This is a genomic window from Mesorhizobium sp. B2-6-2 (genome assembly GCF_006440615.1).
GTDB lineage: Bacteria > Pseudomonadota > Alphaproteobacteria > Rhizobiales > Rhizobiaceae > Mesorhizobium.
Window position 1 is genome coordinate 676,951 of the sequence record NZ_VFUG01000001.1, and the last position, 226,631, is coordinate 903,581.

The following is a 226,631-nucleotide window of genomic DNA, read 5'->3' on the forward strand; positions in this document are numbered from 1 at the left end:
AGCCATGGCCGGAAGAAACCGTGCGCACGCCGTCGTGAATGACGGCAATGTCGTCCCAATAGGCGAAATGCTTCTTGATCCAGACGGCGCTGACCGGGTCGTTCCTGGTCAGGTTCTCCAGCGTCTCCGCCGACAAGACCACGCCCCATCCGAACGTGTCGTCGGCGCGGTTGCGCTCATAGACCGTCACCTCATGCGCGGCATCGCGCAGCTTGAGCGAGATGGCAAAATAGAGGCCGGCTGGTCCGCCGCCGAGAACCGCAACCTTCATGTCTTGCGATCTCCTCTAGAGCAATTCCAGGAAAAATGCGTAACGGTTTTCCATCCGGAATTGCATGAAACGCTCTAAGGCATCGGGAACGCCGGCAGGCCGGCGACCCAACTGTCAGTATCGCGCTGGCTGGCGATTATTTCAAGCTTAAAGTTTTATAATTGAATGATCGCCGCCGGCCTGGCGCTTGGTCGGATACTCTCCAAAGCACCGTCTCCTGCAGCCGGCCCTTCCTTCACCAGTCCAATCCGGCTCTTCGCGCCCTCGGCGCCGGCCACAACCAGTCCGGATCGATTTCCGGGAGCGGAATGGCGGCGAGCAGGTCGCGCGTGTAGGTCTCCTTCGGGTTCTCGAACAGCGCGTCGGTGGCGCTGGCCTCGACGATCCTGCCTTCGCGCATGACGATGACTTGCTGGCAGAGCCGCCGGATCACCGACAAATCGTGGCTGATAAAGGCGACCGTCAGCCCCATCTCGGCCGCCAGCTTTTCCAGCAGCGTCAGGATCTGCGCCTGCGTCGAGACGTCGAGGCCGGAGACGATCTCGTCGGCCAGCACGAATTTCGGCGAGAGCGCCAGCGCCCGTGCGATGCCGACGCGCTGGCGCTGGCCGCCCGACAATTCATGGCGGTAGCGGCTGGCAAAATTCTGCGGCAGGCCGACGCGCTGCAAGGCTTCCGCGACGCGTTCCTTCAGCCTGTCGCCAAGGCCGTTCTGCCTCAAGGGTGCGGCGATGATGTTGAAGATCGTATGCCGCGGATTGAGCGATGACATCGGATCCTGGAAGATCATCTGCAGGTCGCGGCGCAGCGGCCTGAGCTCGGCTTCCGAAAGACGGCTGATGTCGCGCCCCTCGAAGGTGATCGAGCCGTCGCTCGGCTCGATCAGCCTGACCAGCGCGCGGCCAAGCGTCGACTTGCCGGAGCCGGACTCGCCGACGATGCCGGTGACCGATCCTTTCGGAAGATCGAAGTCGAGCCCTTTCAGGACCTCGGCCAGCGGCGCGCGGCCGATCAGCGGCTTGCGCGTCATGTCGGGCAGCGCCACCTTCAGCCCGCGCACGGAAAACAGCGGCTCAGCCATGGCCGGGCCGCCAGGCATGGTCGGCGGCGGCAATCTCCACGGCCAACCCGGCGAGCACGCTTTCGTCCACCGGCTTCAGCGAAGCAAACGGTTCGGTGTAGCGCGGTGTCGCCGCCATCAGCGCCCGCGTATAGGGGTGCTCCGGTGCCGCAAACAGCGCCTCGGTCTCAGCGTCCTCGACCACCTTGCCGGCATAGAGCACCGACACTTTCTGGCTGATCTTGGCGACGACGCCGAGGTCGTGGGTGACGAACAGGATCGCCGTGCCGTGGTCGCGCTGCAGTTGCGCGATGAGCCGCAGGATCTGCTTCTGCACCGTCACGTCCAGCGCCGTCGTCGGTTCGTCGGCGACGATCAGCCTGGGCTCCGCCGCGAATGCCGCCGCGATCAGCACGCGCTGCCGCATGCCACCGGACAACTCATGCGGATAGCTTTTCAGCACGCGCTCGGGATCGCGGATCTGCACCTCGTCGAGCAACTGCCGTATGCGCGTATCGGCCCTCTCGCCGGTCCAGCCGAGGATGCGCACCAGCCGGTCGGTCATTTGCGCGCCGATGCGGCGCGACGGGTTGAGCGCGGTGAGCGGATCCTGCGGGATCAGCGCCGTGCGCGCGCCTATCAGGGTCCGCCGCGCCTTCGGATCGAGGCGGCCGAGGTCCTCGCCCTCGATCAGCATCTCGCCTTCGACGATGCGCACGCTTTTCGGCAGCACGCCGAGCACCGCCTTGCCGATCATCGTCTTGCCGGCGCCGCTCTCGCCGACCAGCGCGCGCACCTCGCCCGGCTGGACGGCAAGGGACACGGAGCGCAGCACGCGCTGGCCGTTGGGCAGCACGGCGCTCAAGCCGCGGATGTCGAGACATGGTTCCCTATTGGCGCTCATCGCAGCACCGGATCGAAACGCGCTTTCAGCGCTTCGCCGAATTGGCTGAAGGAGAGCACTGTCAGGATCAGCGTGATCAGCGGGAACACCAGCACCCACCAGGCCTGGTGGATCGACAGCCGACCCTCGGCGATGATGCTGCCCCAGGTCGGGTCGTCGGTCGAGATCGACAGATTGACGAAGGAGAGGATCGCCTCGACGATCACGGCGATGCCCATTTCGAGCGACAGCAGCGCCACCACCGACGGCAGCACATTGGGCAGCACTTCGCGCAGCATGATGCCCATGCGGCCATAGCCGGCAATGCGCGCGTTCTCGACATAATCCATGCGTGCCTGGCTCATCGCCTCGGCGCGGATCACGCGGCAGAAGCGCGTCCAGTCGATGATCGCAATCGCAAGGATGACGGAGCTCAAGCCGGTGCCCAGCACCGCGACCAGAAGGATCGCGAACAGCACCGGTGGGAACGCCATCCAGACATCGACGATGCGCGAGATGATGCGGTCGGGCCAGCCGCCGAAATAGCCGGCGATCAGCCCCAGCGCCGAACCGAGAATGCAGGCGGACGTCGCCGCCGCGAAGGCGACGATGAAGGCGATGCGGCCGCCGAAAATCAGTCGCGACAACAGATCACGTCCAAGGCTGTCGGTGCCGAGCCAATAGCCGGGTTCGGCGCCGTCAAGCCAGAAGGGCGGCAGCCGCTCCAGCATCAAATCCTGCGCCAGCGGGTCCTGCGGCGCGATCAATGGCGCGAATATGGCCGCGAGCAGTGCCAGCAGCAGCCAGCCGCCGGCCAGCCACAGCCGCGGGCTCAGGCCGCGTCGGGCGATGCGCGCCTCATCCATGGCGCAGCCTCGGATTGAGCAGCGCATAGGTCATGTCGACGGCGAGGTTGATCAGCACGAAGAGCAGCGCGAACACCAGCACGATGCCCTGGATCAGCGGCAGGTCGCGGTTGATGACTGCGTCGATCGCCATGTTGCCGAGGCCTTCATAGGAAAACAGCCGCTCGACGATGACGGTGCCGCCGATAAGGAAGGTGAACTGAACGCCGACCAGTGTCAGTGTCGGCAGCGCCGCATTCTTGAGCGCCTCGCGCAGGATCACCTGCGTCTCGGAAAACCCCTTCACGCGCGCCAGCACCACATAGTCGAGGTCGAGCACTTCCTTCAGCGACTGTTTCAAGAGCTGCGCGATGATCGCCGCGAGCGGCAGCGCCAGTGCCACGGCCGGCATCAGCATGTGTTTCAGCAGATCCCAGGTGAGATCGAAGCGCAGCCTGAGAATGCTCTCGGCCAAATAGAACTGGGTGGCGAAGGGCAGATCGAGCTGCGGCGAAACCCGGCCGGAGATGTCGAACACCGGCACCAGCACGCCGAACAACAGGATCAGCACCAGGCCCCACAGGAAATCGGGAATGGAAAGCGTCGCGCCGCTGGCGACGTCGATACCGGCCTCTATCGCCGTGCCGCGTGAGCGCGCGCCGAGGATCGCGGCGGTAGTGCCGATCGCGATCGCCATCAGCAGCGCGACCGTCGCAAGCTCCAGCGTCGCCGGCAGCCGGTTGAACACCAGGCCGAGGACGTCCTGGCGCAATGATATCGACGTGCCGAAATCGCCATGCAGCACGCCGCCGAGCCAGATGAAGAACTGCTGCACGATGCTCTTGTCGAGCCCATAGAGCGCGCGCAGCCGCGCAATGTCGTCATTGCTGGCGCCGGGCGGCAGCATCATGGCGATCGGATCGCCGGGCGCGACGCGGATGACGACGAAGACGACGATGGCGACGCCGAACAGCGTCACCAGCATCGTCAACAGACGAACGAGGAACCTTTGCAGCAGCATGCGCCCATATGCCTGGATCAAAATGCGCGCCGTCTTGCGGACGGCGCGCCTGGCAATCCAAGACCGTTGATCAGACGGCCGGGGTCATCAGCGCCGGCAGCAGCGCGCCGGACACGTGCTGCACGACATTGACCTTCTTCGAATGCACGATCGGTTGCGCATATTGGATCAGCGGCAGCACATAGGCCTGCTCGGCGATGTATTTGTCGACGGCCTTCCAGCCGGCGATGCGCTTGGCCTCGTCCTTTTCGCCCCACAGCGGGTTGATCATGTCGACAAGGTCCTTGCTGTCCCAAACCGAATGCGGGCTCGGGCCATACATGGCGAAACCGGTCGAGGTGGTCGGATCGCCGATCGAGTTGCCCCAATTGTAGAAAGCGGCCGGCGCCAGCTTGTCGGCGGCGCGCAGCTCGTAATGCTTGGCGATCTCGTAGACCTCGATATTGGCCTCGATGCCGACCTTGCGCCACATGCCAACGATCGCCTGGATCATCTCGTAGTCCTTGGGCTTGAAGCCCTTGGTCGTCTGGATGGTGAACTTGACCGGCTTCTTGGGCGAATAGCCGGATGCGGCGAGCAACTCCTTGGCCTTTTCCGGATTGTGCTCGACCTTGATCGATGGATCGAAGGCCGTGTATTCCGGCGTCTCCAGCGTCGCGATCGGCTGGCCGTAGCCGCGCAGCAGCCGCTTGACCAGAAGCTCCTTGTCCACAGCCATGACGGCCGCCTGGCGGACATTCTTGTCCAGCATCGCCTCGATGTCGTTGAAGAAGATCATGCCGATGTCGGAAACATTCTTGACCGAGCCGGCAAGTCCGTCCTTGGCAATCAGCCGGTCATATTCCTCATAGGGGATTTCGAGCGTCACCTGCGAGGAGCCGGATTCGATCTCGGCGACGCGGCTCGCCGCGTCGGTGACGAATTTGATCGTCACGTTCTCGAAGGCCGGCTTGGTGCCCCAATAATGCGGATTGGCCTTCAGCCGCAGGAAGGCGTTGCGCTCGAACTTGTCGACCATATAGGGCCCGGTGCCGATCGGCGCCTTCTCGAAGCCTTCCGCGCCGACCTTCTCGTAATAAACCTTCGGCAGGATGTAGCCGGTCAGGAACGACATCCATTTGAAATAGACCGGGTCGAACTGCACGACGTCGCCGGTGATCTTGTTGCCGTCGATCTTGAAGTTGTTGACGTTCTTCCAGACGAACTGGATTGGGTTGCCGGTCTTCTCGTCACCGGCGCGGGTCAGCGACCACACCACGTCCTCGGCCGTGAAGGGCGAGCCGTCATGCCATTTCACGCCGTCGCGCACCGTCATCGTCACCTTGGTGCGATCGTCGTTCCAGCCCCATTCGGTGAGCAGTCCAGGCGTGAAGGAAAGGTCCGGCTTCTGCCCGATGATCTGGTCGAACACCGACTGATAAAGCCCCTGGATGGTCGGATTGACGGCCGAGGGTCCGGTCGTCGGGTCCCAGGACGGCAGGTTGACGTTGTAGGCGATGGTGAGCTCGTCCGCCGCCTTTGCCGCCTTCGGCAGGCCGAGCGTGGCAGCGCCAATCGCTGCGGCGCTATATCCGAGAAGGTCGCGTCTGTTGATGGTCATGGTCGTTCCCCTTGTTGGTTATCATTTGTCCGCGCGGCGTTCTCATTCGGTGGTGGGCAACCCGCGCCTTGTCCATCCCGGAATTCTAGCTCTTTGTTGGAGCATGATCTTTCTCCGAAACCGGTTCCTACGTTTCGGCATCATGCTCTAGTTCCCTCCCAGCTGTTGGGCGAGCATGAAACCCGAGCCCGCGCCCGTGCCGGCGCCGGGCCATGTCGCCGCGCCGGTGAGAAAGAGGTTCGAGACCGGCGTGTTCCAGCGCGCGTAGCCGCGCGCCGGACGGAAGAGGAAATTCTGCGCCAGGTGGTGGCTGCCACAGATCTGGTCGCCGCCGACGAGGTTCGGGTTCTCGCGCTCGAGGTCGAGCGGCGAGAAGATCGCGCGGCCAAGGATCTTTTTGCGCAGTTCCGGCGCATAGCTCTCTAGGATGTCGAGCACGCGCTCGGCATAGGCGTCCTTGACCGCGTCCCAATGCGCGGGCCCGATCTTGCCGGCGGCATCGCCGAGGATCTCCGCCGGCAGCATGCGCACCTGCACCCACAGCACATGCTTGCCTGGCGGTGCGCGCGACGGATCGACAGCCGTCGGCTGGCCGACGACCAGCACCGGCTGCTCAGGCAGCTGGCCGGCGATCGCCTGCTGATAGACGCGCGACATGGCGTCGAGCGACGGCGCCAGATGCACATAGGCGAACTGGCGAAGCTCGGCGCCGGCGCTCCAGTCGGGCAAGTCGTCCAGCGCCATATGGATCATCATCGTGCCCGGCGCGTGGCGGAATGTCCTCATCGCCACATCGAAGCCGGCGTCGCCGGAGCCGTTGGGCAGAAGCTTGCCCGGAAGCGCTCCTGGCGCGACGCCGGCAATGACGGCCTTGCTCGCGACATGGGTTTCGCCGGATGCCAGGCGCACGCCGGTCGCCTTGCCGCCGGCCACCGTGATCTCGGCGACTTCCGCTCCAGTGACGATCCTGCCTCCGGCAGCGGTCACCATGCCGGCCAGCGCTCGGATGACGGTGTCGGCGCCGCCCTTGCCGAGCACCATGCCGAAGCTTTGATTGGCCATCGATTCCAGGTAAGGGAACACGGCGCCGCCGGCGATGTCGGGGGCGAAATCGAGATGCATGCCCCAGGCCGCGAGCGTCGTGCGAACATGCGGCATTTCGAAATTCTCCTCCAGCCATGCGCGCGGCGATGACAACAGCAATCGAGCCGTATCGAGCGCGCCGGCCAAGCCCTTCTTGCGCCACAGGTTCCAGCCCGTGCCGGCAAGCGCCCTTGCGCTCATCGGCGAGCCCAGCAGGCGGAACAGATGCTCGGCCTCGCCCGGAAAGGCGCCGACCAGCCGGCGCCATGTGGCCGCGTCCGCGGCCGAGAAAGCGGCCAGTCGCGCCACCGTCTTTTCGAGATCATTGCTGACGCCGAACCATGTCCCGTCCGGGAAGGCGCTGGCGAAGCAATCGGCCGCGGGCGCGAATTCCAGTCCGTGGATTTTCAATTCATTTGCATATTTCCGGTGGAAGGCGGAGCCGGCGAAGAGGCTCAAATTCATCGCGCCGAAATCGTGCCGGAAGCCGGGAAGCGTGTACTCGGCGGTCCGTATCGCGCCGCCGATCGCTTCGCTGCGCTCGAAAACCGCTATTTTCCAGCCTCTGAGCGCCAGATGCGCGGCGCATGCCAGACTGTTGTGGCCTGCCCCGACAAAGATGGCGTCGAACTCGCTCACGCCCCGCCCCAAAAATGCTTTATGCTTAAAGATAATTGCAGATGCATATGTTTTCGTCTAGTAGGTATATTAAGGGCCGCAACGAGCCTTGAAGGTCACGAACAAGAGGGAACAAAAGACCATGGACACGCAGAAACTCCTCGGCGAGGTCGCCAGCCAGCTGCTTTCGGGCGCCATCAAGGTGGTCGACCTGACGGCGCCGCTCGGGCCGAGCACGCCGCTGATCAAGCTGCCGCCGGAGCTCGCCGTCGACACGCCGAAGGTCGAGATCCACGAGATCTCCAAATACGACAAGAACGGCCCGTGGTGGGCCTGGAACTGGCTGAAGCTCGGCGAGCATTCGGGCACGCATTTCGACGCGCCGCAGCACTGGATCACCGGCAAGGACTATCCGGACGGCGCCACCGACACCATTCCGGCGCAGAACTTCATCGGCCCGGTCAACGTCATCGACTGCTCGAAAGAATCCGCCGCGGACCACGATTTCCTGCTCACCGTCGACCACATCAAGGCCTGGGAAGCCAGGCACGGCGCCATCAACCCCGGCGAGTGGGTTGTGATGCGCACCGACTGGTATAAGCGCAACGGCTCGGAAGCCGAGTTCCTCAATGCCAACGAAACCGGCCCGCACACGCCCGGCCCGACCGCGGAAGCCATCCAGTTCCTGATATCCAAGGACATCAAGGGCTGGGGCTCGGAGACGATCGGCACCGACGCCGGCAAGGCCGGCGGCATGGAGCCGCCATTCCCGGCCCACACGCTGATGCACAAGGCCAACCGCTATGGCCTGGCGAGCCTCTGCAACCTCGACCAGCTGCCGCCGAAAGGCGCGATCCTGATCGCCGCGCCGCTCAAGATCGAGCACGGCACCGGCAGCCCGATCCGGGCATTGGCGCTGGTGCCGGGCCAATAGGCGAGGCGGCGGTCTTCGGGAGAAGATCATGCTTGCGGGCGAAACTCTGATGACGAAGTGGGGGCGACCATCCCGTGGCGTCAGCGCTCTACGGCGCCCCCCTCTGTCCTGCCGGACATCTCCCCCACTTGGGGGGAGATTGGCAGTTTCGGCGCCTAGCTCGATCCTGGGACGTGGACAATTGGCGAAAGCCGCGATGACGGCTGATCTCCCCCCTCGTGGGGGAGATGTCCGGCAGGACAGAGGGGGGCGCGAAGGAACTCGGCTTCGCGCGATTGACGCCCTCGTACCCGCGAGCCTCCAATGACCGCCCCCGATCACATCATCGTCGGTAGCGGCATCAACGCCCTCGTCTGCGCGGCGATGCTTGGCGCCAAGGGCGCGAACGTGCTCGTGCTCGAGCGCAACGACCGCATCGGCGGCTGCGTGCGCACCGAGGAGGTCACGGCGCCAGGCTTCGTCCATGACGTGATGGCCACGACCTTCGTGCTGTTCATCACCTCGCCGGCCTTTGGCGCGCTCGGCAAGGACCTTGCGCGGCATGGGCTGGAGTTCTGCCACACCGCCACCCCGACGGGCGTGCTCACGCCCGACGGCAGCCATGCCGTGCTCACCACCGACCGTGCCGCCAACATCGCGGCGCTGAACAAGATCGCCGGCGACGGCGACCGCCACGGTGCTGACGTCAGTAGCGTCGAGCGCAATGCGGGGCTGCTCTTCGGCCTGCTCGGCGGCGCGCTCTGGTCCTATCCGACGACCAAGCTCATCGCCGGCGAGGCCTGGCGGCGCGGCCCGCGCGATCTTGCCGCTTTCATGGGCGAGGCGCTGGTGCCCGCGAGGGCTTGGTTGGAAACGACTTACACATCCGACATCGTCCGCGCGCTCTGGGCGCCCTGGGTGTTGCATGCCGGGCTCGGCCCGGAAGACGCCTTCTCCGGCCAGATCGCCAAGGTCATCGCCTTCGCGCTGGAGGCCGCCGGCGCGCCGATCGTCAAAGGCGGCGCGAAAAACCTGCTCGCCGCCTTCGAGGCGCTGATCAGGGAACGCGGCGGCGAGATCCGCGTCAACGCCGACGTCGTCTCGATCGTCCAGACCGGCGGACGCGCCAGCGGCGTGCGGCTCGCCTCCGACGAGACGCTGACAGCGGCGAAAAGCGTCATCTGCTCGGTCACGCCGACGCAGCTCTACGGCCGCCTGCTCGGCGACACGGCTCCAAAATGCGATGTCGAAGCGACGCGCGTTTATCGCTACGGCAAGGGCAATTTCCAGATCCACTATGCGCTGGACAAGCCGCCGGCCTGGCGCGGCGAGGGCCTCGACAAGGTGGCGCTGCTGCATCTGACGCCGGGTTTGGATGGCGTGTCGAAAGCCTGCAACGAGGCGGTGCGCGGCCTGCTGCCGGAAGTGCCGACCATCTGCGTCGGCCAGCCGCACGTGCTCGACCCGTCGCGCTGCCCCGATGGCAAGGCAATCCTGTGGCTGCAACTGCCGGAGGCGCCGCGCCACATCAAGGGCGATGCCGCCGGCAAGCTTGAAGCGCCGGCCGACGGCCGCTGGAGCGACGCGCTGCGCGAGGCCTATGCAGACCGCGTCGAGGCGATCCTCGCCAACCACATCGACGGTTTCCGCGAGACGGTCATTGCGCGCCGCGCCTATTCGCCGGCCGATCTCGAAGCCATGAACGTCAACCTTGTCGGCGGCGATCCCTATGGCGGCTCGTCGACCATCGACCAGTCCTTCCTATGGCGGCCGTTCAAGGCCAGCCGCAACCACGAGACCGGCATCAAGGGTCTCTATCACATCGGCGCCTCGACCCATCCGGGCGCGGGCCTCGGCGGCGGCTCCGGCTTTCTGCTGGCGGGGAGGCTGTGATGGAACAGAAGCTCGCCGAAAAGCGCCAGCGCATCTCGACCCTCGGCCAGATCGGCCTGCAGCAATTCGCGCCCTATCTGATGAACCGCATCATGGGCCGCTACAACGCCACTTTGCGCGACGACTTCCGCAAGCAGGGCCTGACCATCCCGCAGGTGCGCACGCTCGCCGTGCTGTCGGTCGCCGACGGCGTCACCGTCAACGACCTGTCGGTCTACACGGTCATCGAGCAGTCGACCTTGAGCCGCACGCTCGACTCGCTGGAAGGCCAAGGCCTGGTGCGGCGCGAGCAGGGCGTCACCGACAGCCGCATCCGCCATGTTTTTCTTACCGGTGACGGGCGAGCGCTGTTCACCCGCGCCTGGCCCGCAATGCATGACGCTTTCGAAGCCATGTTCGACGGTATCGACGATGCCGAATACGCCGCGCTGATCGCGACGCTGCAAAAAATGCTGAAGAACATCCGCAAGCACGAGATCTAGATGTACGCGCCGCCCGTGGCAGCGGGAAGACGGCAACGGAAGGAGGCGGAGATGGCCGAACGGTCTTTTGCCAAGGAAGTTGAAAAGCTGAGGCTTGGCGCCGGCGAGGAATTCGCCGGCGAGGGCATCCTCGCCATCACCAAGGCGCTCTTGCAATGCGGCGTCGGCTATGTCGGCGGCTACCAGGGCGCGCCGATCAGCCATCTGATGGACGTTCTGGCCGACGCGCAGGACATCCTGGGCGAGCTCGGCGTGCATTTCGAGGCGAGCGCTTCCGAAGCGACTGCTACCGCCATGCTTGCCGCCTCCGTGCATTACCCGATCCGGGGCGCGGCCACATTCAAGTCGACGGTCGGCACCAATGTCGCATCCGACGCGCTCGCCAACCTGGCGTCCGGCGGCGTCACCGGCGGCGCGCTGATCATCGTCGGCGAGGACTATGGCGAGGGCTCCTCGATCATGCAGGAGCGCAGCCATGCCTTCGCCATGAAGAGCCAGGTCTGGCTGCTCGACCCGCGCCCGAACCTGCCCTCGATCGTCAAGGCGGTCGAGGACGGCTTCGAGCTGTCCGAGGTGTCGAACACGCCGGTGATGCTGCAGGTGCGAATCCGCTGCTGCCACGTCCACGGCCATTTCATCGCCAAGGACAACAAGCGCCCGCCGATGTCTGTCGCCGATGCGCTTACCGCGCCCCGCCGCGACACCGGCCGCATCGTGCTGCCGCCCGCCTCGTTCCTGCATGAGAAGGAAAAGGTAGCCAAGCGCTGGCCGGCGGCAGTCGATTTCATCAAAAACCGCAAGATCAACGAGATCTTCGGCTCGGACCATGGCTCGGTCGGCATCGTCATGCAGGGCGGCATGTATAATTCGGTCATCCGCGCGCTGCAGCGGCTCGGCCTTGCCGACACTTATGGCGAGACCGACGTGCCGCTTTACGTGCTCAACGCCGTCTACCCGCTGGTCGACGATGAGTTTCTCGCCTTCTGCGAAGGCAAGCAGGCGGTGCTGGTCGTCGAGGAAGGCCAGCCCAATTATATCGAGCAGGCCTTTGCCGCGATGCTGCACAAGGCCGGGCGCGGCACGAAGCTGGTCGGCAAGGAACATCTGCCGATGGCCGGCGAATATACCGGGCAGGTGATGCTCGACGGCATCGGCTCCTTCCTGCGGGCGCACGCGCCGCATCTGCTGCCGGGCGAGGTGCGCGCGCCGAACAAGGCGGGCGAGGGCGTCGACACGGCCGACCTCATCAATGTCGTTCCTGGACGTCCGCCGGGCTTCTGCATCGGTTGCCCGGAGCGGCCGATATTCGCCGCGACGAAGCTGGTCGAGCAGGAGCTCGGCAAGCATCACATCGCCTCCGACATCGGCTGCCATCTGTTCTCGATCATGCCGCCTTTCGAGCTCGGCGCCACCACCATGGGCTATGGGCTCGGGCCGGCCTCGGCTTCCGCCTTCAACTCGCCCGACGCCAAACGCCGCTCGATCTCCTTCGTCGGCGACGGCGGCTTCTGGCACAACGGGCTGACCTCCTCGATCGGCAATGCTGTCTTCAACAAGAATGACGGCGTCATCGTCATCGTCGACAATTTCTACTCCGCCGCCACCGGCGGCCAGGACATCCTGTCCTCGCGCGCCAACAACCGCACCAAGTCGACCAAGCATCCGATCGATGAAGCGGTGAAGGGCATGGGCGTCAAATGGCTGCGCCACATCGACCGCACCTATGATGTCGGCAAGATGCAAGCCGCGCTGCGCGAGGCGCTGACCACCGAGGAGAAGGGGCCGAAGGTCATCGTCGCCTCGTCCGAATGCATGCTCAACCGCCAGCGCCGCGAGAAGCCGCTGGTCGACAAGGCGATTAAGGGCGGCGAGCGCGTGGTGAAACCGAAATTCGGCGTCGACGAGGACATCTGCACCGGCGACCACGCCTGCATGCGGCTGTCCGGCTGCCCGTCTCTGTCGGTCAAGTCGCTCGACGATCCGCTGCGCGACGATCCTGTCGCCTCGATCGACCAGAATTGCGTCGGCTGCGGCAATTGCGGCGAGGTGGCGGATGCGGCCGTGCTCTGCCCGTCCTTCTACCGCGCCGATGTCGTCCACAATCCCGGCCGCTGGGACCGTTTCCTGGAAGCCGCGCGCCGCGCCGCGATCGGCCTGTTGCAGCGCCGCCGGGAGAGCCGCCGCTTGATGTTCGCCGATGCTTGACCCCAGCGCAGCGCTGCGCCCGAAGACGGGCGCTTCAAACGACGAGCGGGTGATAAAACTCGCCGTGCTCGCGGTCGGCGGGCAGGGCGGCGGCGTGCTCGCCGACTGGATCACCGACGTCGCCGAGCGCAACGGCTATATCGCCCAATCGACCTCCGTGGCTGGCGTCGCCCAGCGCACCGGCGCCACGATCTATTATATCGAGATGGCCCGCGACACCGGCCGGCTGCCGGTCTTCGCGCTGTCGCCGTCGCAGGGCGACGTCGATATCCTGATCGCCGCCGAGCTGATGGAAGCCGGCCGCGCCATCATCCGCGGTTTCGTCACGCCCGAGCGCACGACGCTGATCACGTCTTCGCACCGTATCGCCGCCGTCTCGGAAAAGATCGAGCCGGGCGACGGCCGCGCCTCGTCGGAAAAGGTGCACGCGACGGCCCAAGCGGCGGCCAGGCGCTTCATTGCCTTCGACATGGAAAAGATCGCCGCCGACAACGGCACCATGATCTCGGCCAGCCTGCTTGGCGCGCTGGCCGGTTCCGACGCGCTGCCCTTCACCCGCGAAACTTACGAGCAGGCGATCGGCGCCGGCGGCCGTGGCGTCAAGCCGAGCCTCGCCGCCTTCGGTGCGGCTTACGACCGCGCGCGCGGGATCGCGGCAGCGCCGGCCGGCGAAAAGGCGGCGGCGGAACCCGCCGTTGCCCAGCCCAAGTCGACGGCGAAGGTCAGTGGACCGGAAACCCTCGTCAAGGGCTGGCAGACGCTTGCCGCCCGCGTCGCGCTGCTGCCGGAACCGCTGCGCGACATGGCCGAGCGCGGCCTGAAGAAGGTCGTCGATTACCAGGACATCGCCTATGGCGGCGAATATCTCGACCGGCTGGACAAGGCGGTGGCGCTGGACAATGCGGAGCGCGGCTACACGCTGTCGGTCGCCGCGGCAAAGCATCTCGCCAACGCCATGTGCTACGACGACATGATCCGCGTCGCCGATTTGAAGACGCGCTCGACCCGTGACAAGCGGGTGCGCAAGGAGGTTGGCGTCAAGGAAGGCTCGGTCCTGCAGGTGACCGAATATTTCCATCCGCGCATCGAGGAATTCTGCGGCACGCTGCCGGCGGGGCTCGGAAGCTACATCGAGAACCGGCCCAAGCTCGCCGCTTTCCTCGACCGCCGCATCAATCGCGGCCGCCACATCCGCACCGACAGTTTCACCGGCTTCGCCATGCTGTGGTTCATCGGCGGGCTGCGCCGCTGGCGCCGCCGCCTGCTGCGCCATCGGATAGAGGTCGCGCATTTGGAGCGCTGGTACGACCTGGCGCTCGGCTATGTGCGGCAGGATTATGCGCTTGCCACCGAAATCCTGAACTGCCGCCGGCTGATCAAGGGCTACAGCGACACCCATGCCCGCGCCCGGTCGAAATTCGACCGCGTGCTCTCGGCGCTTCCCATGCTCAAGGGCAGGGATGACGCCGCCGACTGGATCCGCCGCCTGCGCGAGGCGGCGCTGAAGGACGAAAAGGGCGACATGCTGGACGGCGCGCTGAAGACCGTGGCGACGCTGGGCGGATAGCCGGCTTAATAACCGTCGAGCAGCCTATTCGCTCGCCTCCCGTCCCGAGACTTGTTCGACGAGGATCCGGAAAAAGACGTGCGGCAGGCTGTCCGACACTGGAGGCGCGACGGGCTTGAGCGCGCCGGGTTCCCACCACTCCGTGTGCTTGCTCAGCACCGCCCATGCATGGTCGCGCTGGACCTTGTGACCGACCCGGTCCGGCAGTTCCTCATAGCGGCCCTCGACGATCACGCTTCTCCAGCCGCGCCCTTGCGTGTGCTCTTGAACCTGCGCGCAGACCAGGGGGTTCTCCCGCATCCAGTCGATCTTCTTGCCCAGCAGGGAGAAGGCATAGAGGTGGCTGTCGGCATAGGCGTAGTTGAAGGGCACGACGTAGGGCTGCCCATCCTTCGCGCAGGCCAGATGTCCGGTGCGGTTGGCCGCCAGAAATTTCGTGCATTCCAGGGTGGAGAGTGTGCGGATCATCATCGGCATGATCTCCCGTTTTCAGCCGGCCTTCGGCCTCGAGAATTTTTGTCGGTCGGTTCTTCCAATGCTAGCTCAGGACGCGTCCTGTCTCGTTGATATGGATCAATTCGTTATGGGCGAAGGCCAGCCATGCTTTGCAGAGCCGCACCGACCGAAACTGCGTGGCGAATTGGTCTAACGAAGATGTGATCCAAACCGCTCCGACGGAATTCGGCTCTGTCCTCCGTTTCACGGCGGTAGGGATAATTACGGAGACGAACCTTATGATGACGAGATATTTTCTGCCTCTCGCGATGGCCGCCGGCACGTTGCTGCTGTCCAGTGTCGGCTCGCAGGCTATGCCGATGGCCAAGCCAGCTGCTTCGCCGCTGCCCATCGAAGCCGTCGGCTGGCGCTGCGGTCCCGGCTGGCACGTGAACCGTTGGGGCAGATGCGTGCCCATCGGCCGCCGGTTCATCCGGCCGGTACGCCATTGGCATCCTGGTTTCTGGTATCACGGCCGTTGGCACCCCGGCTATTGGAGCTGATGATCCGTCGAGAGGATCGACGCCCGCGCTTGAGACGGCGCGGGCGTTTTGTTGAGGTTCCCGCGCGAGGGTTCAGACAGGCCAAAGAGAGAGAAGCCGGCGGGACAGCGCCCCCCTCTGTCCTGCCGGACATCTCCCCCACGAGGGGGGAGATCAGCCGTCACGCCGGCTTTCGCCAATCGCCAGCGCCGTACCATTTTCAACGTCGCAGAAATGAGCGCGGCGCCAAAGCTGCCAATCTCCCCCCAAGTGGGGGAGATGTCCGGCAGGACAGAGGGGGGCGCGAAGGATCGCGACTTATCTCAACTTGCGCCACCGATCGTTGCACGGTCGCCTGTCGCTGACCGGCAAACTCACGACTCAAGCCACCAGATCCCGCATCGGCTTCACCGCCGCCGACTCCGGAAACACCTTGTCGCCGAGCACCGCAGCGGAAAGCCCGAACTGGTCGGCCAGCAGCCCCTTCAGCACCGCGCGCACATCGCTGGTCGGCGCGAGGTCGCGCTGTTCGTAGAGCTGCGCCGCCTTCAGCCCCGGCCAGTCGGCGATGACGCGGCCGCCCTTGATCGCGCCGCCGGCGAGCAGCACCACCGTGCCGGTGCCGTGATCGGTGCCGACAGTGCCGTTGATGCGCGCCGTGCGGCCGAACTCGGTGATCGCGGCGACCGCCGTGTCGCGCCAACGCTCGCCAAGCCCCTTCTCAAGCTCCTCGAACGCCCCGTCGAGGCCGCCGAGCAGATTGGCGAGCCGCCCTGTGGCGCCGCCTTCGTTGACATGCGTATCCCAGCCGTCGAAGGCGAGCGCCGCGATGCGCGGCCCGTCGTCGGCCGCCATCAGCCGCGCCGCGCCTTGCGCCGACTGCCGCATGCCGGCGGCGTTGTCGAGGCCGGCCTTCGGCTTCATCGTCTTGCCGTCGAACTGGTCGCCCACCGCCATCCGGTCGGCGTCGAGCCCTTTTTGAAGCACGGCCGCCAGCGCAGGATCGCGATGGTTGTAGAGGTCGAGCACACGCTCCGCCAAGGCGACGCCGGGCGTCGGCAGCGCCTGCGGCGCCCAGCCGAGCACGGGCGCTGCACCACGGATCACCAGCGGCGTCGACGGCCCGACCGCCAGCCCGCCGAGCCTCGCCACGCGCTCGCCCGCCGGCAGGCTGGCCAACGCTCGGTTGAGCCAGCCGGTGGTCGCGTTGCCGGGGCCCGGCAGGCCGCTTTCAAGCACGTCCTGGCCGTCGAAATGCGAGCGCTCGCGGTAGCCGGTCGCGGCCGCGTGCACGACCGCCGCCCGGCCTGCCTTGAACAGGCGCGCGAACACCGGCATCGCCGGGTTGACGGCGAAGAAACCGTCGAGCGGCAATGCCGGGTTGGCGCCCGAGAGCGAAAGCGCGATATCGCCGTGCAGGCCGGCATAATCCGGATCGCCCACCGGCCCGACGGTCGACAGCCCGTCCAGCGCGCCGCGAAGCACGATGACGATCAGGCGCGGGTCGCGCTTATCGGCCGCGCGGGCAAAGCGCGGCAGATAGGCCCAGGCAAACAGCGCGCCGCCGGTCATCAGCACCGCGCGGCGGGACAGGCTGGGGGTTTCGCAAAGAAGGCTCATGGCTGCATCTCCATTTCTGCTATCGGCGCTGGAATTACCGGCGCTGGAATTCCGGCGCCATCAACAACAGCGCCAGGCCTTGCTGCCGGGACTCCGCGCGCGAAATCGCCTGCCGCGTCTCGGCCGACACGGACGTGCCGATCAGCGATGCCAGCATCTCGTCGGGATCGCCGATATCGTCCGCCTGCTTCGCCGCCTGCCAGGCAATGTCCAGCCGCGTCTTGAGGCCCTCGGCCGAGGCCCATGCGTCCGTCCGGTCGGAAAAGCCGTTCGGCCCCGGCGGTCGCCACAAGGGTTCGCCGAGCACGCTCAGCCAGCGAAGCGACCGTTGCGGTTCGTTGCCGGCGGTGGCGCCGACCGCCCGCCGCAGCGCCACGACATAGTCCAAGGGCGAGCGCAGCTTCGTGAGCGGCGTCGACCAGGTTTCGGGCATGTCGATCAGCGTCAACGCGATCGCGCGCAGGTCGCCGTCGGTCTTGGTGAAGGCCGCTGCCAGGCGGGCGACCGCCGCTTCGGGCGGATCGTCCGCGATGAAATGGCGAGCAAGCTTGCTGGCGATGTGCTGCGCGGTGGCCGGGTGACGGGCAATGTCGTTGAGCGCGGCCTCCGCCTGGCCCATGCCGCCGTCGGGATAGGTCTTGCCGAGTAGCACCGCTTGGCCCGGCTGATGCGCGTTGGCGTTGAAGACGAAGCTTCCCGGCTCGCCCAATCGCCCCTCGCGCCCGGCCATCGTCCAGCCGGTCAGCATGTTCGCGAAACTGGTGACGTCGGCCTGGGCATAGCCGCTGCCGACGCCCAGTGTGTGCAACTCCAGGATCTCGCGGGCGAGATTCTCGTTGAGGCCGCGTCCGCGCCGCTTGCCGGCGCGGGAATCGGGGCCGATGGACTGCCGGTTGTCGAGATAGAACAGCATGGCCGGATGGTGCTCGACGGCCAAAAGCATGTCGGCGAAGCGGCCGAGCACGAAGGGGCGGATCGCCTCGCGCTCGAAGGCGCCGGCGCATGCCCGCACGACCGGTGCCTTGGCGACGGAAACGCAGAAATGGTTCGACCAGAAGCCGACCAGCCTTTCTACAAAACCGGGTATCGCGGCGATCGCCTTGTCGAACCGGGCCTGCGCCTCGTCGCGATAGATATCGGCCTCGACACGTGGCACCGCGGGTTTGGCTTGTGTCGCTGCCGGGCCGGCTGGATCATCCGCCGCCATCGGCTGCATGGCGGCCGCCGCCTTCTTATCCCGCGCCGCCTTGCGCTCCATGGCCGCCGCCATGCTGGCCTGGATCGCCGCGGTGCTGTCCAGCAGCCCGGCATTCCGCGGGTCGTCGGGGGAAATGAGCGCGATGTCCTGCTGCTTGAGCTCGGCCTCGAGGTAGCCGCGCGGATCGGCGGCGATCTTGCCAAACTCGGCGCCGGGTTTCGCGCCGAGGCCGAAGCGGTTGAGCGCCACCAGGGCGGGGTCCGGCGAAACGGAATTTGCAAATGGTGCGGCCAACAAAGCCTCCGTTGAAGCCGGCGCAGATCGCGTCGGTTTCATGGATTATCGGGGATACTCACGATGCCGGCCGCAGCACCGGCATCGTGAAGGGTTGTTACCAGCGGCGCCAGTGGTGCCAGCGATGGTAGGGATGCCAGACCGGGCCGATATAGACGCGCGGTCCGCCCCAATAGTAATAGCCGGGATAGATCACGCGGCGATTGGGCACGCAGCGGCCCCAGTGGTTGGGATGCCAGCCCGGACCGCAGCCCCAGGCGACGTGCTCGACAAGCGCCGGTGAGGGCGCAACCGGTGCGATCGGCATCGCCGAGGCGGCGCTTGCGGCCGCCGTTCCGCCGATGGCGAGCGCGGCCGCGATCGAATATTTCGTCAGACTGTTCATGGGATACTCCCGAAAGTTTCGAGGTTGAAGAGAACCTGCCGCCAAGGCGGTCGCAGGCCTGTCCCTCTTTTCCTTGAACGGAGCGCGGTCGCCCTTTCCGTCGCTGCCTATGGCGATTTTTTTGCGGGTGGCTGCCTGCCGGCACGCCGAAGCAGGGCGTCGGCCAGCAGCCGGCGGTCTTCCGGCGAGCCCGATGCGGCGAACTCGATGATGCGTTGCTCGAGCCTGGTGCGCACAGTGACATCGGCATTGCGCGCGCGCTCCAGGGCGGCGGCAAGCGCGTTGGTGTCGAGGGTCGGCTGTTGCAGGAGGTTCGCCGCCTCGCGCCTTGCGGCCTGGCCGTCGAGGATCACGTCGCGCGATTCGCGGCGAACCTCGCGCAACGCCTGGCGGAAGACCTTGCGGTCGGCGGCAGGCAACCGGCCGCCGGCCGATTCCAGCGAATAGCCCGGATTCGATTTGCCGATCAACCAGCCGGCGCCGCCGGCCACCGCGCCGATCAGAAAGACATTCAGCACCAGCGATGCCGCGACAAGACGGGGGCTCATAGGTCTTCCTCGTAAGGATCGGCATCGGGACTGGCATCGCCGAACGACGTCGCGTTGGCATCCATCACATAATGGTCGGGCTGCATATCCGGGTTGACGACGGTCACCAGCGCCAGGCCGGCCACGGCGCCGGCCAGGCCGACACCGGCAAGCCCGAAGCCCAGCCACCAGAACCGCCGGCGGCGGGCCTGCCTGACCTCGGTCGCTGCCCGGGCGACAATGGCGCGATGGAGCGTCGGGGCGGGTGCTTCGACGCGATGCCGGTCGAGGATGGCGTCGAGCCTGCCGGCGCGCGCCAGGATGGCTCGGCCCTGCTCGGTATCGGCAAACAGCATCGCGGCCGCCTGTTCGGCCGGCGGCCAGCGATGCAATGCGCCGCCATAGGTATCCGCCAGCGCGGCGAAGCGCCCGGCATCCATCCGCCCTTCCGTTCTCTTCTCAGCCATCCCATTCCCCCTTCCGCCATCCCGATGTGGTCCCCCACGTCCTTGCCCGCAACGCCGGCAATGCCTTTGCTGTCTCAGTCATTGCCATCGTCTCCGACGAGCTTGGCCTGCAAAGCGCGACGGCCTCGCGCGAGCAGGCTTTCCAGCGCATCGACACTGACCTGCATGGCGCCGGCGGCCTCGATGTTGGACAGCTCCTGATAATACACCAGCACGATCGCTTCGCGCTGGCGCGGCGCGATGCGCTGCAGCGCCTGGTTGACCCTGCGCTCGTCGTCGCCCGGCATGGCGTCGGGAAGCGGCGTCTCGTCCGCCACCTCCGGCAGCTCGTCCGTCGTCCATTCGCGCCGGCGCCGCAGCCGGTCGTAGCAGAGGTTGAGCGCGACACGGTGAATCCAGGTGTCGAAGCGTGCATGCCCCTGGCGCCAGCCGGAGGCGTGGCGCCAGATGCGCACGAAAGTCTCCTGGGCGACGTCCTCTGCTTCCGCCGGGTCGCCAAGCATCCTGGTGGCCAGGGCCAGGATGCGCGGCAGCTTGCGCGCCACCATCGCCTGCACCGCGGCGGTGTCGCCGGCGCCGATGCGGCGTACCAGTTCCTCGTCCGGATCGGCGCCCATCAATCGGGACGCTCGCGGCTGTCATTGTGCGGCATAGCCTCTTGGTCATTGCTCCTGATTGGGAGCGGTTTTATGGCCCGGCCTCTCGTCGGCGCCGAGCACGCCGTCGCTATTCTCGTCGAGCCTGGCGAAGCGCTTGGCGAGAAAGGCGTCGAGCTCGCCCCTGTCGACGAAGCCGTCCTTGTTGGTGTCCATGCGCGCGAAGGATTTGGCCGGATCGCCCTTGGTCTTGCGCGCGGTCTGGAAAGCGGTCCATTCGGCGAGGCTGACCTTGCCGTCATTGTCGTTGTCGGCCCGGATGAACGCCTTCTCCCGGCGCGCCTCGAACTTTGCCAGTGTCAGGCCGGACTTGCTGAGGTCCGACTTGGCGGCAGCCGACGTGTCCGGCGTCGTCTGGGCCGGCGCGGGGGCAGGTGTGGGCGTCGCTGTCTGGGCGACCGCGAACGCGGTCTGCAAGCCAAGGGCAACGACGAATATGGTGGGGCGGATCATGCTCTCGTCTCCGGTTGGGCGCGGCCATTGGCGGCCACGCTTCAGCCGTTGAACGCGAGACAGAGCAAAATCCGTCGGTCCTTTTTCGACCCGACAACAAGCCGACCGGATCCGGCGCAGCCTGACCGAAGGATTGCTAAGGACAGGAGGCGACGACTATCTCGGCTGGTCGACCGCCACCAACTGGTCCTGCTTGAAGCCGGCATGCTGCGGCGTCCAGACGTCGCCCTCGCGGTTGAACCAGTGGCACAGATACGTGCCGGACGCCGCCCCGTCGCTGACGGTCATTTCCGGGCCTCCGGATTTCAGCCTGACGACGTCTCCGGTCTTGAAACTATTGGGCATTTCGACCTCCCATGCTGACGAAGGGAGTTTCCCACCAACGGCTACTCCCGACAATGGCCGAGATGCGCCGACCACGTGGTGCAGCCTGGGAAGGCGTGAGGATGCTGCCGCTTTTGTGACAGGCCGGGTAGCACCGTAGGCGTGGCCAGATCATGTCGAGGTTTTGGAGTTGAAGCGGGCGGCCCGATCGCTCCTCGGATTCAATCGGTGTCGCGCTGTGGACCCGGCGGCTGTGCCGATTGGCTGTCTTCGGATGGGCGGACGGTCATGGACTTTTCATCGGGCCACAATGCTTGTGCCTTCGTCACCGCTGCCAAAAGATTGTCTGCTTCAACGCTTCCGATTTCAGTCAGAAGCGGTCTGCTGCCCGCTGCTCTGAAATCGACGTGATAGACCGTCCAACTCCTCATTGCATTTCCGACAAATTGCGTCTCGGCACGGGCACGCGGATGGAAGCCCGGCTCGCTTTTGTGGTTAGGATTTTGAGGTCCGCAAGCCGGGCATGCACCGACCGATAGGGCGGGGGGCTTGGGGTTATCAGCCGGTGCGATCGCGAGTCTGTCTGATTTGCCCGCCAGCCCACAATCGACCGAGGTCCATCCTGCCGAACGCATTGGTCCGAAAGGACCAAAGATATAGCCCCTTATTCCGTTGGGGCAGGTTGCCCCCGCCGGTGATCTTTTGTCACCCGCCCCATTGCCCATGGTTCACGGCAGACCGCTCAAGCGCTCGGCCTCCGCTAATTGTTTGGTTCTCGTGGAGAATTTTTGGTGCCGCTTGCGTGACTCGAACACGCGACCCCATCATTACGAATGATGTGCTCTACCAACTGAGCTAAAGCGGCCCGGGAAGCGCTGAGCTTCCAGAATGGGCTGGGTGATAGACTCAACCGCTCGCTAATTCAAGATGGGCAGCGGTGAATTCCGGCCTTGCCGACGGCAATTCCGATCTACGGTTACCGCGTGACGGGCGCCGGCGCGGCCCGCGGCGGCGTGCGGGTAAGCGGTCCTTCGCATTCGGCTGGCCGGCGCGGCTGCAGCCGCGGTGACGAAAAATGTTGATTCTTCAACAAAAAATGCCGAAATGGCTTTGGCCGGCAAGGCAGCCGCTCGCCGTTGATCGATTGGTCGTCTGCGGCCGACGACCAGACAACCGGGAGCGAACGCGCAGAGGGAGCTCGCTTGGACCCCATCGAGAAAGCGATCCGCAATGCCTTCGAGAAAGGCAATGCCGAGGACCGGGCGTTCCGAGAGAAGGTCTATCGATCGGCCTTTGCCGCGCTCGACCGCGTCCTGCAGGCCAATCCGAACGTCACGGTCGAGGCCGCCATCAGCCGCCGCAAGGCAGTCCAGGCCAAGATCACCGAGATCGAATCGGAGTTCCTGCCGGCCGTCCCGGATGTGACGCTGCCGCCGGAAAACGTCGCGCCCGCCGGCAATGGCGCGCCGGATCCGCGCGTCGACGCACCGGCCATATCGGCCGCGCCGTCTGTCGACGCGCCGCTGCCGCCGTCGCAAACCGCGCCCTCGCCCTCGATCACCGTCGACGGCCCGGTCCAGCCCGATGCTTCGGACCGGCCGCGTGCGCGCGTGCTGCCGCGCGTGCCCGACATCATGCCGGATGAGACAGCGCTTCCCGACGCGCCCTCGCTCGATGATTCGCCAGATGCTCCCGTCGGCAACGGCGCGCAGGTCGCGCCCGACCGCGACGAGCGGCGGATCAGGGGCCGGCGCTTGCCGCTCACCGCGATCTTCGTCGTCGCGACATTGCTCGCGGCCGCCGGCATCGGCCTCTACTTCGCCAAGCAGACCGGTGTCTTCAAGACGGCAGCCGAGCTCAATACGGGCCCGCCGGAGCCGGCGCCGACGCTGGACGACGAGGACTCCTCGCAGCCGACCGAGCCAGGCTCGCCGCAGAAACCGGACGAGGCCGCCCAGTCGAAGAACTGGATCAACGTCTTCTCGCCCGCCGACCCGACCCATGTCAGCGCGCCGTCCGACGCCGCCGCCGAGGTGATGAAGGACGACACCGGCCAGTTCCTGCGCATCCGCTCGGGCGCGTCGGGTTCGGCCATTGCCTTCGATGTCGGCCAGGGCGTGCTGGAGAAGCTTGCCGGCAAGCATGCCATGTTCGACATCGTCGCCCGTTCGGAAGAAGGCAAGGAGACGCAGATATCGATCGACTGCAATTTCGGCGATCTCGGCGATTGCGGCCGCAAGCGCTACGCGGTCGGCCACGAGCGCAACGAATATCTGTTCGACGTGCAGTTCCCGAACAAGCATCCGGGCGCCGCCGGCACCATCGCCGTCAATTCCGATTTCGACCAGAAGGGCAAGTCGGTGGATATTTACGAGATCCGCGTCTCGATAGCTGAGTGATCGCGCCGCTCTATCTACGTAGACGCGGCACCGCCCGGCGCTTTGGGCCGACTGGGGTTTCTAGTGCCACTGCACCGGGATTTTGACCGGTCGGCTCCGTTTGCGTTGGCAGGTGGCATGCCTTGGAGATTGGCCCATCGCGATCGTCATTCCAGGGCGGAGCAGGAGCGAAGCTCCGTCGCGAAGACCCTGGAATCCATGCCGTTACCTTCGCCAAGGCGTGCAACGGAGCAAAATTCTGCACCGAGGCGGCGCTTCCAAGTCACGGAATGGATTCTATGGTCTGCGCGCGTCGCTGCGCTCCTTGCTCCGCCATAGAATGACGAGGTTGGGGCGGCTTCAACCAATCCCCGGCGGTTTGTGCTGGTTTCACGGCAATGAACCGAAAATCTTGCACCAAGACAAAACGGCAACCTTTCAAAATCCCTATGTCAGGGAACTAACCATCCAGCAGCGCCTGCAGCGTCTCTATCCGATCCGCTTCCGCCGCCGGCTTGTCCCAACGCAGCCGTGAGATGCGGGGAAAGCGCATCGCGACGCCCGATTTGTGGCGGGTCGAGCGGTTGAGGCCTTCGAACGCCACCTCCAGCACCAGGCCGTTCCTGCGGTCGGCGCGCACCGAGCGCACCGGCCCGAAACGCTCGATCGTGTTGTCGCGCACATATTTGTCGATCTCTCTCAGCTCCTCGTCGGTGAAGCCGAAATAGGCCTTGCCGACCGACACCAGCTCTTCCGATCCCTCAGGACCGGACCAGACGCCGAATGTGTAGTCGGAATAAAAGCTCGAGCGCTTGCCATGGCCGCGCTGCGCATACATCAGCACCGCGTCGATGGTGTGCGGGTCGCGCTTCCACTTGAACCACGGGCCTTTCGGCCGGCCTGCAAGATAGGGCGAATCCCAGCGCTTCAGCATCACCCCTTCGATGATCGGATGCGGCGGCGCCTGGCGCAGCCGCTCCAGCGTCTCCCAGTCGGAGAACGCAACCAGCGGCGAGAGATCGAAGCGGCTGGGGTCGAGGGTTTTGACGAAAGCCTCGAGCCGCTTGCGGCGCTCGGCGAAGGGCAGCGCGCGCAGGTCCTCGCCGTCGATCTGCAGCGCGTCGTAGCAGCGCATGAAGGCCGGATATTGCTGCTGGATTTTTGGCGACACACTCTTGCGGTTCAGCCGCTGCTGCAGGTCGGAAAAGGTTCCGGTCGCCTCGCGCGGATCCCCGACCAAAAGCTCGCCGTCCAGCGCCGCCTCGAAATTCATCGCGGCGGCAAGGTCCGGGAAGGCGCCGGACACGTCGTCGCCGGTGCGCGAATAGAGCCTGCGCACCCCGCCTTCGCACACCGCCTGCACGCGGATACCATCCCATTTCCATTCCGCTGCATAATCGGCCGGATCGAGCTTTTCGAGGTCGCCATCGTCGACGGCATTGGACAGCATCACCGGCCGGAACAGGGCGAGCGCGGCGCTCGTCGGCTTTTCCGCCCGGCCCTCCAGCCAAGCGAACAGCTCGGTGTAAGGCGGCGCCAGCCCGTGCCAGAGCTCCTCGATCTCAGCGACGTCGACTTGGCCAAGGTCGGCCAACGCCTGCTTGGCGAGCCGCGCCGACACGCCGATGCGCAAGCCCCCGGTGACCAGCTTGATGATGGCGAAGCGCGCCGAGATGCTGGCGTCGTCGAGCAGCCGTGACAGAACCTTCGGCCCGTCGGAGCGGCTCGCCGCCTGCAGTCTGCCGACCAATTCGGCAAGCGTCGGCACATGATTGGGGATGTGCCCTTGTGGTTGCGGCCAGACCAGCGACACGGTCTCGGCGAGGTCGCCGACATAGTCGTAGGAATAGCCGAACAGCACCGGATCCATGCGCTCGACCACCAGCGCGCGCAGCATCGCCGGCTTCACCGCCGCGATCGAGAGATCGCCTGTGATGGCGGCGAGCGCCAGCCCGCGATCGGGATCCTCGACGCTGCGGAAATAGTCGGTCAGCAGCGTCAGCTTGCCGTTGCGCGACGGCGTCAGCACGAGACGGTCGAGAAGCTCGGCGAAGCGGTTCATGGGCGGCTGCGCCATGCCAATTGCGAGAGCGCAGCGGAGGCGATTTCGCTATGCGCGTATGCCATCAATCGCCCTCGTCCTCATAGCCCACGAGATGCAGCGGCCGCGCCGCGATGCCCTCCAGCTCGCACCAGCGCACCAGCGCCTCCTCGCGGCCATGCGTGACCCAGATTTCCGCCGCGCCGGTTTCCTTGATCGTGATGATGAGCTCGTCCCAATCGGCATGGTCGGAAATGATCAGCGGCAGCTCGACGCCGCCTTGCTTGGCGCGTTGGCGGATGCGCATCCAGCCCGAGGCGAAGCAGGAGATCGGGTCGGGAAAACGCCGCGCCCAGCGATCGGCGAACGCCGACGGCGGGCCGACGACGATCGCGCCGGTGAAATCGGCCTTGCCGCGGCTTTCAACCGTCGCCGGCTCGATCGTGCCGAGATCGATGCCCTGGCTCTGATAATATTCGCTGAGCTTCGCCAGCGCGCCATGGATATAGACCGGCCTGTCGTAGCCGGCGTCGCGCAACAGCCGCATCACGCGCTGCGCCTTGCCGAGCGCATAGGCGCCGATCAGATGCGAGCGTTCGGGAAATTGCGCCGCCGATTTGAGCACGCGCGCGATCTCGTCCTGGTCCGGCGGATGGCGAAACACCGGCAGGCCGAAGGTCGCCTCGGTGATGAAGACATCGCATCGGATAGGCTCGAACGGCAGGCAGGTGGCGTCCTTCTGCCGCTTGTAGTCGCCGGAGGCGACGATGCGCTTGCCCCCATGCTCGACGCAGATCTGCGCCGAGCCCAGCACATGCCCCGCCGGATGGAAGGTGACGGCGACGCCGTTGATGTCGATTGTCTGGCCGAGAGCAGCCGCCTGCGTGGTTCCGGCGAAATCTGCGCCGTAACGCAGCCCCATGATGTCGAGCGTCTCTTGCGTGGCCAGCACCGAGCGGTGGCCGGAGCGCGCATGGTCGGAATGGCCATGCGTGATCAGCGCCCGCCCGACGGGCCGCACCGGATCGATGAAGAAATCGCCGGGCGGGCAGTAGAGGCCCTCCGGCCGGGGCTTGAGCAGGTCGCTGGCGCGCATGGCTTTGAACATAGTGGCTAAATTTGCCTCGGGAAGCCTGTTGCAAGAGACTGCTGACTCGTCCTACAGCCCCTTGCCGGCTCCGCCTCGCCGGGGGATTCTTCAAAAGGTGAAACCGCTCCAGGCCTCGTCGGGCGATTTGAACGCCGACCGTCGCGCCGATTTCGCCGAGATGCTGCTCGCCTCGGGCGAGCCGGCGCAGGCGGCCGAGCTTCTGCTTGGCGCGCTGGAGCTGGCGCCGCAATGGGCGGCCGGCTGGTTTCGCCTCGGCGAGATGCAGGAAGCTGCCGGCCTGCCCGGCGAGGCCGCCCAGGCTTGGGCCATGGCGCTGAAGCTGGAGCCCGCGGACCGCCTCGGCGCCGCGCTCAAGCTTCAACTGATCGGCAAGGCGCCGGCCGCCGCGGCGCCGCCCAGCGCCTTTGTCGAGACCTTGTTCGATCACTATGCCGATAGTTTCGAGGATTCGCTTGTCCAGAAGCTCGGCTACGGGCTGCCGGATTTTCTCGAGGGCGCCATCCGCAAGGCAAGGCCCGGCCGGTTCCGGCTGGCGCTCGACCTCGGCTGCGGCACCGGCCTGATGGGCGAGAGGCTGCGGCCGTTGGTCGACCGGCTGGAGGGCTACGACATCTCGGCCGGCATGCTGAACAAGGCGAAGGCCAAGGCCAAGGGTATCTACGACCGGCTCGCCAAGGCCGACCTCCAGCATTTCTCTTACACAGGCGCCAAGGCCGACCTCGTGGTCGCGGCCGACGTGTTCATCTATCTGGGCGCGCTCGAACGCATCGTCGGCGCGGTTGCGAACATACTTGCCGATGGCGGCCTGTTCGCCTTTTCGCTCGAGGCGCTTGCCGGCGGCGGCGATTTCGCCCTTTTGCCGTCACGGCGTTATGCCCATTCCGAGGCCTATGCGCGGCGCGTGCTTTGCGCCAACGGGCTTGCGGTCCTGTCGCTGGAAAGCATGGTTATCCGGCACGACCGGCATGACCCGGTCGAGGGACTGGCCATTGTGGCTGGCGCCCTCGCGGCAGCCGCCGAGGTGGGAAATCCGGCAATGGCATGAGGTCGACCTTGCTGCGAAAAAGCCTGAATGGCATGGTCCGGGTTGCGCGGGGCGGATACCGAGTCTTTTGTTTTGCGCAATTCCGGACGGAAAACCACGACGCACTTTTTCTGGAATTGCCCTAGGGAGATATCCATGCGCTGGACCATGGTTGCGTTGGCGTCTTGCCTGACGGTCGCCGGCTGCGTCGGCGGCACGTCGATGGCCGAGCGTCAGGACGAGGATGTCCAATCCTCGTTGCAATATGACGATGTGCCTTGCGATCAGTTGCTGGCGCTGCGCAATCAACTGGCGCGGCAGAACAATCTGCCCGTCACCGCCAAGCCGGGCTTCTCCAATCCGGCGATGGGCTTCGGCCCGTTCATGCCGGATGTGCGCTCCAAGGCGCAGCGCGCCAGCAACAAGGCGAGCGGCGAGATCGACGCCATGAACCGCTCGATCGAACGCCGCGACTGCGGCAAGCCGAAGAAGAAGGAGACGCTCGGGCTGCCCGGCTCGAAGCCTTCCTGAGTGTTCGATATTCTGTTTAACGCTCGGCTGGACTGACGAGCGTTTGATCGCGCTTGAGAGACCACCCGATGAACCTCTCAGACCTCGGCGACCGCATCTGCATCCTAGGCCCGTCCAACAGCGGCAAGTCCACCCTTGCCGACGCGATAGCGCGCAAGCGCGGCCTGGAAGCCGTTCACCTCGATCAGCTCTTTCATCTGCCCAATACGGATTGGCAGCAGCGCCCGAGGGCCGAATTCATTGCCTTGCACGATGCCGCGATAGCCGGCGAGGGCTGGGTGATGGACGGGAACTATTCGGTTTGCATGCCGCAGCGCCTTCGGCGGGCGACAGGCTTGATCCTGCTGGATATCTCCACCCCCGCAAGTCTTTTGCGGTATTTTCGGCGAACGCTGTTCGAGAAGGACAGGCTCGGCGCTCTGGAAGGCGGGCGCGACAGCATCAAATGGGACATGATCCACCACATCGCGGTCACCACGCCGCGAAACCGCAGGAAATACCGGGCGATGTTCAACGCGCTCGATCTGCCGAAGCTGCACCTATCTTCGTTGCGGGCGATCAAGCAGCGTTTCCGCGACTGGGGTCTGACTCCTAATACCCCGCCTTGCGGTCGACCAGATTCTCGAGCCTCTCGCCGCGCTCGAAGGCGGCCATCTGGCGAAGCATGATCGGCACCAGATGCGCCGGGTCCGACGTCGCCGCCGCATGCGGCGTGACGAACACTTTCGGATGGCTCCACAACGGGCTGGTCTTCGGCAGCGGTTCGACCTCGAATACGTCGAGGCTCGCTTCCTTCAGCATGCCGTCATCCAGCGCGCGCAAAATGTCGGCGTCCTTCTGCAGCCGTCCGCGCCCGGCATTGATCAGCACGGCGCCGCCAAGCCCATTGCGCCGGCGCAGTTCCTTGAGCAGTCCGTAATTGACGATGCCCTGGGTCTGCTGCGTGAGCGGCAAGAGCACGACGAGGATGTCAGTGGCATTGAGGAAGGGGATCAGTCCCGCCTCGCCGGCATAGGTCGAAACGCCCGTCATCGGTCGCTCGCTGCGCGACCATCCGTTGACGGCGAAGCCGAGAGACAACAACGCCGAAGCCGCGGCGCGGCCAAGACTGCCAAGCCCCATGATGCCGACGGAGACGTCGCCGGCCACTCGTTGCGGCGGCTCGTGCCAGATCTTCTTTTGCTGCTGGGCCCGGTAAAGCGAGGCCTGGCGATGGTGGTCGAGAACGCGCCAGACAACATATTCGACCATGTGCTGGGTAAGATTGTCGGCGACGACCTTGACGATCGGCACGTCGGGCAGGCCGGGATCGGCAAAGACATGGTCGACACCGGCGCCGATCGAGAAGATGACGCGTAGATTGGGCAGCGATCTGAGAAGGTTGGGCTTCTGCTTCCACACCACCGCATAGGTGATCGACGGATCGTCGGCGCCGCTCGGCTCCAGGACGACCTCGCGCTCGGCCGAGAGCAGCTCACGCCAGCGCTGCGGGTGGATGCCGGTGAGGGCAAGCAGGATTTTGCCTTTTTCCATTCTCGGATTTTTTTCCCTGTTTCGCCGGTGCGGAACCGGCTACTCGCTGACCACGCCGGTCGGCGCGGTCTCGATCTTGAAGGCCGCCGCCATCAGCGCACGCGTATAATCGGTTTGCGGGCTGCTGAAAATCTGCTCGGAAGGTCCCGCCTCGACGATCCGGCCATTGCGCATGACGATGACGTCATTGGCAAGGGCGCGGACGACCTTGAGGTCGTGGCTGATGAAGAGATAGGCGAGATTGTGCTTGGCCTGCAGGCTGCGCAAAAGGTCGACCACCTGCGCCTGCACGCTCATGTCGAGTGCCGAGGTCGGCTCGTCGAGCATGACGAAACGCGGGTTGAGCACCATGGCGCGGGCGATGGCGACGCGCTGGCGCTGGCCACCCGAGAATTCGTGCGGATAGCGATGGCGCGTTTCGGGATCGAGGCCGACCTCCTTCAGCACGGCGACCACCTTGTCGTCGCGCTGGTCGGCCGAGAGTTTCGGCTCGTGGATCTTCAGTCCTTCCTCGATGATCTCGGAGACCGACAGGCGCGGGCTGAGCGATCCGAACGGATCCTGGAAGACGATCTGCAATTCGCGCCGCAGCGGCCGCATGGCGCCGAAGGAGAGCTGGTTGATGTCGCGTCCGTTGAAATTGATCGTGCCGGTCGAGGAGATCATCCGGGCGAGCGCCAGGCCCAGCGTCGTCTTGCCCGAACCGGATTCGCCGACGACGCCAAGGGTCTGGCCGGCCCGCACTGTGATGTCGATGCCGTCCACGGCCTTCACATGGTCGACCGTGGTCCGGAAGAAGCCTTTCTTGATCGGGAACCAGACCTTGATGTCCTTGCCGGTCATGACGGATTTGGCGCCCGGGTCGGTCGTGGGCGGCTTGCCCTTCGGCTCGGCCGCGAGCAGATGCTTTGTATAGTCATGCCGCGGATTGGCGAAGATTTCCCTGGTCGGGCCGCTCTCCACGATCTTGCCCTTGGTCATGACGCAAACGCGGTCGGCGATCCTGCGAACGATGCCGAGATCATGCGTGATGAACAGGAGCGACATGCCCTTGCGGGCTTTGAGCTCCGCCAGCAGTTCCAGAATCTGCGCCTGCACTGTGACGTCGAGCGCGGTCGTCGGCTCGTCGGCGATCAAAAGCTCCGGCTCGTTGGCCAAAGCCATGGCGATCATGACGCGCTGGCGCTGGCCGCCGGAGAGCTGGTGCGGATAGGCGTCGAGGCGTTTCTGCGGATCGCGGATGCCGACCTCGGTGAGCAGCTCCAGCGTGCGGGCCCGCGCGGCTTGATCACGCAGGCCCTGATGCAGTTGCAGCACCTCGACGATCTGCTGCTCGATCGTGTGCAGCGGGTTGAGCGAGGTCATCGGCTCCTGGAAGATCATCGTGATCTTGTTGCCGCGCACGCCGCGCAACGCCTTCTCGTCCATGGCGAGCAGGTTGGCCCCGCTGAACAGGATCCTGCCCGACGGATGGCTGGCCGCGGGATAGGGTAGGAGCTTCAGCACCGACAGCGCCGAGACCGATTTGCCCGAGCCGGATTCGCCCACCAGGGCCAGCGTCTCGCCCTTGGCGATGTCGAATGAGATATGGTCGACGGCGATCGACTGCTTGCCGCCTTGCGCGAAGGCGACGCTCAGATCCTGGACCGAAAGCAGGGCTTGGCTCATTTGAACGTCTTGCGCGGATCGAAGGCATCGCGCGTCGCCTCGCCGATGAAGACCAGCAGGGACAGCATCAGCGAGATCACGATGAAGCCGGAGATGCCGAGCCAGGGCGCGTTGAGGTTGCGCTGCGCCTGTTTCAGCAATTCGCCGAGCGAGGCGGAGCCGGGCGGCAGGCCGAAGCCGAGATAGTCGAGCGAGGTCAGCGTCGAGATCGAGCCCGAGAGCAGGAAGGGCAGGAAGGTCAGCGTCGCCACCATCGCGTTCGGCAGCAGGTGGCGGAACATGATGGTGAGGTTGGGCACGCCCAGCGCGCGCGCCGCGTTGACATATTCGAAGTTGCGGGCGCGCAGGAATTCGGCCCGCACCACGCCGACCAGCGCCACCCACGAAAACAGAAGCATCAGGCCGAGCAGGATGAAGAAGCCGGGCGGCAGGATGGCCGAGATGATGAGCAGCAGATAGAGCACCGGGATCGCCGACCAGATCTCGATGAAACGCTGGAAGAGAAGGTCGGTCCAGCCGCCGAAATAGCCTTGCACCGCGCCGGCCGCGACGCCGATCAGCGACGAGCCGAGCGTCAGGATCAGGCCGAACAGAACCGAGATGCGGAAGCCGTAGAGCACGCGCGCCAGCACGTCGCGGGCCTGGTCGTCCGTGCCCAGCCAGTTCCAGTTGCCGACGGTGCAGTTGGCGTCGGCCTCGCCTTGCGGATACTGGCTGCAGCGCGTCTTCTTGTCGTAAAGCCAGGACGGCTTTGCCGGCGCCGGTTCCGGAATGGCGTTGTTGACCGTCTGGTAGGAGTAGCGGACCGGCGGCCAGATCATCCAGCCATTGGAATTGATCTCGTCCTGGATCACCGGATCGCGATAGTCGGTGACGGCGTAGAAACCGCCGAACTTCTCCTCCGGATAGGCGACCAGGACCGGAAACAGGATCTCGCCCTTGTAGGAGGCGACGATCGGCTTGTCGTTGGCGATCAGCTCGGAAAACAGCGACAGCACGAACAGCAACAGGAAGATCCAGAGCGACCAGTAACCGCGCCGGTTGGCCTTGAAGTTCTGCAACCGCCGCTGGTTGAGCGGCGACAGAAATGGCCTGCGGGGCCGCGCCGGCGCGCTTTCGATCGCGGCCTCGGCCATCAGATGTCTCTCCGCTCGAAGTCGATGCGCGGATCGACCCAGGTGTAGATCAGGTCGGACAAAAGGCCGACGAACAGGCCAAGCAGCGAGAAGATGTAAAGCGTGGCGAACACCACCGGATAATCGCGGTCGATCACCGACTTGAAGCCGAGCAGGCCGAGGCCGTCGAGCGAAAAGATGTTCTCGATCAGCAGCGAGCCGGTGAAGAAGGCCGAGATGAAGGCGCCGGGAAAGCCGGCGATGACGATCAGCATGGCGTTGCGGAAGACGTGGCCGTAGAGCACCTTGTGCTCCGACAGCCCCTTGGCGCGCGCCGTCACCACATACTGCTTGCGGATTTCTTCAAGGAACGAGTTCTTGGTGAGCAGGGTGGTCGTCGCGAAAGCGGACAGCACGAGCGCCGTCAGCGGCAGCGTCATGTGCCAGAAATAATCGGCGATCTTGCCCGGCCAGGACAGCTGATCCCAATTGTCCGAAACGATGCCGCGCAGCGGAAACCAGTCCCAGAACGACCCGCCCGCGAACAGCACCATGAGCATGATGCCAAACAGGAAGCCTGGAATGGCATAGCCGACGATGACGACGCCGCTGGTCCACACGTCGAACGTCGAGCCGTCCTTCACCGCCTTGCGGATGCCGAGCGGGATCGAGATCAGGTAGGATAAAAGCGTGATCCACAGGCCGATGGAGATGGAGACGGGCATCTTCTCCAGGATCAGGTTCAGCACCGAAATATCGCGGAAATAGCTGTCGCCGAAATCGAAGCGGATATAGTTCCACAGCATCATGCCGAAGCGCTCGAGCGGCGGCTTGTCAAAGCCGAATTGCTTTTCCAGCTTCTTGATGAATTCGGGATCGAGCCCCTGCGCGCCGCGATATTTCGAGCCGACATCGCCGGCCACGTCGAAATTGCCGCCGCCGGCGTCGCCGCCACCGCTACCGAGGCGGTCGTTGCCGCCCTGGTTGGTCAGCCGGGCAATCACCTGCTCGACCGGCCCGCCCGGCGCGAACTGGATGACCGCGAAGGAGATCGCCATGATGCCGAACAGCGTCGGGATCATCAGAAGAATGCGGCGCAGGATATAGGCACCCATCAGGCGACCGCGCGAACAGTGATGTCAGGCTTTGCCAATCTTTGTCGCCTTGCCCTTGTCGAACCACCACAGCGCCTCGATCGGAAAGCCGAAATCGGGTTTCTGTTCGGGGAAGCCGAACATGTCCCAATAGGCGCTTCGGTGATTCGCCAGATACCAACTTGGAATCCAATCGCGCCGCGCGCGCAAGGCCCGGTCCAACGCACGCATGGCGGTGGTCAGGCTTTCACGATCCTTGGCGGCGCCGACGGCATCGATCAGCGCATCGACTGCCGGGCTTGCAACGCCCGACAGGTTGCGCGAGCCCGATACGGCGGCGCTGCGCGAGTGGAAGAAAATTTCCAGATCGTCGCGGGTCGGCGTGGCGCTGAAATTGAAGGCGGCCGAGAGCAAGTCGAAATCGAATGTCGATTGCCTGAGCTGGTACTGCGCCGAATCCACCAGGCGGATCGAGGCATCGATGCCGATGGCCTTCATGTTGGCGACCCAGGGCGAATAGACCTGCACGAAGGTTTCGTCGTCGACCAGGAATTCGGCGGCCAGTCGCCCGCCCTTGTCATTGACCACGAAGTCGCCGGAGCGTTTCCAGCCGGCCTGAGCGAGCAGCTTCAGCGCCGCGCTCAGTTGCTTGCGGTCCCGTCCGGAGCCGTCCGACGGCGGTTGCGTCACCGCTTCGCCGAAGGTCTCCGCCGGCAGCTGGTCGCGCAGCGGCTCCAGCAGCGCCAGTTCCTGCGGCGTCGGCATGCCCGAGGCGCGGAAGTCGGATTTTTCGAAGCAGGATTGCGAGCGCTCATAGGAGCCATAAAAGAAGTTGCGCCGTGTCCATTCGAAATCGAAGCAGAGCGCGATCGCTTGCCGCACGCGTGGATCCTTGAACTGCTCACGCCGCTGGTTGACCGCGGTGGCCTGCATGGCAGGCGTGGTTTCAGCCGGAAACTCATGCTTGATCACCTTGCCGGCGGTAAAGGCCGGAAAATCGTAGGCCGTCGCCCAGACGCGCGACGTGAACTCTTCGCGGTAGAGGATCTCGCCCTTCTTGAAGGCCTCGAACCCGGCCGTGCGATCCTGGTAGAATTCGATGCGGATGCGCCCGAAATTGTTCAGGCCGCGGTTGACGGGCAGGTCGTTGCCCCAATAGTCGGCCACCCGCTCATATTCGATCCAAGCGCCCGCCGACCAGCGCCCGACCTTGTAGGCGCTTGAGCCGAGCGGCGGATTGAGCTGCGAGGAATCGAACGGGTTGGCCGTAAAGAAGGCCTTCGAAAGGATAGGGAATCCGACGACGTTGAGGATGGTGCGGGCCGATTGCTTGCCGGAGAATTTGAGCTCGACGGTGTGAGCGTCCCTCGCCACGGCATCTTCCAGATGCGTCAGTGACAACGCGTAGTCCGGATGCCCTTTGTCTTTCAGGAGCTTAAAGGTGAAGGCGACGTCTTCGGCGGTGAGCGGCGTGCCGTCATGGAAGCGCGCCTGCGGGCGCAGCGAGAAGGTGAAGGTGTTGCGGTCGTCGGAAATCGTGACACCGTCGGCGATCAGTCCATAGACCGCGTCCGGCTCGTCGAGCGCCCGCACCATCAAGGAATCGAAGCACATTTCCATGCGCTGCGGGGAATCGCCCTTGGGGACGAAGGAATTCAGCGTGTTGAAGGTCTGCGGGCTCTGGTTCGCACCCCAGTTGGGTGGCGAGAAGTTGAAGGTGCCGCCCTTGGGCGCATCGACATTGACATAGTCGAAATGCGTGAAGTCGGGCTTGTATTTGAGATCGCCGAAGGCCGACAGGCCGTGCAGCTTGTCGCCGGTCGGGGTTTCGGCAAAGGCTCGGCCGGGCAGCAACGCGGCGACCATGGCCGCGGCGCCGAGCGCCAGGAAGTCGCGGCGAGGAAGCAAAGTCTGCCGCTCCATCAATTGAGGCCCTTGTACTTGGCAGCCAGCGCCTTTTCCCTCGCAGGATCGATCCACCAGGAATCGATATCGGCGCCCCGGTAGCTGGGCTGCTTATCCGGCATGCCGAATTTGTTCCAGTAGGCGAGCCAAACCACCGCGCGGTAGTATTGCGGCACGGTATAGTAGTTCCACAGCAGCACCCGATCGAGCGCGTGGGTAGTGGCGACGAGATCATCGCGGTCGGTTGCGAAGATGATGCGGTCAACCAGCGCGTCGACGACCGGGTTCTTGATGCCGGCATAGTTGCGCGATCCCGGCGTATCCGCCGCCTTCGAGCTCCAGAAGTCGCGCTGCTCGTTCCCAGGCGATCCGGATTGCTGGAGTATGCTGGTGACGACGTCGTAATCGAAATTGTTGACGCGGTTGATGTACTGCGTCTGGTCGATGATCCGCAGCGTCGCATCGACGCCGATCTTGCGCAGATTGGCTATCCAGGGGCTAGCGATGACCTGGTCGGTGTCGTTCCAGCCGAGGATCTCGAATTTGAAGGGCGCGCCGGTCTTGGCGTTCACCATTTTGCCGCCCTTGATCACCCAGCCAGCTTGGGCGAACAGGTCGACCGCCTGCTTCAGATATTTCCGTTCCGCCTGCGGCGAATCGTAGACCGGCAGCTTGAACTCTTGCGTGAACAACTCGGGCGGGAGCTTGTCGCGGTATTTTTCGAGGATTTCCAGCTCCTTGCCCTGCGGCAGTCCACTCGACGCCAACTCCGTGCCCTGGAAATAGCTATGGGTGCGCGTGTTCGAATTGTAGAACAGCGTGCGGTTCATCGTTTCGAAGTCGAAGGGATAGGTCAGCGCGGCACGCACCAGCCGGTCCTGGAACAGCGGCCGTCGTTGGTTGAGCACGAAAGCCTGCATCGGCTCGGGTGACGTCGTCTTGAATTCCTTCTTGACCACGTCGCCGGCGCTGACCGCCGGGAAGTTGTAGGCCGTCGCCCAGCGCCGCGAGCTGTTTTCCGGCTTGATGTCGTCGAGCCCGCCCTTGGTGAAGGCCTGCCAGGAGGCGTTGTCGTCGAGGATATAGGTGAAGCGTTGGGTATCGAAATTCTCGCGGCCCATCTTCACAGGCAACTTGGCGCCCCAATAATCGGGCACGCGCTGCCAGACGATCTCGGTTCCCGGCTTGAAGCTGGCGATCTTGTAGGCGGCAGAGCCCAGCGGCGGCTCCAGCGTCGGTCTGGTGATGTCGCGCTTCTTGCCGCTGGCATCGGTGCCTTCCCACCAGTGCTTCGGCAGCACGACGAGGTCGCCGATGATCTTGGGCAATTCGCGGTTGCCCTTCTGGTTGAAATGGAACTCAACCTCACGGTTCGAGACCGCGACCGCCTCGGTCACGTTCTCAAAATAGCGGTTGTACATAGGGCTGTTTGTCTTGAGCACCTGGAACGACCAGACCACGTCGTCGACGGTGATAGGCTGGCCGTCATGCCATTTCGCGTGAGGGTTGAGCCGGTAAGTGACCGACGAATAGTCCGACGGGTATTTATAGGCCTCCGCGATCAGCGCGTGGTAAGTGTCGCCCTCGTCGGTAGCCTGCTCCATCAGCGTGTCGTAAAGCAGGCCGCCGCCGAACTGCGCGAAGCCGGAGGCCGGCGATCCTTGCACGATGTAGGGATTGAAGCTGTCGAAGGTGCCGGTAACCACGGAGTTGTAGGTTCCGCCCTTTGGTGCATCCGGATTGACGTAGTCATAGCGCTGGAAATTGTCGCCGTATTTTGAAGGTCCGACCAGCGAGGAGGTTGTGTGCCATTCATCGGCGAAGCCGGCCTGGAGGCTGGCGGCGAAAGCGAAAGCGAGCGCCGATGCGAAAAGCGTGCGGAAGCGGCCAACCTTCATGCGTTCTCCTCGTCGCGAGCCCCGGAGCGCTCATCGTTTCACGAAAAACGACGGCCGCTCTATGCTTTGTCTCAAAGCAATTCCGGACGGAACCGGGTCCCGCTTTCCTGGAATTGCTCTGTCCACCCGCAATCTAGATCATTTGACGCGGGTGGAAACCGCAAGTGCCGCCTTTGTCGCGGTCCATGCAGCTTTCCTAACAGAAAAGCCGGGACGAACCCGGCTTTTCCAAGGAAGTCTCTATGACAAATTGTTCATTGAGCGGGCGCTGCGGGCTTGGCCGGAGCGGTTCCCTCGGCCGGCTTGGCCGGCGCGGCGCCTTCGGCGGGCTTCGCGGGTGCGGCACCTTCCGCCGGCTTGGCTTCCGCCGAAGCACCCGGCTGCGGCAGCGGCTTCGGATTGTCCGACAGCGTGCGCAGATAGGCGATCACATTGGCGCGGTCTTCATCCTTCGGCAGGCCGGCGAAGCCCATCGCCGTGCCCTTCACGAACTTCTTCGGTGACGTGATGAAGTGGTTGAGATTGTCGTACGTCCAGTGCTCCTGGCCGCCCTTGGAGAAATCCTTCATGCCGGCCGAATAGGCGAAGCCTTCATGCTCGGCGACGGGGCGGTCGACGATGTCCCAGAGATCCGGACCGACCTTGTTCGGACCGCCTTTCTCGCCGGAATGGCAGGCCTGGCATTTCTTGAAGATCGCGGCGCCCGCCTCGGCATTGGCGGTGGCGAGCAGGTCGGCGATCGGCTTGGCTTCCGCCGCGGGAGCAGCCGGACCGCCTTCGGTCGGTTCCTGAGCTTCGATGGCGAAGCCGGGCTTTTCGGGCGTCGGCGAGGCGAACAGCCCGTCCGAGACGAGGCCTATGGAAAAGACGATGAAGCAGGTTCCAAGAAATCCGCCGAGCAGCTTGTTGACTTCGTTGGAATCCATACGCCCCTTGCTCCCTTTTCCGGCGGACCGTCCCGTCCACTCCGTCCGTCGGTATCGCGAACTGCCCTGAAAGGCCAGTCAAACCGCGCGGAAACTAGGTCTTTTGCTCTGGCGTTGCAACACCTATAAGGGCGCTTCCAGTGAGACCTTTTGCCACTTTTCCATCCGCTTTTTTCGGCTGCCCTGAAATCCGATGTCGACCTTGATCCTGATCCCCGCCCGCATGGCCTCGACGCGCCTGCCGGGCAAGCCGCTAGCCGATATTGCGGGCGTGCCGATGATCGTCCACGTCGCCCGGCGCGGGGCCGAGGCCGGGCTTGGCCGCGTGGTGGTGGCGACCGACACGGAAGCCGTCGCGCAGGCCGTGCGGGCGCATGGTTTCGAGGCGGTCATGACCCGCGCGGATCACGAATCGGGCTCCGACCGCATCTTCGAGGCGCTAGCGGCCCTCGACCCCGAAAAGCAGGTGGAAACGATCGTCAACGTCCAAGGCGACCTGCCGACCATCGACCCCGAGATCATCGGCGCGTCGCTGCGGCCGTTTGAGGATAAATCGGTCGATATCGCCACGCTCGGCGTCGAGATCGTGCGCGACGAGGAAAAGACCAACCAGAACGTGGTCAAGATCGTCGGCTCGCCGCTGTCGGCGACACGGTTGCGAGCCCTCTACTTCACCCGCGCCACCGCGCCCTGGGGCGAGGGGCCGCTCTACCATCATATCGGCCTCTATGCCTATCGCCGCGCCGCGCTGGAACGCTTCGTCGCGCTTAAGCCGTCGCCGCTGGAGCGTCGCGAGCGGCTGGAGCAGCTGCGCGCGCTGGAAGCCGGCATGCGCATCGACGCCGAGATCGTCCATTCCGTGCCGCTCGGCGTCGATACGCCGCATGATCTCGAGCGGGCAAGACAGATCCTTTCAAATTGAGATATCGGCATGGCTGACAAGACCAACAGAATTTCCTTCCAGGGCGAGCCCGGCGCCAATTCCGACACGGCCTGCCGCAACATGTTCCCGTCAATGGAGCCGTTGCCGTGCCCGACCTTCGAGGATGCCTTCAACGCGGTCGAGACCGGCAAGGCCGAGCTCGCCATGATCCCGATCGAGAACACCATCGCCGGGCGCGTCGCCGACATCCACCACCTCTTGCCTGAATCGAAGCTGCACATCGTCGGCGAATACTTCCTGCCGATCCACTTCCAGCTCATGGTGCTGCCGGGCGTGAAGCGCGAAGAGATCAAGACCGTCCACAGCCATATCCACGCGCTCGGCCAGTGCCGCAAATATATCCGCAAGAACGGCTGGAAGCCGGTGATCGCCGGCGACACGGCGGGTTCGGCCAAGATGGTGTCGGAGGTGAAGGACCGCACCATGGCCTCGCTGGCGCCGGCTCTAGCGGCCGAGCTCTATGGGCTCGACATCATTGAGAAGAATGTCGAGGACACCGATTCCAACGTCACCCGCTTCGTCGTGCTGACCAAGAACAAGCAATGGGTGGAGCGCCCCGCGCCGGACGCCAAGATGATGACGACCTTCATCTTCCGTGTCCGCAACGTGCCGGCCGCGCTCTATAAGGCGATGGGCGGCTTCGCCACCAACGGCATCAACATGACCAAGTTGGAGAGCTATCAGCTCGGCGCCTTCACAGCGACGCTGTTCTACGCCGACATCGAGGGCCACCCCGACGACCCGCTGGTCAAGCTGGCGCTCGACGAGCTGCGCTTCTTCTCGCGCGAGATGCGCATCCTCGGCGTCTATCCGGCCAGCGCCTCGCGCGAGCAGTGGAAGGTAGCGGATTAGGGCCAGCTTCGAGGCTGGCCGAGACGCCGCTGCTTCGTCATCCACGGGCGGAGCAAGGAGCGAAGCGACGCGCGCAGACCCGAGGATCCATGCCGTTACGCCGAAGCGCCGCCCACGGTCCAGAATTCTGCTCCGCTGCATCCTTCGGCCGAGGTCACGACATGGATTCCAGGATCTCGCTCCGCTATGCCCTAGAATGGCGATGTCACGGGCGTTCCGGCTATTCTCGGACGCCGCCGCTCAACCCATTATCAGCCAAATCCCAACGGCACGTAGTCGATCTCCATGAACTTCTCGACCTCGGGCACCCAGCGGTCGCGCACGAACGCGACATGGTCGGGATGCTCGTTGTAGCGCGTGTAGGCCGCCTGGTCGGCGAATTCCATCGAGAAGCCGAACTGGTAGTCGTTCTTCGGGCTCACCTGCCGCAACTGCTCGAAATGCGAGACGCCCTTGATCCCGGTCAGGATCTTCTTCGCATCGTGCAGGAAGCGCTTTGTCTCCAGCGATTGCGGCGGATACTTCAGCGTGAACACGACGGTATGGCGGATCATGTCTCGTCTCCTATTCGCTGTCGACCCAGGCGCGGATGAGGTGATGGGCGATTGCCCCTTTCGGCGGTGTAATCAGGCCGTCGGCATGCTGCCTGTCCAGCATGGTGCGCACCTCGTCGCGGAAGAACCAGCGGCAATCCTCAAGCTCGTTGAGGTCGGCCTGGATATCCTCGTTGAGCGGCTCGCCGAAGCAGCCGATCATCAGCGAATAAGGGAACGGCCAAGGTTGGCTGGCATGGTAGACGACGCGGCCGAGCCGGATGCCGGCCTCTTCGAGGGTCTCGCGCCGTACCGCCGCCTCGATTGTCTCGCCCGGCTCGATGAAGCCGGCAAGTGCCGAATACATGCCGGGCGCGAAATGCTTGCCTCGCCCCAGGATGCATTTTTCGCGCGTCGCCGTCAGCATGATTGCCACCGGGTCGGTGCGCGGGAAATGGTCGGTGCCGCAGGCAGGGCAATGGCGCCGGTAGCCGCCGGCGCGCATCTCCGAGCGGTTGCCGCATTTCGAGCAGAAGGCATGGCTTACGTGCCAGGCCAGCAGCGCCGCGCCTTGCGCCAGCGCGCCGGCCGCCGCCTCGTCGACCAGCCCTTGCATATAGACGGAACGATAGTCGATTGCCTTGATCGTCTCGGGCAGCTTTTCCGGCTCGATGCCGGCGGGCACGGCCAGCACCGGCCCGCTTTCAGAGAAGCCGAGCAGCACGCCGCGATCGAGTGCGGCTTCGAAAGCTCCACTCTCATCCGTCCTGAACCAGGGGTCGAACGTGCCATCCTCGAGCTTGAGATAGAGCCGGCCGGCATGCATCAGCATCAGCCGAGCGGCTTGGTCGGCCAGCGCTTTTTCGACCGCATCATCGGCGCGGTTCTCGGACTGCCGATCAATCCGGTTGCCGGCGAAACCGACGAATTGGCTGGGCTCGCGCAAGGGCGCGTCGAACAGGCGAAAGCTCATGGAGACTCGGGTGGGCTCGATGTACGGAATGGACACTGGTCAGCTTATAGCGCCGCCTTGATCGTTTCGGCAAACCGCCTGATATCGGAGCGCTGGTAGGGCTCGCGTATGCCATAGCCCCAGACCGGTCCCGGCCAGCCGGGATCGCCCTCCGAGCGGGCGACGACGTGGACATGCAACTGACGCACGATATTGCCTAAGGCGCCGGTGTTGATCTTGGTGCATCCGGTCACCCGCTTCAGCGCCTGCGCCACCATATTGGTCTCGAAGGTCAGCATTGCCTGGTCGAGCGGCGTCAGGTCGTGAATTTCCTCCACGCCCGGCCGCTGCGGCACCAGAACCAGCCATGGCCAGCGGCGGTCGTTCATCAGCCTGAGCTCGCAAAGGCCAAGCCACATAAGCTGCTCGCTGTCCGCCTCCAGCCGGGCGTCCAGCGTGAATCCGGCCTCGAGGCCCGGCAGCATGAGCGTTTCCTTCGCTTTTGTTGTAAGCATTTTCCAAACCAGGAACGCTAGAGCGGCGGCAGGGTGGCTGCAAGGGATTCATTGACCCCCATTATCGATTTGAAGGACTTTCGGCCTTCGATGCGGTTGCGGGTTCCGGCTCGGCCCTTGCATTTCGCTGCCGAATTGCCGATATGGAGCGCGGGAGGTTGGTGGTGGACGATCCACTCGCCAACCGGGTCAGGTCCGGAAGGAAGCAGCCCTAACGAGCCCGGAACGGGTCATTGTTCCAGCCTCCCACCTCTTCGCCTTTCTCCCGCGACATTGACGGCGCCAAGCCGTGCGGGTGAGACTATGCGCAGGAATCGGCCGCCTTCCGTCGCGGTCCTGGGAGCTTTTGACGGCGAATGAGCGAAGCCGGAAATTTGGGGCCACAAAGCCTGGAGACTGGCAAGGCCGCCGCTTATCGCGTCCTGGCGCGCAAATATCGCCCTTCGAATTTCTCCGAGCTGATCGGCCAGGAGCCGATGGTTCGCACGCTGACCAACGCCTTTGCCACCGGCCGCATCGCCCAGGCCTGGATGCTGACCGGCGTGCGCGGTGTCGGCAAGACGACGACCGCGCGCATCTTGGCGCGGGCCCTGAACTACAAAACCGCGACCGTCGACCAGCCCTCCGTCGACCTTTCGATCCTCGGCGAGCATTGCCAGGCGATCATGGAAGGCCGCCATGTCGACGTCATCGAGATGGACGCCGCCTCCCATACCGGCATCGACGACATCAGGGACATCATCGACCGGGTGCGCTACGCACCGGTCTCGGCGCGCTACAAGGTCTACATCATCGACGAAGTGCACATGCTCTCCACCCAGGCCTTCAACGGCCTGCTGAAGACGCTGGAAGAGCCGCCGCCGCACGTCAAATTCATCTTCGCCACCACCGAGATACGCAAGGTTCCGATAACGGTCCTGTCGCGTTGCCAGCGCTTCGATCTCCGTCGCATCGATGCCGGCGCGCTTGTCGGGCATCTGTCCTCGATCGCGGCCAAGGAAGGCATTGCCGTCGACGACGAGGCCCTGGCGATGATCGCGCGGGCCGCCGAAGGCTCGGCGCGCGATTCGCTGTCCATCCTCGACCAGGCGATCGCCCATGGCAGCGGCACGGTCAGCGCCGAGGCGGTGCGAGCCATGCTCGGCCTTGCCGACCGCGCCCGCATCATCGACCTGTTCGAGCATGTCATGAAGGGCGATGTCGCAGCGGCCTTGGCCGAATTCCGCGCGCAATACGACACCGGCGCCGATCCGGCCGCCGTGCTTACCGATCTTGCCGAGTTCAACCACCTCGTCACCCGCCTGCGCTTCGTGCCGGCGGCAGCCGACGATGCTTCGCTTTCCGAGGATGAGCGCCGGCGCGGCGCCGAATTCGCCGGCACGCTTTCGGTGCGCGTGTTGTCGCGGACCTGGCAGATGCTGCTCAAGGGTATTCCTGAGGTGCAGTCTTCCAACCGCCCGGTCAGCGCCGGCGAAATGGTGTTGATCCGCCTGGCGCATGCCGCCGACCTGCCGACGCTGGACGAGGCGTTGAAATCGCTGGAAGGTGCGGCCCCGCAGTCGAATGTGGCGCCGCGCGCCAACGGAGCACCCGCGGGGTCCGGCAATGGCGGCGGCACAAGCGCCGTGGCGCAGGCGCGGATGCCGGCTTCACCCGGCGGCGCGCAGACGATGCGCCTGGTCGAGGCGCAGCCCGTGCCGGAGACCTTCGTTCCTGCGCCGGAGCCGGTCGCCGAGGCGCCTGTCGTTCCGGTGAAGTCGCTGGCCGACATCGTTGCGTTGGCCGACGCCAATCGCGACATGGCCTTCAAGGTGCTGCTGAAACGCTGCGTGCGGCCGGTTCGCATCGAGCCCGGCCGGCTCGACGTCACCTTGACTAACGACGCGCCGAAGATGCTGCTCAACGACCTCACCGCCAAGCTGCGCGCCTGGACCGGGCGCAACTGGCTGGTGTCGCTGTCGAAGGAAGAAGGCGGCCAGACATTGGCCGAGATGGAGACGACGAAGCGCGAGAACGCCTTCTCCGACGCCAAGAGCGATCCCACCGTCGCGGCCATTCTCGCCCGTTTCCCTGGCGCCAAGATCATCGATGTGCGCATCCCGGACGTGCCGGAAGTGGATGAAGCCGAGGCCGACCTGCCGGTCGAGCCGGCGGCCGATGACGACGAGACCTGAAACATTTTTAGAGGACCAACCGATGAAAGATCTTCTCGGCCTGATGGGCAAGGCGAAGGAAATGCAGGCCAAGTTCCAGGCCATGCAGGACGAGATCGCCACGCTTGAAGCCACCGGCCAGGCCGGCGGCGGTCTGGTCAGCATCACGCTTACCGGCAAGTTCGAAATGAAGACGCTGAAGATCGATCCGTCTCTGATCAAGGCGGACGAAGCAGAAATCCTGGAGGATCTCATCCTGGCCGCCCACAATGACGCCAAAAATAAGGTCGAGCAGGTGATGCAGGAGAAGACCAAGGCGTTGACGGCAGGCTTGCCGATCCCGCCCGGAATGAAATTGCCGTTCTAAGGCGGGGTCCGCCAGTTAATTGATTATGAATGGAAATTGAGTCCTGGCTGCAATATTAACTGTTTTGCCGGCAATGCTCACGGGCACATTTCGCGGCATTCATAAAGTTTTACCCAAGTCCAGAAGTTGCTAACCCTCTAGCCATCTTTTTGCCCGAAAGAGTCTCATTCTTGCCACATCTCGGGCGGGCTGGCATCTGGACATGAGGCTTTTTTGGTGATCGCGACGCGATGGAAGACGCCGCTGCTGCTTATCGGCATCGTCACTTCCCCCTTGCTCCTGGCCGGTTGCAGCCAGACCACTTCCTCCCATGGCATGTCGGTGTCGGGTCTGACCGATGCCCTTACGCCGAGCTTCCTCACGCGTTCCTCCGGCCACTCGCTGAAGGACAAGGAATGCTTGCAAAGGGCAATGTTCTTCGAGTCCAACAGGTCGAGCCGCGACGGCATGATCGCGGTGGGCACGGTAGTCATGAACCGTCTTCGCTCGGGCCAGCACGGCAACACCATCTGTCAGGTTGTCGCCGAGCCGGGCCAGTTTGCTCCGGGCGTCATGACTCGGCCGATGAACTCGAAGGCTCTGCCGGATGTCGAGGAGGCGGCCGATGCGGTGCTGAGGGGCGAACGCAAGGCCAAGCTCAAGAACACGATGTATTTCCACACCGCCGGCCTGCGCTTCCCCTACAAGAACATGCATTACACCATGGTTGCCGGCGGCAACGCCTTCTATGAGAAGCGCGGCCGCAACTGGCAGCCGCTGCCGGACGAGCCGATGGTCGCCATGAACGGGGGCGACCAGCAGAAGTCTGGCCGGCAGCAGCCCGCGACCGCCGCTCCGGTGCTCGTGGCTTCCGCCGAGCCGATCGTCAGGACGATCGTCCGTCCGGACCCGGCGAAGCAGGCCGCCTTGGCTGCCGCCGCGCGGACCGAAGACGCTTCCGCCGAACAGACCTATGTGACGGCTTCCGTTGCACCTTCTGCCAAGTCCGGCCGTCTGGCGCAGAAGCCGACGGTCGTGGCGATGCAGGAGCCGATGGCCGAGCCGGACGCCTCGCGTTTCGGCGGCACGCTCAAGGGCCGCTACGTCTCTTCGGTGCCCAGCGCGCCGCAGGAAGCGTCGATGGGCTTCCAGTCGACGCCTGAGAATACCGACGCCATCGGCGCGATGATCGCCAGCCAGGATCGGCCGCTCGAAGCCAACTGAGCCCGATTTCATCCAATACAGGGCCCGCCATGGCAGCATGGCGGGCCCTGTGCCCTTGCTGGCTGTTCCAAACCGCTCCGAAAAATCCTGGATCAGTCCACCGTTTCAATAAGCGGCGAACTGATCCATCTTTTCGCTTGCTCGCAATTCCGGACGGAAAACCGCTTCGCACTTTTCCTGGAATTGCTCTAGATCAGAGCGATGTCGAAGAGAATCGCCGGTCCGGAAATCGAACGCCTGATCCAACTCTTGGCCAAGGTGCCGGGGCTCGGGCCGCGCTCGGCCAGGCGCGCAGCGCTTCATCTCATCAAGAAGAAGGAACAGCTGCTCGAGCCTTTGGCTGCCGCCATGAGCGAAGCGGTCGACAAGGTGCGCATCTGCTCGACCTGCGGCAATGTCGATACCGCCGATCCTTGCATGATCTGCACCGACCCACGCCGCGACGCCGGCACGCTGATCGTCGTCGAAGACGTCTCGGACCTTTGGGCGCTGGAGCGCGCGGCGGCGATGAACGTGCGCTACCATGTGCTCGGCGGCACGCTGTCGCCGCTCGACGGTATCGGTCCGGACCAGCTCAACATCCGCTCGCTGGTCGACCGCGTTGCCGGCGGCGAGGTGAAGGAAGTCATCCTCGCCGTCAATGCCACGGTCGAGGGGCAGACGACGGCGCATTATTTGACCGATCAGTTATCGGGCTTCGATGTGAAGGTGACGCGGCTCGCGCATGGCGTGCCGGTCGGCGGCGAGCTCGACTACCTGGACGAAGGTACGCTGGCCGCGGCGCTGCGATCGAGGACGGCGTTTTGAAGTTGGCGGGGCTTTGGAAATGACAGCATTCCTTCGCGCCCCCCTCTGTCCTGCCGGACATCTCCCCCACGAGGGGGGAGATCAGGCTTCACGCCGGCTTTCGCCAATCTCCAACGTCGCAGGATTGAGCAAGGCGCCGAAGCTGCCAATCTCCCCGCTTGTGGGGGAGATGTCCGGCAGGACAGAGGGGGGCGCGACAGAACGCCAGCCTTCCAGATTGGTCGTCCTTTCCTTTCTGGCGGCGTTGATCGCTCTCTTCATTACCGCCCCCACCCATGCCGCCCCCATCGACGACCAGTTCCAGGCCTGGCTGCAGACCGACCTCTGGCCCGAAGCCAACTCCAAAGGCATCTCGAAGAAGACCTTCGATGCCGCCTTCCTCGGCGTGAAGCCGAACCTGAAGCTGCCCGATCTCGTCCTGCCCGGCGAGCAGCGGACGACGCCTGAGAAGCAGCATCAAGCCGAATTCGGCCCGCCGGCCAACTACTTCGCCGAGAAGGTCGTTCGGGCCGTCACCTCGGGCGGAAAGACGCGCGAGAGCGCCAATGCCCGGACGCTCGGGCTGATCGAGAAGCGCTATGGCGTTCCGGGCGAGATCGTGCTGGCGATCTGGGGCCGCGAAACCGGCTTCGGTGCCGCCAAGATGCCTTACGATGCCTTCGAGGTGCTGGGCACCAAGGCGTTCATGTCGACCAAGAAAGACTTCTTCCGCACCGAGGTGCTGGCGGCGCTCGAAATCGTCGAGCGCGGGCTGGCGCCGGTCAATGCGATGAAGTCGTCCTGGGCCGGCGCGCTCGGCCAGCCGCAATTCATGCCGACCTCGTTCTTGAAGCACGCCGTCGATTTCGACGGCGACGGCCGGCCCGACATCTGGAATTCGACGTCCGACGTGCTCGCCTCGATCGCCAACTACCTCGTCCATTATGGCTGGGTGAGGGGGCGCGGCTGGGGGGCCGAGGTGACGGTGCCGGCAAATGTGTCGTGCTCGCTCGAAGGACCCGACCGGGGCAAGAGGATCTCCGATTGGGTGGCGATGGGCATCAGGCGCGTCGACGGCAAGGCGTTTGCGGCGAGCGAATTGAAGGCCGAAGGCCTGCTGCTGATGCCGGCCGGGCGCAGCGGCCCGGCCTTCGTCGTCACGCCGAACTTCTATGTGCTGAAGCAATACAACAACAGCGATCTCTACGGCCTGTTCATCGGCCATGCCGCCGATCGCATCGCGAAGGGCGACGCCACCTTTGTCGGCGGCTGGGGCGCGGTCGGCGATCTCCACCGCTCCGATATCGCCGCCCTGCAGCGGGCGCTTGAAGCCAAGGGTTACGATGTCGGCAGCGCCGACGGCCTGCCCGGCTTCAAGACCCGCCGCTCCATCGGCATCTGGCAGGCAAAGAACGGCAAGCCCGCCACCTGCTTTCCCGATGCGGGCTTGGTCGCGCAGCTGAAATAGTAGCGGGACGAGCTCTCCAGCATGTTTCTTTGACCGGTCGGTTGACGGCTCGCGTGCATTGAAGATTGGCTTGAACACCTCTCGCGATCGTCATCCTAGGGTCTCCGCGACGGAGCTGCGCTCCTGCTTCGCCCTAGGATGACGATGTCGGGAACGCTTCAATTAGTCGGCGCATGGGTCGACTCATGCGGCTCGTCTGGTCCCCCGATATATCGCCCCGCAAAATGTCCGTTGCCGGTTCGAGAACCGCTGAATAGGGTGTTGACCAACTGGACAAAAAACACGACGGTAAGCGGTCAAAGCCGCAGCCGGCCTTGCAAAGAACAATACAGCCCTGAGCCGGGAACTCAGGTCAACAAAACAGGGAACGATCACCATGATGCTGGAAAAGTTTGCTCTCCGCTCGCGCGCCTTGCTTGCGGGCGCCGCGCTGTCCGCGCTGCTCGTCGCGCCCGCTTTCGCGGTCACGCCCGCCGATACGCTGGTCGAGGGCTTTGCCATCGACGACATCATCTCGATGGATCCGGGCGAAGCGTTTGAGTTGTCGACGGCCGAGGTCACCGGCAACACCTATGATCTCCTGGTCCGCCTCGATCTCAGCGACACCTCCAAGGTCAAGTCCGATCTCGCCGAGAGCTGGACCGTTTCCGATGATGGCCTGACTTATACGTTCAAGCTGAAGCCCGGCATGAAATTCGCCTCCGGCAATCCGATCACCGCCGCCGACGTCGCCTATTCCTTCGAACGCGCCGTCAAGCTCGACAAGAGCCCGGCCTTCATCATCAACCAGTTCGGCATTACCGGCGACAACGTCACCGAAAAGGCCAAGGCCGTCGACGACACCACCTTCCAGTTCGTCGTCGACAAGGCCTATGCGCCAAGCTTCGTGCTCAATTGCCTGTCGGCCACCGTCGCGTCGGTCGTGGATGCCAAGCTGGTCAAGGAACATGTCGCAGCCGCGACACCGAGCGCCGACTACAAATGGGACAACGACTTCGGCAATGCCTGGCTGAAGACCGGCTATGCCGGCTCCGGTCAGTTCAAGCTGCGCGAATGGCGGGCCAACGAGGCCGTCGTCCTGGAGCGCAACGACAACTATAACGGCGAGAAGGCCAAGCTCGCCCGCGTCATCTACCGCAACATGAAGGAAAGCTCGGCGCAGCGTCTGGCGCTGGAGGCCGGCGATATCGACGTCGCCCGCAACCTCGAGCCGAACGACCTCGACGCCATCGCCAAGAACGCCGATCTCACCACCACCAGCGCGCCGAAGGGCACGGTCTATTACATCAGCCTCAACCAGAAGAACCCGAACCTCGCCAAGCCCGAGGTGCGCCAGGCCTTCAAATATCTGGTCGACTACGACGCGCTCAGCACCACCATCCTCAAGGGCATCGGCGAAATCCACCAGTCCTTCCTGCCGAAGGGCGATCTCGGCGCCATCGACGATAACCCGTTCAAGCTCGACGTCGCCAAAGCCAAGGAATTGCTTGCCAAGGCCGGCCTGCCGGACGGTTTCAGCGTCACCATGGACGTCCGCACTGGACAGCCGACCACCGGCATGGCGGAATCGATCCAGCAGACGCTTGGCCAGGCCGGCATCAAGCTGGAGATCATTCCGGGAGACGGTAAGCAGACGCTGACCAAATACCGCGCCCGCAACCACGACATCTACATTGGCAACTGGGGCCAGGACTATTTCGACCCGAACTCCAACGCCCAGACCTTCGCCTCGAATCCCGACAATTCGGATGCCGGCAAGTCCCACACGCTCGCCTGGCGCAATTCGTGGGACATTCCGGACCTGACCAAGGAAACGGAAGCAGCGCTTCTGGAGAAGGACGCCGCCAAGCGCGCCGACATGTACAAGGATCTGCAGAAGAAGATCCTCGACACCAGCCCCTTCGTCATCATCCACCAGCAGCTGGAAGTGGCCGGCCTGCGCAAGAACCTCAAGGGCTTCGCGCTCGGCCCGAGCTTCGACACCAACTTCGTCGGTGCGGTCTCCAAGCAATAGTGTCTTCGGGCGCGCCGCGTGAGCGTAGCTGAAAACCAGGCGGCGGCGGGGCGCGGCAGCGCCCGCGCCATCGCCGTCCTGTCGTCGCTCGGCCGCTTCCTGGTCATAGCGGTGACGACCTATCTCGGCCTGCTCGCGGTGACTTTCTTCATCGGCCGCGTCATCCCGATCGATCCGGTTCTGGCTGTGCTCGGCGACCGCGCTCCTATCGCCGTCGTCGAGCGCACGCGCCGCGAGATGGGCCTCGACCTGCCCTGGATCGAGCAGTTCTACCTCTATGTCAAAAGTGCGCTGAGCGGCGACTTCGGCACGTCGGTGCTGACCACCAATCCGGTGATGACCGATATCCGCCGCGTTTTCCCGGCGACCATCGAGCTGGCGACGCTGGGCACGATCATCGGCGCCGTCATCGGCGTGCCGCTCGGCGTGCTGGCCGCCGTCAAGCGCGGCAGCCTCATCGACCAGATCGCGCGCATCGTCGGCCTCATCGGCTATTCCGTGCCGATCTTCTGGCTGGGGCTGCTCGGGCTGGTGCTGTTCTACGCCAAGCTGCAGTGGATCGCCTTTCCGGCGCGGCTCGATGTCGTCTACGAATACACGTTCACGCCGATCACCGGCTTCTACCTGCTCGATGCCGCGATCCAGGGGCAGTGGGACGTCTTCTACGACGCCTGGCGCCATATCGTCCTGCCGGCAGCGCTGCTCGGCTACCTGTCGCTCGCCTATATCAGCCGCATGACGCGTTCCTTCATGCTGAACGAGCTGGCGCAGGAGTATATCGTCGCGGCCCGTGCGAAAGGCCTGTCGGAGACGCGCATCATCTGGGGCCACGCGCTGCGCAACGCCGCCGTGCCGATGGTGACGGTGATCGCGCTTTCCTACGCCAACCTGCTCGAGGGCTCGGTGCTGACCGAGACCGTCTTCTCCTGGCCGGGCATCGGCCTCTACATCACCAACTCGCTGCAGAACGCCGACATGAACGCCGTGCTCGGCGGCACCATCGCCATCGGCTCGGTCTTCATCGCCATCAACCTTTTCTCCGATCTGCTCTACCGGCTTCTCGATCCAAGGACGAAGACCGGATGAGCGTGGCAACCATCCAATCCCGTCGCGAATGGTTGCTGAGCGACCGGCCGGCCTCGCGCCTGCAGGCGAGGCTCGGCCGCTCCTATGTCGCCTGGCGTCGCTTTTCCGCCAACCGTTTGGCGTTGATCGGCCTGCTGATCATCATCGCGCTGCTGGTGGTCGCCGCCCTTGCCGATGTGCTGGCGCCCTATTCGCCGACCATCGGCGATCTGAAAAACGCCCGACTGCTGGCGCCAAGCGCCGCGCACTGGTTCGGCACCGACGACCTCGGCCGCGACATCTATTCACGCATCGTGTATGGCTCGCGCTGGACGCTTTATGTGGTGATCCTCGTCGCCATCATCGCCGCTCCTATCGGCCTTCTGGTCGGCACGATCGCCGGTTACGCCGGCGGCTGGACCGACACGATCCTGATGCGCATCACCGACATCTTCCTCGCCTTTCCGAAGCTGGTTCTGGCGCTGGCTTTCGTTGCCGCGCTCGGCCCCGGCATCGAGAACGCCGTGCTGGCGATCGCCATCACCTCATGGCCGCCTTACGCACGCATCGCGCGCGCCGAGACGCTGACGGTGCGCAATTCCGACTACATCAAGGCGGTGCAGCTGATGGGCGCCTCGCCCTTCCGCATCGTGCTGCGCCACATCATGCCGCTCTGCATCTCATCGCTGATCATCCGCGTCACGCTCGACATGGCCGGCATCATCCTGACCGCCGCCGGCCTGGGTTTCCTCGGTCTCGGCGCGCAACCGCCATTGCCCGAATGGGGCGCGATGATTGCGTCCGGACGCCGCTTCATCCTCGACCAGTGGTGGGTGGCCGCAGCCCCTGGCGCCGCCATCCTCATCGTCAGCCTCGGCTTCAACCTGCTCGGCGACGGCCTGCGCGATGCGCTCGATCCCCGGAGTGGCGACCAATGAGCGGCGACCAATGAGCGACACGCTTCTTGAGGTCGATGATCTGCGCGTCACCTTCCCGACCCGCACCGGCCTTGTGCAGGCCGTGCGCGGCGTCTCCTTCTCGCTCGGCCGCGAGCGGTTGGGCATCGTCGGCGAAAGCGGCTCCGGCAAGTCGCAGACCGGCCGCGCCATCATGGGGCTGACCCCGCCGCAGGCTGAGGTTTCGGCGAAAAAGCTCGCGTTCGACGGCATGGACCTGCTTTCCATATCGCCGCGTGGGCGCCGGGCGCTGCGGGGAAACCGCATCGCCATGATCCTGCAGGATCCGAAGTATTCGCTCGATCCGGTCATGACCATCGGCCGCCAGATCGTCGAGACGCTGCGCACGCATGAGAAGGTCGGCAAGACCGAAGCGCGCGAACGGGCGCTGGCGATGCTGCAGGCGGTGCAGATCCGCGACCCGGCCCGCGTCTTCGACCTTTACCCGCATGAGGTCTCGGGCGGCATGGGGCAGCGCGCCATGATCGCCATGATGCTGGTCACCGGACCCGAGCTGATGATCGCCGACGAACCGACCTCGGCGCTCGACGTCACCGTGCAGCTCGACGTGCTCAATATCCTCGACAAGCTCGTCGCCGAGCGCGGCATGGGGCTGATCTTCATCTCGCACGATCTGCGCCTGGTCTCCTCCTTCTGCGATCGCGTCGTCGTCATGTATGCCGGCAAAGTGGTCGAGCAGATCAAGGCTTCGGAGCTGCGCGACGCTCAGCACCCTTACACGCGCGGCCTGCTCAACTGCATGCCCAGGATCGGCTTCGAGCGCCACCCGCTGCCGGTTCTCGACCGCAAGCCGGAGTGGGCGGCATGACGGCTTGCATCGCTGTCGAAGGGCTGGAAGTGGTCTTCGACCGGTTTCGCGCGCTGAAGGGCGTCAGCCTCGAAGTCAGGGAAGGCGAATCCTACGGGCTGGTCGGCGAAAGCGGTTCCGGCAAGTCGACGCTGCTGAGAGCAATCACCGGTCTCGCGCCGGTCTCCTCGGGCACCATTACCGTCAACGGCAAGACGCTCGGCAAAACCCGCGACAAGGCGTTTTATCGCGAGGTGCAGATGGTCTTTCAGGATCCTTACGGCTCGCTGCATCCGCGCCAGACCGTCGACCGCCTGCTGCAGGAGCCCCTCGCGATCCATGGCATTGCCGACGGCGAGAAGCGTATCGAGCGCGCGCTGGACGAGGTAGGGCTTGGCAAGGGCTTCCGCTTCCGTTACGCGCACCAGCTCTCCGGCGGCCAGCGCCAGCGCGTGGCGATCGCTCGTGCGTTGATCCTCGAACCTTCGATCCTGCTGCTTGACGAGCCGACTTCGGCACTCGACGCCTCGGTGCAGGCGGAAGTGCTGAACCTGCTCGAAGAGGTGCGGCGCCGCCGCAAGCTCACCTTCCTGATGGTCAGCCACGATCTCGCCATTATCACCCATATGTGCGAGCGGCTGATGGTGATGCAGAACGGCGAGGCCGTGGAGACGCTGACCGCGAGCCAGCTGATCGGCCATCGCGTCAGCGAGGATTATACGCGCAATCTGTTGAGGGCCAGCGAAGGGTTCGTGAGGGTTTAGCTCGCAATTGCCAAGCCGCGTTCCTGCCCAGGTGTACCGGGAGGACTTTATCTGGGACAGGCCCAATTGACTGGACCACGTGCCGACTTGAGCAAAACGTGAAATAAGGTCAGAAGGGATTTCAACGGCATCAAACGAGAACGGGCCCAGTCTCGATGAGGGATGGCCCGATTGAGGGATGAGATGAAGAATTCAGCCATTTCCGAACGCAAGAACCAGTCGATCTCGCGCGGCGTCGGCATGACGACGCAGATCTATGCCGATCGCGCCGAGAATTCGGAAATCTGGGATGTCGAAGGCCGCCGCTACATCGACTTCTCGTCCGGCATCGCCGTCGTCAACACCGGCCATCGCCACCCGAAGGTGATCGAGGCGGTCAAGGCGCAGCTCGACCGCTTCACCCACACCTGCCACCAGGTCGTGCCCTATGAGAGCTACGTGCATCTCGCCGAGCGGCTGAACGGCTTGCTGCCCGGCAAGTTCGACAAGAAGACCGTGTTCGTCACCACCGGCGCTGAGGCGGTCGAGAACGCCATCAAAATCGCCCGCAACGCCACCGGCCGTCAGGCGGTCATCGCCTTTTCAGGCGGTTTTCATGGCCGCACCTTCATGGGCATGGCGCTGACCGGCAAGGTCGTGCCCTACAAGGTCGGCTTCGGCGCCATGCCCGCCGATGTCTTCCACGCGCCGTTCCCGGTCGCGCTGCATGGTGTCTCGGTCGCCGATTCGCTTGCCGCGCTCGACAAGCTGTTCAAGGCCGACGTCGATCCGGCCCGCGTTGCCGCCATCATCGTCGAGCCGGTGCAGGGCGAGGGCGGCTTCTACGAGGCGCCGCGCGATTTCATGGCAGCACTGCGCAAGATCTGCGATCAGCACGGCATCCTGCTGGTCGCCGACGAAGTGCAGACCGGCTTTGCCCGTACCGGCAAGATGTTCGCCATGGATCATCATGACGTGGCGCCCGACCTCACCACCATGGCCAAGAGCCTCGCCGGCGGCTTCCCGCTGTCGGCCGTCACCGGCCGCGCCGAGATCATGGACGCGCCAGGCCCCGGCGGGCTCGGCGGCACCTATGGCGGCAGCCCGATCGGCGTTGCCGCCGCGCACGCCGTGCTCGACGTCATCGAGGAAGAAAAGCTCTGCGACCGCGCCAATGCGCTGGGCGCGCGGCTGAAGCAGCGGCTGGTATCGATCCGCGAGGATGTGCCGGAGATCGTCGACATCCGCGGTCCGGGCTTCATGAACGCGGTCGAGTTCAACGACGTGAAGAAGGGGCTTCCGTCAGCGGAGTTCGCCAACGCGGTTAGGCTGAAGGCGCTGGACAAGGGCCTCATCCTGCTCACCTGCGGCGTCTACGGCAACGTTATCCGCTTCCTGTCGCCGATCACCATCCAGGACGGCGTCATGACCGAGGCGCTGGATATCCTGGAGACCTCGATCCGCGAGGCGCGGGTGGCCTGAAGGGCGGTCCACATTCAGGAATTCGGATTCTGTAACCAGGCGGGAATATCCGTCTTGGCGTGCAGAACCCGCCACACATCGATGTGGTCGGTCTGGTCGAAATAGAAAATCAGGTACGGGTAGCGCTTGAATTGCACGCTTCGCAGACCGGGCAATCCGATTTCATAGCCAAACCTCAGAGAGCCCGACGCCGGATGGCGGGCTATCAGTTGGTAGGCGCTTTGGAGGTCGTCGACGTAGCCCAACGCCGCGTGCGGACCAGCTTCGCGTGCATAATAATCAACGGCGTCCTCGATATCCCGCAGGGCAAGGGTTCGAGGAACAATTGCCTTTGTGGACACTAATTATTGCCTTGCGCTCGTTTCCGCAGCGCTGCGAAATAATCATCGTCAACGGGCTCACCCGGCGCGGACGACGCGCCCTCTAGGAGCAAACGGCGCAAAAGTTGACGATCCTGATCGTGGCGGATCAATTCACGCACATATTCGCTGCTCGTGCCAAAGCCTCGATCAGTCACTTGCTGATCAACAAAATTCTTCAAGCTGTCGGGCAGTGAAATATTCATCGTGCTCATTCAGCCATTCTATGGCCTATGGCAAAAATTGGCAATCTCTACGCGCTCGCCCTTGCCGGTTCGTCCTGACTGAAGGCCGCAAGCGCCGCCTTCAGCGCATCCGGCCCGCCTGCCACCGTTTGCGGCGTCGGCGAGAAGCCGGCGCCGAGCATCTTGCGGCCAAGCATGTGGTCGGCCGGCCGATTGACGGATTCGATGCCGAGCAGCCGGTTGCCCGCATAATGGTAGATCGAGAACTTGTTGTCGCCGAGATCGCCCAGCACGACATGGTGATCGCCGCCTTGGGTCAGGCCCACCATCTGCAGCTTCATGTCGCCGATATCCGACCAGAACCACGGCACGGCCGAGAAGGGCTCGGCATGACCGAGGACGGTGCGTGCGGCAAGCCTGGCCTGGTCGGTGGCGTTCTGCACCGATTCCAGCCGCACGTCGCCGCCGGTGAACCAGTGCCGGTAGGAGGCCGCGTCGCCGATAGCGAGGATTTCGGGAACAGAGCTCTGCATATGCTGGTCGACGCGGATGCCGTTGCCGATGGCCAGGCCGGCGGCTTCAGCCAGTTCGACATTGGGCACTACGCCGATGCCGATGATCACCATCTGCGCCGGCAGGCGTTCGCCGCCCGACGTGATCGCGGCCGAGACGCGGCCGCCTTCGCCCTCGAGGCGGGCAATGGTGGTGCCGGTCAGGATGCGCACGCCGATCGCTTCCAGGCGCTGGCGCACATGCGCGGCGATGATCGGCGCCACGGCGCGGCCGAGCAGCCGGTCGACCGCCTCGACGACGGTGACTTTGCGGCCGGCCGCTCTCAGCGTCGCCGCGATCTCCAGGCCGATGAAGCCGCCGCCGAGAATGACCACGTCCTCGGTTTGCGCGCTGAGCTCGCGGATCGCCCGCGCATCGGCCAGCGAACGCAGCGAGACCACGCCGGCAAGGCCGGCGCCGTCAAGCTTGAGCAGGCGCGGCCGCGAGCCGGTCGCGAGCACCAGCCGGTCGAAGGCAAGCGTTCCACCGCCTGCGACATTCAACCGGCCCGAGCCGGCATCGATGCTGTCGATGCGCACGCCCGGCCGGTAGTCGATGTTGTTGCCGGTGTAGAAGGCTTCGCCCCGCAGCGGCTGCGGCTTGGCCTCGGTGTCCTTGATGAAGGTCTTGGAGAGCGGCGGCTTGTGATAGGGCAGTTCCTTCTCGTCGCCGACGAGCACGACCGGCCCTTCATAGCCCTCTTCGCGCAGGCTGGCGGCGGCCTGCACGCCGGCATGGCCCGCACCGACAATCACAACCCCGTTCGTCATCGCAATCCTTTTGGTCAGCAAATTTAGGCCCTTGCGCCAGGTGGCGATTGTCTGCCGCCGCCGCAAGAGCCGCGCATCGGGTCGCACCCAGAACGGCTGTCTGTCAATCGGGCCTAGCGAGACAGTGCCGGGCTTAAAGTTGACATTTGTAGTTTAGAATAATTCTAAACTGTTGTTTCAATTGAATATTTTCTATCTCGCCAGTTGACTCCCAGCCTCTCCATCGCTTTATGGAGAGCTGCGCGCAAAGCGCATCCCTTTGATGTCTGGGCCTTGAACCCTTCCATTGGAGGCACGTGGGTGTCTTTTTATCGCGAACCGCGCATCGACGCGGCCACCATTTTTCCCGGCATGCTTATGCCTCGGCGCGGGTGGGCGCCTTTTGTTGAATTTCCAAAGAACTGGAGAAGGATGATGACGGCACGTAATGGCGGCAGGCTGGCTGCGATCTGCGCCACGGCCGCGCTGACGGCGGCGGTGTTCGTGTTGCCGGCCAAAGCCGAGACCGACGCCAAAGCGGTGATCAAGACCTACGCCGATATCGCTTTAGCCAAATACGAGGATTCGCTGACCACCGCGCAGGCGCTGGACAAGGCGGTGGATGCTTTACTCGCAAGCCCCTCGGCCGACACGTTGAGCGCTGCGCGCGAGGCCTGGAAGGCGGCGCGCATTCCTTACCAGCAGACCGAAGTCTTCCGCTTCGGCAATAAGATCGTCGACGACTGGGAAGGCAAGGTGAATTCCTGGCCGCTGGATGAGGGCCTGATCGACTATGTCGCCATGAGCTACGGCACCGAGTCCGACGAAAACGCGCTCTATACGGCCAACGTCATCGCCAACAAGGAAGTCGAGATCAACGGCAAGAAGGTCGATGCCTCGAAGCTGACGCCCGAGTTCCTGTCCGGCACGCTGCAGGAGGCCGGCGGCGTCGAAGCCAATGTCGCGACCGGCTATCACGCCATCGAATTCCTGCTCTGGGGCCAGGACCTGCATGGCACCGGGCCGGGCGCCGGCGAGCGGCCCTTCACCGACTACGACCTCAAGAATTGCAGCAATGGCAATTGCGATCGCCGCGCCGAATATCTGAGATCGGCGACCGATCTTCTGGTGTCCGACCTGCAGGACATGGTCGGCAACTGGAAGGAAGACGGCGCCGCGCGCAAGAACCTGACCGAGGGCGATGCAAATGCCGCCATCTCCACCATCTTCACCGGCATGGGCTCGCTCTCCTATGGCGAGCTTGCCGGCGAGCGCATGAAGCTCGGCCTGTTGCTGCACGACCCGGAAGAGGAGCACGACTGCTTCTCCGACAACACCTACATCTCGCATCTCTATGACGCGGTCGGCATCCGCGACGCCTACCATGCCAGCTACAAGCGGCTCGACGGCTCCGTGGTCTCGGGTCCGTCGGTGTCCGACATGGTGAGGGCCGCCGATCCGGCGATCGACAAGGAGCTGTCGGGCAAGCTCGACACCACCGTCGCCAAGATGGAGGCCATCCAGGCGCGTGCCCTTGCCGGCGAGGCATATGACCAGCAGATCGCCGAGGGCAACACCGAAGGTAACGCCACCGTGCAGGCGGCGATCGACGCCTTGATCGACCAGACCAAGTCGATCGAGCGCGCCGTGGGCTCGCTCAAGCTGAACGAGATTGCTTTCGAGGGCTCCGACAGCCTCGACTCTCCCGACAAGGTGTTCAAGTAGGACTGGACGCACCACCAGCCAAGCGGCGCCGGAACGGCGCCGTCAGCCAGGGCAAGTAGATGCTGATCTGCCATTGCAACATCATCACCGAAAAGGAGATCGAGCAGACGATCGTCGGGCTGCTGGATGAGGATCCGTGGCAGCTGATCGTGCCCGCGAAGGTCTATCATGCGATGCACAAGCGGGGCCGCTGTTGCGGCTGTTTCCCAAATGTGGTGGAAACGATCATTCGGGTCACCGAGAATTACCACGCCCGCTCGGAGACGGAGGGCGCGGACATCGTTTCACACCTGGATCGCGTGCGAGGCTTGCGCGGCCAATACGGGAGCAGAACCCATGAAAGGCGAACCGCAGGTCATCGAGCGGCTTAACGACGCTTTGTTTCTCGAGCTTGGAGCCGTCAACCAGTACTGGGTGCATTATCGTCTGCTCGAGGATTGGGGCTACACCAAGCTGGCCAAGAAGGAGCGTGCAGAATCGATCGAGGAAATGCATCACGCCGACCGGCTAATCGCGCGCATCATCTTCCTCGAAGGCCATCCCAACCTGCAGTCCGTCGCGCCGTTGCGCATCGGCCAGAACGTCAAGGAAGTGCTCGAATCCGATCTGGCCGGCGAATATGACGCGCGCACCGCCTACAAGCGCTCGCGCGAGATCTGCCAGGACGAAGGCGATTTTGTTTCGATGAAGCTGTTCGAGGATCTCTTGACCGACGAGGAAGGACATATCGATTTCCTGGAAACGCAGCTCGACCTGCTTGCCTCGATCGGTGAGGAGAAATACGGCCTGCTCAATGCCGATTCGGTCAACGAGGCGGGGTAAGGACATGCGGGAATGCGGCGCCCCGTAGACTTTTCGCGCCGCGCGTGGCGGGCCGCAGTCGACGCCCTGCCGCTTCGGAAGACCCCGCGATATCGGATCGGTCGCGGGGTGTCGCTTTTGCTGGCGATCATGCTTTCCGCATCCGCCTTGGCCGATCAGCCCGCCGCTCTGCCGACGAGCCGCACCGACCTGACGCCGAAGGACCAGGCACGGGTTCTGGCGGTCACCAGGCCGACGACCGATTTCACCAAGCCCGAGCCGTTCGAGCTGATGCAGGGTGGCGCCGGCACGTCGCGCAAGGACGTCAACCGCGATGCCTTTTCGCAATCCTCCGCCAATATCACCTTCGAGGAAGAAGGAACCTTCAAGCTCGGCAACGCGCTGTTCCGCAAGAACTGGGTGTCGTCGCCGTCCTCGACCCAGGCTTCGGACGGGCTCGGCCCGCTCTTCAACGAACGCGCCTGCCAGAACTGCCATCTGAAGGATGGCCGCGGCCGTCCGCCGGAAGGCGATGCCGAATCGACATCGATGTTTCTGAGGCTGGCGCGCGACGCCGACAGCGCCGAGGAAAAGACGGCGCTCACCGATCATAAGCTGCTGAATTTTCCCGATCCCGTCTATGGCGCGCAACTGCAGGACCTTGCGGTTCCCAGGCTCAAGGGCGAAGGCCGGATGCGCGTCGATTATCAGGAGCAAAAAGTGACGCTCGGCGACGGCGCCGTCGTTTCGCTGCGCAAGCCGAGCTATACGATCGAAAATCTCGGCTACGGTCCGCTCGATCCGCGCACCACGCTGTCGCCGCGCCTGACGCCGCCGATGATCGGGCTGGGCCTGATCGAGCAGATCGCGCCGGCCGATATCCTTTCGCATGCCGATCCGGACGACCGCGACGGCGACGGCATTTCGGGCCGGCCGAACATGGTGCGCGACGAGCTGAACGGCCAGGTGATCCTGGGCCGCTTTGGCTGGAAGGCGCAGACCGCGTCGATCCGCCAGCAAGCGGCCGATGCCTTTGCCGGCGATATCGGCATCTCGACGCCCGAAGTGCGGAAACCCTGGGGCGATTGCACCGAGGCGCAGAAGGATTGCCTTGCCATGCCAAACGGGGTGCAGCAACGCCTCGGCACGGCCGAGGCGCCGCCGCCGGTGATGGACCTCGTCACCTTCTATTCGCAAAATCTGGCCGTGCCGGCGCGGCGCGATATCGGCAAGCCTGATGTGCTTGCCGGCAAGAAACAGTTCTACGAGATGGGCTGCATTGCCTGCCACACGCCGAAATTCGTCACCATGCGCGGCACGCCCGAAAAGGCGCAGGCCTTCCAACTGATCTGGCCCTATTCCGACTTCCTGCTGCACGACATGGGCGAGGGCCTCGCCGATGGGCAACGCGTCGGCCAAGCGAGCGGCAGCGAGTGGCGTACCCCGCCGCTCTGGGGTATCGGGCTCACCGCGACGGTCAACGGCAATGCCTTTTACCTGCATGACGGCCGCGCTCGCACGCTTGCCGAGGCGATCCTGTGGCATGGCGGCGAGGGCCAGAAGGCGCGCAACCGCTTCGCCGGCGCCGCCGCGGCTGATCGTGACGCGCTGATCAAATTCCTGGAGTCCCTATGATATTGAAACGCGTCGCTCTGATGTCGAAATGCATGGCCCTTGCTCTTCCGTTCCTTCTGGCCGCCGTTCTTCCGGCATCGGCCGCGGTCAAGGCGTCCGATGTCATCGGCCGCGCGATCGACGGCTTCGTCCGCCCCGCCTATGCCAGCCTCGATGAACATGCTGAGGGCCTCACCACGGCGATGCACCAGCTTTGCGAAGCGCCGTCCAGCGAGAAGCTCGAAGCGGCGCGCGCGGCATTTTCAGGCACCGTCGAGGCCTGGTCGGTGGCCGAGATCATCGCCTTCGGACCGATCAAGGAGAACAACCGGCTGGAGCGCATGCTTTATTGGCCGGACCGCAAGAGCATCGGCCTGAGGCAAGTGCAGGCCACGCTCGCATCCAAGGACCCGTCCGCCGCCGATCCGGCGCAACTGGCGCAAAAGAGCGTCGCCATGCAGGGCCTAGGCGCCCTCGAATATGTGCTTTACGGCGATGGCGCCGAAACCCTTGCCGCGAAAGACGATCCCTACCGCTGCGCCTATGGTGCGGCGATTGCCGGCAATGTCGAAGCGATGGCAGGCGAGGTGCGTGATGGCTGGCAAAAGCCCGATGGCTTTGCCTCGCTCTGGGCCAATCCGGGGCCGAAGAACCCGCTCTATCGCGATGGCAACGAAGCGGTGACGGAACTGGTCGGCGTCTTCATCAACGAGCTAGACATAATCCGCGACGTGCGGCTCAAGGGTTTTCTCGGCGCGAAGCCGGATGCCGACAAGCCGAAGCAGGCGATCTACTGGCGCTCGCAGAACACGACGGCCTCACTGGCCGCAAACCTGTCCGGCATCGACCGGCTGTTCCAGGCTTCCAGGCTCGGCGACGCGCTGCGCGCCGATGCGCAATGGATGGCAGAGTCCATCCACATCCAGCTCAGCAACGGCGTGACAACGGCGAAATCCGTCGCCGGCCCGATCGACAAGGCGCTCGCCGATCCGGCGCTGCGCGAAAAGCTCGAGCATTTCAAGCTGATCACCTCCAGCCTGTCGACCTTGATCGGCACCAGGATGACCGCCGAGTTCGGCTTGACCGCCGGCTTTTCGTCGCTGGACGGGGATTGATGCGTGAGAGCCGCCGTCATCGACCGCCGCGATTTCCTGCGGGCCGCGGGCGCCGGCTTCGCAGCCGCGATGGCGCCGCGCGCCTGGGCCGACACGCTTGCCGCGGACGCGGTGTTTGCCACGGCTTTCGTCAAGCGCGACGGCAGCTTCGGCGCCGCCGTGCTCTCCGAGGCGGGGAAAATCCTGCACACGATCGGTCTGCCCGACCGCGGCCACGACGTCACCTTCGATCCGGTGTCGAAGCGCTCGGTGGTCTTCGCCCGCCAGCCCGGCACCTTTGCCGTGGTCTTCGACCATGCCGGCCGCGACAAGCCGTTGACCATCGCCAGCATCGCGGGCCGGCATTTCTTCGGCCATGGCGTGTTCTCGCCCGACGGCGCTCTGCTCTATGCTACGGAGAACGATTTCGACAACGCGGCAGGTGTCGTGGGCGTCTACGATGCGCGGGCGAAATTCAATCGCGTCGGCGAGTTCCCGACCTACGGCATGGGTCCTCACGAGCTGCTCCTGCTTGGCGATGGCCGCACTTTAGCCATCGCCAATGGCGGCATCGAGACCCATCCCGATTATGGCCGCGCCGAACTCAACATCGCGACGATGAAACCGTCCTACACGCTGGTCGACCGGATCACCGGCGACCTCATCGAAAAGCACGAGCTGCCGCCGGCGCTGCATCAGCTTTCGATCCGCCACATGGATCGCGACCAGGCGGGCACCGTCTGGTTCGGCTGCCAATATCGCGGGCCGGCGACCGACCGCCCGGCATTGGTCGGCCGCGCCGCGCGCGGCAAGGAGCTCGAGCTCCTGGAAATGCCGCAGGACGTGCTCTCGCGCTTCCGCAATTATATCGGCTCGGTCGCCGCCAATGCCGCGACGGGCACGGTCGCCGTCACCTCGCCGGAGGGCAATTCGCTGGCCGTCATCGATGCCGCCAGCCGACGCGTGGTCACGACAAGAGCGCTGGTCGAGGTCTGCGGCCTCGCGCCCGACGGCGCCGGCTTCATGGCGACGACCGGCGCCGGCGAGATCGTCGTCGGCGCCGGCGCCACCCGTTCCGAACCGGACTATGTCTGGGACAACCACATGCTGCGCATTGTCGCGACGGCGTGATCGCCGGGCGTGGAACCGAAGCCGCTTAACATTTCTCCGCCCTGGCCCTTGCGGCGGCGGCCTATGCCGGGCAGAGGGAATTGTGTTTCGATCCAGTTCGTTAACCGGCCTATGAAGCTGCCCCTGTGAAGCTGCTTGCCATCGACTGCGCCGCCAATCTCTGCGCCGCCTGCGTCTATGACGCGGGCGCGGGGAAGGAGCTTGGCCGCGAAGTGCGCGACCTAGGCAAGGGGCATGCCGAGCATCTGATGGCCGTCATCGAGGCTGCCTTGAAAGCAGGCGGCATCGGCTACCCTGACCTCAACGCCGTCGCCGTCTCGATCGGACCCGGCTCGTTCACCGGCCTGCGCGTCGGCGTCTCGACCGCGCGCGGCCTGGCGCTGGCGTTGAAAATCCCGGCGATCGGCGTGACGACGCTGGAAGCCCTGGCGGCGGAGGGTGCGAAAACTTTTCCCGGGCGCGCGGTGCTTGCCGCGCTCGATGCCGGCCGCGAGGAAATCCACGCCGCGCTCTTTGACAAAGCGTTAGCAGAGGCTTACCGACCTTCGGTGACCACGCTCTCCGTGGCAGCGACCATGGCCAACGGCGCCGATGCCGTCCTTGTCGGCACCGCCGCGCCGCAGATTGCCGCGGCGGCGGGACGGGCCTTCGACACCGGCCCGGTTGCCGCCACCGCCGACATCGCTACCTATGCCAGGCTGGCCTCGGCCAGAGGGCCGGGCGAAAAGCCCAAGCCGCTCTATCTGCGCGGCGCCGACGCCAAGCCGCAGGCGGGCTTCATTCTTCCGAGACAGGATAATGGTCCAAAGGGAGACCATGATTCCAAGAAGCAGGAGGCGGTTTTGCGGAAAGGTCGTGGTCCAAAAGGAAACGACGCCTGATGCGCATACCGTTCTTTCAACCGCGCCGCAGGGACTATGCGCTGGAGCCGCTGACGGTTGCCGACAGCGCCGCCATCTCGGAGCTGCATCGCGAGGATTTCGTGCGGCCCTGGACCGACGGCGAATTCGCAGCACTGCTCGAGCAGGATACGGTGTTCGGCTACGCCGCGCGCGAAACCGGCCAGGGCGCCAAGCCGCCGGTCGGTTTCGTGCTGGCGCGACTCGCGGCCGGCGAGGGCGAGATCCTGACCGTGGCCGTCGCCCGCACGCATCGCCGACAGGGGCTTGGCTGGCAATTGATGGATGCGGTGCTGCGCGAGCTTCATGCGCAGCGCGCCGAAGCGCTCTTCCTCGAGGTCGACGAGACCAATGCGCCGGCGATCGCGCTTTATCGCAGGCTTGGCTTCATCCAGGTCGGTCATCGGCCCAACTACTATCGCTCGACCGAGCACGGTCCGACCGGCGCGCTTGTCATGCGCCGCGATCTTCGCTAGCCACAGTCGCGCATGACCCCGAAAATCGGCTCTGATTTTCGGAAAGGATCATGCGCCAAGCGGGAGTGTTACAGCGTCCTTTGCGCGCCCTAAGGCGCGCGGCGCTGTAATGTTGGGGCCGGAGCGAATGATCAAGAAATTGCGGATTTTCCTGGCGCTCTTCTATATCGTCGTTTGTTCGCTGGTGCTGGTGCCGCTGCAGATCCTGTCGATGAAGACGGGGCTGTGGCCCGAAACGTTCATCCTGAAGATCTGGCACGGCATGATCCTCAAGGCGCTGGGCATGCGGGTGCATGTGAGAGGTGCGCTTGCCAGGGAACGCCCAGTGCTGGTGGCGGCCAACCACATTTCCTGGACCGACATCATGGTGCTCGGCTCCTTTGTCGATGTGAAGTTCATCGCCAGGGCCGACGTGGAAGGCTGGCCGATGATCGGCATGCTGTCCAAGCTGCAGCGCACCGTCTACATCGAGCGCGAGCGCAAGCGCACCTCCGGCGACCAGGCGAGCGAGATCGCCAGGCGCATGGCCAAGGGCGATGCCATGGTGCTGTTCGCCGAAGGTTCGACCGGTGACGGCAACCTTGTGCTGCCGTTCAAGAGCACGCTCTTCGGCGCCGCCTCGATGGCGATTTCGGAAGGTGCGGCGGACCAGGTCTTCATCCAGCCCGTGGCGATCGCCTATACGCGCCTGCATGGCATGCCGATGGGCCGCCGCCATCGGCCGATGTCCGCCTGGATCGGCGACCAGGATTTGATGCCGCACCTGAAAACCCTGCTTGCCGAAGGCGCGATCGACGCCGAGGTGCATTTCGGCGAGCCTGTGCCGTTCTCCAAGGGCTCGAACCGCAAGGAAACGGCACGGCTGATGGAAGCCAGGGTGCGCGAGATGATGCAGGCCGTCCTCGCCGACCCGGCCAAGAGCCGGTAGCCGATGCATTTCGCCCAAAGTGCGTAGCGGTTTTGGGATAACGACATACATAAATAAAAGAGATCTGAAGCGCGTCCTGTCGGGACGACCTGCTTCAAGGCAGATTCGTCTGTTTTTTGTCACGGAAAGGCGCTAGAAGCCGCCCGATGGAATTGAACACGATTGAAAGCCACGGCATCGGCGCTGCCGCCGAGCACTCGGCCGGCACGGACCCGACGGCGAAAAAGGTCTTCGTCAAGACTTATGGCTGCCAGATGAATGTCTACGATTCCCAGCGCATGACCGATGCGCTGGTGGCCGACGGCTATGTCGCCACCGACGCCGTCGAAGATGCGGATCTCGTGCTGCTCAACACTTGCCATGTCCGCGAAAAGGCGGCGGAAAAGGTCTATTCCGAGCTTGGCCGCATTCGCGACATGAAGGCTGAACGCGCCGAGGCCGGCCGCGAATTGCTGATCGGCGTCGCCGGCTGCGTGGCGCAAGCCGAGGGCGCCGAGATTATCCGCCGCTCGCCAGCGGTCGATCTGGTCATCGGCCCGCAGACCTATCACCGGCTGCCCGACGTGCTGGCGAGAGTCCGTGGCGGCGAAAAGATCGTCGAGACCGAATACGCCGTCGAGGACAAGTTCGAGCATCTGCCGCAGCCGAAGCGCGCCGAGCTTGCCAGGCGCGGCGTCACCGCTTTCCTGACGGTGCAGGAAGGCTGCGACAAGTTCTGCACCTTCTGCGTGGTGCCTTACACGCGCGGCTCCGAGGTTTCGCGCCCGGTGGCGCAGATCGTGGCCGAGGCCGAGCGCCTGGCCGAGGCAGGCGTGCGCGAGGTGACGCTGCTCGGCCAGAACGTCAATGCCTGGCACGGTGTCGGCGAAAATGGCGAGGAATGGGGCCTTGGCCGCCTGCTGTTTCGTCTGGCGAAAATCCCCGGCCTGGCGCGGCTGCGCTACACCACCAGCCATCCGCGCGACATGGACGACGAATTGATCGCCGCGCATCGGGACCTGCCGGCGCTGATGCCCTATCTGCATCTGCCGGTACAGTCGGGCTCTGACCGGATTTTGAAGGCGATGAACCGGCGCCATACGGCGCGCGACTATCTGGCGCTCATCGAGCGCATTCGCGCCGCCCGCGCCGATATCGCCATGTCCGGCGACTTCATCGTCGGCTTCCCCGGCGAGACGGATGAGGATTTCGAAGCGACACTGAAATTGGTGCGCGAGGTGAACTATGCCTCGGCCTTCTCGTTCAAATATTCGCCTCGCCCCGGCACACCGGGCGCCGAAATGGATGGCCATGTCTCGGAAGCGGTGAAGGACGAGCGTCTGCAGGCTCTGCAGGCTCTGCTTCTCAGGCAGCAGCAGGATTTCGGCTTGAGCCTGGTCGGCAGGACCATCGGCACGCTGATCGAGAAGCCTGGCCGGCAGGCCGGGCAGAAAGTTGGCCGTTCGCCTTGGCTGCAGCCCGTTATTGTTGACGACAAGGCCGGCGGAATCGGTGACATTATCGACGTACGAATCACAAGGACCGGCTACAATAGCCTGTTCGCCGAACTGGCCTGACGGGCCTCGGCAGATGAGGAGAGACGGTTGAGCGCTGCTGAACTGAAGAATCCGCCCCCGAACCAGGCGTCCGGGGCTTCCGACATGGCGCACATCGTACTGACCTTCGACAACAACAAGCTTGCCAGCGCCCTTTATGGTCAGTTCGACGAGAATTTGGCCCGGCTCGAGCAGAAGCTCGGCGTGGATATCCGTTCGCGCGGCAACCAGCTTGCGATCAAAGGCTCGGCTTCGGCCGCCGAACAGGCGCGCCGGGCGCTGGATACGCTCTACGGCATCCTGCAGAAGGGCGTCGACATCGGCCAGTCGGATGTCGACGGCGCCGTGCGCATGGCAATTGCCGCCGACGACCAGCTGACGCTGCCCACGTTGGAGCGCAAGGGCAAGGTTTCGGCCGCCCAGATCGCGACGCGCAAGAAGACGATCTACGCCCGTTCGCTGACGCAGGACGCCTATATGCGGGCGCTGGAGCGCTCGGAAATGGTCTTCGGCATCGGCCCGGCCGGCACCGGCAAGACCTATCTGGCGGTGGCGCATGCGGCCATGCTGCTCGAACGCGGCATGGTTGAGCGCATCGTGCTGTCGCGCCCGGCCGTCGAGGCCGGCGAGCGGCTGGGCTTCCTGCCCGGCGACATGAAGGAGAAGGTCGACCCCTATCTCAGACCCCTCTATGACGCGCTCTACGACATGATGCCGGCCGACAAGGTCGAGCGGGCGATCGCCGCCGAGGTTATCGAGATCGCGCCCTTGGCCTTCATGCGCGGCCGCACGCTTGCGCATGCGGCGGTGATCCTCGACGAGGCGCAGAACACCACGCCGATGCAGATGAAGATGTTCCTGACCCGTCTCGGCGAGAACTCGCGCATGATCGTCACCGGCGATCCGACCCAGATCGACCTGCCGCCCAACACCAAGTCGGGCCTGGTCGAGGCGCTGCGCATCCTCGACGGCGTGCCGGGCATCGTCACGGTCCGCTTCAACGAAGGCGACGTGGTGCGCCACCCGCTGGTCGCCGAGATCGTCAAGGCCTATGACCGCGATGGCAAGCTGGCGCGAGGCCTCGGCGCCGAAAGCTGATCAAAGGCCGCATGGCTGCAGACAACAAATCCTCTGCCGGAACCCCGGTCGACATCGATATTTTCGTCGAGGCCGGCGCTTGGCCCGCGGAAGCCGAGCTGACGCGCCTGGTCGAGCGCGCCGTTGCGGCTGCTTTTGCCGAGACCGGCGCGGCCGGCGCTTCCGAGCTCAGCGTCGTTTTTTCCGACGATGCCCATATCCAGGCGCTCAATGCCGAATGGCGCGGCAAGGACAAGCCCACCAACGTCTTGTCTTTTCCGGCTTTTTCGTTCCCGAAAGGCGGCAAGCTGCCGCCGATGCTGGGCGATATTGTGCTGGCTTCCGAGACGGTGTCTCGCGAGGCGGCACTGGAAGACAAGCCGGTTGCGAACCATATCACCCATCTTGTTATCCATGGCCTGCTGCATCTTTTGGGCCATGATCATGAGACCGACGCCGAGGCCGAGGAGATGGAAGCGATCGAGCGCGCGGCGCTTGCGAGACTTGCCATTCCCGATCCCTACGCGTAACAAAAAAGCTCAATTGACCCGATGGCGATGAACGACACACCAGAAACTGCCGCCCGTCCGGACGCCGGCAGTGCTGCCAAGTCTTCCGAAAAGACGGAAGAGGGCTCGAGTCCGAGTATTCCGACCGGCAGCGCGGCCGCCGAGCCGACGCATGCCGGTCCTTCCCTGTTCGATCGCGTGCTTGGCCTGTTCCGGCACCGCAACGGCACCAGCCTGCGCGAGGAGATCGCCGGCGCGCTTGCCGAAACGGCGACCGATGCCGGCGCCTTCTCGCCTGGCGAGCGCGCCATGCTCAACAACATCTTGCGCCTGCGCGAAGTCCGGGTCGAGGACGTCATGGTGCCGCGCGCCGACATCGAGGCGGTCGAGATCAACACGACGCTTGGCGATCTGCTCGGCCTGTTCGAGCAGTCCGGCCATTCGCGCATGCCGGTCTATTCCGAGACATTGGACGATCCGCGCGGCATGGTTCACATCCGCGACGTGCTCGCCCACATCACCAAGCTCGCCCGCGTCAAGAAGGGCCGCAGCAGAGCGAAGACGCCGGTGTCGACCGCGCTCGACCTTGCCCAGGTCGACCTTGCGCGCACCATCGGCGATCTCAGCCTGATCCGCCCGGTTCTGTTCGTGCCGCCTTCGATGCTTGCCTCCGACCTGATGGGGCACATGCAGACGAACCGCACGCAGATGGCGCTGGTCATCGACGAGTATGGCGGCACCGACGGCCTCGCCTCGCTGGAGGACATCGTCGAGATGGTGGTCGGCGACATCGAGGACGAGCATGACGACGACGAGCCGATGATCACGCAGACCGGCGACGGCGTCTTCGTCGTCGACGGCAAGGCCGAGATCGACGAGGTCGCCAAGATGATCGGCGAGGATTTCGCCGCCGGCGAGCATGGCGAATATGTCGACACCATCGGCGGCATGATCTTCAACACGCTCGGCCGCGTCCCCGCTCGCGGCGAAGTGGTGCAGGCCATCCCAGGTTTCGAGTTCCACGTGCTCGACGCCGACCCGCGCCGCGTCAAGCGCGTTCGCATCGTGCAGAGCCAGAAAGGCGAGCGTCGCCGCCGCGCCGCGCGCACCGAGCAGGCCTAACACTGTCAAGACATGCCCGTCGACGATCCATTCAAGCATGCCGTTCTCGGCTCAGGCGTTTTCTATAAGGATCCGCGCGCCGCATTGACCTGGCTCCAGGCGGCCTTCGGCTTCGAGCCGAGCATGGTGGTGAGCGACGCCGACGGCCGGCTTGTCCATGCCGAAATGCGTTTCGGCGACGGCTACATCATCGTCGATTGCGAATGGGCCGAGCATGTCGCCAGCCCGGCCTCGGTCGGCGGCAAGAACACCCAGGCCATCTATATCCGGCTGCGGCAAGATATCGACGCTCATTGCGAAAAGGCTCGTGCGGCCGGCGCGGAAATTCTTCAGGAACCGACGGATCATTTCTACGGCGAGCGCCAATACCGCGCCCGCGATCCCGAGGGTCATGTCTGGACGTTCAGCCAGACCGTGCGCGTTGTCCCGAAGGACGAGGCCGAGCGGCTGAGCGGCCTGCGGATCGAGGGCTGGCACAACTGAGCATTTTTCAGCGAGGCTGAATCGCCTTGCGTTGCAGAAATGCGGCTAAGGCAAAGAGCTATGGCGGGATACTGGTTCCCGCTATAGCGCGACGGTGTATCGGGCTGCGCTTATCTGGGTTTGGATCGGGCGGCGCAGCCTGTTAAACCTCTAGCTCCCTGATTCGCGCGACTTGGGAAGCTTGATGCAGCGCTTTGCCGGCCGGATAATTCTGCTGTGGGGGTGGCGGCGGGCGCTGGTGGCGTTTGCCGCCGGAGCGCTGGCGGTGCTTGCCCAGGCGCCTTACGATTTCTTCGCCGCCTGCTTCGTTTCGTTCCCGGTCCTTGTCTGGCTGCTCGACGGCGCCACCGGCGAGGCATCGGATGGCTGGTTGAGGCGCCTGAGGCCGGCCTTCGCCGCCGGCTGGTGGTTCGGCTTCGGCTATTTCCTGGCCGGTCTCTGGTGGATCGGTCAGGCATTGCTGGTCGAGGCCGATACGTTCGCCTGGGCCTTGCCCTTCGCCGTTGTCGGCATCCCCTTCGCGCTGGCCTTCTTCTATGGTTTCGCCACGGTCGTGGCGCGGCTGTTCTGGAGCAGCGACATTGGTCGTATCGCAGCGTTAGCCTTCGGCTTCGGGCTTGCCGAATGGCTGCGCGATTTCCTCTTCACCGGCTTCCCGTGGAATGCCGTCGGCTATGCCGCAATGCCGGTGCCGCTCCTGATGCAGAGCGTATCGGTGACCGGCATGATCGGCATGAATGCGCTCGCGGTCTTTGTCTTTTCGCTTCCGGCGCTCATCGCTGCGCGCCGCCATCTCAAGCTCGGCCTCGCCTTGTTTGTCATCCTCGTCGCCGCCCATGTCGGCTTCGGCTATGTCAGGCTTGCGGCACCGGTCGAATCGAGCCGCGCGATCGATGTCCGCATCGTCCAGCCCGCTGTCGATCTCAGCGAGAAGTGGGATGCCTCGGTGCGCGACCGCATCTTCGCGACTTTGCTGGGGATATCGGGGAAAGCGCCGGAACAGGGCCACGCCAAGCCGCAGCTTATCCTGTGGCCGGAGACATCGGTGCCGTTCCTTTTCACCGAGCGTCCGGACGCGTTGACGGCGCTGGGCGACATGCTGGCCGACGGCCAGATGCTGATAGCCGGTGTCGTGCGCGAAGAGGGCGGATCGGCCAATGCCGGCAGCCGCTATTACAATTCCGTCGTGGCGATCAACGACAAGGGCGAGATCGTCGATGCCGTCGACAAGGTGCATCTGGTGCCCTTCGGCGAATATCTGCCCTTCGCCGACTTGTTCGAACGCTTGGGCATAGGCCAGCTCGTTGCCGGGCCGATGAATTTCGCCGCCGGCAACGAGCGCCATCCGATCGGCGTGCTGGGCGGCCTGCGTGCCGCTCCGTTCATCTGCTACGAGGTGATTTTTCCCGATCTCGTCGCTGCTGACGCTGTGTCCGCCGACTTGATTGTCAACGTCACCAACGATGCATGGTTCGGCGACACGCCAGGCCCGTATCAGCACTTCAGGCAGGCCCAGATTCGGGCAGCGGAGAATGGAATGCCTCTGTTGCGCGCGGCTAACAATGGCATATCCGCCGTCGTCGATTCGCGCGGGCGCATTGTCGATGCGCTTGCCGTCGATGCGCGCGGCGCCATCGACGCGCATGTGCCGGTTTCCGGGCGCTCCCTCCTGTCCGCCGAACAGCGACGCATTAACGGATTGCTGATCATGTTGCTGTTTGCGCTGATTGCCTTCACATTGAATGTAAGGCAGCGGCTACGGGTGAATTGACAGTCGGCACATTAGAAACTCATACTGTAACGCCTAAAATTTTCTCGAAGTCGGTTGGAGGGTTCTGTTGGGGCAGGTGGCTCCGGCTTCATATGGGCGGAACAAATAGAAAAAGCCGGAAAAATTCGGCGAGGAAAAAATGACAGAAGAGAACAAGAAGAAGCCGAATCCGATCGACATCCATGTCGGGAGCCGCATCCGGCTGCGTCGCAATATGCTTGGAATGAGCCAGGAAAAGCTGGGTGAAAATCTCGGCATCACCTTTCAGCAGATCCAGAAGTACGAGAAGGGCACGAACAGGGTTGGCGCCAGCCGCCTGCAGGCGATCGCCTCCATCCTGAGCGTTCCTGTCGCCTTCTTCTTCGAGGATGCTCCGGGCGAGGAGCCCGCCGGCGGCACCAGGGGATTTGCCGAAGACTCCTCGATGGCGTTCGCCATTGAATTCTGCGGCAGTCCCGAAGGGCTCCAGCTCAACCGGGCTTTCGTCAAGATCGGTGACGTCAAGGTGCGCCGCAGGATCATCGATCTGGTGAAGGCGCTTTCCGCCGAGGACGCAGATTGATTTACCTGATGCCGCCGGCGATGTCGCATCGCCGGTGGCATAGCCGACCTTGCCTACATTCATGCCAGATCCGTCGCGCCGCTTGACGAGCGGCGCCCGGCACCGCTAACACGTGGCGCGCCAAAATCGGCAGCTTGCCGATCTTTTCAAGAGGGGACACCCGTGACGCGGCAGAATTATCTCTTCACCTCGGAATCCGTCTCCGAGGGCCATCCCGACAAAGTCTGTGACCGTATCTCCGACGAGATCGTCGATCTGGTCTATCGCGAAGCCAAGAAGACGGGCATGGATCCGTGGAAGGTGCGCGTTGCCTGCGAGACGCTGGCCACCACCAACCGCGTCGTCATCGCCGGCGAGGTCCGCGTCCCCGACACGCTTTTGAAGAAGGACAAGGCGGGCAACGTCCTCAAGGATGCGTCCGGCCACCCTGTGGTCAACCCGGCCAAGTTCAAGTCGGTTGCCCGCAAGGCGATCCGCGAGATCGGTTACGAGCAGTCCGGCTTCCACTGGAAGACCGCCAAGATCGACGTGCTGCTGCATGGCCAGTCGCCTGACATCGGCCAGGGCGTCGACAATGCCGCCGACCGCCAGGGCGAGGAAGGGGCCGGCGACCAGGGCATCATGTTCGGCTACGCCTGCCGCGAGACGCCCGACCTGATGCCGGCACCGATCTATTACAGCCACAAGATTCTCGAACTGCTGGCAGCGGCGCGTCATGAAGGCAACGGCGAGGCCGGCAAGCTCGGCCCGGACGCCAAGAGCCAGGTCACCGTGCGCTATGCCGACGGCAAGGCGGCGGAAGTCACGCAGATCGTGCTTTCCACCCAGCATCTCGATGCGAACTGGGACTCCAAGAAGGTCCGCAAGGTGGTCGAGCCCTATATCCGCGAGGCGCTTGGCGACTTGAAGATCGCCGAGGACTGCAACTGGTACATCAACCCGACCGGCAAGTTCGTCATCGGCGGGCCTGACGGCGATGCCGGCCTCACCGGCCGCAAGATCATCGTCGACACCTATGGTGGCGCAGCCCCCCACGGCGGCGGCGCCTTCTCGGGCAAGGACACCACCAAGGTCGACCGTTCGGCCGCCTATGCGGCGCGCTATCTTGCCAAGAACGTGGTGGCGGCCAAGCTTGCCGACCGCTGCACCATCCAGCTCTCCTACGCCATCGGCGTCGCCCAGCCGCTGTCGGTCTATGTCGACCTGCACGGCACCGGCAAGGTAGACGAATCGAAGCTCGAGGATGCGCTGCGCAAGGTGATGGACCTGTCGCCGTCGGGCATCCGCCGTCATCTCGACCTCAACAAGCCGATCTATGCAAAGACCTCGTCCTACGGCCATTTCGGCCGCAAGGCCGGTCGCGACGGCTCCTTCTCCTGGGAAAAGACCGATCTTGCCAAGGCGCTCAAGGACGCCGTCGCCGCCTGACGCCAGCGGATGCAAAGGATAGGCCGAGCCGGGCGACCGAAGGATTCTTCGGTCGCCGGCACGGCAAGACTATACGCCCGCAGCAGGCGATCGCCCTCGAAGGCGGTCTGCGCGAATACCGGATCGACCTGACGGAGCAAGCGCCGGCCGATCTCAGGACCTTGTTCAAGGCACAGGTTTCGGCGCTCCAGCTGGAAATCGGTTTCGGTGGCGGCGAGCATCTCCTGCATCGCGCGACGGAAGCGCCGGCAACCGGTTTCATCGGCATCGAGCCCTTCGTCAATGGCATGGCCAAGATGATGACGGCGCTGGGCAAGGCGCCGCTTGCCAATCTCAGGGTCTATGACGACGACGCCACGCGGCTGCTCGACTGGCTGCCGTCTGGCTCGCTCGACGACATCGACCTGCTCTATCCCGATCCGTGGCCGAAGAAGAAGCACTGGAAGCGGCGTTTTGTCGGCGCCGCCAATCTCGACCGCTTTGCCCGGGTGATGAGATCCGGCGGCAGGTTCCGCTTCGCATCCGACATCGACAGCTATGTGAACTGGACGCTGCTTGCCTGCCGCGAACACGGCGCTTTCGCGTGGCAGGCTGAAGACGCTGCCGCCTGGCACCGGCCCTATGCGGGCTGGCCCGGCACCCGCTACGAGGCCAAGGCCATCCGCGAAGGACGGCGGCCCGCTTACCTGACCTTCATACGAAAATAGAAATGGTCGGGCGGGCTTCTGTATTGCATATGGCGCAACGGATCGCTGTATTGCAGGGCAGGAGACAGTCATGGTCGCCTCGGTTGAACGTAAGGAATACCCGATCTCGATCCGCCTATCGGAAGCGGACGTGGCGATGATTGATTGTGCCGCCACTCTGCGCGGCCGATCCCGCGCGGATTTCGTGCGCGATGCTGCCGTGCGCGCGGCCGAGGATATGCTGATGGACAACCGTCTTGTCCGCATGATCCCGGAAGGGTTCGCGGAGTTCATGGAGGTTCTGTCGGTCCCGGTCGCGTCGGTTCCGGACATGGAGGAATTGGCAAAGCGGCCGGCGCCTTGGGAAGCTGGTTATTCGACGAAGCGCTGCGTCGCCGCTCCGCCTCACGGCATGCGGCGTTGACGAACCACTTTGGTTCCACCGCATTCACAATGAACCAGAATGGAGACAGGATGATGAGCGCCTTCACCGTGAGGCTTCCGGATGAGACTGTAGCCAAGCTCGACCAACTGGCCGAAAAGGTGGATCGCTCCCGTTCCTACGTCGCGGCTCAAGCGATCGAAGACTATGTCGCCAGGGAAGAATGGCAGCTTGCCGAGATCGAGGCAGGCCTTGACGAAGCCGATCGAGGAGAATTCGCAAGCGAGAAGGATTTGGCAGGCGTCATAGCGAAATACGTCAAGCCCGAACGATGAAGCGGATCCGCTGGACCCAGCGCGCCGTGCGCCGTCTCGACCAGATTGGCGCCTTCATCGAAAAGGACAATCCAACAGCCGCGGCGCGGGTCGTTGCACGTATCGTTTCCTCCGCAGACAATCTCGCCGAGCAACCCGTCATGGGGCGTGTCGGACGGGTGAAAGGGACCCGAGAACTGGTCCTCGCGGATGTCCCATACACAATTCCCTACCGTGTTGTCGGCGAGGAGATCGAGATACTCACTGTGATGCATGCGGCCCAACGATGGCCGCGCCAGTTGTAGACACCACCGCTAGCCTGTACCTGAAGGCTTGAAACGCCGGCGGCAATCGTCTATATCAGCCTCAAATTCTTGGTCGGTATGACGAAGAGTGGGTCCACCCGGTCCCGCTCTTTTTTGTTACCTGCCGGCGGAAGCAAAAAGCGACAGGGATCTGATGACTGCAGCAACGGCAAGCGAGGCCGACGACCGTATCATCCGCGAAAGCGGTATCGATGCGCGCATTGCGCTGATCGTGCAGCCGGTGCTCAAGGCCATCGGCTTCCGGCTCGTGCGGGTGCAGTTGACTGGCCAGAACGGGCTGACGCTGCAGATCATGGCCGAACGCGAGGACGGCACCATGACCGTCGAGGATTGCGAAGAGGTCAGCCGCGCCGTGTCGCCGGCGCTCGATGTCGATGATCCGATCGAAAAAGCATATCATTTGGAAGTTTCCTCGCCGGGCATCGACCGGCCGCTGGTGCGCAAGTCGGATTTCACCGCTTGGACCGGCCATCTGGTCAAGCTGGAGACTTCGGTTCTTGTCGGCGATCGCAAACGCTTCAAGGGCAAGATCGCCGAGGCGGATGCCGACGGCATCCTGGTCGAGCGCGACAAGGCGGCCTATGGCGAAGAGCCGACGGTGCGCGTGCCTTACGACGCGATCGCCGAGGCCCGGCTGATGCTGACCGACGATCTCATCCGCGATGCCCTGTCGAAGGACAACCGGGCGCGCAAGGAAGCCAGGAAGCGCCGTGGCGAAGCGGAAGACGCCGCCGACGGCGAGGAAAATGAAACCGAACAGGAAAGTTGATTGAGTAGCCGGGCCGTATGCCCGGCGCGAAATCGGGAGAAAGACAATGGTTGTAAGCGCCAACAGGCTTGAACTGCTGCAGATCGCCGACGCGGTCGCGCGTGAAAAGTCGATCGACAAGCAGATCGTTATCGCCGCCATGGCCGATGCGATCCAGAAGGCAGCGCGTTCTCGTTACGGCCAAGAAACCAACATCCGCGCCGACATCAATCCGAACACCGGTGAGATGAAGCTGCAGCGGCTGATGGAAGTGGTCGAGAAGGTCGAGGACTACGCGACGCAGATCGCGCTTTCAACGGCGCGCGAGCGCAACCCCGACGCCCAGATCGGCGACTTCATCGCTGAGCAGCTGCCGCCCATGGATTTCGGCCGCATCGCCGCCCAGTCGGCCAAGCAGGTCATCGTGCAGAAGGTGCGCGAGGCCGAGCGCGATCGCCAGTATGACGAGTACAAGGATCGCATCGGCGAGATCGTCAACGGCACCGTCAAGCGCGTCGAGTACGGCAATGTCATCGTCGATCTCGGCCGGGGCGAGGCGATCATCCGCCGCGACGAGCTGATCCCGCGCGAGAACTATAAATATGGCGACCGCGTGCGGGCCTATGTCTATGACGTGCGCCGCGAGCAGCGCGGCCCGCAGATCTTCCTGTCGCGCACGCATCCGCAGTTCATGGCCAAGCTGTTCACCATGGAAGTGCCGGAAATCTACGACGGCATCATCGAGATCAAGTCGGTCGCCCGCGATCCGGGCTCGCGCGCCAAGATCGCCGTCATCTCGCGCGATTCCTCGATTGATCCGGTCGGCGCCTGCGTCGGCATGCGCGGCAGCCGCGTCCAGGCGGTGGTCGGCGAATTGCAGGGCGAGAAGATCGACATCATTCCGTGGTCGCCTTCGGCCGCGTCCTTCATCGTCAACGCGCTGCAGCCGGCCGAGGTCGCCAAGGTGGTGCTCGACGAGGACGCCGAGCGCATCGAGGTGGTGGTGCCGGACGACCAATTGTCGCTGGCTATCGGCCGCCGCGGCCAGAACGTGCGCCTTGCCTCGCAGCTCACCGGCTGGGATATCGACATCCTGACCGAGCAGGAAGAAAGCGAGCGTCGCCAGAAGGAATTCGTCGAGCGTTCGGCGCTCTTCATGGAAGCGCTCGACGTCGACGAGATGGTCGGCCAGGTGCTTGCCTCCGAAGGTTTCACCAGCGTCGAGGAAGTCGCCTATGTCGACTCTGGCGAAATCTCCTCGATCGATGGCTTCGACGAGGACACCGCTTCGGAAATCCAGACCCGCGCCCGCGAATATCTGGAGAAGATCGAGGCCGAGCACGACGAAAAGCGCAGGGCGCTGGGCGTCAAGGACGAGCTGCGCGACATCCCCGGCATCACCACCGCCATGATGGTGACGCTCGGCGAGGACGGCGTGAAGACGGTCGAGGACTTCGCCGGCTATGCCGCCGACGATCTGATCGGCTGGAAAGAGCGCAAGGACGGCGAGACCAAGGTCTATCCGGGCGTGCTCGCCAGCCACGGCGTCTCGCGCGCCGAGGCGGAGCAGATGGTGCTCGCCGCCCGCAAGCAGGCCGGCTGGATCACCGAGGAAGAACTCGCTGCCGAAGAGGCAGCGGCCGACGAAACCGTCGGTGCGTGAGGTGACCACCAATCGCAAAGCCCGTGGACGAGATGAACGATCGCACTTGCATCGTTACGCGCAGGCAGGCCGAAGCGGATGAACTGATCCGCTTCGTCGTCGGCCCGGATTCGGCCGTCGTTCCGGACATCAAGAGAAATCTGCCCGGCCGCGGTTGCTGGGTTACTGCCGATCGCCTACATATCGAGAAGGCAGCGGCCAAGAACCTGTTTGCCCGTGCCTTCAAGGCGCAGGTGACCGTTCCGGCCGATCTCGGCGGCATGGTCGACGGGCTGCTCTCCAGATCCGCTCTGGGCATGCTTGGCCTTGCTCGCAAGGCTGGCGCCGTCGTCCTTGGCGCCGCCAAGGTCGAAGGTGCGGTGCGGGACGGGCAAGCGTTTCTGGTGCTGCATGCGACCGAGGCTTCGGACGACGGTGTCCGCAAGATCAGTCAGGCGCGGCGGGCAACCGTCCATCTCGGCGGACCGGCCATCCTTGCCTACAAACTTTTCCCCGAAGCCGAGTTGAGCTTGGCATTGGGGGGTACAAATGTGATACATGCTGCCGTTCTCGCGCAGGACGCGGGACAGGCGGTTGAGAAGCGCGTAGTGGCGCTCGACCGATATCGGGGCGGTACCCCGAACGATCTGGCAATGCTTGCGGCCGTTGCTGACGAAGATGATGCCGCAGAGGATATGGAATGAGCGATACGAAATCGGGCGACGACAAGACGTTGAGCGTGACGCCGAAGAAGACCTTGACGCTGAAGCGCCCCGGCCTCGAGCAGGGCACCGTGCGCCAGAATTTCTCGCATGGCCGCACCAAGTCGGTCGTGGTCGAGACCAAGAAGCGCAAGTTCTCGCTGCCCGGCGACAAGCCGGAACCGGTGGCTGCGTCCGTCTTCACGCCGAAGCCCGCCGCTGCCCCTGTTGCCGCCGCCCCTGTCGTGCAGGAAGCGCCGAAGGCGCCGCCTCCGCCGCCTGAGCGTTCCGGCATGGTCCTGAACGAGCTCTCGCGCGGCGAGATGGAAGCGCGCCGCAAGGCGCTGGAAGGCTCCAAGGCCCGCGAGGCCGAGGATCGCCAGCGCGCTCAGGAAGACGCCAAGCGCCGCGCCGAGGAAGAGGAACGCCGCAAGCGCGAGCGCGACGAATCCGCGCGCCGTCAGGCCGAGGAGGAGGCACGCCTGCAGACTGAGGCCGAGGCCCGCCGGCGCGCCGAGGAAGAGGCTCGCCGCCGCGCGCCGCTGGCGGCGGAGGTCGCCACGGCTGATGACGAGGAGGAGGCCAAGCCGAGGCGTACCGGTGCCGGTGCCGCGAGTGCGCCGCCGCGCCGTCTTGCGACGCCGGAAGTGGCAAGGCCGGCCAAGCCGACAAAGGGCGAGGAAGATCGCCGCCGCGGCAAGCTGACGCTGAACTCGGCGCTGTCGGATGACGACGCGCGCGCCCGTTCGCTGTCGTCGATGCGTCGCCGCCAGGAAAAATTCAAACGCGCGCTTCACAATGAGCCGCGCGAGAAAGTCATGCGCGAAGTGATCCTGCCCGAAACCATCACCATCCAGGAACTGGCGCAACGCATGTCCGAGCGCGCCGTGGACGTGGTCAAGTTCTTCATGAAGCAGGGCCAGATCCTGAAGCCGGGCGACGTCATCGACGCCGACACGGCCGAGCTGGTCGCCTCCGAATTCGGTCACACCGTGCGCCGCGTCGCCGAGTCCGACATCGAGGAAGGCCTGTTCAACATCGCTGACCGCCCGGAAGACCTTGTGTCGCGTCCGCCGGTCGTGACCATCATGGGCCATGTCGACCACGGCAAGACCTCGCTGCTCGACGCCATCCGCAACGCCAATGTCGTCTCCGGCGAGGCCGGCGGCATTACCCAGCATATCGGTGCCTACCAGATCGAGAAGAACGGTCAGAAGATCACCTTCATCGACACGCCCGGCCACGCGGCCTTCACGGCCATGCGCGCCCGTGGCGCGCAGGTTACCGACATCGCGGTGCTGGTGGTGGCGGCCGACGACAGCGTGATGCCGCAGACGATCGAATCGATCAATCACGCCAAGGCGGCCGGCGTGCCGATCATCGTGGCCATCAACAAGATCGACAAGCGCGATGCCGATCCGCAGAAGGTGAGGACCGAACTGCTTCGCCACGAAGTGTTCGTGGAATCGATGGGCGGTGAGGTGTTGGACGTCGAGGTTTCGGCGACCAAGGGCATCAATCTCGACAAGCTCTTGGAAGCGATCCTGCTGCAGTCCGAAGTCCTCGACCTCAAGGCCAATCCCGACCGCACCGCCGAAGGCGCGGTCATCGAGGCGCAGCTGGACAAGGGACGCGGTCCCGTCGCCACCGTGCTGGTGCAGACCGGCACGCTGATGCCGGGCGACATCATCGTCGCCGGCAACGAGTGGGGCCGTGTGCGCGCGCTCGTCAACGATCGTGGCGAGCATGTGCCGGAAGCGCCGCCGGCAATGCCGGTCGAGGTGCTTGGCCTTCAGGGCACGCCGCAGGCGGGCGACCGCTTCGCCGTCGTCAACAACGAGGCGCGCGCCCGTGAGATCACCGAATACCGCCAGCGCCTGGCGCGCGACAAGGCGGTGGCCAAGCATGCCGGCCAGCGCGGCTCGCTCGAGCAGATGATGTCGCAGCTGCAGACGAGCGGATTGAAGGAATTCCCGCTGGTCATCAAGGGCGACGTGCAGGGTTCGATCGAGGCGATCAATGCCGCGCTTGAAAAGCTCGGCAATGACGAGGTGCGCGCGCGCATCGTCCATGCCGGCGCCGGCGGCATCACCGAAAGCGATGTCTCGCTCGCCGAGACGTCCGGCGCGGCGATCATCGGCTTCAACGTCCGCGCCAATGCGCAGGCGCGTGCTGCCGCGGCCGCGGCCGGCATCGAGATCCGCTACTACTCGATCATCTACAACCTCGTCGATGATGTGAAGGCAGCGCTTTCCGGCATGCTTTCGCCAGAGCGGCGCGAGACCTTCATCGGCAATGCCGAGATCCTCGAGATCTTCGACATCTCCAAGGTCGGCAAGATCGCCGGCTGCCGTGTTACCGAAGGCAAGGTCGAGCGTGGCGCGGGTGTTCGCCTGATCCGCGACAACGTCGTGATCCACGAAGGCACGCTGAAGACGCTGAAGCGCTTCAAGGACGAGGTTGCGGAAGTGCCGGGCGGCCAGGAATGCGGCATGGCCTTCCAGAACTACGAGGACATGCGTGTCGGCGACGTCATCGAGTGCTTCCGCGTCGAGATGGTAACCAGAACGCTCTAATTCGGGTATACTTGCCGAATAATAACGGGCGGCGGCCGAAAGGCTGCCGCCCAGATCCTTCATGCATGTTGAGACATGTGGCGCGGTCCCATCCCGTGCTTCACGATTTCAGGACCAGAGAAAATGCCCCGTTCGACACCGTCAGGCCCCTCCCAGCGCATGCTGCGCGTCGGCGAGCAGGTGCGTCACGCCCTGTCCGAAACCTTGCAGCGCGGCGAGGTCATCGATCCGGTGATCGAGAACAGCGTCGTCTCGGTGTCCGAGGTGCGCATGTCGCCCGACCTCAAGATCGCCACCGCCTTCGTCTCGCCGCTTGGCGCGGGCGACGACGGCGCTGTGATCGAGGCGCTCAACAGGCACGCGAAATTCATCCGCGGCCGCGTCTCCGGCGCGCTCAGGCAGATGAAGTACATGCCGGAGTTTCGTTTTAGGCTCGACACTTCCTTCGACAATTTCGCGAAGATCAATGAACTGCTGAAATCGCCCGAAGTCGCGCGCGATCTCGGTGACGGCAAGAACAACGACAAGGACGAGGAATAGGTGGCGCGTCGCGGTAAGAAGAAGGGGCGGCCGGTCTCCGGTTGGGTGGTGCTGGACAAGCCGGTCGGCATGGGCTCGACCGAGGCGGTTTCCAAGATCAAATGGCTGTTTCAGGCTGAGAAGGCCGGCCATGCCGGCACGCTCGATCCGCTGGCTTCCGGCATGCTGCCGATCGCGCTCGGCGAGGCGACCAAGACCGTTCCCTATGTGCAGGACGGCGCCAAAGTCTACCGCTTCACCGTCGCCTGGGGCGAAGAGCGCTCGACCGACGACCTCGAAGGCCCGGTGACCAACAATTCCGACCGTCGGCCGGACGAGCCGGCGGTGAGGGCACTGCTGCCGAAATACACCGGCGTCATCATGCAGACGCCGCCGCAATTCTCGGCCATCAAGATCGCCGGCGAACGCGCCTATGACCTTGCCCGTGAAGGCGAGACGGTCGAGATACCCGCGCGGGAAATTGAAATCGGCCGTTTGGATATTGTCGAGCATGGTGCCGACAGAACCGTCTTCGAGGTCGAATGCGGCAAGGGCACCTATGTGCGCTCGCTGGCCCGCGACATGGGCCGCGATCTCGGCTGCTTCGGCCACATCGCCGAATTGCGCCGCGTCGAGGTCGAGCCGTTCACGCCGGATGATTTCGTCACTGTCGCCGAGCTGGAAGCGGCCCGCTTTGGCGAAAAGGATGACGACAAATCGGGCGAAATGGACGCTCCGATCGATTTCAGCGCCATCGATGCGCTGCTTGTCGAAACGGCGGCGGCGCTCGACTGCCTGCCGCAGGTCGCGGTCAGCGACGACGCGGCGACGAAGATCCGCCTCGGCAATCCCGTCATCATTCGCGGCCGCGACGCGCCGGTCGAGGCCGAGGAGGCCTGCGCCACCGCGCGCGGCAAGCTCGTCGCTATCGGCGCCATCGAGCAGGGCATGTTCAAGCCCAAGCGGGTCTTTGTCGGGTGAATCCGGTCTAGCGCATGTCGCCCAAAGTGCGCAGCGGTTTTGGGACAACGACAGGCATCAATACAAGACTTAAAGCGCGTCGACTCAATCCGTCTCAGCGCGACGCGCTTTAAGTGTTTGTTATTACGCAGTTCCGGACGGGAAACCGCTGCGCACTTTTGCTGGAATTGCTCTAATCTAGGCCGAATGCTGAGTCCCGAGGATATCTCATGGCCAAGGCTGATGCAGGCAAGAAGCGGGCACCGCTGAAAACCCGCCGGCCGCCGGTTGGGGCGTCGCCAGGCACGCTTATCGCCGATCCGGCGGCGCGGCGCAGCGAGCTCCGGCTGACGCTGATCTCGCCCGAGAAATACAAAACCATCGACAATGCCTCGATCGACGATCTCAACGCGCATTGCGAGAAATGGCCTGTCGTCTGGCTGGATTGCACCGGACTTGCCAATATCCCGCTGATTGAGGAGATCGGCCGCATCTTCAGCCTGCACCCGCTGGCGCTGGAGGACGTCGTCAACACCGGACAGCGGCCCAAGGTGGATTTCTTCGAGGATCATGCCTTCGTCGTCATGCGCATGATCGACGATGTCACCTCGCATCGCTACGAGCAGATCGCGCTGTTCTTCGGCGGCAATTTCGTCGTCACGTTCCAGGAGCGCGAAGGCGATCCGTTCGATCCGGTGCGCAAGCGCATTGCGGGTGCGATGCCCAACCGCCTGCGCTCGCGCGGCGCCGACTATCTTGGCTATGCGTTGATCGATGCCATCGTCGACAGCTATTTCCCACCGATCGAGGCGGCGAGCGAATTGGTCGACGGCATCGAGGACGAGATGCTGAATAAGCCGCACAAGCACCAGATGCGGCAGCTGCATGAATTGCGGCGCGACGCCAACGTGCTCAAAGGCGTGCTGTGGCCGATGCGCGACACGCTGGCGACGCTGATCCGCAACGACGTGGCCTTCGTGAAGGCGGAGACCAAGATCTTCTTCAACGACACGCTCGACCATTCGCTGCGTCTGATCGAGCTGGTCGAGAACCAGCGCGACATGCTCACCGGCCTGATCGAGATGCATGTCTCGCTGACCCAGGCACGCACCAACGACGTCATTTCTTATCTGACGATCGTCTCGGTGATCTTCATGCCGCTGACCTTCCTGGTCGGCGTCTGGGGGATGAATTTCGATCCGCAAAGCTCGCCCTGGAACATGCCGGAGCTGAAAGCCTATTACGGTTATCCGGTGGCAATTCTGTTCATGGCGCTTGTCGCCGCCGGACTGATCTTCTTCTTCAAATGGAAGAAGTGGCTATAGCCGCTGAACCCTTTGTTTTCGTGGCAAGACCTGCGACAAGCCGGCTTGACATTTGGGCTGGTGTTTATTCCGGAATTGGACTATATGCGCCGCAGCTTCGCGCCCTGACGCGTCGCTTGCACTGGCCCCTGCTGGACGACATCCCGGCTGTGGGCGTCCCGTTTCCTCCAACAGATAAGGAAAAGCACGATGTCGATTACTGCCGACCGCAAGAAGGAATTGATGACCGAATTCGCAACCGCCAAGGGCGACACCGGATCTCCGGAAGTCCAGGTTGCCATTCTTTCCGAGCGCATCAAGAACCTGACCGAGCACTTCAAGGACCACAAGAAGGATAACCATTCCCGCCGTGGCCTGCTTGCTCTGGTCTCCCAGCGCCGCAGCCTGCTTGACTACCTCAAGCGCAAGGATGACGGGCGCTATCAGACGCTGATCGACAAGCTCGGTCTGCGTCGCTGACGAATTGACCGGCGGGTCTTCCTCGGAGGGCCCGCCGGTCGCGCATTGGCGCATCGGTCGATCCGGTGCGATAATGCCGGAGCGCGACGCGCTCTTGAAATTCGCATTCGCGCAGGGCGCGTTCCGGAAACAGCGGTTTCCGGCGTCATGCGCAAAGCCGGCCGATCGGTCGGCCAAACACGGTTCCGGACGCGCAGAGGGCCATTCGGAACCGCCCCATGGACGGTCATGGGGCAGGATTGCAGGATGCTCGCTCGGCTTATGAGCCGGACCTACGAGCCTCCCGTTGTCTTGCCCGTGGCTGCCCGAAGGAAGCCAGGAAAGGGAGAACCCGTGACCGTTAGGACGGCGCGGCCCTTTCCGCATATGAAGGACAAGACATGTTCAATCAACACAAAGTAGAAATCGAATGGGGCGGCCGTCCGCTCATCCTGGAAACCGGCAAGATCGCGCGCCAGGCTGACGGCGCGGTGCTCGCCACCTATGGCGAGACCGTCGTTCTCGCCACAGTCGTTTCGATGAAGGAACCGAAGCCCGGCCTCGATTTCTTCCCGCTTACCGTCAACTACCAGGAAAAGACCTACGCCGCCGGCAAGATCCCGGGCGGCTACTTCAAACGTGAGGGCCGCCCGAGCGAAAAGGAAACGCTGGTTTCCCGCCTGATCGACCGCCCGATCCGCCCGCTTTTCGCCGACGGCTACAAGAACGACACCCAGATCGTCGTCACCGTCGTCCAGCATGATCTCGAGAACGATCCCGATATCCTGTCGATCGTGGCCACCTCCGCTGCGCTCACGCTTTCCGGCGTGCCCTTCATGGGCCCGATCGGCGGCGCCCGCGTCGGTTACATCAACGGCGAATATGTGCTCAACCCGCATATCGACGAAATGCAGGAATCCAAGCTCGACCTCGTCGTCGCCGGCACCGGCGATGCCGTGCTCATGGTCGAATCCGAGGCCAAGGAACTCTCCGAGGAACTGATGCTCGGTGCCGTCGTGTTCGGCCACAAGAGCTTCCAGCCTGTGATCGACGCGATCATCAAGCTGGCCGAGGTCGCCGCCAAGGAGCCGCGCGACTTCACCGCGCCGGATTACTCCGCGCTTGAAGCCGAGATGCTGAAGATCGTCGGCGACGAGCTTCGCGAGGCCTACAAGATCACCGACAAGCAGAAGCGCTATGCCGCCGTCGACGCCGTCAAGTCGAAGGTCAAGGCCGCGTTTGCGCCGGCCGAAGGCGAAGAGGCCAAATACACGTCCGAGCAGATCGGCTCGGTGTTCAAGGAGCTCCAGGCCAAGGTCGTGCGCTGGAACATCCTCGACACCGGCTCGCGCATTGACGGCCGCGACCTGAAGACGGTCCGCAAGATCGTCTCCGAAGTCGGCGTCCTGGCGCGCACCCATGGTTCGGCGCTGTTCACACGCGGCGAAACCCAGGCGCTGGTCGTTGCCACGCTCGGCACCGGCGAGGACGAGCAGTATGTCGATTCGCTGACCGGCATGTATAAGGAGAAGTTCCTCCTTCACTACAACTTCCCGCCCTATTCCGTCGGCGAGACCGGCCGCATGGGTTCGCCGGGCCGCCGCGAGATCGGGCACGGCAAGCTCGCCTGGCGCGCCATCCGCCCGATGCTGCCGAGCGCGGACCAGTTCCCCTACACGCTGCGCGTCGTTTCGGAGATCACCGAGTCCAACGGCTCGTCGTCGATGGCGACCGTCTGCGGCACCTCGCTGGCGCTGATGGATGCCGGCGTGCCGCTGGCAAAGCCGGTCGCCGGCATCGCCATGGGCCTGATCAAGGAAGGCGAGCGCTTCGCGGTGCTCTCCGACATCCTCGGTGACGAGGACCACCTCGGCGACATGGACTTCAAGGTCGCCGGCACCGCCAACGGCGTCACCTCGCTGCAGATGGACATCAAGATCGATGGCATCACCGAGGAGATCATGGGCATCGCGCTTGCCCAGGCCAAGGACGGCCGCCTGCATATCCTCGGCGAGATGGCGCATGCGCTGTCCGGCGCCCGCGCCGAGCTCGGCGAATTCGCGCCGCGCATCGAGGTCATGCATATCCCGACCGACAAGATCCGCGACGTCATCGGTTCCGGCGGCAAGGTGATCCGCGAGATCGTCGAGAAGACCGGCGCCAAGATCAACATCGAGGACGACGGCACGGTCAAGATCGCTTCGGCGAACGCCAAGGAGATCGAGGCGGCGAAGAAGTGGATCCACACCATCGTCGCCGAGCCGGAAGTCGGCGAGATCTACGAAGGCACCGTCGTCAAGACGGCCGACTTCGGCGCGTTCGTCAACTTCTTCGGCCCGCGCGACGGTCTCGTCCACATCTCGCAGCTCGCCAATGAGCGCGTCGCCAAGACCTCCGACGTCGTCAAGGAAGGCGACAAGGTTTGGGTCAAATTGATGGGCTTCGACGAGCGCGGCAAGGTCCGCCTGTCGATGAAGGTCGTCGACCAGGCGACCGGCAAGGAAATCGTCCAGGACAAGAAAAAGTCGGACGGCGAGGAAGACGCCGCCTGATCGGTTTGACCGAAGAATCTAAAACGGGCGCGCCGCGAGGTCGCGCCCGTTTTGTTTCAGGGCAGTTCCAGGAAAGCGGCAACCGTTTCCGTCCGGAATTGCGTCGGACAAAGGGTCCTACGGAGCAGGTGAATGGCCGCGGAGCCGCTGAAGACGCTGTTCTACCCGTTCGAGGCCGAGGCGCTGCCTCTGCCGCGAAAGCATGCCCGTGTCCTGTTTCTCGGCGCCGAGCCCGGCTTACGCTTGCCCGCCGGCTTCGAGGCGGCGCTGCATCTCGTGCAAGGCTTTCGGCCACATTTTCGAACGCTGCAGGCGTCCGGCTACGCGGTCACGCCACGCGTGGAAGGTTCCGGCTTCGACATGGCGCTGGTGCTTGCTGGCCGTCATCGCGGCCAGAACGAGCAGCGCGTCGCTGATGCCATCGAGCGCGTGGCGCCGGGTGGATTGGTCATCATTGCCGGTAGCAAGGACGACGGCATCGACAGCTTGCGAAAGCGTATGGCCAGCAGCGACGACAAGCTGGCGTCGATGATCGCTGGACATGAACCGGGCGGAGTGATCATCGAGCGCCGCGATGGATCCCGCGACGTGCTCCCCAACGAAAGATTGTTTCATCCCCAGACGGCGAAAGTGCCGCTATCGGGGCACCTGTCGAAACATCATGGCGTCGTGTTCTGGTTGGAGCGGACACCGCAGGCCGAAGCTTTCGCCAAATCCATTCATGACTGGCAAAATGGCTGGCCGCTGGTCGACCGTCGTTTCCGCACCGCGCCTGGCATGTTCTCCTTCGATCGGATCGATGCCGGTTCGAAACTGTTGGCCGCGAACCTGCCTGACGATCTCAAAGGCAATGTCGCTGATTTCTGCGCCGGCTGGGGTTATCTGGCGGTGGAAGTCCTGCAGCGCCCGCAAGGCCTCACCGCACTCGATCTCTACGAAGCTGACTTTGAGGCCCTGGAAGCAGCCAGGTTGAACGTCCACGGCGGCGCCATCGAGCCACGTTTCTTCTGGACCGATCTGCTCACCGAGGCGGTCGAACGGCGCTACGACGCGATCGTCATGAACCCACCCTTTCACCGCGGCCGCGCGTCCGAGCCGGAGATCGGTGCCGGCATGATCCGCGCCGCATCGAAGGCGTTGAAACCGGGCGGCCGCCTGTTCATGGTCGCCAACCGCCAGCTTCCTTACCAACAGGCGCTCTCGGCGGCCTTCGCCAGCCATGCCGAGATCGCCCGCGACGGCATGTTCAAGGTGTTTTCGGCGCGCCGCTGAAACAATCAAGGAAAAGCGTACAGCGGGTGGATTCGGCGCCTTCGCCGTAGCCTTGCGTCCACAATTGCGGCGGGAAAAATGCTTGTTCTATTGCACGCTGACGATGCGGGCCGGCTCATGCGTGCCGAAGGCGGACCGCGCTTCGCCAAGCTCGACCTTGAGCGGCGCCGGCCGGCCGAACAGATAGCCCTGCACAACCTCGCAGCCGGCCGCTCGGAGCAGGGTGGCCTGGTTCTCGGTCTCCACGCCTTCGGCGATAATGCCCACGCCCAGCGCCCGTGACAGGCCGACAATGGTCGAAACGATCGCGCCGGAGCTGGAATCGGTGTCGATGCGGCTGACGAAGGAACGGTCGATCTTCAGCTTGCCGAAGGAGAAATCGATCAGGTAGCTCAAATTGGAATAGCCCGTGCCGAAATCGTCGACGGCCACGGAGATACCCATCCCGGCAAGCTGTTCCAGGATGGCTGCGGCGCGGTCGCGGTCCTGCATCATCGCCGTCTCGGTGACCTCGAGCTCCAGCCGCGAGGGCTTGATGCCGGTCGATTCCATCACCTCCCGCACGATGCCGATGAAATCCCTGGTCATGAACTGGACAGGCGAGATGTTGACGGCGACGAAGCATTCCTCCGGCAGGTACCGGGCGTCGCTGCAGGCCTTGCGCAGCACCCACTCGCCAATCGGATTGATCATGCCGGTTTCCTCGGCTATCGGAATGAATTCCATCGGCGGGATCATGCCGCGCTCCGGGTGCTTCCAGCGGATCAGCGCCTCATAACCGACGATGCGGCCGCTCGGCAGGTCGAGCTGCGGCTGGTAGTGAAGGCTGAAGTCGCCGCGGTCGAAGGCGGTTTTCAGCTCCGACTCGATCCATTGCCGATAGTCCGCCACGCGGCCCATGTCGGCGTGGAAGACAGACCAGTTGCCGATGCCGCTGGCGCGCGCGTTCTGCAGCGCAAGGTTCGAGCGGCGCAGGACCAGGACCGGGTCGACGCCGTCCTTTGGCATCGCCACGATGCCGACCGACAGGCTGACCGACTGCAGATGCGTCTGCAGCTGATAGGGTTCCATCATCTCGTTGATGAGCTTCTCGATCAGCCGCTCGATCGAGCCCCTGATCTGGCGGTCCGGCAAAAGCACCGCGAATTCGCCGGCGCCGATACGGCCGATCACCGCGTCCTTCGGCATATTCTCCGTCAGCCTGCTGGTGAAAGCGCGGATCAGTTCGTCGCCCTGGCTGTAGCCGATGGCGTCATTGATCTGCTTGAAGCGGTCGATATCGATGTCGATCAGGAATACCGGCTCGCCGGTTCGGATCGTCCCGGAGGCGGCCTCGGCTATCTTGCCGACCATGGCCTGGCGCGACAAAAGGCCGGTCAGCTTGTCGAAATGGGTTTCCTTGAAGACATAGGCTGCGGATTCATCGACGCCGGCAAAGAACGAGAGTGCTGCTCCGCCTGCGGCAAGGGCGCAGAGCGCGGCAATGACGCCGGCCATCGTTTCGGCCGGCATGCCGGCCATGCCGTCGCCGAAGCCGAACCTCAGCCCCCACAGTCCAAGGATGAAACTGCCCATCCCCGAGCTGGCGATGGTGATCAGACGGAACAGCGGAGTCCGTTTGGGATTGCTGACTGCAGGCATGCATTGTCCCCAGATTGCGGGGCCTTATAGCGGATATCTCCTTAAAATGAGTTTCCGCCGATGAATCCAATTTTACTGGAACGCTACTGTCGACGTCGCAGACTATTCCCGCGTGCCGTCGTTCTGCTTCAGTTCCTCCAGTGCCGGCATCGAAACGATGTGATAGCCGGAATCGACATAGTGGATTTCACCGGTGACGCCCGACGACAGATCGGAGAGCAGGTAAAGCGCCGAGCCGCCGACTTCGTCGATGGTCACGGTGCGCCGCAAAGGCGAGTTGCGCTGCTGGTAGGAGAACATGTGGCGGGCATCGGACACGCCGGAGCCGGCCAGCGTCCGCACCGGCCCGGCCGAGATGCCGTTCACCCTGATGCCGCGCGGGCCGTAGTCGTTGGCCAGGTAGCGCACGCTGGCTTCCAGCCCGGCCTTGGCGACGCCCATGACGTTGTAGTTCGGCATCACCCTGACCGAGCCGGCATAGGTGAGCGTGATCATCGAGCCGCCATTGCCCATCAGCGCGGCGGCGTTGCGGGCGATCTCGGTGAAGGAATAGCAGGAGATCACCATGGTGCGCACGAAGTTGTCGCGGCTGGTGTCGGCATAAAGGCCCTTCAGCTCGTTCTTGTCGGAAAAGCCGATGGCGTGCACCACGAAATCCAGCCCGCCCCAGGCCTCGCCGAGGGTCTCGAAGGTCGCGCTGACCGAGGCGCTGTCCTCGACATCGCAAGGCACGATCAGCGAGGCTCCCACTTTCTCGGCAAGCGGCTTGACCCGCCGCCCGAAGGCGTCGCCCTGATAGGTGAAAGCGAGCTCGGCCCCATGTTCCGACAGCTTCTTGGCGATGCCCCAGGCAATCGAATGGTCGTTGGCAACACCCATGACAAGCCCGCGCTTGCCCTTCATCAACCCTTCCATGCCTGGCAATCCTTATGAAAAACGCTGGTCTTATGCGGAATAGCGCTGGAAAATCAGCGTTGCGTTGGTGCCGCCGAAACCGAAGGAGTTGGACAGGACGGTGTCGATCCTGGCGTCGTCGATACGCTTGCGCACGATCGGCATGCCCTCGAATTCCGGATCGAGCTCCTCGATATGGGCGCTCTCGCCGATGAAGCCGCCCTGCATCATCAGGATCGAATAGATCGATTCCTGCACGCCGGCCGCGCCCAGCGAATGGCCGGTGAGCGACTTGGTCGAGGTGATGTAAGGCATCTTGTCGCCGAACACCTCGCGGATGGCGCCCATTTCCTTGGAATCGCCGACCGGCGTCGAGGTGCCGTGGGTGTTGATGTAGTCGACCGGCGAAGACACCGTGGCAAGCGCCTGGCGCATGCAGCGGATAGCGCCTTCCCCCGAAGGTGCGACCATGTCGTAGCCGTCGGAAGTCGCGCCGTAGCCGACGACCTCGGCGTAGATCTTGGCGCCGCGTGCCTTGGCGTGCTCCAGTTCCTCCAGCACCAGCACGCCGGCGCCGCCGGCGATGACGAACCCGTCGCGGTTGACGTCATAGGCGCGCGACGCGGCCGGCGCATTGTCGTTGAACTTCGACGACATGGCGCCCATGGCGTCGAACAGGTCAGACATGGTCCAGTCGAGGTCCTCGTGGCCGCCGGCGAACATCACGTCCTGCTTGCCCCACTGGATGAGCTCATAGGCATTGCCTATGCAATGCGCGGAGGTCGAGCAGGCCGACGAGATCGAATAATTGACGCCATGGATCTTGAACCATGTGGCCAAGGTGGCCGACGCCGTCGAGGACATGGCTTTCGGCACGGCGAACGGGCCGATACGCTTGGGGCTGTTGTTCTTGATCGTGGTTTCGGCCGCTTCGACGATGGTGCGGGTCGAAGGCCCGCCGGAACCCATCACGATGCCGGTCCGCTCATTGGTGATGTCGCCTTCGCTTAAGCCGGCATCGGCGATCGCCTGGTCCATGGCGACGTGATTCCAGGCGGCGCCTTGGCTCAGGAAGCGCATGGCGCGGCGGTCGATCATCGGGGTGGGATCGAGCGTCGGCGCGCCCCAGACCTGGCAGCGGAAGCCGTGTTCGGCGAAGGAATTGGAAAAGCTGATGCCTGATTTGGCATCGTAAAGCGAGCTCTGCACCTCATTGGCATTGTTGCCGATCGACGACACAATGCCGAGCCCTGTCACTACGACCCGTCTCATTCGCAACTCCTTCCCGCGTATTGGGGCGAAGACTTAACCGGCTTCGCCTTGATCATACGCAAACAAACTGACGTGGCATCCGTTGGCTACGCGGGCGCCGTGGCGGAAAACGGTCAGGCGGCCGGCTGCTTGGACAGGCCGACCTTCAGATCCGTAGCCGCATATATGGGTTCGCCATCCGCCTTGAGCCAGCCATCGGCGATGCCGAGCACCAGGCGGCCGCGCATCACGCGCTTGAAGTCGATGCCATATTCGACCTTCTTCACCGACGGCGTCACCATGCCCTTGAACTTCACCTCGCCGGTCGAAAGCGCCATGCCTTTACCCGGTTCGCCCAGCCAGCCGAGATAGAAGCCGGTCAACTGCCACATGGCGTCGAGGCCGAGGCAGCCCGGCATGATCGGGTTGCCGATGAAGTGGCAGGCGAAGAACCACAGGTCCGGCTTGATATCGAACTCGGCGCGGATGAAGCCCTTGTCGAAAGCACCGCCGGTCTCGCTGATCTCGGTGATGCGGTCGAACATCAGCATCGGTGGGTAGGGCAGCTGGGCGTTGCCTGGCCCGAACAGGTCGCCGCGGGCGCAGGCAAGCAGTTCCTCGTAATCGTAGCTGGACTTTTGACCCGCCATCAAATTTCTGTCCCCGTGTTCCTTCGCGGGCGGCAGGGCGCCCTTCTCGTTGGTTTCCTAACACACTCTGTTTGCGGCCGGAAACCGGCGTTTGCGCTTAACCCGTGCGCCTGCCCGGGTCAATGCGCGCTATTGATCGCATTCGGACTACAGAATATATGTCGGCTGGTGTCCGGTTTTGGCTTTCGACGTCTTTTTGCCATTCTGGACCTGTCGGTGGGCTGGGCAGCAAAGCTTCGACGCGAAGAGATGGATTCGGGCTACAGGAAGGAAAATGTCGCTGTGGACAAGCGGGTTCGCGAAGCCGGCCTGAGGCCGACGCGCCAGCGCATTGCGCTGGCCGACCTGCTTTTCGCCAAGGGCGACCGACACCTTTCGGCCGAGGAACTGCACGAAGAGGCGATCGCCGCCGGCGTGCCGGTTTCGCTGGCGACGGTCTATAACGCGCTCCACCAGTTCACCCAGGCAGGACTGCTGCGCATCCTGGCGGTCGAAGGCTCGAAAACCTATTTCGACACCAACACCTCCGATCACCATCACTTCTACGTCGAGGGCGAGAACCGGATTTTCGATATCGAGAGCGGACCGGTGACCGTCTCCAACCTGCCGGCGCCTCCGGAAGGCATGGAGATCGCCAATGTCGACATCGTCGTGAGGCTTCGCCCGAAGCGCGGCAACTGATCCGTGGTGATGCGGCCCGTCGATTTGATTGTCCGGTTTGAATGGGTCACCGTCGCCGCGTTGGCTCTCGTTAGCTATGCAATCTCCGGCTTTTCCTGGTGGCTGTTTGCGCTGCTCATCCTCGCGCCGGACCTGTCGATGCTGGGCTACCTCGCCGGGCCAAGCGTCGGCGCCGTCACCTACAACGCCTTGCATATCCTGATTGCCCCGCTTGTGCTTCTGCTTGCGGGCGCGTTGCTCGCCGGCCCGATCACCACCGCCGTGGCGCTGATCTGGATCGCGCACATCGCCATCGACCGTGCCCTCGGCTACGGCCTCAAGCTGCCCACCGGTTTTCAGGATACGCATCTCGGCCGCATCGGCCGCGACCGCAAAGCCAGCGAGCTCAGTTCTTGACCTTCTCGCCGGGATAAGCGCCCCACACCTGCGACTGGGCCATCCAGCCGGTGTGGCCGTCGAAGGTCATCTCGCACCATTGGCCGTCGCATTTCTTGATCGAGCCGATCACGCCCGGCTCGATGATGGCGATGACACCGGCATCCTTGTCGGGCTCGTCGAGCAGGTTGATTCGCCCGCCCTTGCCGCGCTGCCAGGGCGCGACGATCGCGGTGCGGCGGCCGGAGAGCAGCGACTGGTTGATCCAGCCTTCCGAGCCGTCGGCATCGCGCACGCGGCGCCATGTGTCGAATTCCTGTATGACTTCCATCGGCAGGCCGGCCTTCAGATACATCCAGTTGACGGAATAATTGGCGCCGGGGCCGACGCGCGAGTTGACCCGGGCCGGCTTGAGGCTGACGAAACGCGGCAGCGGCAGCCCGCTCGGGCCAAGCGTTATGGTTTGCGCCGGCGCGGCCGCGCTTTGCGCGAATGCCTGCGGTGCGCAAAGCAGGGCGCCAAGAATGGCTGCGCTGAAGGCCAGGCGAAGCGACGCGAAACCAGACACTTTCGTTCCTTTCGGCGCCGGTCCGTGCGGATGAGCGCGCCTTTTTCTTTGTCTTCGGCGGCACCGCTTGTTACAGGAGTGGGCTGATACCGCGACCAGCTGCAAGTTTCGCCGGTCTTGGTTAAAGAGGTCTCAACGAGATCGGTTTCGAGAGCATGATCCCGAAAAGTGGGAACCGGTTTTCGGAAGAGATCTTGCTCAAACAAAGAGTAGGATCAGGATGACGATTCGACGAAACGTCATCCTGATCGAAGAAGCTTCGGGGATAAAATGGCAGGCAAAAAACGGCCCCTCGTCGTCATCACTCGCAAGCTGCCCGATCCGGTCGAAACGCGCATGCGCGAGCTGTTCGATGCAAGACTGAATGTCGAGGACCGGCCGATGACGCAGCCGGAGCTGGTCGCGGCGGTCAAGGAAGCCGATGTGCTCGTCCCTACCATCACCGACCATATCGATGCCGCGCTGATCGCCCAGGCCGGCGAGAACCTCAAGCTGATCGCGAATTTCGGCAACGGCGTCGACAAGATCGACGTCGCGGCGGCCGCCAAGAAGGGCATCACCGTCACCAACACGCCGAATGTGCTCACCGAAGACACCGCCGACATGACCATGGCGCTGATGCTCGCCGTGCCGCGCAGGCTGGCCGAAGGCGCCAATGTGCTGACCGGCGAGAAGAAATGGGCCGGCTGGTCGCCGACCTGGATGCTCGGCCGGCGCATCTGGGGCAAACGTCTCGGCATCGTCGGCATGGGCCGCATCGGCACGGCGGTCGCCAGGCGGGCCAAGGCCTTCGGCCTCTCGATCCACTACCACAACCGGCACCGCGTGCTGCCGGCGGTCGAGGAGGAACTGGAGGCGACCTACTGGGAAAGCCTCGACCAGATGCTGGCCCGCATGGACATCATCTCGGTCAACTGCCCGTCGACGCCGGCGACGTTCCACCTTTTGTCCGGCCGTCGGCTCGCGCTGATGCAGCCTTCGGCCTACCTCGTCAACACCGCGCGCGGCGATATCATCGACGAGGAATCGCTGATCAAGCTCATCCATGACGGCAAGATCGCCGGCGCCGGCCTCGACGTCTACGAGCATGAGCCGGCGCTGAACAGCAAGCTGTTGAAGCTCGCCGCCAAGGGCAAGGTGGTGCTTTTGCCGCATATGGGCTCGGCCACGCTCGAGGGCCGCATCGACATGGGCGAGAAGGTGATCATCAACATTCGCGCCTTCTTCGACGGCCACCGTCCGCCGGATCGTGTCCTGCCGCTCAGGACCTAAAAAAGCTTTAGACGGCGGCGGTCACTGCGCCGTCCGAAGCGACCGTGACGGCGGCTCCGCGGTAGTCGTCGAACGCGCCGCGTTCGAGCCTCACCGCCATCGGCGTTTCCCAGCCCATTTCCCGGGCTACGATCAGTCCGAGCAGCAGGATGGCGTCCGGCTCGTGCAGCACCAGGGCGGCCGGCGCGCGGCCGTTGTGGACGAGCTCCATCAGCACCGCCGAAGCGGATGACGAGCCGATCGTGCCCGGCAGGAACAGAACCCGGCCGGCGATGACTTCGCGATGCTGCGGGTGGCGAACGTCGGCGATACGCCCGGTCCTTGGGTCGACGCCGCCCCAGAAGCTGATCGGCGCCGTCAGCACCAGCGCGTCGCCTTCGCCCGCCTTGCCCGGCACCAGGATTTCGGCCCTCGCGCTCATGCCGCGATATCCGTGAAGACCGGCTTGCCGAGGACCGCGCTTTCGACGCAGTCGGCAAGCGAGGCGTAGAGCACCGCATAGCCGGTGTTGCCCGGCGCATAATGCGCGAACTTGCCCGAATTGGTCATCAAGACGCCGCCGGCAAGGTCCGGCATGATCGGCGTCACCACCACGCAGGTGTCGGCGACGATGACGACGCCGCTGGCCTCGAGCCGCTTCCGCCGGCCGTCCCGCTCCAGCAGGGCAAGCGCATGGCGGCCGGTGCAGGCGTAGATCGGCACCGCGAGCCGCCGTCCGGCGATCAGCCGCTCCAGGCTGTCGAACTCGGCGTGCGACAGATGCGGGCTGCCGATCGCCACCGCATCGATGCTCTCGGTCGCGGCCGTTGTCGACAGGCCCGCGCGCGCCGTCGCCACCATGGCGGGCGTCACGCGGATCACCGCTTCCGGCTCTGGCCCGGCCAGAATGGCTTCGACGTCGGGAGCCTCGGGCGTCACGCCGGCAATGTGGAACAGGCCGACCGCGCCGGACGATGCGGCCGCCGCGCCGAAGGCTTTCAGCGCGTCTTCGCCGGGATGAGCCGTCACGCCTCTGACGACGGCGATCGCATTGCCCACCTCGCGGCCATAGAGGCTGCCCAGCACCGGCCAGGCGATCTCCGAGGCGAGGAAGGACGGCGACAGGCCCGAGACATCGAAGATGAGCCGCGCGCGGCGGTTCTCCGTCCGATGCAGGCCGTAGTCAGGCGCTCTGGCAGTAATGGCGCAGGCAATGTCCAGGAAATCGCCATAGCGGTTGGTACGCGCGCCCAGCACCGAATTGCAGAAGATGACCGCGTTGGACTCTCCCCAGGCAACGTCGCTGCCGAGCGCGGGCCTGTGTCCGGCTTGGTAGGGGGCGCAGGTCCAGCTCTGCTCGCAGCCCAGCTTGCGATAGGCCTCCATCATCCGCCGCGCCATGCCACGCTGCGGCTCCCCGAGGCGGATGCGCGAGCAGCCCATCAGGTCGAGCGCCCCGACATTGAGCGTCGAGCGCACCGCGACCTTCGCACCGCCTTCGACCAGCCGCTCGGCAAACAGCGTGCCGGAATCGCCGTGATACAGCGCGCCATCGATATGCGTGGAGGCGATCGGGATCAGTCGCGGCGCGCCAAGCAGCCGGGCGCTTTCGGCGACGATGCGCATCGCCATGCCCGCGCCGTCCCGGCCGGCGGCGATCGCCTGTTCTTCCGGGCTGAGGACCAGGCTCACGACAGCACCTTGCGCATGGTGATGGAGGTCGGCCTGTCATAGCCCGCATGCGCCGTGCGCTCGGTCTCGCGGAAGCCGAGCCGGGCGAAGGCTGCATGGTTTGCGGTCAGTTCGATACGGGTCTGAGCCTCGATCGCGTCCATGCCGCGCTCGCGGGCAAGATCCTCCACCGCCCGCATCAGCCGGGCTCCGATGCCTTGGCCCTGCAGCCGTGGCTCGACCGCGAGCTTGCCGACATAGAAATCCCGCGACCGTTCCAGAGCGAAGACGCAGCCGACGATGCGGCCGTTCTCGACGGCCAGAAATCCCGTCTCCCGCTTCGCCTTCCCGGCAAGCGCCTCGGCGGTTAAAGGATGCGCCGATGACGGCGGATCGATCACCCCATCCATATAGGCGAAGGTGCGCCGGATCAGCGCGAGCAATTCGCCCCATTGGTCGAAATCTGCGGCAAGGCCGGTTATGGAGATGCCGACGCTCTGGTCCATGCGCTCAGACGGCCTTGTAGCGGATGGTGTCGAAGCGGGCCGTGAGCCCGTCATAGAGCAGCAGCCGGCCGATCAGCGGCTCGCCTATGCCGGTGATCAGCTTGATCGCCTCCATCGCCTCCAGCGTGCCGATGACGCCCGTCAGCGCGCCGATGATGCCGGCGACGGCGCAGGACGGCACCAGCCCTTCGGGCGGGGCTTCCGGAAACAGGTCGCGATAGCTCGGATTGCGCTTGCCGTCGGCGCCAGCCTCGAACGGCTTCAGCACCGTCACCGAGCCGTCGAAGCGCCCGACGGCCGCCGTGACGAGGGGTTTCTTCTCGTCCGCGCAGGCATCGGCGACCGCGTAGCGCGTTTCGAAATTGTCGGAGCCGTCGACGACGATATCGTAGCGGGCGACGAGGGCAGGGGCATTCTCCTCCGTCAACCTCAGGCGATGCGATTCCACCGTAACGTTGGGGTTAATGCGCATGATCGCTTCCCGTGCGCTGTCGGTCTTGGCCATGCCGACCCTGTCGCTGCCATGGATCACCTGCCGTTGCAGGTTGGATAACGAGACGGTGTCGTCATCGACGGTGCCGAGCGTGCCGACGCCGGCGGCGGCAAGATATTCGAGCACCGGCGCGCCGAGCCCGCCGGCGCCGATCACCAGCACCCGCGCCCGTTTCAGCTTCTGCTGGCCCGGCCCGCCGATCTCCGGCAGCACGATGTGGCGGGCATAGCGTTCGAGCTCTTCGTCGGTCAGCGCGGCATCGGTCATGGCTGGACCATATCGCCGTGGCGAGGCCTTGTCAGTAAGCGCAAGGCGCGGCCTTGTCGCGTATACGCAAGTGCAGAACTCGCTTCAAAAGGTCAGCCGGTCGGCTCAACGTTGCCATGATCGACGGTCAGGAACTGCGCCCGGCCGGCAAGGCTGGAGAACAAGGCGGCATCCGTGCCGGTCATGAAGGCCTGGCAGTTCAATTCCTCCAGGATGGAGAACAGCGCCGCGCGCCGGCCCGCGTCGAGATGCGCGGCGATCTCGTCCAGCAGAAGGATCGGCGTCAGGCCCGACATCTCGCCGGTCAGTCTGGCATGCGACAGCACGATGCCGACCAGCAGCGCCTTCTGCTCGCCGGTCGAACAAAGCTCGGCCGGCATCGACTTCGGCCGGTGCCGCACCACGAGATCGGAACGATGCGGACCGTCCAGCGTGCGGCCGGCGGCGCGGTCGCGCTCGCGGCCATTGGCGAGCGCACGGCGGAAGCGCTCCTCGACATCGACGGCCGGCGCGACGGCGACCTCGCTCTCCAGGTCGCCGGCAAGGCTGATGTCAGCCTGCGGAAACGGTCCGCTGCCCGGCAATCTGTCGATCATGGCGGCAAGCAGCCTTACCAGCTCGGCCCGCGCCGCGGCGATCGCCACCCCGGTCTCGGCCATCTGCGTCTCGATCGCGCCGAACCAGGCGCCGTCGCGGGAGCCTTCGGTAAGCAATCGGTTACGGCTGCGCATGGCTTTCTCATAGTCGAGCGCGCGCTGGCCATGGCCAGGGTCAATCGCCAGCACCAGCCGGTCGAGGAAACGGCGGCGGTCGGCCGCCGGCCCTGGAAACAGCCCGTCCATCGCCGGCGTCAGCCACACGATCCGCAGCCATTCCAGCATATCCTCGGCCGATCGCGCCGGCGCGCCGTTGATCCGCACCTTCCTGCCGCCTTCGCCGGCGGCGTCGCCGCCGGAAATTCCGGTGCCGATCTCGACTTGGCCTTCCGGCCCCTCAATGCGCGCATGCAAGGCGAAGCCGCCATCGCCGCCTTCGCGCGCCACATCGCCATAGGGCGCGCGGCGCAGGCCGCGGCCCGGCGTCAGGAACGAGATCGCTTCCAGGAGATTGGTCTTGCCGGCGCCATTGTCGCCTGACAGCACCACCGCGCCGGGCGCGAGCTCGAGCGAAAGCGTCGCGTAATTGCGGAAATTCGTAAGTATAAGCTTACTTACATAGCTTTGCTGCCGAAGCTGTTTCGCATCCGAGTTCACGGCGACACATCAGGTCCGTCAGAGCAATTCCAGGAAAAGTGCACAGCGGTTTTCCGTCCGGAATTGCGAAAGACAAAAGCGCAATTCCAGGAAAGGTGCACAGCGGTTTTCCGTCCGGAATTGCGAAAAACAAAAGCGCAATTCCGGGAAAAGTGCACAGCGGTTTTCCGTCCGGAATTGCGTCAAGAGACTGAGCCTAGACTCGCATCGGCATCAGCACGTAGAGCGCGGTCTCGTCGGCCATGTCGTGGATCAGCGTCGGCGAGCCGGCATCGGCCAGCATGAATTTCGCCTCCGTGCCGGTGAGCTGGGCCGCGACGTCGAGCAGATATTTGGCGTTGAAGCCGATCTCGATCGGGTCCGACGAGTAGTCGGCCGCCAGTTCCTCGGTGGCGCTGCCCGAATCCGGATTGTTGACCGCGAGCGTCACCTGGCCGTCATTGATCGAAAGCTTCACCGCCCGGCCGCGTTCGGAGGAAATGGTCGAAACGCGGTCTACCGCCGCGGCGAAGCTCTGCCGGTCGATGATCAGCTTCTTGTCGTTGCCGGTCGGAATGACGCGCTGATAGTCGGGGAAGGTGCCGTCGATCAGCTTCGAGGTCAAAACGACGCTGCCGATGGTGAAGCGGATCTTGGTGTCCGACAGCTCCGTGGTCACCGCCACGTCGGGATCGTCGACCAGCTTCTGCAGCTCGCTCACGGTCTTGCGCGGAATGATGATGCCGGGCATGCCTTCGGAACCTGCCGGCGCGTCGATCTCGGCCCGCGCCAGGCGGTGCCCGTCGGTCGCCACCGAGCGTAGCTTCAATTTGCCGCCCACCTCATGCGTGTGCAGGAAGATGCCGTTGAGATAATAGCGCGTCTCTTCGGTGGAGATGGCGAATTGCGTCTTGTCGATCAGCCCTTTGAGCGCCGCCGATTCCAGCCGGAAGATATGCGAGAACGAACCGGCCGAAAGCTCCGGGAAGTCGGATTGCGGCAGGCACTGCAGGCGGAAGCTCGAACGGCCGGAGGTGACGGTCATCGCATTGCCGTCCTCGTCCGTCTTCAGCATCACCTCCGCGCCGTCGGAAAGCTTGCGCACGATGTCGTAGAGCAGATGCGCCGGCACCGTCGTCGCGCCGCCGCGCTCGACCTTGGCGGGTGTCGCCTCCGTCACTTCGAGGTCGAGGTCGGTCGCCTTCATCTCGAGGCTGGCGCCCTCGGCGCTGAGCAGCACATTGGACAGGATCGGTATGGTGTTGCGCCGCTCGACCACGCGATGGACGTGGTTGAGGGACTTCAAGAGATTTGACCGTTCCAGGATAACACGCATGACGAAACAGGCTCGCTTCAATGAATGAACAGGTCACCGGCAAGCGGCATCCCGTGAAAGCTCTGAAAGGCTTTCAGAATCTGTGTAAGCTGACAGTAAAAAGCCTGCAAACGCAAGCCCGCGGCACCGGTTCCGGCCGGCGGCGCGGGCTTTCTGGGGATAAAGCCGGCGAAGCGTGCCGCCGGCTATTTCTGCGCCCCTTCAGGCCTGGTCGTTGATCAGCCTTCTGAGCAGTTCGAGTTCCTGCGCCAGCGTATTGTCCCCGCCTGAAAGGTCCTCGATCTTGCGCACGGCATGCAGCACGGTCGTGTGGTCGCGGCCGCCGAACCGCCGCCCGATCTCCGGCAATGAGCGCGGTGTCATCACTTTCGACAGATACATCGCCACTTGCCGCGGCTTGACGATCGTGCGCGTGCGCCGATTGGACAGAAGCTCGGTCTTCGACACGTTGTAGTGGCGCGCCACGATGCGCTGGATGTCCTCGATGCGCACCCGCTTCGGCTCGCCGGAGCGGTAGATGTGGCCGAGGATCTCGTCGATGCGGTCGATAGTGATCTGCGGCTCGAAGGACTGGCGGAACAGAAGCTGGTTGAAGGCGCCTTCGAGCTCGCGCCCGCTGCCGGTCACCGTGCGCGCGACATGCTCCAGGATCTCGTCCGAGATGTCGAGCGAGGTGTCATCGGTCTTGGTGCTGGCGCGGCGCAGCTTCAGCATGCCGAGCCGCATGGCGAAATCCGGCGCCGACATTTCCAGCGCCACGCCGCCATTGAGGCGCGAACGCACGCGCGGCTCCAGCGATTCCAGTTCCGAGGGCGGCCGGTCGGCCGCGACCACCACCTGCTTGGCGCTGTCGAGCAGCATGTTGATGAGGTGGCAGAATTCGTGCTGGATCGACTTGCCCTGCAAGAACTGCATGTCGTCGATGATCAAGAGATCGATATCGCGCAGCTGCTCCTTCAGCGTCAGCGCGTTGTTGTCGCGGATCGCGGTGGCGAAGCGCCACATGAAATATTCCGCCGTCAGGTAGACGACGCGTGACTTCGGGTTTTGCCGCAGCGATTCCGCGGCGATCGCTTGTAGGAGGTGCGTCTTGCCGAGCCCGACGGTCGCGTGCAGGAAAAGCGGGTTGAAACGTACCGCGCTCGACTGCGATTCCGCCACCGCCCTGGCCGCGGCGAAGGCCACTCTGTTCGACGGCCCTTCGATGAAGGAGGAGAACGTGTAACGCGGGTCAAGCGGCGACCCCAGCACATTGTGGCGGAACTCCGGTTCCGCTGACACGCCCTGGCGAGGCGCCGGCGCCCGTTGCTCCACACGCCCGGCGCTCGCGGTGCCGTTGGCAAGCGCCGTATGCGTCTGCTTGGTCATCTTGCGCGCCGGGGCGATCTCGGGCTCGACAGGATTGCGCCCCTGGCGCGTCGCGGTGCGCACGACGATCTCGATCTTGAGGACGTCCGCATCCTCATGCCGCCACAGCTCCGCGATAAGCTCGAGATAATGGCCGTTGATCCAGGACCGCAGGAAAGCTGTAGGCACGGAGATGCGAACAACGCCGCGGGAGGCCTCGGCGACCTTCATGCGACCGAACCAGCTCGAATAGACCTCGGCTCCAAGACGCGCCTTCAACTGGGCCTTGACCCGTTCGAACTTCTGTTCCGCGTCGCTGGATACCGCCACGTCGCCCCCTCCGACAAAAGTTGCTGGAAATGGGAGCTCGCCCGCTATCTCCCTGTCAATGCCGCTCTGCATGATCAAAGTCCCTTTGTCTTCTCGTACCCTTTTCCGCCGGGGATGCGCCTCCTGCATCCTTGGTCCGGCGACCCTCATTCAGCCGCGATGCCATTGCCGCCGCCGGCAACGATCGTCGCAACTCGCGCAAGGGACCAGCTGCCGGCTCCGCATGCCGGCCTCCGACAAAAACAAGTCAATACCTCACCTTCCGGCGAAAACGCCGGCGAGACATCGACTGCCATGTACAATTACGCCAGTCCCCTACCCGCACCGAAGAGACAAACCAAGCCGTACGCGGAATTGCTCCACGTCATGAATTCCGCCATTTTGTGCTGGCCGATTCAGGCTGGGTCAGGGGCAAGAGCCCGTCCCTTCGATGGATGGACATTACCGAAATCGCTGTGGATAGGGCAAGGCCACATCTAACGGTTTTTTAACGAATCTGGTTACCGGACGGGGCTTGAAATCGGGAGCTGCGCCGGCAGGTTTTGACAAAGCCATTGTGATTCAAACCCTTTTCCGGCGAATATGAAAAAGGCCGCCCGAAACGAAATATTCTGAAATAATTGTCTTGACAGCTACTTCTCCCCCGCCGCTCGACCTTGAGCTGAACAAGCTGTGGACGACCGGCTGTAAGTCTTTGAAAAAACTGCGGATTTTTTGCCAGGCAAATTTAGGCAGTTGCCGCGGAGAGGGCGTTCCGTTGTCAGCGGCGTTGAATATGCCGGCAAAACATTACTGGCGTTGGAATCACGTCGCAAGCGTTGCTCACGAGCAATTTTTTTAAGTACTTGCCGGCAAACGAAAAAAACCCGGCCTATGCGACCGGGTTCAACATCGATGGAGTAAGGATTAAGTCGGTCAGGCCGACAGCGTCTTGACCCGCTGGGCTAGCCGCGAAACCTTGCGGGAAGCCGTGTTCTTGTGAACGACGCCCTTGGTGGCGGCGCGCATCAGTTCCGGCTCCGCCGCCTTGAAGGCTGCCACCGCCGCGGCCTTGTCGCCGGCGGCCAGCGCCTCTTCGACCTGGCGCACATAGGTGCGGACACGCGAGCGACGGTTCTTGTTGATCGCCGCGCGGCGGGCGATCTTGCGCGTTGCCTTTTTGGCCGAAGACGTGTTGGCCATGATGCCTCTCTTCCGATCTGGTGGGCTCCAACGGGGTGCCGCAGGGCGCAAAAAACAAACGGGCAGCCACAGGCCGCCTCGGTTGGTGCGGCTTATAGTTCAGCTTTTCCGGCGCGTCAACGCCACTTGGCGGTCTTTTTGGGGACTGAAAGCGCGTCACGTCGTGACCCGCCTTCAGTCATTCGACGACATGCCCTGGAGCCGGATGATTTCAGGTCGAGTCGACCTGAAATCTGAATCCGCCTCTAAATCAAAGAGAGAGCATGATGTCGTCCGAAAACCGCTCCACGCTTTTCGGCATCATGCATTAGCGGTTGGTGAAATTCGGCTTCCGCTTCTCCACGAACGCGGCCATGCCTTCCTTCTGGTCGTCGAGCGCGAACAGCGAATGGAACAGTCGGCGCTCGAAGCGCAGCCCTTCGGCGAGCGTCGTCTCGTAGGCGCGGTTGACGGCCTCCTTGGTCATCATGACCGACGGCAGCGAGAACTCGGCGATCTTGGCCGCCGCCTTCAGCGCCTCCTCGGCGAGCTCGGCGACCGGCACAACCCGCGAGACAAGTCCGCTGCGCTCGGCTTCGGCAGCGTCCATCATCCGCCCGGTCAGGCACATGTCCATCGCCTTCGACTTGCCGACGAAGCGGGTCAGCCGCTGCGAGCCGCCCATGCCCGGCATGACGCCGAGCGTGATTTCGGGCTGGCCGAACTTGGCGTTGTCGCCGGCGATGATGAAATCGCACATCATGGCCAATTCGCAGCCGCCGCCGAGCGCATAGCCCGCGACCGCCGCGATGATGGGCTTGCGCGTGCGCGTGAATTCCTCCCAGCCGACGAAGAAGTCCTGCGTGTAGGCGTCGGCGAAGGACATCGCCTGCATTTCCTTGATGTCGGCGCCGGCGGCAAACGCCTTCTCCGAGCCTGTAAGCACCATCGCGCCGATCTCGGGATCGGCATTGAACGCGCGCGCCGCCGCCACGACCTCCACAAGGACCTGCGAATTCAGCGCATTGAGCGCCTTAGGCCGGTTCAGCGTGATCAGCCCGACCTTGCCGCGTGTTTCCACGATAATGGTTTGATAGGCCATGGTTCGCTTCCTTCCGCGGCAGTGGGACGATCGATACGTTCCTAGCTTACCGCTGACAGGTCCGGCAATAGAAGGTCGAGCGGCCGCTTTGCACGATGCGCTCGATGTGGCCGCGGCAGCCCGGCTTCGGGCATGGCTCCCCCTCGCGATCGTAGACCGCGAAGGAATGCTGGAAATAGCCGAGCGATCCGTCGGCCTGGACATAGTCGCGCAGCGAGGAGCCGCCGGCGGCGATCGCATCGGCGATGACCGAGCGGATCGCTTCGGCAAGGCGCCCGCTTTGCTCTTTCGCCTTCTTGGCCGACCCGGCGATGGTGCCGGCTTCGCGCAGCGGCGAGAGGCCGGCGCGCCACAAGGCCTCAGCCACGTATATGTTGCCGAGCCCGGCGATCAGCCGCTGGTCGAGCAGCGCTGCCTTGAGCGGCGATCTGCGACCCTTCAGCAGCGAGGCGAGCAGGGGACCGTCGAGCGCGTTGCCAGTTGGCTCGATGCCGAGCCCCGCCAGCATAGGATGCGTGTCCGGCGCTCCTTCGGCAAACAGCATGAAGCCGAAGCGGCGCGGGTCGTTGAAGATGACGCGGGAGCGCTCGTCCCTCGGAGAGACGACGTCGAACACGACATGGTCGTGCGCCGCGCTTTTTGGGCGCTCGTGGTGGAAGGCGCCGGGGACGTCGCTGCTATCCGCGGCTTCGATCCGGAACGACCCCGACATGCCGAGATGGCAGATGAGAACCGGCCCGTTTTCGATATGCATCGTCAGGTATTTGGCGCGCCGGCCAAGCGCCGTCACGGTCTTGCCGGCAAGCCGTTCCGAAAAGCGTTCGGGGAAAGGAAAGCGAAGGTCGGCCCTGCGCGCCTTGACCTTGACGAGCCGCGCCCCTTCCAGGACCGGCTGCAGACCGCGCCGGACGGTCTCGACTTCGGGCAGCTCAGGCATGGCCGCCTATCATCGCAAGGAACGATGTGCCGTGGCGACCGGCAGCCAGGCCGAGGTGGTCCGCGACGGTCTCGCCGATATCGGCGAAGGTCGGCCTGAGCCCGATGTCGCCGCCCGTCAGTCCCGGCCCGATACCGATCACCGGAATGCGTTCGCGCGTATGGTCGGTGCCGCGCCACGTCGGATCGTTGCCATGATCGGCCGTGAGGATGAGCAGGTCGCCAGGCCTTATCCGCGACAGCGCCTCCGGCAGCCGGAGGTCGAACGCTTCGAGCGCCCCGGCATAGCCGGCGACATCGCGCCGGTGACCGAACTCGGTATCGAAATCGACAAAATTGGCAAAGACCAGGTCGCCGTCGCCGGCATCGTCCATCGCGCCGAGCGCCTTGTCGAACATTGCCATGTTGCCGCCGGCCTTGCGCACTTCCGAAATGCCGCGATGAGCGAAGATGTCGCCGATCTTGCCGACGGCGATGACCTTGTTGCCGCGCCCGGTCAGCCGGTCGAGCAGGGTCGGCTCCGGTGGCGGCACCGCATAGTCGCGGCGATTGTGGGTGCGCTGGAACGTGGCCGGCGTCTCGCCCACGAATGGCCGAGCGATCACCCGCCCGATCTTGAGCGGCTCGACCAGCCGACGCACCGTGAGGCAAAGCTCATAAAGCCGCTCCAGGCCGAAATGCGTCTCATGCGCGGCGATCTGCAGCACGGAATCGATCGACGTGTAGCAGATCGGCTTGCCGGTGCGGATATGCTCTTCGCCGAGCCGCTCGATGATCTGGGTTCCGGGTGCATGGCAGTTGCCGAGGATCCCCGGCAGCTTGCCCTCGCGGATGATGGCGTCGGTCAGGTCGGCCGGAAATGCGGGCACCGTATCGCGGAAATAGCCCCAATCGAAACGCACCGGCAGGCCGGCGATCTCCCAGTGGCCGGAGGGCGTGTCCTTGCCGCTCGACACTTCCTGGGCGGCTCCATGAAAGGCCGAGGCGACCGGCGGCGCGTCGATACCGGTTTTCAGTCCCGTCGCGGTTTGCGCCGCCCGGCCAAGTCCGAGAGACATCATGTTGGGCACCGCGAGCGGCCCTTTGCGCCAACCTTGCCGATCGGCACGACCATCGGCGCAGGCCTGAAAAATATGTCCGAACGTGTCGGCGCCGGCATCGCCATAGCGTTCGGCGTCGGCCGCGCCGCCGATGCCGAAAGAATCGAGAACGAACAGGAACGCGCGCGCCATGGGTATCTTTGTTGTCAGCCTTGATCGCCAGACATAAGGTTCCCCGGCGGCGTTGGCAAATCGGAAACCAAACCGCAACGGCTTGGCGCCATAGTTTAGGCGAGGCGCGGATGCGGGGCGGGAGCGTGGCAGGTATGGCAAGGCGCGGCAAAACCGCGGCAAGGCAGGCCGTGAACATGTGCGTGGCCGCTCTCGCGGCCTTCGGCGCCGCCTCCTCGCCGGCACGCGCCGACTGGCGTGACGACATCGGCACGTTCCGCATCGGCGTCGTCGCCGAACCGGGCGGCGGCAACACCGTCCCGGGCCTCGCGCGCCTGACCGACGCCTATGCCAATGCGCTCGGCATGAAGGTCGAGTTCGTCGTTGCGCGCGACTACGCGGCGCTGATCGAGGCGCAGGCGAGCGGGCGCGTGCAATATGCGATCTATTCCGCTCTCGCCTATGCCACGGCCTCGGAACGCTGCGGCTGTGTCGAGCCTCTGGTGGCGCCGGTCGATGCGGACGGCGCCGTCGGCGTCCGTTCTATCCTGGTGACGCGCGATGGCCGGCTTGCGGACCTTGCCGCCATGGCTTCGCACCGGATCGCGATAGCGCCGGCCGAAAATGTCGGCGGCGCGCTGCTGCCGCTGGCGGCGCTGCCGGTCGAAGGCGTCAACGTCACGCGGGATTCGCCCTTTCTGGCGCGCGCCGCTTCAGCCGCCGCGGCCGAGACGATGCTGAGCGGCGGCGAAGCGGACGCCATGTTCGGCTGGGAACCGGCCGATACCGGCGGCCGGTCCAGCCGTTCCGAGGGCACCGTCGCGCGGCTTGAGGCTGCCGGCATCCCAGAGGCGTCGCTTCGGGTGTTGTGGACCTCGGGCCTCTTGCGCTACGGCCCGCACGCCGTCCGCAACGATCTCGATCCCGAGGCAAAGCGCCGGCTGACGGTCTTCCTGACCAATCTCAGGTCCCAGACGCCCGACATATACGACCTGCTGGAGGCAGCGCATTCCGGTGGCTTTGTGCCGGCGGCATCCAAGGATTACGCTATGGCCAAGGCCATCGTGCGGCACGCATCCGATGGCCGGGACTGACAGTCAGCAATCGCTGCAGGGGATCGTTGGGCTCCGGCGAGGCCGGAGATAATAGGTCTCGCTCATCTTTATGTGGCTGAAGGTCGACAACAATCCAAGCGCCTTCTGCTGGTTGTTGTTCTCGCTCCAGGCGATGACAGGCACATAGCCGAGGTCGCTTTCCACGCGGACCAGGAAAGTGTTGCGGATTATCAGCGTCGAGGGGACGATCGTGGTGTCGCCGGGATTGGCATCGACGCTGTAGGTGTTGCCCACCAGCTTGCGCGACCACGCCACCCTCACTGTCGGCGCCGCCTCGTCGGATATCTGTATGCCGGTGATGATGATCGTCGGATCCGAGCGATTGTAGGGCCGAAGCGTCGATGTGCCGATCTTCATCATTGCATCGAGGTTAGCCTTAACGACGGCCTGCTGCTGCGTGACGAGGTCCGCGACCATGCTGCCGATGCGGCTGACCTTCTTCCCGGTCTCGATGGCCTGCGAGGCCTCCATCGTGATGAAGTACATGATCAGGAGCACCGGCACGATGAACGCGAACTCGATCGCCGCGACGCCGCGGCGATCGCGGCAAAACCGCGCCACCTTTGCCGAAATCCCCCGGAGTGCCCCCGCACTATGCATATCGTCCTCCACGCCGCGGCTTGGCCGTCGAGCAGTCTCAATTGTCGTCGAACGGTTCGTTCTGCCAGGTCACCGATGCGAAATGCAGCGTTTTCTTGTCCTTCAGATTTGCCATCGACTGGGCCAGGAAATCGGTCATCACCGGCCATTTGTAGAACACCCGCAGCATGTTGATGGTCTCTGCCAATCCGGGAGAGACGGTGGGGGTCGTCGAATTCGTGCCCTGCACAAGCACGATATCTCCATCCACGATCTTGAAGCCCGCCGTGGCGGCGTCGGCGAAACTCGGATATTCGCGCAGGTCTACCACCAATCCCGGGCAGCCTTGGGCCACCATGATCTCAAGCCTGCTGCAGATCAGCTGCTTGATCGAGGCTTCTGTGACGTTCGACTGCTGCAACTGCCCGGTCCGCAGCTGGCGGGCGACATCGTCGGTGACGTTGGCCATCACCTCCTGGCCTGCGAACGAAATGCAGCTCTCGAGGATGGCGAAGACGAGAAGCGCGAACGGGATGGCCAGCATCGCGAATTCCATCGCCGTGCTGCCGCGCCTGTCGCTGAAGAAGCCGGGGCGGACTCTGACCCGCGCCTTGTTATTCACGCCGTTGCCGGATGTGGCATCCTTGCTCATATTGCGTTCCTGCCGATCCCCTCTGCGGTACCGGCGGCAAGGTTAGCGATAACCCATTGAGTTCCGGTTTTGATGATCGTTAAATTCGTCGGGCAAGCTTTAAGCTGTCTTTAATGCCCGTAGGTTCGCCCTCGCAGAGCTCAGTGCCCGGCGCTCATTTCGGCTTCGGAAGTTTTCTCGGCCTCGCTCTTGAATGCGCTCTCGCAATAGGGTGTGCAGGACATGGTCTGGACTTCGGCGCGTCGGTAGATGCGCACCGAGGAGGCGGCTTGTCGCACGACGGTCACCTGTTCGTCGATGATCGGGCTGCCTTCCGAATCGAGCACGACCAGATTGGTGACACCGAAGCCCTTGCCGGTGAGAACGATGGTCGAGGCGTCCTGCACGGAGGCGTCGGCGATTGCCGGATTGCCGATGACGACCGTATCGGCGCCGCGTGACAATTTGACGATCTTGGCCTGGTTCATGGTGACTTCTATGCCGGCGCCGGCCCTGGCCGGCATGACCAAGGCGGCAGTTGCCAGCAGCGCGGCGACTGGAAACAGCGATCTCGACAACGTCATTGAAGCGCTCCCGGCAGGCAGATTCTTCAACGGAACATGAACGAGATTGGTGAACCAACGGTTAAGCCGGGCCCGCCATGATTAAAGACCGGTTCGCCTGGTGCGTCATTCGTCGATGGTGCTTACTGTTTTAGGAATATTGCACAAGCGCCGGTTTCCGGGGGTCCGGGCCGGCTGGCGATGTTTAGGCCACGGTTAACCACACAGTGCGTTCGTCACCGGAAAGGAATCGGTAAGGCTGTTTATTAAGCCGATCGAAACGGCTTCTCCCTAGATTTGCAGCATCCGATCAACCCGGAAGAGAAGTTGACGGAAGTGCTGTAACACGTGGAGTAGGAGCTCTCGAATGTCTAATCTCATCGCACGTTTCGTGAAGGACGAATCCGGCGCGACCGCCATCGAATACGGTCTGATCGCCGCTCTCATCGCGCTCGCCATCATGGTTGGCGCTAGCCAGCTCGGCGGCGCGCTGAACTCCAAGTTCGCCAACATCGCCGCCACCCTCAACGGTGCCACGGCTCCGTAATAAGGCTGCGGATCGCGCCTTTTCGACAGAAAGAAAAAGGGCCGCCAGCTGGCGGCCCTTTTTTCATGCAGTCGGCCGATTTTGATCGTCCGGCCTCATCGATCGTTAATCCAGCGCGCCTAGGATGCCGCTGAAAACATGCCACAGGCACGCCGCATCCATGCTTGAAGCCGTAATCTTCGTCGTCTTTCCTTTCTGCATGCTGTTTGCTGCGATCTCGGACACGCTGTCGATGACGATCGCCAACCGCGTTCCCGTGCTGTTGGTGGCGACATTCGCGCTTGTTGCGCCGCTCGCCGGCATGGACTGGGCAACCTATGGCTGGCATTTCGCCGCCGGCGCCCTCGTGCTTGCCACGACCTTCGGCCTTTTTGCGCTCGGCGGCATGGGCGGCGGCGACGCCAAGCTTCTGGCCGCGACCGCTCTGTGGATGGGCCTCAACATCAACCTGATCGGCTATCTGGTGACGTCGGCTTTCATCGGCGGCCTGCTTACCCTCGCAATCCTTGCCTACCGGAAGTCGCCGCTCGTCACGTACACCGGCCACAGCCGATTTCTGCGCCATTTCGCAGACGAGAGCGTTGGCATCCCATATGGCATCGCGCTTGGCGCGGGTGGACTGATCACGTTTCCGGATTCGCCGCTGATGGTCTGGGCGCTGGAGAGGCTCACGACATAGGCCCGGCGATCTCGATGTCGGCGATCCCAGGCGGCCGCCTTTTATCATATCGGAAGGGCGGCCCCGGCCCGCTTTTTCTGCTAACGGCGGGCCGTTCGATCCAATTTGAGTAAACCTTAAATTAATCACGATCGTAAGCATTACATTAACCTTGTTTTGACGATTGCAGCTGCAAAGTCCGGCCTGGCGAGGTGGTTTGCCATGAGGCGAAGGGTTTCGGACGAATGCCAGCATCCCGATTGATTATTCTGGGCGTGGCTGCGGTCGCGGCGGGTGGCGCGGGCTACGTGGCGAAGAACATGGTCGTAGCGCCGCCGCCTCAGGTCATTGTCGATGCGCCCAAGCAGCCGGCGATCGCATTGCAGGATGTGCTGGTGCTTTCCGGTGACGTGTCGATGGGCAGCCAGCTCGGCACCAACATCGGCTGGGAACAATGGCCGGCCGATGGCGTCAACGCCAATTTCATCACGCGCGCCGCCGAGCCTGACGCGATCGAAAAGCTCAAGGGCTCGGTCGCCCGCGTAGCCATGTATACCGGCGAGCCGTTGCGGCGCTCCAAGCTGGTCGGCGAGGGGCAGAGCTTCATGTCGTCGATCCTACCTTCCGGCATGCGCGCCGTCGCGACCGCGATATCGGCCGACACGTCCGCCGGCGGCTTCATCCTGCCCAACGACTTCGTCGATGTCATCATGACCCGCCGCGCCGACACCGGCAACGGCGGCAGCGGCTTCAACACCGAGACGATCCTCAAGAACATCCGCGTGCTGGCCATCGACCAGACCATCCAGGAAGACGAGGAAGGCAAGAAGACCAGGGTCGGCCAGACCGCGACGCTGGAGCTGACGCCGCAGCAGGCGGAGATCATCACGGTAGCGCAGCAGATGGCCGACCGCCTGACGCTGGCGCTGCGCCCGATCACCGATATCCATGAAAAGACGACGGACGAAGCCGACTATCTGGTCAACGGCAACGGCCGACGCGGAACCGTGCGGCTGATCAAGTCCGGCGAGGTTTCCGAGGTAGGAGCAAGGAAATGAGGCTGAACGGTAAACTGCTGCCCTTCCTGGCCGCTGCGGCGATCGGTTTTTTCGTGCTCGGCACCGGCGCCCCGGGGCTGGTCGAAGCCAAGGCCGCGGGAGCCGGCGTGTCAGCTTCCGTCGCCACGCAGCGCGTCAAGCTCGGCCTCAACAAATCCGTGGTCATCGACTTGCCGAGCGACGCCTACGATATTCTCGTCGCCAATCCGGCGGTTGCCGATGCCGTGACGCGCACCGCGCGGCGCATCTACCTGTTCGGCAAGGCGGTCGGCGAGACCAACATCTTCGTCTTCGGCCCCAATGGCGAGCAGATCGTCAGCCTGGATCTGGCCGTCGAGCGCGACGTCGCAGGGCTGGAAGACTATCTCAGGCGCTTCATCCCATCCTCGCAGATCAAGGTCGAGCTTCTTAACGACAACGTCGTCCTGACGGGCATGGTCGACACGCCCCTCGATGCCAAGCGGGCGGTCGACCTGGCCACCATCTTCGTGTCCGGCGGTGAAGCGACGACGGGCCAATATTCGCAGACCGCCGCCGGCGGCTCGGTCAATGGCGGCGTCGACATCAACAATCCCGACCAGGAGCGCCGGACCTCCAAGATCGTCAACCTCTTGCAGATCATAGGCGACGACCAGGTGACGCTCAAGGTGACCGTCGCCGAAGTCAGCCGCTCGGTGATGAAGCAGCTCGGCGTCAACATGGTTGGCCGCGGTGGCAGCAATGGCATCAGCTATGGTGCGATCAGCGATACTTTCCCGGGTCTGGGCAAGCCACTGTCCGCCTCAGGCTTGAGCTTCGCCACTTCATCCCTGCAAGGCACCATCAACGCCATGGAGCAGTCTGGTGCCATGAAGACACTGGCGGAGCCAACGTTAACGGCGGTCTCCGGTGAGAAGGCGACGTTCAAGGTCGGCGGCGAATACAACATAGTGACCTCCGTCACCAGCAACAAATCGGCAGACAATCAGAATGCCGACAGAACCTGGACGTCATCGAAGGTCGACTATGGCATCGGACTGGAATTCCAGCCGGTGGTCCTGTCGGCTGGCCGCATCAGCCTGAAAGTGAGAACCGCGGTGTCAGAGCCGACGACGGAAGGCTCCGTTGCATTGGGCGATACCAACATCATATCGCTGCGCAAGCGCTTGGCGGATACGACCGTGGAGCTGCCTTCCGGGGGATCGATGATGATCGCCGGACTTGTTCGTGACGATGTGCGCCAGGCCCTCAACGGCATGCCTGGCCTGACCAAGATACCGGTCCTCGGCGCTCTATTTCGTAGCCGTGACTTCGTGCGCAACGAAAGCGAGCTCGTCATCATCATCACGCCTTACCTAGTCAAGCCTGTTGCACGCAACGATCTGGCGAAGCCGGATGACAATTTCAATCCTGCGAGCGACGGCGCCGGCATGTTCCTCGGCCGCGTCAACCGCGTCTACGGCACCATGCAGACCGACAGGCCAGCCGGCCGCTACCACGGCGTCGTGGGCTTCATCTACAAATGAGTGGGAATGCGGATATGTCCAAGTCAGCATCGAAGGTCATGACGGTCCGGACAGCATCCGGTATCGCAAGGATCCGTCGGCAGGTGGTCCCGGCATTGGCGGTCATGCTTGCCGCGTTGCTCGCAGGTTGCGCCAACCGCGACAGCGTAACCGTCGGGTCGATACCGGACGACTACCGCACGACTCATCCGATCGTCATTGCCGAGAAGAACCAGAAGATCGACCTGCCGGTCGGCGCCGGTGATCGCGGCATGACCGGTGCGCAGCGCGATACGCTGCTCGGTTTTCTCGACGGCTACGACAAGAGCGCCGCGCCGGCGCTGACGATCGCGATGCCGGCCGGGTCCGCCAATGAGCTTGCCGCCCGGGCCGCGGGTCGCGATTTTGCTAGGCTCGCCATCGCGGCAGGCGTCAAGCGCAACCGTATCGTCATGACATCCTATCAGTCGGCGGTGCCGGAGGCGTCAGCGCCGGTGCGCGTCGCCTTCGTCGCGGTGAGGGCCCAGACCGACAAATGCGGGCGTTGGCCCGAGGACATGCTGGAGACGTCGCAGAACAAGCACTACGCCGACTTCGGCTGCTCCTATCAGAACAACCTCGCAGCACAGCTGGCCAATCCCAATGATCTGATCGGGCCGCGCAAACAGTCCGACATAGACGCCGAAAATCGCGGCGCGGTGATCGACAAGTACCGCGAGAGGGGCATCTCGGACGAGTTCCTCGGCAATTCGGAAGTAACCTACTAAGCTGCGCCGGACGACGAAGAAAGCAGTCACGGAAAGAGCATGACGATGAGCAATCTTGCCTACGACACGCCCGCGGAAACCGGCGACCTTTCGCAGCAGGACATCGCCGCCATGCAGGCGCTGCGCCCCGTGCCGCGCATTTCGATCCAGGCCTTCTGCGAGACCGAGGGGGTCGCCAACCCCGTCGAGCGCGCCGGCGAGGATCGTCGGATGGCCAAGGCCCACCTCAAGGTCCATATGGGCGGCATCCCGACCGCGATCGAGTTCTACCAGTCCGCGCCGACACCGAATCTGATCCTGCTGGAATCGCGCAGTGAACCGCAGCAGCTGCTCGAACAGCTCGGCCAGCTCTCGGAATATTGTGATCCGTCCTCCAAGGTGGTGGTTATCGGCCACTACAACGATGTCGGGCTCTACCGCGAGCTGATCCGTTCGGGCATTTCCGAATATGTCATCGCGCCGGTCTCGATGACAGACATCGTCAGCGTCGTGTCGTCGATCTTCGTCGATCCGGATTCGGAGCCGATCGGCCGCTCGATCGCGTTCATCGGCGCCAAGGGCGGCGTCGGCTCCTCGACCATCGCTCACAATGTCGCCTGGGCGATGTCTTCCCTGTTCAAGTCCGAGGTCGTCATCGCCGATCTCGATCTCGCCTTCGGCACCGCCAACATCAATTTCGATCAGGATCCGGCGCAAGGCATCGCCGAGGCGGTGTTTTCACCGGAGCGGGTGGACGAGGTCTATCTTGACCGCCTGCTTGCGCAATGCGCCGAGCATCTGTCGTTGCTCGCAGCTCCCTCCACGCTCGAGCGCGTCTACGATTTCGACTCCGAGGCCTTCGCGCAGATCATAGAGACAGCGCAGCGCAGCGCGCCTCTGCTTGTCCTCGATGTCCCTCACGTCTGGAGCGGGTGGACCAAGAGCACGCTGATCAAAGCGGACGAGATCGTCATCACGGCCACGCCCGAGCTCGCAAATCTTCGCAACACCAAGAACATGGTGGACATGCTGAAGCGGCTGCGTCCGAACGATCCGCCGCCGAAGCTGATCATCAACCAGGCGGGCGTGCCGAAACGGCCCGAGATCGCGGCGTCCGATTTCGCCGAACCGCTCGGCATCACCCCGATGGCGGTGATCAACTTCGAACCGCTGCTGTTCGGCAATGCCGCCAACAACGGCCGCATGCTCTCCGAGATGGACGCCAAGAGCCCCGTCGTGACCACCATCAATGAAATAGCGCATGTGCTGACCGGACGCAGCGAAATCAAGACAAGGAAGAAAGCAGGCCTGGGCTCGATCCTCGGCAAGCTCTCGCGCAACAAGAAGTGACGCTGATTGAGCGGCATCGGGTAGTCGATCATGTTTGGTAAAAGAGGCAAAGACGACGGCAGCCGGGCAACGCCCGAATTCCGTCCGCCGGCATCCGCTCCCGCCGCCGCTCCAACCGGGACGATGACGGCCGAACGACCGGCCGCGCCGCCGTCCGGCACGCCGGCCACGCCGCCGGCGCGCCGGCCCGTCGAGGCGCCGCCCATGGCGCCGGAGCCGCCAAAAAGGGTTCAACGCGAGCGCTCCGAGACCTATTACGACACCAAGAGCCAGGTTTTTTCGGCGCTCATCGACACGATCGACCTTTCGCAACTCGCCAAGCTCGATCCCGAGAGCGCGCGCGAGGAAATCCGCGACATCGTCAACGACATCATCGCGATCAAGAATTTCGCGATGTCGATCTCCGAGCAGGAAGAACTGCTCGAGGACATCTGCAACGACGTTCTGGGTTATGGACCGCTGGAGCCGTTGCTTGCCCGCGACGACATAGCCGACATCATGGTCAACGGCTCCAAGAACGTCTACATCGAAGTCAATGGCAAGGTCGAACAGACCGGCGTCCGTTTCCGCGACAACCAGCAGCTGCTCAACATCTGCCAGCGCATCGTCAGCCAGGTCGGCCGCCGCGTCGACGAATCGAGCCCGATCTGCGACGCACGCCTGCCCGACGGCTCGCGCGTCAACGTCATCGCGCCGCCGCTGTCGATCGACGGCACCGCGCTCACCATCCGCAAATTCAAGAAGGACAAGCTGACGCTGGACCAGCTGGTCAAGTTCGGCGCCATCTCGCCGCAAGGCGCGGAAATCCTCAAGATCATAGGCCGCGTCCGCTGCAACGTCGTCATCTCGGGCGGCACGGGCTCCGGCAAGACGACGCTGCTCAACTGTCTGACCAACTATATCGACCGCGAGGAGCGCGTCATCACCTGCGAGGATTCGGCGGAATTGCAGCTGCAGCAGCCGCATGTGGTCCGTCTCGAAACCCGGCCGCCCAATCTGGAGGGCGAAGGCGAGGTGACCATGCGCGACCTGGTCAAGAACTGCCTGCGCATGCGGCCGGAGCGGATCATCGTCGGCGAAGTGCGCGGACCGGAGGTGTTCGACCTGCTGCAGGCGATGAATACCGGTCACGACGGCTCGATGGGGACGATCCACTCGAACAGCCCGCGCGAATGCCTCAATCGTATCGAATCGATGATCGCCATGGGCGGCTATTCCCTGCCGCAGCGGACGGTGCGCGAGATCGTCGTCGGCTCGATCGACGTGATCATCCAGGCGGCTCGCCTGCGCGATGGCTCACGCCGCATCACCCACATCACCGAGGTGGTCGGCATGGAAGGCGACGTCATCATCACCCAGGATCTTGTGCTCTACAACATCAAGGGTGAAGACGCCGGCGGCCGGCTGGTCGGCGAGCATGTGTCGACAGGCATCGGCCGTCCGCATTTCTGGGACCGCGCCCGCTATTATGGCGAGGAGCAGCGCCTCGCCAATGCGCTCGAGGCGATGGAGAAACGCGCTGACTGATGCATCTGGAGGTTGGAAGCAATTCCAGGAAAAGTGTGATGCGGTCGGGTTCGACGACGTCGCCGTAACTTTCCGTCCGCAATTGCGTCAAGACAAAGAGACAGGGCGGTTCGCCGTTTGCTTGGAACGGCGAAATGCCCTAGGGACCCCGGTCGATGTTCGGAATTGACACCACCGTACTGGCTTTCATCGTGCTTGCCGGCTTCAGCGCCGGCGCGGTGGCCTATGCTTTCCTGTTCACGCGCATCGACAACGAGAAGCAGGCCGGCAAGCGGCTTCAGACCATCAAGACAGCCGAAACGGACCGGTCGGTGGTGAAAGCGACGCGCGACCGCGCCGCGGAAGCGGTCAAGCGGCGAAAAAACGTTCAGGACACGCTGAAGCAGCTCGACGAGAAGCAGAAGACCAATGATCGCAACGTCAAGAAACCGCCGCTGAAGGTTCAGATCCGCCAAGCCGGCATGCAGGTTCCGATCGAGCGTTTCTATATCTATTCCGCTGTTTGCGGGATCATCCTGACGGCCGTTCTCTTTTTCCTCGGCGCGCCTCTATGGGCGCTGCCCGGTGCCCTGCTGGTGGGCGGCCTCGGCCTGCCGCGCTGGTTCGTGTCGTTTCGCCGCACACGTCGCACCAAGGCCTTCCTGGAAGAATTTCCGAACGCGCTCGACATCATCGTGCGCGCGGTCAAGTCCGGCCTGCCGCTCAATGATGCGATCCGCCTGATCGCCAACGAATCGCCCGAACCGGTCCGGTCCGAATTCCGCCGCATCGTCGATTCCCAGCAGATGGGCATGTCGGTGCCCGACGCCGCCATGCGCATGCCCGAGACGATGCCGTGCAGCGAAGCCGGCTTCTTCGGCATCGTCATCCAGATTCAGTCGCAGGCCGGCGGCAACCTGTCCGAGGCGCTGGGCAACCTTTCGCGCGTCCTGCGCGACCGCAAGAAGATGAAGGCCAAGGTCCAGGCGCTGTCGATGGAAGCCAAGGCATCGGCCGTCATCATCGGCGCCTTGCCGTTCGTCGTCGCCTTCCTCGTCTATCTGTCGAGCCCGAACTACATCATGCCGCTGTTCACCACCAACGTCGGCAACCTGATCCTCGGCTGCTCGGGTGTGTGGATGTCGATCGGCATCCTGGTGATGCGCAAGATGATGAACTTCGAAGTGTAGGGGCGCGGATCCGGTGACAGAGCAGGTCGTCAAAACACTCACCGACCCTTCTTTCCTGATCGCGATGCTGGTCGGCATCGCCGTGTTCGCGACCGTCTTCACGCTCCTGCCGGCGTTCGGCGGCACGTCGCTCAAGTCGCGCATGAAAAGCGTGGCGCTCGAACGCGACAAAATGCGCGCCGAGCAGCGTGCGCGGCTGGCCAACGAGGCCGACCGCCGCCGCAAGGGCCTGCGCGAGGAACAGTCCATCGGCATGCGCAACATCGTCGACCGCCTGGATCTCAGGCGCGCGCTTGCCGATGAAAGCACGATCCAGAAGCTCAAGGTCGCGGGCTTCCGCGGCCAAAACCCGCTGACGCGCTTCCTCTTTTTCCGCCTGGTCCTGCCATTCGTCGGTTTTGCCTTGGCGGCCATCTATCTGTTCGTGCTCGGCGGCCTGCCGCAGCAGCCGGCCTTCATCAAGCTGTTCGTCTGTGTCGTTGTCGCCTATGGCGGCTTCTATGCGCCGATCCTCTACGTCAACAACCGCGCGACCAAGCGCAAGCAGTCGATCCAGCTGGCGTGGCCGGACGCGCTCGACCTGATGCTGATCTGCGTGGAATCCGGCATGTCGGTGGAAGCGGCCCTGCGCAGGGTTGCCGACGAGATCGGCACGCAGTCGGTGGCGCTTGCCGAGGAATTCGTGCTCACCAATGCGGAGCTGTCCTATCTGCAGGACCGCAAGAACGCCTATGAGAACCTGGCAAGCCGCACCGGCCTGGAATCGGTGAAGTCGGTGTCCCAGGCCCTGGTCCAGGCCGAACGCTACGGCACGCCGGTGGCGCACGCGCTACGCGTGCTCGCCTCGGAAAGCCGCGACATGCGCATGAACGCCGCCGAGAAGAAGGCCGCGGCACTTCCGCCGAAGCTTACCGTGCCGATGATCTTGTTCTTCCTGCCGGTTCTGTTCGCCATCATTCTGGGACCGGCCGGCATCCAGGTCAGCCAGCGCGGCATCTTCGGCGACCAGCACAGCTCCTCGAGCCAGTAAAGCAATTCCAGGAAAAGTGTCGAGCGGTTTTCCGTCCGGAATTGCGTAAAAACAAAGAGTTAAGGCCGTTCGCTTCAAATCAAAAAGCCGCGCGGGGATCCGCGCGGCTTTTTTTGATTTCAACGGTGGTCTATTTGGCAATGCAGTCTGCGGTCAGTTCGTGGCGACCTTCGCCTTGTCCTTGTCCTGATCCTTCAATTGGCTCCAGGCGTTCTGCTGGGCAAGCATCTGGCGCAGATAGGCGACGTTGGCCTGCGCCTGTTCGGGCGACAGCTCCTGCGAGGCGATCTTCTCGGCTTCGTCGAAGCGGCCCTGCAGGCCGACGACCAGCGCGAGGTTCTGTCGCACCCTGCTGTCGGCGCCGGGCTGCTGCGCGGCGGAGCGCATATAGGTTTCCGCCGTGCGCAGGTCGCCTTCGAGCACATAAGACATGCCGAGATTGGACAGCACCGAAGGCTCGTTCGGCTTCAGTTCCAGCGCCTTGCGATAGTCCTGCCGCGCTTCGTCTTTCTGTCCCATCTGGTCGAGAATGGCCGCTTCCGCCGACACCAGCTTCCAGTCCGGATATTCGGGCGTCTGCGCGCGCCGCACGGCATCGAGGGCCGGTTCGAACTGGCCGTTGGCGGCGAGCGCCTTGCCATAGGCCGCAAGCACCTCGCGATCCTTGGGATAGGCGATCGCCAGCTTGCGCATCACCGCCAAAGACTGGTCGGCATCGCCGTCCATCTGCAGCGCCGCCGCGAAATTCATCGCGACGCGCTTGTCGCCCGGATTGCGGGCATAGGACTGGCCGAGCCTGGACGTGGCGGTACGCAATTCGCCGGACGACATCGTTTCCAGCGGCCTGCTGTCGGAGCGGGAGATGGAGCCCGTGGTGAACTTGCTGGTGCTGCCGCAACCCGCCACGCTGGCCGCCAGCGCCGCCATGAAAGCCGTGGTGATCAGACGCTTGGCTGTAAGGTTCAACGCTTCGGTCGGCATCGGCGCCCGGTCTCCATTCCTGTGCGACCATTGGCTGGCCGTCTTCCCTCCGGCAGAAATATTCTGTTAACCCTAACGGACCGTTAAGAAGCGCCGACTCGAACTGTTCGGCCGGAGATCATCGCATGCCTGTCGAACTCGTCGAACAGAGGCCGGAAGCCGCCTTGCCTGTCTATCTGGTGGCGAAGGACGCCCTTGAAGCCGCGGCACTGCCGCCCTCCGCCGTCGCCTGGGCAAGAGCCAACGGTTTTTCCGGCGAGGCAGGGCGCACGCTGGTCCTGCCGGGCGAGGGTGGCGGGCTTGCCGGCGCGCTGTTCGGGACAGGCGATGGCGAAAGCGTTCTTGCCCTCGGCGCGCTCGCAAGGGCGTTGCCAGAAGGCGACTGGCATTTCGCATCGCGCCCGGCGCAACCCGATCTCGCGGCGCTCGCGCTTGTCCTCGGCGGCTATGTCTTTACTCGTTACGGCAAGAAGCCCGGCAAGACTTTGCGCTTCGCGCTTCCGGAGGGCACCGACGCGGCGCATGTCCGCAGTATCGCCGACAGCGTGTTCCTGACACGCGACCTCGTCAACACGCCGACCAGCGACCTCGGTCCGGTCGAACTGGAAGAAGCCGCCCGAAAACTGGCGACCGCCCACGGCGCCGATATCTCCGTGATCCATGGCGACGATCTCCTGATGCGGAATTTCCCGATGATCCACGCCGTCGGCCGGGCCTCCACCGGCGCGCCGCGGCTGATCGACATGAGCTGGGGACGTAGCGACGCGCCGAAGGTGACGCTGGTCGGCAAGGGCGTCTGCTTCGACACTGGCGGCCTCGACATCAAGCCGTCGTCGGGCATGCTTTTGATGAAGAAGGACATGGGCGGCGCCGCCAACGTGCTGGGCCTCGCCGCCATGATCATGGCGGCGAGACTGAATGTCCGGCTGCGCGTGCTGATCCCCGCCGTCGAGAATTCGATCGCCGGCAATGCCTTCCGGCCCGGCGACGTGCTCAGGAGCCGCAAGGGCATCACGGTCGAAATCGGCAACACGGACGCCGAAGGCAGGCTGATCCTGGCCGATGCTCTGGCGCTGGCCGACGAGGAGCAGCCCGCTTTGCTGGTCGACATGGCGACGCTGACTGGAGCCGCCCGCGTCGCGCTGGGGCCCGATCTGCCGCCTTTCTACACCAACGACGAGACGCTTGCCGCCGACTTGGGCGCGGCGTCGGTCGCGGTCGAGGATCCACTGTGGCGCATGCCTTTGTGGCGGCCCTACGATGCAAAGCTTTCCTCGAAGATCGCCGAAATCAACAATGTGACGACGGACGGCTTTGCCGGATCGATCACCGCCGCGCTTTTCCTCAAGCGCTTCGTCGAGAAGACCGACAGCTGGGCGCATTTCGACATCTTCGCCTGGAACCCGGCCGACCGACCCTACGGCCTGACCGGCGGCGAAGCCCAAGGCATTCGTGCGCTGGAGCGGATAATCACGCAGCGATTTGCCTGAGCCGGAAGACAAAGCGGCAGATCGTCACTGAAACGGAACCGAAACAATTTGCCGGCATGCTTGGGCGATGTCGATCTCGATGCGCCCGAGCCAGGCCTTGCGACTGTGGCAGCAGGTGATGCTGGCCCAGGTGCGCGACGGCGAGCCCGATCTCACCATGCGCCAGACGGCTATCCTGTTCACCATCTATCTCGATCCGCCGCCCCATACGGTGCGCGGGCTGGCCGCCAAGCTCAACGTCACCAAACCGGTCATCACCCGGGCGCTGGACACGATGGGCGCGCTGAAGCTGGTCTCGCGCCACCGCGACGAGCTCGACAAGCGCAACGTGCTGATCCGGCGCACGGTGGAAGGCGCGCTCTTTGTCGAGCGCTTCGGCGATGGTATCGTCGCCAGGGCGCACGAACTGCCCATCTGACCTCATTGCCCCATCTGGGTTCACTGCTGATTTGACTGGATTATCGATTTGACCGTCAGGGATGCCCGCCTTCATGCTTTCCGCTCCGACCTTGCCGATGCGAGGCTGAAGGGCGAGGTCGCCGCCGACCGCTTCGTCACCGGCCGCCCGGCGCGGATCACGGCGTCGGTCGCCGACCTGCGCAGCGCGCCGCGCCCCGACGCGGGCGTCAACACGCAGGCGCTGTTCGGCGACGACGTGCTCGTCTTCGAGGACGCGGAAGGCTGGGCCTGGGTGCAGGCCGAGCGCGACGGCTATGTCGGCTATGTGGCCGACAATCTGCTTGGGGCGCGCGAACATGCGCCCACGCATATTGTTTCCGTGCCGCGCACCTTCCTTTATCCGGGCCCCGATCTGCGTTTTCCAATCGGCGGACTGCTGTCGATGGGCTCGACGGTGACGGTAACCGGCTCGGCCGAAACGCGCGGCACGAATTACGCGCTGCTGCCCTCCGGCCAGGCGATCATCGCCCGCCATTTGCGATCGATTGCCGAGCTGGCGGAGGACTACGTCACGGTCGCCGAGAGCTTCCTCGGCACGCCTTATCTCTGGGGCGGCGTCTCGGGCTTCGGCATCGACTGTTCCGGCCTCGTCCAACTGGCAATGCGCATGACGGGCAAGGATGTCCTGCGCGACGCCGACATGCAGGCGGCGTCGATCGGCACGCCGTTCGAGCCGGGTCCGGACTATTCAGGTCTCCGGCGCGGCGATCTCGTCTTCTGGAAAGGCCACGTCGCGATCATGACCGGCGAAAAAGACATGATCCACGCCAACGGCCACACCATGCTGGTCTCGCGCGAAGGCCTTAAAGAGGCGGTCGACCGCATCGGCTATCTCTATGGCGGCCCGACGGGGTTCAGGAGGCCGTAGCGCCTTTACCTCTCCCCTTCTCCCCTTGTGGGAGAAGGTGGATCGGCGCGCAGCGCCGAGACGGATGAGGGGTGCTGGACGGATCGCTACGTTGAAGAGCTAAGCTTCTTTAGCACCTCTATCTAGTGGCACTTCACAGGGATTTTGACCGGTCGGCTCTGTTTGGGTTGGCAGGTGGCATGCTTTGGAGATTGGCCGAAAACGCCATCGCGATCGTCATTCCAGGGCGGAGCAGGAGCGAAGCTCCGTCGCGAAGACCCTGGAATCCATGCCGTTACCTTCGCCAAGGCGTGCAACGGAGCAAAATTCGGCACCGAGGCGGCGCTTCCAAGTCACGGAATGGATTCTATGGTCTGCGCGCGTCGCTGCGCTCCTTGCTCCGCCATAGAATGACGAGGTTGGGGCGGCTTCAACCAATCCCCGGCGTTTGCGCTGATTTCACGGCAATGAACGTAAATCTTGCCCTAAGACAAACGCCAACCTTTCAAAATCCCTGTGTCGGAGAACTAGTCAGGTCTCGTTTCTTCCAGCACCCCTCATCCGTCTCGGCGCTAGCGCGCCGATCCACCTTCTCCCACAAGGGGAGAAGGAAAAGGGCGCTGATCCCCTTTTGTTCCGATTTTCCTTGGCGATTGCTTGCCGCCGCGCTACGTCTTGCGCGTGACCGAGCAGCCGCGCCTTGCCGAGCAAAATGCCGCCATCCTGCTGCCTGAGCCATTCGTCAGATGGTTCGGCGAGAAGGGCTGGTCGCCGCGCGTCCATCAGCTCGAGCTGCTGGCGAAGGCTCAAAGCGGCCAGTCGGTGCTGCTGATCGCGCCGACCGGCGCCGGCAAGACGTTGGCCGGCTTCCTGCCGTCGCTGACCGAGCTGGCCAACCGTCCGAAGCGAAAGCCGGGCGAAGCCCGCCGCGGCATCCACACACTCTACATCTCGCCGCTCAAGGCGTTGGCCGTCGACATCGAGCGCAATCTCGGCAAGCCGGTCGAGGAGATCGGCTTACCTGTCACCATCGAGACGCGCACCGGCGACACGCCTTCGCACAAGCGCCAGCGGCAGAAACTGGCGCCGCCCGACATATTGCTGACCACGCCAGAACAGCTCGCTTTGCTGATCGCTTCGAACGACGCCAAGCGCTTCTTCGAGGATCTGCGTTATGTCGTGCTCGACGAGCTCCATTCGCTTGTCACCTCGAAGCGCGGCCATCTGCTGGCGCTCGGCCTTGCGCGCTTGCGCGCCTTTGTGCCCGGGTTGCAAACCATAGGCCTGTCGGCCACGGTGGCCGAGCCTGACGAGTTGCGGCGCTGGCTGGTAAGCCAGGCTTCTCCCGGCGCCATGTCGGAGCTCATAGTCGTTACCGGTGGTGCGAAGCCCGACATCTCCATCCTCGATTCAGAAGAACGGGTGCCATGGGCGGGACATTCGGCCCGCTACGCGACGCCGGAAATCTACCGGGAGATCAAACGCCACAAGACGACCCTGCTGTTCGTCAACACCCGCAGCCAGGCCGAGCTGCTGTTCCAGGAGCTATGGCGCGTCAATGAAGACACTTTGCCGATCGCGCTCCATCACGGATCGCTGGATGTCGCCCAGCGCCGCCGCGTCGAGAAGGCGATGGGCGAAAATGCGTTGCGCGCCATCGTCGCCACCTCGACGCTGGACCTCGGCATCGACTGGGGCGATGTAGATCTGGTTGTGCATGTCGGCGCACCGAAAGGAGCGAGCCGCCTGGCGCAGCGCATCGGTCGCGCCAACCATCGCATGGATGAGCCATCGAAAGCGATCCTGATCCCAGCGAACCGCTTCGAGGTGCTGGAATGCCGGGCGGCGCTCGATGCCAATTATCTCGGCGCCCAGGACACGCCACCGCTGGTCAATGGCGGGCTCGACGTACTGGCCCAGCATGCGCTGGGCTGCGCCTGCGGGGCGCCGTTCCATGCCGATACGCTGTTCGATGAAGTAAGGACGGCTGCGCCTTATGCCAGCCTGGACAGGCCGACATTCGACCGGGTCATCGACTTCGTCGCCACGGGCGGCTACGCGCTGAGAAATTATGAGCGCTATGCCCGCATCCGGCAGACCAAAGAAGGCTTGTGGCGGATTTCAAATCCGGCCGTCGCCCAGCAATACAGGCTCAATGTCGGCACCATCATCGAAGTGCCGGCGCTCAATGTGCGTTACGTCCAGGCCGGCAGCAGAGGGGCGGCCTCGCGCGGCGGCAGGGTGCTGGGAAAGATCGAGGAAGCGTTTCTGGAGACTTTGACCCACGGCGACACCTTCATGTTCGGTGGCAAGATCCTGCGCTTCGAAGGCATTCGCGAGAACGAGTGCTTCGTCTCGAATGCGCCCGGCAGTGACGCGAAAGTGCCCTATTATGGCGGCGGCAAATTCCCGCTTTCGACCTATCTCGCCGAGCAGGTGCGGGCCATGCTCGATGACCCGCAACGCTGGAAGAAACTGCCCGAGCAGGTGTCGGATTGGCTGCGGTTTCAGGCGGACAAGTCCGTTTTGCCGAAACGCGATGATCTGCTGATCGAGACTTTTCCACGCGGCAACCGCTATTACCTCGTGGCCTATCCGTTTGAGGGCAGGCTTGCGCATCAGACACTCGGCATGCTGCTCACCCGCCGGCTGGATCGGGCGGGAGCCAAGCCGGTCGGCTTCGTCGCCACCGATTATGCGCTAGCCATCTGGTCGCTGGCCGACATGGGCTGGATGTTCAGGAACAGAAAACCGTCGCTGGCCACGCTGTTCGATCAAGACATGCTGGGCGATGACCTCGAAGCCTGGTTTGCCGACAGCTGGCTGCTTAAGCGCACCTTCCGCAACTGCGCGCTGATTTCCGGGTTGATCGAAAAACGCCATCCCGGCAAAGAGAAAAGCGGCCGCCAGGTGACCGTCTCGACCGACCTGATCTATGACGTGCTGCGCAGCCATGAACCCGACCATATTCTGCTGCAGGCTACCCGCACGGATGCCGCGACCGGGTTGCTCGATGTCAGCAGACTTGCCGAGATGCTCTCGCGCATCCGCGGTCGAATCATGCATAAGAATCTCGAACAGATATCGCCGCTCGCCGTGCCGATTATGCTCGAAATCGGCAAAATGCCGGTGAATGGCGAGGCGGACGAAACGCTGCTGATGGATGCCGCCACCCTCGTCAAAGAGGCCATGGGGCCCGAAATGACAGACTGAAAGAAGGCCTGGGAGGGGATGAATTTTTTGCTGTCGCGCGCAACGCTGATCGCCGAGGCCGACCCTGTCGGCATCGCCGGCGAGCGCGCGGTCTGCGATCGGCGCGGCGTGCTCTATTTCCCCGATCTGCGGCTGCTCGCGGTCTCCGATCTGCATCTCGAAAAAGGCTCATCCTTCGCCAGGCGCGGCGCGCTGATCCCGCCCTATGATACCGGCGCCACCTTGCTGCGGCTTCAGGCGGTGATCACCGACTACCAGCCGCGGATCGTCGTCAGCCTGGGCGATTCCTTCCACGACGGCGGCGGTGCTGAGCGCATGCATCAGAGTTTCCGCGAGCACCTGGAGGCGATGATGGCCGGCCGCGATTGGTTCTGGGTCGCCGGCAACCACGACCCGGATGCGCCAGCCGACCTGCCGGGAGAGACCGTGCGGGAACTAGCCATCGGCTCGCTGCTCTTCCGCCACGAGCCGTCGAAGCTGCGGGTCGAAGGCGAGATCGCCGGCCATCTCCACCCTTGCGCGCGCATTGTCCAGCGCGGCCGCTCGGTCAGGCGGCGCTGCTTTGCCGGCGACGGCGGCCGCATGATCATGCCGGCCTTCGGCGCCTACACCGGCTCGCTCAACGTTCTCGACCGCGCCTATGCCGGCCTGTTCCGGCTGGAAACGCTGATGGCTTACATGCTCGGTGCCGAGCGCATCTTCGCCATTTCCGGCTCGATGCTGAGGCCGGGCTGAAACTTATTCCCTGCCGTAATAAAGCGTGACCGTATGCTTCGCCTCGGCGAAGAACAGCCAGCGCTCGACCAGCATGCCGGCAAGCTGCGCGACGGCTGCAAGCACGGATGCGACCGCGCCCAACGGCCATGGCAGGAAGAACACGGCAGCCAGCAGGATGGAGGGCACGGCAAAGGCCAGCACCTGCGTGATCCGCCGCAGCTTGGCGCTATGCTTGCGCGCGATGCGGAATCCCATTTCCTTCAGCAGATAGTTTTCTTCCGTGTGCGGCCACTCGATCGAACGCACCATGCCGCCGGAGAGTCCGGTCGCTGTGTTGGCGGTGGTCGGGATCTCCAGCCGGTCATTGTAGCGCCAGGTCGCAAGCTTCCAGCCCCAGCCGGCGAGCGTCGCAAGCAGAGGCCAGATCGGCATCGCCGTTGAACCCAGCTTGAATCCCTGGAGCAAGGCGTTGGCGAGAACGCTTCCCGTCATCGCCGCGAAGATGAGATAGGCCGGCAAAGTATAGCGGCTGTGCCACTGCGCGACCGGCTTCAGCGAAGCATAGATCATGCCGGTCGTGCAGATTGTCATGACCGCGCCTGCCGCCGCCAGCAGGCCGGCGACCGCCACCCAGCCGCCGCTCTTGCCGAGCAACACCCAGCCGATGCCGAACAGCCCGGCGGGGATGAAGGTGACGACCGACGCCACGCCTTCGCGCGACAGCCACGAACTGCGCCATTGCGAGAAAGCGCGCCAAGCTCGCTCAGGGCGGCCAAGATGGCCGGTCGAGGACAACAGGCCGCCCGCGACCAGGCCGAGCGCCAGCCCCATGCCGACAAGGCCAAGCCAGAAATCGGCCGGGATCACGCCAAATCCGCCAAGCAGGCCGAGCAGTGCCAGCAGGCCGTAGCCGGCGCCTGTGGCAGTGGTGAAGAAGACGACCGAGAAGGCGGGATGCATGATCAGTTCGAAAGCATGCGGTCGATCCAGCCGAGGAAACCTCCCTCGGCCCGGATCGGCTCCAGCGCCGGCGCGTCCATCTTCGCCGCGCGTTGGCTGCGGGCGCGCGGCGGCAGATATCTGTTGGTCGGCTGGTAGCCGAGCTCCGGCATCAGCGCGACGCCGCCACGCTCCTCGACAAGCTGCGAGATCGCGGAGGCCGGATCGCCCAGATCGTCGAAATGCCGGGCGCCGGTCGGGCAGGCGGCGACGCAGGCCGGCACGCGGTCTTCCGCTGCCAGATTGTCGTTGTAGATGCGGTCGACGCACAGCGTGCATTTCTTCATCACGCCGACATCGGTATCGAGCTCGCGCGCGCCATAAGGACAGGCCCAGCTGCACAATTTGCAGCCGATGCACTTGTCCTCGTCGACCAGCACGATGCCGTCCGAGGCGCGTTTGTAGGAGGCACCGGTCGGGCAGACGGTGACGCAGGCCGGCTGCTCGCAATGCAGGCAGGAGCGCGGGAAGTTCACCGTGCGACCGCCTTGTTCCGTCGTGTGCTCGTAACTATGCACCCGGTTGAACCAGACGCCGTCGACATGTCCGCCATAGGGATCGACGTCGGTCAGCGGCGCCATGTGGCCGCCAGTGTTCCACTCCTTGCAGGCGGTGACGCAGGCCTGGCAGCCGACGCAGGTGTCGAGGTCGATGACGAGGCCGAGTTTTTTCTCGGTTCGAGCGGGAAGACAGGTCATTCGGCGGCTTCCCTCTTCATGCGAAACGCGGCGCCGAAGCGAAGCACGTCAGGCGAAGGCTCGAAATGCGGCGGCTGGGCGAAACGCTCGAATTGCGGCTCTGTGAAACCGGCTTCCTCAGGCGCGCATTTGGCGATGCGCACGCGAACGTCGAACCACGCCGCCTGGCCGGTGACCGGATCCGAATTCGAATAGCGCTTGCCGTTGGCGTTCGTCGCAGTCTGGTCGCCGATGATATGGTTGAGCAGGAAGCCGCGATTGCTTTCCGCCGCATCGTCCTTCAGGCCCCAGCTGCCGCGCCGCTTGCCGATCGCGTTCCAGGTCCACACCGTGTCCGGGTTCACGCCGTCGACCAGTTTAATCTGGCCTTTCACCCTTCCGTTGACGCTTTCGATCCACACCCAGTCGTCGTCGGAAAGGCCAAGCTCGGTGGCGGTCTGCCTATGCACGAACAGCCGGTTTTGGCTGGTGATCTGCCGCAGCCACGCATTCTGCGATCCCCAGGAATGGTACATGTGCATCGGCCGCTGCGTCAGCGCATGCAGCGGATATTTTTGCAGGTCGACAGTGTCCTCCTCGAAGGGCGCGTACCAGAAGGGCAGCGGGTCCATATAGGCCTCGATGCGGCCGCGCTCGACCTCCGGCGGCTGCACCTTGCCATGGCCGCGCCCGGCAAGCCTGAACCGCTGCATCGGCTCCGAGTAGAGCTGGAAGACGATAGGCTCGGCCTTGGGAATGAAACCCAACTTGACCGCGAAATCGAGATAGGCGCGGTTGCCCATTTTGTAATAGCGCTGGTCGTCGGAAAAATCGTGGTGCCAGAAGCCGCCATTGTCGATGTAGCGCTGCAACTGGTTGGGGTTGACGTCGCCTCTGCCTATCGAGCCGCCATTCTCTCCGCGCCAGCCGGCTAAAGGGCCGATGCCGGGCGTGCGCTCGTGGTTGACGATGTAGTCGGAATAGTCGCGGTATTTGGCTGAGCCGTCCTCGTCCACGAAGCCCGGCAGGCCAAGCCGCGCGCCGAGCTCGATCAGCACGGACTGGAACGGCCGCACGTCGCGGTCCGGCTGCACGACGGGATGGCGGATGGCGTCGCCCGGACCGTCGGCATGGCTGATCGGCCGGTCGAGCAGGCTGATGCAGTCGTGCCGCTCGAGATAGGTGGTGTCGGGCAGCACCAGGTCGGCGAAAGCCACCGTTTCGGAATGATAGGCGTCGGAATAGATGATGAACGGGATCTTGTAGGCGCCCGCCTCGTCCTTGTCGGTCAGCATACGAATGGTCTCGACCGTATTCATCGACGAGTTCCACGCCATGTTCGACATGTACATCATCAGCGTGTCGATCGGATAAGGATCGCCGGCCCAGGCATTGCGGATCACCGAGTGCATAAGCCCGTGCGCGGCCAGGGGCGCTTCCCAGGAATAGGCTTTGTCGATGCGGGTCGGCCGGCCGGCCTCGTCGACGAGAAGATCGTCCGGGCTGCAGACGAAGCCGAGCGGCATGCCGTCCAGCGGCGTCATCGGCCGAACGTTCTTTCCGCATGGCTTCGGCTCCGGCGGCGCCGGGCGCGGGTAGGGCGGCTTGAAACGGAAACCGCCTGGAACATCGACGGTGCCCAGCAGAACCTGCAGCAGATGGATGGCGCGGCAGGTGTGAAAGCCGTTGGAATGGGCCGAAATACCGCGCATGGCATGCATCGAGACAGGACGGCCCCTGATCGTCTCGTGCCGGCGGCCCGCCCAATCGGTCCAGGCGACCGGCAATTCGATCGTCTGTTCGAAGGCGACATGCGCCAACTCCGCCGCGATGCACCGGATCGTGTCGGCGTCGACACCGCAGCGCTCAGCTACCGCGTCCGGCGAATAGGTCTCATCAAGATAGCGTTCGGCGATGAGCTGGAAGACAGGCACGCAGCGCTGTCCGCCGATCTCATAGCTGCCGGTCAACGCCGGTTTTGCTTCGGGGTCGGTTGCGTTGACCGGTTGCTTGGCCACTCTGTCCCAAGCCAGCGGATTGCCGTCGCCGTCTCGCACGAACAGCCCGTCGTCGGCGGTCCCCGGTTCCTGAACGACCAGCACCGGCGCGTTGGTGTAGCGCAGCAGGTAGTCGAGATCGACGCGGCCGGCCTTGAGCAATTCATGGACAAGCGCCAGCACGAACAGGCCGTCGGTGCCCGGCCTGATGCCGATCCAGTCGTCGGCGATCGCGTTGTACCCGGTGCGGCAGGGGTTGATCGAAACCACCTTGGCGCCGCGAGCCTTGAGCTTGCCGAGACCGATCTTGATCGGGTTGGAATCGTGGTCCTCGGCGACGCCGAACAGCATGAAGTATTTCGTGTTGTCCCAGTCTGGCTCGCCGAACTCCCAGAACGAGCCACCGATCGTATAGAGCCCGCCGGCCGCCATGTTGACCGAGCAGAAGCCGCCATGCGCGGCGAAATTGGGCGTGCCGAACTTCGACGCCCACCAGCCGGTCAGCGATTGCGACTGGTCGCGCCCGGTGAAGAAGGCAAGCTTCCTCGGATCGGTGCGGCGGATCGCCGACAGCCTTTCGGTGGCGATGGTCAGCGCTTCCTCCCACTCGATCTCGCGGAACTCGCCGGAGCCGCGCGGACCTGTGCGCAGCAACGGCTTCTTCAGCCGCGCCGGGCTGTAATGCTGCATGATGCCGGCGCTGCCCTTGCCGCAGATCACGCCCCGGTTGACCGGGTGGTCCTTGTTGCCGTTGATGTAGCGGACCTTGCCGTCCTTGATGTGGACGTCGATGCCGCAGCGGCAGGCGCACATGTAGCAGGTGGTCTTGGCGATGCGGTCGGAGATGCTTGGCGAGGTCTCGACGCCGTCGCCCTCCTCCGGCGCTCGGCTGTCGGCCAGCGGCCGCTGCGAAGGGGCGGAATTGGCGCCGCGCGGCGCGCCGGGAATCATGATCCGCGAACGCTCTTGCCGCTCGCCATCTTGGCCCTCGTCTTGGGACCTGGGCCGCGCATATAGTGGAGCTCGGGATGATAGCGCTCGCCGGCGAGCTGCCGCTTCAGACGGCGGTTCCAATGCGCGAACAAGGATTTGAAGCGCTCGATCATTTCAACCTTTGGCGGAAATGCAGCTAATTTTTTCCAACTTCCGATAAAAACTTAGAACAAAGCCATTGATGCGTCTAACAAGCAGCTCTTGTAATTCCGATCGATTTTCCTTCTTAGTTAGCCCATGACCCTCGATCAGTTGCGCATCTTCGTCGCCGTCGCCGAGCATGGCCACATGACCAAGGCCGCCGAGCGTCTCGGCATCTCGCAGTCGGCGGCGTCGGCCGCCATCCGCGCGCTAGAAAGCCAACACGGCGTTCGCCTGTTCAACCGGGTCGGCCGCAACATCGAGCTGGCTCAGACCGGCCACCGCTTCCTGCCGGAGGCGAAGGCGGTTCTGGATCGCGCCGCGGCGGCCCGCGGCGTGCTGGAGGATGTCTCGCAGACCGTCGCCGGCAGCCTGTCGATCGCGGCCAGCCAGACCATCGCCAGCTACTGGCTGCCGCGTCGCCTGGCGTCCTTCCACGAGGCCTATCCTGCCGTGAAGCTCAGCGTGACGATCGGCAACACCCGGCAGGTCGAGACCAATGTGCTGGACGGCCGCGCCGATTTCGGCCTGGTCGAGGGCCGCACCGAGTCCGACGTCCTGCGCCGCGCCACGGTCGACGAGGATCGCCCGATGCTGGTGGTCGCGCGCTCGCATCCCGAAATTCCGACGACGCGGGCGGGAAACCTCGACATCAGGGCATTGCGCTGGATCATCCGGGAAGGCGGGTCGGGCACCCGCGAGGCGCTGGAGGATTTCGCGCTTAGCCAAGGGGTCCCGCCGGCGGAGCTGCAGATATTCCTTGTCCTGCCCAGCAACGAGGCGGTGCGCCAAGCCGTCGAGGCCGGCGCGGGGGCGACGATCATCTCGGAACTGGTGGTCGCGCGCTCCCTGGCAGAGGGCAGTCTCAGGGCCGTGCCGGTCGAATTGCCGAAGCGCGACTTCGCCATGATCACCCACCGCGACCGCCAGGCCAGCCTCGCGCAGATGGCGCTGAAGGCGCATCTTGGTGGAAAGGCCGGCTGACGTCAGGCCGCACCCGGACCATGTTGTTGAGGCGCTGATCATCGCGAACGCTCGCGATTAGCCGAGGCCTCCGAACGTCGTCATCCACGGGCGGAGCGGAAGCGAAGCGGACGCGTAGACCCGAGGATCCTGTGACCTTCGACGTTGAGTGCAGCGGAGCAGAATTCTGCACCGGAGCAACGCTTCAAAGTCACGGATCCTCGAATCTGCGCGCGTCGCTTCGCTCCTTGCTCCGCCCGTGGATGACGACGTCACGGGCGTTTCGGCCAACCTCCCGGCATGCCGTCGCCACCCGATGGACAACCCCCACAGCTACCGTGCGGCAAAACGCTCACGCATATTTCCGCTGCGCGTCGAGCGCCAGCCCAAGGCCCACCGAGCCGAACATGTCGCCTTCGATGACGGCGGCCTGCGGCACCAGCGACAGGATCCGCCGCTTCGCCAGCGGGATGGCGGTCGAACCGCCGGTAAGGAACACGGCGGTGATGGCCGAGGCGGCAACGCCGGCGTCGGCGATCGTCTGTCGGACCGTTGCCGCCACGCGTTCGATGTCGCCGCCGATCGTCCCCTCGAGGCCGGCGCGCGTGATCTCGGCCGCGAAGCGCGCCCCGGGCAGCGACACCTTCACCTCCGCCGAAGACTGGTCGGTCAGCGCGATCTTGGCCCTTTCGACAAGGCCAGCCATCGCATGGCCATAGCGATGCTCGACAACGTGGATGAAGCGGCCGACGAGGTCGGCCCGCTCGGCCTCGTAGCGGATCTGTCGCAGGTCGTTCATGGCCTTGGCCGTGTAGACGAGGTTGATGCGCTGCCAGGTCGCAAGGTCGATAAAGTAGGCCGCGGGCAGGTTGCGCTTGTGGTCCTTGGTACGCGTCAGATGGCCGAGCTCGGGCATGACATGGGCGATGCTGAGCAGCCGGTCGAAATCGGTGCCGCCGATATGTATGCCCCGGTTGGCGAGGATGTCGGCCTTGCGGTCGCTCGAGCGCGCCCGCTCCGGCGAGACCCGCACGATCGAGAAGTCGGATGTGCCGCCGCCCATGTCGACGATCAGCGCCAGCTCCTCGCGGGAAACCTTCTGCTCGTAATCGAGCGCCGCCGCGATCGGCTCGAACTGGAAGGCGATGTGCTTGAAGCCCTGCGCGCGCGCTGCCTTCTCCAGTTCGCCCTGCGCCTTCGCATCGGCGGCCGCGTCGTCGTCGACGAACTGCACGGGCCTGCCCAGCACGACGTTGTCGACCGGACCGCCTGCGTCTTCTTCCAGCCGTTTCTTGAGATGATCGATGAACAGGCCGACGATGTCGATGAAGCCGATCTGGCGCGCCTTGACGCGCGTCTTTTCGTTGGCGAGCGAGCTGCCGAGAACGCTCTTCAGCGACCGCATCAGACGCCCTTCGATGCTGTCGGTATAGTCGCTGATCGCTCGGCGGCCGAAATAGGTGTAGCCGTCCTCGAAATTGAAGAACACGGCGCTCGGCAGGGTGGGTTGCTCGCCTTCCAGCGCCACCAGTCGCGCCCGGCCGTCGCGGATCACGCCAACGGTGGAATTGGACGTGCCGAAATCGATGCCGCCGAATGCCGATCGCATCGCAGCCTCCTGTCGTTGCCTTGGGGCAGGGATTGTCAACGACGCGAGACGCGCCGTCGTCTGGAAAGCCAAACCGCTCTGCCGAAAATCGAGATGTGTGCTTGTCCCTAGGGCTGGGAGGCGGCGATGTATCGCAAAACCAGGAAAAGGGAAACCCTCTTTTCACCGGAAGATCGGTCTTCCGATTCTTCCCGAAGCATCAATCCTTGCGGAAGATGAGCCGGCCCAGCCAGCCGGTCAGCATGGCGAGCGATATGGCGAACACGCCATAGAGGAAGGAATAGTCATGCGCGACGCGGAAGACCGATTGCTCGAAACCGGATTTGCGGATTTCGAGCTGGGCCGAACTTTCCTTGACGAACATGCCGCTCTTGAACAGGAACGCGCGTGCCTTGTGCGTGCCGACCGGCACGTTGGGCGCAAGCCGCACGGTGGCGCGAAACAAGTTCTGCGACAGGAACTGCACGCCCCCGACATTCTCGCTGTAGAGGCCGGTCGCCGCCTTGCGGTCGCGAAGTGCCGCGGTGAATTCCTCGATGGTTGCCGGGCTGTCGGTCTCGTCGGCGGGTTTCATGTAGAGGTTCTGCGCGCCTAGCGAGAGCTGCTTGTATTTGGCGGGCTCAGCGATGTCCTGCAGCGGCCGCGTCGTCGCGACGGAATAAGAGACCGGCACGTTCTCGAATGTCTCCGAGTCCAGATTGATCCAGACGCCGAGCACGCGGTCCTTGCGCCGGACCACGACCGGCCTCGGCGGCCCTTCGAGCACGACGATCACGTCGTAGCGTCCTTGGCGTGCGACCAGAGGGTCGGGATTTTCCAGCGATCCGAAGATTGTGAGGTCGGCGCCGGAGAAGCCCGCCGTGATGGAAATGGCGTCGGTCGACAGGCCGATCTGGATGCTTTCGGCGGGCGGCGTCTGCGCCGTCGCCGGGGAAAGGGCAAAGAGCATCGACAACGAGACGGCTGCAAATGCTCGTCGTGCCGCCATCAGTAGAGGCCCGCGGCGGTAAGCGAATAGAGATTGGGCGGCGTCACGAAGAGATCGACGGCAAGGCGTATGGCGACGGCCAGCACCAGCATCGCCAAAAGCGCGCGCAATTGCTCGCCGCGCAGCCGCTGGCCGGCCTTGGCGCCATATTGCGCGCCGGCGACGCCGCCGGCCATCAACAGGAAGGCCAGGATCACGTCGACCGTCTGGTTGGTCGTGGCATGCACCAGCGTCGTATAGGCCGAGGTGAAGATGATCTGGAACAGCGAGGTGCCGATAACGACATTGGTCGGCACCTTGAGCAGGTAGATCAGCGCCGGCACCATGATGAAGCCGCCGCCGACGCCCATGATCGACGACAGGAAGCCGATCCCTGCGCCGAGCCCGAGCACCGGGATAACGCTGACGAACAGCTTCGAGGCGCGGAAGCGCATCTTGAACGGCAGCCGGTGGATCCAGTTGTGCTGGCCGGATTTCTTGAGCACGGGTGCGGCGCCGCTGCGGCTGGCGCGCAGCGCGTTGACGCTTTCGACCAGCATCAGCCCGCCGACCGTGCCGAGCAGCACGACGTAGAGCAGCGAGATGAACAGGTCCAACTGGCCGAGCCGGCGCAACAGCGCAAAGACGAAGATACCGGCCGTCGAGCCGACGATGCCGCCGGCCAAAAGCACGCCGCCCAGCTTGAAGTCGAGCGTGCCGCGCTTGAAATGCGAAAGCGCGCCGGAGAAAGAGGAGGCGATGACCTGGTTCGCGCCGGTGGCGACGGCGATTGCCGGCGGGATGTTGTAGAAGATCAGAAGCGGCGTGATCAGGAAGCCGCCGCCGACTCCGAACATGCCCGACAGGAAACCCACCGCGGCGCCCATCGCGAGCAGCACGAAGACGTTGACGGAAATTTCCGCGATCGGGAGATAGATGCCCACCCGTCTGTCTCGATCAGTTTGTCTGTCGGCGTATAGTGCCGTCCCCGGACAGTAAAGCACCGAAAAGCCAATTTTTTCTTGCGCCTGCGCGGCGGCGGGATCAACCCCCGCCGCCGCGCCGAAACAAAAACCATCTCAATCAGTTAACAGGCAAATGTGTGGCAGGGCGTCGCATATGCGACGCGTCCGCCCTTATTTGTGCGCCAAGAGCGCCTTGACGAGCGGCGCGTCAATCTCGCCCGTCGGCTTCATCTTGTTGTCGGTCTGGAAGGCCATGATGGCGTTTTTGGTCTTGCCGCCCATCACGCCGTCGGCGCCGCCGGCATCGTAGCCGTTCTTGTTGAGGATCAGCTGGATGTTCTTCACCGCCTTCTTCATGTCGATGCCGGCGGTCGTCTGCGGCGTGCTGTCCTGCCAGGACTCCGGAACGTCGGCCGAGTTGGCGGCCGCGCTGAGCGGCTTGGCCTTCCACAATTCCGTGGCGGCGCGCGCCCGCTCAAGCTGTTCGGGCCTGAGCGCATTGGCGATCTCGTCGCGCTTGGCGGCGGCGTCCTTGTCGCCGGTCTTGGCGACGAGTGCGAACCACTTGTAGGATTCTTCCAGGTTCTGCTTCATGCCGACGCCCTTGGCGGCCAGGATGCCGAGGTTGAACTGGCTGTCCTTGACGCCGAGGTCGGCGGCTTCCTGGAACCAGTGCGTCGCCGATTCATTGTCGGTCACGCCGTCCGCCGCCATGGCAAACAGCACCGCCAGATTGTGCATGGCGCTGGCATTGCCCTGTTCGGCGGCGAGCTGGTAGTAGGTCTTGGCCTTCTTGATGTCGCGCGCGACGCCGATGCCTTTTTCGTAGAAATTGCCGATGCGGTATTCGGCCGGCGCGAAGCCGAGCTCGGCCGACTGCTCATACCATTTGGCGGCCGCCTTCATGTCTTCCTTCACGCCGCGCGATTCCGCATAGCGCGAGCCGATCTCGAACAGCGCCTTGGCGTCGCCGCCGGCGGCAGCGTCGTGCAGCGCCACCGGACCGATTTCGGAAGGAATATCGAATTTGGCCGCGGCGGCCTGGTTCCCGGCCGTCGGCACGGCGCCCGTCGTATCGGCGGAGGTTGCCGTCGGAGTGCTGGCGGCGGCGCCCTCGGCTGCCGGACTGGCCGTCATGGGGTTCTTGGCCATCGGCTGCATGTCGCCATCCGTGTCCGTCGCGGTGATTGCGGATGCTGCGGCGGGTTCGGGCGGCGTTGTCGAAGCCATGGGAGCCGGCACCGGCTCGGCAGGCGCAGCAAGCGCCACTGGCGCGGGCGCCGGTCCGGCCGGCATGGCTGCGGCATTTTCGGGACTGGTAGACGTAGAAGCGGCCGATGCCGCGTCCTTGACGGGCTCGGCCTGCCTGACGGGCCGGGCCGGGCGGCTTTCGTCCTGTGCGGTTTCCGCGCCGGCTTTTTGCGTGTCGGCTTGCGGGCTGGCGATGGCACTGAGCGAAGCCGTGTCGACCGCCTGCGTGGAGACGATCGGCGCAGGCTGGTTGTTGGCCGTTTCGACGGGATCTGACAGAAAGGCCTTGCCCAGCTGCAGGCCGGCCAGCGCCATCATGATCGCGGCCGCTGCCATCAGGATGGGCTTGCGCCGCGCCTTGAGCAGATCGCCTATCCTCAGCGCCTTCACCGGGCCGGTCATGGTCGATTGCCGCTTCAGCGTGTCGGCTTCCGCGGCGGCGGCCTGGGCCGCACGGCGGGCCGCCGCGATGAAATCCGACTTCGCGGCATCGCCCTCGTTGCGCTTGACCGGCTGGCCGCCGCGCTCGTCGCGCACGCGTTTCATGATGGCGTTGAGGTCCGGCGCGCCGGAACCGGGCTCCAACGGCCGGTTGGCGGCCTTGGGGTCGAGCGGCTCGTCGATGTCGACGCTTGGCACGTCGGCAACCCGCGCCGAACCCGCCAGCGGCGTTGTATCCGCGTCCTTCTTGCCTTTGAAGGCGCGCGCCAGGCCACCGAACATTGATCTCTTGCGGCCCGCCGTCTCGCTCTTGTCGCCAATCGCATCCGGTCCGAGCGCCGCCATGGCCGCTGCGGCCGCGGCCTCGGCCGGCGTGCGCGGCGCGTCTGGCTCATCGCGCATGATCGCCGCCGCACGGCCTTCGAGACCGGCCATGTCCCCCGTTAGCGGCAGCGGCTGGTCGATGTCCATCGAAGGCGCGTCCTGCACCGCGATCTTGCCGCCGCGGCCGCCGCGCTTGCCGGCCGGCTGCGGATCGACCAGCTCGCTGACCGCTTCGCTGGTCTCGTCCGATTCGAGCGAGCCGAGCCTGTCGACGATCTTGAGCAGCGTATCGTGGATCGCCTCGAATGTGCGCGAGTTGCGCTCGTCGGAGCGGCGGGTGAGCGCTTCGAGCGTCTTCAGGTCCTGGGCGAGGCCGGCAACGGCGGTCGCGTTGCTCTGGGCCGTGCTGGACGTCGAGTCCGCAAGCGATCTGACGGCGCTCTCGGCCGCCTCGCGCGCCACGGTCAGGATGGAATCGCGCGTGCCCGCCAGCGACTTCTCGATCTCGTTGAGACGCGGGCTGATGTCCTCGAATTCGGGCAGCGGCGTGCCGGGCTTGGAAAGATGCGCCGACAGGCCGGCGACCTGCGCCTCCAGGCTGCGGATCAGCGCCGGATCGATGCCCGCGACCTGCTGCGCGGACGATTCCAGCCGGCTGGAAATATCCTCGAGCCGGCTTTCCAGCCCGCGGATCGCCGCGTCGTTGGCGGGATCCGGCGTGCGTGTCTCGATGCGCTTGGCCAAAGCGGTGAAGCGGGCGTCGATCACCTCCATGATGCCGGCGCTCTCGTCCTGGCGCATGCGCTGATCGAGCCTGTCCGCGACCTCGTCCAGCCGACGCTCGAGATCGCGAAACAGGATATTGCCCTGTTCCATCGCATCGCCCTGGCGGCGCTCGATTAGCATCGACAGCGCCTCGAAGCGCTGTTCCAGGCCTTGGAAGATATGGTCGGCGTCGGGCATGGCCTGCGCGCGATCCATCTTGTCGGTGATCAAGGCGATCTGCTTGCCGAGCCGCTCCATGGCCTGCTCGGGCACGTCCGCCCTGCCGGCCAACTGGTCCACACGGCTGCTGAGAAGATTGAGGTGATCGATGACTTCCGCGCCGGGCCGCGACTGCGCGACCTCTTCGATCTGCACTGCCAGGGAGGCGATGCGCTTCTCGATTCGGCCGAAGGTCTCGGGGTCGAAGGCATTGGCCTGCGCGGCCACCGTCGAGGCGACGATGGCGCGGGAAATCTCGTCCAGCCGCTCGTCGATCATGGCCAGCGTCTCGCCGCCGCGCATGGTCTGTTGGCCGGCGAAACGGTCGACCGCGCCGGCAAGCGTGCGCACCTTTTCCTCCAGCGAGCGCAGCGAAAGCGATTCCGGCAGGTTGTTGACGGCGCTGCTGATCTGTTCGAGCCGGTCGGTCAGTACCGAAAGGCTCGGGCCTTCCGCGCGCTTGCGCTGATCGGCGTCGACGCGGTCTTCGAAGGCGCTCCAGCGGCGGTCGAAATCGTCCCAGCGGCGGTCCACCTTCTGCACGCTTTCCTCGCGTGCCAGCGTGTCCAGCGCGCCCTTCACCTGTTCCAGTTCCAGCCGCAGCAGGTTGACGCTGCGGTCGTCGCTCTTTTCGGCCAGTGTCTGGATGGCGCCCGAAAGTCGCTCGAATTCGAGGCCGAGCTCGGCGCTGCTCTTATCCGGCAGGCCGTTGGCGCCGCGCTGCATAGCGCGGTCGATGTCCTGGCGAAACGCTTCGAATTCGCGCTGCAGGCCGGCGGTCATCTGGTGGCGCAATTCCTCGCGCAGCCCGCGCAATTCGACGGCGATCTTGCCGACCATGGCGACGCTGTCTTCCTGGCCGCGCACCCGGTCTATGTCACGCGCGATCGCCTGATAGCCCTGGTCGAAGGCGGGCGCGGCGGGCGCCGGATTTTGCGGCGCGCGCGGTTGCGGCCGCTGATACTGTGAGCCAGGATTCTGCGCCGCCGGGTTCTGCTGCGGCCGGTCCAGGGGTCTTTGCGCGGCATAGGTGTCTTCGTACCAGCGCGGCTGGCCGTAAGGCTGCGTGCTTGGATAACGCGGCTCGACCGGCGGCCGCCGCAGGTCGGGGCGATCGGGCATGTCGGCGCGCGTGCGGTCCAGCCGCTGCTCCAGCGTTTCGAGCGAGCGGTTCAGTTCTTCGAGCGAGGCGTGCGGCCGGCGTTGCCTGCCGGCATTGAGTGTATCGAGATAGGACCGCTTGCTGTTCATCGATGCGCCCGTGTTCAGAATGGCCGGCCGGAGGCCGGTCTCCCATTAGCCTGCCGGAAACGAAGCGAGCCGAGCGGTTTTGCTGCGGAGGAAGACGGGCTTCCCGGGTTTTCACCCACGCTTCGAAAACCGTGAAAAATTCTCTACAGGATAAACACGGGTGACCGACATGCGCACATTTCGCCCAACGTGGTAAACAAGGCGTTAACCAAGCTTAAGAAGCCGCGCATAATCGTGAGCCGCCTGACGGGTGCGGCATAAAGCTCCGTTTTGACAACGCCCTTGCGTCACCCTGCGGCTGTCGATATAGGATTGACGTAAACGTAAAAGGTGCGAAGCCGTGCCTCTTGCGATTGACTTGTTGCAACCACGATTGGAAGCACGCCCCCGCTTCCATTCAGGCGACGCTTGGTCCGCGACCGCGATGCCACCAGGGGAAAGCCAGTGACCATGAAACTTGTTTCGCCCGGCGAAGCCGCGGCCAATACCAATGACATCCCGGTCGAAGCCGGCGAGGAATTCGTCCGCATCGGCGAGATGGCCAAGAAATACGGTGTGACGCTGCGCACGCTGCGTTTCTATGAAGACAAGGGCCTGCTCAATCCGCATCGCGACGGCTCGACCCGTCTTTATACGCGCCGCGACAAGGCTCGCCTGAAGCTGATCCTGCTCGGCCGCAAGGTCGGGTTCTCGCTGCGCGACGTCAAGCAGATGATGGATCTCTACGATCCGACCGGCACCAACACCAGGCAGTTGCGGCTGGCCCTCGACAAGTCGGAGAAGCAACTCGCCCGCCTGCAGAAGCAGCGCGCGCTGATCGACGATGCGATCAACGAGCTCAGCGCCTCGATGACACAGGTGCGCCACATGCTGACTGAGCGCACCGCGCCGCAGGCCAGCGCCGCCGGCTGATCGCGCGAGCATTCAATCTCCCAAAAAAGCCGCGTGGCTGTTGCCACGCGGCTTTTTTCTTGGGCTTGCTCAGGACAGCTGCTGCACCGTTGACGCTTTGATGCGCAAGCCGGTCGTGCCGGCGCGTTCAAGAATTGCAAGCAGGCTCCAGAATGCGTCCGGCGAGGCTGTCCCAAAATCCACGGTCAGTTCCCTCGGCCGAACCCAGAGCGAATGGATGATGTTTCCAAGCTCCGCATCGTCCCGGTGACGATCATCGTCCGGATCGAACCAATGCTGGAACCATGTATCCAGCTCATCGTGCGGGGGAGACGCGAGCGTGTGACGGATCACGACATCGTTCCACTGGAGCTGCTCCACCAGCAGCTCCGCACTTCCAATCCGGCCTGAAAACGGCTCGAACCTCACAATGTCGGGCTGAAGCTCGACGGGTTCGATCTGTCCGTCGTTCTTGATGAAGTCGATGCAGCAGAGCTGCCGAAACAGCTCGTCCTGATCGGCGAGCTGGAACTTGACCTCCGCCGTTCCGCGGGAGCAACTTTGCTGCTGTTCCTTCACGAATGACCGGAACTGGTCCAGATAATGAGTCTGGATGGTGATGATGAATGCGGCTGGGTTCATTATGGGAAACTGCCCTGCCATGGAAATGCGGGCAAGGAGAGTTTGACGAAAATTTCTCCCTGCGCTCACCAAAATTTTTTGCGGCCGCGACCAAGTTGACGTTTACGCAAACGTCAATATTTGTTATCGGGACATCGATATTGGCCCGGCCTCCCATCCAGGATGCGGATGGGACTTGCCGGCCGGCCAGGACCAAGGGTGGAGGAAGGCATGACGATCTACAGGGCGCCGATCCAGGACACGCTGTTCGTGCTCAACGATGTGCTGGGCTATCAGCGCTATTCCAATCTTCCCGGCTTCTCGGATGCGACGCCCGACGTGCTCGAGGCGATCCTCGCCGAAGGCGCCAAGCTGGCCGAAAACGTCATGCATCCGCTGAACCGCGTCGGCGACATGGAAGGCTGCGTGCGCCAAGACGACGGCTCGGTAACGACACCGAAGGGCTTCAAGGAGGCCTACGACCAGTATCGAGAAGGCGGCTGGATGGGGCTTGCGGCACCCGTCGAGTTCGGCGGCCAAGGGCTGCCCTACACGGTGCACCAGGCTGTTTCCGAATATATGGTTTCCGCCAACATGGCGCTGATGATGTATCCCGGCCTGACGCAAGGCGCGATCGCGGCCATCGTCACCCACGGCACCGACGAGCAGAAGGCGACATGGCTGCCCAGGCTGATCGAGGGCTCCTGGACCGGCACCATGAACCTGACCGAGCCGCATTGCGGCACCGACCTCGGCCTGCTGCGCACCAAGGCCGTTCCCAACGGCGACGGCAGCTACAGAATCTCCGGCCAGAAGATCTTTATCTCAGCCGGCGAGCACGACATGGCGAACAACATCGTCCACCTGGTGCTTGCCCGCGCCGAGGGCGCGCCGGAAGGCGTCAAGGGCATCTCGCTGTTCATTGTGCCGAAGTTCAAGCTCGATGCCTCGGGCAATCCCGGTGAGAGGAACACCGTCTCCTGCGGCTCGATCGAGGAGAAGATGGGCATCCACGGCAACTCGACCTGCGTCATGAATTATGACGAGGCGGAGGGCACGCTGCTCGGCGAATTGAACGGCGGCTTGAAGGCCATGTTCACGATGATGAACGAGGCCCGCCTCGGCGTCGGCCTGCAGGGGCTTTCGGTCTCCGAGATCGCCTATCAGAACGCCGTCTCCTACGCCAAGGACCGCCTGCAGGGCCGCTCGCTGTCGGGCGTCAAGGCGCCGGACAAGAAGGCTGACCCGATCATCGTCCATCCCGACATCCGCCGCTCGCTGATGACCATGAAGGCCTTCAACGAGGCTGGCCGCGCGCTGGCGCTGTGGACGGCGATCAAGTCCGACGTCGCGCATCGCTCCGGCGACGACAAGGACCGCCAGGCGGCCGACGATTACACCGGCCTGATGACGCCGGTGGTCAAGGGCGTGCTCACCGACAAGGGTTTCGATCATGCGGTGATGGCGCAGCAGGTGTTCGGCGGCCACGGCTACATCGAAGAGCACGGCATGAGCCAATTCGTGCGCGACGCCCGCATCGCCATGATCTATGAAGGCGCCAACGGCGTCCAGGCGCTCGACCTCGTCGGTCGCAAGCTGGCGCAGAATGGCGGTCGCGCCGTGCAGGCCTTCTTCAAGGAAGTCGGCGAGTTTTGCGAGGAAAACCGCGCCGACGAGAAGATGGCGCCCTTCACCAAGGCGCTGAAGAAGGGCCTCAACGACCTGCAGGCGGCCACCATGTGGCTGGTGCAGAACGCCATGGCCAAGCCCGACAATGCCGGTGCGGCCTCGAGCGACTACATGCATCTCTTCGGCCTGGTGGCGCTGGGCTACATGTGGGCGCAGATGGCGAAATCCGCTGAGGCGAAGCTCGCGGACGGCGCCAACGGCGCTGGCGCGTTCTACGACGCCAAGCTCACGACCGCGCGCTTCTTCATGGAGCGCGTCATGCCGGAAACGGCGGCGCGTCTCGCCCGCATATCGAGTGGCGCGGACACGCTGATGGCGCTGCCGGCGGAAGCGTTCTAGGTTTGGCGGGCCGGCACCGCCGGCCCACAAGTGTCGGAACGCGGAGGAAATCGTGGCGACAAATCCAGCCGAAATTCTTGGTCTTCCAAAGCCCGCCTGGGCGGCGGACGAGGTCGGCATGCTCTACGATATGGCCTCGCGCTTCATGGCCGAGGAGATCGCGCCGCGTTACGACGAGTTCGAGAAGAACGAAATGTTCGACCGCGAGAGCTGGCTGAAGGCGGGAGCGGCCGGCTTGCTCTGCGCTTCCATGCCGGAGCAATACGGCGGCTCGGGCGGCACCTTCGCGCATGAGAGCGCCATCATCGAGGCGATCGGCCATGTCGGCGTCGACGGCTTCGGCATCGGCCTGCACAATTCGATCGTAGCACCCTACATCCTGCATTACGGCTCCGAGGAGCAGAAACAGAAATGGTTGCCCAAGCTCGCGACCGGCGAGCTGATCGGCGCCATCGCCATGACGGAGCCCGGCGCCGGCTCCGATCTGCAGGGCGTCAAGACCCGCGCCGAGAAAGACGGCAACCATTACAAGATCAGCGGCTCGAAAACCTTCATCACCAATGGCCAGCTCGCCAATCTGATCATCGTCGTCACCAAGACAGATCCGGACAAGGGCGCCAAGGGCACCTCGTTGATCGTCGTCGAGACCGAGGAGGTCGAGGGCTTCGAGCGCGGCCGCAACCTCGACAAGATCGGGCTGAAGTCGAACGACACGTCCGAGCTGTTCTTCAACGACGTGCGCGTGCCGACCTCAAACCTGCTGGGCCACGAGGAAGGCAAGGGCTTCGTCCAGCTGATGCAGCAATTGCCGCAGGAGCGGCTGCAGATCGGCACCGGGGCGATCGCCATGATCGAGCGGGCGCTGGCGCTGACCATCGACTACGTCAAGGAACGCAAGGCCTTCGGCAAGGCGATCATCGATTTCCAGAACACCCAGTTCAAGCTGGCCGAATTGAAGACCGAGGCCACGATCGGCCGCGTCTTCTACAATGACTGCGTCGCCCGCCATATCGATGGCGGTCTCGACCCGGTGACCGCCTCGATGGCCAAATACTGGCTCAGCGATCTGCAGGGCAAAGTCGTCGACGAATGCCTTCAACTGCACGGCGGCTATGGCTACATGAATGAATATCCGATCGCCCGCATGTACCGCGACGCCCGCGTCCAGCGCATCTACGGCGGCACCAACGAAATCATGAAATTGCTGATCGGGCGTTCTCTCTGAGCGCGGCGGCCGGCAAAGCCAAGGAGCACGAAAATGACTGAGGCTTACGTCTATGACGCCGTGCGCACGCCGCGCGGCAAGGGCAAGAAGGATGGCTCGCTGCACGAGGTGCCGGCGGTCAGGCTTGCCGCAAGGACGCTCGAGGCGCTGCGCGACCGCAACGGGCTCGACACCGGCAATGTCGACGACATCATCTTCGGCTGTGTCGACCCCGTCGGCGAGGCGGGCTCCGTCATTCCGCGCGCCGCCGCCTTCGAGGCCGGCTACGCGACCTCGGCGCCCGGCATGCAGATATCGCGCTTCTGCGCCTCTGGTCTCGACGCCATAAATTTCGGCGCCGCCAAGATCGCGCAAGGGGCGGATGAGATCGTCATTGCCGGCGGCGTCGAATCCATGTCGCGCGTCGGCATGGGCATGTCGGGCGGCGCCTGGTTCATGGATCCGTCCGTTGGCCTACCCGGCTGGTTCGTGCCGCAGGGCATCTCGGCCGACCTGATCGCCACCAAATACGGTTTTTCCCGCGACGACGTCGACGCTTATGCGGTTGAGAGCCAGAAGCGCGCCGCCAAGGCCTGGGGCGAGGGCCGTTTCAAGAATTCGGTGATCCCGATCAAAGACCAGAACGGCCTCACTATTCTTGACCATGACGAGCACATGCGGCCCTCGACCGACATGCAGTCGCTGGCCTCGCTCAACCCGTCCTTCGTCATGCCGGGCGAGATGGGAGGCTTCGACGCGGTTGCCGTGCAGAAACATCCAGAAGTCGAGGAAGTGAACCACGTCCACCACGCCGGCAATTCCTCCGGCATTGTCGACGGCGCCGCCGCCGTGCTGCTCGGCTCCAAGAAAGCCGGCAAGACGATGGGGCTCAAGCCACGCGCGCGCATCCGCGCCTTCGCCAATATCGGCTCGGAACCGGTGCTGATGCTGACCGGTCCGGTCGACGTCACCGAGAAGCTCCTGAAGCGCGCCAAGATGAAGCAGTCGGACATCGACCTGTTCGAGCTCAACGAGGCCTTCGCCTCGGTCGTGCTGCGCTACATGCAGGCCTTCGACATCCCGCACGACCAGATCAACGTCAATGGCGGGGCGATCGCCATGGGCCATCCGCTCGGCGCCACCGGCGCCATGATCCTGGGCACGGTGCTGGACGAGCTGGAGCGCCGCGACCTGAACACCGCGCTGGTCACGCTCTGCATCGGCGCCGGCATGGGCACCGCAACCATCATCGAACGCGTCTGAGGGAGAGAGACTATGAGCTACACCAACTTCACCCTCGACGTGGACGCCGACGGCATCGCGCTGATCACCTGGGACATGCCGGACCGCTCGATGAACGTCTTCACCGAGGAGGTGATGCGCGAGCTGAACGCCATCGTCGATCATGTGGCCGGCGATGCCGCCATCAAGGGCGCGGTCATCACCTCCGGCAAGGACAGCTTCTCCGGCGGCGCCGACATCGCCATGCTGCAGAAGATGCTGGCGACCTTTGCCGTCGACAAGGAGAATGACCTCGAGAAGGCGACCAAGGCGCTGTTCGACAATGCCGGCTACATGACCGGCCTGTTCCGCAAGATCGAGACCTGCGGCAAGCCATTTGTGTCGGCGATCAACGGCACCTGCATGGGCGGCGCTTTCGAGATGTCGCTCGCCTGCCACGGCCGCGTCGCCGCCGATTCCGACAAGGTGAAGATGGCCCTGCCCGAGGTGAAGATCGGCATCTTCCCGGGTGCCGGCGGCACCCAGCGCGTGCCGCGGCTGACCGACCAGCAGCAGGCGCTGCAGATGCTGACCACCGGGCAGAACCTGACGCCGCAAAAGGCGAAGACGATGGGCCTGATCCACGAGATCGCCGAGCCTTCGAAACTGGTCGAGACCGCCAAAGCGATGATCCGGAACGGCCTGAAGCCTGTCGCGCCCTGGGACGAGAAGGGTTTCAAGCTGCCGGGCGGTCCGATCTATTCGGCGGCCGGCGCCAATCTCTGGCCACCGGCGATCGCCATCCTGCGTCGCGAAACCTACGGCAATTATCCTGCCGCGGCAGCAATCCTGAAATGCGTCTATGAAGGCCTGCTGGTGCCGTTCGACACGGCGCTCAGGATCGAGCAGCGCTATTTCACCGAGATCATGCAGTCGAAGGAAGCGGCGGCGATGATCCGCTCGCTGTTCCTGTCGCTGCAGGAACTGAACAAGGGCGCGCGCCGCCCGGCCGGCGTGCCGGAGACCAAGTTCAAGAAGATCGGCATCCTCGGCGCCGGCTTCATGGGCGCCGGCATCGCCTATGTCACCGCGCGTGCCGGCATTCCGGTTGTGCTGCTCGACCGCGATCTGCCGTCGGCCGAGAAGGGCAAGGCGCATTCCGACAGCCTGATGGCCGATCAGGTCAAGAAGGGCCGCGCCAAACCCGAGGACAAGGACAAGCTTCTGTCGTTGATCACTCCGACGGCGGACTATGCCGACCTTGCCGGCTGCGATCTCGTCGTCGAGGCGGTCTTCGAGGATTCGAGCGTCAAGAAGGAAGCCACGGAGAAGGCCGAGGCCGTGCTGAAGTCGTCGGCGATCTTCGCCTCCAACACCTCGACAATCCCGATCACCGCGCTGGCGAAGAATTCGGCGCGGCCGAAGAACTTCATCGGCATCCACTTCTTCTCGCCGGTCGACAAGATGATGCTGGTTGAGATCATCCTCGGCAAGAAGACGGGCGACAAGGCCTTGGCCGTCGCCTTCGACTTCGTGCGCGCCATCAAGAAGACGCCGATCGTCGTCAACGACACGCGCGGCTTCTACGTCAACCGCTGCGTGCTGCGCTACATGTCGGAAGCCTATAAGATGCTGATCGAAGGTGTGCCTGCGCCGATGATCGAGAACGCCGCCAAGGCTGCCGGCATGCCGGTCGGCCCGCTCGCTTTGACCGACGAGACGGCCGTCGACCTTGCCCAGAAGATCATGAAGCAGACCATCAGGGATCTGGGCGACAAGGCCGTCGACCCCAAGCAGATGGCGCTGATCAACACCATGGTCGACACCCATGCCCGCTTCGGCCGCAAGAACGGCAAGGGTTTCTATGACTATCCGGCCAAGCCGGCGAAGAAGAAGCTGTGGCCGGGCCTGAAGGATCTTTATCCGCAACTGAAGCCCGAAAAGGTCGACTATGAGGAGCTGAAGCAGCGCCTGCTGGTCACCATCGCGCTGGAAGCGGCGCGGGTGATGGAAGAGGGCATCGTCACTGATCCGCGCGAGGCGGACGTCGGCTCGATCCTCGCTTTCGGCTTCGCGCCCTTCACCGGCGGCGCGCTATCCTACATCGACGGCATCGGCGCCAAGCGTTTCGTCAAGATCGCCAAGGGCTTGCAGAAGAAGTATGGCGCCGAGTTCAAGGCACCAAAACTCCTGCTCGACATGGCCGAGAAGGGCGAGACCTTCTACCAGCGCTTCGACCCCCGTCAGAAGGGTGAGGTCAGAGAGGCAGCCTGATCAACCCAAGGTGTATGTCTGGGGGCGAATGGCCCGCACCATGGCCACGGCCTCGAGCCGTGGCCCTTATCGGGTCGGCGAGGAAAGCCGGCTCGATTAGTGTGCCGAACCGGGCACATCTGCGACAGCGTATCACTTTCCATCCCGGTCCGCCGCGACCGGTGGACAATGGTGTGGTCGCGCGCTAGACAGGCTTGAGGCATTTTTTCCTGTTTGAAGGAGAGCGCGCGTGCTCTCACACGACCGCGTATGGGCCGCCATTGACGCTCTCGCCGAGCGCTATTCGCTATCGGCTTCCGGTCTTGCCCGGCGCGCGGGCCTCGATTCGACGGCCTTCAACAAGTCGAAGCGCCTGTCTTCCGACGGCCGGCCGCGTTGGCCCTCGACCGAATCGCTGGCCAAGATCATCGAGGCCACCGGCGCGTCGCTCGAGGAATTCACCGGACTGGTCGAAGGGCGCGGCGGCGTCGCCATAGCCCAACAGCGCAGCGCCGTCCCGTTGCTTGGTTTTGCCCAGGCCGGCGCGGGAGGCTTCTTCGACGATGCCGGGTATCCGGCGGGACAGGGCTGGGATCTGGTCGAGCTGCCGGCGCGGGCGACCGAGACGTCCTATGCGCTGCAGGTGCAGGGTGATTCCATGCTGCCGCTCTACCGCAATGGCGATGTGCTGATCGTCGAACCGGGCGCGCCGACGCGCAAGGGCGACCGTGTCGTCGTCAAGACCACCGCCGGCGAGGTGATGGCCAAGGTGCTCGACCGGCAAACGGTGAAATCGATCGTGCTGGTTTCGCTCAACCCCGCTCACCCGGACCGCGACATCCCGACGCGCGACATCGAATGGGTGGCGCGCATCGTCTGGGCGAGCCAGTAGGCCAGGCTTATGCGGCTTCTTCAGACAGCCCTGGCGGTTCTGGCAATTCCCGTGATGGCGGCGCTCGTCGTAACCGGCGGGCGCGCAATCAAAGGCAGTGAGAGCACGATCACGATCGATCAGATCGATCCCATTGCCGATGCGCTTCCAACCGGCGACGACACCCCTTCCGCTTCTGATGCCGCGCAAGAGCCCGCCACTGCGGCCATTCCCGCGCCGGCCGCTCCGCAGCCACCGAAGTCCGCCGCTCATTCGAGGGCCATCGATCCCGACATCGTGGCGCCGCCCGCTCTCTCGGATAGCGAACTCGAACGGGTGGAACCGCGCGCGCCACTCAGCGATCTGGCGCTGGCCGGGCCGCCCAAGCCGCCCAAAACGAAGATGCCAGGCGATTGGAACGGCACAAAATTGTTCCAGCCGGTCGCCACCGCCGCCGGGCTCATCGAGTCGAAGGGCTACGCGGTCGCCGTGTCCGGCGTGGATGTCGTCAAAGCCGACGAAACCTGCAGCGACGCGGGCAAGAGCTGGGCCTGCGGCACGCGCGCCAGGACCGCTTTCCGCGCCTTCCTGCGTGGCCGTGCGGTCGCCTGCACGGTGCCGCCGGATGGCGGTCGCGACATCATTACCGCCGAATGCCATATCGGCAATCAGGACATCGGCCAGTGGCTGGCCGAGAACGGCTGGGCGCGCGCGGCGCAAGGCGGTCCCTATGTCGAGGCCGGGAACAAGGCCCGCGCCGCAAAGAAGGGTATTTTCGGCCCGGCGCCAAAGCTTGACGGCCTGCCGGCGCTGCCGGCCGCGTCAGAGCCGGCGCCGGTGGCGCCGGATTCGATCCTACCGGCCGATGGCGGCGCGGTTACGCCGCCAGTTGACCAGCCAGCGCCCGCTCAATGAGCGCGCGCGTCTCGGCGATGCCGTAAAGCGCCGCGAAGGAACCGAAGCGCGGTCCGCGCTCCTGGCCGATCAGCACCTGGTAGATCATCTGGAAGAAAGCGACCGACACGCCGGGCCCGCCTTCCGGGCTCTGCTTGGAATGATCCTGGTACCGCTCGATTTTGCGCGCGACATTGAGCGCGGCATTCTGGATCGCCTCGCCGTCGGCGCCTTGCGGCAGCGCACCGAGCGCGTCGGAGAGCTTGGCCAGCGCCTCGCGCTCCACCTCGTCGGCGGCGCGGTAGACCTTGGTCGGCTTCACGAAGTCGTCGAAATAGCGGATCGCGTAGCCGGTCAGCCGGTCGAGCTCCGGATGCGTCTTCGGCGTCACGCCCGGCGCATGCCGCGAGATGAAGCCCCACAGCACCGCCTTGTCATGCGCGTTGGAGGCGCTGACCAGGTTGAGCAGCAGCGCGAAGGGCACCGGCAGGTCGATGGCCGGCGGGTTGCCGTCATGCATGTGCCAGACCGGATTGCCGAGCCGCTCCTTCCAGTCCTGGCGCGGATAAGCGCCAAGGAAAGCGTAATACTCGTCGACAGCCTTCGGGATGACGTCGAAATAGAGCTTCTTCGCCTGCCGCGGCCGCTGATACATGTAGAGGCCGAGGCTCTCCGTCGGCGCGTAGGTCAGCCATTCGTCGATGGTCAGGCCGTTGCCCTTCGACTTCGAGATCTTCTGGCCTTCCTCGTCGAGGAACAGCTCGTAGACGAAATGCTCCGGCGCGCGCCCGCCGAGGATGTTGCAGATGCGGTCATAGATCACCGCATTGGTCTGGTGGTCCTTGCCGAACATCTCGAAATCGACGCCGAGCGCTGCCCAGCGCATGCCGAAATCCGGCTTCCATTGCAGCTTCACACGGCCGCCTGTGACAGGCAGCGTCGTCTCGGTGCCTCCGTCGTCGAAGGTGATGGTGCCGGCCTTGGCGTCGACATTTTTCATCGGCACGTAGAGCACGCGGCCGCTCTTCGGCGAGACCGGCAGGAACGGGCTGTAGGTCGCCTGGCGCTCCGGCCCGAGCGTCGGCAGCATCACGCCCATGATCTCGTCATAGCGTTCGGCGGCGCGCAGCAGCACCTCGTCGAAACGGCCGGCCTTGTAGTACTGCGTTGCGCTGGCGAATTCGTAGTCGAAGCCGAACGTGTCGAGGAAGCGGCACAGCATCGCATTATTGTGGTCGGCGAAGCTCGCATAGTCGCCGCCGAACGGATTGGGCACCGAGGTAAGCGGCATATGCAGATAGGGCTCAAGCGCGGCGCGGTCCGGCACGCTCTCCGGGATCTTGCGCATGCCGTCCATGTCGTCGGAGAAGCACAGAAGCTTGGTCTTGACCTTGTCTTGCGTCAGCACCCGGAAGGCATGCCGGACCATGGTCGTGCGCGCCACCTCGCCGAAGGTGCCGATATGCGGCAGGCCGGACGGGCCATAGCCGGTCTCGAACAGGACGGTCTCGGGAAAGTCCTTGCCCTTGTAGCGGGCGATGACTTTCTTGGCTTCCTCGAACGGCCAGGCCTTGCTCTCGGCCGCCGCGGCAAGCATCTCGGGAGTGAGATCGATGATGTTTGATCCCGTCATGTCAAAGTTCCAGTCATGGCCGTCTTCGCGGCGGATAAGGATTTGTCGACCGGTCTCTAGGCGTGACAGGCTGGAGCGTCAACGATTTGCGGCGCTTTTCCTTGCGACGCCACGATAGCGCTCCTACGTTCGGGGCCTATCATCCAGTGCATGTCATCCAAAAGTGTGTCACGGTTTTGGAAAGATGACATGCGCGCCTTCAGGAGTTTTGAATGCCCTCACTGACGCCGCACGAAGCCCTGATCCACCTGATGGTCATCACATCGGCCTCTGATCGCGACATGACCGATGTCGAGCTGGAGCGGATCGGCGACGTCGTCCGCTCCTGGCCGGTGTTCGTCGACTTCAACCAGGACAGGCTGGTTGCAGTGGCACAGGCGTGCCAGAAGGCGCTGCATGAGAAGGACGGGCTGGAAGGCGTGCTGGCGCGCGTCGCCGAGGCGCTGCCGGAGCGGCTGCGCGACACCGCTTATGCAGCTGCTTTCGAGGTTGCCGCCGTCGATCTCGAAATGCGCATGGAGGAAGTGCGCGTCCTGCAGCTCATCCGCCTCAAGCTCGACCTTGACACGCTGACCGTCGCCGCGATCGCCCGCGCGGCCAAGGCGCGCTTGCGCACGCTGACGTGAAGCAATTCCAGGAAAAGTGTGGCCGGTTAGGCTCGGCGATTTCGCCGCAGCCTTCTGTTGATAGCCGGCTAGTGGCACTGCACAGGGACTTTGACCGATCGGCTCTGTTTGCGTTGGCAGGCGGCATACGTTGGAGATTGGCCGCAACGCCCATCGCGATCGTCATTCCAGGGCGGAGCAGGAGCGAAGCTCCGTCGCGAAGACCCTGGAATCCATGCCGTTACCTTCACCAAGGAATGCAACGGAGCAAAATTCTGCACCGAGGCGGCGCTTCCAAGTCACGGAATGGATTCTATGGTCTGCGCGCGTCGCTGCGCTCCTTGCTCCGCCATAGAATGACGAGGTTGGGGCGGCTTCAACCAATCCCCGGCGGTTTGTGCTGGTTTCACCGAAATGAACGGAAAATCTTGCACCAGACAAACGGCAACTTTTCAAAATCCCTGTGTCGGGGAACTAGAAAAAACTCACCGGGAAATAGCGCAGGTAGAACTCGGCGAAGGTGCCCTTGATCGAGATTTCCTGCAGCGCGCAGTCGAAGGCGGCGGCAAGCGCTGTGTCGTTCTTGCGGGTGGCGATCGCCATGCCCGAGCCCAGATATTCCGGCGCCAGATACGGACCGCCGGCGAAGCGGCAGCAGCCGGCTGCGTCCGAGCCGCCCAGCCAGAAAGCAAAGCGCATGCCGTCGCCGAAGGCGGCGTCGACCTTGCCGGCCTTGAGGTCGGCATAGAGGTCTTCCGGTGCGTCGAAGGTCACCACCTGCACGGTGTTGAAATAGCCGCGCAGCATTTTCTCATGCGCCGAGCCGGCGACGACGCCGACCCGCTTGCTGCGCAGCTTGTCGAGGATCGGCTCGGCGAAGGCCTTCGCCTTGGGCATGATGAAGCGCGCCGGGAATTGCATGTAGGAGCGCGAGAAGGCGTATTTCTCGCGGCTGTCCGGCGTCGCGGCGATGCCGGCGATGATCGCCTCGCCTTCGCCTTTCTGCAGAGCATCGTCCAGTTCGTTCCACGGCAAAGCCTGGACCTGGCATTTTTCGGCGACGCCCAGTTCCGCGCAGATCGCCCGCGCCAGATCGATGTGGAAACCCGACAGGCGGCCGGCGCCGTCGAGGAAGTTGAAGGGCGGAAAATCGGTGGTGGTGAGGAATCTGAGCCGCGGCAGCGCGGAGAGATCGGGCTTCGGCAGCCGCTCCTTGGCGTCCCACAATACCGGCACCTGCGGCTCCGCCGCCTGAGTCGCACCGGAAAAGGGCAGCACCCCGCTCAGCACCGACATCAGGGCCAGAAATATCCACCGCAAGATCACGATATGGCTCCGCACCTGTCCCCGTTCCTTGGCTTTTCGTATGAAAAGGGGGGCAGGCACAACGGTTTTTGATTTCAAGCAGCCAAATTAAGCGTATGCTTTAGCACGTTTGCAAGTGACCTTGCGTGCCGGAAGGGGGGAGCTGCCGGTTTTGCTGAGGAGATTGCGACGCGGGGGTTGATGGCGAAGGGGGGTTCGGGCATCTACCGTCGGTAATGAAAAAGCAGAAGCAACATGGGGTAGATGTTGCGATGGGCCTGTTCGACAGAACTCTGGAATACATAGACCAGTTGCAGCATGCTGGCACCGCGGCCGCGGTCTGCGAGAGGCTGCTCGGCATCACCTCGAGCTTCGGCCTGACCGCCTTGATGGCGGGAACCGTGCCGCAGCCGGGCACGCCGCGCGGCCGGCAGAAACAGCACGTGATGCTTTGCGATTGGCCCGGCGATTGGCTTGAGCGCTATGTGGCGCGCAACTATGTCGACCACGACCCGGTCGTCAGCCATATGAAGCAGCTTCAGGCGCCGTTCCAATGGCGGGACGCTTCCAAGAACGCCCTGATCGACAAGAACAGCGACGAAGTCATGGGCGACGCGCGCGAGTTCAAGCTGCGCGACGGCCTGGCGTTTCCGCTGGTCACGCTCGACGGCCAGATCGTCATGGTCTCGCTGGGCGGCGAATCCGTTGAATTGTCGGATGCGGAATTCGGAATGGTATCGCTCGCGTCGACCTATGCGATCGGCCGTGCCATGCAACTGCACACCAAGGCCGACAGCGTCATCGATCACATAGAATTGACGGCGCGTGAGCGGGAGTGCCTGCAATGGGCCGCCGTCGGCAAGTCCGAATGGGAGATCTCGCAAATCCTCGGCATCTCGGAACACACTTCCGAGAAACACCTTCTTAACGCCAAGAGCAAACTCGGCGCAGCCAACCGGGTACAGGCGGTCGCGGAGGCGATTAGGCGCGGTTATATTAGCTAGGTCGGCCGTGCCGACCTGGAAATTCTTGCCTGCGCCTTCGCGCAATATTTTAAGGGACATCACGGCCGTATCTTCCTCTTAAGCCCAGGAGACGGCTAATGCTTTTTGCCCTTACCACTCAGGAACTGATGGAACGCCCCGACCTTTGGGAGGCGGTCCATCGCTTGCGCTACAAGATCTTTGTCGAGGAGATGGGTTGGACCGATCTCGACCGTCCTGACCAGCTCGAGATCGACCAGTTCGATCATGACGAGGCCGAACACCACCTCGTCATCCGCAACGGCGAACTGGCTGGTTACCAGCGCATGCTGCCGACCACACGGCCGCATCTTCTGACCGACGTTCTGTCGGATCTCTGCGAAGGACCGTCCCCCTCGGGGCCGAATGTCTGGGAACTGACCCGCTACGCGGTGGCTCCGGGTTTTCGCGATGGCAAACGCGGCGTCTCGACCGTCGGCACCGAGCTGATCGCCGGCTTCGTCGAATGGGGCCTGAAGCGCAACGTCAACCAGGTCATCATCGAGTTCGAGCCGATGTGGGTGCTGCGCGCCCTGCAACTGCACTTCCTGGCGACGCCGCTCGGTTACCAGCGCACCTATGGCAACCAGCAGGTCGTGGCGACGCTGCTCACCTTCACCGAGCATACGCTCGATGTCGTGCGGGCCCGCCGCAACCACCACCTGCCGGTGCTGAACCGGGGTTATCCCGGTCTGCTCGGCCTCAAGCAGGCTTCGTGATGGAGTCGGTCATGAGTTTCCATCCCGAACCGGAACTGCGCGGCCATACGCTGGTCGTCACCGTGTCCTCGCATGACGGCCGGCCAGTGCTCGACAGACACGCCTATGCGAGCCTTGCCAGGACTTTGCGCGATGCGGCGGTCAACGACGAGGTCCGCGTCGTCATGCTGCGCGGCCTTGCCGGCTGCTTCTGCCTTGGCGGCGACTTCTCGGAGTTCCTCGACGCCACCAAGCACCGAGAGTTGATCGCCGCCGTCACCGACATGTTCCGCATGTTGGCGACCTTCCCCAAGCCGGTCCTTGCCTGCGTCGACGGCGATGCTGTCGGCGTCGGCTGCACCATCCTGTTCCATTGCGACATGGTGATCGCTTCCAGGGGCAGCACCTTCAGGGTGCCGTTCGTCGATTTTGGCCTGGTGCCGGACGCGGCGACCAGCATTTTGGCGCCCCAGAAGCTCGGCTATGCCGGTGCGTTCCGCTTCTTCTGCCTGGGCGATACGCTGGGCGTCGAAGACGCCAAGGCACTGGGCCTGGTCGGCGAGATCGTGACGCATGGCAGCGCCGAGGAAGCAACGCTGGCAAGGGCCAAACAGCTGGCCAAGAAGCCTGTTGCGGCATTGCTGCAGACGCGCAGCCTGCTCAAGGGAGATACGGACGTGTTGTGCGACCGCATCGACCACGAGATCACGCTGTTCCAGCAGGCGCTTCAGGATGACACCACGCTGAAGCGGCTGCAGCGGATTGCTCGCCTGGCCGCCTGAGCGCCCGGCATGAAACCTCAGCGCCGCGCAAGCCGAAAGGCGCGCGGCGCTGTAACTCGTCCGGAACCGCGTTACCACGCGGGTAGGGCAGGCCAGCGGTTCCAGACGAAGAACAACAACTAGTCTTTCAGGAATTCCGGCCCCTCGCCGATGATCTTCTTGTCGGGCTTGCCGACGGCGTCGAGGTCCCTTCCGTCATAGGGCAGGGAAAGTAGGATACGCTGGATCACCGCGAGCCGGGCGCGTCGCTTGTCATTGGCCCGCACGACGATCCAGGGCGAGAACTCCTTATGCGTGCGCTCGATCATCTGGTCGCGCGCCCTGGTGTAGTCGTCCCATTTGCTGACGCCGGCAATGTCGATCGGCGAGAACTTCCAGTTCTTCAGCGGCGACCAGCGGCGGTCATGGAACCGTTCGAGCTGCGTTTCGCGGCCGATATTCAGCCAGAATTTGAAGAAATGGATGCCTTCGTTGCAGATCATCCGCTCGAAATGCGGCGTCTCGTCCAGGAATTTCTCGTGCTGCTCCGGCGTGCAGAACCCCATGACCGGCTCGACGCCGGCGCGGTTGTACCAGGAGCGGTCGAAGGTGACGAACTCGCCCGAAGTCGGGAAATGGTCGGCATAGCGCTGGTAATACCATTGCCCCGCCTCGGTCGGCGTCGGCTTGGGCAGCGCGACGTTGCGGGCCGTGCGCGGGTTCATATATTGCCGCAGCACGAAGATCGTGCCCCCCTTGCCGGCCGCGTCTCTGCCCTCGAAAAGCGCCATCACCCGCTTGCCGGTGGCCTGCAGCCAAGCCTGCGCCTTGACCAGTTCGATCTGCAGCTCCTCGAGCTCCTTTTCGTAGTCCTCGCTTTTCATCTTCTTGTCGTAGGGATAACCGCCGGCGGTAAGCTTGTTGTCCTCGATCCAGTCAGGCAGCACCGGATTGTCGATGTCGAACGCTCGCTCCTTGCCGCCGATCTTGATCTTGATCGGCGCCGTGGCGGGCACCGCTTCAGCCGTTTCCTTGGCATTTTTCATCCGGACGAACCTTTCCACTTTGCGGACTCATGCTATGGAGCCTGTGCAGCGCAGCGCGCACTCGGGCGCAAAGACGCTGCAGCATTTTGATCTTGCGCATGAACCTTCGCGAAAATCGATCCTGATTTCCAGGGTCCCATGCGTCAGGCCGGCCCAGCGAGCCGGCTGACCGGTCGAACGGGATGCGGGGTGGCGCGGGCCTATGGCAGAGACGGGCGCGGGACAAGACAACAAGGGGCGAGCCTTGGCGGGGCGGCTGGCGCGCAACCGCTGGCTGCTTGGCGCAGGCGTTTTCGCGGTCCTTGCCGTTTATTTTTTCGCCGGCGCATCCGTCTATGTGCTCGTGCTGGCCCTGGCCGCGCTGGCGGCCGCGGCGATGCTGCCCGCAGATGCCGAACGCCAGCCGGCCGATGCGGGGGCAGCGATCGAGGCCAGCGGGCTGCAGAGGCTCTCCGGCGAATATCTGGCCGCCGCGGTCGCCGACCCGCTGATCATCTTCGACCATTCCGCCACCATCGTTCACGCCAACGCTGCCGCCTTCGCCGCCTTCGGCGGACTGGCGCCCGGTATGTCGCTGTCGCTCAAGTTCCGCGCCCCGGAGATGCAGGCGCTGCTCGACGGCATCCTTGCCGGGGAAGTCGCTTCCGATGCGGTCGACTACACCGAAAAGCTGCCGGTGGAACGCACATATCGGGTCAGCGCGTCCACGGTCGGCCATGCCACCGGCCTTTACGTGCTGGTGTTCAAGGATCAAAGCGAGACGCGTCGTATCGATCGCATGCGAGCCGACTTCATCGCCAATGCCAGCCATGAGTTGCGCACGCCGCTCGCCTCGATCGCCGGCTTCATCGAGACGCTGCGCGGGCCGGCCCGCAACGATCCGGCGGCGCGCGACCAGTTCCTGCAGATCATGCAGAACCAGACCGGCCGCATGGCCCGCCTGATTGACGATCTGCTCTCGCTGTCGCGGTTGGAGATGAAGCCCTATCTGGGTCCCGGCACCGAGGTCGATCTTCGCCAGACGATCGACAGCGTCATCGATTCGCTCGGACCGCTGGCCGGTGAGAACGGCGTCGTCATCGAGCGGGAGTTCGCCAACGCGCCGCTCGTCGTTCCCGGCGATCGCGACGAACTATTCCAGGTTTTCGAGAATCTCCTGGAGAATGCCTGCAAATACGGCCAGTCAGGCGGGCGCGTCACCGTATCGATCGCCGGCGGCGAGGATGGCCAGCAGCCAGGCTTCGACGTCACGATAAGGGATTATGGTCCGGGTATTGCCGAAGAACACATCCCGCGCATCACCGAGCGCTTCTACCGCGTCGATGTCGAAAACAGCCGCGCCCAGAAAGGCACCGGGCTTGGCCTTTCGATCGTCAAGCATATATTGACCCGTCACAACGCAAGATTGTCGATCAAGTCGGAAGTCGGCAAGGGCGCGGCGTTCACGGTTCATTTGCCGGCTCGCTGATCGTATATCGGTTACCAACCGGGATTTTCTTCTTTCTGTCATGCGGTTCACGTATCAGCGACGGATTGAGGGAACGCACCAGCCGGCACAAACCGGGAAGGCATATCCATGCAGTCCGTTCATATCGCCAGTGCCTATGATGAAGAGCTGAAGTTCCTGTCGAAGCGCATCGCCGCGATGGGCGGCCATGCCGAGCGCATGGTCGAACAGGCGGTCGCGGCCCTGGTGAATGTTGACCATGGCCTCGCGCAGAAGGTCATCCAGGACGATCTCGTCCTCGACGAAGGACAGCGCGAGGTCGACGACAAGGCCATCATCATAATCGCCAGGCGCCAGCCGATGGCGACGGATCTTCGCGAGATCGTCGGCGCGATCCGTATCTCGGCCGATATCGAGCGTGTCGGCGACTTGGGCAAGAACGTCGCCAAGCGCGTGGCCTCGGTGGACGGCCGCCAGCCGAATAGCCTTTTCCGCGGTATCGAGGCGCTTGCCAATCTGGCGCTGACGCAGCTCAAGGAAGTGCTCGACGTCTACGCCTCGCGCTCGGTCGAGCGGATTGGCCTCGTGCGCGACCGGGACGACCAGATCGACGCCATGTACACCTCGCTGTTCCGCGAGCTCTTGACCTACATGATGGAAGATCCGCGCAACATCACACCCTGCACGCATCTTCTGTTCTGCGCCAAGAACATCGAGCGCATCGGCGACCACGCGACCAATATCGCCGAGACGATCTATTACATCGTCACAGGCGACCAGATGCCGACCGATCGGCCGAAGGGCGACAGGACCGACAAGGTCGTGCTTTCCGGCACGGTGCCGGCTAAGTGAACCGCCGCCTCTCGAATGGCTTCCTGATTTAGGATAAGCTCCTCCAGGGACAGCGATTTGTCAGTCGCAGTCTCGGGAGGTTTGCGATGGAACAAGTTCGAAACCTGACCCCGGCCCCAACGTCGGGCATCATTGCATCCAGCGTCTATTCGGGCGGCAAGCGCATCGCCGACATCGCCATCGAACAGGCCGGCGAATGGGCGGCAAAACCCGGTCATGTCGTCTGGATCGGCCTGCTCGAGCCCGATCGCAACCTGCTGCTCCGGGTGCAGGCGCAATTCCACTTGCATGATTTGGCGATCGAGGATGCCGAGCATCCGCATGCGCGCCCGAAGATCGAGCAATATGGCGACGCGCTTTTCATCGTTGCCCGCACCGCGCAATTGATCGACGGCCGTGTCACTTTCGGCGAGACGCATCTGTTCGTCGGCGCCGGCTACATCGTCAGCGTCCGGCACGGCCCGTCGACCTCTTACGCCGCCGTGCGCCAGCACTGGGAGAGCTGCCCGCATTCGCTCGCCAAAGGCGAGGATTTCGTCCTCTACGCCATCCTCGACTTCATCGTCGACAACTACATGCCGGTGCTGGAGCAGATCGAGGACGAGGTCGAGGCGATCGAGGACAAGGTGCTTCTGAAGCCGATGACCGGTTCCGATATCGAGCGGCTTTACATGCTGCGCCGCGATCTGCTGCGGCTGCGCAATGCGGCGCTGCCGCTGGTCGAGGTCTGCCGTCGGCTGACCAGCGCCGACCTGCCGCAGATACATGCCGCCATGCATCCGCTGTTTCGCGACGTGACCGACCACATCCGCACCGTGCAGGAAAAGATCGACTCCCTGCGCGAGGTTCTGGCCTTCGCTTTCGAAGCCAGTCTGCTGGTCGGGCAGAGCCAGGAAACCGCAATATCCAAGAAGCTCGCCTCATGGGCCGCCATCCTGGCGGTGCCCACGGCCTTCGCCGGCATCTACGGCATGAACTTCTCCGACATGCCGGAACTGAAGATGGAATACGGATATCCGGCCGTCTTGGTGGCGATCGCGCTCATCTGCGCGTTCCTGTACTGGCGGTTCAAGAAGAATGGATGGCTGTGAAGGGGAGGGAGTAGGGGAGTAGGGAGCGAGTAGCGAATAGGGAGTAGCGAGTAGGGGAAATAAGTTGCCCTTTTCGCGAAACTCAATCCAGTTCTATTCGCTATTCGCTATTCGCTATTCGCTATTCGCTATTCGCTATTCGCTATTCGCTCAGCGCGCCCTGCGCCGCTCACCGGCCGGCTGGAACGCCACCCGGGAATGATACTTGCAATAGGGTCCCGTTTCGGCGGCGTCGTTGCCGCAGAAGTTGAAGTCTTCCGACAGCGGATCGCCGTTCGGCCATTTGCAGGTGCGTTCGGTCAGCTCGACGAGCTGCAGATGCCGCGAGATCGGCACGACCACGTTCTCGACCGGTCGGATATAGTGGCGGGCGACGGGCTCGGCGTCGAACTGCACCTGCAGCGCGGTGGCGCCGATGGTGGTGGTCACGTGACGCGTGGCACTTGCGGCGCGGGTCACCGATTTCTGCATCGAGGCGCCTTGCGTCGCCTTCTTCTGGCGCGCCGGAGCGGCCGTTGCGCGGCCGCGGCCCGACAGCTTCAGGCGATGCACCTTGCCGATGACGGCGTTGCGGCTCACCCCGCCGAGCTGTGCGGCGATCTGGCTGGCGCTCAGACCCTCCGACCACAATTTCCTGAGAAGTTCGACTCGCTCGTCAGTCCAGTTCATGAGACCGCGCTCCTGCTGAGGCGTGCGGCAGTCAGAATCCTTTCCCGCCCCCGGCTCTCGCCGGGCAAACAACACCACATATACCGGGTGATTAGGTCCGCCGCACGAAATCTAGTTATTTCTCGACTACAAATACCTTATGCGCTGACTCGGTGACAAGAGTCCCCAGGGCAACATGATTCGGTTTTTTCGGTTTTCCCCAACTTGCCGGCCTACTTATGAGCCGGCGTGGCGTCAGGGGCTTGCCACGCGCTTCTGCGTGACGTTTTCGTTGACTTCATGGCCGAAAACCATGATAAGCCGCAAAGGCCGCCGCATTGGCGGCTTTTTTGATTTCCGGTTCCGGAGACGCATATAATGAGCGGTTCGGCGCTTTACGAGACCTTTGCTCGCGCACCCCTGGCTTTCGACCGCGGGGAGGGGACCTGGCTGGTCACCGACAAGGGCGAGCGATATCTCGACTTCGCGGGCGGCATTGCGGTGAATTCGCTGGGCCACGGCCATCCGCATCTGGTCGCGGCGCTCACCGAGCAGGCTGCCAAGCTGTGGCACGTCTCCAACCTCTATGAGATCCCGGAACAGCGCCGGCTGGGCGAGCGGCTGACTGAGGCGACCTTTGCAGACAAGGTGTTCTTCACCAATTCCGGTGCCGAGGCGCTGGAATGCGCCATCAAGACGGCCAGGCGCTATCAATTCGTCAAGGGCCGTCCCGAGCGTTTCCGCATCATCACCTTCGAGGGTGCCTTTCACGGCCGCACGCTGGCGACGATCGCCGCCGGCGGCCAGTACAAATATCTCGAAGGCTTCGGCCCGAAGGTCGAGGGATTCGACCAGGTGGCTTTCGACGACATCGACGCCGCTGAAAAGGCGATCACGCCGGAGACCGCGGCGATCCTGATCGAGCCGGTTCAAGGCGAGGGCGGCATACGCCCGGTGCCGACGCAATCGCTGAAGCGGTTGCGGCAACTCTGCGACAAGCACGGCCTGCTTTTGATCTTCGACGAGGTCCAGTGCGGCATCGGTCGCACCGGCAAGCTGTTCGCGCATGAATGGTCAGGCGTCACGCCCGATCTGATGGCGATCGCCAAGGGCATCGGCGGCGGCTTCCCGATGGGCGCCTGCCTTGCCACCGACGAGGCGGCGACCGGCATGACGGCCGGCGTGCACGGCACCACCTTCGGCGGCAATCCGCTCGCGATGGCCGTCGGCAACGCCGTGCTCGACGTGGTGCTGGCCGACGGCTTCCTTGAGGACGTGCAGCGCAAGGCGCTGCTTCTGAAGCAGAGCCTTGCGGCGGTGGCCGATGAATTCCCCGACGTCATCGAGGGCATCAGGGGAACCGGCCTTATGCTCGGCCTGAAATGCGCCATGCCCAACGCCAAGGTGAACATGGCGCTGCGCGACCAGCACCTGCTTGCCGTGCCGGCGGGCGACAACGTCATCCGCCTCCTGCCGCCGCTCACCGTTACCGACGAGGAGATCGGCGATGCGCTGGAGCGCATTCGCGGCGGCGCCAAGGGCCTGACCGACGCGATTGCCGCCGAAGCCGCCAAATAATTTCTGGAACCTGCCGATGAGTGTTCGCCACTTCACCGATCTGTCCGCCGTTTCCGCGGGCGACCTGCGCATCATGCTGGACGACGCGGTGGCGCGAAAGACCAGGCTCAAGGCGGGTGAGCGTTCAAAACCGCTCGATGGCAAGGTGCTGGCCATGATCTTCGACAAGCCATCGACGCGCACGCGCGTGTCCTTCGATGTCGGCATGCGCCAGCTCGGCGGCGAGACCATCATGTTGACCGGCACCGAGATGCAGCTCGGCCGTTCGGAGACGATCGCCGACACGGCGAAAGTGCTGTCGCGCTATGTCGACGCCATCATGATCCGCACCACCTCGCACGACCGGCTGCTGGAGCTCACCGAGAACGCCACCGTTCCGGTCATCAACGGGCTGACCGACGACACGCATCCCTGCCAGCTCATGGCCGACATCATGACCTTTGAGGAGCATCGCGGTCCGGTGTCCGGCAAGACTTTCGCCTGGACCGGCGACGGCAACAATGTGCTGCATTCGCTCCTGGAGGCCTCGGCGCGCTTTAGCTTCAACCTCAATGTCGCGGTGCCGGAAGGCAGCGAGCCTTTCGAGAAATATGTCGACTGGTCGAAGGCCAATGGCGGCAAGGTTCGGTTTTCCAGGTCCGCCGAGGAAGCCGTCGACAAGGCCGACTGCGTCGTCACCGACAGCTGGGTCTCCATGGGCCAGGAGCATCGCGCCCGCGGCCACAACGTCTTCCTGCCCTATCAGGTCAATGCGGCGCTGATGGCAAAGGCCAAGCCCGATGCATTGTTCATGCACTGCCTGCCGGCGCATCGCGGCGAGGAGGTCACCGATGAGGTGATCGACGGGCCGCATTCGGTGGTCTTCGACGAGGCCGAGAACCGGCTGCACGCCCAGAAGGCTGTGCTGGCCTGGTGTCTGGGCGCGTGAGAAGGGCTGGACCTGACCGCTTCCGGCCCGATCGGGCTCAACTTGATCTGGGGACATGTGATGCCTATTTGCGGGCCATCACGTAAATTGAACGCGCTTCGACGCATGCGGCTCACCGGGCGGCATGGCTGCGCCCCGGAGTACTGTCATGTTGGAAACCCAGACCTTGGCTGAGCATAAACCCCAACTCGGTGAATTCGGCTTCGCCGGCGACGATCATGTCGTGCCTTATGAGGTCGCGCCGCTCGATGTGCGTGGCCGCACCGTGCAGCTCGGGCCGATGCTCGATGCCATTTTGAGCCGCCACGATTACCCCGAGCCGGTCGCCCGCCTGCTGGCGGAAGCCTGCGTGCTCACCGTGCTGCTCGGCACTTCGCTGAAGTTCGAAGGCAAGTTCATTCTGCAGACCCGCACCGACGGTCCGGTCGACATGCTGGTGGCCGATTTCACCACGCCGCATGCGCTGCGCGCCTATGCGCGCTTCGATGCCGACCGGCTGCAGGCGCTGACCGCCGCCGGCGAGACCTCGCAGCAGACGCTGCTCGGCGACGGCGTCTTGGCCTTGACGATCGACCAGGGCGCGCATACGCAGCGCTACCAAGGCATCGTCCAGCTCGACGGCACCTCGCTCGAGGACGCCGCGCGCACCTATTTCCGGCAGTCGGAGCAGATCCCGACCGATATCAAGATGTCGGTCGCCAAGCTGGTCACGCCCGGCCCGGCCGGCGCGCGCGAGCAGTGGCGCGCCGGCGGCATCCTGGCGCAATTCCTGCCGCAATCGCCGGAGCGCATGCGCGTTCCCGATATTTCCGGCGGCGACGGCGATCCGCGTGACGTCGCGGACCAGCCGGCCGACAATTCCTGGCAGGAGTTGCTGGCGCTGCTCGGCACCATCGAGCCGACCGAGCTGATCGACCCGACGGTGGGCGCCGAGCGATTGCTCTACCGGCTGTTCCACGAACACGGCGTGCGCGTTTTCCGCGGCGTCCCTGTCGCCGACCAGTGCTCCTGCTCGCGCGACAAGATCCGCGGCATTCTCGAAGGCTTTTCGGCTGAGGAGATCAAGGAATCGACCGAAGAGGGCGGCATCCATGTCGCCTGCGAGTTCTGCTCGACCCAGTACGACTTCGACCCGGCCGAATTCGCGAAGGAGTGACGCCCTGTTCCTTCTCCCCGTTCCACAGGGAGAAGATGCCCGAAGGGCGGATGAGGGGCGGCGCCAACGTTGGCGATCATAGCGACACGCTGGCGACGCGGTCTTCCGCCTCAAGGAAAATCTCAGAAGCCCGGCGCTGCCCCTCATTGCCCTGCCGGGCATTTCTCCCCGTAAAACGGGGAGAAAGAGGCTGTCGCCGACGCCTAATTCACCGTGCGCCTTGTCCCCGGCATATCGAGCGAGAAAGCCGGAATGGCGATATCGAACGTCTCGCCGCGGCCGTTGCGCATCGTGTAGTGGCCGACCATGATGCCTGATGGCGTCGAGAGCGGGCAGCCCGAGGTGTACTGATAGCTGTCGCCGGGATTGAGTTCCGGCTGGTCGCCGACGACGCCGGCGCCGCGCACCTCCTCGACCCTGCCCTGACCGTCGGTGATGTGCCAGTAGCGCGACACAAGCTGCACGAACTCGTCGGAGCGGTTGTCGATCGTCACCTGATAGCCCCAGACATAGCGGTTCTCGGACGGATCTGAGCGGTCCTCCAGATAAAAGGGCCTGACCAGCACTTCGATGTTGCGCGTCACTGCGCGATACATGGGCCACTCCGGTTGCCGCCGCGGAAAATATGTCACGCTCCGCTCTTGATGAACGCAGCGCCGACGATCCTGTCAGCCTTGTAAGCGCAGGTGCCGAAAAACAATGTCATTTAAGTGACACATGACAATGTTGGTGTGCACAAACCATGCCGGGCGACTCGGACGCTCTGTAACAGTTGAAACGGCCGCGTGCGGCCTAAAGCAATTCCAGGAAAGCGCGAGCGGTTAGGCTCGGTGCCTTCGCCGTAGCCTTCCGTCCGGAATTGCGTGAAAACAAGGAGATGGAGTGGGTCGCCGTTTCCGTGAAACGGTGAAACTCTCTATCGGGAGTGACCAGATCTCGATGGAACTGACTATCGCAGCCGGCCTGGCTTCGTCAGCGCTTCTTTCCTTCAATCTCGCCAGCATCCTGCTCGCCTCGACGCGGCTGAAGCGGCGGCATGTCATCGCGCCGCCCCCCAGCGCGCGGCCGCCGGTCTCCATCATCGTGCCGTCGCGTGGCGTCGAGCCGTTCACGCCGGAGACCTTGCAGCGCGCCTTCTCTCTCGATTGGCCGCGCTACGAGCTGATCTTCTGCGTCGCGCATGCCGAAGATCCGGTGGTCAAGCTGATCGATGCGGCGATCGCGCGCCACCCCAATATTCCTGCGCGGCTGCTGATCGGCGACGATCGGGTCAGCGCCAACCCCAAGCTCAACAACTGCGTCAAGGGCTGGCAGACGGCGCGACACGATTGGGTGATCCTCGCCGATTCCAACGTGCTGATGCCGAGAGACTATGTCCAGCACCTGATGGCGGCATGGCGGCCGGATACCGGCCTCGTCTGCTCGACGCCGATCGGCTCGCGGCCGGACGGGTTTTGGGCCGAAGTCGAATGCGCCTTCCTCAACACGCTGCAGGCGCGCTGGCAGTATGCCGGCGAGGCGCTTGGCCTTGGCTTCGCCCAGGGCAAGAGCATGCTGTGGAACAAGCCGATGCTCGACGCCAATGGCGGCATCCAGGCCTTGGCCGCTGAGATCGCCGAGGACGCCGCGGCCACCAAGCTGGTCAACGGCCTGGGGCTCAACGTCAACCTCGTCGCCTCGCCATTCGAGCAGCCGCTTGGACTGCGCAGCTTCGCCGAGATCTGGTCGCGCCAAGCGCGCTGGGCGCGGCTGCGCCGGGTGACTTTTCCGCTGTTCTTCGCGCCGGAGATCCTGACTGGCGCTGCGGTGCCGCTGCTGCTGGCGCTGATCGCCGCGGCAAGCGCCGGCGTCAGCCTGCCCACGACGGCCTTGGGCGTGCTGGCGATCGCCTACCTGCCGGAATGCCTGCTGGCCTTTGCGAAGGGCTGGTACCTGTCGCCGCGCAGCGTCACCTCGATGATCGTGCGCGATGCCCTGCTGCCGGCCATCTGGGCGCGCGCCTGGTTCGGCGGCGCCGTCGAATGGCGCGGCAACGCCATGACCATCCGCACCAAGGCGATGACCGAGCTGGAGGAGCTCGCCTAGAGCAATTCCAGGAAAAGTGTGAAACGGTTTTCCGTCCGGAATTGCGGCTCTGGAAGGCTCCGGCCGCGGCGTTCTCAGCCTTCTATTTTTGCTGCCTTCAGCGCCTGTTCGACGTCTTCCAGCAGATCGTCGGTGTCCTCCAGGCCAACGGAGAGCCTCAGCGTGCCTGGCCCGATGCCGAGTTCGGCGCGCGCCTCGTCGCTCAGGTTCTTGTGTGTCGTCGTCGCCGGATGGGTGATCAGGCTCTTGGCGTCACCGAGATTGTTCGAGATCAGCACGATGTCGAGCGCGTTCTGGAAGGCAAAGGCCGCCTGCTTGCCGCCCTTGACGTCCAGGCAGATCAGCGTCGAGCCTCCCGACATCTGCTTCTTGACGATATCCGCTTGCGGATGATCGGCGCGGCCCGGATAGATGACACGGGCGATCTCCGGTCGGCCGGCAAGGAAGCCGGCGATCTTGCCGGCGCTCTCGGTCTGCTGGCGCACGCGCAGCGGCAGCGTCTCAAGACCTTTGAGCAGCGTCCAGGCGTTGAAGGGCGACAGGCTGGGACCGGTGTGGCGGAAATAGTCGTGCAGGTTCTCGTCGATCCACTTCTTGTCCGACAGGATGACGCCGCCGAGGCAGCGGCCCTGGCCGTCTATATGCTTGGTCGCCGAATAGACGACGATATGGGCGCCGAGCTGCAGGGGCTTCTGCTGCAGCGGCGTGGCGAAGACATTGTCGACGATCAGCCTGGCGCCGATCGAATTGGCGAGCTTGGCGACCGCGGCGATATCGACCACCTCCAGCGTCGGGTTGGTCGGGCTTTCCAGGAAGAACAGCTTGGTGTTCGGCCTTGTCGCCTTTTCCCAATTGGCGATGTCGGTGCCGTCGACTAGTGTCGCCTCGATGCCGTAGCGCGGCGCCAGCGTCTCGACCACCCAGCGGCAGGAGCCGAACAGGGCGCGCGCCGCCACGATATGATCTCCGGCCTTGGCGCTGCAGAGCAGCGCGGCGGTTACTGCGGCCATGCCGGAAGCGGTGGCGCGGGCATCCTCGGCGCCTTCCAGCGCGCACATGCGCTTTTCGAACATGTCGACGGTCGGATTGGCGTAACGCGAATAGATGAAGCCCGGCTCCTCACCCTTGAAGCGGGCTTCCGCCGCTTGCGCCGTCTCGTAGACATAGCCTTGGGTGAGATACATCGCCTCCGATGTCTCGCCGAAGCCGGAACGCAATGTTCCGCCATGCACGAGTGCCGTCTGAGGTTTCCAGTTGCGCTTCTTGGTGCTCATAGCCCTGCTTTCAGACACAAAAAAACCGGCCGCGAAGTCGCAACCGGTCCATATAGCCTTGCGGCTCGACGGCCCTTTAGCGACTTGTTTAACGTGGCTGCAAGCCGACCGGCCAAATCACCACGGGATAACGACCCTTTAGACCCGCGCCGCGCTTGCGTCAATTGCCGGCTTCATTAAGAGGGTTGTACCAGCCGGGCGGCAAGAGCCTGCTTAGATCCTCGCCCGGCCTTGTGAACGGAGCCAGCCTTTGCGGCGAACAGGCATTCTTCCGGATCAGGACATCGCAGCGCTGTTCGAGGCGAAGGCGCTGAAGTCGCCGCGCGCGCTGGACGCCGACCAGATCCAGCCGGCCAGCCTCGATCTCAGGCTCGGCGACAAAGCGTTTCGCGTGCGTGCCTCGTTCCTGCCGGGTCCGGATCATCGGGTCGTCGACAAGCTCGAGCGGCTGAAGCTGCACGAGATCAGCCTTGCCGAGGGCGCGGTGCTGGAAACCGGCTGCGTCTATATCGTGCCGCTGCTCGAGAGCCTGGCGCTGCCGGCGAACGTATCCGCCTCGGCCAATCCGAAGAGCTCGACCGGCCGCCTCGACATCTTCACGCGCCTCATGACCGATCGTGGCCACGAGTTCGACAAGATCGCCGCGGGCTATCGCGGGCCGCTCTATCTCGAGGTCAGCCCGCGCACCTTCCCGATCGTCGTTCGGGCCGGCTCGCGGCTGTCGCAGATCCGCTTCCGCACCGGCAACGCGGTGCTCTCGGAGAGCGAGCTGCGTGACCTTCACCGCGCCGAGATGCTGGTCGCCACCGAGCCGCCCAATATTTCAGGCGGCGGCATCGCGCTCTCCATCGATCTCGACGGCGACAAGGACGGCCTTGTCGGCTACCGCGGCAAGCACCACACCGGCCTGGTCGACGTCGACAAGCGTGCCGCGCAGGATGTCGTCGATTTCTGGGAGCCGATCTACAAGAGCGGTGCCGGCGAACTGGTGCTCGATCCGGACGAATTCTACATCCTGGTCAGCCGAGAAGCTGTGCATGTGCCGCCGCTCTATGCCGCCGAGATGACGCCCTTCGACCCACTGGTCGGCGAGTTCCGCGTCCATTATGCCGGCTTCTTCGATCCGGGCTTCGGCCACTCCGCCGCCGGCGGCAGCGGCAGCCGCGCCGTGCTCGAGGTGCGCAGCCACGAGGTGCCTTTTATCCTCGACCACGGCCAGATCGTCGGCCGTCTCGTCTACGAGCATATGCTGAAGCGCCCGCAGGCGCTTTACGGCACCGAACTCGGCTCGAACTATCAGGCGCAGGGCCTGAAGCTCTCCAAGCATTTTCGGGCAGCGCGTTGAGGCCGAAGCTGCCAATCTCCCCCTCGTGGGGGAGATGCCCGGCAGGGCAGAGGGGGGCGCGAAGGATCGCGGCCTTCGCGTTTGAGGCGAATGAAGGTTTCCGAAGTCTGAGCTTGAATAGTTGAGACGCCGGCGGGACAGCGCCCTCCTCTGGCCTGCCGGCCATCTCCCCCACGAGGGGGGAGATCACGCTGTCATCGACGCTCTCACAGCGCCTTCACCGCCACCTTGACCGGCTTCTCGATCTCCAGCGGATTGCGCAGCGGCAGGCCGAAATCCTGCGCCTCGATTTCGAAAGTATCGCCGGCCTCGGTCCTGATGCCATCGGCGAAGGACAACGTCGCGGTGCCGAACATATGCACATGCACGTCGCCCGGCTGGCGGAAGGCCGAATATTTGAAATGGTGGTGCTCGAGATTGGCGATGGTGTGCGACATGTTAGCTTCGCCCGACAGGAACGGCTTTTCCCAGAGCAGCTTGCCGTCGCGCCAGATGCGCGATGCGCCGCGGATGTCGGCCGGCAGGTCGCCGATCAGGATTTCGGGGCCGAACGAGGCGTTGCGCAGCTTGGAATGGGCGAGGAACAGATAGTTCACCCGCTCGGTCACGTGATCGGAGAACTCGTTCGACAGCGTGAAGCCGACGCGGAACGGCGCGCCGTCATCGCCGATGACATAGATGCCGGCGATCTCCGGCTCCTCGCCGCCATCCTGCGCGAAGGCCGGCGACATCAGCGGCGCGCCGGGGGCCACCGCCATCGTGCCGTTGCCCTTGTAGAACCATTCCGGCTGCACGCCGACCTGTCCCTTGGCGGGCTTGCCGCCTTCGAGCCCCATGCGAAACATCTTCATGGAATCGGTGAGCTGTTCTTCGCCGTCATTGAGCTTCTTGTGCATGGAATCGCGCGTTGCCGCGGAACCGAGATGCGTCAGCCCCGTGCCGGTGAGATGCAGATGCGCGGGATCGGGATGGTTGATCGGCGAGACCAGCCTGCCCCTCTTGTAGGCGGCGTCGAGATCGACCGTCTCGCCATAGCCCTTGCGCTCGATCAGCGCTTCGAGCCCTGTGCCGGTCCGCGCGGCCTCCATCGCCAGCGAATAGACGCTGCGCGCGCCGTTGATGACCCTGGTCTTGCCGCCGCCATTGCGGGCGACGACGCGGATCGTCTCGGCGTCGTCGAGGATCTGGGAGATCAGCATGTTTGAACCCTCTCTCATCTTGCCTGGCTGCTCGCGGGCAAACCTTGACCGGCGCGGCGCGGAGAAATCCGCGCCACGGTTGAAATTCTTCGTCCGGATTGCGCTCGCGAGCCCCGGTCCTTGCCTGGACTTCCTGGCGCCGACGGGTTGCCGGCAGCTCCGCGATCTGAAACCCGTATGCCTCCTTAAGTCCGCTTCAGGTCTTCAGGCCTTGTTCTTGTTGTAGACGTCGAAGATGACGGCGCCGAGCAGCACCAGGCCCTTCACCACCTGCTGCCAGTCGACATTGACGCCCATGATCGACATGCCGTTGTTCATCACGCCCATGATGAAGCCGCCGACGACGGCGCCGATCACCTGTCCGACGCCGCCCATTGCCGAGGCGCCGCCGATGAAGACGGCCGCGATGACGTCAAGCTCGCTGCCGAGACCTGCCGCCGGCACGGCCTGGCCGAGGCGCGCCGCGATGATCAGGCCGCCCAGCGCCGACAGCACGCCCATGTTGATGAAAACCATCAGCGTCAGCCTTTCGGTGTTGATGCCCGAAAGCTGTGCGGCCTTGGCGTTGCCGCCCATGGCGTAGATGCGGCGGCCGATGGTCATGCGCTTGGTGACGAAGACGAACAGCGAGATCAGCACGCCCATCACCAGCAGCACGACCGGCAGGCCCCTGTAACTCGCGAACTGGAAGACCAGGAACAGGGCCAGCGCGCTGCCAACCAGCGTCTTGACGACGAACAGCGGGAAGGGCTCCGCCTCATAGCCATGCCGCTCGCGCTTGCGCCGCGTCCTGAAGCCGAAATAGGCGTAGGCGAGCACCGCGACGAGGCCGAGCACGACCGTCGTCATATGCAGCGTCAGTCCGCTGCCGACGATCGTCTTGCCGGCGGCATTGACCGTCGGCGGGACCAGCGTCAGCGGGCCGATCACATCCGGGATGAAGCCGGAGCTCAGCGCCTTGAAGCTGTCGGGCAACGGGCCGACCGAGGAGCCGCCCCCGAGCAGCGCCTGGCAGATGCCGCGGAAGATCAGCATGCCCGCCAATGTCACGATGAAGCTCGGTATCTTGTGATAGGCGATCCAGTAGCCTTGCGCCGCGCCGATCAGGGCGCCGACGAATAGGCAGACGATCGAGACCACCAGCGGATTCGAGAATATCCCGAGCGGCCAGATCACCATCATCATCGCCGCCAGCGCGCCGATGAAGCCGGCGACCGAGCCGACGCTGAGGTCGATATAGCCGGAGACGATCACCAGGAGCATGCCGAGCGCCATCACGATGATGAACGAGTTCTGCTGCACCAGGTTGCTGAGGTTGACCGGTTTGAACAGCGTTCCCGACGTCGTGTACTGGAAGAACAGCATGATGACGATCAGCGCGATGATCAGGCCGTATTCGCGCAGGTTCGTCGTCAGCGCCGAGACGGCGACGCGCGGACCCTGCTGCTTGACGTCCTCGGCGAGGCCGCTTTGCGGCGCGGGAGCGCTTTCTGTGCTCATGATGCTTTTCCTTCTCCGCGAACGATGGCGCGCATGATTTTTTCCTGGCTTGCGTCGCTTGCAGCCATTTCGCCGACTATACGCCCTTCGTTCATCACATAGATACGGTCGGAGATACCGAGCAGTTCGGGCATTTCCGACGAGATGACGATGATCGCTTTGCCCTCGGCGGCAAGGCGCGCGATGATCGTATAGATTTCGTACTTCGCGCCGACGTCAATGCCGCGGGTCGGCTCGTCGAGGATCAAAACCTCCGGATCGGCGAACAGCCATTTCGACAGCACGACTTTCTGCTGGTTGCCGCCCGAGAGGTTGCCGGTCAGCTGGTAGACGCTGGAGGCGCGGATGTTGGTCTTCTTGCGGTAGTCGTTGGCGACGCTCATCTCGCGCATGTCGTCAATGACGCCGCGGCTGGAAACGCCGGACAGGTTGGCCAAGGTCACGTTGTGCTTGATGTGGTCGATGAGGTTGAGGCCGTAGGTCTTGCGGTCCTCGGTGACATACGCGATGCCGCTCGCCACCGCCTTGCTCACCGATGAGAGGTCGATGGGCTTGCCGCGCAGCGACACCTCTCCGGTGATGTGCCGGCCGTAGGAGCGTCCGAAAAGGCTCATCGCGAATTCGGTCCGGCCGGCGCCCATCAGCCCGGCGATGCCGACAACTTCGCCCCTGCGCACATTGAGGTTGATGTTCTTGATCACCTGACGGTCGGCATGGATCGGGTGGTAGACCGACCAGTCCTTCACCTCGAAGATGACCTCGCCGATCTTCGGCTCGCGCGGCGGGTAACGGTCGTCGAGCGAGCGGCCCACCATCGAGGTGATGATGCGGTCTTCCGAGATGTCCTTCCTCGGCAAGGTCTCGATGGTGCGTCCGTCGCGGATCACCGTCACCTTGTCGGCGACGCGGTTCACCTCGTTGAGCTTGTGCGAGATCAGGATCGAGGTCATGCCCTGGCGCTTGAACTCGAGCAGAAGGTCGAGCAGCGCCTGGCTGTCCTTCTCGCTGAGCGAGGCCGTCGGCTCGTCGAGGATCAGGAGCTTCACTTCCTTGCTCAGCGCCTTGGCGATCTCGACCAGCTGCTGCTTGCCGACGCCGATATTGGTGATCAGCGTCTTGGGGTCTTCCTTGAGCCCGACCTTCTTGAGCAGGGCGCCGGTACGCATCTCGTTGGCGTCCCAGTCGATGACGCCGTAGGTGGCGTGCTCGTTGCCAAGGAAGATGTTTTCCGCGATCGACAGCATCGGCACCAGGGCAAGCTCCTGGTGGATGATGACGATACCGATATGCTCGCTGTCGTGAATGCCTTTGAAATTGCATTCCTGGCCGCGGAAGATGATCTGGCCCTCATAGGTGCCGGATGGATAGACGCCCGACAGCACCTTCATCAGTGTCGACTTGCCGGCGCCGTTCTCGCCGACGACGGCGTGGATCTCACCCTCCTCGACGCTGAGATTGACGTTCGACAACGCCTTCACGCCGGGGAACGTCTTGGTGATGTCGCGCATCTCCAAAATCGTCGAGGCCATCAGGATCTGCTCCCTGGCGCAGGCCTTCCACTCGCGGAAAGCGTCTTGCGCGAAATCAACATGTCGCAGTTTCGCTCATGCCGTGGCGGCATATGGCGCTGCGGTAGCCGGCAAAAACAATACCGGGGTCGCTTGCGAACGAAAAGGGGCCCTGCGTCGCGCAGGACCCCTTCCTTTGAGACCGGATTACTTCAGGTCTTCAGCCTTGATGTAGCCGGAGTCGACGACCAGTTCCTTGTAGTTCGACTTGTCGACCTCATGCGGCGTCAACAGGATCGAGGGAACGACCTTGACGTCGTTGTTGTAGGTCTTGGTGTCGAGGCCGTCCGGCTTGCCGCCGGAGAGCACCTTGTCGACCAGCTGCACGGTGGCCTTGGCCAGCTCGCGGGTGTCCTTGAACACGGTCGAGTACTGCTCGCCCGAGATGATCAGCTTGACCGAGGCGGTCTCGGCGTCCTGGCCGGTCACGATCGGCCAGGGCTGGGCCTCCGTGCCGTAGCCGACGGCGCGCAGCGAGGCGGTGATGCCGCGCGACAGGCCGTCATAGGGAGACAGAACGCCGTCGACGCGGCTGCCGTCCGAGTAGTTGGCCGAGAGCAGGTTGTCCATGCGCGCCTGGGCGGTGGCGGCGAGCCAGCGCAAGGTGCCGACCTTGTCCATGCCCATCTGGCCGGACTTGATTTTGATCGAGCCGTCGTCGATCAGCGGCTGCAAGACCGACATGGCGCCGTTGTAGAAGAAGAAGGCGTTGTTGTCGTCCGGCGAGCCGCCGAACAGCTCCACGTTCCACGGCTTGGTGTTCGGGAAGCGCTCCTTGAGGCCCTTGACCAGCGAGTTCGCCTGGATCACGCCGACGCCGAAATTGTCGAAGGTGGTGTAGTAGTCGACATTCGGAGTCTTCTTGATCAGGCGGTCATAGGCGATGGTGACGACGCCGGCATCATTGGCCTTCTGCAGCGCGTCGGCCATGGTGGTGCCGTCGATCGAAGCGATGATCAGCGCCTTCGGGCCTTTGGTGATTTCGTTTTCCAGCTGGCTGAGCTGGTTCGGGATGTCGTCCTGTGCATATTGCAGGTCGACGGTATAGCCGAGCGCTTCGAGCTGGGACTTGACGGCGTCACCGTCGTTGATCCAGCGCTGCGAGGTCTTGGTCGGCATCAGCACGCCGACGAGACCCTTGTCGGCGGCGTGCGCCGAATAGGTCGTGGCGGCAATGCCAAGGGCCGCGATGGCGGCCAGCGTCTTGATGATCTTCACGATTACTCTCCCTGGTTGATGGACGCGACACCTCGGGGCTTCGCGGGCCGCGCAGTCGAACAGGTGCGCTGGCGCGCCACTGTCGGCTTTATCGATCTCCGGTATCCTCCCAATCGGCCCCGCGGCGCAGTTTCAATCGATACGATTTCGCTCGTCGCCGACCCCTGCGCATCGGAACGCGCGGAGGGTGGGTCGCTTTGACATAACTGTCAAATGCGATCTTTGCTGGTTGCTATATCAAGACTGGTATGGCTTAAGCGATCGATAGAAACCCGCACAGGAGACCGAAAACCATGGCGGCGTTGCGCGATCCCGATGCGATTTCAGGCGGTTACGAGAAATTGCCGGGAGATGGCGAGACGTTGCTGCGCAGCGGCCTCAGTCTCCGCCACATGCGCATGATCGCCGCCTTGGACGATCACGGGCGGGTGAGCGCCGCCGCCCAGGTCATGAACATCTCTCAGCCGGCCGCTTCGCGCATGATCGCCGAGATGGAAGCGGTGCTCGACGTGAAGTTGTGCGAGCGGCTGCCGCGCGGCGTGACGCTGACACCTTACGGCCAGGCGCTCGCCCGGCGCGCCCGCTCCATCCTGTTGGAGATGCGGGAGGTCGATCGTGAGATTTCCGAGCTCAAGTCCGGCAAGGGCGGCTCCGTATTCCTCGGCGCCGTGACGGCGCCCGCGATCGAGCTGGCCGTGCCGGCGATCCGTGAGATCCGCCGCATCTATCCGCGCATCGAGATCACCATGCAGGTCGAGACCTCGAACGTGCTCGCCCGCGAGCTGATTGCCTCGCGCCACGACTTCATCATCGCCCGCATCCCGGACGATCTCAATCCGCGGCTCTTCGAATCGCGCGTCATCGGCGTCGAGAAGGCCTGCCTCATCGTGCGCCGCGGCCACCCGCTGGCGAGCGGCAAGATGGTGCGGCTGGAAGACACCGCGGCCTATGACTGGGTGTTCCAGTCTGGCGGCTCGCCGCTGCGCCAGGCGATGGAAAGCAACTTTTTGAACCGCGACATTCCGCTGCCCGACCGCATCCTCAACACCTCTTCGCTGCTGCTCACCTTGGTGATGGTGGCGCAGTCCGACGCCATCGCGCCGGTCTCGATCCAAGTCGCCAAGTTCATCCAGGGCGGCGATGGGCTGGCCGGCGCCATCGATGTCGTGCAGACCGAGTTCGACATCGAGGTCCGGCCTTACAGCCTGATCACGGTCAGGAACCGCGCGCTCTCGCCCGCCGCCAAGATGCTGCACGACTTCATTTTGCGCGAGGTGGGCTAATGGAACGAGAATGCTACTTGCACGTTCAAACCGATCGGCCGCTCCCTGAAGCTCGTTGCGGGTGAGGAAGGGCTGCCGTGCCCAACAGCTCGGGAGGTTTTTATGGAACGTCGGTTGTTTCTCACCGGAATGCTTGGCGTTGCGGGGGCGGCAGCGCTTGCAAGCCTGGCCGGACCCAGCAAGGCCGTTGCCGGTATTCCCGCCAGCAACGGAATTCTGGATGAATTGGACAAGCCGGATCCGGCCATCTACGAGGAGGATGACCAGGCCGATCTGCTGCAGCCAGCCCAGTACTACCGCCGTCGGTATTACCGTGATCGGTACTACCGCCGCCGTCGGCGCCACGTTTGGAGAAGGGTCTGCCGCCGTTACTGGCGCCATGGCCGGCGCCATGTCCGCTGCTGGCGTCGCCGCGTCTGGATCGGCTTCCGGCTTTAGCGTCGCCAATCCAACGCTCCTCCGGATGGGTCTTGCGCCGCAGCGCAAGACCCCATGCTGGGAGTTAGCCCAAGGCCTCAGATGCTGCCGGCTCCGCTTCGCGACAGGTCTCGGCTTTGCCCGATCAGCAGGGGGTACAAACAGGGGCGTTAGTAAATCTTGCTCGGTCGTCTGATAGCCTTGTTGATCATTCGGCTGAGCGTCATGGGGTATTTCCGCTGCATGAAGTGCTCATAGGCCTCCACCCATTTGCCATGCCGCTCGGGAGCAATCTGCGACGGTGGCCTCTCGTCAACGAAAAGTGACGCGATCTTCTGGAGGCGGGAATGAAACGCGTGCAGATCTACCCCTGAAAGCTTTGGCTTGCGAGCCACTACGGCGCTGTCACGCCAAAAGTTTTCAGGGTTTGCGGCTGCAATCTTGTCGGTCTCAAAGTAGCTTTCCACTAGTTCCATGCCGGTCATGGAGCAAAGAGCGCCCCACGAATCCGGATAGAACCGCCAGCAGTCATACGGGTATCGGTGCACGTGGCCTGCCCCCGGCGCGATGATGAGCGCCAGACCGCCTGGCTTCGTCACGCGCGCGATTTCTGCGAATGTGACCCAAAAGAACGGGTTGTGCTCAAAGGTAGATGCCGACAGGCAAAGATCGAAAGAGCAATCTGCGATTTCGGACCAGACGAAGGTGTTCGCTGGAACGATGTCCACGTTGTTGCCCGGCTCGATATCGAGGCCAGTGTAAGCAAATCTGGGATGGGCGAATAGCGGCCGATAAGTATTTTGGGCATCGTAGGATTTTGAGCCGATTTCCAGCACGCGCACGCCAGTTTCAGCGAACTCGTCTCCATAGGTTTGCAAAAATATCTCGGCTTTTACGAATGACGTCTCGTGCATTGAAATCTGACCCGCGTTGATTGGTCGATAACGTGACCTGATCGACCAGTACAGTTCCCCTGACCACCTGGAGCAGCCGAATTATGCGGGCAGTGCCATCAAGGTATCCAGGATGCTGCGTCGCTTGAGCTCAAGCAACTGCTGACGGCGCGCTGGCGCCATGTCAATGTCGGTCGTGAAGCGGCTTTCATGAAGCCAGCTGTCAATTCGCTCGAAAAGCGCCTCGTCCATCGCTACGCTGGCAGCGACCGAGATCCGTTCATAGTCGGCGGCACACAGATCTTCATTGCTGAGTGCCCGGTACAGACAGTGCCAATTCAGCCCCCCGGTATCGAACCCGTCGAGCCAATCCCTGCCGAAGTTGAGCCGATCTGTCGGCAATCGACCTAAGTTGAAAAAAGCAAAGCCTGGCCACAGGTACCAGCGCTCATCTGGAGTTTTTCGAACCAATCCCGCGACGGCGGCTCGATCCAGCATGCGGAAAGGGTTTGTCATTGCCGTGGGGAAAATATCGTGATCCAGAAAACCGACCATGGAAGGCCGGTTCGCGAGAACGATGTTCCTCCAGGCCCAATTCAGGGCATAGCCGTGCGATTTGCCCCCGTCCTGCTCTCGACTTGTCCAAGGGTTGGCCAGCGCTGCCACAAAAGCAACACCGGCCGCTGCACAGATGTCGCGAATGGCGTCCCTTGCGGCCAGGTTGGTTGAGTTGTCGGCAACAACCTGGAGGGCGTCGGGCACATTTCTCGCGATCAACTTCGTCTGCCACTCGATCACCTGGGGGTCGTTGAAACTGATCGTAATCAGGACTTTTCGGCCATGGATGCGAGGAAGCGGCACTGGGCCCGCGTGCCTGGCCAGCGCCATGCGCTCTCGAACTTGGTAGCGGGCATGATTCTTGCGGTCGACCAACGGTCGACATCTGAACCATTCGCGGACATTATATTTCGACAGGGCGCGCGGCATGCTTCGCTTTTATACTTCCGCGCAACAACCGCAAGCTGCTCCCAAGCGGCTCAGAATTATCGCCGCGAGATGGAGCGGGTAGCGGGAATCGAACCCGCGCGTTCAGCTTGGGAAGCTGACAAGCTACCATTACATCATACCCGCGTCGGCCACCTCGTTAACATGAGGCCCGGGCTGCAAGCAATCGGCAAAGCAGTCCTGATGCCTCTGCACGATGGGCGATCAACACCTTGATGCCGGCAGTTCGACACGCACCCGCGCACCCCGCCCTGAACCGTCCAGGATCCTGACCGTGCCGCCGTGCAGCTCGGCGATCTGGCGGGCGAGGTTGAGCCCGAGGCCCGCCCCGCGCGATTGCGGCTGCAGGCGGTAGAAGGGCTGGAACACATTCTCCCGCTCTGCCGCGGGAATACCCGGACCCTCGTCGCGCACCTCGATGCCGCCGCTTTCGTCGATCGCGACAGTGATGATGCCTGAGCCGCCGCCATGGTCGATGGCGTTGCGCACCAGGTTCGCCAGGGCGCGCTCGATCTGCGAGCCGTTCACCTCGACATGGATCTCGCCGGCCGGCGGCTCGAAGGCAAGGTCGTAGCCGGCCTCTATCGCCAGCGGCGCGAGGTCGGCGGCGACCCGGCGGCCGAGCTCGGTCAGGTTGACAATCCGACGCTCGTCGCCAGGGCGCTCCAGCATCTGATGGTCGAGCAATTGCTGGGCAAGATGCGACAGCCTCTCGATATCCTGCAGCAGGCGTTCGCTCTGTGGCTCCTTGGTCAGGAGCTCGGCTCGCGTGCGCAGGATGGCGATCGGCGTGCGCAATTCATGCGCGGCATCGGTCAGGAAGCGGTTGTGCTGGTCGTAGCCATGGGCCAGGCGCGCCAGCGTCTGGTTGAAGGCGTGGACCAGCGGCGCGATCTCCTGCGGCACGCGCTGCACAGACAACTGCATGCCGCGCGTGTTGATGTCGATGCGAGCGGCCTGGTCTGCCGTGTCGACCAGGCCGGCGAAGGATCTGCGTACCACGGCGGGCGTCGTCACCAGCGTGGTCAGCCCCATGACCAGAATGATGGGTAGGACCAGGATCAGGACGATCAGCGACAGCGCCGGCAAAGCGCGCTGCCAGTTGCGGCTGCCGTCGGGATTGCGCGCCACGTCCACGTTCGCCGAGATGTTCACTTCCAGGCCGTCGGTCTGTTCCCGCGACGAGCGCGTCGCGGTGATGATCTGCACCGGCCCCGCCTTGGTCGTAATGTTCTCGACATAAGCTTCGGGCCGCAGATCATCGCGATTGAGGTTGAGGGTGGCACGCTCGACCGAGTCCAGCAGAAGGCCGGGTGTGCCGGCATAAATATCCGGCACGGCGCCGGAGCGGATGCTCTGCCCGGTCTTGTCGCGGATGACATACCAAACATGCGGAAAGCTCTCGCGGAATTGCTCGAGTTCTGCCGTCTCGCGCACCACCAGCCGGCCGTTGGCGTCGCGGTCGACGGCACCCTTCAGCGCCGCGACGGAGGCCTCATTGTCGACCAGCGGCGTCGGGTTGGCGATCCAGAGCGCTGCGGCGCAGAGCGCGATGAAGATGGCCAGCATAGCTGCCTGCAGCAGGATCAGCCGCCGCACCAGCACCCATTGCAGCGAACGTGGCCGCCGCTGCCTCACGGCAAGGCCCTGAGCAGATAGCCGATATTGCGGATGGCGCGGATCTCCACGCCGGCGGCGACGTCTTCCAGCTTGCGGCGCAGCCTGGAGATATGCGCGTCGAGGGCATTTGAACCGATCTCGTCATCCAGCGCGTAGACCGCCTCCTCCAAAGCCCGGCGCATGATCGCCCGGCCCGGTCGCCTGATCAGCGTTTCCAGCACCAGGCGTTCGCGCCGGGGCAATTCGAGCGCCTCGTCATCCACCAGCGCCTCGCGATCGCGGAAGTCGTAGGCGAGGCGGCCGACCTCGATACGCTCGGCGCGCAAGGTGAATTGCCGCCGGTGCAGCGCGCGCAGTCGCGCCACCAGTTCCTCGGTCGCGAAGGGCTTCACCATATAGTCGTCGGCGCCGGCATTCAGCCCGGCGACGCGGTCGTCGATGCCGGCCATGGCGGTCAGCGCGATCACCGGCGTGTCGACATTCATGGCGCGCAGGCGCGGGATGAGGTCGAGGCCCTCGCCATCGGGCAGGCGGCGGCCGAGCACGATCGCATCGTGCGTCCCGATCTTCGCCATGATCTCGGCATCGGCCAGCGTCGCGGTCCGGTCGACGACGAAATCCTGCCGCTCCAGCGCGGTCTTCAGCACCGACGCCATTTCCGGCTCGTCCTCGATCAGCAGGATACGCATTCTTCATCTCCGCCGGTGGAACAGCATGCAGCCGTCCTGGTCGGCCCGGTAGAGCTTCGACCGCTACGCGGCAAGAGCCAGTCCGCCGCTTGTGATGGTCTCATTCGCATTCCAACTTCGGCTTTCGGAAATTGGTGATGAACCAGCGACCGCCGGACGAACGGGCGTAGAATGTGTAGAAACACTCCTGGCGCTCGATATAGCCGGGCGTCTCGGTCACCTCATATTCGCTGCCGTGCTTGGTGCGGCGCACCTCGCCGCTCGATGAGCCGGAGACCGCATTGGTGGAGATCTTGCGCCACTGATAGGCGCGCTCGCCCTGGCCGAGCTCGACGACCGCGGTCGGCGGGCCGTAGTCGAGGACGACGGATTCGAGAGGCTGTCCGACGTAGTTCTTCATGACGTCGGAAGCGCAGGCGGACAGGCAGACAAGCGCCGCCGCAAACAAGCTTTTCAGGGCCAGCCTGTGGCCCCTGGTTGACATGAACATGGTCCGGTTCCCTGGGATAGGCCCTTGCGAGCTAGGCCTTGAAAATTGCATCGACATTACGCGGACAGTCATCAAGGTGGAGAAAGGCAATTTCCCGCGGTGGAGATCGGCGGGGTCGGGCCGCCACGGAAAACTGCTCTCCGGCATTCCAGGCGCTAGAGCGTTTCACCGTTTCATGGAAACGGCGAACCGCCCTAGCTCTTTGTTTTTGCGCAATTCCGAACGGAAAACCGCACACACTTTTCCTGGAATTGCTCTAGAAGCGGTAGTTGATGCCGGCCTTCAGTTCCTGGCTGCCTATACTTGTCTTCGCTTTACCGATCGCCGATCTCGTTTCCACATCGGGCGTGCGGATATAGTCATATTCAACCTTGGCGGAGAGGCCGCCGGCAAAGGCTTGCTCGACGCCTGCACCCACCAGATAGCCGAGCTTGCGGCTGTCGGTGTCGCGCACGCCGCCTGCCTTGTCGAATGTGGTCATGGCGACACCGGCGGTGCCGAAAACCAGCGTCTGGTCGAAGGCGAGACCGGCCTTGGCCTTCGCGGCGGCGCGCCATTTCTCCTTGATCTTGCCGCCTTGGACATTGTGTTCGGCGCCGCCGAGATAGGAACCTTCGAGCTCGGCGCCGAACACGGCCGGGCCCGACTGGATATTATAGCCGGCCTGCACGCCGCCGCTCCAGCCATTCCGGCCGGCGAACGGATTGGGCATCTTGGTGAAGGCCGTTCCGCCATGGACACCGACATAGGCGCCGCTCCATTGGAAGGCGGGCGGATCGTTATAGGCGGGCGAGAGGTCGGCGGCCATTGCCGTCCCGCTGAGACAGGCGGCAAAAGCCGCGGTAAGGGCGATTTTGGTTCGATAAGACACGTTCCACTCCAAACGCATATGCGCAGGGCAACACCATGCGCGGATTGACCTGTGAAGCAGGCTCCTGGGATCGCCGCTCCGGTTCGCTTGTCTCTCGCGGGCAAAATAAAGCCGTGCCGCAAGGCAGGCGCCTTGCGGTCCGAACTTCCGTTGCGACACATTGCTCGAAAGACCAGCGCTATCTGTCAGGCGAAAATTGCATGCACATTGCGCGGGCCAGCAAAATGAAGATTTTTCTTTTTATTTTCAGCAATTTGCAGCGTTTCTGTTTACGCAAAATTAGGTTTTCGAGGCGGTGCAGGTCGGCAGCCGGGCCGCTTGATGGCGGACAAGCGAATGCGTATTTCTGGGCCACGCCGCCGAATCGGGCGGCTCGAACCGGAGAATGGCCTTGTCCGCACTGACGCGCTTTCTTGGCGACACGCCGCTCAGGGTGTTCCTGAAGCTGCTCGTGGTCTCCTTCCTCGTCGGCCTCGTCATGCATGCCTTCGGCTGGTCGCCGATGGACGTCTTCTACGGCATCCGCCAGTTCTTCGTCGATTTGTGGAATCTCGGCTTCCACGCCATCGACCGCTTCCTGGGCTATATCTTGCTCGGCGCCGCTATCGTCGTGCCGGTGTTCGTGCTGCTGAGGATCGCCAGCTACAGGAAGTAGCCCAGCGCGGCCTCACGCATATCGCGACGCCACTTCGAACAGGATGGCGTGGCGCGCGGCCAGCGCCGGCACGTCGGTCGAGTAGCCGCCGCCGATGACGCCGCACAGCGGCACGCCCTGTCTGCGGAAATGGCCGATGACCATGTCCTCGCGGGCGCCGAGCCCGTCGTCGGTGAGCGCCAGCCGGCCCAGCCTGTCCTCGGCATGGACATCCACGCCCGCATTGTAGAAGACGATGTCCCAATGCCTCTGCCCGGATAGGACCGGCAGGATGGCGGCGAGCCGTTCGAGATAGGCGCCGTCGCCGGTGCCGTCCGGCAAGGCGACGTCGAGGTCGGAGGCGATTTTGCGCACCGGGTAGTTGCGCTCGCCATGCATGGAAAAGGTGAAGGCGCGAGGCTCGTCCTTGAGAATGTCGGCCGTGCCGTCGCCCTGATGCACGTCGAGGTCGACGACCAACACGTTTTCGACGACGCCTTCGGCCAGCAGCGCCAGCGAGGCGACGGCGACATCGTTGAAGGTGCAGAAGCCGGCGCCTTGCGCGCGCCTGGCATGATGGCTGCCGCCCGCCGCATTGCAGGCAATGCCGTGTTTAAGCGCCAGCCTGGCGGCCAGCACCGTACCCGCGGTGGCGAGCTGCGCCCGCAATGACACGCGCGGGCCGATCGGAAAGCCGATCTCGCGCTCTATTTTCGCCGGCACCTGGCAGGCGATCGCCTGGTCGACATAGTCGGCGGCGTGCGCCAGCTTCAGCAGTGCAGCCGGTGGCGGTTCCGGCAGCGAAAGCGCGCCGGGCACGGCTAGACCGCGTAAGCGCAAGGCCTCCATCAGCAGCGGATATTTGCTCATCGGAAAGCGATGGTTGACGGCGAAGCCTGCGTCATAGTCGGGGTGATGGACGATCTGCAGCGGCATGAATTGGGGGCTGCGCCAGGTTTGCAATTCGGTTGGCAGTCCGGCGGATATGGTTGCGTGACGCCGGCAAACTGGGGCACATCGGGTCCTCGATCAAGCCGCAATCGGACAGGCAGTAATCCCTTGGACGCGACTCAAGCCAACGCCAGGTCTTTCGCCGTCACCAACCGCTCAGTGCTGGCGATCGCGGTGCCGATGACGCTTGCCTACCTGACGACGCCGCTGCTCGGCATCGTCGATACCGCGGTGGTCGGCCAGTTCGGCGATGCTGCCCTGCTCGGTGGCCTCGCGGCGGGCTCGCTGGTGTTCGACGTCGTCTTCACCACCTTCAACTTCCTGCGTTCGGGCACCACCGGCCTCGTCGCCCAGGCCTTCGGGCGCGGCGATGCGCTGGAAGAGCAGGCGGTGCTGTGGCGCGCCGTGCTGATCGCGGTCGTCGCGGGCGTCATACTTGCCGCCCTTGCGCCGCTCTTTGCCGTCGCCGGCCAATGGTTCATGGGCGCCGAGCCGCGTGTCAGCGAAGCGATGTCGGTCTATATCCGCATCAGGCTGCTCGCCGCGCCCTTCTCGCTGATCAACTACGCCATACTGGGCTACGTGCTGGGGCGCGGCGAAGGCGGTCTCGGGCTGATGCTGCAGGCGGTGCTCAACGGCATCAACATCGCACTCTGCTTCCTGCTCGGCCTCGAGCTCGGCTGGGGCGTTGCCGGCGTCGCCTGGGCGACGGTCACCGGCGAGTTCCTGGCCATGCTGCTCGGCCTTGCGATCGTGCTCGCCCGCTTTCGCAAGCTGGAACGGCCGTCGCGCCGCCGCATCCTCGATTTGCCGGCCTACCGGCGCATGCTGTCGCTCAACCGCGACATCATGATCCGCTCCTTCTCGCTGCTTGCCGCCTTCGCGCTGTTCACCAGGCAAGGCGCGCAGTTCGGCACGGTGACGCTCGCCGCCAACGCCGTGCTGATGAACTTCTTCCTCATCGCCGGCTATTTCCTCGACGGTTTCGCCACCGCCGCCGAGCAGCTCGCCGGCCGCGCCATCGGCGCGCATGCGCCTGCCCCATTCCGGCAGGCGGTACGGCTGACGCTGATCTGGGGCTTTGGCCTCGCCGGTATCGCCACGCTCATCCTGCTGACCGCCGGCGCCATTCTGGTGGCGCTGGTGACGACCTCGATGGATGTTCGCGCGGTCGCCGACACCTATCTTCCCTGGGCGGCCTTCACGGCGCTGAGCGGTGTGCTGGCCTTCCAGATGGACGGCGTCTTCATCGGCGCCACCTGGTCGCGCGACATGCGCAACATGATGCTGTTGTCGTTCCTCGCCTTCAGCGCTGCGCTCATCACTCTGGCGCCGGCATTCGGCAACAGCGGCCTGTGGGCATCGCTGCATGTCTTCCTGCTGGTGAGGGGGCTGAGCTTGCTGACGGTCCTGCGGCTCAGAATGCGAACGGCGTTCAGCTGATCGGTTTTGACGTCCAGCGCTCGCAAGCCGAGTCGCGCAGATCCCTGATCGAGCCAAGCCGCTCGCGTTCCACGAACCGCGCCATGCCGGCAATGATGCGCCCCGGCAGTGCCGGCCCGGCATAGATCATGCCGGTGTAGAGCTGGACGAGATCGGCGCCGGCGCGGATTTTCTCCAGCGCCGTTTCGGTGGAGTCGACGCCGCCCACGCCGATGATGGCCATGTTGGGCCCGAGCAACTTGCGCATCCGGGCCAGAACCGCGGTCGAACGCTCGAACAATGGTTTCCCTGAAAGACCGCCGGTTTCATTCGCCACGCTGCCGCTGCGCAATCCTGTCCTTGCAAGCGTCGTGTTTGAGACGATGACGCCGTCGATCTTCTTCTCTGCGACTTCGGCGGCGATGTCTTCGAGTTCCGCATCGACGAGGTCCGGCGCGATCTTGAGGAAGACTGGCGGCTGCATCGACGCTTCCGTCCTTGCCGCCATCACACGTTTCAACAGCTCGCTGAGCTGCTCGCGCGCCTGCATGTTGCGCAGGCCCGGCGTGTTGGGCGAGGAGATGTTGACCGTCAGATAACTCGCATGGGGCGCAAAGCGGGCGACGCCACGCTCATAATCGGCGATGCGATCGGCGCTGTCCTTGTTGGCGCCGATGTTGACGCCGACGATGCCCGGCCGGCCCTTGCGCGCGGCAAGACGCTTTTCGGCGGCCGCGTGGCCTTCATTGTTGAAGCCCAGCCGGTTGATCACCGCCTCGTCCGCGGTCAGCCGGAAGATGCGCGGCTTCGGATTGCCGGCTTGCGGCAGCGGCGTGATGGTGCCGACCTCGGCAAAGCCGAAGCCAAGCCCAAGCAGCGCGTCCGGCACTTCGGCGTTCTTGTCGTAGCCGGCGGCCATGCCGAGCGGGTTGGGGAGGTCGAGGCCGCAAAGGCTAACCTTCAGCCGTGCGTCATGCGTCGGGCGCCGCGGCGCCGTCGCGCCGACCGGCAGCCCGCAGCGCAGCGCCGCGATCGACAGGCCATGCGCGGTTTCCGGATCGAAGGAGAAAAGCAGCTTCTGGCCGATCCGGTCGAGCACGCTCATTCGCCCTCCAGCGCCGGGAATTCGTGGCCGCCCGCGCCGAGCGGCAACGGCTTTACCCAGAGAACCGCATCGAGGTCGAGCTCGGCGTAGAGATGCGGGAACAGGGCGCCACCGCGCGAGACCTCGTATTTCAGCGCATCACCCAGCCTTGCCGCGTCGATCGCGATCAGCAGCAGGTCCGTCTGCCCGGCGAAATGCTTGGCCCCCGTCTCGCGAACCTGGCCGGCGGTGGAGAAATGGATGAAGCCGTCGGCGATGTCGATCGGCGCACCGGTGAAGCGCCCGTTCCTCTCGGCTTCGCGCCACAGCGCCTCGGGCGCGATCTTGTAGATAATCTGAGACATTGTCGCGCTATAGTCCGAACCGAAGGTGCGGGGAAGGCTCGAAGCTCGACTCTTCCCCATTTCCGGCGCAAACCTGTGATAGCCCGCCTTCACCGGCTCATGGAGGAACAGCATGCGTCTGCAGCACATCGTGATCCCCGCGGCGCTTTGCTCGCTGGTTGCCGCATCCGCCTATTCCGAGGAAACCGACCACTACCGTTTGGAGAAATCGGCCAACGGCTATGTCCGCATGGACACAAGGACCGGCGCCATGTCTGTCTGCGAGGAGCGCTCGGGCCAGCTCGTCTGCAAGATGGCCGCCGACGAGCGGGCCGCCTACCAGGACGAGATCGATCGGCTGGACAATTCGGTCAAGGCGCTCGACGCGCGTGTCGCCAAGCTCGAGAATTCGTTGTCCGCCCGGCTGGAATCGCAACTGCCCAGCGAAGAGGATTTCAACAAGACGATGGGCTACATGGAGCGCTTCTTCCGGACCTTCAAGGACATCGTCAAGGACCTGGACAAGGAAGACGGCGACGGCAAGCTGAACCAGCAGAAGACCTGATGGCAAAGCCGCCCTGGGGAAAACCCCGCGCGCGGCCTTTGTCGCTTGAAAACGCGCGGCGTCGCCGCATAATCATTCCGGTCCCCGCAAGAAGCACATAATGATGATGGGATCGGGGGAGGAATATTTGCCGTCGGGCCACACTTTCGTCATTGCCGACGACCATCCGCTTTTTCGCGGCGCGCTGAAGGAGGCGCTTGCCGGCATCGGCGACGTTGCTGCCATCCACGAGGCCGGCGATTTCGAAAGCGCCAAAGCGCTGGTGCTTGCCAATGAAGATATCGATATGGTGCTGCTCGACCTGTCGATGCCGGGCGCCAGCGGCCTCTCCGGCCTGATCTCGCTGCGCGGCATCCATCCGGCGGTGCCGCTGGTGGTGGTATCGGCGCATGACGATCCCGTCACCATCCGCCGCGCGCTCGATCTCGGCGCTTCCGGCTTCATTTCCAAATCAGCCAGCATGGACGAGATCCGCGGCGCCGTGCAGGCGGTGCTTGCCGGCGACATTGCCGCGCCGGCCGGCATTGAGCTGGGCGTCGAGCGCGACCCTGAAATCTCCGACCTGATCAAGCGCCTGCAGGCGCTGACGCCGCAGCAGACGCGGGTGCTCGGCATGCTGGCGGAGGGCCTGCTCAACAAGCAGATCGCCTATGAGCTCGGCGTCTCCGAGGCCACCATCAAGGCGCATGTCTCGGCTATCCTGCAGAAGCTCGGCGTCGACAGCCGCACCCAGGCGGTCATCCAGCTGTCGAAGATCGGCGGCGACCCGCTGCAGCCGGTCGGCTGACCAGCATCCGGTTCAGTCCGGGCGCTGAACCGCCTCCTGCCGCGCCGGTCGTGCCTTGAAGATGGCAAAGCCGATTGCCGCCATGACCCAGACGCCGATACCGCCATAGAGCATCACACAGCCAAAGCCGTGCGCCAGCGCGTCATGCGCGACCTTGTCCGGCAATCCCGGCACTGGATTGCCGGCCGCGATCGCCTCGGCGAATAAATAGAGCCTTGCGTTATCGAGATCGGGCAGCGCTGCCATGAGATGCGCGAGCGCGCCGCTCGCCAGGATAAAACCCATCACGGCGATGTTCACGGCAAGCGAGATCATGCGCGCGCTCATGTCTATGCCGGATGCCATCCCGACGCGATCACGCGAAACCGAGCCGGTGGTGGTGTTGGTCACCGGCGTGTTGGTGATGCCGAGGCCAATGCCCGCGATCAGGCAGCCGGGCAGCATGGTCAGCCAGTTGGCGTGAGCCGCGGCGCTGCCCCACCTCATCAGGAGGAAGCCAATGCCGATGATCGCGAGCCCTGCCGGAATGATGACGCCGGGCCGGTAGCGCAGCGACAGCCGCTCTGCCAAAGGCGGCATCACCAGCGTCGGCAGCGTGTAGGCGAGCAAGGCAAGGCCGGTGGCGAAGCTGTCGAGGCCCAATCCGGCATGGAACCAGATCGGCAGATAGATCATGAACGGCCAGTAGCTGATGTTCATTGCCGCCGAGCCGACGATCGCGCCGGAAAACGGGCGGATACGAAAGACCGAAAAGTCGAACATCGGCCGCTTGCTGATCCTTTCGGCGATAAAGAACGCCACGAAGCTTGCGATCGACAGGCCAAGGATCGCCAGGGCGGCCAGGCTGGCGAAGCCAAGCTCCGGTCCTTGCGTGATATAGAAGACGAGGCAGAAGACGGCAGGCGACAAGGTCAGGATGCCGGCGAGATCCAACCTGCCTGCTTGCGGGTCCTTCGATTCATGGACGCCGGTGAGCGCAAGCGCGAATGCGACGATCGCGACCGCCACGTGGATGAGGAACACCCACTGCCAGCTCGACACGGCGACGATGCCGCCACCGACGATCGGGCCGAAGCCGAGGCCGATGCCGAAGATGACGCCCCACCAGCCCCAGGCCACGGCGCGCTCTCGGCCTTCCTGGAATTCATGCGACAGCACAGCGAGCTGGCAGATCAGCATCGCGCCGCCGCTCAACCCCTGCAGGAAGCGCGCGACGATCAAAGTCGAGACATTGCCGGCCAGACCGCAGATCAGCGAGGTGAGACCGAAGGCGGCGATCGAGACCAGGAAGACGCGCTTGCGTCCATAGCGATCGGCCAAGGTGCCGACCGCCATCAGCACCGTGGTGACGGCGATGGTATAGGCGTTCATCACCCATTGCAGTTGCTTGAAGTCCGCGTCGAGCACCTGTTCCAGCGTCGGCAGAACGGTTGGGACGCTCGATATTTCCAGCCCGAACATCAGGCAGGCAAGACATGCGGCAAACAGAACGACGATGCCCCGGCGGGTGAGGACAGGTGCCATGGTCAGACCTCTTGAGTTTCTTGGGCAGGGCGCAACCGAATGGCCGTTCGCCGCTGCGCGCTCAACCCAAGTTAGCGCAGGCTTGATCATTTTAAAATTACATGGTTGGGTATTTCAGTGACAACAAAATGGGATAGCTGACATGACGCTGGACGTAGATGCGGTGAAAGCCTTCGTCGCCGTCGCCGACCTGCGCAGCTTCACGCGCGCCGCCGAGGCCCTCGGCAGCACGCAAGGCGCGATCAGCGTCAAGCTGAAGCGGCTGGAGGATCGGATCGGCGAAAAATTGATTGAGCGAACGCCGAGGCTGGTGCGGCTGTCGGCGCGCGGCACTGTGTTCCTGGAGCCCGCGCGCGAGCTGCTTGCCGCGCATGACCGCGCCGTCGCCAGCCTCACCGCCGTCCGCCGTCATTTCCGGCTAGGGATCGCCACCCATGTCGGCGGCGCCGAAGTGCCGACCCTGCTGGCGCGGCTCAATGCCCATGATCCGGCTTTGACCATCGAGGTGCGGCTCGACGATACGCGCGACCTGCTGGCCGCCTTCGATCGCGGCGAGCTCGACGCTGCGATCGTGCGTCGCGAGGATGACCGCCGCGACGGCGAGGTGCTGGCGCCGGAGCAATTCGGCTGGTACGCGACGCCGGATTTCGTCTACCGCCCCGGCGAGCCGCTGCGGCTTGCCGCTTCCTCGCCGTCCTGCAGCATCCGCGACATCGTCACCGGTGCGCTCGACGCGGTCGGTATCCCGTGGACGCAGGTTTTCCTGGGCTGCGGTTCCTTTGCGGTTGCGGAAGCCGTTTCGGCCGGCCTTGCCACGGCGGTCTTCTCCTGTCGGCTCGCCCCGCCGGGAACGATCGAGGTCAGCCGCAAATTCGGCTTGCCGCCGCTGCCGGCGACCGAAATCCTGCTGCTTTCCACGCTCTCCGATCCGCAATCGCGCGAGGCGCTGCGCACCCTTGCCATGGCATTTCGCGAGCACCGTCCAGCGGCCAATGGCGCGAGGCCTCGGTTCCGCAATTCGCAAATGGCCGACAGCTCCATCTGAAGCTGCCGGCCGATGTGGTTTGGCCGCAGTGCTGAAGGCTCAGCGATAGTTCTCGACGGCCGAGCCGGGCATCGCATCGTCGTCGGCGGTGTCCGCGGAGTTTCGCGCCCGCCCGATCGCGGCGCCGAGGCCCAGCGAGGCGATCGCCACCAGTGGAATGCCGGCGATCCAGGGCAGGCGCGGCGCGAGCGCATAGAGCGCCGTGCCGACCGACGGTCCGAGCGAGTCCTTGAGGTCGACCGCCACAGACGAGGCGGCCATATAGGAAGCGCGTCGCGACGATGGTGCGAGCGCGTTGACGGCGGTCGGCACGAGCGGCCCGACCAGCATCTGTCCCACCGAGCAGAAGCTGACTGCGACGACCAGCGAAAGTATCGCCGGCGAGGTCGCCAGCAGGGCAAAGGCGGCGATGGTCGAGATGCCGGCGCCGGCTGCCAGCCAAAGAGCCGATCGCGTCTCGGCAAAGCGGCTGACCAGCATCTGCAATCCGACCGTTAGGGCGGCCGCATAGGCAAACAGGGCGCCGACACCGGATGGGCTCAGCGTGCCGGCATCCTGCGCATAGAGCGGAATGACCGCTTCGATCCAGTTCCCGGAAACCTCGAACAGCACGACCCAGGCGAGCAGCTTTGCCAGGCGGCCATCGCGGAAGGCTGGCAGCAGCGCCGACAGGCCTTCCTCTTCCTCCGCTTCCTCATGGTCGGTTGCGGCATGGCCGCGCGTCTCGGCGAATGCGGCAAGCATGACGATGCCGCCAAGGATGAGCATGCCGCCGCCAGCCAGGAACACGCTGCCGAGCGAAACGAGCGCCAGCAGCGCGCCGCAGGCCGGGCCGAGGATCTGTCCAGCGCTTGAGCTGACTCGGGCCATGCCAAACCAGCGCGGATGCGCCGAAGGCCCCGTCACATCGGCGATTGCCGTGAGGATGGTCGGGTGAAGCACCGACTCGCATATGCCTGTCAAAAGCAGCACGGCCGCGGTGGCGGCGACGCCATGGGCGAAGAACAGCGCGATGAAGCCGCAGCCGACGCCGAGCGAAGACAGGATCAGCACCGGCCGCCGGCCGATCCGGTCGGCGATGCCGCCGATCAGCGGCGCGGCGATCAATTCGCCGCCGGCATAGCAAGCAAACAAAAGGCCGATCGCGCCGATCGGAATGTTCGCCTCGCCGCTCGCCCAGAGCGGAAAGAAGGCCACCAGCGCGCCGTCGGCGAAACCGGCGCAGAAGAACAGGAAGAGGCCGAGCAGGGCCGGGCGCGGCAGGCCGCGCCAGGAAGATGAGAGGAGGGTCATGGATGTCACCTACGCGTCAAAGGCCCGAAGGCCGGGATTGCGCGTTGGCTGACGTAAACGCCTACGGCTGCCTCAGAAGCAGCATGAGTAGTTTCGAGCAGGTCTTAGCTGAGCCGCATCGACAGCTCCACGTCGTCGCCGAACGGCGTCGACATATAGCCGCCGGCCGGCGCGCGCACCCGCTCCAGATATTCGGGCGAGAAGTCGGCATTGTCGGCGATGACCAGCGCGCCCGGCCTGAGCCTGCTCTCAACGAGGCTCAATATCTCCGGATAGAGCGCCTTGGCGCCGTCGAGCAGCAGGAGGTCTATCTGGTCGGGCAGGTCGGTGGCGAGCGTTTCCAGCGCGTCGCCCTCGCGGATCTCCACCAGGTCGATGAGGCCGCCTTCCGTCAGATTGGCCTTGGCCCGGTTTACCTTCGACGACTCGAATTCCGTCGTGATCAGCCGGCCGCCGCCATTGTCGCGCAGCGCCGCGGCGAGATAGAGCGTCGAGATGCCGAACGAGGTGCCGAATTCGACAATGATGCGTGCGCCGGTGCTCCGCGCCAGCATGTAGAGCAGCGTGCCGGTCTCCGGCGAGACCGCAAGCCACAGGTCCTTCAGGCTGCCGTAGAACTGGCGATATTCGGTCTTGCTGTGCAGCAGGCGCGTCCGTTCCTCGCGCGAGTACCGTGCGATCGCCGGGCTGGTCGCCGCGTCGGCTTCCTTGAACAGGCGGGCGAGCAGCGGTGCCAAAGGGGTTGCGGTCAAGATGGTCATGGCTGTCTCCGGCGGGGTTCTTGTGTCGCTTCAAAAATACGAATAATCCTTCAGGTTTCCAATTCGCATTTCGGCGCGTGACCATGATCCAACGCCCAAGCCCTTCAATTTCCACCCGAAAACAGCCAAAACAGGCGCGCGCCACGGAACTTGTCGCGGCGATTTTAGAGGCGGCTGCTCAGGTTTTGGCTGCTGAAGGCGCGCAGCGCTTCACCACCACGCGCGTCGCCGAAAGGGCGGGCGTCAGCGTCGGTTCGCTCTACCAGTATTTCCCGAATAAGGCGGCGCTGCTGTTCAGGCTGCAGAGCGACGAGTGGCGCCAGACGACCGAGCTTTTGTGCGGCATTCTCGAAAACGCCGGGCTATCGCCGCTCGAGCGGATAAGAACGCTGGTCCATGCCTTCATCCGCTCCGAATGCGAGGAGGCGGCGGTGCGCGGCGCGCTGAACGACGCTGCGCCGCTCTATCGGGACGCGCCGGAGGCTGAGGAGGCGAGGGCGGCGGCGAGCCGGACCGTCGAGACCTTCATGCGCGAGACGCTTCCTGACGCGCCGGATACCGGCCGCGCTCTGGCCGGCGACCTGATCATCAAGACGCTGAGCGCCGTGGGGGCGGATTTTTCGGAAAGGGAGCGAACGGCCGATGAGATCGAAGCCTATTCCGATGCGCTCGCCGACATGTTCTGCGCCTATCTCCGAAGCCTCGGGCATCGCGGCTGATAGCAGCGCTTTGTCTCTATTCGGCGGCCGGCGCCAGCGGCCTGACGCGCGCCATCATCGAGCGCAGTACGGCCGGCTTCAGCGGCTTGTTGACGACCGGAATGTCGAGCCGGCCGGCAGCCGCGCGCACCTCGCTGGAACGGTCGGCGGTGACCAGCACGCAGGGCAGGTCCTGCCCGTAGGCGGCGCGCAGCGTGGCGACCGCATCGAGCCCGGTGCCACCGTCGAGGTGATAGTCTGCCAGCACGAGGTCCGGGTTCGGCGCGCCGGGCTTCAGGAGATCGCCTGATCCCGAAGCCGTCTCGACGCGGCATCCCCAGCCTTCGAGCAGCAGCCGCATGCCGTCGAGGATGCGCGCGTCATTGTCGATGCACAGCACATTGAGCCCGGCAAGCGTCGAGGCGGAGCGGGTCGGCGCCTTGCCGGCCTCGCGCGGCGGCGCGGCGACGGTCGCGACCGGCAAGATCACGGAAAAGCGCGTGCCCTTGCCGGGGTTGGAGTAGATGCGGATCTCGAGCCGCAGCACCCTGGCGATGCGGTCGACGATGGAGAGCCCCAGGCCAAGGCCTTCGGCCTCGCGCGCGCCCTCGTCGAGGCGCGTGAACTCGTGGAAGACGGTGCTGAGCTTGTCGCCGGCAATGCCGATGCCGGTGTCGATCACCTGGATCTCCGCCAGCTCGCCGCGTCGCCGCACCCCAACCAGAATGCGGCCCTGGCGCGTGTATTTGATGGCGTTGGAAACGAGATTCTGGATCAACCGGCGCAACAGGTTCCGGTCGGTCATGACGCCGAGTGAGGATGGAATAATCGTGAGTTCGAGCTTCTTTTCAGCGGCAAGCGGGCGAAAATCGTTGCCGATCTGACCGAGCAGTCCGCCCAGGTTGAAAGCGGTACTGTCCGGCTTCATCGCGCCGGCATCGAGCCGCGAGATGTCGAGCACCGCGCCGAGGATGGTCTCGACCGATTCCAGCGAGGATTCGATGTTGACGGCGGCCTTCCCGGCCGGTCCCTTACCTGCCTTCTCGATCAGCGACGAGCAATAGAGGCGGGCGGCGTTGAGCGGCTGCAGGATGTCGTGGCCGGCGGCGGCGAGGAAGCGCGTCTTGCCGAGGTTGGCTTCCTCGGCCAGCATCTGCGCCTGCGCCAGTTCCTCGTTGACGCGGGTGAGCTCGACGGTGCGGGTCTTGACCCGTTGCTCCAGCGATTCATTGGCCCGCTTCAGCGCCAGGTCCTGCTCGACGCGGCCGGAAATGTCGGCATAGGTGGCGACGATGCCGCCGTCGGGCATCGGGTTGGAGCGCAGCTCCAGGATGCGGCCGCTGGTCTTCAGCTCCATCTGCCACGGGCCGGCGAAATTGGTCAGCCGGTTGAGCATCGTCACGCGCTGGTCGGCGGGAATATCGCCACGCTCGGCAAGGTGGCGAAGGATCCGGTCGAGCGAGACGCCGACCTGGCCCATCTCGTCCGGCAGGTCGAACAGCAACCGGTATTGCCGGTTCCAGCAGATCAGCCGGAAATCGCGATCGAAGACGGTGATGCCTTGCTCCATCTGGTCGAGCGCGATCTGCAGCAGGTCGCGATTGTGCTGCAGCGCCTCGGTGGCGTCGTCCAGCAGCTTGAAGGCATCCTTGGAATCGCGATCGTTGCGGCGAAAGAGCAGCGACAGGATCAGCCGCGCCGAGGACGAGCCGACGGCGCTCGCCAGCAATTGCTCAGAGAAGCGGATGACATCCATGCTGGCCTGTTCGGTGCCGTGCAGGGAGACTTTCGCATCCCTCTCGAAGGATTGGAACGAGCGCTCCGTGCGCTCGACGCCGAGATAGCGTGAGATCGTATCCTTCAGGTCGTTGACGGTGACGGCGGTGCGGAAGCGGCGCAGGCTAGGCATCGGGCCGGCCTCGCGCGGCACGAAGATCGCCGCCTGGATGCGCTCCAGCGGCACGGACGCGCGGGAGAGGGAGCCGAGGACGAAAAACAGCGTGTTGACCGAGAGGCTCCACAGCACGCCATGGTTCAGCGGCTCGCCGACGGTGCCGAACAGCGCCTGCGGCTTCAGCGCCTCGAAACCGAACAGGCCGTGGACGACGATATCGGATTCGGGGCCGAGCGAAGGCAGGAGCAGCGTATAACCCCAGACGGCGATGCCGGCGACCATGCCGAGGGCTGCGCCCCGGCCGTTGGCGCGGCGCCAGATCAGCCCGCCGACCAGCGCCGGCGCGAATTGGGCAATCGCGGCAAACGACATTAGGCCGATCGATGACAGCCGCGCGCTATTGGTGCTCTCGCGATAATAGAGGAAGGCGATGAACAGCATGATGAAGATCGAGGCGCGGCGCACATTGAGGATCAGCGTCGACCAGTCCTCGTTCTCCGAAGAACTCGTCTTGAGCACGCGGCGCACGAACAGCGGGATGACGAGATCGTTGGAGATCATGATCGACAGCGCGACGCTCTCGACGATCACCATCGCGGTCGCCGCCGACAGGCCGCCGACGAAGGCGGCCATGGCCAGCAGATCATGCCCGCTGAGCAGCGGCAGCGACAAGACATAGAGGTCGCTGCTGGTCTTGTCGCCGACCAGCGACAGGCCGGCAAAGGCGATCGGCAGCACGAAGAGGTTGATCGCCACGAGGTAGAGCGGGAACACCCAGGTCGCGGTGCGCAGCTCCGCCTCGCTGCGGTTCTCGACGATGGTGACGTAGAACTGTCGCGGCAGCATCAGCACGGCAAACCCGCTCAAGCCGGTCAGCACCAGCCAGGTGGCCAGCGAGGTGCTGTAGCTCATCGCCTGGCGCACCTGGCTGTTTCCGGCAAGCCTGGCGAACATGTCGCCGGGCCCGCCGAAGATCAGGAACATCACCATCAGGCCGATGGCGAGAAAGGCGGCGAGCTTGACCACGGTCTCGACCGCGACAGCCAGAACCAACCCGTCCTGATGTTCCGTGGCGTCGGCATGGCGGGTGCCGAACAGCACCGCGAACAGCGCCAGCAACATCGCCACCACCAGCGAGATATCGCTGACGAACGGATCGAAAGAGGGCGGCGAGCCCGTATAGTGCTCGACCATCAGGCTGACGGAACCCGAGATCGCCTTGAGCTGCAGCGCGATATAGGGCACCGCGCCGATGGTCGCGATCAACGTCGCAATCGCCGCGACGATGAAGCTCTTGCCGTAGCGGGCGCCGAGGAAGTCCGCTATCGAGGTGATCTTCTCGCTTTTGGCCAGCCGGATCATGCGGTTGAGCAGCGGGAAGCCGAACACAAAGACCAGCACCGGACCGGTATAGATGCCGAGGAATTCGAGGCCGCGCTCGGAGGACAGGCCGACCGAGCCGAAGAAAGTCCAGGAAGTGCAGTAGATGGCGAGGCTGAGCGCGTAGATGAAGGGTCGCGCCCGACCGAGCCCGGCTGCCACCGAGCGCCGGTCGCCGACGCTGGCGATGGCGAAAAGCAGCGTCACATAGGCGATCGCGATGATGACGACGAACCAGCCTTGCACGGTCCGCACTTCCTCCCTGGCCGGTTTCCTCATCCGGTCGTTAAGACGCAACCACAGCTTGGAGCCCAAGTCCATCGCGGCTTTTGGCGCATATGCGGCTGGCGAGGCAGGTAAGCACAAACCGGTGTCTTCACCCTTTTTCCGGTTTTTCAACCGGGGGTTTTTGTTATTGTGGCTTCGGATCGGTGCCGGAGAGCCGGGGCGGCAGCACGGCCGGTCATGGCAAGGAGGGCCGAATGCTGAAAGAATTCCAGGAATTCATTTCCAAGGGCAATGTGATGGACTTGGCCGTCGGCGTCATCATCGGCGCCGCCTTCGGCAAGATCGTCGACTCGCTCGTCAACGACATCATCATGCCGATCATCGGCGCGATTTTCGGCGGGCTGGACTTCAACAACTACTTCTTCGGGTTGTCATCGAACGTCCATTCGGCCACGCTGGCCGATGCCAAGAAAGAAGGCGCCGTCTTCGCCTATGGCAGCTTCATCACGGTCGTGTTGAACTTCCTGATTCTTGCCTTCATCATCTTCCTGATGGTCAAGGCGGTGAACAATCTGCGCAGACGGCTGGAGCGCGAGAAGCCGGCTGCTGCCGCGGCACCGCCGCCCGCCGACGTACAGTTGCTGACCGAAATCCGCGACCTGCTGGCGAAAAGGTAACTCCTCAAACAGCGCCCTGGACCAAAACCCCGGCCGCTTGCGGCCGGGGTTTTCTGTTTGCGGCTGTCGTAAAAGAGGCTAGCAGTCGCGAAAAACCGGACGGATTCTTGCATGACCCTGATCGAGACCTTGCGCGCCGAAGCCCGTGCGGCGCCCGAAAGCGGCATCGTCGCTGTCGTCAATCATGGCCGCCTGCGCGAAGGCCTGATCCCGCTCTGGGCCGGCGAGGGCGATCTGCCCACGCCGGCCTTCATCAGCGATGCCGCCGTCAAAGGACTGGCCGATGGCGAGACGTTCTACACCTGGCAGAAGGGCATTCCCGAGCTCAGGCAGGCGCTCGCCCGCTACTACGCCAGGCACTTCGGCAAGACCTTCGCCGAGGAGGAGTTCATCGTCACGGGATCCGGCATGCACGCCATCCAACTGGCCATCGACGCGATCGCCGGCAGCGGCGACGAGGTGATCTACCTCTCGCCGGCTTGGCCGAATTTCGCCGCGGCAGCCGGCGTGGCGGGCGCCGTTCCGGTGCCGGTCACCCTCGACCAGTCCGGCAATGGCTGGTCCTGCGATGTCGAAAAGATCGCCTCCGCGATCACGCCGCGCACGAAGCTGTTGTTCATCAACACGCCGTCCAACCCGACCGGCTGGACCGCCGACAGGCAGACGCTGCAGGCAATCCTCGATCTCGCCCGCCAAAAAGGCCTGTGGATCATTGCCGACGAGATCTATTCGCTGTTTTATTACGGCCATGGCCGCGCGCCATCCTTCCTCGACGTCGCCACGGCCGACGACCGTATCCTGTTCGTCAACAGTTTCTCCAAGAACTGGGCGATGACCGGTTGGCGTGTCGGCTGGATCAAGACCCATCCAGCCTTGCAGCAGGTGTTCGAAAACCTGATCCAGTACTCGACCTCGGGCGTCGCCCAGTTCATGCAGCGTGGCGCGGTCGCTGCCCTCGACGAGGGCGACAGCTTCATTGCCGAACAAGTGGAGCGTGCACGCGCCGCGCGCGACCTCGTCTGTGGCATACTCGGCGCGACCGGCAAGGCGCGCTTCACCGCGCCGCAGGGCGCGTTCTATCTGTTCTTCAGGGTCGACGGCATCACCGATTCCCGAACCGCCGCCTTCGACATCGTCGACAATGCCAATGTCGGGCTGGCGCCTGGCACCGCCTTCGGCCCCGGCGGCGAAGCTTTCCTCAGACTATGCTTCCACCGCCGCCTCGATCAGGTTGAGGAAGCGGCGCATCGCCTGGCGAGATGGATGAAGACGGTGTGAGAAAGGCGGCTTCAGCCGCCTGACTTCGGCACCAGCAGCGGAATGATCCGGTCGCTCTTGGCGACGGCGGGACGGCCGGAGCTGGCATAGGGAATGCCCAGCGCATCCCAGGTCTCGACCAGCGCATCCTGCAATTGGGCGATCAGCGCATCCGAATGGAAGGGTGTGGGCGTGATGCGCAGCCGCTCGGTGCCGCGCGGCACCGTCGGATAGTTGATCGGCTGGATGTAGATGCCGTGCACGCCAAGCAGCCGGTCGCTCGCCATCTTGCAAAGTTCGGGGTCGCCGACCAGCACCGGCACGATATGCGTGGCCGTTTCCATCACCGGCAGCCCGGCCGCGGCAAGCACCTGTTTGGTTCTGGCCGCCTGGCGCTGCTGCGCGTCGCGTTCTGCCTGCGAGCGCTTGAGATGCCGGATCGAGGTGGTGGCGGCGGCGGCGATGGCCGGCGGCAGCGCGGTGGTGAAGATGAAGCCCGGCGCATAGGAGCGCACCGCGTCGATGACGGCGCTGGTGCCGGCAATGTAGCCGCCAAGCGTGCCGAAGGCCTTGGCCAGCGTGCCCTCGATGATGTCGATGCGGTCGGCCAGGCCCTCGCGCTCGGTGATGCCGCCGCCACGCGGCCCGTACATGCCCACCGCATGGACCTCGTCGATATAGGTCATGGCGTTGTAGCGTTCGGCGAGCTCGACGATCTCTCTGATCGGCGCGATGTCGCCGTCCATCGAATAGACGCTTTCGAAGACGATCAGCTTGGCGCGCTCGCGCCCTGCGGCCTGAAGCAGGCTTTCCAGGTGCGCGACGTCATTGTGGCGGAAGATCTTCTTTTCCGCGCCCGAGCGGCGCACGCCCTCGATCATCGAGGCATGGTTGAGCTCGTCCGAGATGATCAGGCAGTTGGGCAGAAGCCGCGCGATTGTGGAGATCGAGGCCTCGTTGGAGACGAAACCGGAGGTGAAGACCAGCGCTGCCTCCTTGTCATGCAGGTCGGCGAGCTCCTGCTCGAGCTCGACCAGCGGGTTGGAGGTGCCGGAAATGTTGCGGGTGCCGCCGGCGCCCGAGCCCATCTTGCCGGCCGCGTTCTGGAAGGCGGCAATCACGTCCTCGTTCTGGCCCATGCCGAGATAGTCGTTGGAGCACCATACCGTGATTTCCTGGGCGCGGCCGTTGCAACGCCAGATGGCGCGCGGAAACTTGCCCACAATGCGTTCCAGGTCGGCGAAAACGCGGTAGCGACGCTCGGCGTGGAGCTGGTCGATCGCATCCTCGAAGAACCGCTGATAGTTCATGTCGACTTCCCAATTTTGGGCCGGATCATAATCACTGCCCCATGCCGCGTCCACCGCGCCCAACCGGTCAAAATGCCACGCCCGTGCCCTGTTCCTAACGATGCCGGATCGTGGCCTATTCCTCGCTGTTTGAAGCAGCTTGGTTTCAGTACGATGCCTCGGGCGCGACGAACTGTTACGGACTTAACATAGGGAGGCTAGTGGGCTTGCGGCGGGTTTTCCAGCGCGGTGGCTGTTGAGACAGTTTCCGATAAATCTTGATCAGCGAGGTAGATGATGACGGTTTTGGTGACAGGCGGTGCCGGTTATATCGGCAGCCACATGGTCTGGGAGTTGTTGGACGCCGGCGAGAGTGTCGTGGTGCTCGACCGGCTCTCCACCGGCTTCGAATGGGCGGTCGCCCCGGAAGCAAAGCTCACCGTCGGCGATGTCGCCGATCGTGATCTGGTCGGCCGGATCATTCGCGACAACAAGGTCGACGCCATCATCCACTTCGCCGGCTCGATCGTGGTGCCGGAATCGGTCGCCGACCCACTTGGCTATTACGAAAACAACACCTGCAAGACCCGCACGCTGATCGAAACGGCGGTGCGCGAGGGCGTGCCGCATTTCATCTTTTCCTCCACCGCCGCCGTCTATGGCGGCGCCGGGCTGGAGCCGGTGCGCGAGGATGCCCGCCTTGCGCCCGAATCACCGTATGGCCTTTCCAAGCTGATGAGCGAATGGATGCTGCGCGACGCGGCGCTGGCGCACGACATCCGCTATACGGCGCTGCGTTATTTCAACGTCGCCGGCGCCGATCCAAAGGGCCGCACGGGACAATCGACGCCCGGTGCCACGCATCTGATCAAGGTCGCCTGCGAGACCGCGCTCGGCAAGCGGCCCTTTATGCAGGTCTTCGGCACCGATTATGCGACGCCGGACGGCACCTGCATGCGCGACTACATCCATGTCAGCGATCTCGCCGCCGCGCACCGGCTGGCGCTGCAGCGGCTGCGCGATGGCGGCGGGAGTCTCGTCGCCAATTGCGGCTACAGCCACGGCTATTCGGTGCTGGAGGTGATCGACAGCGTGCGCCGCGCCTTCGGCCATGACTTCGACGTGCGCATGGGGGACCGCCGGCCGGGCGACGCCGCAGCCGTGGTCGCCAATTCCGAGCTTGCCCGCAAGGAACTCGGCTGGACGCCGCAGCGCGACGATCTCGACCTGATCGTCAACGACGCTCTGGCCTGGGAACGGATCCTGACGACCAAGAACTCCATCGGAAGCTGACTGTTGGGCCAAGGGCTCGTCCGGCGCGTCCGTACACGGTATTGAGACCCATTCAGCGGCGCGTAGAGGCGCGCGCCGCCGCAATGAGGGAACGGCATGAAGGTCTTGGTTCTCGGCGCCGGCGTGGTTGGCACGGCGGCCGCCTATTACCTGGCTAAGGACGGTCACGAGGTGACCGTGATCGAGCGCCACGAAGCGGCGGCGCGCGGCACCAGCCAGTCGAATGCCGGCCTGGTGTCGCCTGGCGACGCCACCGCCTGGGCTTCGCCGGCCGCGCTGAAGACCTTTCTGCGCGCGCTCTGGAATCACGATCTCGGCATCAAGGTGAGATTGCGCCTCGATCCCTATTTCTATGCCTGGAGCCTGCGCTTCCTGCGTGAATGCACGGTGACGCGGCTGCGCGCCAACACCGACATCAAGCTGAGGCTCGCGCTCCATTCCCGCGACTGCATCAATCGACTGTCGGAGGAAACCGGCATCCATTACGACGAGCGCAAGAAGGGCATTCTCTACTTCTTCCGCTCGCAAAGGAGCCTCGACACCGGCACCGACAATTACCACTATCTCGGCGAGCACGGCCTGCCGATCGAGATCGTCGGCCGCGAGCGTCTGGTTGAGCTGGAACCTGGCCTTGCCGGCGTGAAGGACAAGATTGCCGGCGGCATCTATTCGCCGATCGACCAGACCGGCGATTCCAAGCAGTTCACCGACCGGCTCGCCGCCTATGCAGCCGAGAAGCTCGGCGTAAAGTTCCTGTTCGGCACCACGGTCGAGGGCCTCGACATCGAGGGAGACCGGGTGCGCGCGGTGATGACCTCGGCAGGACCGGTCACCGGCGATGCCGTCGTCATCTCCATGGGGCCGGAAAGCGGTCTGCTCGGCCGCCGCTACGGCATCGACCTGCCGGTCTATCCGGTGAAGGGTTACACCGCGACGATCCCCTTGGAGGACGAGAGCAAGGGGCCGACCATGGGCGGCGCCGACGAGGACCGGCTGATCGGCTATTCCAGGCTCGGCAATCGCCTGCGCATGTCCTCGACCGCCGAATTCACCGGCTTCGACCGCAGCTTCAAGCCGGGTGATTTCAGGACCATCCTGGAAACCGGCAAGGATCTTTTTCCCGGCGCCTTCGACGAGAAGAAGGCCGTGCTCTGGGCCGGCCTGCGGCCGATGATGCCGAATTCGGTGCCGGTCATCGGCCGGGCGAAATACCGCAATCTCTATCTCGACACCGGCCACGGCCATGTCGGCTGGACCATGGCCTGCGGCTCGGGACAATTCCTGGCCGACGTCGTCGCCGGCAGAAAGCCGCAGATCGATCCCAAAGGATTGCTGTACGGCACAGCGCGCTGAATGGCTTTGATGCCGATCTGTCAGATAGTGATCGGTTACGTCTGAACAGCCAACCGCCACGCCCTTGCATAGTCGCCCCAGACCGGATCGGCTGGCGGTCTGCTGTGCTCGCCTCTGCTCACAACGGCCGCGCCGTCGAACGCCAGCAGCGCGGCGCCGATGCTGGTGCCCGTCGAGGTCTCCGACGCAACCACCGGCCTCTCCGTCGCTGCCGCCAGCATGCGGATGAAAAGCGGGTTGCGCGCGAACGGTCCCTCGACCGTCGTCGGCCCGTCGCCGCCGATCAGCTCGAGGCAGGTCGCGGTCATCAACGCCAGATAGAATGAGAGGGCGGCGAAGCGCTGGCCGGAGGTTAGGTCGCCAGCATTCACCCACTGTGCATCGCGATGCGGGAATGGTCCGGAGCCCTGTTGGGCGGATGGCAGCAACAAGACTTGCCGCGCCAGCACGGCGGCAACGTCGGCTTCGCTCCACTCCTGCCTTTGGCCCTCGGTCAGCAGCGAGAACTCGCGTCCGCCCATGAAGCGCGCCGAAGGCACCGGATCGCCGAGCGCGTTGACATTGACCAGCGTGTCGCGCGCCGGGTCGAGCTCCACCCTTCTGCCGCCCACCGCCATCGACACCACCCATGTGCCGGTCGAAACCACGCAGAAGGGCGGCGTGTCGGACAAAAGATGCGGCAGCAGAGAAGCGTTGGAATCGTGCAGTCCGCAGAACACGGGCGTCTGCGGGTCGAGCCCTGTCCGTCGCGCCAGCTCCGGCAGGATCGGGCCAAGCCGATCCTTTGCCGGTCGCACCGGCGCCATCAGCCGGCGCCAGCCCATCCTGTCGACCAGCGAAGAGTAATCGGACGTCCAGGGATTCCAGAGATCGGTGTGGCAGCCGAGCGAGCTCACCTCATTGGCGGCGACGCCGGTCAGCCGCAGCGCCCAATATTGCGGGTACATCAGCATCGAGGCGGCCTTGGTGAATTCCGCCGGGAAACATTTCTGCTGCCAGAAGAACTGCGCGCCGAGATTGAGGCCGATCGGCAGCCGCGGCGTGCCTGTTTCGCCGAAGGGCGGACGCACGGCGTCGTAATCGGCCCCAAGCTGGTCGGGGCCGTCGAATTCGTAATCGAGCACCGGCAGCACCAGTTCGCCTGAGCGGCCGACCAGCGCGCCGGTCGCGCCATGCGTGGTGATCGAGATCGCGTCCACCCGCCGTTCGCGGTTGAGATCGGCGAGGCTGTCCAGAATGAACGTCCACAGCGCCTCGACATCGTGATGCGGGTAGGGCGCCAGCCGCACTGGCGCGTTGGCGAAGCGGCGCAACGCGATCTCGCTCAGCGTCGCGAGATCGACCAGCGCCACCTTGGCGTTGGTCTTGCCGATATCGATGACGGCGACAATCATGCCATATGGAACATTGTTTCCAGCGGCGCCGCCACCGGCTCGTTGTCGGGTTTGGTCTCCATGACGTCGGCCATATGCGCCCACCAGCGCTGCATCACCAGGCGCTTCGGAAGATCGGCCATGCCGTGGTCGTCGCGCCGCCACAGCACGCCGAACAGGATGTTGGTTTCCTCGTCGAGGTGGATCGAATAGTCGAAGACGCCGGCCTCTCTCAGCAGCGCGACCAGCTCGGGCCAGATCTCGTCATGGCGGCGCTTGTATTCGGCCTTCATGCCGGGGTTGAGCTTCATCTTGAAGGCGTATTTCTCCATCAGGCGAAGCGCCCCTCGCGCAGCCGCCGCCAGACGATCGGCAGCGCAATGACGATGATCAGCAGCAGGCCAATGAAGATCGACATGACGATGCCGGGCACGTTGAGCAGTCCGAGGCCGAACGTCACCAGCCCCATGATGAACGCGGCGAGCACGACGCCAAGAATGCTGCCGGCGCCGCCGAGGATCGACACACCCCCAAGCACCACCATGGTGATCGCCTCGAGCTCGTAGCCCTGCGCGATCGACGGCCGCGTCGAGCCAAGCCGCGAGGTGATCAGCACCGCGGCTATGCCCGACATCAGCCCGGTCAGGCAAAACAGGATGAATTTGATGCGGTCGACGCGCACGCCGGAAAACTGGCAGGCGACGGGGTTGTTGCCGATGGCGAAGACGCGGCGGCCGAAGCTCGTGCGGTGCAGCACGAACCAGTAGATCAGCGCCGCGACTAGGAACAGCGCCAGCTCGAACGAGAAGACCCACCAGACATAACCTTGGCCGAAGAAGGCGAAGCTTTCCGGATAGCCCTTGTAGGCCTGGTCGCCGAGGATGATGAAGGCGATGCCGCGAAACAGGCTCATCGTGCCGATGGTGACGACGATGGAAGGCAGGCCAAGCCGGGTGACCAGCAGCCCGTTGAAGGCGCCGCAGCCGAGTCCCACGACGACGCCGATCGCCACCAGCACCGGCGTTCCCGCGCCGGCCTGCACTGCCATGCCCATCATCGTCGAGGCTAAAGCCACGATCGCCGCGACCGACAGGTCGATCTCGCCCGAGATGATCAGCAGCGCCATGGCTAAAGCGATCAGGCCCTTTTCGGTGAAGTTGAAGGTCAGGTCCGACAGCGACCATGGATCGAGGAAGTAGGGCGAAGCAAAACTGTTCACCGCGAAGATAAGGATCGCGATGATGACGAGCAGCGCCTCCCAGGAGAAGATCGCCGACGACAGCGGCTTGTCGAGCCGATCTGGGATACGGCGCGGGGCAGGGGTGTCGGTCATGCCGCTTCCGCCTTTCTCAGGATAATGCGGCCTTGCCGGCGTTCGCCGCGCGCGTTGAGCACGACGGCCAGGATGATGGCGCTGCCCGAAATCGCCATCTGCCAGAAGGGCGAGATGTTGATGACCGGCAGCGCGTTGGAGATGATGCCGAGGAACAGCGCGCCCAGCACCGCGCCGCCGACCGAGCCGATGCCGCCGGCGATCGAGATCCCGCCGATGACGCAGGCGGCGATGATGTTGAGCTCATAGCCGTTGGCGACCTCGACCGAGGCGATGACGTAGCGCGAGATCCACAGATATCCGGCGAGCCCGCCGATCATGCCGGAAATGCAAAAGACGATGAATTTGGTGCGCCCGACATTGATGCCGGCATAGACCGAGGCGGTCGGATTGACGCCGATGGCGTGGATCGAGCGGCCGATCTGCGTGCGCGTCATGACCAGAAAGAACAGCGCGATCACGATGATCGCTATCCAGGACAGAACCGGCAGGCCGAGGAAGGCGGCGCGCTGGAAATTGATGAAGTCCGGGCTCATCTGGTCGGCATTGACCCAGGCGCCGCTCGAGACGACGAAGGTGGCGCCTCGATAGATCGTCAGCGTGCCCAGCGTCACCACGATCGACGGGATGTTCAGCCGCCACACCAGGAAACCGTTGATCGCGCCAAGCGCCAGTCCGATGACAAGCGCGATGACGATCAGCACCGGGATCGGGATCGCCGGATGCGCGGCGTTGAGCATAGCTACCACCATGCCGGTGAAGCAGAGATTGGACGCCATCGACAGGTCGATCGAGCGCGTCAGGATCACGACCATCTGACCCAGCGCCAGGATCATCAGGATCGAGGTGTCGTTGAACACCTGACGCAGATTGGCGGGGTCGGCGAAGCCGGGGAAGCGCGTCGAGATCAGGCCGATCAGCACGACGATGCCGGCAAGCAGCCAGATCTCGCGATGTTTCAGGAAGCTCTTCATGCCGCGATCCCCGCCGCCGTTCGAACCAGCGTCTCGGCGTCCAGCCCTTTATTGTCGTAGGTCGCCGCGATGCGTCCTTCGCGCATGACCACGACGCGGTCGGACATGCCGAGGATTTCCGGCAGTTCCGAGGAGACCATGATCACCGACAGGCCTTGCGCGACCAGCTCGGCCATGAAGCCGTGCACGGCGGCCTTGGAACCGATGTCGATGCCCTTGGTCGGCTCGTCGAGAATGATCACCTTGGGCGCTGTGGCCAGCCATTTGGCGATGACCACTTTCTGCTGGTTGCCGCCGGAAAGCGTGCCGACATCCTGGCTGAGCGAGGAGGCGCGCAGGTCGAGCCGTTCGGTGTAGGAGCGGGCGAGCGAGAACTCTTCCGCCAGCCTCAGCACGCCGGATTTCGAGGTGCGCTTCAGCGACGGCAGCGACACATTCTGGAAGATCGGCAGGCCGATCACCACGCCCTGCTTGCCGCGCTCTTCCGGCACATAGACGATACCGGCCTCGATCGAATCCGCCGCCGATTTCGGCGCGATCGTCTTGCCGTCCAGCGAAATCGCGCCCCGGCTGGTGCGGGTGATGCCGGCGATCGCCTGCATCACCTCGCTGCGCCCCGCGCCGACTAGCCCGTAGAAGCCGAGGATTTCGCCCTTGTGCAATTCGAAGCCGATGTCGTCGAATTCGGTCGGGTGCGACAGGCCGGAGATGGACAGCACCGGGGCGCCGATCTTCGGCTCTCGCTGCGGGAAGATGTGGTCGACGTTGCGGCCGACCATCATGCGCACGATCTCGTTCTGGCCGGTGTCCTTGAGCAGGCCTTCGCCCACCATCTCGCCGTCGCGAAAGACCGTGTAGCGGTCGGCGATGCGGTAGATCTCGTCGAACTTGTGGCTGATGAAGAGCACCGCCTTACCTTCGCTCTTCAAGAATTCGATCAGCAGGAAGAGCTCCTCGATCTCCTTCATCGAAAGTGCCGCGGTAGGCTCGTCCATGATGACGATGCGCGCGTCGATCGACATGGCGCGGGCAACGGCCACCAGATGCTTGTTGGCGATGCCGAGGTCCTTCAGCCGCGTGTCGGCATCGATATGGCCGGCGCGCATCGTCTCCAGCACCTCGCGCGCATTCTTGCGCATAGTGCGCCAATCGATGGTGCCGAAGCGGGTACGCGGCGCATGGCCGAGAAAAATGTTTTCGGCGACCGAAAGATCGTCGAATAGCACTGTCTCCTGGTGGATGGCGGTGATGCCGTAGCCGAAGGCGGCATGCGCGCTGGGCAGCGTCGTGGCCAGGCCGTCGATGCCGATCTCGCCTGAATCGGGCTGGTAGATGCCGGTCATGATCTTGACCAGCGTCGACTTGCCGGCGCCGTTCTCGCCGATCAGCGCCGTCACCTGTCCCGGATAGAGCGACAGGCTGACATTGTGCAGCGCGCGCACGCCCGGGAAACTCTTCGAGATGCCTGAGAGTGTCAGGCGGGGAGCGGCGCTTTGGGACGGACCTGAAGGCCCGGGCCGCTCCGTCTCCGCTTTGCGCTGGGCTGTCGTGTCCATATCCGTATCAGGCCCCGAAAGAAGGTCCGTTTGAAATTGCGGCGGGGCAATTGCCCCGCCGCATGAGCGTTAAGTCGACCAGGATCAATAGATCTTCGAGAACTTCTCGATGTTGCTCTTGTCGAACTGGAAAGGCGGAGCCATCGCGGCCGAGTTGGTGTCGTCGAGCGTCACCTTGCCGACGCGGCCGATCGATAGCGTTGCGCCGGGCTTGGCTTCTTCCTTCTTCACCGCCAGGTCATGGGCGAGGTAGATCGCCGAATAGCCGAGGTCGATCGGGTTCCAGAGAGCGACAGCCTGCGAAGCGCCGTTGTCGATGAACTTCTTGAACTCCGACGGCAGCGCGAGGCCTGTGACGTTGACCTTGCCGATCAGGTTCTCGTCGGTGACGACCTGTGCGGCGGCGACGACACCCACCGTGGTCGGCGCGATGATCGCCTTGAGGTTCGGGTAGGACTTCAAGAGGCCCTTGGCTTCGTCCGTGCTCTTGGCCGAGTCGTCATCGCCATAGACGGTGGCGACCAGCTTAATCTTCGGGAACTTCTCCGGCAGCACCTTCTTGGCCGCTTCGATCCAGGCGTTCTGGTTGGTCGCCGTCGAGGAGGCCGACAGGATCGCGACGTCGCCGCCTTCCGGCAGGTAGTCGGCGGCGAGCTTGATGATGGTCTCGCCGATCAGGCCGGTGTCGGAAGGGTTGAGGTGGAGCTGGCGGCCTTCCTTCGCGACGCCGGAGTCCCACGAGATCACGGTGATGCCGCGATCCATCGCCTTCTTTAGCACCGGCACCAGCGCGTCGGCGTCATTGGCTGAAACGGCGATCGCATTGACCTTCTGCGCGATCAGCGAATTGATCACCTCGATCTGGGCTTCGGCGGTAGCCTTGGTCGGGCCGGTATAGATGACATCGACATCGCCCAGTTCCTTGGCCGCTTCCTCGGCGCCCTTGTTGGCGGCGTCGAAGAAGCCGTTGCCGAGCGATTTCACCACCAGCGCGATCTTGACGTTCTCGGCATAGGCGGCATTCACGAACATGGCGGCGGAAAAGGCCGCCGTAACCAGCAGTTTCTTCAAAAAGCTCATCGAATATCCTCCCTTGAGCGTTGCATTCCATCGCCGCTGCGAGCGTGAGCTTCCCTCAGGCCTGCAGTGAAGATTCCTCCTTGTCGCTTGACTGTCTGCGGGCGACGATCAGCGCCACGCCCGCTGTTTCCAGCATCTTGGCCTCGCGGTCCTCGATGCCGTCGTCGGTGATCACGGTTGCGATGCGCGACAGCCCGCACAGGATCAGGCTCGAGCGCATGCGGAATTTCGAGGAATCGACCAGCACCACCAGTTCGTCGGCCTGGTCGATCAGCTTCTGCTCCGCCTGGATCAGCAGCGGGTCGCCTTCCATCAGCCCGAGCGGCCCCAAACCTTGCGCGCCCATGAACATGCGCCGCGCATAGAAGTTGCGCGTCACGTCATTGTCGAAGGGCGACAGGATGATGTTCTGCTCGCGGTAGATAGTGCCGCCCGACAGCATCACCGTGTTCTTCGAGTGCTTGAGCAGATGCTCGGCGATCGGGAAGGAGTTGGTGAAGATCGGCATGCGGCGTCCGGTCAGGAAATGCACCATCTGGAAGGTGGTGGTGCCGCCATTGATGATGATCGGCTCGCCGTCCGTGCAAAGGTTCACCGCTTCGCGGGCGATCGCCCGCTTCTGCGCGGCGTTCAGTGTTTCGTTGACCGAGAAGGGCCGGCCGGCAAGGCCGATGAACTGCGGCGGCGAGATCGCCTCGGCGCCGCCGCGCACGCGGCGCAGGCGCTTCTGGACATGCAGCGCCGCGATGTCGCGCCGGATCGTTGCCTCGGAGGAGTCCGTCAGATCGACCATCTCCTGCACCGTCACCACAGGCTTTTCCTGGACGGCGGACAGAATGATCCTGTGGCGCTCTTTCTCGTGCATGGTTCCTCCCTGCACAAGCATCAGGCCTTAGAAAACGCGCAGTGTCAATCATTTCCGATCATATATTTTCATTGTGCGGTGCAGTATGATCGATATTGATCGTTTGTGATTGACAAGCGCGACGCTTGCGTAGACATTCCCGGTCGAGAAATGAGGGGCGCGGCATCGCGCTCCAAGGGAGGATACCTATGCTCGACAAGCGCTCCGGCTCGCGCCTCGCCAATCGTTGGGACGATGCAAAGGCCGGAGGGATGAGCGGTCCTGAGCTCTTGGTCTATCGCTCGAACACGCTGGGATCCGACAAGCGTGTCACCAACTATGGCGGCGGCAACACCTCGTCCAAGGTCTGGCAGAAGGACCCGCTCACCGGTGAGGAGGTCGAGGTGCTGTGGGTCAAGGGCTCGGGCGGCGACAGCGCCTCGATCAAGCTTGACGGTTTCGCCACCCTCTACATGCAAAAGCTGCGCGCGCTGAAAGGCCTTTATCGCGGGCCCGCGCATGAGGATGAGATGGTGGCCTATCTGCCCCACTGCACCTTCAACCTCAATCCGCGCGCGGCCTCGATCGACACGCCGCTGCATGCCTTCGTGCCTAAGGCTTGCGTCGACCACATGCATCCCGACGCCATCATCGCGGTCGCCGCCGCCAAGGATTCCAAGGCGATCACCAAAGAGATCTTCGGCGACGCCATCGGCTGGCTGCCGTGGAAACGGCCGGGCTTCGAGCTCGGCCTGTGGCTGGAAAAATTCTGCCTCGAAAACCCTGATGCCAAGGGCGTCGTGCTGGAAAGCCATGGCCTGTTCACCTGGGGCGACACGCCCAAGGAGTGCTACGAGACGACGATCTCGGTGATCAATCAGGCGATCGACTGGTTCGAGCGCAAATCGCAGGGCAAGGCGATCTTCGGCGGCGAGGCGGTCCAATCGCTCGATGCTTCCGCGCGCCGCGCCATCGCGGCCAAGCTGATGCCGTGGATCCGCGGCCTCATCTCCGAAAAGAGCCACAAGCTCGGCCATTTCGACGACCAGCCCGCCGTGCTCGAATTCGTCAATTCGAAGGATTTGCGGCCGCTGGCGGCGCTCGGCACCTCATGCCCCGATCACTTCCTGCGCACCAAGATCCGGCCGCTGGTTATCGAGTTCGATCCGGCAAAGCCGGATGTCGATGCCGTCATCGCGCGGCTGGCCGACGACATCGCCGAATACCGCGTTGGCTATCAGGCCTACTATGATGCCTGTAAACATGCGGACTCGCCCGCCATCCGCGATCCCAATGCCGTGGTCTATCTGATGCCGGGCGTCGGCATGTTCACCTTTGCCGGCGACAAGGCGACGGCCCGCATTTCCGGCGAGTTCTATGTCAACGCCATCAATGTCATGCGCGGCGCCTCGACCGTTTCGTCATATGTCGGCCTGCCCGCCCAGGAAGCCTTCGACATCGAATACTGGCAGCTCGAGGAGGCCAAGCTGCAGCGACTGCCGAAGCCGAAAGCACTCGCCGGTCAGGTCGCGCTGGTCACCGGCGGCGCCGGCGGCATCGGCCGCGCCACCGCCATCCGGCTGCTGCGCGAAGGCGCCTGCGTGATGCTGGCCGACATCGACGAGGCCGCGTTGGCCAGCGCCAATGACGAGCTTTCGAAAGCCTACGGCAAGGACTTCGTCCGTCCGGTGCGGATCGACGTGACCTCGGAGGATCAGGTGCTTTCCGGCTTCGCCGAGACTGCGGTCGAGTTCGGCGGCATCGACATTTTGGTCTCCAACGCAGGCCTCGCCTCCTCGGCGCCGATCGAGGACACGACACTTTCGTTGTGGAACCGGAACATGGACATCCTGTCCACCGGCTATTTCCTCGTTTCGCGCGAGGCCTTCCGGTTGTTCCGCGCCCAGAAAATCGGCGGCAATGTCGTCTTCGTCGCGTCCAAGAACGGGCTTGCCGCTTCGCCGAACGCGTCAGCCTATTGCACGGCCAAGGCTGCGGAGATCCATCTGGCCCGCTGCCTCGCGCTGGAAGGCGCGGAGGCGCAGATCAGGGTCAATGTCGTCAATCCGGACGCGGTGCTGCGCGGCTCAAAAATCTGGACCGGCGAGTGGAAGGAACAGCGCGCCGCCGCCTACAAGATGTCGACCGACGACCTCGAGGAGCATTACCGCTCGCGCTCGATGCTGAAGCGCTCGGTCTTCCCGGAGGACATCGCCGAAGCGATCTATTTCTTCGCCTCGGACATGTCTGCCAAGTCCACGGGGAACATCGTCAACGTCGACGCCGGCAACGCGCAGAGCTTTACGCGCTAAGCTTCCTTCTCCCCGTTCCACGGGGAGAAGGTGCCGGCAGGCGGATGAGGGGCAGCGCCAGCTGAACGCATTCTTGGGAGGAATAGCTTTTGTCCGAAGTGATCATTTCAGCCGACCTCGTAGCTAAGCACAACGCCACGCGCGAAGCCGACCTCGAGCGCGACTACGCCGCGCTCGGCGAGCGCCTCGACCGGCGCGGTATCGCCATCGACGCTATCCGCGACAAGGTGGAAAAATTCGGCGTCGCGATCCCGTCCTGGGGCGTCGGCACCGGCGGCACGCGCTTTGCCCGCTTTCCCGGCGCCGGCGAGCCGCGCGACATCTTCGACAAGATCGAGGACTGCGCCGTTATCAGCCAACTGACGCAGGCAACACCAACCGTCTCGCTGCACATCCCGTGGGACAAGGCGGATCCGAACCGGTTGAAGCAGGCGGCCTCGCGCTTCGGCCTCGGCTTCGACGCCATGAATTCCAACACCTTCTCCGATGCCAAGGACCAGAAGCTCTCCTACAAATTCGGCTCGCTGTCGCATGCCGATGCCGGCACGCGCAAGCAGGCCATCGAGCACAATCTCGAATGCATCGAGATCGGCAGGACGCTGGGCTCGAAAGCGCTGACGGTGTGGATCGGCGATGGCTCCAACTTCCCCGGCCAGGTCAATTTCGCAAAGGCCTTCGAGCGCTATCTCGACGCCATGCGTGAGATCTATGCCGGCCTGCCGGACGACTGGCGGCTGTTCACCGAGCACAAGATGTATGAGCCGGCCTTTTATTCGACGGTCGTGCAGGACTGGGGCACCAACTACATCATCGCCAAAGAACTCGGCGACAAGGCCTTCTGCCTGGTCGACCTCGGCCACCACGCGCCCAACGTCAACATCGAGATGATCGTGTCGCGGCTGATCCAGTTCGGCAAGCTCGGCGGCTTCCACTTCAACGATTCCAAATATGGCGACGACGATCTCGATGCTGGCTCGATCGACCCCTACCGGCTGTTCCTCGTCTTCAACGAGCTGGTCGATGCGGAGCTCGCCGGTGCCAAGGGCTTCGATCCCGCGCATATGCTCGACCAGAGCCACAACGTCACCGATCCGATCGAAAGCCTGATGCTGTCGGCGGTCGAGGTGCAGCGCGCCTATGCGCAGGCGCTGCTGGTCGATCGCAAGGCGCTGGAAGGTTTTCAGGATGCCAATGATGCTTTGATGGCGACGCAGACGCTAAAGGCAGCCTACCGCACCGATGTCGAACCGATCCTCGCCATGGCACGTCTGAGGACCGGCGGCGCCATCGATCCGGTCGCCGCCTATCGCGAGGCCGACTACCGGGCCAAGGTCGCGGCGGAGCGGCCGGCTGTCGCGGGTGGCGGCGGCGGGATCGTTTGAGATTGGCCGATCTCCCCCCTTGTGGGGGAGATGTCCGGCAGGACAGAGGGGGGCGCTGTCCCGCCAACATCTCAAAATCTTCCATTTGCACATTAAACCGTTGGAGATAGTCGAGCATCCGAAGATTGGCGATCCTTCGCGCCCCCCCTCTGCCCTGCTGGGCATCTCCCCCTTGCGGGGGAGATTGGCTGGCATCGGCCTCGGCTCTCTCTTCCTGCAACCTGGAACTTGCCAGCGAGCGAAAACCAATATGTGTTCGGTCGTATTGATGGATGGACTCGGCCGCTCCAAGTAGCTCTTCTTACGCACGCAGCATTTGGAGCACCGCCATGCCCTTGACCCGCCGGACGCTGATCGCCGTCAGCCTTTCGCTCACCTTTGCCTTCACGCCGGCCGCCGTCTTTGCCGCTTCGCCAACTCCTGCCAAGGGCGAGCACGGCATGGTGGTGACTGCCCAGCATCTTGCAACCGAAGTCGGTGTTGACGTGCTGAAGAAGGGCGGCAACGCGGTCGATGCCGCGGTTGCCGTCGGCTATGCGCTCGCCGTGGTCTATCCCAATGCCGGCAATATCGGCGGCGGAGGCTTTATGACCGTGCGCATGAAGGACGGCCGCACGACGTTCCTCGATTTCCGCGAGCGCGCGCCGCTCGCGGCGACCAAAACCATGTATCTCGACAAGGACGGCAAGCCGATCAAAGGCGCCAGCCTCGACGGCTATCTCGCGGTCGGCGTGCCTGGCTCGGTCGCGGGCTTCGAGATGGCGCGTGAGAAATACGGCACGCTGCCGCGGCAGGAATTGATGGCGCCGGCGATTGCCTACGCCAAAGACGGCTTCGTGCTCAACCAGGGCGACGCGGCTTCGTTCGCCGGCGGCACCGAGCGGCTGGCGAAGGACCCGGCTGCCGCCGCGATCTTCCTCAAAAAAGACGGCAAGCCTTACGGCGTCGGCGAGAAGCTCGTTCAGCCGGACCTTGCCGCCTCCCTTTCGGCGATCTCGGACAAAGGCCCGGACGCCTTCTACAAAGGGTCGATTGCCGATGAAATCGTCAAGGCGAGCGGCGCCAAGGGCGGCATCCTCGCCAAGCCCGATTTCGAGCAATATGCCGTGCGCGAGCTGAAGCCGGTGACCTGTTCCTATCGCGGCTACGAGATCATTTCCTCGCCGCCGCCGAGCTCGGGCGGCGTCATCATCTGCGAGATACTCAACGTGCTGGAGGGGTATCCGCTCTCCTATCTCGGCGCCGGCTCGGCCGAGACGGTTCACGTCATGGTGGAAGCCATGCGCCACGCCTATGTCGACCGCAACTCGGCGCTCGGCGACCCGGATTTCGTCGACAATCCGGTCTCGAAGCTGGTCGACAAGACCTATGCGAAAGACATTCGCGACAAGATCGACCCGTTCCGCGCCGGCGTCTCGAAGGAACTGATGCCGAAAGGCTTCGGCGAGTCGAAGGAAACCACGCATTACTCGATCATCGACAAGGACGGCAACGCGGTCGCGGTCACCTACACGCTGAACGGCTCCTTCGGCGCCGGGGTCGTCGCCGGCGGCACCGGCATCCTGCTCAACAACGAGATGGACGATTTCACCCAGAAGCCGGGCGTGCCGAACCTCTACGGCCTGGTCCAGGGCGAAGCGAACGCCATCCAGCCGAAGAAGACGCCCTTATCCTCGATGAGCCCGACGATCGTCACGAAAGACGGCAAGCCGTTCATGGTCATCGGCAGCCCGGGCGGCTCGCGCATCATCACCATCACGCTGGAGGCGATCATCAACGTCATCGACCACGGCATGGACATCCAGCAGGCGATCGACGCTCCGCGTATCCATCATCAATGGCTGCCGGACACGGTCTATGTCGAACCATTCGGGCTGTCGCCGGACACCGAGAAGCTGCTTGCCGGCATGGGCTATCACCTCGATCTCGGCGACCAAACCTGGGGGCAGGCGGCTGGCATCCTGGTCGGTGGCAAGAGCCTGGCACAGATCGAGAAAGGCGGCGGCGCGCGCTACAACGGCGCCATCGACAGCCGCGCTGCCGCCGGTGAGGCGCTGGGATATTGATTGATCAGGTGACCAGCGTGATGGTCGAGGCGATCAGCATCACGGCGGCGATGGCGACGAACAGCGCATAGATGCGCGGCCGGTCGAGCAGCAGCGCATTGCCCGAGATCCACGCCGCCGTGGCGCCGCCAAGCGCGAACAGGAAGCCGTTGCGGTGGCCGAAGGACATGGAGGCGGCCATCAGGCCGCCGATGATCAGCGCGCCGAAGACGATGATGACGGCGACCGCGTATTTCTCGAAATCATTGCCGCCACCCATCGCCGGCCCCATCGCATTGAGATTGGGCAGGTCGTCAGGGTCGAAGGGGCTGGTCGAGCCATATTCGTCTTGACCGAGGGATTCGCGCATCATTCGTTCTCCGCTGGGCGGCAACAAACCATCAACGCCTGCCGAGCGCAACCCGGCAAAACCGCCACGGCGATGCATTCGCCGCCCGGCTGATGCCGGCGTGCCACGGTTCCCCGGTCGGTCTCAACGGCGAAGCGGCGTTGCGGTTCCCACAGCATGATGCCGAAAAGTGTGAAGCGGTTTTCCGACGATATCATGCGCCATCTCTGGCCCTGGTCTACCGGGAAAAGTCGCTGCGCACGATGCCGTGCCGTTGCAGCTTGTCGTAGAAGGTCTTGCGCGGGATACCGAGCGCCTCGATGGTGTGCCGGACGTCGCCGTCATTGCGGCCAAGTGTCTCGCGGATGATCTCGGCCTCGTAGCGATCAAGCCGTTCCGGCAAGGGCACGGAGGTGTCGCGTTCCGTTGCCGCCGGGGAAGGCGATGCGGCAACGTCCTCGAGCCCGAGCACGAAACGTTCGGCGAAATGAGCGAGCTCGCGCACATTGCCCGGCCAGTCATGGTCCCTCAGATGGCGCCGGACCGCGGCGGAGATTGCCGGCACGGCGCGCCTGAAGCGGGCCGCGGCGCGCTCGGCGAAGTATCCGAACAACAACGGCACGTCGTCCCGCCGCTCGCGCAACGGCGGGATCGAAAGGGTCACCACATTGAGCCGGTAATAGAGATCCTCGCGGAAAGCGCCGCGCTGGCTGGCATCGCCGAGATCGACCTTGGCTGCCGCGACCACCCTCAGGTCGACCGGCCGCACCTCATTGGTGCCGAGCGGCGTCACCTCGCGCATTTCCAAGACGCGCAGCATCTGCACCTGTGTCGAGGCCGGCATGCTTTCGATCTCGTCGAGAAACAGCGTGCCGCCGCTCGAATGCTCTATACGGCCGACGCGCTTCTTCTGCGCGCCGGTAAAGGCGCCGGCCTCATGGCCGAACAATTCGCTTTCGATGACCGTCTCCGGCAACGTGCCGCAGTTGAGCGCGACGAAATTGCCCTTGGCGCGGCGGCTCCAGCGGTGCAGCAGGCTCGCCACCACCTCCTTGCCGGAGCCGGTCTCGCCGGTCACCAGCACGTCGACATCGGTGTCGGCGATCTGCCGCAGCGTCCGGCGCAGCCGCTCGATCGCCGGCGTCTGGCCGATCAGCGGCAATCCCTCCTGCGCCTGCTCGGCCGCCTCGCGCAGGGCGCGGTTCTCCATCACCAGGCGGCGTTTTTCCGCCGCGCGCGCGACGCTCTGCGCCAGCCGGTCGGCGGCAAAAGGCTTGGTGATGAAGTCGTAGGCGCCGTCCTTGATCGCCTTGACCGCCATGGCGATGTCGCCGTGGCCGGTGACCAGGATGACGGGGATATCGGGGTCGAGCCGCAGCACGCGGTCGAAAAGCTGCAGGCCGTCGATCTCCGGCATGCGGATATCCGACACCACCACGCCGGCGAAATTCCTGTCGAGCGCTGCCAGCGCTTCCTTCGCCACCGGGTAGGGCGATACCGCAAAGCCGGCTAGCTCCAGTGTCTGCGTTGTCGCCTTGAGAAGATCACTGTCGTCGTCGATCAGGATCACTGGTGCCGGTTCATGTTTCGTCATGCGCCGGCCTTCGACAGATGGATGGTGAAGCGTGTTCCCTGGCCGCTGCTCGAAACCTCGATGCGCCCGCCATAGTCGGCGACGATGTCCTTTGAGATGACGAGGCCGAGCCCGAGGCCTTTTTCCTTGGAGGTGGTGAAGGGCGTGAACAGCGATTTCAGGATCGCAGGCGGGATGCCCAGTCCGTTGTCGGAAACGACCAGCGCCACGTCTTCGGTGGTTTCGGTGGCGAAGACTTCGACCCGCGCGCCATCACGGCCATCGAGCGCCTCAAGCGCGTTCTGGAACAGGTTGATCAGCACCTGCTCCAGCCGCAGCCGGTTTCCCATCACCTTCAGCGCCGGCGGCGGCAGCGTGACCGACAGCGCGTCCAGCCGGCCGGCGAAGCGGCTCCTGAGCAACACCACGGCGCCTTCGATCACGCTGCGCAGCTCAACCGGTTCGGCGGCGGTGCGGCCCTTGCGGGCAAAGGCTTTCAGCTCTTCGGTGATCGAGCCGATGCGCTCGGTCAGCGCGGCGATGGCGCCAAGGTTCTCTTCGGCCGACGCGCTCTGCTTGCGCTCCAGGAAGACGCGCGCATTGTCGGCATAGGCGCGGATCGTCGCCACCGGCTGATTGATCTCATGCGCGACGCCGGCCGCGACCTGGCCAAGCGTGGCAAGCCGGTTGGCCTGCACCAGCTCCTGCTGCATGACCTGCAGCTTGGCCTCGGTGCTGCGATGGTCGGCGATCTCCGCCTGCAGCCTGTCGCGCGCCAGGCTGAGGTCCTGCGTGCGCTCGACGACGCGGCGCTCGAGCTCGGCCCGCGCGGCCTGCTCGGCGGCGATCCGCATCTGCGCGGACTGCCTGCGCCACAACAGATAGGCGGCTAATGCGAGGAGCGGGACAAGGACGCCCAGTGTCAGCAGCCGCATCTCGCGCTGCGCCGCCGCGATCGGCGCTTCGGCCGGAACGAGATAGTCGAGCCGCCACGGCGTCGACGGCACCGCGGTCGACAGCCGCAGATACTCGGCGTCGCTGCCCCCGGGCGTGATGGCATGGACCAGCGCGACATCGGAGCTGAGCGGTTGTGGTTTCGTGACCGGCAACGGCACCAGCGGCGCATCGCCGAATTGCTGGCTGGCGCGAATACCGGCGAGCATCGGCCGGCTGAGCGGCTCTGTCGTCAGGAAGCGCCAGGAGGGCACACTGGTGATTAGCACCACGCCATGCGCGTCGCTGACATAGGCCGGGCGGTTGGCCTCGTGCCAGTCGGCCTCGAGTTGGTCGAACTCCATCTTGACCACGACGACGCCGAGCGGCCCCGAGGCGCCGTCGACACGGCGCGAGATGTAAAGGCCCGGACGCTTGCTGACATTGCCGAGCGCGAAATATTCGGCCGTGCCGGACTGCATCGCGCCCGAGAAGTAGGCACGAAAGCCGTAGTCGTTGCCGACGAAGCTCACCGGCTCGCGCCAATTGCTTGATGCGATCGCCAAGCCGTCCGTGCCGGTGACATAGAGCACCGAGGCCTTGGTGCCGGACACCAGCCCTTCGAGCTTGCGGTTGAGCACATCGATCGCGGCAGGGCTGCGCTCGCTCAACGCGTCATGCACCTGCTGGTCCTCCGACAAAAGCAGCGGCAGCGCGCGCGGATTTTCCAATACAGCGCGCAACAGCGCGACCTTGAGGTTGGCGTCTGTGCGCCCTTGCGTGGCTAGAGCCTCGATCTCGGTCGAACGGCCGTAGAGGCCGGCGCCGTAAAGCGCCGCGAGCACGATCAGCAGCGCCACCGCCGCGAACAGCAGCCAGGCGCGACGCGCCCGCCCGGCAAGGAGTTCGGGCGTGGCAGCAAGGACAGCGGCAGGGCGTTGCAGCATGCCGCATCTGTGCATGATTTCGCACAAAGCGCAAATCGATCTATGCGGATAACCGCACGAGGGTTCTCCGAGGCCGCATGTCGCAGAATCGAAAAATCAAACAAAATCAACAAAGAGAGACACCCGGCACCATCTGGCACGCGCATTGCAGATGCTTCCGCAGCAGCCGCGAGGCTGTGGAGGTCAACAGCCCCCTGGGAGGTCGAGCGTTTCGATCGGGGGCCGAACGGAGGATATCATGCAGACAGCAATCGCTGCCGCCGAACCGCGCGGCAAGGTTCCCTTTTACCGACATCTCTATGTCCAGGTCCTGGTGGCGATCGCCGCCGGCATCCTGCTTGGCCATTTCTATCCCGACCTGGGCGCCTCGCTGAAGCCGCTTGGCGACGCCTTCATCAAGCAGGTCAAGATGGTCATCGCGCCGGTGATCTTCCTCACCGTGGCGACCGGCATCGCCGGCGTTTCCGACCTGCACAAGGTCGGCCGCGTCGCGGGCAAGGCGATGATCTATTTCCTCGTCTTCTCGACGCTGGCGCTCATCGTCGGCCTCGTCGTATCGAACGTCATCCAGCCCGGCGCCGGCATGCACATCAACCCCGCGACCCTCGACCCATCGAAAGTGGCGACCTTCACCGAGAAGGCGCATGACACGACGATCGTCGGCTTCCTGATGAACATCATTCCGGACACCATCACCGGCGCCTTCGCCCAGGGCGACATCCTGCAGGTGCTGTTCTTCTCGGTGCTGTTCGGCATCGCGCTGGCGATGGTTGGCGAACGTGGCCGCCCGGTCGTCGATTTCCTGCAGGCGCTGACCGCGCCGGTCTTCCGCCTCGTCGCCATACTGATGAAGGCCGCCCCGATCGGCGCTTTCGGCGCCATGGCCTTCACCGTCGGCAAATACGGCATCGGCGCGATCGCCAACCTCGCCTTCCTGATCGGCACTTTCTATCTGACGTCGCTGCTCTTCGTGCTCGTCGTGCTCGGCGCTGTGGCATGGTATAACGGCTTCTCCATCCTGGCGCTGATCCGCTATATCAAGGAGGAATTGCTCCTGGTGCTCGGCACCTCGTCCTCCGAGGCGGCGCTGCCCGGCCTGATGGCCAAGATGGAGCGCGCCGGCTGCAACCGCTCGGTGGTCGGCCTGGTCATCCCGACCGGCTACTCCTTCAACCTCGACGGCACCAACATCTATATGACGCTTGCAGCGCTGTTCATCGCCCAGGCGACCGACACGCCGCTCACCTTCGGCGACCAGATACTGCTTCTGCTGGTCGCCATGCTGAGCTCTAAGGGAGCCGCCGGCATCACCGGCGCCGGCTTCATCACTTTGGCCGCGACGCTCTCGGTCGTGCCCTCGGTGCCGGTCGCCGGCATGGCGCTGATCCTCGGCGTCGACCGCTTCATGTCGGAATGCCGCGCGCTCACCAACTTTGTCGGCAACGCGGTCGCGACCATCGTCGTGGCCCGCTGGGAAGGCGAGCTCGACCAGAAGCAATTCGCCGCCGCCATGGCCGGCCAGTTGCCGGAAGAGGCAGACCTTGCGCTCTCGGGCGGCCTGCAGCCCGCCTAGCCGACCAGCATCCTCCCGATGCCAGCAGGCCGCGGCAATCGCCGCGGCCTGTTCTTTTTGTCGGCTGCCGCATAGGGTGGCGCGGCGCGGCACTCCTGCCGGTGCATTCCCGTTGCATTCAGGGGCGGTCGATGAGCAGTGCGTTTCCCGAGATCTATGTCGTTCGCCATGGCGAGACGGAGTGGAGCGCATCGGGCAGGCACACCGGCCGCACCGATATCCCCTTGACCGCCAAGGGCGAAGAGGCCGCGCGCGGCCTCTCCGATCGGCTCAAGGGGCTGACGTTCCAGGCGGTCTGGTCAAGCCCCTCGCAGCGCGCTTTCGACACCTGCCGGCTCGCCGGCTTCGGCGAGCGCGCGGTGAAGAAATCCGACCTGCAGGAATGGGACTACGGCGCTTATGAAGGCGTGACGACCAAGGAGATAACGTCCAAGAGACCCGGCTGGCAATTGTTCCGCGACGGCTGTCCGGGCGGCGAGACGGCGGCCGATGTCGGCGCACGCGCCGATGCCATCATCGCCGGGCTGCGCGCGATTGCCGGCAATGTGCTCATCTTCTCCAGCTCGCATTTCCTGCGTGTCCTCGCATCGCGCTGGGTCGGCCTACCGCCGGAAGGCGGCGAGCACTTCGTGCTCGATACCGCCAGCCTCAGCATCCTGGGCTACGAGCACGACCTGACGGAGCCGGTCATCCGGAGGTGGAACCAGAAGTAGCCGCAGCTCGATAGCAGCTCAGGCGTCTCTGGAGATTAGGCGAAACCCCTCAGCCTCGTCATTCCAGGGCGGAGCAAGGAGCGAAGCGACGCGGCGCAGACCCTAGAATCCATTCCGTTACCAATGAGCGTTGCCGCGGTGCAGAGCGACCCCTGTCTTGCACCGCCTTTACCCTTTGCGCCAGGTTACGGAATGGATCCTCGGGTCTGCGCGTCCGCTTCGCTCCCGCTCCGCCCGTGGATGACGAAGCTGAGGCGTTTCGGCTAGACTCTGACCATCGCCAGCTCCTCGGCCGTCAAATGCCGCGCCTTACCCTTGGCAAGTTCGCCAAGCTGCAGCCGCCCGATCGCCACCCTGACCAGCCTCAGCACCTCGATGTCGAAAGCGGCGAGCAGCCTGCGGATGTGCCGGTTACGTCCTTCGTCGAGCACGATCTCCAGCCAGGCTGTCCGCCCGCCGCTGCGCAACAGCGCGATCGAACTTGCCGTGAGCAACTCGCCGTCGACGACGGCGCCCTGACGAAAGCGCTCCAGCATTTCCTCGTCGGGCGCGGCCGCGATCTGCACGTGATAGGTCTTGGCGACATGCGAGGCGGGGTCGAGCAGTCCGTTCGCCCAGCGCGTGTCGTTGCTCATCAAAAGCAGCCCTTCGCTCGCCTTGTCGAGCCGGCCGACGGGCGACACGAAGGGCAGGTCGAGATCGGCAAGGCAATCATAGACGGTGCCGCGGCCTTCCGGGTCGTCGCGGGTGGTGACCAGGCCGCGCGGCTTGTTGACCATCAGATAGACCTTGCGCTCGGCAATGACGCGCTCGCCGTCGACGGTGATGCGGTCGCCGTCGGGATCGATGCGCAGCAAGGCATCGCGCATCGTCTTGCCATTGACCTGCACGCGGCCCTCGACGACGAGACGCTCGGCCTGCGTGCGCGAGCAGAAGCCAAGCTTGGAGAGCGCTCGGGCGAGACTGACCTTTGCGGTTGCGGATCGTCTGTCGGGTTGGCGTGCCACTATCTCTGTCTTCGAACATCTCAAAACGCCGCAACCGATGCCACGCCTGGCGAGATGGGCGCAAGCGGCTCCGTCACCTACTTCGGGTCGTCCAACGTCACTCGTGCGGCGCGCTCAATCGCCGGTAGGAGACGCCGTCGAATGTTGCCGTCACGAAGCTGTTGACCGACATCTTGCGCTTGCGCCCGTCGCTGCAGGCATAGAGCGGCCAGCCGGCTTCGCTGCACTCGCTGGCCACGCAGATCCGACCCACGCAGTTGCCGACGGTCAGCCGGAAGCCGCCCTTGCCGGCAAAACCCTGCAGCAGGCTGCCGTCCGCCGAGCGCCATGTCCGCTGCTGGAATTCAGGCCGCAGCTGAAGAGGTTCGAGCGGGGCGGCGAGGTTGGCGGTGCCGATAACTCCGGCGAGCAGCAGGCGATAGCGCGCCATTCCGGTCGTATAGGCGGTCACGAGGTCGGATTCGCCCGAGTAAGTCGTTGCAAGCTCGGAGCCATCGAGCAGGTGAGACGCCTGCCCGCCCGCCTCTGTCGGTCCCGCCAGGGCAACCAGGGCAACAAGGGCCAGGCAAGCGCGTGACATCTCGATTTCCAGCAGCCATGCATATCCCGGCGTGCCAGCGCCCCCGGCTGCCTGCCTTACCATCTCGCCGATTGGCCTCCGGCGCAAGATCAGCCGTGGCCTCCCATCCGCGCCAGGCATCGGGCCTGGTCGCGGGGCCGACCAAGCTCTTCGTAGCGGCCGGCCGCCTCCTCGAAGGCGGCGAGCGCGCGCACTTCCTTGTCCTGTGCCCGCCGCTGCACGCCCCGCGCCTCCCAAAGCGCTGCCGCCCAAGGGCCGCCTTGCCACATGCCGGCGATGCGTTCGGCGTCGTTCAGGCGGCGGTCGACCTGTTCCAATTCGCCCGCCTCGGCAAGCGCGATCGCAGAGGCGGTGCGCAACGCCATCGAGCATGGCTGGCAGGCGCCCGGCGTCAACAGCCTGTCGCCCGCGAGGATCTCCTCGGCGACCATTTTCGGCGTCGATGCCGTCCGCACCGCCAGCGCCTGCATGCGCATGATGAGATGCGGCGAAAGCCAGGAACGTTCGGCATCGGTGAGGCCGCGCTGGATCAGGCGACTGGCTCGCCATTTCTGGCCGCGCTCCAGGGCGATCTCGGCCAGCCGCTCGATCGCCAGCACACGGCCGGCAACCGCGTCCGACTCGAGGAGCAGCCGCTCGGCTTCAGTAAGGAATTGCTCGGCTTTGTCGAGCTCGCCCGAAAACAACGCCGCTTCGCCGAGGAGCAGGCAGGCGAGACCGCGTCCGGCGCTCGATTCCGCGTCCTCGGCCACCGCGAGCAGTTCCTCGGCCAGCCCGGCGACTTCGGCATGGCCTTTGGCGCTGCACAGACAGAACTCGGACAGGCACAGATGTCCATCGAAGACATGTTGCACGAAGGCCGGCTTGGCGCGGACCCATTCGATGAATTCGGACCGGAACAGCTGCGGCCATCGCGCCTGCATCATCGAGGCAAGTCCCAGCAGCGCGCTCGCCTCGCCGACCTCGCGCGGCAAATCGGCGCCCAGCGCCAGATCGCGTGTCTGCCGCGCGATCTCGCTCGCCCTGTCGAACTCGCCGCTCTGCAGGTGCACCAGGCCCCAGGCAAGCGAGGTGCGGATGCGCTCCGAGGGGCTGACTGTCTCCGTGCCTGATAGCGTCAGCGCCTTCTCGTAGAGCGCGATGGTCGCGGCGCTCGGCCCGACGCCGAGCTCGGCATGCAGGTTGTCGCGAAGCTGGTTGAACTGGCGGATCGCCTCGACGCGGTTGCCGGCATCGAGCGCCGCCTGCATCAGCGCGCATTGCGCCTGCTCGTCGGCCGGGTCGAGCGCGATGAGCCGCTGCCACAAGCCGCCGGCGCGCAACAGGTCGCTGTAGCGTTGCTGTATCTGCGCGCGGGGGGTGTCGAGCCATTCGACGAAAAGGTCGTCGGGCAAGAGCCTGCCGCCATAGAGGTCGGCCGCATGTTCGAAAGCGCTTTTGTCGCCGCCCCGGAGCGCCGCTTTTGCGGCCGCCTCGAAGTTTTCGATATCGATGTCGAGCTCCGCATCGGGTGCGAGCGCGATGATGTCGTTGCCGATCTCGATTAGTTCATGGGCGCCAAGCGCGCGGCGCGCGAAATGGACGGCTTTGCGGAGGCTGCCGCCGGCCGCTTCCGGGTCGGCGTCGGGCCAGAAAGTCTCCATCACCTGCTCGCGGTGCATGCGATGCGCGGGCCTCAGCGCGAGCAGCTTGACCAGCGCGGCGGCGCGTTCGCGTCGCCAGTCGGCCCCTGGTATCGCCCGGCCGTCGACACTGACGGCGAAGCGGCCGAGCAGATGGATCGAAACGCGCATCAAAGCACCATCCGGAAGAAGGAGAGCCGGCGCCGAAGCCATCACCAGCCGGCGGTGGTCGGGGAACGCTGGCGGAACATAGATTTCCTAATATGCCTT

The 226,631-nt window shown here is 64.1% G+C and carries 208 protein-coding genes, 2 tRNA genes, 1 other RNA gene and 1 riboswitch (1 of these 212 running past the window's edge); of the genes, 111 read left to right on the plus strand and 100 right to left on the minus strand.

Going from position 1 to position 226,631, the window contains the following annotated elements; all coding sequences use genetic code 11:
* The 7 genes from FJ419_RS03355 to FJ419_RS03385 form a co-directional block, all read right to left on the minus strand.
* Positions 1–271, minus strand: the 5' portion of a protein-coding gene (locus FJ419_RS03355) for a bifunctional salicylyl-CoA 5-hydroxylase/oxidoreductase (RefSeq protein ID WP_140687516.1). Its footprint begins 2,024 nt before the window's first position; the window shows 271 of its 2,295 coding nt (coding positions 1–271); the start codon lies at positions 269–271; its stop codon lies off the left edge, out of view.
* Positions 272–506: 235 nt separating this feature from the next.
* Positions 507–1,352 (minus strand): ATP-binding cassette domain-containing protein, encoded by an 846-nt coding sequence (locus FJ419_RS03360; RefSeq protein WP_140687518.1) that lies wholly within the window; start codon positions 1,350–1,352, stop codon positions 507–509.
* Positions 1,345–2,235 carry an ABC transporter ATP-binding protein gene (locus FJ419_RS03365; protein WP_140687520.1) on the minus strand — a complete coding sequence of 297 codons (891 nt, stop codon included), beginning with the start codon at positions 2,233–2,235 and terminating at the stop codon, positions 1,345–1,347. Before FJ419_RS03365 ends, FJ419_RS03360 begins: the two co-directional genes overlap by 8 nt.
* The gene (locus tag FJ419_RS03370) at positions 2,232–3,080 is read right to left on the minus strand and encodes an ABC transporter permease (protein ID WP_140687522.1); all 849 of its coding nucleotides are present in this window, start codon (positions 3,078–3,080) and stop codon (positions 2,232–2,234) included. The genes FJ419_RS03365 and FJ419_RS03370 overlap by 4 nt, the downstream gene beginning before the upstream one ends.
* Positions 3,073–4,080 carry an ABC transporter permease gene (locus tag FJ419_RS03375; RefSeq protein WP_140687524.1) on the minus strand — a complete coding sequence of 336 codons (1,008 nt, stop codon included), beginning with the start codon at positions 4,078–4,080 and terminating at the stop codon, positions 3,073–3,075. The genes FJ419_RS03370 and FJ419_RS03375 overlap by 8 nt, the downstream gene beginning before the upstream one ends.
* A gap of 70 nt (positions 4,081–4,150) precedes the next feature.
* Positions 4,151–5,680, minus strand: a complete 1,530-nt coding sequence (locus tag FJ419_RS03380) for an ABC transporter substrate-binding protein (protein WP_140687526.1) — start codon at positions 5,678–5,680, stop codon at positions 4,151–4,153.
* Positions 5,681–5,827: 147 nt separating this feature from the next.
* Complete coding sequence (locus FJ419_RS03385) at positions 5,828–7,402, minus strand: NAD(P)/FAD-dependent oxidoreductase (RefSeq protein ID WP_140687528.1); 1,575 nt, start codon at positions 7,400–7,402, stop codon at positions 5,828–5,830.
* A gap of 121 nt (positions 7,403–7,523) precedes the next feature.
* Between FJ419_RS03385 and FJ419_RS03390 the strand changes: the two genes are divergently transcribed.
* The 5 genes from FJ419_RS03390 (at position 7,524) to FJ419_RS03415 (ending at position 14,441) form a co-directional block, all read left to right on the plus strand.
* Positions 7,524–8,315 (plus strand): cyclase family protein, encoded by a 792-nt coding sequence (locus FJ419_RS03390; protein WP_140687530.1) that lies wholly within the window; start codon positions 7,524–7,526, stop codon positions 8,313–8,315.
* Positions 8,316–8,618: 303 nt separating this feature from the next.
* On the plus strand, positions 8,619–10,187 hold the full coding sequence (locus tag FJ419_RS03400) for an NAD(P)/FAD-dependent oxidoreductase (RefSeq protein ID WP_140687533.1): 1,569 nt from the start codon (positions 8,619–8,621) through the stop codon (positions 10,185–10,187).
* Positions 10,187–10,669: a MarR family transcriptional regulator gene (locus FJ419_RS03405; RefSeq protein WP_140687535.1), complete on the plus strand. Its 483-nt coding sequence runs from the start codon at positions 10,187–10,189 to the stop codon at positions 10,667–10,669. Before FJ419_RS03400 ends, FJ419_RS03405 begins: the two co-directional genes overlap by 1 nt.
* Before the next feature lie 51 nt (positions 10,670–10,720).
* Positions 10,721–12,874, plus strand: coding sequence for an indolepyruvate ferredoxin oxidoreductase subunit alpha (locus FJ419_RS03410; RefSeq protein WP_140687537.1), 2,154 nt, complete (start codon positions 10,721–10,723; stop codon positions 12,872–12,874).
* Positions 12,867–14,441, plus strand: coding sequence for an indolepyruvate oxidoreductase subunit beta family protein (locus tag FJ419_RS03415; RefSeq protein ID WP_140687539.1), 1,575 nt, complete (start codon positions 12,867–12,869; stop codon positions 14,439–14,441). The genes FJ419_RS03410 and FJ419_RS03415 overlap by 8 nt, the downstream gene beginning before the upstream one ends.
* Before the next feature lie 24 nt (positions 14,442–14,465).
* Here FJ419_RS03415 and FJ419_RS03420 read toward each other — a convergent pair whose 3' ends face one another.
* Positions 14,466–14,912, minus strand: coding sequence for a pyridoxamine 5'-phosphate oxidase family protein (locus FJ419_RS03420; protein WP_140687541.1), 447 nt, complete (start codon positions 14,910–14,912; stop codon positions 14,466–14,468).
* Between the two features lie 263 nt (positions 14,913–15,175).
* Between FJ419_RS03420 and FJ419_RS03425 the strand changes: the two genes are divergently transcribed.
* Positions 15,176–15,439 carry a hypothetical protein gene (locus FJ419_RS03425; protein WP_140687544.1) on the plus strand — a complete coding sequence of 88 codons (264 nt, stop codon included), beginning with the start codon at positions 15,176–15,178 and terminating at the stop codon, positions 15,437–15,439.
* 360 nt (positions 15,440–15,799) lie between these two features.
* Here the strand turns inward: FJ419_RS03425 and FJ419_RS03435 are convergent, their stop codons facing one another.
* The 9 genes from FJ419_RS03435 to FJ419_RS03475 all read right to left on the minus strand — a co-directional run bounded on the left by FJ419_RS03435 (position 15,800) and on the right by FJ419_RS03475 (position 22,207).
* Positions 15,800–17,038 (minus strand): DUF1501 domain-containing protein, encoded by a 1,239-nt coding sequence (locus FJ419_RS03435; RefSeq protein WP_140687546.1) that lies wholly within the window; start codon positions 17,036–17,038, stop codon positions 15,800–15,802.
* Positions 17,039–17,072: 34 nt separating this feature from the next.
* Positions 17,073–18,530 (minus strand): DUF1800 family protein, encoded by a 1,458-nt coding sequence (locus FJ419_RS03440; RefSeq protein WP_246679112.1) that lies wholly within the window; start codon positions 18,528–18,530, stop codon positions 17,073–17,075.
* Positions 18,531–18,627: 97 nt separating this feature from the next.
* On the minus strand, positions 18,628–18,915 hold the full coding sequence (locus tag FJ419_RS03445; RefSeq protein WP_140687550.1) for a hypothetical protein: 288 nt from the start codon (positions 18,913–18,915) through the stop codon (positions 18,628–18,630).
* A 107-nt stretch (positions 18,916–19,022) separates the two neighbouring features.
* Complete coding sequence (locus FJ419_RS03450) at positions 19,023–19,463, minus strand: periplasmic heavy metal sensor (RefSeq protein WP_140687552.1); 441 nt, start codon at positions 19,461–19,463, stop codon at positions 19,023–19,025.
* Positions 19,460–19,909: a hypothetical protein gene (locus FJ419_RS03455; RefSeq protein ID WP_140687554.1), complete on the minus strand. Its 450-nt coding sequence runs from the start codon at positions 19,907–19,909 to the stop codon at positions 19,460–19,462. The genes FJ419_RS03450 and FJ419_RS03455 overlap by 4 nt, the downstream gene beginning before the upstream one ends.
* A 74-nt stretch (positions 19,910–19,983) precedes the next feature.
* A complete protein-coding gene (locus FJ419_RS03460) occupies positions 19,984–20,526 on the minus strand; it encodes an RNA polymerase sigma factor (RefSeq protein WP_140687556.1) in 543 nt (180 codons plus the stop codon).
* A 45-nt stretch (positions 20,527–20,571) separates the two neighbouring features.
* Complete coding sequence (locus FJ419_RS03465) at positions 20,572–21,018, minus strand: acid-shock protein (protein WP_140687558.1); 447 nt, start codon at positions 21,016–21,018, stop codon at positions 20,572–20,574.
* Between the two features lie 156 nt (positions 21,019–21,174).
* Positions 21,175–21,363: a DUF2158 domain-containing protein gene (locus tag FJ419_RS03470; RefSeq protein WP_095766010.1), complete on the minus strand. Its 189-nt coding sequence runs from the start codon at positions 21,361–21,363 to the stop codon at positions 21,175–21,177.
* Positions 21,364–22,131: 768 nt separating this feature from the next.
* Positions 22,132–22,207: transfer RNA gene (locus FJ419_RS03475), tRNA-Thr, on the minus strand.
* A 337-nt stretch (positions 22,208–22,544) separates the two neighbouring features.
* Between FJ419_RS03475 and FJ419_RS03480 the strand changes: the two genes are divergently transcribed.
* Complete coding sequence (locus FJ419_RS03480; protein ID WP_140687560.1) at positions 22,545–23,741, plus strand: hypothetical protein; 1,197 nt, start codon at positions 22,545–22,547, stop codon at positions 23,739–23,741.
* A 439-nt stretch (positions 23,742–24,180) separates the two neighbouring features.
* Here the strand turns inward: FJ419_RS03480 and FJ419_RS03485 are convergent, their stop codons facing one another.
* Positions 24,181–25,782: a cisplatin damage response ATP-dependent DNA ligase gene (locus tag FJ419_RS03485; protein WP_140687562.1), complete on the minus strand. Its 1,602-nt coding sequence runs from the start codon at positions 25,780–25,782 to the stop codon at positions 24,181–24,183.
* A gap of 64 nt (positions 25,783–25,846) precedes the next feature.
* On the minus strand, positions 25,847–26,857 hold the full coding sequence (locus FJ419_RS03490; protein ID WP_140688129.1) for a ligase-associated DNA damage response exonuclease: 1,011 nt from the start codon (positions 26,855–26,857) through the stop codon (positions 25,847–25,849).
* A gap of 109 nt (positions 26,858–26,966) precedes the next feature.
* Here FJ419_RS03490 and FJ419_RS03495 point away from each other — a divergent pair, with 109 nt between their 5' ends.
* The 3 genes from FJ419_RS03495 (at position 26,967) to FJ419_RS03505 (ending at position 29,095) form a co-directional block, all read left to right on the plus strand.
* On the plus strand, positions 26,967–27,917 hold the full coding sequence (locus tag FJ419_RS03495; RefSeq protein ID WP_140687564.1) for a methyltransferase domain-containing protein: 951 nt from the start codon (positions 26,967–26,969) through the stop codon (positions 27,915–27,917).
* A gap of 135 nt (positions 27,918–28,052) precedes the next feature.
* Positions 28,053–28,427, plus strand: a complete 375-nt coding sequence (locus tag FJ419_RS03500; RefSeq protein ID WP_140687566.1) for a hypothetical protein — start codon at positions 28,053–28,055, stop codon at positions 28,425–28,427.
* A gap of 68 nt (positions 28,428–28,495) precedes the next feature.
* Complete coding sequence (locus FJ419_RS03505) at positions 28,496–29,095, plus strand: AAA family ATPase (protein ID WP_246679113.1); 600 nt, start codon at positions 28,496–28,498, stop codon at positions 29,093–29,095.
* Here the strand turns inward: FJ419_RS03505 and FJ419_RS03510 are convergent.
* From FJ419_RS03510 to FJ419_RS03540, 7 genes are all read right to left on the minus strand, one after another.
* A complete protein-coding gene (locus FJ419_RS03510) occupies positions 29,019–29,960 on the minus strand; it encodes a glyoxylate/hydroxypyruvate reductase A (protein WP_140687568.1) in 942 nt (313 codons plus the stop codon). The two genes, FJ419_RS03505 and FJ419_RS03510, sit on opposite strands and share 77 nt — an antisense overlap.
* Positions 29,961–29,999: 39 nt before the next feature.
* Complete coding sequence (locus tag FJ419_RS03515) at positions 30,000–31,628, minus strand: ABC transporter ATP-binding protein (RefSeq protein WP_140687570.1); 1,629 nt, start codon at positions 31,626–31,628, stop codon at positions 30,000–30,002.
* Positions 31,625–32,764, minus strand: a complete 1,140-nt coding sequence (locus FJ419_RS03520) for an ABC transporter permease (protein ID WP_140629331.1) — start codon at positions 32,762–32,764, stop codon at positions 31,625–31,627. Before FJ419_RS03520 ends, FJ419_RS03515 begins: the two co-directional genes overlap by 4 nt.
* Positions 32,764–33,858 (minus strand): microcin C ABC transporter permease YejB, encoded by a 1,095-nt coding sequence (locus FJ419_RS03525; RefSeq protein WP_140545611.1) that lies wholly within the window; start codon positions 33,856–33,858, stop codon positions 32,764–32,766. The genes FJ419_RS03520 and FJ419_RS03525 overlap by 1 nt, the downstream gene beginning before the upstream one ends.
* Before the next feature lie 24 nt (positions 33,859–33,882).
* Complete coding sequence (locus FJ419_RS03530) at positions 33,883–35,760, minus strand: extracellular solute-binding protein (RefSeq protein WP_140687572.1); 1,878 nt, start codon at positions 35,758–35,760, stop codon at positions 33,883–33,885.
* On the minus strand, positions 35,760–37,640 hold the full coding sequence (locus tag FJ419_RS03535) for an extracellular solute-binding protein (protein WP_140687574.1): 1,881 nt from the start codon (positions 37,638–37,640) through the stop codon (positions 35,760–35,762). Before FJ419_RS03535 ends, FJ419_RS03530 begins: the two co-directional genes overlap by 1 nt.
* A gap of 254 nt (positions 37,641–37,894) precedes the next feature.
* The gene (locus tag FJ419_RS03540; RefSeq protein ID WP_140687576.1) at positions 37,895–38,566 is read right to left on the minus strand and encodes a cytochrome c family protein; all 672 of its coding nucleotides are present in this window, start codon (positions 38,564–38,566) and stop codon (positions 37,895–37,897) included.
* Between the two features lie 193 nt (positions 38,567–38,759).
* Here FJ419_RS03540 and FJ419_RS03545 point away from each other — a divergent pair, with 193 nt between their 5' ends.
* A complete protein-coding gene (locus tag FJ419_RS03545) occupies positions 38,760–39,488 on the plus strand; it encodes a 3-deoxy-manno-octulosonate cytidylyltransferase (RefSeq protein ID WP_140687578.1) in 729 nt (242 codons plus the stop codon).
* Between the two features lie 9 nt (positions 39,489–39,497).
* Entirely contained in the window at positions 39,498–40,361 is an 864-nt protein-coding gene (locus FJ419_RS03550) for a prephenate dehydratase (RefSeq protein ID WP_140687582.1), read from the plus strand.
* 251 nt (positions 40,362–40,612) lie between these two features.
* On the opposite strand, the gene FJ419_RS03555 is transcribed toward FJ419_RS03550, so the two are convergent.
* Genes FJ419_RS03555 through FJ419_RS03565 form a run of 3 tightly spaced genes read right to left on the minus strand, consistent with a single transcriptional unit; the run spans position 40,613 to position 42,331 of the window.
* The gene (locus FJ419_RS03555) at positions 40,613–40,915 is read right to left on the minus strand and encodes a Dabb family protein (protein WP_140687587.1); all 303 of its coding nucleotides are present in this window, start codon (positions 40,913–40,915) and stop codon (positions 40,613–40,615) included.
* Between the two features lie 10 nt (positions 40,916–40,925).
* On the minus strand, positions 40,926–41,867 hold the full coding sequence (gene nudC, locus FJ419_RS03560; RefSeq protein ID WP_140687589.1) for an NAD(+) diphosphatase: 942 nt from the start codon (positions 41,865–41,867) through the stop codon (positions 40,926–40,928).
* 44 nt (positions 41,868–41,911) lie between these two features.
* A complete protein-coding gene (locus FJ419_RS03565) occupies positions 41,912–42,331 on the minus strand; it encodes an HIT family protein (RefSeq protein WP_140629353.1) in 420 nt (139 codons plus the stop codon).
* A gap of 183 nt (positions 42,332–42,514) precedes the next feature.
* Between FJ419_RS03565 and ffs the strand changes: the two genes are divergently transcribed.
* The 5 genes from ffs (at position 42,515) to recR (ending at position 46,891) form a co-directional block, all read left to right on the plus strand.
* Positions 42,515–42,611, plus strand: an RNA gene (gene ffs / locus FJ419_RS03570) — signal recognition particle sRNA small type.
* A gap of 106 nt (positions 42,612–42,717) precedes the next feature.
* On the plus strand, positions 42,718–44,535 hold the full coding sequence (locus FJ419_RS03575) for a DNA polymerase III subunit gamma/tau (RefSeq protein ID WP_140687594.1): 1,818 nt from the start codon (positions 42,718–42,720) through the stop codon (positions 44,533–44,535).
* Positions 44,536–44,557: 22 nt separating this feature from the next.
* Positions 44,558–44,881, plus strand: a complete 324-nt coding sequence (locus FJ419_RS03580; protein ID WP_140687599.1) for a YbaB/EbfC family nucleoid-associated protein — start codon at positions 44,558–44,560, stop codon at positions 44,879–44,881.
* A 216-nt stretch (positions 44,882–45,097) separates the two neighbouring features.
* Positions 45,098–46,084: a cell wall hydrolase gene (locus tag FJ419_RS03585; protein WP_140687601.1), complete on the plus strand. Its 987-nt coding sequence runs from the start codon at positions 45,098–45,100 to the stop codon at positions 46,082–46,084.
* 201 nt (positions 46,085–46,285) lie between these two features.
* Entirely contained in the window at positions 46,286–46,891 is a 606-nt protein-coding gene (recR, locus tag FJ419_RS03590) for a recombination mediator RecR (protein ID WP_140687603.1), read from the plus strand.
* Positions 46,892–46,972: 81 nt separating this feature from the next.
* On the opposite strand, the gene FJ419_RS31085 is transcribed toward recR, so the two are convergent.
* A complete protein-coding gene (locus FJ419_RS31085) occupies positions 46,973–47,152 on the minus strand; it encodes a hypothetical protein (RefSeq protein ID WP_246673235.1) in 180 nt (59 codons plus the stop codon).
* Here FJ419_RS31085 and FJ419_RS03595 point away from each other — a divergent pair.
* The 7 genes from FJ419_RS03595 to FJ419_RS03625 all read left to right on the plus strand — a co-directional run bounded on the left by FJ419_RS03595 (position 47,136) and on the right by FJ419_RS03625 (position 55,406).
* Positions 47,136–48,338 (plus strand): lytic murein transglycosylase, encoded by a 1,203-nt coding sequence (locus FJ419_RS03595; RefSeq protein WP_246679114.1) that lies wholly within the window; start codon positions 47,136–47,138, stop codon positions 48,336–48,338. The genes FJ419_RS31085 and FJ419_RS03595 overlap by 17 nt on opposite strands.
* 376 nt (positions 48,339–48,714) lie before the next feature.
* Positions 48,715–50,352, plus strand: a complete 1,638-nt coding sequence (locus FJ419_RS03600) for an ABC transporter substrate-binding protein (protein ID WP_140687605.1) — start codon at positions 48,715–48,717, stop codon at positions 50,350–50,352.
* A gap of 18 nt (positions 50,353–50,370) precedes the next feature.
* Positions 50,371–51,438: an ABC transporter permease gene (locus FJ419_RS03605; RefSeq protein ID WP_140687610.1), complete on the plus strand. Its 1,068-nt coding sequence runs from the start codon at positions 50,371–50,373 to the stop codon at positions 51,436–51,438.
* On the plus strand, positions 51,435–52,355 hold the full coding sequence (nikC, locus tag FJ419_RS03610) for a nickel transporter permease (RefSeq protein WP_140687615.1): 921 nt from the start codon (positions 51,435–51,437) through the stop codon (positions 52,353–52,355). Before FJ419_RS03605 ends, nikC begins: the two co-directional genes overlap by 4 nt.
* 10 nt (positions 52,356–52,365) lie before the next feature.
* Positions 52,366–53,202 (plus strand): ABC transporter ATP-binding protein, encoded by an 837-nt coding sequence (locus tag FJ419_RS03615; protein ID WP_140687617.1) that lies wholly within the window; start codon positions 52,366–52,368, stop codon positions 53,200–53,202.
* Positions 53,199–53,945 carry an ABC transporter ATP-binding protein gene (locus FJ419_RS03620; RefSeq protein ID WP_140687619.1) on the plus strand — a complete coding sequence of 249 codons (747 nt, stop codon included), beginning with the start codon at positions 53,199–53,201 and terminating at the stop codon, positions 53,943–53,945. The genes FJ419_RS03615 and FJ419_RS03620 overlap by 4 nt, the downstream gene beginning before the upstream one ends.
* A gap of 183 nt (positions 53,946–54,128) precedes the next feature.
* Positions 54,129–55,406, plus strand: coding sequence for a 4-aminobutyrate--2-oxoglutarate transaminase (locus FJ419_RS03625; protein WP_140545157.1), 1,278 nt, complete (start codon positions 54,129–54,131; stop codon positions 55,404–55,406).
* 14 nt (positions 55,407–55,420) lie between these two features.
* Here the strand turns inward: FJ419_RS03625 and FJ419_RS03630 are convergent, their stop codons facing one another.
* The 3 genes from FJ419_RS03630 to FJ419_RS03640 are packed head-to-tail and all read right to left on the minus strand — an operon-like array spanning position 55,421 to position 57,272.
* A complete protein-coding gene (locus tag FJ419_RS03630; RefSeq protein ID WP_140687621.1) occupies positions 55,421–55,747 on the minus strand; it encodes a type II toxin-antitoxin system RelE/ParE family toxin in 327 nt (108 codons plus the stop codon).
* Positions 55,747–55,980: a type II toxin-antitoxin system ParD family antitoxin gene (locus FJ419_RS03635; protein ID WP_140545161.1), complete on the minus strand. Its 234-nt coding sequence runs from the start codon at positions 55,978–55,980 to the stop codon at positions 55,747–55,749. Before FJ419_RS03635 ends, FJ419_RS03630 begins: the two co-directional genes overlap by 1 nt.
* A gap of 38 nt (positions 55,981–56,018) precedes the next feature.
* On the minus strand, positions 56,019–57,272 hold the full coding sequence (locus FJ419_RS03640) for an FAD-dependent oxidoreductase (RefSeq protein WP_140687623.1): 1,254 nt from the start codon (positions 57,270–57,272) through the stop codon (positions 56,019–56,021).
* A gap of 414 nt (positions 57,273–57,686) precedes the next feature.
* Here FJ419_RS03640 and FJ419_RS03645 point away from each other — a divergent pair, with 414 nt between their 5' ends.
* The 31 genes from FJ419_RS03645 (at position 57,687) to FJ419_RS03795 (ending at position 88,847) form a co-directional block, all read left to right on the plus strand.
* Positions 57,687–58,976, plus strand: coding sequence for an imelysin family protein (locus FJ419_RS03645; protein ID WP_140687625.1), 1,290 nt, complete (start codon positions 57,687–57,689; stop codon positions 58,974–58,976).
* A gap of 59 nt (positions 58,977–59,035) precedes the next feature.
* Positions 59,036–59,347 (plus strand): (2Fe-2S)-binding protein, encoded by a 312-nt coding sequence (locus tag FJ419_RS03650; protein WP_140687627.1) that lies wholly within the window; start codon positions 59,036–59,038, stop codon positions 59,345–59,347.
* Positions 59,313–59,798: a bacterioferritin gene (bfr, locus tag FJ419_RS03655; RefSeq protein ID WP_140687629.1), complete on the plus strand. Its 486-nt coding sequence runs from the start codon at positions 59,313–59,315 to the stop codon at positions 59,796–59,798. Before FJ419_RS03650 ends, bfr begins: the two co-directional genes overlap by 35 nt.
* 12 nt (positions 59,799–59,810) lie before the next feature.
* Positions 59,811–61,412, plus strand: coding sequence for a di-heme oxidoredictase family protein (locus FJ419_RS03660; protein WP_140687631.1), 1,602 nt, complete (start codon positions 59,811–59,813; stop codon positions 61,410–61,412).
* Positions 61,413–61,432: 20 nt separating this feature from the next.
* On the plus strand, positions 61,433–62,506 hold the full coding sequence (locus FJ419_RS03665; RefSeq protein ID WP_140688133.1) for an imelysin family protein: 1,074 nt from the start codon (positions 61,433–61,435) through the stop codon (positions 62,504–62,506).
* A gap of 3 nt (positions 62,507–62,509) precedes the next feature.
* Positions 62,510–63,616, plus strand: coding sequence for a DUF1513 domain-containing protein (locus FJ419_RS03670; RefSeq protein ID WP_140687633.1), 1,107 nt, complete (start codon positions 62,510–62,512; stop codon positions 63,614–63,616).
* A 125-nt stretch (positions 63,617–63,741) separates the two neighbouring features.
* Positions 63,742–64,497 carry a tRNA (adenosine(37)-N6)-threonylcarbamoyltransferase complex dimerization subunit type 1 TsaB gene (gene tsaB, locus FJ419_RS03675; protein ID WP_140687635.1) on the plus strand — a complete coding sequence of 252 codons (756 nt, stop codon included), beginning with the start codon at positions 63,742–63,744 and terminating at the stop codon, positions 64,495–64,497.
* Positions 64,497–64,991 (plus strand): ribosomal protein S18-alanine N-acetyltransferase, encoded by a 495-nt coding sequence (gene rimI, locus FJ419_RS03680; RefSeq protein WP_140687637.1) that lies wholly within the window; start codon positions 64,497–64,499, stop codon positions 64,989–64,991. The genes tsaB and rimI overlap by 1 nt, the downstream gene beginning before the upstream one ends.
* Positions 64,992–65,118: 127 nt before the next feature.
* Complete coding sequence (locus tag FJ419_RS03685; protein WP_140687646.1) at positions 65,119–65,919, plus strand: lysophospholipid acyltransferase family protein; 801 nt, start codon at positions 65,119–65,121, stop codon at positions 65,917–65,919.
* A gap of 146 nt (positions 65,920–66,065) precedes the next feature.
* Complete coding sequence (gene miaB, locus FJ419_RS03690; RefSeq protein ID WP_140687652.1) at positions 66,066–67,475, plus strand: tRNA (N6-isopentenyl adenosine(37)-C2)-methylthiotransferase MiaB; 1,410 nt, start codon at positions 66,066–66,068, stop codon at positions 67,473–67,475.
* A gap of 27 nt (positions 67,476–67,502) precedes the next feature.
* Complete coding sequence (locus FJ419_RS03695; RefSeq protein WP_140545180.1) at positions 67,503–68,552, plus strand: PhoH family protein; 1,050 nt, start codon at positions 67,503–67,505, stop codon at positions 68,550–68,552.
* Between the two features lie 11 nt (positions 68,553–68,563).
* On the plus strand, positions 68,564–69,061 hold the full coding sequence (ybeY, locus tag FJ419_RS03700) for an rRNA maturation RNase YbeY (protein ID WP_140687657.1): 498 nt from the start codon (positions 68,564–68,566) through the stop codon (positions 69,059–69,061).
* 27 nt (positions 69,062–69,088) lie between these two features.
* Positions 69,089–70,162: a hemolysin family protein gene (locus FJ419_RS03705; protein WP_140687662.1), complete on the plus strand. Its 1,074-nt coding sequence runs from the start codon at positions 69,089–69,091 to the stop codon at positions 70,160–70,162.
* Positions 70,163–70,174: 12 nt separating this feature from the next.
* Positions 70,175–70,645 carry a VOC family protein gene (locus FJ419_RS03710; protein WP_140687666.1) on the plus strand — a complete coding sequence of 157 codons (471 nt, stop codon included), beginning with the start codon at positions 70,175–70,177 and terminating at the stop codon, positions 70,643–70,645.
* Between the two features lie 184 nt (positions 70,646–70,829).
* Positions 70,830–72,416 carry an apolipoprotein N-acyltransferase gene (gene lnt / locus FJ419_RS03715; protein ID WP_140687668.1) on the plus strand — a complete coding sequence of 529 codons (1,587 nt, stop codon included), beginning with the start codon at positions 70,830–70,832 and terminating at the stop codon, positions 72,414–72,416.
* Between the two features lie 139 nt (positions 72,417–72,555).
* A complete protein-coding gene (locus FJ419_RS03720; protein WP_140545192.1) occupies positions 72,556–72,978 on the plus strand; it encodes a helix-turn-helix transcriptional regulator in 423 nt (140 codons plus the stop codon).
* A gap of 162 nt (positions 72,979–73,140) precedes the next feature.
* On the plus strand, positions 73,141–74,406 hold the full coding sequence (metK, locus tag FJ419_RS03725) for a methionine adenosyltransferase (protein WP_140687670.1): 1,266 nt from the start codon (positions 73,141–73,143) through the stop codon (positions 74,404–74,406).
* A complete protein-coding gene (locus FJ419_RS03730) occupies positions 74,403–75,113 on the plus strand; it encodes a tRNA (guanosine(46)-N(7))-methyltransferase TrmB (RefSeq protein WP_140687675.1) in 711 nt (236 codons plus the stop codon). The genes metK and FJ419_RS03730 overlap by 4 nt, the downstream gene beginning before the upstream one ends.
* Positions 75,114–75,183: 70 nt before the next feature.
* Positions 75,184–75,516, plus strand: a complete 333-nt coding sequence (locus FJ419_RS03735) for a DUF1778 domain-containing protein (protein ID WP_140687681.1) — start codon at positions 75,184–75,186, stop codon at positions 75,514–75,516.
* A 50-nt stretch (positions 75,517–75,566) separates the two neighbouring features.
* A complete protein-coding gene (locus FJ419_RS03740) occupies positions 75,567–75,809 on the plus strand; it encodes a CopG family ribbon-helix-helix protein (RefSeq protein WP_181170589.1) in 243 nt (80 codons plus the stop codon).
* Positions 75,806–76,093, plus strand: coding sequence for a type II toxin-antitoxin system RelE/ParE family toxin (locus FJ419_RS03745; protein ID WP_140687683.1), 288 nt, complete (start codon positions 75,806–75,808; stop codon positions 76,091–76,093). Before FJ419_RS03740 ends, FJ419_RS03745 begins: the two co-directional genes overlap by 4 nt.
* Positions 76,094–76,247: 154 nt before the next feature.
* A complete protein-coding gene (gene rimP, locus FJ419_RS03750; protein WP_140687686.1) occupies positions 76,248–76,883 on the plus strand; it encodes a ribosome maturation factor RimP in 636 nt (211 codons plus the stop codon).
* Positions 76,884–76,929: 46 nt separating this feature from the next.
* Complete coding sequence (gene nusA, locus FJ419_RS03755) at positions 76,930–78,525, plus strand: transcription termination factor NusA (RefSeq protein WP_140687689.1); 1,596 nt, start codon at positions 76,930–76,932, stop codon at positions 78,523–78,525.
* A gap of 32 nt (positions 78,526–78,557) precedes the next feature.
* Positions 78,558–79,208 (plus strand): RNA-binding protein, encoded by a 651-nt coding sequence (locus FJ419_RS03760; RefSeq protein ID WP_140688137.1) that lies wholly within the window; start codon positions 78,558–78,560, stop codon positions 79,206–79,208.
* Entirely contained in the window at positions 79,205–81,781 is a 2,577-nt protein-coding gene (infB, locus tag FJ419_RS03765; protein WP_140629426.1) for a translation initiation factor IF-2, read from the plus strand. Before FJ419_RS03760 ends, infB begins: the two co-directional genes overlap by 4 nt.
* A 123-nt stretch (positions 81,782–81,904) precedes the next feature.
* Positions 81,905–82,321, plus strand: a complete 417-nt coding sequence (gene rbfA, locus FJ419_RS03770) for a 30S ribosome-binding factor RbfA (RefSeq protein WP_140546984.1) — start codon at positions 81,905–81,907, stop codon at positions 82,319–82,321.
* Positions 82,322–83,281 carry a tRNA pseudouridine(55) synthase TruB gene (gene truB, locus FJ419_RS03775; RefSeq protein ID WP_140687691.1) on the plus strand — a complete coding sequence of 320 codons (960 nt, stop codon included), beginning with the start codon at positions 82,322–82,324 and terminating at the stop codon, positions 83,279–83,281.
* 209 nt (positions 83,282–83,490) lie between these two features.
* Entirely contained in the window at positions 83,491–84,585 is a 1,095-nt protein-coding gene (gene corA, locus FJ419_RS03780; RefSeq protein ID WP_140629433.1) for a magnesium/cobalt transporter CorA, read from the plus strand.
* A gap of 147 nt (positions 84,586–84,732) precedes the next feature.
* Complete coding sequence (rpsO, locus tag FJ419_RS03785; protein ID WP_280950871.1) at positions 84,733–85,044, plus strand: 30S ribosomal protein S15; 312 nt, start codon at positions 84,733–84,735, stop codon at positions 85,042–85,044.
* A 380-nt stretch (positions 85,045–85,424) separates the two neighbouring features.
* On the plus strand, positions 85,425–87,575 hold the full coding sequence (gene pnp / locus FJ419_RS03790; RefSeq protein WP_095765957.1) for a polyribonucleotide nucleotidyltransferase: 2,151 nt from the start codon (positions 85,425–85,427) through the stop codon (positions 87,573–87,575).
* A 132-nt stretch (positions 87,576–87,707) separates the two neighbouring features.
* On the plus strand, positions 87,708–88,847 hold the full coding sequence (locus FJ419_RS03795; RefSeq protein ID WP_140687694.1) for a class I SAM-dependent methyltransferase: 1,140 nt from the start codon (positions 87,708–87,710) through the stop codon (positions 88,845–88,847).
* Between the two features lie 87 nt (positions 88,848–88,934).
* Here FJ419_RS03795 and FJ419_RS03800 read toward each other — a convergent pair whose 3' ends face one another.
* The 4 genes from FJ419_RS03800 to fabA form a co-directional block, all read right to left on the minus strand.
* Positions 88,935–90,488: a bifunctional diguanylate cyclase/phosphodiesterase gene (locus FJ419_RS03800; protein WP_140687696.1), complete on the minus strand. Its 1,554-nt coding sequence runs from the start codon at positions 90,486–90,488 to the stop codon at positions 88,935–88,937.
* Between the two features lie 102 nt (positions 90,489–90,590).
* Positions 90,591–91,403, minus strand: a complete 813-nt coding sequence (gene fabI / locus FJ419_RS03805) for an enoyl-ACP reductase FabI (protein ID WP_140687698.1) — start codon at positions 91,401–91,403, stop codon at positions 90,591–90,593.
* A 30-nt stretch (positions 91,404–91,433) separates the two neighbouring features.
* Entirely contained in the window at positions 91,434–92,654 is a 1,221-nt protein-coding gene (gene fabB / locus FJ419_RS03810; RefSeq protein ID WP_140687700.1) for a beta-ketoacyl-ACP synthase I, read from the minus strand.
* Between the two features lie 113 nt (positions 92,655–92,767).
* Positions 92,768–93,283, minus strand: a complete 516-nt coding sequence (gene fabA, locus FJ419_RS03815; protein ID WP_095765952.1) for a 3-hydroxyacyl-[acyl-carrier-protein] dehydratase FabA — start codon at positions 93,281–93,283, stop codon at positions 92,768–92,770.
* A 249-nt stretch (positions 93,284–93,532) separates the two neighbouring features.
* Between fabA and irrA the strand changes: the two genes are divergently transcribed.
* Both irrA and FJ419_RS03825 read left to right on the plus strand, forming a co-directional pair.
* Complete coding sequence (gene irrA, locus FJ419_RS03820) at positions 93,533–93,964, plus strand: iron response transcriptional regulator IrrA (RefSeq protein WP_095766194.1); 432 nt, start codon at positions 93,533–93,535, stop codon at positions 93,962–93,964.
* Between the two features lie 9 nt (positions 93,965–93,973).
* Positions 93,974–94,360 carry a DUF4260 domain-containing protein gene (locus FJ419_RS03825; RefSeq protein WP_140687703.1) on the plus strand — a complete coding sequence of 129 codons (387 nt, stop codon included), beginning with the start codon at positions 93,974–93,976 and terminating at the stop codon, positions 94,358–94,360.
* On the opposite strand, the gene FJ419_RS03830 is transcribed toward FJ419_RS03825, so the two are convergent.
* Positions 94,350–94,907, minus strand: coding sequence for an SH3 domain-containing protein (locus tag FJ419_RS03830; protein WP_095765950.1), 558 nt, complete (start codon positions 94,905–94,907; stop codon positions 94,350–94,352). The genes FJ419_RS03825 and FJ419_RS03830 overlap by 11 nt on opposite strands.
* A 270-nt stretch (positions 94,908–95,177) precedes the next feature.
* Between FJ419_RS03830 and FJ419_RS03835 the strand changes: the two genes are divergently transcribed.
* A complete protein-coding gene (locus tag FJ419_RS03835; RefSeq protein ID WP_095765949.1) occupies positions 95,178–96,179 on the plus strand; it encodes a D-glycerate dehydrogenase in 1,002 nt (333 codons plus the stop codon).
* Between the two features lie 7 nt (positions 96,180–96,186).
* On the opposite strand, the gene FJ419_RS03840 is transcribed toward FJ419_RS03835, so the two are convergent.
* The 6 genes from FJ419_RS03840 to dnaN all read right to left on the minus strand — a co-directional run bounded on the left by FJ419_RS03840 (position 96,187) and on the right by dnaN (position 101,663).
* Positions 96,187–96,600, minus strand: coding sequence for a DUF126 domain-containing protein (locus FJ419_RS03840; RefSeq protein ID WP_140687706.1), 414 nt, complete (start codon positions 96,598–96,600; stop codon positions 96,187–96,189).
* On the minus strand, positions 96,597–97,850 hold the full coding sequence (locus FJ419_RS03845; protein WP_140687708.1) for an aconitase X catalytic domain-containing protein: 1,254 nt from the start codon (positions 97,848–97,850) through the stop codon (positions 96,597–96,599). The genes FJ419_RS03840 and FJ419_RS03845 overlap by 4 nt, the downstream gene beginning before the upstream one ends.
* Complete coding sequence (locus FJ419_RS03850; protein WP_140687711.1) at positions 97,847–98,335, minus strand: GNAT family N-acetyltransferase; 489 nt, start codon at positions 98,333–98,335, stop codon at positions 97,847–97,849. The genes FJ419_RS03845 and FJ419_RS03850 overlap by 4 nt, the downstream gene beginning before the upstream one ends.
* A 4-nt stretch (positions 98,336–98,339) precedes the next feature.
* Positions 98,340–99,095: a molybdopterin-synthase adenylyltransferase MoeB gene (locus tag FJ419_RS03855; protein ID WP_140687713.1), complete on the minus strand. Its 756-nt coding sequence runs from the start codon at positions 99,093–99,095 to the stop codon at positions 98,340–98,342.
* A 92-nt stretch (positions 99,096–99,187) separates the two neighbouring features.
* Positions 99,188–100,348, minus strand: coding sequence for a DNA replication/repair protein RecF (recF, locus tag FJ419_RS03860; RefSeq protein ID WP_140687715.1), 1,161 nt, complete (start codon positions 100,346–100,348; stop codon positions 99,188–99,190).
* Positions 100,349–100,544: 196 nt separating this feature from the next.
* Positions 100,545–101,663: a DNA polymerase III subunit beta gene (dnaN, locus tag FJ419_RS03865; protein ID WP_095765942.1), complete on the minus strand. Its 1,119-nt coding sequence runs from the start codon at positions 101,661–101,663 to the stop codon at positions 100,545–100,547.
* Positions 101,664–101,683: 20 nt separating this feature from the next.
* Between dnaN and FJ419_RS03870 the strand changes: the two genes are divergently transcribed.
* On the plus strand, positions 101,684–101,881 hold the full coding sequence (locus tag FJ419_RS03870; RefSeq protein ID WP_140687717.1) for a hypothetical protein: 198 nt from the start codon (positions 101,684–101,686) through the stop codon (positions 101,879–101,881).
* Here FJ419_RS03870 and dnaA read toward each other — a convergent pair.
* The 5 genes from dnaA to FJ419_RS03895 all read right to left on the minus strand — a co-directional run bounded on the left by dnaA (position 101,865) and on the right by FJ419_RS03895 (position 107,771).
* Positions 101,865–103,412 carry a chromosomal replication initiator protein DnaA gene (gene dnaA, locus FJ419_RS03875; protein ID WP_140687719.1) on the minus strand — a complete coding sequence of 516 codons (1,548 nt, stop codon included), beginning with the start codon at positions 103,410–103,412 and terminating at the stop codon, positions 101,865–101,867. The two genes, FJ419_RS03870 and dnaA, sit on opposite strands and share 17 nt — an antisense overlap.
* An 843-nt stretch (positions 103,413–104,255) precedes the next feature.
* On the minus strand, positions 104,256–104,522 hold the full coding sequence (gene rpsT / locus FJ419_RS03880; protein ID WP_095765940.1) for a 30S ribosomal protein S20: 267 nt from the start codon (positions 104,520–104,522) through the stop codon (positions 104,256–104,258).
* A 307-nt stretch (positions 104,523–104,829) separates the two neighbouring features.
* Positions 104,830–105,603 carry an enoyl-CoA hydratase gene (locus tag FJ419_RS03885; RefSeq protein ID WP_140687721.1) on the minus strand — a complete coding sequence of 258 codons (774 nt, stop codon included), beginning with the start codon at positions 105,601–105,603 and terminating at the stop codon, positions 104,830–104,832.
* Between the two features lie 46 nt (positions 105,604–105,649).
* Positions 105,650–106,540 carry a bifunctional DNA-formamidopyrimidine glycosylase/DNA-(apurinic or apyrimidinic site) lyase gene (gene mutM, locus FJ419_RS03890; protein WP_140687723.1) on the minus strand — a complete coding sequence of 297 codons (891 nt, stop codon included), beginning with the start codon at positions 106,538–106,540 and terminating at the stop codon, positions 105,650–105,652.
* Positions 106,533–107,771 carry a phosphopentomutase gene (locus tag FJ419_RS03895; protein WP_140687725.1) on the minus strand — a complete coding sequence of 413 codons (1,239 nt, stop codon included), beginning with the start codon at positions 107,769–107,771 and terminating at the stop codon, positions 106,533–106,535. Before FJ419_RS03895 ends, mutM begins: the two co-directional genes overlap by 8 nt.
* A 176-nt stretch (positions 107,772–107,947) precedes the next feature.
* Here FJ419_RS03895 and FJ419_RS03900 point away from each other — a divergent pair, with 176 nt between their 5' ends.
* Positions 107,948–108,844, plus strand: coding sequence for a PhnD/SsuA/transferrin family substrate-binding protein (locus FJ419_RS03900; RefSeq protein ID WP_140688139.1), 897 nt, complete (start codon positions 107,948–107,950; stop codon positions 108,842–108,844).
* Between the two features lie 3 nt (positions 108,845–108,847).
* Here the strand turns inward: FJ419_RS03900 and FJ419_RS03905 are convergent, their stop codons facing one another.
* The 3 genes from FJ419_RS03905 to FJ419_RS03915 form a co-directional block, all read right to left on the minus strand.
* The gene (locus FJ419_RS03905) at positions 108,848–109,465 is read right to left on the minus strand and encodes a TadE/TadG family type IV pilus assembly protein (RefSeq protein ID WP_140687727.1); all 618 of its coding nucleotides are present in this window, start codon (positions 109,463–109,465) and stop codon (positions 108,848–108,850) included.
* 37 nt (positions 109,466–109,502) lie between these two features.
* The gene (locus tag FJ419_RS03910) at positions 109,503–110,096 is read right to left on the minus strand and encodes a TadE/TadG family type IV pilus assembly protein (RefSeq protein ID WP_140687729.1); all 594 of its coding nucleotides are present in this window, start codon (positions 110,094–110,096) and stop codon (positions 109,503–109,505) included.
* Between the two features lie 140 nt (positions 110,097–110,236).
* Complete coding sequence (locus tag FJ419_RS03915; protein ID WP_140687731.1) at positions 110,237–110,659, minus strand: pilus assembly protein N-terminal domain-containing protein; 423 nt, start codon at positions 110,657–110,659, stop codon at positions 110,237–110,239.
* Positions 110,660–111,005: 346 nt separating this feature from the next.
* On the opposite strand from FJ419_RS03915, the gene FJ419_RS03920 reads away from it, so the two are divergent.
* The 9 genes from FJ419_RS03920 (at position 111,006) to FJ419_RS03960 (ending at position 120,207) form a co-directional block, all read left to right on the plus strand.
* Complete coding sequence (locus tag FJ419_RS03920) at positions 111,006–111,185, plus strand: Flp family type IVb pilin (protein ID WP_140687733.1); 180 nt, start codon at positions 111,006–111,008, stop codon at positions 111,183–111,185.
* Positions 111,186–111,345: 160 nt separating this feature from the next.
* Positions 111,346–111,864, plus strand: coding sequence for a prepilin peptidase (locus FJ419_RS03925; RefSeq protein WP_140687735.1), 519 nt, complete (start codon positions 111,346–111,348; stop codon positions 111,862–111,864).
* Between the two features lie 224 nt (positions 111,865–112,088).
* Positions 112,089–112,901 carry a Flp pilus assembly protein CpaB gene (cpaB, locus tag FJ419_RS03930; RefSeq protein WP_140687737.1) on the plus strand — a complete coding sequence of 271 codons (813 nt, stop codon included), beginning with the start codon at positions 112,089–112,091 and terminating at the stop codon, positions 112,899–112,901.
* The gene (locus FJ419_RS03935; protein WP_140687739.1) at positions 112,898–114,406 is read left to right on the plus strand and encodes a type II and III secretion system protein family protein; all 1,509 of its coding nucleotides are present in this window, start codon (positions 112,898–112,900) and stop codon (positions 114,404–114,406) included. The genes cpaB and FJ419_RS03935 overlap by 4 nt, the downstream gene beginning before the upstream one ends.
* Positions 114,407–114,420: 14 nt before the next feature.
* Positions 114,421–115,152, plus strand: a complete 732-nt coding sequence (locus FJ419_RS03940; protein ID WP_140687742.1) for a CpaD family pilus assembly protein — start codon at positions 114,421–114,423, stop codon at positions 115,150–115,152.
* 39 nt (positions 115,153–115,191) lie between these two features.
* Entirely contained in the window at positions 115,192–116,481 is a 1,290-nt protein-coding gene (locus tag FJ419_RS03945; RefSeq protein WP_140542024.1) for a CpaE family protein, read from the plus strand.
* Positions 116,482–116,511: 30 nt separating this feature from the next.
* Positions 116,512–118,008, plus strand: a complete 1,497-nt coding sequence (locus tag FJ419_RS03950) for a CpaF family protein (RefSeq protein ID WP_140687744.1) — start codon at positions 116,512–116,514, stop codon at positions 118,006–118,008.
* A 155-nt stretch (positions 118,009–118,163) separates the two neighbouring features.
* On the plus strand, positions 118,164–119,177 hold the full coding sequence (locus tag FJ419_RS03955; RefSeq protein WP_140542026.1) for a type II secretion system F family protein: 1,014 nt from the start codon (positions 118,164–118,166) through the stop codon (positions 119,175–119,177).
* Positions 119,178–119,190: 13 nt separating this feature from the next.
* Complete coding sequence (locus tag FJ419_RS03960; RefSeq protein ID WP_140542027.1) at positions 119,191–120,207, plus strand: type II secretion system F family protein; 1,017 nt, start codon at positions 119,191–119,193, stop codon at positions 120,205–120,207.
* A gap of 153 nt (positions 120,208–120,360) precedes the next feature.
* On the opposite strand, the gene FJ419_RS03965 is transcribed toward FJ419_RS03960, so the two are convergent.
* Positions 120,361–121,188: a tetratricopeptide repeat protein gene (locus FJ419_RS03965; protein ID WP_140687746.1), complete on the minus strand. Its 828-nt coding sequence runs from the start codon at positions 121,186–121,188 to the stop codon at positions 120,361–120,363.
* Positions 121,189–121,313: 125 nt separating this feature from the next.
* Here FJ419_RS03965 and FJ419_RS03970 point away from each other — a divergent pair, with 125 nt between their 5' ends.
* From FJ419_RS03970 to pdeM, 5 genes are all read left to right on the plus strand, one after another.
* Positions 121,314–122,678 carry a leucyl aminopeptidase family protein gene (locus tag FJ419_RS03970; RefSeq protein WP_140687748.1) on the plus strand — a complete coding sequence of 455 codons (1,365 nt, stop codon included), beginning with the start codon at positions 121,314–121,316 and terminating at the stop codon, positions 122,676–122,678.
* Positions 122,679–122,745: 67 nt separating this feature from the next.
* A complete protein-coding gene (locus FJ419_RS03975) occupies positions 122,746–123,096 on the plus strand; it encodes a MarR family winged helix-turn-helix transcriptional regulator (RefSeq protein WP_040985896.1) in 351 nt (116 codons plus the stop codon).
* Positions 123,097–123,144: 48 nt separating this feature from the next.
* Positions 123,145–124,005: an NlpC/P60 family protein gene (locus FJ419_RS03980; protein WP_140687751.1), complete on the plus strand. Its 861-nt coding sequence runs from the start codon at positions 123,145–123,147 to the stop codon at positions 124,003–124,005.
* 660 nt (positions 124,006–124,665) lie between these two features.
* Entirely contained in the window at positions 124,666–127,197 is a 2,532-nt protein-coding gene (locus FJ419_RS03985; protein ID WP_140688141.1) for a ligase-associated DNA damage response DEXH box helicase, read from the plus strand.
* Positions 127,198–127,215: 18 nt separating this feature from the next.
* A complete protein-coding gene (gene pdeM, locus FJ419_RS03990) occupies positions 127,216–127,932 on the plus strand; it encodes a ligase-associated DNA damage response endonuclease PdeM (RefSeq protein WP_140687753.1) in 717 nt (238 codons plus the stop codon).
* A gap of 3 nt (positions 127,933–127,935) precedes the next feature.
* Here pdeM and FJ419_RS03995 read toward each other — a convergent pair whose 3' ends face one another.
* From FJ419_RS03995 to FJ419_RS04005, 3 genes are read right to left on the minus strand one after another with little or no spacing between them, the layout of a single operon-like run.
* The gene (locus FJ419_RS03995) at positions 127,936–128,874 is read right to left on the minus strand and encodes a DmsC/YnfH family molybdoenzyme membrane anchor subunit (protein ID WP_140687755.1); all 939 of its coding nucleotides are present in this window, start codon (positions 128,872–128,874) and stop codon (positions 127,936–127,938) included.
* A gap of 2 nt (positions 128,875–128,876) precedes the next feature.
* Complete coding sequence (locus tag FJ419_RS04000) at positions 128,877–129,611, minus strand: 4Fe-4S dicluster domain-containing protein (protein ID WP_140687757.1); 735 nt, start codon at positions 129,609–129,611, stop codon at positions 128,877–128,879.
* A complete protein-coding gene (locus tag FJ419_RS04005; RefSeq protein ID WP_181170590.1) occupies positions 129,608–132,538 on the minus strand; it encodes a molybdopterin oxidoreductase family protein in 2,931 nt (976 codons plus the stop codon). The genes FJ419_RS04000 and FJ419_RS04005 overlap by 4 nt, the downstream gene beginning before the upstream one ends.
* A 279-nt stretch (positions 132,539–132,817) precedes the next feature.
* Between FJ419_RS04005 and FJ419_RS04010 the strand changes: the two genes are divergently transcribed.
* Complete coding sequence (locus FJ419_RS04010) at positions 132,818–133,705, plus strand: LysR family transcriptional regulator (protein ID WP_140687759.1); 888 nt, start codon at positions 132,818–132,820, stop codon at positions 133,703–133,705.
* 331 nt (positions 133,706–134,036) lie between these two features.
* On the opposite strand, the gene FJ419_RS04015 is transcribed toward FJ419_RS04010, so the two are convergent.
* The 4 genes from FJ419_RS04015 to FJ419_RS04030 all read right to left on the minus strand — a co-directional run bounded on the left by FJ419_RS04015 (position 134,037) and on the right by FJ419_RS04030 (position 141,476).
* Positions 134,037–135,293, minus strand: a complete 1,257-nt coding sequence (locus tag FJ419_RS04015; protein WP_140687761.1) for an Hsp70 family protein — start codon at positions 135,291–135,293, stop codon at positions 134,037–134,039.
* Between the two features lie 199 nt (positions 135,294–135,492).
* Complete coding sequence (locus FJ419_RS04020; RefSeq protein ID WP_140542036.1) at positions 135,493–136,281, minus strand: TIGR02186 family protein; 789 nt, start codon at positions 136,279–136,281, stop codon at positions 135,493–135,495.
* Entirely contained in the window at positions 136,281–137,204 is a 924-nt protein-coding gene (locus FJ419_RS04025) for a sulfite exporter TauE/SafE family protein (protein ID WP_140687763.1), read from the minus strand. Before FJ419_RS04025 ends, FJ419_RS04020 begins: the two co-directional genes overlap by 1 nt.
* A gap of 192 nt (positions 137,205–137,396) precedes the next feature.
* Positions 137,397–141,476 (minus strand): SEL1-like repeat protein, encoded by a 4,080-nt coding sequence (locus tag FJ419_RS04030; RefSeq protein ID WP_140687765.1) that lies wholly within the window; start codon positions 141,474–141,476, stop codon positions 137,397–137,399.
* A gap of 450 nt (positions 141,477–141,926) precedes the next feature.
* Here FJ419_RS04030 and FJ419_RS04035 point away from each other — a divergent pair, with 450 nt between their 5' ends.
* Entirely contained in the window at positions 141,927–142,388 is a 462-nt protein-coding gene (locus FJ419_RS04035) for a MerR family DNA-binding transcriptional regulator (protein WP_140542085.1), read from the plus strand.
* Positions 142,389–142,457: 69 nt separating this feature from the next.
* Here the strand turns inward: FJ419_RS04035 and FJ419_RS04040 are convergent, their stop codons facing one another.
* Positions 142,458–143,009, minus strand: coding sequence for a hypothetical protein (locus FJ419_RS04040; RefSeq protein WP_140687767.1), 552 nt, complete (start codon positions 143,007–143,009; stop codon positions 142,458–142,460).
* Between the two features lie 210 nt (positions 143,010–143,219).
* Here FJ419_RS04040 and FJ419_RS04045 point away from each other — a divergent pair, with 210 nt between their 5' ends.
* From FJ419_RS04045 to FJ419_RS04075, 6 genes are all read left to right on the plus strand, one after another.
* Entirely contained in the window at positions 143,220–145,016 is a 1,797-nt protein-coding gene (locus FJ419_RS04045; protein ID WP_140687769.1) for an acyl-CoA dehydrogenase, read from the plus strand.
* Positions 145,017–145,068: 52 nt separating this feature from the next.
* On the plus strand, positions 145,069–146,241 hold the full coding sequence (locus FJ419_RS04050; protein WP_140687771.1) for an acyl-CoA dehydrogenase family protein: 1,173 nt from the start codon (positions 145,069–145,071) through the stop codon (positions 146,239–146,241).
* Between the two features lie 33 nt (positions 146,242–146,274).
* Entirely contained in the window at positions 146,275–147,483 is a 1,209-nt protein-coding gene (locus FJ419_RS04055; protein WP_140687773.1) for an acetyl-CoA C-acetyltransferase, read from the plus strand.
* A gap of 12 nt (positions 147,484–147,495) precedes the next feature.
* Positions 147,496–149,715: a 3-hydroxyacyl-CoA dehydrogenase NAD-binding domain-containing protein gene (locus FJ419_RS04060; RefSeq protein WP_140687775.1), complete on the plus strand. Its 2,220-nt coding sequence runs from the start codon at positions 147,496–147,498 to the stop codon at positions 149,713–149,715.
* A gap of 229 nt (positions 149,716–149,944) precedes the next feature.
* Positions 149,945–150,586, plus strand: a complete 642-nt coding sequence (locus FJ419_RS04070) for a helix-turn-helix transcriptional regulator (protein ID WP_140687777.1) — start codon at positions 149,945–149,947, stop codon at positions 150,584–150,586.
* Positions 150,587–150,595: 9 nt separating this feature from the next.
* Complete coding sequence (locus FJ419_RS04075; RefSeq protein ID WP_140687779.1) at positions 150,596–151,480, plus strand: thermonuclease family protein; 885 nt, start codon at positions 150,596–150,598, stop codon at positions 151,478–151,480.
* Here FJ419_RS04075 and FJ419_RS04080 read toward each other — a convergent pair.
* Positions 151,443–153,092 carry a lysine--tRNA ligase gene (locus FJ419_RS04080; protein ID WP_140687781.1) on the minus strand — a complete coding sequence of 550 codons (1,650 nt, stop codon included), beginning with the start codon at positions 153,090–153,092 and terminating at the stop codon, positions 151,443–151,445. The genes FJ419_RS04075 and FJ419_RS04080 overlap by 38 nt on opposite strands.
* A gap of 212 nt (positions 153,093–153,304) precedes the next feature.
* Here FJ419_RS04080 and FJ419_RS04085 point away from each other — a divergent pair, with 212 nt between their 5' ends.
* Positions 153,305–153,718 (plus strand): tellurite resistance TerB family protein, encoded by a 414-nt coding sequence (locus tag FJ419_RS04085; protein WP_140687783.1) that lies wholly within the window; start codon positions 153,305–153,307, stop codon positions 153,716–153,718.
* Between the two features lie 453 nt (positions 153,719–154,171).
* On the opposite strand, the gene FJ419_RS04090 is transcribed toward FJ419_RS04085, so the two are convergent.
* Entirely contained in the window at positions 154,172–154,993 is an 822-nt protein-coding gene (locus tag FJ419_RS04090) for a transporter substrate-binding domain-containing protein (protein WP_140688145.1), read from the minus strand.
* Between the two features lie 281 nt (positions 154,994–155,274).
* On the opposite strand from FJ419_RS04090, the gene FJ419_RS04095 reads away from it, so the two are divergent.
* The 3 genes from FJ419_RS04095 to FJ419_RS04105 all read left to right on the plus strand — a co-directional run bounded on the left by FJ419_RS04095 (position 155,275) and on the right by FJ419_RS04105 (position 157,504).
* Entirely contained in the window at positions 155,275–156,006 is a 732-nt protein-coding gene (locus tag FJ419_RS04095) for a LuxR family transcriptional regulator (RefSeq protein WP_140687785.1), read from the plus strand.
* Positions 156,007–156,104: 98 nt separating this feature from the next.
* A complete protein-coding gene (locus FJ419_RS04100) occupies positions 156,105–156,743 on the plus strand; it encodes an acyl-homoserine-lactone synthase (RefSeq protein ID WP_095765902.1) in 639 nt (212 codons plus the stop codon).
* Between the two features lie 11 nt (positions 156,744–156,754).
* Positions 156,755–157,504: an enoyl-CoA hydratase-related protein gene (locus tag FJ419_RS04105; protein WP_140542050.1), complete on the plus strand. Its 750-nt coding sequence runs from the start codon at positions 156,755–156,757 to the stop codon at positions 157,502–157,504.
* 119 nt (positions 157,505–157,623) lie between these two features.
* Here FJ419_RS04105 and ppk2 read toward each other — a convergent pair whose 3' ends face one another.
* Positions 157,624–158,529 carry a polyphosphate kinase 2 gene (gene ppk2 / locus FJ419_RS04110; RefSeq protein ID WP_140687787.1) on the minus strand — a complete coding sequence of 302 codons (906 nt, stop codon included), beginning with the start codon at positions 158,527–158,529 and terminating at the stop codon, positions 157,624–157,626.
* A 202-nt stretch (positions 158,530–158,731) separates the two neighbouring features.
* Between ppk2 and FJ419_RS04115 the strand changes: the two genes are divergently transcribed.
* From FJ419_RS04115 to FJ419_RS04125, 3 genes are all read left to right on the plus strand, one after another.
* Complete coding sequence (locus FJ419_RS04115; protein WP_140687789.1) at positions 158,732–159,997, plus strand: ATP-binding protein; 1,266 nt, start codon at positions 158,732–158,734, stop codon at positions 159,995–159,997.
* Between the two features lie 108 nt (positions 159,998–160,105).
* Positions 160,106–160,828: a phosphate signaling complex protein PhoU gene (gene phoU, locus FJ419_RS04120; RefSeq protein ID WP_140542053.1), complete on the plus strand. Its 723-nt coding sequence runs from the start codon at positions 160,106–160,108 to the stop codon at positions 160,826–160,828.
* A gap of 86 nt (positions 160,829–160,914) precedes the next feature.
* Positions 160,915–161,919 carry a magnesium and cobalt transport protein CorA gene (locus FJ419_RS04125; protein WP_140542054.1) on the plus strand — a complete coding sequence of 335 codons (1,005 nt, stop codon included), beginning with the start codon at positions 160,915–160,917 and terminating at the stop codon, positions 161,917–161,919.
* 150 nt (positions 161,920–162,069) lie between these two features.
* Here the strand turns inward: FJ419_RS04125 and FJ419_RS04130 are convergent, their stop codons facing one another.
* Positions 162,070–162,588 carry a GcrA family cell cycle regulator gene (locus tag FJ419_RS04130; RefSeq protein ID WP_095765897.1) on the minus strand — a complete coding sequence of 173 codons (519 nt, stop codon included), beginning with the start codon at positions 162,586–162,588 and terminating at the stop codon, positions 162,070–162,072.
* A 357-nt stretch (positions 162,589–162,945) separates the two neighbouring features.
* On the opposite strand from FJ419_RS04130, the gene FJ419_RS04135 reads away from it, so the two are divergent.
* The 3 genes from FJ419_RS04135 to FJ419_RS04145 all read left to right on the plus strand — a co-directional run bounded on the left by FJ419_RS04135 (position 162,946) and on the right by FJ419_RS04145 (position 166,229).
* Positions 162,946–164,145, plus strand: a complete 1,200-nt coding sequence (locus FJ419_RS04135) for an aspartate aminotransferase family protein (protein ID WP_140687792.1) — start codon at positions 162,946–162,948, stop codon at positions 164,143–164,145.
* Between the two features lie 16 nt (positions 164,146–164,161).
* The gene (gene argF / locus FJ419_RS04140; protein WP_140629548.1) at positions 164,162–165,073 is read left to right on the plus strand and encodes an ornithine carbamoyltransferase; all 912 of its coding nucleotides are present in this window, start codon (positions 164,162–164,164) and stop codon (positions 165,071–165,073) included.
* 124 nt (positions 165,074–165,197) lie between these two features.
* On the plus strand, positions 165,198–166,229 hold the full coding sequence (locus tag FJ419_RS04145) for an Hsp33 family molecular chaperone (RefSeq protein ID WP_140687794.1): 1,032 nt from the start codon (positions 165,198–165,200) through the stop codon (positions 166,227–166,229).
* Positions 166,230–166,432: 203 nt separating this feature from the next.
* Here the strand turns inward: FJ419_RS04145 and apaG are convergent, their stop codons facing one another.
* The gene (apaG, locus tag FJ419_RS04150) at positions 166,433–166,825 is read right to left on the minus strand and encodes a Co2+/Mg2+ efflux protein ApaG (protein ID WP_095765893.1); all 393 of its coding nucleotides are present in this window, start codon (positions 166,823–166,825) and stop codon (positions 166,433–166,435) included.
* 343 nt (positions 166,826–167,168) lie between these two features.
* Between apaG and FJ419_RS04155 the strand changes: the two genes are divergently transcribed.
* Positions 167,169–168,314, plus strand: a complete 1,146-nt coding sequence (locus tag FJ419_RS04155; RefSeq protein WP_140687796.1) for a ceramide glucosyltransferase — start codon at positions 167,169–167,171, stop codon at positions 168,312–168,314.
* A 74-nt stretch (positions 168,315–168,388) separates the two neighbouring features.
* Here FJ419_RS04155 and FJ419_RS04160 read toward each other — a convergent pair whose 3' ends face one another.
* On the minus strand, positions 168,389–169,588 hold the full coding sequence (locus FJ419_RS04160; RefSeq protein ID WP_140687798.1) for an O-succinylhomoserine sulfhydrylase: 1,200 nt from the start codon (positions 169,586–169,588) through the stop codon (positions 168,389–168,391).
* Between the two features lie 56 nt (positions 169,589–169,644).
* Positions 169,645–169,722: riboswitch (SAM riboswitch) on the minus strand.
* A 116-nt stretch (positions 169,723–169,838) separates the two neighbouring features.
* On the opposite strand from FJ419_RS04160, the gene FJ419_RS04165 reads away from it, so the two are divergent.
* Positions 169,839–170,933 (plus strand): 2'-deoxycytidine 5'-triphosphate deaminase, encoded by a 1,095-nt coding sequence (locus tag FJ419_RS04165; protein WP_140687800.1) that lies wholly within the window; start codon positions 169,839–169,841, stop codon positions 170,931–170,933.
* Positions 170,934–171,139: 206 nt separating this feature from the next.
* Here the strand turns inward: FJ419_RS04165 and araD1 are convergent, their stop codons facing one another.
* The 4 genes from araD1 to chvE form a co-directional block, all read right to left on the minus strand.
* Positions 171,140–172,132 carry an AraD1 family protein gene (gene araD1 / locus FJ419_RS04175; protein WP_140687801.1) on the minus strand — a complete coding sequence of 331 codons (993 nt, stop codon included), beginning with the start codon at positions 172,130–172,132 and terminating at the stop codon, positions 171,140–171,142.
* A gap of 204 nt (positions 172,133–172,336) precedes the next feature.
* The gene (gene mmsB / locus FJ419_RS04180; protein ID WP_140687804.1) at positions 172,337–173,632 is read right to left on the minus strand and encodes a multiple monosaccharide ABC transporter permease; all 1,296 of its coding nucleotides are present in this window, start codon (positions 173,630–173,632) and stop codon (positions 172,337–172,339) included.
* Complete coding sequence (gene mmsA, locus FJ419_RS04185; RefSeq protein WP_140687807.1) at positions 173,629–175,161, minus strand: multiple monosaccharide ABC transporter ATP-binding protein; 1,533 nt, start codon at positions 175,159–175,161, stop codon at positions 173,629–173,631. Before mmsA ends, mmsB begins: the two co-directional genes overlap by 4 nt.
* A gap of 186 nt (positions 175,162–175,347) precedes the next feature.
* Positions 175,348–176,418 carry a multiple monosaccharide ABC transporter substrate-binding protein gene (gene chvE / locus FJ419_RS04190; RefSeq protein WP_140629562.1) on the minus strand — a complete coding sequence of 357 codons (1,071 nt, stop codon included), beginning with the start codon at positions 176,416–176,418 and terminating at the stop codon, positions 175,348–175,350.
* A gap of 293 nt (positions 176,419–176,711) precedes the next feature.
* On the opposite strand from chvE, the gene FJ419_RS04195 reads away from it, so the two are divergent.
* Both FJ419_RS04195 and FJ419_RS04200 read left to right on the plus strand, forming a co-directional pair.
* A complete protein-coding gene (locus FJ419_RS04195; RefSeq protein ID WP_140687809.1) occupies positions 176,712–177,701 on the plus strand; it encodes a LysR family transcriptional regulator in 990 nt (329 codons plus the stop codon).
* A gap of 102 nt (positions 177,702–177,803) precedes the next feature.
* On the plus strand, positions 177,804–178,139 hold the full coding sequence (locus FJ419_RS04200; RefSeq protein ID WP_140687811.1) for a protamine-2 (modular protein): 336 nt from the start codon (positions 177,804–177,806) through the stop codon (positions 178,137–178,139).
* A 149-nt stretch (positions 178,140–178,288) separates the two neighbouring features.
* Here FJ419_RS04200 and FJ419_RS04205 read toward each other — a convergent pair whose 3' ends face one another.
* From FJ419_RS04205 to FJ419_RS04235, 7 genes are all read right to left on the minus strand, one after another.
* Complete coding sequence (locus tag FJ419_RS04205) at positions 178,289–179,032, minus strand: methyltransferase domain-containing protein (protein WP_140687813.1); 744 nt, start codon at positions 179,030–179,032, stop codon at positions 178,289–178,291.
* An 81-nt stretch (positions 179,033–179,113) separates the two neighbouring features.
* Complete coding sequence (locus FJ419_RS04210; protein ID WP_181170591.1) at positions 179,114–179,998, minus strand: hypothetical protein; 885 nt, start codon at positions 179,996–179,998, stop codon at positions 179,114–179,116.
* 70 nt (positions 179,999–180,068) lie between these two features.
* Positions 180,069–180,142 (minus strand) — tRNA-Gly (locus FJ419_RS04215).
* A 78-nt stretch (positions 180,143–180,220) separates the two neighbouring features.
* Positions 180,221–181,654: a HAMP domain-containing sensor histidine kinase gene (locus FJ419_RS04220; RefSeq protein ID WP_140687817.1), complete on the minus strand. Its 1,434-nt coding sequence runs from the start codon at positions 181,652–181,654 to the stop codon at positions 180,221–180,223.
* On the minus strand, positions 181,651–182,325 hold the full coding sequence (locus FJ419_RS04225) for a response regulator transcription factor (RefSeq protein WP_140687819.1): 675 nt from the start codon (positions 182,323–182,325) through the stop codon (positions 181,651–181,653). The genes FJ419_RS04220 and FJ419_RS04225 overlap by 4 nt, the downstream gene beginning before the upstream one ends.
* 100 nt (positions 182,326–182,425) lie before the next feature.
* Positions 182,426–182,809: a hypothetical protein gene (locus FJ419_RS04230; protein WP_181170616.1), complete on the minus strand. Its 384-nt coding sequence runs from the start codon at positions 182,807–182,809 to the stop codon at positions 182,426–182,428.
* Positions 182,810–183,071: 262 nt separating this feature from the next.
* Positions 183,072–183,686, minus strand: coding sequence for an outer membrane protein (locus FJ419_RS04235; RefSeq protein WP_140687823.1), 615 nt, complete (start codon positions 183,684–183,686; stop codon positions 183,072–183,074).
* A 385-nt stretch (positions 183,687–184,071) separates the two neighbouring features.
* On the opposite strand from FJ419_RS04235, the gene FJ419_RS04240 reads away from it, so the two are divergent.
* Positions 184,072–184,341, plus strand: a complete 270-nt coding sequence (locus tag FJ419_RS04240) for a DUF6460 domain-containing protein (RefSeq protein ID WP_181170592.1) — start codon at positions 184,072–184,074, stop codon at positions 184,339–184,341.
* Between the two features lie 12 nt (positions 184,342–184,353).
* On the opposite strand, the gene FJ419_RS04245 is transcribed toward FJ419_RS04240, so the two are convergent.
* Positions 184,354–185,256, minus strand: coding sequence for a histone deacetylase (locus FJ419_RS04245; RefSeq protein WP_140687825.1), 903 nt, complete (start codon positions 185,254–185,256; stop codon positions 184,354–184,356).
* A 123-nt stretch (positions 185,257–185,379) separates the two neighbouring features.
* Between FJ419_RS04245 and FJ419_RS04250 the strand changes: the two genes are divergently transcribed.
* A complete protein-coding gene (locus FJ419_RS04250) occupies positions 185,380–186,714 on the plus strand; it encodes an MATE family efflux transporter (RefSeq protein ID WP_181170593.1) in 1,335 nt (444 codons plus the stop codon).
* Here FJ419_RS04250 and FJ419_RS04255 read toward each other — a convergent pair.
* Complete coding sequence (locus tag FJ419_RS04255) at positions 186,707–187,798, minus strand: quinone-dependent dihydroorotate dehydrogenase (RefSeq protein WP_140687829.1); 1,092 nt, start codon at positions 187,796–187,798, stop codon at positions 186,707–186,709. The genes FJ419_RS04250 and FJ419_RS04255 overlap by 8 nt on opposite strands.
* Entirely contained in the window at positions 187,795–188,142 is a 348-nt protein-coding gene (locus FJ419_RS04260; protein ID WP_181170594.1) for a DUF952 domain-containing protein, read from the minus strand. Before FJ419_RS04260 ends, FJ419_RS04255 begins: the two co-directional genes overlap by 4 nt.
* Positions 188,143–188,254: 112 nt before the next feature.
* On the opposite strand from FJ419_RS04260, the gene FJ419_RS04265 reads away from it, so the two are divergent.
* Together FJ419_RS04265 and FJ419_RS04270 are read left to right on the plus strand one after the other, a co-directional pair.
* A complete protein-coding gene (locus FJ419_RS04265) occupies positions 188,255–188,686 on the plus strand; it encodes a hypothetical protein (RefSeq protein ID WP_095765880.1) in 432 nt (143 codons plus the stop codon).
* A gap of 127 nt (positions 188,687–188,813) precedes the next feature.
* Complete coding sequence (locus tag FJ419_RS04270; RefSeq protein ID WP_095766186.1) at positions 188,814–189,473, plus strand: response regulator transcription factor; 660 nt, start codon at positions 188,814–188,816, stop codon at positions 189,471–189,473.
* Between the two features lie 12 nt (positions 189,474–189,485).
* Here the strand turns inward: FJ419_RS04270 and FJ419_RS04275 are convergent, their stop codons facing one another.
* Positions 189,486–190,997 carry an MFS transporter gene (locus FJ419_RS04275; RefSeq protein ID WP_140687831.1) on the minus strand — a complete coding sequence of 504 codons (1,512 nt, stop codon included), beginning with the start codon at positions 190,995–190,997 and terminating at the stop codon, positions 189,486–189,488.
* 142 nt (positions 190,998–191,139) lie between these two features.
* Between FJ419_RS04275 and FJ419_RS04280 the strand changes: the two genes are divergently transcribed.
* On the plus strand, positions 191,140–192,042 hold the full coding sequence (locus FJ419_RS04280; RefSeq protein ID WP_140687833.1) for a LysR substrate-binding domain-containing protein: 903 nt from the start codon (positions 191,140–191,142) through the stop codon (positions 192,040–192,042).
* A 39-nt stretch (positions 192,043–192,081) separates the two neighbouring features.
* Here the strand turns inward: FJ419_RS04280 and FJ419_RS04285 are convergent, their stop codons facing one another.
* Positions 192,082–193,335 (minus strand): MFS transporter, encoded by a 1,254-nt coding sequence (locus FJ419_RS04285; RefSeq protein ID WP_140687835.1) that lies wholly within the window; start codon positions 193,333–193,335, stop codon positions 192,082–192,084.
* Positions 193,336–193,439: 104 nt separating this feature from the next.
* Entirely contained in the window at positions 193,440–194,096 is a 657-nt protein-coding gene (locus FJ419_RS04290) for an O-methyltransferase (protein ID WP_140687838.1), read from the minus strand.
* Positions 194,097–194,179: 83 nt separating this feature from the next.
* Between FJ419_RS04290 and FJ419_RS04295 the strand changes: the two genes are divergently transcribed.
* Positions 194,180–194,815, plus strand: a complete 636-nt coding sequence (locus FJ419_RS04295) for a TetR family transcriptional regulator (protein WP_140687840.1) — start codon at positions 194,180–194,182, stop codon at positions 194,813–194,815.
* A 16-nt stretch (positions 194,816–194,831) separates the two neighbouring features.
* Here the strand turns inward: FJ419_RS04295 and FJ419_RS04300 are convergent, their stop codons facing one another.
* Positions 194,832–198,314: a PAS-domain containing protein gene (locus FJ419_RS04300; protein ID WP_181170595.1), complete on the minus strand. Its 3,483-nt coding sequence runs from the start codon at positions 198,312–198,314 to the stop codon at positions 194,832–194,834.
* A 236-nt stretch (positions 198,315–198,550) separates the two neighbouring features.
* On the opposite strand from FJ419_RS04300, the gene mscL reads away from it, so the two are divergent.
* Both mscL and FJ419_RS04310 read left to right on the plus strand, forming a co-directional pair.
* Positions 198,551–198,973, plus strand: a complete 423-nt coding sequence (mscL, locus tag FJ419_RS04305; RefSeq protein WP_095766185.1) for a large conductance mechanosensitive channel protein MscL — start codon at positions 198,551–198,553, stop codon at positions 198,971–198,973.
* Positions 198,974–199,084: 111 nt separating this feature from the next.
* Positions 199,085–200,251 (plus strand): pyridoxal phosphate-dependent aminotransferase, encoded by a 1,167-nt coding sequence (locus FJ419_RS04310; RefSeq protein ID WP_140687845.1) that lies wholly within the window; start codon positions 199,085–199,087, stop codon positions 200,249–200,251.
* Positions 200,252–200,262: 11 nt separating this feature from the next.
* Here the strand turns inward: FJ419_RS04310 and hemA are convergent, their stop codons facing one another.
* Positions 200,263–201,540 carry a 5-aminolevulinate synthase gene (gene hemA, locus FJ419_RS04315; protein ID WP_140687847.1) on the minus strand — a complete coding sequence of 426 codons (1,278 nt, stop codon included), beginning with the start codon at positions 201,538–201,540 and terminating at the stop codon, positions 200,263–200,265.
* A gap of 276 nt (positions 201,541–201,816) precedes the next feature.
* On the opposite strand from hemA, the gene galE reads away from it, so the two are divergent.
* Together galE and FJ419_RS04325 are read left to right on the plus strand one after the other, a co-directional pair.
* Positions 201,817–202,812: a UDP-glucose 4-epimerase GalE gene (gene galE, locus FJ419_RS04320; protein WP_140687849.1), complete on the plus strand. Its 996-nt coding sequence runs from the start codon at positions 201,817–201,819 to the stop codon at positions 202,810–202,812.
* Between the two features lie 96 nt (positions 202,813–202,908).
* Complete coding sequence (locus FJ419_RS04325) at positions 202,909–204,165, plus strand: D-amino acid dehydrogenase (protein WP_140687851.1); 1,257 nt, start codon at positions 202,909–202,911, stop codon at positions 204,163–204,165.
* A gap of 35 nt (positions 204,166–204,200) precedes the next feature.
* Here FJ419_RS04325 and FJ419_RS04330 read toward each other — a convergent pair whose 3' ends face one another.
* From FJ419_RS04330 to FJ419_RS04360, 7 genes are all read right to left on the minus strand, one after another.
* Positions 204,201–205,559: an FGGY-family carbohydrate kinase gene (locus FJ419_RS04330; protein WP_140687853.1), complete on the minus strand. Its 1,359-nt coding sequence runs from the start codon at positions 205,557–205,559 to the stop codon at positions 204,201–204,203.
* Positions 205,556–205,870, minus strand: a complete 315-nt coding sequence (gene rhaM, locus FJ419_RS04335; protein WP_210241643.1) for an L-rhamnose mutarotase — start codon at positions 205,868–205,870, stop codon at positions 205,556–205,558. Before rhaM ends, FJ419_RS04330 begins: the two co-directional genes overlap by 4 nt.
* Positions 205,870–206,871, minus strand: a complete 1,002-nt coding sequence (locus FJ419_RS04340) for an ABC transporter permease (RefSeq protein ID WP_140687855.1) — start codon at positions 206,869–206,871, stop codon at positions 205,870–205,872. The genes rhaM and FJ419_RS04340 overlap by 1 nt, the downstream gene beginning before the upstream one ends.
* Positions 206,868–207,845 (minus strand): ABC transporter permease, encoded by a 978-nt coding sequence (locus FJ419_RS04345; RefSeq protein ID WP_140687856.1) that lies wholly within the window; start codon positions 207,843–207,845, stop codon positions 206,868–206,870. The genes FJ419_RS04340 and FJ419_RS04345 overlap by 4 nt, the downstream gene beginning before the upstream one ends.
* Positions 207,842–209,401 carry a sugar ABC transporter ATP-binding protein gene (locus FJ419_RS04350; protein WP_140687859.1) on the minus strand — a complete coding sequence of 520 codons (1,560 nt, stop codon included), beginning with the start codon at positions 209,399–209,401 and terminating at the stop codon, positions 207,842–207,844. The genes FJ419_RS04345 and FJ419_RS04350 overlap by 4 nt, the downstream gene beginning before the upstream one ends.
* Positions 209,402–209,485: 84 nt before the next feature.
* Positions 209,486–210,481 carry a rhamnose ABC transporter substrate-binding protein gene (gene rhaS, locus FJ419_RS04355; protein ID WP_140543763.1) on the minus strand — a complete coding sequence of 332 codons (996 nt, stop codon included), beginning with the start codon at positions 210,479–210,481 and terminating at the stop codon, positions 209,486–209,488.
* A gap of 55 nt (positions 210,482–210,536) precedes the next feature.
* Positions 210,537–211,346, minus strand: a complete 810-nt coding sequence (locus tag FJ419_RS04360; RefSeq protein WP_140687861.1) for a DeoR/GlpR family DNA-binding transcription regulator — start codon at positions 211,344–211,346, stop codon at positions 210,537–210,539.
* A gap of 188 nt (positions 211,347–211,534) precedes the next feature.
* Between FJ419_RS04360 and FJ419_RS04365 the strand changes: the two genes are divergently transcribed.
* The 3 genes from FJ419_RS04365 to ggt all read left to right on the plus strand — a co-directional run bounded on the left by FJ419_RS04365 (position 211,535) and on the right by ggt (position 217,085).
* Complete coding sequence (locus tag FJ419_RS04365; RefSeq protein WP_140687863.1) at positions 211,535–213,637, plus strand: bifunctional rhamnulose-1-phosphate aldolase/short-chain dehydrogenase; 2,103 nt, start codon at positions 211,535–211,537, stop codon at positions 213,635–213,637.
* A gap of 89 nt (positions 213,638–213,726) precedes the next feature.
* Positions 213,727–215,019, plus strand: coding sequence for an L-rhamnose catabolism isomerase (gene rhaI / locus FJ419_RS04370; RefSeq protein ID WP_140687865.1), 1,293 nt, complete (start codon positions 213,727–213,729; stop codon positions 215,017–215,019).
* A 329-nt stretch (positions 215,020–215,348) separates the two neighbouring features.
* Entirely contained in the window at positions 215,349–217,085 is a 1,737-nt protein-coding gene (gene ggt, locus FJ419_RS04375; protein ID WP_140687868.1) for a gamma-glutamyltransferase, read from the plus strand.
* 4 nt (positions 217,086–217,089) lie between these two features.
* On the opposite strand, the gene FJ419_RS04380 is transcribed toward ggt, so the two are convergent.
* The 4 genes from FJ419_RS04380 to FJ419_RS04395 are packed head-to-tail and all read right to left on the minus strand — an operon-like array spanning position 217,090 to position 220,866.
* Complete coding sequence (locus tag FJ419_RS04380; RefSeq protein WP_224608676.1) at positions 217,090–217,437, minus strand: hypothetical protein; 348 nt, start codon at positions 217,435–217,437, stop codon at positions 217,090–217,092.
* Entirely contained in the window at positions 217,434–217,631 is a 198-nt protein-coding gene (locus FJ419_RS04385) for a hypothetical protein (protein ID WP_140687870.1), read from the minus strand. The genes FJ419_RS04380 and FJ419_RS04385 overlap by 4 nt, the downstream gene beginning before the upstream one ends.
* A 20-nt stretch (positions 217,632–217,651) precedes the next feature.
* A complete protein-coding gene (locus FJ419_RS04390) occupies positions 217,652–219,007 on the minus strand; it encodes a sigma-54 dependent transcriptional regulator (RefSeq protein WP_140687872.1) in 1,356 nt (451 codons plus the stop codon).
* Complete coding sequence (locus tag FJ419_RS04395) at positions 219,004–220,866, minus strand: ATP-binding protein (protein ID WP_140687874.1); 1,863 nt, start codon at positions 220,864–220,866, stop codon at positions 219,004–219,006. The genes FJ419_RS04390 and FJ419_RS04395 overlap by 4 nt, the downstream gene beginning before the upstream one ends.
* Positions 220,867–221,104: 238 nt before the next feature.
* Here FJ419_RS04395 and FJ419_RS04400 point away from each other — a divergent pair, with 238 nt between their 5' ends.
* Both FJ419_RS04400 and FJ419_RS04405 read left to right on the plus strand, forming a co-directional pair.
* Positions 221,105–222,439, plus strand: a complete 1,335-nt coding sequence (locus FJ419_RS04400; RefSeq protein ID WP_140687876.1) for a dicarboxylate/amino acid:cation symporter — start codon at positions 221,105–221,107, stop codon at positions 222,437–222,439.
* A 131-nt stretch (positions 222,440–222,570) separates the two neighbouring features.
* Positions 222,571–223,152: a histidine phosphatase family protein gene (locus tag FJ419_RS04405; RefSeq protein ID WP_140687878.1), complete on the plus strand. Its 582-nt coding sequence runs from the start codon at positions 222,571–222,573 to the stop codon at positions 223,150–223,152.
* Positions 223,153–223,415: 263 nt separating this feature from the next.
* Here FJ419_RS04405 and FJ419_RS04410 read toward each other — a convergent pair whose 3' ends face one another.
* The 3 genes from FJ419_RS04410 to FJ419_RS04420 all read right to left on the minus strand — a co-directional run bounded on the left by FJ419_RS04410 (position 223,416) and on the right by FJ419_RS04420 (position 226,532).
* Positions 223,416–224,159, minus strand: coding sequence for a pseudouridine synthase (locus FJ419_RS04410; RefSeq protein WP_246679115.1), 744 nt, complete (start codon positions 224,157–224,159; stop codon positions 223,416–223,418).
* 97 nt (positions 224,160–224,256) lie between these two features.
* Positions 224,257–224,802: a hypothetical protein gene (locus tag FJ419_RS04415; RefSeq protein ID WP_246679116.1), complete on the minus strand. Its 546-nt coding sequence runs from the start codon at positions 224,800–224,802 to the stop codon at positions 224,257–224,259.
* 26 nt (positions 224,803–224,828) lie between these two features.
* Entirely contained in the window at positions 224,829–226,532 is a 1,704-nt protein-coding gene (locus FJ419_RS04420; protein ID WP_140687880.1) for a BTAD domain-containing putative transcriptional regulator, read from the minus strand.
* Positions 226,533–226,631 lie beyond the last annotated feature (99 nt).

Excerpts from the sequence above, each read along its gene's own strand:
- FJ419_RS03360 (WP_140687518.1), bottom strand. The coding sequence starts at position 1,352 with ATGGCTGAGCCGCTGTTTTCCGTGCGCGGGCTGAAGGTGGCGCTGCCC.
- FJ419_RS03365 (WP_140687520.1), bottom strand. The coding sequence starts at position 2,235 with ATGAGCGCCAATAGGGAACCATGTCTCGACATCCGCGGCTTGAGCGCC.
- FJ419_RS03370 (WP_140687522.1), bottom strand. The coding sequence starts at position 3,080 with ATGGATGAGGCGCGCATCGCCCGACGCGGCCTGAGCCCGCGGCTGTGG.
- FJ419_RS03375 (WP_140687524.1), bottom strand. The coding sequence starts at position 4,080 with ATGCTGCTGCAAAGGTTCCTCGTTCGTCTGTTGACGATGCTGGTGACG.
- FJ419_RS03380 (WP_140687526.1), bottom strand. The coding sequence starts at position 5,680 with ATGACCATCAACAGACGCGACCTTCTCGGATATAGCGCCGCAGCGATT.
- FJ419_RS03390 (WP_140687530.1), top strand. The coding sequence starts at position 7,524 with ATGGACACGCAGAAACTCCTCGGCGAGGTCGCCAGCCAGCTGCTTTCG.
- FJ419_RS03400 (WP_140687533.1), top strand. The coding sequence starts at position 8,619 with ATGACCGCCCCCGATCACATCATCGTCGGTAGCGGCATCAACGCCCTC.
- FJ419_RS03405 (WP_140687535.1), top strand. The coding sequence starts at position 10,187 with ATGGAACAGAAGCTCGCCGAAAAGCGCCAGCGCATCTCGACCCTCGGC.
- FJ419_RS03410 (WP_140687537.1), top strand. The coding sequence starts at position 10,721 with ATGGCCGAACGGTCTTTTGCCAAGGAAGTTGAAAAGCTGAGGCTTGGC.
- FJ419_RS03415 (WP_140687539.1), top strand. The coding sequence starts at position 12,867 with ATGCTTGACCCCAGCGCAGCGCTGCGCCCGAAGACGGGCGCTTCAAAC.
- FJ419_RS03420 (WP_140687541.1), bottom strand. The coding sequence starts at position 14,912 with ATGATGATCCGCACACTCTCCACCCTGGAATGCACGAAATTTCTGGCG.
- FJ419_RS03425 (WP_140687544.1), top strand. The coding sequence starts at position 15,176 with ATGATGACGAGATATTTTCTGCCTCTCGCGATGGCCGCCGGCACGTTG.
- FJ419_RS03435 (WP_140687546.1), bottom strand. The coding sequence starts at position 17,038 with ATGAGCCTTCTTTGCGAAACCCCCAGCCTGTCCCGCCGCGCGGTGCTG.
- FJ419_RS03445 (WP_140687550.1), bottom strand. The coding sequence starts at position 18,915 with ATGAACAGTCTGACGAAATATTCGATCGCGGCCGCGCTCGCCATCGGC.
- FJ419_RS03450 (WP_140687552.1), bottom strand. The coding sequence starts at position 19,463 with ATGAGCCCCCGTCTTGTCGCGGCATCGCTGGTGCTGAATGTCTTTCTG.
- FJ419_RS03455 (WP_140687554.1), bottom strand. The coding sequence starts at position 19,909 with ATGGCTGAGAAGAGAACGGAAGGGCGGATGGATGCCGGGCGCTTCGCC.
- FJ419_RS03460 (WP_140687556.1), bottom strand. The coding sequence starts at position 20,526 with ATGGGCGCCGATCCGGACGAGGAACTGGTACGCCGCATCGGCGCCGGC.
- FJ419_RS03465 (WP_140687558.1), bottom strand. The coding sequence starts at position 21,018 with ATGATCCGCCCCACCATATTCGTCGTTGCCCTTGGCTTGCAGACCGCG.
- FJ419_RS03470 (WP_095766010.1), bottom strand. The coding sequence starts at position 21,363 with ATGCCCAATAGTTTCAAGACCGGAGACGTCGTCAGGCTGAAATCCGGA.
- FJ419_RS03485 (WP_140687562.1), bottom strand. The coding sequence starts at position 25,782 with ATGAACCGCTTCGCCGAGCTTCTCGACCGTCTCGTGCTGACGCCGTCG.
- FJ419_RS03490 (WP_140688129.1), bottom strand. The coding sequence starts at position 26,857 with ATGCGCGCCAGCGACCTGCTCAAGCCCCGGCCGGAGGGCCTCTACTGC.
- FJ419_RS03500 (WP_140687566.1), top strand. The coding sequence starts at position 28,053 with ATGCGCTGGACCATGGTTGCGTTGGCGTCTTGCCTGACGGTCGCCGGC.
- FJ419_RS03505 (WP_246679113.1), top strand. The coding sequence starts at position 28,496 with ATGAACCTCTCAGACCTCGGCGACCGCATCTGCATCCTAGGCCCGTCC.
- FJ419_RS03510 (WP_140687568.1), bottom strand. The coding sequence starts at position 29,960 with ATGGAAAAAGGCAAAATCCTGCTTGCCCTCACCGGCATCCACCCGCAG.
- FJ419_RS03515 (WP_140687570.1), bottom strand. The coding sequence starts at position 31,628 with ATGAGCCAAGCCCTGCTTTCGGTCCAGGATCTGAGCGTCGCCTTCGCG.
- FJ419_RS03520 (WP_140629331.1), bottom strand. The coding sequence starts at position 32,764 with ATGGCCGAGGCCGCGATCGAAAGCGCGCCGGCGCGGCCCCGCAGGCCA.
- FJ419_RS03525 (WP_140545611.1), bottom strand. The coding sequence starts at position 33,858 with ATGGGTGCCTATATCCTGCGCCGCATTCTTCTGATGATCCCGACGCTG.
- FJ419_RS03530 (WP_140687572.1), bottom strand. The coding sequence starts at position 35,760 with ATGGAGCGGCAGACTTTGCTTCCTCGCCGCGACTTCCTGGCGCTCGGC.
- FJ419_RS03535 (WP_140687574.1), bottom strand. The coding sequence starts at position 37,640 with ATGAAGGTTGGCCGCTTCCGCACGCTTTTCGCATCGGCGCTCGCTTTC.
- FJ419_RS03540 (WP_140687576.1), bottom strand. The coding sequence starts at position 38,566 with ATGGATTCCAACGAAGTCAACAAGCTGCTCGGCGGATTTCTTGGAACC.
- FJ419_RS03545 (WP_140687578.1), top strand. The coding sequence starts at position 38,760 with ATGTCGACCTTGATCCTGATCCCCGCCCGCATGGCCTCGACGCGCCTG.
- FJ419_RS03550 (WP_140687582.1), top strand. The coding sequence starts at position 39,498 with ATGGCTGACAAGACCAACAGAATTTCCTTCCAGGGCGAGCCCGGCGCC.
- FJ419_RS03555 (WP_140687587.1), bottom strand. The coding sequence starts at position 40,915 with ATGATCCGCCATACCGTCGTGTTCACGCTGAAGTATCCGCCGCAATCG.
- nudC (WP_140687589.1), bottom strand. The coding sequence starts at position 41,867 with ATGAGCTTTCGCCTGTTCGACGCGCCCTTGCGCGAGCCCAGCCAATTC.
- FJ419_RS03565 (WP_140629353.1), bottom strand. The coding sequence starts at position 42,331 with ATGCTGCCGGGCCTCGAGGCCGGATTCACGCTGGACGCCCGGCTGGAG.
- FJ419_RS03575 (WP_140687594.1), top strand. The coding sequence starts at position 42,718 with ATGAGCGAAGCCGGAAATTTGGGGCCACAAAGCCTGGAGACTGGCAAG.
- FJ419_RS03580 (WP_140687599.1), top strand. The coding sequence starts at position 44,558 with ATGAAAGATCTTCTCGGCCTGATGGGCAAGGCGAAGGAAATGCAGGCC.
- recR (WP_140687603.1), top strand. The coding sequence starts at position 46,286 with ATGTCGAAGAGAATCGCCGGTCCGGAAATCGAACGCCTGATCCAACTC.
- FJ419_RS31085 (WP_246673235.1), bottom strand. The coding sequence starts at position 47,152 with ATGAAGAGAGCGATCAACGCCGCCAGAAAGGAAAGGACGACCAATCTG.
- FJ419_RS03600 (WP_140687605.1), top strand. The coding sequence starts at position 48,715 with ATGATGCTGGAAAAGTTTGCTCTCCGCTCGCGCGCCTTGCTTGCGGGC.
- nikC (WP_140687615.1), top strand. The coding sequence starts at position 51,435 with ATGAGCGTGGCAACCATCCAATCCCGTCGCGAATGGTTGCTGAGCGAC.
- FJ419_RS03615 (WP_140687617.1), top strand. The coding sequence starts at position 52,366 with ATGAGCGACACGCTTCTTGAGGTCGATGATCTGCGCGTCACCTTCCCG.
- FJ419_RS03620 (WP_140687619.1), top strand. The coding sequence starts at position 53,199 with ATGACGGCTTGCATCGCTGTCGAAGGGCTGGAAGTGGTCTTCGACCGG.
- FJ419_RS03625 (WP_140545157.1), top strand. The coding sequence starts at position 54,129 with ATGAAGAATTCAGCCATTTCCGAACGCAAGAACCAGTCGATCTCGCGC.
- FJ419_RS03635 (WP_140545161.1), bottom strand. The coding sequence starts at position 55,980 with ATGAGCACGATGAATATTTCACTGCCCGACAGCTTGAAGAATTTTGTT.
- FJ419_RS03640 (WP_140687623.1), bottom strand. The coding sequence starts at position 57,272 with ATGACGAACGGGGTTGTGATTGTCGGTGCGGGCCATGCCGGCGTGCAG.
- FJ419_RS03645 (WP_140687625.1), top strand. The coding sequence starts at position 57,687 with ATGACGGCACGTAATGGCGGCAGGCTGGCTGCGATCTGCGCCACGGCC.
- FJ419_RS03650 (WP_140687627.1), top strand. The coding sequence starts at position 59,036 with ATGCTGATCTGCCATTGCAACATCATCACCGAAAAGGAGATCGAGCAG.
- bfr (WP_140687629.1), top strand. The coding sequence starts at position 59,313 with ATGAAAGGCGAACCGCAGGTCATCGAGCGGCTTAACGACGCTTTGTTT.
- FJ419_RS03660 (WP_140687631.1), top strand. The coding sequence starts at position 59,811 with ATGCGGCGCCCCGTAGACTTTTCGCGCCGCGCGTGGCGGGCCGCAGTC.
- FJ419_RS03665 (WP_140688133.1), top strand. The coding sequence starts at position 61,433 with ATGTCGAAATGCATGGCCCTTGCTCTTCCGTTCCTTCTGGCCGCCGTT.
- rimI (WP_140687637.1), top strand. The coding sequence starts at position 64,497 with ATGCGCATACCGTTCTTTCAACCGCGCCGCAGGGACTATGCGCTGGAG.
- FJ419_RS03685 (WP_140687646.1), top strand. The coding sequence starts at position 65,119 with ATGATCAAGAAATTGCGGATTTTCCTGGCGCTCTTCTATATCGTCGTT.
- miaB (WP_140687652.1), top strand. The coding sequence starts at position 66,066 with ATGGAATTGAACACGATTGAAAGCCACGGCATCGGCGCTGCCGCCGAG.
- ybeY (WP_140687657.1), top strand. The coding sequence starts at position 68,564 with ATGGCTGCAGACAACAAATCCTCTGCCGGAACCCCGGTCGACATCGAT.
- FJ419_RS03705 (WP_140687662.1), top strand. The coding sequence starts at position 69,089 with ATGAACGACACACCAGAAACTGCCGCCCGTCCGGACGCCGGCAGTGCT.
- FJ419_RS03710 (WP_140687666.1), top strand. The coding sequence starts at position 70,175 with ATGCCCGTCGACGATCCATTCAAGCATGCCGTTCTCGGCTCAGGCGTT.
- lnt (WP_140687668.1), top strand. The coding sequence starts at position 70,830 with ATGCAGCGCTTTGCCGGCCGGATAATTCTGCTGTGGGGGTGGCGGCGG.
- FJ419_RS03720 (WP_140545192.1), top strand. The coding sequence starts at position 72,556 with ATGACAGAAGAGAACAAGAAGAAGCCGAATCCGATCGACATCCATGTC.
- FJ419_RS03735 (WP_140687681.1), top strand. The coding sequence starts at position 75,184 with ATGGTCGCCTCGGTTGAACGTAAGGAATACCCGATCTCGATCCGCCTA.
- FJ419_RS03740 (WP_181170589.1), top strand. The coding sequence starts at position 75,567 with ATGATGAGCGCCTTCACCGTGAGGCTTCCGGATGAGACTGTAGCCAAG.
- FJ419_RS03745 (WP_140687683.1), top strand. The coding sequence starts at position 75,806 with ATGAAGCGGATCCGCTGGACCCAGCGCGCCGTGCGCCGTCTCGACCAG.
- rimP (WP_140687686.1), top strand. The coding sequence starts at position 76,248 with ATGACTGCAGCAACGGCAAGCGAGGCCGACGACCGTATCATCCGCGAA.
- nusA (WP_140687689.1), top strand. The coding sequence starts at position 76,930 with ATGGTTGTAAGCGCCAACAGGCTTGAACTGCTGCAGATCGCCGACGCG.
- FJ419_RS03760 (WP_140688137.1), top strand. The coding sequence starts at position 78,558 with ATGAACGATCGCACTTGCATCGTTACGCGCAGGCAGGCCGAAGCGGAT.
- infB (WP_140629426.1), top strand. The coding sequence starts at position 79,205 with ATGAGCGATACGAAATCGGGCGACGACAAGACGTTGAGCGTGACGCCG.
- rbfA (WP_140546984.1), top strand. The coding sequence starts at position 81,905 with ATGCCCCGTTCGACACCGTCAGGCCCCTCCCAGCGCATGCTGCGCGTC.
- corA (WP_140629433.1), top strand. The coding sequence starts at position 83,491 with ATGGCCAAGGCTGATGCAGGCAAGAAGCGGGCACCGCTGAAAACCCGC.
- pnp (WP_095765957.1), top strand. The coding sequence starts at position 85,425 with ATGTTCAATCAACACAAAGTAGAAATCGAATGGGGCGGCCGTCCGCTC.
- FJ419_RS03795 (WP_140687694.1), top strand. The coding sequence starts at position 87,708 with ATGGCCGCGGAGCCGCTGAAGACGCTGTTCTACCCGTTCGAGGCCGAG.
- FJ419_RS03800 (WP_140687696.1), bottom strand. The coding sequence starts at position 90,488 with ATGCCTGCAGTCAGCAATCCCAAACGGACTCCGCTGTTCCGTCTGATC.
- fabI (WP_140687698.1), bottom strand. The coding sequence starts at position 91,403 with ATGGAAGGGTTGATGAAGGGCAAGCGCGGGCTTGTCATGGGTGTTGCC.
- fabB (WP_140687700.1), bottom strand. The coding sequence starts at position 92,654 with ATGAGACGGGTCGTAGTGACAGGGCTCGGCATTGTGTCGTCGATCGGC.
- fabA (WP_095765952.1), bottom strand. The coding sequence starts at position 93,283 with ATGGCGGGTCAAAAGTCCAGCTACGATTACGAGGAACTGCTTGCCTGC.
- irrA (WP_095766194.1), top strand. The coding sequence starts at position 93,533 with ATGGATTCGGGCTACAGGAAGGAAAATGTCGCTGTGGACAAGCGGGTT.
- FJ419_RS03825 (WP_140687703.1), top strand. The coding sequence starts at position 93,974 with ATGCGGCCCGTCGATTTGATTGTCCGGTTTGAATGGGTCACCGTCGCC.
- FJ419_RS03835 (WP_095765949.1), top strand. The coding sequence starts at position 95,178 with ATGGCAGGCAAAAAACGGCCCCTCGTCGTCATCACTCGCAAGCTGCCC.
- FJ419_RS03840 (WP_140687706.1), bottom strand. The coding sequence starts at position 96,600 with ATGAGCGCGAGGGCCGAAATCCTGGTGCCGGGCAAGGCGGGCGAAGGC.
- FJ419_RS03850 (WP_140687711.1), bottom strand. The coding sequence starts at position 98,335 with ATGGACCAGAGCGTCGGCATCTCCATAACCGGCCTTGCCGCAGATTTC.
- FJ419_RS03855 (WP_140687713.1), bottom strand. The coding sequence starts at position 99,095 with ATGACCGATGCCGCGCTGACCGACGAAGAGCTCGAACGCTATGCCCGC.
- dnaN (WP_095765942.1), bottom strand. The coding sequence starts at position 101,663 with ATGCGTGTTATCCTGGAACGGTCAAATCTCTTGAAGTCCCTCAACCAC.
- FJ419_RS03870 (WP_140687717.1), top strand. The coding sequence starts at position 101,684 with ATGAATGAACAGGTCACCGGCAAGCGGCATCCCGTGAAAGCTCTGAAA.
- dnaA (WP_140687719.1), bottom strand. The coding sequence starts at position 103,412 with ATGCAGAGCGGCATTGACAGGGAGATAGCGGGCGAGCTCCCATTTCCA.
- rpsT (WP_095765940.1), bottom strand. The coding sequence starts at position 104,522 with ATGGCCAACACGTCTTCGGCCAAAAAGGCAACGCGCAAGATCGCCCGC.
- FJ419_RS03885 (WP_140687721.1), bottom strand. The coding sequence starts at position 105,603 with ATGGCCTATCAAACCATTATCGTGGAAACACGCGGCAAGGTCGGGCTG.
- mutM (WP_140687723.1), bottom strand. The coding sequence starts at position 106,540 with ATGCCTGAGCTGCCCGAAGTCGAGACCGTCCGGCGCGGTCTGCAGCCG.
- FJ419_RS03895 (WP_140687725.1), bottom strand. The coding sequence starts at position 107,771 with ATGGCGCGCGCGTTCCTGTTCGTTCTCGATTCTTTCGGCATCGGCGGC.
- FJ419_RS03900 (WP_140688139.1), top strand. The coding sequence starts at position 107,948 with ATGTGCGTGGCCGCTCTCGCGGCCTTCGGCGCCGCCTCCTCGCCGGCA.
- FJ419_RS03905 (WP_140687727.1), bottom strand. The coding sequence starts at position 109,465 with ATGCATAGTGCGGGGGCACTCCGGGGGATTTCGGCAAAGGTGGCGCGG.
- FJ419_RS03910 (WP_140687729.1), bottom strand. The coding sequence starts at position 110,096 with ATGAGCAAGGATGCCACATCCGGCAACGGCGTGAATAACAAGGCGCGG.
- FJ419_RS03915 (WP_140687731.1), bottom strand. The coding sequence starts at position 110,659 with ATGACGTTGTCGAGATCGCTGTTTCCAGTCGCCGCGCTGCTGGCAACT.
- FJ419_RS03920 (WP_140687733.1), top strand. The coding sequence starts at position 111,006 with ATGTCTAATCTCATCGCACGTTTCGTGAAGGACGAATCCGGCGCGACC.
- FJ419_RS03925 (WP_140687735.1), top strand. The coding sequence starts at position 111,346 with ATGCTTGAAGCCGTAATCTTCGTCGTCTTTCCTTTCTGCATGCTGTTT.
- cpaB (WP_140687737.1), top strand. The coding sequence starts at position 112,089 with ATGCCAGCATCCCGATTGATTATTCTGGGCGTGGCTGCGGTCGCGGCG.
- FJ419_RS03935 (WP_140687739.1), top strand. The coding sequence starts at position 112,898 with ATGAGGCTGAACGGTAAACTGCTGCCCTTCCTGGCCGCTGCGGCGATC.
- FJ419_RS03940 (WP_140687742.1), top strand. The coding sequence starts at position 114,421 with ATGTCCAAGTCAGCATCGAAGGTCATGACGGTCCGGACAGCATCCGGT.
- FJ419_RS03945 (WP_140542024.1), top strand. The coding sequence starts at position 115,192 with ATGACGATGAGCAATCTTGCCTACGACACGCCCGCGGAAACCGGCGAC.
- FJ419_RS03950 (WP_140687744.1), top strand. The coding sequence starts at position 116,512 with ATGTTTGGTAAAAGAGGCAAAGACGACGGCAGCCGGGCAACGCCCGAA.
- FJ419_RS03955 (WP_140542026.1), top strand. The coding sequence starts at position 118,164 with ATGTTCGGAATTGACACCACCGTACTGGCTTTCATCGTGCTTGCCGGC.
- FJ419_RS03965 (WP_140687746.1), bottom strand. The coding sequence starts at position 121,188 with ATGCCGACCGAAGCGTTGAACCTTACAGCCAAGCGTCTGATCACCACG.
- FJ419_RS03970 (WP_140687748.1), top strand. The coding sequence starts at position 121,314 with ATGCCTGTCGAACTCGTCGAACAGAGGCCGGAAGCCGCCTTGCCTGTC.
- FJ419_RS03975 (WP_040985896.1), top strand. The coding sequence starts at position 122,746 with ATGTCGATCTCGATGCGCCCGAGCCAGGCCTTGCGACTGTGGCAGCAG.
- pdeM (WP_140687753.1), top strand. The coding sequence starts at position 127,216 with ATGAATTTTTTGCTGTCGCGCGCAACGCTGATCGCCGAGGCCGACCCT.
- FJ419_RS03995 (WP_140687755.1), bottom strand. The coding sequence starts at position 128,874 with ATGCATCCCGCCTTCTCGGTCGTCTTCTTCACCACTGCCACAGGCGCC.
- FJ419_RS04000 (WP_140687757.1), bottom strand. The coding sequence starts at position 129,611 with ATGACCTGTCTTCCCGCTCGAACCGAGAAAAAACTCGGCCTCGTCATC.
- FJ419_RS04005 (WP_181170590.1), bottom strand. The coding sequence starts at position 132,538 with ATGATTCCCGGCGCGCCGCGCGGCGCCAATTCCGCCCCTTCGCAGCGG.
- FJ419_RS04010 (WP_140687759.1), top strand. The coding sequence starts at position 132,818 with ATGACCCTCGATCAGTTGCGCATCTTCGTCGCCGTCGCCGAGCATGGC.
- FJ419_RS04015 (WP_140687761.1), bottom strand. The coding sequence starts at position 135,293 with ATGCGATCGGCATTCGGCGGCATCGATTTCGGCACGTCCAATTCCACC.
- FJ419_RS04020 (WP_140542036.1), bottom strand. The coding sequence starts at position 136,281 with ATGGCGGCACGACGAGCATTTGCAGCCGTCTCGTTGTCGATGCTCTTT.
- FJ419_RS04030 (WP_140687765.1), bottom strand. The coding sequence starts at position 141,476 with ATGAACAGCAAGCGGTCCTATCTCGATACACTCAATGCCGGCAGGCAA.
- FJ419_RS04035 (WP_140542085.1), top strand. The coding sequence starts at position 141,927 with ATGAAACTTGTTTCGCCCGGCGAAGCCGCGGCCAATACCAATGACATC.
- FJ419_RS04040 (WP_140687767.1), bottom strand. The coding sequence starts at position 143,009 with ATGAACCCAGCCGCATTCATCATCACCATCCAGACTCATTATCTGGAC.
- FJ419_RS04045 (WP_140687769.1), top strand. The coding sequence starts at position 143,220 with ATGACGATCTACAGGGCGCCGATCCAGGACACGCTGTTCGTGCTCAAC.
- FJ419_RS04055 (WP_140687773.1), top strand. The coding sequence starts at position 146,275 with ATGACTGAGGCTTACGTCTATGACGCCGTGCGCACGCCGCGCGGCAAG.
- FJ419_RS04060 (WP_140687775.1), top strand. The coding sequence starts at position 147,496 with ATGAGCTACACCAACTTCACCCTCGACGTGGACGCCGACGGCATCGCG.
- FJ419_RS04075 (WP_140687779.1), top strand. The coding sequence starts at position 150,596 with ATGCGGCTTCTTCAGACAGCCCTGGCGGTTCTGGCAATTCCCGTGATG.
- FJ419_RS04080 (WP_140687781.1), bottom strand. The coding sequence starts at position 153,092 with ATGACGGGATCAAACATCATCGATCTCACTCCCGAGATGCTTGCCGCG.
- FJ419_RS04085 (WP_140687783.1), top strand. The coding sequence starts at position 153,305 with ATGCCCTCACTGACGCCGCACGAAGCCCTGATCCACCTGATGGTCATC.
- FJ419_RS04090 (WP_140688145.1), bottom strand. The coding sequence starts at position 154,993 with ATGTCGGTGCTGAGCGGGGTGCTGCCCTTTTCCGGTGCGACTCAGGCG.
- FJ419_RS04095 (WP_140687785.1), top strand. The coding sequence starts at position 155,275 with ATGGGCCTGTTCGACAGAACTCTGGAATACATAGACCAGTTGCAGCAT.
- FJ419_RS04100 (WP_095765902.1), top strand. The coding sequence starts at position 156,105 with ATGCTTTTTGCCCTTACCACTCAGGAACTGATGGAACGCCCCGACCTT.
- FJ419_RS04105 (WP_140542050.1), top strand. The coding sequence starts at position 156,755 with ATGAGTTTCCATCCCGAACCGGAACTGCGCGGCCATACGCTGGTCGTC.
- ppk2 (WP_140687787.1), bottom strand. The coding sequence starts at position 158,529 with ATGAAAAATGCCAAGGAAACGGCTGAAGCGGTGCCCGCCACGGCGCCG.
- FJ419_RS04115 (WP_140687789.1), top strand. The coding sequence starts at position 158,732 with ATGGCAGAGACGGGCGCGGGACAAGACAACAAGGGGCGAGCCTTGGCG.
- phoU (WP_140542053.1), top strand. The coding sequence starts at position 160,106 with ATGCAGTCCGTTCATATCGCCAGTGCCTATGATGAAGAGCTGAAGTTC.
- FJ419_RS04125 (WP_140542054.1), top strand. The coding sequence starts at position 160,915 with ATGGAACAAGTTCGAAACCTGACCCCGGCCCCAACGTCGGGCATCATT.
- FJ419_RS04130 (WP_095765897.1), bottom strand. The coding sequence starts at position 162,588 with ATGAACTGGACTGACGAGCGAGTCGAACTTCTCAGGAAATTGTGGTCG.
- FJ419_RS04135 (WP_140687792.1), top strand. The coding sequence starts at position 162,946 with ATGAGCGGTTCGGCGCTTTACGAGACCTTTGCTCGCGCACCCCTGGCT.
- argF (WP_140629548.1), top strand. The coding sequence starts at position 164,162 with ATGAGTGTTCGCCACTTCACCGATCTGTCCGCCGTTTCCGCGGGCGAC.
- FJ419_RS04145 (WP_140687794.1), top strand. The coding sequence starts at position 165,198 with ATGGCTGCGCCCCGGAGTACTGTCATGTTGGAAACCCAGACCTTGGCT.
- apaG (WP_095765893.1), bottom strand. The coding sequence starts at position 166,825 with ATGTATCGCGCAGTGACGCGCAACATCGAAGTGCTGGTCAGGCCCTTT.
- FJ419_RS04155 (WP_140687796.1), top strand. The coding sequence starts at position 167,169 with ATGGAACTGACTATCGCAGCCGGCCTGGCTTCGTCAGCGCTTCTTTCC.
- FJ419_RS04160 (WP_140687798.1), bottom strand. The coding sequence starts at position 169,588 with ATGAGCACCAAGAAGCGCAACTGGAAACCTCAGACGGCACTCGTGCAT.
- araD1 (WP_140687801.1), bottom strand. The coding sequence starts at position 172,132 with ATGCTGATCTCCCAGATCCTCGACGACGCCGAGACGATCCGCGTCGTC.
- mmsB (WP_140687804.1), bottom strand. The coding sequence starts at position 173,632 with ATGAGCACAGAAAGCGCTCCCGCGCCGCAAAGCGGCCTCGCCGAGGAC.
- mmsA (WP_140687807.1), bottom strand. The coding sequence starts at position 175,161 with ATGGCCTCGACGATTTTGGAGATGCGCGACATCACCAAGACGTTCCCC.
- FJ419_RS04195 (WP_140687809.1), top strand. The coding sequence starts at position 176,712 with ATGGCGGCGTTGCGCGATCCCGATGCGATTTCAGGCGGTTACGAGAAA.
- FJ419_RS04200 (WP_140687811.1), top strand. The coding sequence starts at position 177,804 with ATGGAACGTCGGTTGTTTCTCACCGGAATGCTTGGCGTTGCGGGGGCG.
- FJ419_RS04205 (WP_140687813.1), bottom strand. The coding sequence starts at position 179,032 with ATGCACGAGACGTCATTCGTAAAAGCCGAGATATTTTTGCAAACCTAT.
- FJ419_RS04210 (WP_181170591.1), bottom strand. The coding sequence starts at position 179,998 with ATGCCGCGCGCCCTGTCGAAATATAATGTCCGCGAATGGTTCAGATGT.
- FJ419_RS04225 (WP_140687819.1), bottom strand. The coding sequence starts at position 182,325 with ATGCGTATCCTGCTGATCGAGGACGAGCCGGAAATGGCGTCGGTGCTG.
- FJ419_RS04230 (WP_181170616.1), bottom strand. The coding sequence starts at position 182,809 with ATGTCAACCAGGGGCCACAGGCTGGCCCTGAAAAGCTTGTTTGCGGCG.
- FJ419_RS04240 (WP_181170592.1), top strand. The coding sequence starts at position 184,072 with ATGGCCTTGTCCGCACTGACGCGCTTTCTTGGCGACACGCCGCTCAGG.
- FJ419_RS04245 (WP_140687825.1), bottom strand. The coding sequence starts at position 185,256 with ATGCCGCTGCAGATCGTCCATCACCCCGACTATGACGCAGGCTTCGCC.
- FJ419_RS04255 (WP_140687829.1), bottom strand. The coding sequence starts at position 187,798 with ATGAGCGTGCTCGACCGGATCGGCCAGAAGCTGCTTTTCTCCTTCGAT.
- FJ419_RS04260 (WP_181170594.1), bottom strand. The coding sequence starts at position 188,142 with ATGTCTCAGATTATCTACAAGATCGCGCCCGAGGCGCTGTGGCGCGAA.
- FJ419_RS04265 (WP_095765880.1), top strand. The coding sequence starts at position 188,255 with ATGCGTCTGCAGCACATCGTGATCCCCGCGGCGCTTTGCTCGCTGGTT.
- FJ419_RS04275 (WP_140687831.1), bottom strand. The coding sequence starts at position 190,997 with ATGGCACCTGTCCTCACCCGCCGGGGCATCGTCGTTCTGTTTGCCGCA.
- FJ419_RS04280 (WP_140687833.1), top strand. The coding sequence starts at position 191,140 with ATGACGCTGGACGTAGATGCGGTGAAAGCCTTCGTCGCCGTCGCCGAC.
- FJ419_RS04285 (WP_140687835.1), bottom strand. The coding sequence starts at position 193,335 with ATGACCCTCCTCTCATCTTCCTGGCGCGGCCTGCCGCGCCCGGCCCTG.
- FJ419_RS04290 (WP_140687838.1), bottom strand. The coding sequence starts at position 194,096 with ATGACCATCTTGACCGCAACCCCTTTGGCACCGCTGCTCGCCCGCCTG.
- FJ419_RS04295 (WP_140687840.1), top strand. The coding sequence starts at position 194,180 with ATGATCCAACGCCCAAGCCCTTCAATTTCCACCCGAAAACAGCCAAAA.
- mscL (WP_095766185.1), top strand. The coding sequence starts at position 198,551 with ATGCTGAAAGAATTCCAGGAATTCATTTCCAAGGGCAATGTGATGGAC.
- FJ419_RS04310 (WP_140687845.1), top strand. The coding sequence starts at position 199,085 with ATGACCCTGATCGAGACCTTGCGCGCCGAAGCCCGTGCGGCGCCCGAA.
- hemA (WP_140687847.1), bottom strand. The coding sequence starts at position 201,540 with ATGAACTATCAGCGGTTCTTCGAGGATGCGATCGACCAGCTCCACGCC.
- galE (WP_140687849.1), top strand. The coding sequence starts at position 201,817 with ATGACGGTTTTGGTGACAGGCGGTGCCGGTTATATCGGCAGCCACATG.
- FJ419_RS04325 (WP_140687851.1), top strand. The coding sequence starts at position 202,909 with ATGAAGGTCTTGGTTCTCGGCGCCGGCGTGGTTGGCACGGCGGCCGCC.
- FJ419_RS04330 (WP_140687853.1), bottom strand. The coding sequence starts at position 205,559 with ATGATTGTCGCCGTCATCGATATCGGCAAGACCAACGCCAAGGTGGCG.
- rhaM (WP_210241643.1), bottom strand. The coding sequence starts at position 205,870 with ATGGAGAAATACGCCTTCAAGATGAAGCTCAACCCCGGCATGAAGGCC.
- FJ419_RS04340 (WP_140687855.1), bottom strand. The coding sequence starts at position 206,871 with ATGACCGACACCCCTGCCCCGCGCCGTATCCCAGATCGGCTCGACAAG.
- FJ419_RS04345 (WP_140687856.1), bottom strand. The coding sequence starts at position 207,845 with ATGAAGAGCTTCCTGAAACATCGCGAGATCTGGCTGCTTGCCGGCATC.
- FJ419_RS04350 (WP_140687859.1), bottom strand. The coding sequence starts at position 209,401 with ATGGACACGACAGCCCAGCGCAAAGCGGAGACGGAGCGGCCCGGGCCT.
- rhaS (WP_140543763.1), bottom strand. The coding sequence starts at position 210,481 with ATGAGCTTTTTGAAGAAACTGCTGGTTACGGCGGCCTTTTCCGCCGCC.
- FJ419_RS04360 (WP_140687861.1), bottom strand. The coding sequence starts at position 211,346 with ATGCACGAGAAAGAGCGCCACAGGATCATTCTGTCCGCCGTCCAGGAA.
- FJ419_RS04365 (WP_140687863.1), top strand. The coding sequence starts at position 211,535 with ATGCTCGACAAGCGCTCCGGCTCGCGCCTCGCCAATCGTTGGGACGAT.
- ggt (WP_140687868.1), top strand. The coding sequence starts at position 215,349 with ATGCCCTTGACCCGCCGGACGCTGATCGCCGTCAGCCTTTCGCTCACC.
- FJ419_RS04380 (WP_224608676.1), bottom strand. The coding sequence starts at position 217,437 with ATGATGCGCGAATCCCTCGGTCAAGACGAATATGGCTCGACCAGCCCC.
- FJ419_RS04385 (WP_140687870.1), bottom strand. The coding sequence starts at position 217,631 with ATGATATCGTCGGAAAACCGCTTCACACTTTTCGGCATCATGCTGTGG.
- FJ419_RS04390 (WP_140687872.1), bottom strand. The coding sequence starts at position 219,007 with ATGACGAAACATGAACCGGCACCAGTGATCCTGATCGACGACGACAGT.
- FJ419_RS04395 (WP_140687874.1), bottom strand. The coding sequence starts at position 220,866 with ATGCTGCAACGCCCTGCCGCTGTCCTTGCTGCCACGCCCGAACTCCTT.
- FJ419_RS04400 (WP_140687876.1), top strand. The coding sequence starts at position 221,105 with ATGCAGACAGCAATCGCTGCCGCCGAACCGCGCGGCAAGGTTCCCTTT.
- FJ419_RS04405 (WP_140687878.1), top strand. The coding sequence starts at position 222,571 with ATGAGCAGTGCGTTTCCCGAGATCTATGTCGTTCGCCATGGCGAGACG.
- FJ419_RS04415 (WP_246679116.1), bottom strand. The coding sequence starts at position 224,802 with ATGGTAAGGCAGGCAGCCGGGGGCGCTGGCACGCCGGGATATGCATGG.
- FJ419_RS04420 (WP_140687880.1), bottom strand. The coding sequence starts at position 226,532 with ATGCGCGTTTCGATCCATCTGCTCGGCCGCTTCGCCGTCAGTGTCGAC.